Raw genomic sequence first — 226,047 nt, 5'->3', positions numbered from 1 at the left:
AGCACCGAAAGCGGGCGCTCACCCATCATCGCGTCGATCAGATCCCAGCTCCGGTTGGGCGAAAGCTGGAGCAAGGCCTCGTCCACCGCGGCAAAGGCGATCTCGGCCGATCTGGGCGCCGCCCCCTTGCCGTCCCTCACCTGCACGGCGACCTGCGCGACGTCACGCACCGCATATTTCTCGCGATCGGCCTTCACGTCGACGGCAAGCTGGTTCGCCTCCCACCCGACATTGATCTTGGCCACGCCCATGCGGAAGCTGGGCTTGGCGAGATCGACGAGCGCAGTTGGCTTCGCGCCATCCTGACTGAAAAAGGGCAGCCCCCAGTCCCGCGCCAGATTGGCCAGCCACAGCCTGAACCCGCCGACCCGCCCGCGCACCGCCAGCACCGATACATAGATGTCCGGCGCATAATAGCCCTGCAGAGGCACCTCGATCACCGGGTCCTTGCCCGATAGCGTGGTCACGAAGCTGCCGATCACCCCCTCGCGCTCGATCGTCACCAGCGCGGTCGCCTCGCGGAACGGCATGCGCACCTGGAAGCGGGCGGTCTCGTCGGCTTTGTAATCCAGCCGCTCGGGGACGAGGTCCATGCGGTCGCCATTGTCCCCGCCGAACCACCAATCCTCATCACCCGCCAGCCACACCGATCGCACTGCGCGGCTGACATTGCCGTCATCATCGGTGACGGTGGCGACCGCATAGACTTCGCCCGAAACACCCGGATCGATCTTGCACTCGGCCAGGCCCAGGCTGTCGGTATCGGTGGAGCAGGATGCATCGATCCGCGTCGTCCGCGCATTATTGTCATAGGCGTAGAAGCCGCCGATCAACCGCCGCCGCGCCGACAATATCTCCCGACTGTAAAGCTCCATCTTCACGCGCCGGCCGGTGACGGGGCGCCCCTGATGATCGAGCACGACCATCTTGAGGCGCAGATCATCCTCCTTCATCAGCCAGCCGTCGGTCTTGATGCCGACGCGGATCGCGGCGGGGTAGACCGGAATCCAGCGCGTCGCCGTCAGCACCTCGCCATTGGCGTCCTGATAATCCATCTCGACCGCAACCAATGTCGCCTGGTCGATCGCCTGCGGCATCTCGATGCTGGTGCGGGCGGCGCCTTGCGCGTCGAGCGTGACGGGCAGCAACTGGCTGGCGGGCAGGTTGGCCGCGCCAATCTCCTCGCCATCGCCGTCGAGCGGCTTCACGCCCTCCTCGATCGCCGCGCCGCCGAAGCTCCAGCCTTCCCAGCCCTTCGGCGCACTTTCGTCGATGGAGAAAGCGGTGCGGACGGTGACGCCCATATTCGATGCGCCGCCGCCGGAAAGATAGCCGACGAACAGGTCCAGCGGCAGCAGCTTCGGCCGCACCGGCTTGTCCTTGGGGCCTGTGATCGTCGCGCGCATCGTCGGCAGGCGATATTCGTCGACGCGGATCGACTGGCTGGTGAAGATCGTCTCCTCGCCCGCAACGATCGACAGGTCATAGTCACCCTGCGGCGCCCCCGTGGGTGCCGTCCACTCGGTTTCGCCGATACCGTCCGCGCCGACGTTCAGCGGCAAATCGAACTGCGTGTCGGAACCGCGATGGCTCAACCGCAACGTGCCGTCGAGCTTGCCGGCGAAGGTGAAGCCCGCCGCGACCGGGCGGCGCAGGATATGCTTCATATGCACCGTCTCGCCCGCCTTCATCAGGCTGCGGTCGAACACGGTGTGGAAGATGTCGGCCCGCTCCTCCCAGCCATAAGGCAGGTCGAAATCATAGGGGCGGATGCCCTTGGCCCATTCGGTCAGGGTGAAGCTGAAATCGCCACCTTTACGCGCCGACACCATCAATGGATGCGATGCGCCCTCATCGCACTCGCCATAGGTTTCGGGCTGCGGCAGGCCACGGATGGCGAGCCGGCCGCGCGCATCGCTGCGCCCCTCGGCGAGCAGCCGGCCCGTGCAACTGTCGGTCACGCGCACATCGGCCGCGCCCACCGGCTGGCCGCTGTCGAGCGCCGTCACCCAGGCCATCGACGCTTCCCGCCCCCATTTGAAATGGACGGCGAGATTGGTGACCAGCGCACCGGCCGCGACATAACGCGGCGCATCGCGGCCGAGCAGCGCGCGGCCGAGCTTCGGGCTGGCCAGCTCGACGACATAGAAACCGGGCTTGGCGAGCGGAATGCCGACGACTTCGAACTGGCGCCCCTTGCCCGGCAGCGCGACCTTCAGCGGCGTGGCATCGGCAACCTTGGTCAGGATCGGGGTGGCGCCGGTATGGTTGACCGTCACCTTCTCCTTGCCCTGGCCTTCCTCGCGGAAATCATTGTCGTCGGCATCGTCGAGCGTGCGCAGCCATTCGGCCACCGCCTTGTCGTCGTCGGTGATCCGCGCGACCTTGCCGCCGACGCCGAGCGTGCGGCCCTGCAGCGCCGGTTCGACATTGCGCACCGTGACGGGCAGCACGCCGCCTTCCTTTGCCTCGAGAATGCCGAAGGGCGCGGCGAACTTCACCAAAGGCGGTGCGGCATCGAAACGCACGTCGAGCGGGAAGCGCGCGGCATTGACCAGGGGGCGGCCGCTATCGTCGACCAGCCGCTCGGGCATCAATATCTGGCCGGTCGAGGATTCGGGGATCGGCCCCTTGAAGCTCACCAGATTGACCTGTTGCGCGCTCTTGTCGGCAATCTCCGGCTTGAACTCGGTGCCGTCAGCCAGACGCAGGCGAATGCCCTCCGCCGCCGCCCGCGCGATCGGCGCGGTGAAGCGCACAGTGGCCGGTTCGATCGGGCTGCAACCGGCGGCGGGGTTGACGCGCGAACATTCGAAGCGCGCCTCGAACGCCTTGCGCACGGTGAAGTCGAAACGCTGGTCGGCGCCCGCGGTTCGCCCGCCGGGGCCGCGCACGCCGGCCCCCCACACCAAGGCCATGTCGCGGCCGGGTGGCAGCGGACGGCGGCATTTGAGCGCGACCACGCTCTGCAAGGCCGTCGCCCGCTCACGCCCCTTGGGGGGCAATGCCTGCGGCAACCCCGCTTCGGACAGGAAATTCTGCGCCTGATAGCGATCCGTGCCGATGCCTTCGATGATATCGCCCACCGTTGCCGGCGGCAGCAGATCGACCGCGATCTTCTCGCCGATCCCGTCGACCGCGCAATAAGCGGCCTCGGCCACCGAAGCGCGATCGGGCACGACATTGGCGGCGACCAGGAAGATCTGGTCCTCCGCGACATCGCCGCCATAACGCGACGGCAGCACCGCCCGCGCGGTCGGGCCGCCGGTGTCGACGGTGAAGCGCTGCTGCCCGCCAAGACCCGCGCCGCGCTGCGTCTTCAGCCCGTCGCGCAGGTCGAAGCTGCAGGATATGCCGCCAGGAAGCGATTTTTCGAATTCATGGACATAGGTCGCCTGGTCGATCCAGCGCCCCGTGCCGGCGACGGGGCAGGCGACCGTGAACGGGCCAGCCGCGCGGGGATCGCCCAACGGCACCATCGGCTCCGAAAAACGGACAGTGAAGCGCTCGACCGCGCCTCCGCTTATGCCGGGCGTCGCCATCACCACCTGCGGAGCGGTGTCGCTGAACGCGGCGACCGGCGCCAGCGTCAGGAGCAGCGCCATCCAGCGCATTCCGAAATGCCGCATCGACCCGCTCCTTCATCCCGTCGCCACGAAGGTGCCGCCTTGCACCGACGGAATCCAGCCCAATCGATCCCAAGTAATTTCGGGCGATGCAAGACACTTGCACAGAAAAGGACAAAGCGACATTCTGGGCCACAGGGGGTTTCGGGGGGATGCCGGGTCCTGGACTATTATCGTGGCTGCTCGATGGAGCGCTGCGGGAAGCCACGCTGTTCGCGGCGATCGGCTTGCTGATCGGTGGGATCGACGATCTCGCCATGGACCTGCTTTGGCTGTTTCGATCGGCGATCCGGCGATTGACGGTCTATCGCCGCCACCCGCCAGCCAACGCCACGACGCTGCCGCCCGCCGATCATCCGGGCCGCATCGCCATCTTCATCGGCGCCTGGGACGAGGGCGATGTGATCGGCGCCATGCTGCGCCACGCGCTCGACCGGCTGGATCATGACGATTATCGCATTTTCGTCGGCACCTATCCCAATGATCCCGCGACGATCAGCGCGGTAGCCTCTGTGCAGTCCCATTATGCGCGCGGCGATATGGTCCGGCTGGTGCGGGGCGAGCTTTCCGGCCCGACCACCAAGGCCGAATGCCTCAACCGGCTGTGGCAGGCGATGCTGCGCGAGGAAGCCGCCACCGGCGTCCGCTTCAAGGCGATCACCCTCCATGATGCCGAAGATGTCGTCCACCCCGCCGAGCTAAGGGTGTTCGACCGGCTGATCGAGCGCTTCGATCTCGTCCAGTTGCCGGTGATGCCGCTGGTCGTGCCCGGATCGCCCCTGATCAGCGGCCATTATTGTGATGAGTTCGCGGAAGCCCATGGCAAGCAACTGGTTGTGCGCGAAGCCCTGGGCGCCGCCATGCCCTCCGCCGGCGTCGGCTGCGCCATTTCCCGCAGCGCGCTGGAACGCATCGCCGACGCCCGCGGCGGCCTGCCCTTCGATGCCGATAGCGTGACCGAGGATTATGAGTTGGGGTTGCGGCTGGCGGAGTTCGGCGGTCGCGGCGTGTTCGTCCGCCTGCCGGCGATCGCGGGCGGTTCGCTAGTTGCGGTGCGCGCTTATTTCCCCGCGACGATCCATGCCGCTGTCCGCCAGAAGGCGCGCTGGCTGACCGGCATCGCCCTTGCCGGATGGGATCGGCTCGGCTGGCGCGGTGGGGCGGCCGAGCGCTGGATGCGCCTGCGCGATCGCCGCGCGATTCTGGCCGCGCTGGTGCTGGTCGCCGCTTATGCGGCGATGCTGCTGTGGGCGGCGGCGCTGGCGCATTCTCTTGCGACCGGGCGGCCCATCGCGCCGATCGATCCGCTGCTGCGGACCTTGTGCCTCATCAATCTCGGCCTGCTCGGCTGGCGGATCGCGATGCGGTGCTGGATGGTCCACCTAATGTATGGGCCGCGCGCCGCCACCCTCGCTCCGCTCAGGATGATCGTCGGCAACATCATCGCGATCCTGGCCGCCCGCCGCGCTTTGTTCGTCTATTTGCGCGATCCCAAAGCGGTCGCCCGCTGGGACAAAACCCACCATCTCTTCCCCGCCGAGGACGCGCGATGAAGCTCGCGACGCCGCCGATTCGCTTCCTCGCCATGGTGGGCGCCCTGTGGATCGGCGGCCGCATCTGGTGGCTGTTGCCCGATGCCGCCCGGCAAAGCGTGGTACTGCCCTCGCCCGCCGCCGCCGAACGGCCAAATTCGCTGCACGCCCCTCTGCCTTCACTCCGCTCGGCCCCGGTAATTGCCATCGAATCCAACAAGCCGGTGCCCCCCCTGCTGTTGGCCCATGTCACCAATCCAACAACGACTATCCACCTCTCCACCCCGATTCCAGTATCAACCAGACCCACAACCACGGCGTCCCCCCACCCGTCGATCTGCCCGCCCCCGTCCTGCCGCCATCTCCCGCGAGCGGCACATCGCCGTCTCGCTGGTCCGGCAATTTCTATCTCTTCGCCCGGAAGGGTGGCACGGATGCACTAGCGGCGGGCGGCCAGCTCGGCGGCGGCCAAGCCGGCGCGCGCATCGCCTGGCGGCTGAATCGCGCCGGCCCCACCCGCTTCGCGCTGGCGGCGCGCATCTACACCCCGCTCGACGATACGAGCGGCGCGGAAGCCGCGGCCGGCCTGGATTTCTATCCGCTGCCCGGCCAACCGCTGAGGCTGTCGGTCGAGCGCCGCTTCGATATCGGCGGCCGCGGGCGCAATGCTTGGTCGGCTTATGCGGCGGGGGGATTTTGGCGGGAGGTCGGCGAGAATATCGAGCTGGACGGTTATGGCCAGGCCGGCCTGTCGGCGGACATTCGGCCGACTTCTTCACCGACGGCGCGTTGCGCCTTGTCCATCGCCGCGACATTGGCCCATCGACCGCGCTGCGCCTCGGCGTGGGCGCATGGGGTGGAGCCCAGCCCGGCGTTGAGCGGTTCGATATCGGTCCACGCGCAGCCATCAGCCTGCCGGTAGCCGGCACGACAATGAGCGCAGCGATTGAAGGGCGCATCCGCATCGCCGGCGATGCCGATCCAGGATCGAGCGTCGCGCTGACGCTCGCCAGCGATTTCTGAGGCGAATCAGGCCTTCTTGTCGGTTTTCTTGGAACGATTGGCGTAGAGCAGAGCCGCGACGATGGCGGCTGATCCGATGGCAACGCCGACGCCGACACCAGCCGCCGGAGAGATGAGCGGTGCCTTACGGTTCTTGGCCGCAGGTTTCGCCTTCCCCGTCGTGGATTCGGATTCGGACATCATCTTCTCCTCTACTCGGCCACGCAGCGCGCCGCGCCGCCCGGAGCCGCATAATATCGGCAACAGGCTCGATGCCAACACGAAACGGGCGGAAGTTGGGTGCCTGGCCGGTTTCCGACCAATGCAAACTGCTGGGAATGGATGCCCCGCGAGGATTCGAACCTCGATAGACGGAATCAGAATCCGTAGTCTTACCATTAGACGACGGGGCAACGGCAGGCGCGCCAGATAGAAGCGGCCCCGCGCGCTGTCAACGCCTGACCTGCATGGGCGACGGCCTTGCTGTCGAAGCGATGTGCCGATAGTCTCTGCCTCAAGTCCCGGCGGCATCGGCCCGACCGGAAAGATAAGAGTGAATGTTCATGGCGCAGCAGCCCGAAGCGGCAGCGCCGCAACGCGGAGCCTATTCGCGGCCAGCGGCCCCACCGGCGTCCCAAAGGCGGTTTCACCGCCGCACATATGCGGCGCTGGATCTCGGAACCAATAATTGCCGGCTTCTCATCGCGCGGCCTTCGGATGACGGATTTGTTGTCGTCGATGCGTTCTCGCGGATCGTGCGGTTGGGCGAAGGGCTGGCCGCAACCGGCCGGCTGAGCGACACGGCGATGGACCGGGCGGTCGCGGCCCTGTCCATTTGCGCGGACAAGCTTCAACGTCGGCAGGTCACGCTGGTCCGGTCGGTGGCCACCGAAGCCTGCCGCCGCGCCACCAACGGCCGCGAGTTCGTCCAGCGCGTCTATCGCGAGACGGGCATCGCCCTCGACATCATCACGGCCGAACAGGAGGCGCGTCTGGCCGTGCTCGGCTGCCATGCTTTGCTGGAACCAGGCGACGGTCCCGCGCTGATCTTCGACATTGGCGGCGGATCGACCGAGCTGGTGCTGATCGATCCGGCGGGCGGCACGCCGCGGGTGATTGACTGGTTTTCGGCCCCCTGGGGTGTGGTCTCGCTCACCGAAAGCGAACCGCATGACTGGGTCGACCGCGATGCCCGGCTTGCCGCCTATCAGCGGATGCGCGATCGGGTCGCCACAGCTTTCGAGCCCTTTGCCGGGACGCTGACCGGCAGCAACCACATGCCCACCCGCCTGCTCGGTACCAGCGGCACGGTGACGACGCTCGCCAGCGTCCATCTGGGCCTTGCGACCTATGATCGCCGCGCGATCGATGGCCTGATCGTTCCGGCCGGGGCGATGCGCGACATCAGCCAGCGGCTATCCGCCATGTCGATCGCCGAACGGGCCGAACTGCCGTGCATCGGCACCGAGCGGGCGGATCTGGTCGTCGCAGGCTGCGCGATCCTCGAAGCGATCATCGACATCTGGCCCGCCGAACGGCTAGGCGTCGCGGATCGCGGCATTCGCGAAGGCATCTTGCGTTCGCTGATGGCGCGTGAGGGCGGCCGCGCATGAGGATTTTGCAGTGAGCCGAGGTGGATCTGGCGGCCGTCAACGGGTCAAGACCGGGCGTGGACGAACGGCGTCGTCAACGCGCTGGCTCGCGCGTCAGCTCAACGACCCCTATGTCCGCCGCGCCAAGGCGGAGGGCTATCGATCGCGCGCGGCCTACAAGTTGATGGAACTCGACGAGCGGTTCCAGTTGCTGAAGGGCGTCACGCGCGTCATCGATCTCGGCATCGCCCCCGGCGGTTGGAGTCAGGTCGTCCGCAAGATCGCGCCCAAGGCGGCCATCGTCGGCATCGATCTGCTGCCAGTCGATCCCATCGACGGCGTCACCATCCTGCAGATGGATTTCATGGACGACGATGCACCGCAACGGCTGGCCGAGGCGCTGGGCGGGCCAGCGGATCTCGTACTATCCGATATGGCCGCCAACACCGTCGGTCATCCTCAGACCGATCATTTGCGGACGATGGCGCTGGTCGAAGCCGGCTGCGCATTCTGCGCCGACGTGCTGAAACCCGGTGGTGCCTATGTCGCCAAGGTTCTGGCTGGCGGCGCCGACAATGATCTGGTTGCGGAATTGAAACGCATGTTCACGACCGTCAAACATGCCAAGCCGCCGGCCAGCCGCAAGGATTCGTCCGAATGGTATGTCATCGCTCAAGGCTTCAAAGCGCAGCCCAAGGCCGAAAGCGAAGTAGAAATCACCACTTAGCGCTTTTGCGATTTTGATTTCCGATATCGTTTCGATACCGCAATCGGGTGATGTCGTGCGAATGATTTTGCGATATCTTTGCTATCCGTGGATCTGTTCCGTCGCCTCCTTGCGCGCAAGCCAGCAGAGCCGGCGCAATCGTCGGCGCCGTCGCGCACCGCGCCGTTCGTGGTGGACCGGGACCGCATGTTCGATCTCTCGCTCACCTCGCGCCTTGTCGACCTGGTCGACACGCCCCACGAGGCGCGGGATCATGCGTGGGTGGATGCCTACTTCGCCACGGTGTGGAACGCATCTATCCAGTTGCCCGCGCCCGGCCCCTTCATCGGCCCGGACGGTTTCCGCTACATGCGACTCGATATCCCCGCGCCAGGATCGGTGTTCGACAGCAATTCGCTGGCCAACCTCACCGACCCTTGCATCGAGAAGGCCATGGGCGTGGCGCTGTTCCGGCACCCGGATGCCGATCAGCCCAGTTATGTGATGTCGATGGGCGTGCTGCAGAGCCTGATCCAGTTTGGGGATTGGCGCGGCGACCCGCAGGACATTGCCGAACAAGGTGACGGCAGCGGCCGGGTGACGCTGGGCCGGGGTGAGGAGATACTCACGGCTGCACCTTCCGCCGATTTTCTGTCGCCACGCGCCGCGCGCGGCTTGATACGCCACCTTGCGGATCGATGGGACATGGCCGATCCGCGCATCATGCTAATGATGAGCGGGAAGATGCGGCCGACGCGATCGCTCGTCGTCAATCGCACGCTCGCCAGCTTCGCCGATGAAGGCGAAGCGCAATATTTTTGCGAATGCCTGCTCTGGCACCTGCCGCCATCGCGCAGCATCACGCTCCAGCCCGATGATTGGGACGCGGACGGTTTCTTTCGACTAGCGGACTTCGCCTGATTCCTAGGATCTGATCGTCAGCGCTTGGCGGCGCGAGCTTCGGCGATCGCTTTCTTGAGCGCGTCATAGCCGACAGCCCCGGGCAGCAACTGATTGCCCACGACGAAGGCCGGCGTGCCGCTTAGCTGCAGCCCCCGCGCCATCTCGATATTCGCCTCGATCTCGGCTTGGATGTCAGCCGCCTTGTCGTCCGCCGCCACCTTGGCGGGATCGAGCCCGACTTCCTTCTGCACCCGCGCGATCGTGGCCGGTGTCGGCCGGCCGGCGGCATAAAGTTTCAGGTGAAAGGGATAGAATGCGCCCTGTCGCGCGGCCGAAAGGCTCACCTTGGCCGCGGCGTCGCTGGCGTCGCCCAGGATCGGCAGTTCGCGGAACACGACCTTGAGCTTGGGGTCTTCCTTGATCAGCCGATCAACGTCGGCCACGCTTTGGCGGCAATAACCGCAGGAATAATCGAAGAATTCGACGAGCACGACATCGCCATCGCGCGCGCCGGCCCAGCCACCGGCGAATGGCGTTTCGAGCGCCTTGCGATTGGCGTTGATCAACTCGGCCGTGCGCCGGCCTTGCAGCTTGTCGATCGCCTCAGGAATGATTTCGGGATGGGCGAGGATATATTCGCGCACGATCGCCTCGATCGCCGCCTTGTCCCTGGCCCCGATTGGCGCTGTCGTACCCTGCATGGCGACGAGCGCGATTGCTGCCCCGCCGGCCACCGCACCAATGATGCCAGCCACCCAATATCCCTTCTTATTTGCAGTCACGGCACCGAGGCCCCTTCAACGGTCACCGTTTCTTCCTCCGATCTTCCATCGTCTGTCGCGATGTCAATGCGATATCTTCGGCGCGGACATAATCTGGCGTGCCCTGCGGAATACCGCGCATCGCGGTCTCCGCATTGGCGAGCGCAAGCTGCGGCTGACCGATCATCGAATAGCGCTCCGCCGTGGCCAGTGCGGCACGGGCCACATCGCCTTCCTGGCTGTAGACGATGCCGAGCTGATACCAGGCAAAGGGATTGTCATTATCCCGCGCGACCGCGTTGCGCAGCACGGTGCGCGCCTCGGCAAAATTGGCCGGATCTTCGGTCGCGATCAGCGCATGGCCCAGCAGGGACGCGATCAGCGGTGAACTGCGGGTGCGGTCGACCGCTTCGCGCAGCGGCGCTATCGCTGCCTTGGGTTGGCCGGACTCCAGCAGGATCTGGCCCTTGAGCTCCAGGAAATATGGATCGTGGGGGGCAGACGCGACAAGCTTGTCGACTTCGGCCACCGCCTTGTCGGGATAAGCGGCTTTATGCCAGGCATAAGCCCGGGCATAGGTCGCCGGGACGGTCGTGTCGGTTTCGGGATATTTGTTGAGCGTGACCTTGGGCTCATCCATGAAGCCGATGAGCTTGCCCTTGATTCGCTGGAACCGCGCTTCGAGCACCGGGTCGGTTTTCTTAGCCCAGGCCGGATCGGCCTTATAGTCCGCCTCCAGGCGCTCATAGCGGTCGGCGGACATCGGGTGGGTCTGCATATAGGGATCGGTTTCGGCGTAACTCGAGGAATAGCGATATTCCATCTGACGGAACTTACCGAACATCTCGAGCGAGCCGCGGCCCGAAATTCCGGCCTTGCTGAGGAAGCTAGCACCGGCAGCATCGGCCGAGGCTTCCTGGGTGCGCGAAAAGGCTAGGAATTTGCCCATCGCCGCCTGCTGGCCCGCGGAGAGGATGCCCATGCCCGCCTCGCCGGCCCCCATCGCGATCGCCGCGGCGCCCAGCAACAGCGAAAGCATGCTGATACCGCTCGCCGCCTTGGCACCTTCGGAAATGCGAACGATATGGCCGCCAGTGATATGGCCGAGTTCGTGGGCGATCACGCCCTGCACCTGATTGGCATTGTCCGCCTGGGTGATCAGGCCGGAATGGATGTAGACGATCTGCCCGCCGGCGACGAAGGCGTTGATCTCCGGGTCGCCGATCAGCACGACCTGAACATTTTCAGGCCTAAGCCCGGCCGCCTCGATCAAGGGGCGGGACATATCGTTGAGCAGCGCCTCGGTCTCGGCGTCGCGCAAGATCGATTGCGCCAGCGCCGGCCGCGCAAGCAGGGATATGGACAGGATGATCGCGATCAACCAGCGCATGAGCGCGGCGGGTTTGATCGAAGCAAAGCCAACGGACCGGCGCATCAGGGCATTCCTCTGCCCGCGCATCTGAACCCGCGATGAAAGGCGGCCACCTGTCGCGACAGATGCGACGGAAAGCGCATAGCGCCTCCGTCCCACCTGTCGCAATGGGTGGCCGCCCTCAGCTCAGTTCCCGAAGGTCCGCTGCCACCAGCCGCGACGCGGCCCAGACGCTTCGTCCGCAACCGGCTCGGGTGCGGCCGACGTCTCGACCATAGCGGTCTCGGCCGGAGCGGCCGCGGCTTTGGCGCGGGCGCGGCGACGCGGCTTGGGCGCAGCCTCCTCCTCGACGACGGGAGCCGGCGCTTCGGTCTGGACTACCTCCAGCTTCGGCGCTGCCTTGCGGCGCGTGCGCTTGGGCTTCTCTGCCGGTGCTTCCTCCGCAACCGGAGCGGGCGCTGCGGCGGGCTCGACCTTCTTGGTCCGCGGCTTGGCCTTGGTCTTGGTTTCGGCCTCGACGACCTCCGGCTCCTTGCGGGCACGAGGACGGCGGCGCGCACGCGTCTTGGCGGGCGCGTCCTCTTCCTCGGCCGCTACCGGCGCAACTTCGGGCTCAGAGACCGCTGGTGTTTCCGCCGCAGTCTCGGCAGCCTCGGCCTCGCCCGTGGTCGATTCCTCGCCGTTACGGCGGCGACCGCCGCGACGACCGCGACGACCGCGACGACGACGAGCTTCGCCATTTTCCTCGCGATCGGCTTCCGGCTGAGCCGCCGTCTCTTCCGCGGCTTCGACGGCCTCAGCCTCGTCTTCTTCCTCGGCGCCAGGCTCGTCAGCAGCCTGTTCGCGCGGAGCGGCATCGCCCTCTTCACGACGGCCCCCACGACGACGACGGCGACGGCGACGGCGGCCGCGCTCTTCGCGATCGCCTTCGCTTTCGCCGTCCTGGCTTTCGCGAGCCTCGGCCTGCTCTTCCTCTTCTTCCTCGTCCTCGTCTTCGAAGATGTCATCATCCTCGGGTTCGATGGCGATCGGCTGGGGCAGGCGCGGGGCATGCATCGGCGGCGGGCCTGACGATTCCACCGTCATGCGCGCACCTTCCAGCGAGCCATCCGACAGGATTTCGATCAAGACGCCATAGCGTTCCTCAATCTCGCTGATCTCGGCCCGCTTGCGGTTGAGCACATAAAGCGACGCTTCCTGGCTGGCACGCAGCACCAACCGCGAACCACGACCACGCGCGGCCTCATCCTCCAGCATACGCAGCGCCGACAGGCCTGCCGACGATGCGGTGCGCACCAGCCCGGTGCCCTCGCAATGCGGGCACTGGCGCGTGGAAGCTTCGAGCACGCCGGTGCGCAGGCGCTGACGGCTCATTTCGAACAGGCCGAAGCTGGAGATGCGACCCACCTGGATGCGGGCGCGATCGTTCTTCAGCGACTCCTTCATCGCCTTCTCGACCTTACGGTTGTTCGAGTTCGACTCCATGTCGATGAAGTCGATCACGACCAGACCGGCCATGTCGCGCAGGCGAAGCTGGCGCGCAATCTCGTTCGCCGCCTCAAGGTTGGTGTTGAGCGCAGTCTGCTCGATATTATGCTCGCGCGTCGACCGGCCGGAGTTGATGTCGATCGAAACCAGCGCCTCGGTCGGGTTGATGACCAGATAGCCGCCCGACTTGAGCTGCACGATCGGCTGGTACATCGCCGCAAGCTGATCCTCGACGCCAAAGCGCTGGAACAGCGGCACGGCGTCGCTATAGGCTACGATCTTCTTGGTGTGGCTCGGCATCAGCAGCTTCATGAAGCTGCGCGCCTGGCGATACCCCTCCTCGCCCTCGACGATCACTTCATCGATGTCGCGATTATAGATGTCGCGGATCGCCCGCTTGATCAGATCGCTGTCGCCATAGACCAGAGCCGGCGCCTCGGATTGCAGCGTGTTCTCCCGAATCTCGTCCCACAGCCGGGCGAGATAATCGAAATCGCGCTTGATCTCGGTCTTGGTGCGCTGGAGCCCCGCGGTGCGGACGATGCAGCCCATCGTGCGCGGCAGGTTCAGCTCGGTCATGATCGACTTCAGCCGCTTGCGATCAGCCGCGTTCGAAATCTTGCGGCTGATCCCGCCGCCATGCGCGGTGTTGGGCATCAGCACGCAATAGCGACCGGCGAGCGAAAGATAGGTGGTCAGCGCCGCACCCTTGTTGCCGCGCTCTTCCTTGACGACCTGGACCAGCAGCACCTGGCGGCGGCGGATCACGTCCTGGATCTTGTAGCGGCGGCGCAGGTTCATGCGCTTGGCGCGCAACGCCTCCACCGCATTCTCGTCACCGCCGCCGGCGCTGCTCGGCTTGCGGCGCGGAGCATCCTCGCCCTCTTCGCCATCGCCATTGCCGGCATCGTCATGATGATCGTCGTCATGATGATCATCATCGTCGTGATGGTCGTCGTCAGCCTCTTCCCGCTGACGCAGCGCTTCTTCCTCGGCAGCATGCTCGGCTTCCTCGCGGAGCAGCGCCTCGCGATCCTCCTTGGGGATCTGATAATAATCGGGGTGGATTTCGGAGAAGGCCAGGAAGCCGTGGCGGTTGCCGCCATAATCAACGAAGGCCGCCTGCAGCGACGGCTCTACGCGCGTCACCTTGGCCAGATAGATATTGCCCTTGAGTTGCTTCCGCTCCGCGGACTCGAAATCAAATTCCTCGATGCGGTTTCCCTTGACGACCGCGACGCGGGTTTCTTCCCGGTGGCGCGCGTCGATCAGCATGCGCATTGTCATTTATTAGTCTCCGGGCGCGTCCGCTGTCCGAATGTCCACGGCGCGGCGCGCGATATGAAAGGGGCGCAGGCGGCGGCATCATGTCGAAGCCGCGCCAGAGCGCCCGGTTGAAAACGAAAAGCTGTGCGTCCGCTGCACGGGCATGTCCGGCACTGCGCGCCGAAAACCCGCCCCGAACCCGCACGCCGGCACCTTCCACGGTGCAGCGAAGGTTCGGGAAATCATGACTCATGCAGCGTCAACCTAGATGGCGGCCGCAAAAATTGCGGCGTCCTGGCCCGCGCGCCCTATGAACAGGGCAGCCGCGCGGATATTTCGCTGCTAGCACCTGCATGGCCGGGTAGCAACCCGAACGTCCCGCCGAGTCGGCAATATCGATATCTTTGGTAAACGAACTGTTAGTCCTTATGCTTCACTGTGGATATCGACGCGCTACGGGGCGGCTACAGACATGATCTCGCGCTTTGCGCAGGGCCTTGGCCGAATATTGGGTCGATCGGGCCCGCCACAAGATGAGGGCGAAGGCGGTTCGATTTCCGCATGGCTGCGTGTCGCCTGTCTCGCCGCGCTCGCAATGTTCGTCACCGTGCCCATCGATGCCGCGTCTATCCGTGGCGTGGAAATCGTCGGCGACAGCATAACGCTGCGCTTCGACGGCCCGGTCGAGCGCGCATCCGTCTTCACGCTCGATGGCCCGCGGCGCATCGCGATCGACATCGTCGGCGCGCATGCCGGCAGCGGCGGCAAGGCCGGCGGCTATGTCGCTGCCGTCCGCCAGGCGCAGTTCAATCCCGATACCGCGCGCGTGGTGCTGGATCTCAACGGCCCGGCGCTCGTCCGCAACGGCGGCTTTTCCACCGACGGCCGATCGCTGGTGATCGAAGTCGCCGGTGCGACCGAAGCCGCCTTCGCCCGCAGCATCGATGCCAAGCGCAAGGCCTTCCTGCCGCCGGTGGCGGTGCGCGCTGCGGCGCCCAAGCGGGCCGATCGCTCGGCCGTGCGCGTGCCGCTCGAACGGGCGGGCAGCAGCAATGGCCCGCCGCTGCCGCCAGTCACCGGCGCGAAGGGAACGGGCCGGCCGCTGGTGGTGATCGACGCCGGCCATGGCGGCCACGATCCGGGGTCGATGGCCACCGACGGGCGCAAGGAAAAGGATGCTGCGCTCGCCATCGCGCTCGCCATTCGCGATGCGCTGGTGGATTCGGGCCGCGTTAAAGTGGCAATGACCCGCGACCGCGATCGCTTCCTGGTACTCGGCGAGCGGCGCGAGATCGCGCGGCGGCTGGGTGCGGACCTGTTCATTTCGGTTCATGCCGACAGCGCCCCGAATTCGGCCGCGCGCGGCGCCACCATCTACACATTGTCCGAAGTGGCGTCGGACCGCGTGGCCGCTGCGGTGGCGGCGCGCGAGAATCGCGCCGACGTGCTCAACGGGGTTAATCTCGGCGGCGAGAATGAGGATGTCTCCTCGATCCTCTTCGATCTCGCCCAGCGCGAAACGATGAACATCTCGGCGGATTTCGCGACATTGCTGCAGCGGGAAATGGCGGCCAAGGTGCCGTTCAAGAACGAATATCACCGCTTCGCCGGCCTGATCGTGCTGAAAGCCCCGGATGTTCCCTCAGTCCTCCTGGAAACCGGCTACATCTCCAACGAGGAGGATGCGAAGCTGCTCTTCTCCAAAAGCTACCAGCGCGATGTCGCAGAGGGCGTCCGCCGGGCGATCGAACTGCACTTCGCACGGCGTTTGGCGAGCAACTGATCGCCTGACGGCTGGCAATGCCGCGCCAACCTGCTAGATGGCCGTGACAATGGAAGACACGCCGGCCGAGAACCTGCACATGAAGCTGCGGCGCGCCAGCGACGGCATCGGCCCGACCATCCGCGCGCTGTGGCAACAGCGAATCGTCCGCTGGGCGAGCTATTTCGTCAGCGCGTTGCTGATCCTGTGGCTCGCAATCTGGCTGATCTTCGCGCGCGGCTTGCCCGATGCCGATCAGCTTCTTGCCTATGAGCCGCCGCTCCCGACCAATGTTCGCGACGTCAACGGCGCGCCCGTCCACAGCTTCGCGCGCGAGCGCCGCGTTGAGCTTGCCTATGACGAATATCCGCAGCAGCTAATCCATGCCTTCCTGGCGGCCGAGGACAAGACCTTCTTCTCGCACAGCGGCGTCGATCTGACCGGCCTTGCTGGCGCGGTGATCGATTATGCTTCGAAGTTCGGATCAGGCGAGCGCGCCCGGGGCGGATCGACGATCACCCAGCAGGTCGCCAAGAATCTCCTGCTCGGCGACGAATATTCGCCGACCCGCAAGATCAAGGAGATGATCCTCGCCTATCGGATCGAGCAGGCGCTGACCAAGCAGCAAATTCTGGAACTTTATCTCAACCAGATCTTCCTCGGCCGGAACGCCTATGGCGTGCAATCGGCCGCGCGCGCCTATTTCGACAAGGATGTCGATCAGCTCAGCCTGCCCGAAATGGCCTATCTGGCGATCCTGCCGAAGGCGCCGGCCAATTATAATCCCGATCGCTTCGCCACCCGCGCACTCGAACGGCGCGATTATGTGCTCGGGCAGATGAAGGAAAATGGCTGGATCACCGAAGCGCAGCGAGCCGAGGCCTCTGCCGCGCCGCTCGGCACGGTCAAGCGCGCTGCCGTCGTCCGTCGCGACATCGGCGGCTACTTCATGGAAGAAGTCCGCCGCGAGCTGATCGAGCGTTATGGCGAAAGCGCCAAGGACAGCCCGCATAGCGTCTATTCGGGCGGCCTGTGGGTCCGCACCTCAATCGATCCGAAGGTGCAGGAAGCCGCAGAAACCGCGCTTCGCGACGGCCTCGTCCGCTATGATCGCGGCAAGGGCTGGAGCGGCCCGGTCACCAAGATCGGCCTGGGCGACGGCTGGCAGGGCCGCCTGGCGGGTGCCCGCGTCGGCACCGGCTATGCCGACTGGCGCGCTGCGGTCATCCTTTCGAAAACGGCGGGCAGTGCGGAGATCGGCTTCGTCGATGGATCGACCGGCACGATGTACGCCGGCGCCGCATCCATGCCCAAGCGCGGCGTCGGCGGGCAGGCATTCGATTTCATGGTGCCCGGCGACGTCATCGTCGTGAAGCGCGAGGGCACCAGCTATGTGCTACGCAACATCCCGGCCGTCTCGGGCGGGTTCGTTGCGGAAGATCCGCACAATGGCCGCGTCCTCGCGATGCAGGGCGGCTTCGATGTCCGCGGCTCCTCTTTCAACCGGGCCACCCAGGCGCTCCGCCAACCGGGATCGAGCTTCAAGCCGTTCGTTTATGCCGCGGCGCTCGACGCCGGGATGACACCGGCCTCGACCATCGTCGACGGCCCCTTCTGCGTCTACCAGTCCGCCAGGCTCGGCAACAAATGCTTCCGCAACTTCTCCGGCGGCAATGCCGGCCCGCAGACGATGCGCTGGGGCGTCGAACAATCGCGTAACCTGATGACGGTGCGCGCCGCCAGCCAGACCGGCATGGACAAGGTGGTGAAGACCGCGTCGGCGATGGGCATCGGCAATTATCCCGCCGTTCTCGCCATCTCGCTCGGCGCCGGCGACACCACGGTCCTCAAGCTCACCAATGCCTATGCGATGCTCGCCAATAATGGCCGCGAACTTAAGCCAACGCTGATCGACTATATCCAGGATCGCAGCGGCAAGACGATCTGGCGCGCCGACAGCCGCCCCTGCGAAGGCTGCAACGCCAAGGACTATAATGGCGGTGCGATGCCGCGGCCCAAGCCCCGCGGCAAGCAGGTGATGGACGCGATGACCGCCTATCAGACGGTCCATATTCTCGAAGGCGTGGTGCAGCGCGGCACCGCCACCATCCTGCGCGATCTCGGCCGGCCGCTGTTCGGCAAGACGGGCACGTCGACCGGTCCCACCAATGTCTGGTTCGTCGGCGGATCGGCTGATCTCGTGGCAGGCGTCTATCTCGGTTATGATCAGCCCCGCTCGCTTGGCGGCTATGCACAGGGCGGCACCGTCGCCGCACCGATCTTCCGCCAGTTCGCGCAGACCGCGATGAAGGATATGCCGGTCATGCCGTTCCGCGCGCCGCCGGGCATCCGCATGGTTCGCATCGATCGCAAATCGGGCCGCAAGATCTTCGCCGGCTGGCCGACGTCGGAACCCAAGGCGGCGATCATCTGGGAGGCCTTCAAGCCCGAGAGCGAACCGCGCCGCACCATCCGTCGCGAGGAAATCGCCAAGCGCGCCGACGAGACGCGCCGCACCGCGCGCAGCGCCGACAGCGATTTCTTGCAAAGAGAGGGCGGGATTTACTAGGTCCGCCAGAACGAGACCCTATCTATCCCGGCGCAGGCCGGGATCTCCTGCGTCCTGGAGGCCGTTAGCTCCTCGCCGCCGGAATGACGAATTGAACCGGAGACAGTAAAATGCGCGCCGAAGCGCAAGCTCACGCCGACAAGATCAACGACGCGCTAGCTCTGCTGCGCCGCTTTCTCGATTGGGATCGCGCGCTGCGCCGGCTCGACGAGCTCAACAACCGCGTCGAGGATCCCAAGCTCTGGGACGATCCCAAGGCCGCGCAGGAGGTGATGCGCGAACGCCGTCGTCTGGATGAGGCGATCAGCGCCACCCGCGCGATCGCGACCGAGCTCAGCGACACGATCGAACTGATGGAGATGGCCGAGGCCGAGGGCGACAGCGCCCTCGTCGATGACGGCGTCGCCGCATTGGCCGCGCTCGCCGAACGGGCCGAGCATGACAAGGTGCAGGCCTTGCTCGCCGGCGAGGCCGACGCCAACAATGCCTATATCGAGGTCAATGCCGGCGCCGGCGGCACCGAAAGCCAGGATTGGGCCGGCATGCTCCAGCGCATGTATGCGCGCTGGGCGGAACGCCACGGCATGAAGGTCGAGCTTGTTGACTATCACGCCGGCGAGCAGGCGGGCATCAAGTCCGCCACGCTGATGATTCGCGGCGAGAATGCCTATGGCCACGCCAAGACCGAAAGCGGCGTCCACCGCCTCGTCCGCATCAGCCCCTATGATTCGGCAGCGCGTCGCCACACCAGCTTCGCTTCTGTCTGGGTTTACCCGGAGGTCGACGACGATATCGACATCGAGGTGCTCGACAAGGATCTCAAGATCGACACCTACCGGGCCTCCGGCGCGGGCGGTCAGCACGTCAACACCACCGATTCGGCGGTGCGCATCACGCATATCCCGACCGGGATCATCGTCGCCTGCCAGAACCAGCGTTCGCAGCACAAGAATCGCGCCGAAGCGATGAAGCAGCTCAAGGCCCGTCTCTACGAGCAGGAGTTGCAGAAGCGCGAGGCGGAGGCGACCGCCGGCTATGAGGCCAAGACCGAGATCGGCTGGGGTCACCAGATCCGCTCCTATGTCCTCCAGCCCTATCAGCTGGTGAAGGATCTCCGCACCGGCGTAACCTCCACCGCGCCATCCGATGTGCTCGACGGCGAACTCGATCCGTTCATGGCGGCGGCGCTGTCGCAGCGCGTGACCGGCGAGAAGGTCGAGGTCGAGGACGTCGAGTGACGTTGCGGGCGCTCGCCGGGTTGGTGCTGGCGGCCGCGCTCGCGGCCTGCACTCCGGCTGCGCCCAAGAGCGATGCCGAAGTCGAAAGCAGCGATTTTCCGGCCGCACATCGGCCCGTCGCGCCGATCGTTTCCAACCGCTACTCGACCGAGGAGGCGCGCGATCGCCTGCGCGAAGCGGATAATGTGATGACCCGATCGGGCGTCGCCCGTGGCATGACGGTGGCCGATATCGGCGCCGGCGAAGGCTATTACACCATCCGCCTTGCCGCTCGCGTCGGCGAGGACGGGCGCGTGCTTGCCGAAGACATCGTGCCCGAAGTCCGCGATGCGCTGGCCGAACGCGTGAACCGCGAATCGCTCGACAATGTCAGCGTGCGGCTGGGCGAGCCGGCCGATCCCAAGCTGCCGGAATCGAGCTTCGACCGCATCTTCCTGGTCCATATGTATCACGAGATCGGCGCGCCTTATGAGTTCCTGTGGCGGATGCGCCCGGCGCTGCGCCCCGGCGGCCGCGTCGTCGTCGTCGATTCGGATCGACCGACCACCGATCATGGCACACCGCCCGCCTTGCTCGACTGCGAGATGCGGGCTGTCGGCTACTCGCTGGTTCAGCAGATGATGATGCCGCAGGCCGGCGGCTATCTCGCTTTGTACGAAGCCAAAGGCCCGAGGCCCGAGCCCAGCGCGATCAAGGCGTGCGTCTTGACCCCGGCGGCCGCGACCGCGGCCCAGCAAAAGTCCGCCAACCCGCACGATCAGTAGGCGGCACACGCCACTAGAGTTGGCCCATCGCGCGGAAGCTCCGCCAGCCGCCGGCGCTCAGCACCAGATGATCGACCACGCGGATGTCGAGCACCGCCAGCGCCCCGGCCAGCCGCCGCGTCGCGGCGAGATCGGCATGGCTGGGTGTGGGATCGCCGCTGGGATGATTGTGCGCCAGAATCACTCCGCGCGCATCGAGCCGCACCGCGTCGCGCGCAATGACGCGGATCGGCAGGTCGACCTCGCCGCAGGCGCCCGGCAGCCTTTCTGACAGTTCGATCAGCCTTCCCCGATCGTCGACATAAGCGATGCACAGCGCCTCGTGGCACAGCCCCGCCAGCAGCGGCGCGAAGTGCGCGATCGCATCGTCACTGGTGACGATCAGGGCGGGGCAGGACACGGTCACGATTTTTAGGGATTTGCGGGCGTTGCGAGGCAGCGTCCACGCAAGCTTGGTCCGATCCGGATGTCCGTTTCGGATGGGACCACTTGGCGACGGCGCGGGCACCGGCCATAAGCGGCGGCGATGGACAATTATCTCGCGCTTATCCGCCGCATCCTTGACGAAGGTGTCGAACAGGCCGACCGCACCGGTGTCGGCACGCTGTCGGTCTTCGGCCATCAGATGCGTTGGGATCTTTCCAAGGGCTTCCCGCTCGTCACCACCAAGAAGCTGCATCTGCGCTCGATCATCATCGAGCTGCTGTGGTTCCTGCGCGGCGACACCAACATCGGCTGGCTGAAGGACCGCAAGGTCCGCATCTGGGACGAATGGGCCGACGAAAAGGGCGATCTCGGCCCGGTCTATGGCAAACAATGGCGCGACTGGGAGGGGCCAGGCGGCGTCCATGTCGACCAGATCGCCTTGCTGATCGACCTCATCAACCGCGATCCGGCCTCGCGCCGCCAGATCGTGACGGCGTGGAACCCGGCCGATCAGCCGAAAATGGCGCTCGCGCCGTGCCACTGCCTGTTCCAGACGCATGTCGCGAACGGACGGCTGAGCCTCCAGCTTTACCAGCGGAGCTGCGACATCTTCCTCGGCGTGCCGTTCAATATCGCCAGCTATGCGCTCCTCACCCATATGCTCGCCCAGCAGTGCGGGCTGGAGGTGGGCGACTTCGTGTGGACGGGGGGCGACTGCCACCTCTATTCCAACCATCTGGAACAGGCGCGCGAGCAACTGACCCGCGATCCGAAGCCGCTGCCCAAGCTCGTCATCAACCGCCGACCGGATTCGATCGACGCCTATGAATATGAGGATTTCGCCTTCGAAGGTTACGAGGCGCATCCCCATATCGCAGCCCCGGTGGCGGTGTGAGCAAGCCGCGCATCACCTTCTTCGTCGCCCGATCGGATAACGGAATCATCGGCAAGGACGGCAAGCTCCCCTGGCGACTGCCGGAGGATCTGAAGCGGTTCAAGGAAATGACCATGGGCAAGCCGATGGTGATGGGCCGCAAGACGTTCGAGAGCTTTCCCAAGCCGCTCCCCGGCCGTCGCCATATCGTCCTCACCCGCGATCCCGCCTGGGCCGCCGAGGGTGCGGAGGTCGCGCACTCGGTGGACGAGGCCGTCGCTCTTGCCGGCGATGTCGAAGAGATCGCCGTGATCGGCGGCGCGGAAATCTATGCCTTGTTCATGCCGATTGCCGACTGCATCGAATTGACCGAGGTCCATCGCACCGTCGATGGCGACACGAAGATGCCGCCGCTGGGGCTGGGCTGGAGCGTCGCCAAACGCCAATTGGGCGGCCCGGACTTCGATTTCGTGACGATCGAGCGCAACCGCTGATTGTGCGCCCGTCGCCGCTTTCCTATAGCCCACACGCGATGGAGCGGCTGACCAACGATGCACCTTTGCCGGATCGCCTGCGCGGGGGTGTGATCGCGCTTGGCAATTTCGACGGCTTTCACCTGGGCCACCAGGCGGTCGTCGGCCGCGCGCGGGAGATTGCCGTGGCGCAAGGGCGCCCGCTGATCGTCGCCACCTTCGATCCGCATCCGGTGCGCTTCTTCCAGCCGGACACCCCGCCATTCCGGCTGACAACACTCGATCAGCGCGAGCGCCTGTTCGCCGCCGCAGGTGCAGATGCGATGCTGGTCTTCCACTTCGATGCCGAGCTTGCGAACGAGACGGCCGAGCATTTCGTGCGCGAGCGGATCGTCGACCGCACGGGCGCGGCCGCGGTGGTGACGGGGCAGGATTTCACCTTCGGCAAGGGCCGCGGCGGCAATGTCGCGGTGCTGGCGGAGCTGGGCGCGGCGCATGGCATCGCGACCGAAGCGGTGGCGCCGGTAGCCGATGCCAATGGTCAGATTTCGTCGAGCCGCATCCGCGATGCGCTGAAGGCCGGCGATTGCGAGACGGCGGCGATGCTCCTCACCCGCCCCTTCGCGATCGAGGGGCCGGTGATCCACGGCGACAAATTGGGCCGCGAGCTGGGTTTCCCCACCGCCAATGTCGACATGGGCCATTATCTACGCCCGGCTTATGGCATCTATGCCGTGCGTGGCCGCCTGCCCGATGGCCGCGTCGTCGGCGGCGCCGCCAATCTCGGCATCCGGCCGAGCTTCGATCCGCCCAAGGAATTGCTGGAGCCGCATTTCTTCGACTTCTCCGGCGATCTCTATGGCGAGACGATCGCGGTCGAGCTGATCTCCTTCCTTCGTCCTGAAGCGCGCTTCGACAGCCTCGACGCGCTGAAGCGCCAGATCGACGCGGATTGCGCGGAAGCCGCACGGCGGCTTGCGGCGGCCCCGGCGCTGCCCTAGTGCCGGCTGTCACTCAAAACTGAGCCCATATTCCATGTCCGACGCACCCGATTATCGCGAAACCGTGTTCCTGCCGAAGACCGCCTTCCCCATGAAGGCCGGCCTTGCGCAGAAGGAGCCGGCGATTCTGGCGAAATGGGCGGCGGACGATCTCTACGGGAAGCTTCGCCAGGCCCGCGCCGGGCGCGAGCGCTTCATCCTTCACGATGGCCCGCCCTACGCCAATGGCGACATCCATATGGGCCATGCGATGAACAAGGTGCTGAAGGACATCATCGTCCGCTCGCAGTCGCTGCTCGGCAAGGATGCGCCTTATGTGCCCGGCTGGGACTGCCATGGCCTGCCGATCGAATGGAAGGTCGAGGAAGCTTACCGCGCGAAGAAGCTGAACAAGGACGAGGTCGATCCCGTCGTGTTCCGCGCCGAATGCCGTGCCTATGCCGAAAAATGGGTCGACGTGCAGCGCGAACAGTTCAAGCGGCTGGGCGTGCAGGGCGATTGGGACGATCCCTATCTCACCATGAAGTTCGATGCCGAGGCGGCGATCGTCGGCGAACTGTTGAAATTCGCGGAAAGCGGCCAGCTCTATCGCGGCGCCAAGCCGGTAATGTGGTCGCCCGTGGAGAAGACCGCCCTGGCCGAAGCCGAAGTCGAATATGAGGACATCACCTCGACCCAGATCGACGTGGCGTTCGAGATCACGGAAAGCCCGATCGCGGAACTGGTGGGCGCGCATGCGGTGATCTGGACGACGACGCCGTGGACCATCCCGGTCAACCAGGCTTTGGCTTATGGGGAGGCCATAGACTACCAGTTGGTCCGGTTTGACACGATGGTCACGGGCAGCGCCGACAGTTCAGGTTTAGGCGCTGTCGCGGCGGAATATCTCTCGTTCCAAAAGCAGAGATTTCTCGTCGCAAAAGAATTGGTGAAGGCGTTCAGCGAACGCGTTCAGAAAGCCGTCGAGAATCAGGTGAAAGCCAAGCTGCCGGATGCGCTGGTAAGCTTTAACTTCATTGTGGATAGCGAGTTTGGGGGCTCCTCACTCGCCGGCACCATTGCCCGCCATCCGATGCACAAGCTCGGCGGCTTCTTCGCGAAGCCGCGCCCGTTCCTCGCGGGCGATTTCGTCACCACCGATACCGGCACCGGCCTTGTCCAGATGGCGCCGGATCATGGCGAGGACGATTTCCTGTTGTGCAAGGCCAATGGCCTCGATCCGGTGTTCGCGGTCGCCGATGACGGCAAATATCGTGAGGACTGGGCATGGCTGGGCGGTCAGGGATCGGTCATCAATCCCAAGTTCAACGCGCCCGACGGGCCGATCTGTTCGGATCTGCGCGAGGCCGGCGCGCTGCTCGCCGCCAGCTACGATTACAAGCACAGCTATCCGCATAGCTGGCGCTCCAAGGCGAAGGTGATCTTCCGCTGCACGCCGCAATGGTTCATCCCGATGGATCGGCCGATCGAGGACCGCGCCATCCCGCGCTGTGCCGAGGAAGAGGCGATCCTGCGCGTGCAAGGCAATGGCGCGACGCTCCGCCAGACCGCGCTCGACGCGATCGAGAGGACGCGCTGGGTGCCCGAAAAGTCGCGCAACCGCATCCATGCGATGGTCGATGGCCGTCCCGACTGGGTGATCAGCCGTCAGCGCGCCTGGGGTGTACCGATCGCGCTCTATGTGAACCGCCAGACCGGCGAATATCTGCGCGACGAGGCGGTCAACGCGCGCATCGTCGAGGCGTTCAAGGCTGGTGGCGCGGATGCCTGGTTCACCGCCGACCATCAGGCGCTGCTGGGCGATGCCTATGCCGCGGCGGATTATGAGCCGCAGAACGACATTCTCGACGTGTGGTTCGATTCGGGCTCGACCCACGCCTTCACGATCGAGGCACGCTATGGCGAGGGCGTGCGCGCCAACCTCTATCTCGAAGGGTCCGACCAGCATCGCGGCTGGTTCCAGTCGAGCTTGCTCGAAAGCTGCGGCACCCGCGGCCGCGCGCCTTATGATGCGGTGCTGACCCACGGCTTCGCGCTCGACGGGCAGGGCCGCAAGATGTCCAAGAGCCTCGGCAATGTCGTCGATCCCTTGAAGATCATCAACGAGAGCGGCGCGGACATCCTGCGCTTGTGGGTCGCCTCGACCGACTATTTCGAGGACGTCCGCATCGGCAAGGAGATCCTGTCGGGCACGTCGGACGCCTATCGCAAGCTCAGAAACACCTTCCGTTACCTGCTCGGCGCGCTCGACGGCTTCACCGATGCCGAGCGCGTGCCGGTGGCGGAGATGCCGGAGCTGGAGCGCTATGTGCTCCATCTGCTCGGCAAGCTCGATGCCGATCTCCGCCGCGCGACCGACAATTTCGAGTTCAACGCCTATGCCCGCGCGCTGACCGATTTCGCCAATAACGATCTGTCGGCCTTCTTCTTCGATATCCGCAAGGACAGCCTCTATTGCGATGCCGAAGGTTCGGTGAAACGCCGCGCCTATCGCACCGTGCTCGACACCTTGTTCCACGCGCTGGTCCGCTATGCCGCGCCGATCCTCTGCTTCACCGCCGAGGAAGTGTGGGGCACGCGCTATCCCGATGCGGAGAGCGTGCATCTGTTGGAATGGCCAGAGGTGGATGCCGGCTGGGCCAGTGAGACGCTGGCCGCACGCTGGGCGCAGCTTCGCGATCTCCGCGCGTCCGTAACCAGCGCGATCGAGCCGATGCGCCGCGAAAAGACGATCGGTTCGAGCCTTGAGGCCGTCGTCACGACGCCGATCCCGGCCGAAGATGCCAATGTCGATCTGGCCGAGCTGTTCATCGTCTCGCGCGTCGATGCTGGCGATGCGCTGGCGGTGTCCGTCGCCACCGATCACAAATGCGGTCGCTGCTGGCGCTTGCTGCCCGAGGTGACGCATGACGGCACACTTTGCGATCGTTGCGACGAGGTGGTGAATGGCTGAGGGCCGCTCCCGCCGCACGCTCGGCCTCATCACCGCGGCGATCATCTCCGGGCTCGATCAGCTCCTGAAATGGATCATGATCGGCGCGCTCGACCTGCAGACGGTGCGCGAGATCGAGCTGACCTCCTTCTTCAACCTGCGCTGGGTGGAGAATTACGGGGTCTCGATGGGTTTCCTCACCGCCGGCAGCGAGCTTGAACGTTGGCTGCTCGTCGGCATGACGGCGACCATCGCGACGATCGTCCTGGTCTGGATGTGGCGCGAAAAGAGCCGGCCGGACACGATCGCGCTCGGCCTCGTGCTGGGCGGCGCGCTGGGCAATATCGTCGATCGCGTGCGCTTCGGCTATGTCGTCGATTTCCTCGGGCCACATATCGGCGGCTGGTATCCCTTTTTGGTCTTCAATGTCGCCGACGCCGCTATTACCATCGGTGTCCTGCTGCTGGTGTTGCGCGCCTTTCTTGCGCGCGACCGATCCGATCCTGCGGAGAAATTGAATGCGTAAGGTTGTTATCGTCGCGGCCGCCACTGCCGCACTGCTGGGGCTTTCGGCCTGTGGCGGCAAGCAGGGCGGCGTCTTTGCGGGCCGCAGCGGGCCGGACGAATTCGCCGTCGCTCGCCAGGCGCCGCTGGTGATCCCGCCTGATTTCTCGCTGACCCCGCCCAAGCCGGGCGCCCCGCGCCCGCAAGAGGCCGATTCGTCGACCCAGGCGCTGCAGGCGATGTTCGGCGGCCCCGCTGGCCGCAGCGGCAGTGAAGCCGCGCTCACCAGCCAGCCCGGCCAGAGCGCCGCGCCCGCGATCCGCTCGCAGGCGGCCGATCCGGACACCACCGTCGTCGACAAGGGTGCCGTGACGCGCGACATCCTCGCCGCGCCGGAAGGTTCGGGCCAGGAAGCCACGGCGACCACCCCGCAATAAAAGTGGGGGCGCTGCCGCTCGCCCCTACGAACCAAATGGCCGGGGGATGAGGCTGCCGTGCGCCAGCTGATCCTCCGCCGCCTGCTCACCGCGCTGCCGACCCTGCTGGTGGTGGTGATTCTCTCCTTCGTGCTGATGAAGTTGGCACCCGGCGGCCCGTTCGACAGCGAACGCGCGCTCGATCCCGCGACCGAGGCCGCGCTTGCCAAAGCCTATGGCCTCGATCTGCCGCTCCATGAGCAGGTGTGGCGTTACCTCACCCGGCTGGCGCAGGGCGATTTCGGTCCGTCGCTGGTCTATCGCGATTTCAGCGTCACCGATCTGGTCGCCCAGGGGCTGCCCGTCTCATTGACCCTCGGCGCTGTCGCTCTGGCGCTCGCACTGGTGCTGGGCATCGGCGCCGGGCTGCTCGCCGCCGCGCGCGCCGGCCGACCGATCGATCACGCACTAATGCTCGGCATGACCTTGCTGACCGCGCTCCCGAGCTTCGTCACGGGTCCGTTGCTCGCGCTCGTCTTCGCGCTCTGGCTTGGCTGGCTGCCGGTTTCTGGTTGGGGCGATGGTGACGCGCCACATCTGGTGCTGCCCGTGATCGCACTGGCTCTGCCGGTGGCGGGTGCCATCGCCAAGCTCGCCCGTGCCGGCCTTGCGACCGCGCTCGAGCAGGATCATGTCCGCACCGCCCGCGCCCGCGGCCTTTCCCCCGTCCGCATCCTCTGGCGCCATGCACTGCGACCGGCATTGGTGCCGGTTGCCAGCTATCTCGGCCCCGCCGCCGCCGGGCTGCTGACCGGCGCGGTGGTGATCGAGACGGTGTTCGCGCTCCCCGGTCTCGGCAGCTATTTCGTCCAGGGCGCGCTCAACCGCGATTATCCGCTCGTGCTGGGCGTGGTGACGCTCTACGCCGCGCTGATCCTGCTCTTCAATCTCGTCGCCGACCTGGCTTATGGCTGGCTGGACCCGAGGATACGGGGGTGACGCTGGCACGACTTCCGCTCGCGCTGCTGCTGATGGTCGTGCTCGCCGCGATATTTGGTCCTTGGCTATCGCCGTGGAGCCATGACGCCATCGACTGGAATGCCGTCCGCGTGGCACCGGGCAGCCCTGGTCATATCCTCGGCACCGACGCCGTCGGCCGCGACCTGCTGGCGCGCGCGCTGGCCGGGACGCGTGTGACGCTGCTCGTCGCCGCCGCGGCGGCGTGCGTCTCGCTCGTGATCGGCGTCGCCTGGGGCGCGATCGCCGGCTGGTATGGCGGCAAGCTGGACGAAGCGATGATGCGCATCGTCGATGCCCTCTATGCGCTGCCCTTCATGTTCGTCGTCATCCTGCTGATGGTGCTGTTCGGCCGCTCGATCCTGCTCGTCTTCATCGGCATCGGTGCGGTCGAATGGCTGACCATGGCGCGCGTCGTCCGTGGACAGGTGCTGGCACTGCGCGAGCGCCCCTTCGTACTGGCGGCGGAGGCGGCGGGCGCACCGCCAAGGGCCATCGTCATCCGCCATCTGCTGCCCAATCTGGCCGGCGTCGCGATCGCCTATCTGCTACTCACCATTCCGCAGGTGGTGATGATCGAAAGCTTCCTCTCCTTCCTCGGCCTCGGCGTGCAGGAGCCGCTGACCTCGCTCGGCATATTGGTAAAGGAAGGCGCCGACGACATGGACATCGCCCCCCATGCACTGCTGCTGCCGGGATCGATCCTCGTCATCATCCTCGTGTCGCTGACCTTGCTGGGCGAGAAACTGCGGGATCGGTTCGCGTGACCGTCTATGCCGTGGAAGGGCTGACGGTTCGCGCCGGCGACCGGATGATCGTCGACGATGTGAGCTTCGCCATTCCGGCCGGCGGGTGCCTTGCGCTGGTCGGCGCATCGGGATCGGGCAAGAGCCAGACCTGTCTCGCACCCTTCGGCCTTTCGCGCCTCCGACCCAGCGGATCGGCACGATTATGTGGCGAGGAACTGATCGGCGCCGGTGAAGCCTGGCTTCGCGATATCCGCGGAAATCAGGCCGGATTCGTCTTTCAGCAGCCGCTGACCGCCCTCACCCCGCATCTCAAGGTAGGTGCCCAGCTTCAGGAAGCGTGGCGTCAGGCCGGAGCCGCGCGGCCCGATCGACGGGAGCTTGCTGCCCTGCTCGAACGGGTGGGACTGGATCGCGCCGATGAGCGGCTTGACCAATATCCGCACCGTCTGTCCGGTGGACAGCGGCAGCGGGTGATGATCGCCGCCGCCATCGCCCATCGCCCCAAACTGCTGGTGGCGGATGAACCGACCAGCGCACTCGACGCGAGCCTGCGTCGCGACGTCATGGCGCTGCTTGCGCGGTTGCGCACGGAGGATGGGCTCGCTCTGTTGCTGGTCAGCCATGATCTGCCGGCCGTTGCCGCTCATGCGGATCAGGTGGTGGTGCTGAATACCGGGTGCGTTGCCGAAGCCGGGCCGGCCGGTCAGGTCTTCACCTCGTCGCAGGTCGAATATACCCGCGCGCTGATCGCAGCGAGCCCGCGCCTCGCCGATCCTGCCTCCACGCTGCCTCCAACCGGCGAGCTGCTGGTGGAAGCCAGTGGGATCAGCGTGTCCTTTCCCCGCCCCGGCTGGCGGCGCGGGCGGATTGCGGCCGTGGCCGAAGCGTCGCTCAGGCTCCACGCAGGTGAAGGGCTGGCGATCGTCGGTGGATCGGGATCGGGCAAATCTACGCTGGGCCGCGCGATCGCTCGGCTTGGCCCGGCCGACAGCGGCACGGTGACGTGGCGCGGTACGCCGCTGCCGCCACGCGCCCGCATGACGCCGGCACTTCGCCGTCTGATCCAGCCGGTCTTTCAGGATCCGGTCGCCAGTCTCGATCCGCAGTGGCGGGTAGCGGATATCGTCAGCGAGCCGCTTCGCTATCTCCAGCCCCAGTTAAGCGGAGCACAGCGAGAGGATCGCATCGGCCAAGTTCTCGACGAGGTGGAACTGTCGCGCGAACTAACAGGACGACGCCCTCCGGAATTGTCGGGCGGACAGGCGCAGCGGGTCGCCATCGCTCGCGCGCTGATCGGTGGACCTGAAGCATTGCTGCTCGACGAAGCCACCTCCGCGCTCGACGTGCTCGTTGCCGGCCGCGTGCTCGATCTGCTCGAACGGCTGCAGCGGGACCGTGGTCTCGCCATATTGTTCATCACCCATGATCTGGCGATTGCGCGGCGCCTGTGTCGTCGCATCGCCGTGCTCGATGCGGGTCATATCGTCGAGGAGGGCGTGCTGGAGGATGTCGTGCGGCACCCCGCCCATCCCGTCACCCGCGCGCTGGTCGCGGCGAGCGTATGAAAAAGGGGCTGTGGTTACCCGCAGCCCCGAATTCCAATCGATAGAACTCTTAGAAAGCGACGCCGAGCGAGCAGACCACGCCGGCATCGACGTTGGGCAGATCGCCGAGATCGGTGTCGACATATTGGATACCAGCCGTCACCGGGCCGAAGGTCGCCGAAGCGCCGATCGCCCATTCGGTATAGCTCGACGGGCCGAGATCCTGGCTGCCGAGACGGCCGGTCAGCGTCACCGGCGTGTTCGGGATCGCCGCCGAGAGCTGACCGTAATAATAGATATAATCCTCATTGCCGGTCGCGTTGGACGAGGGCGCCCAGTTGATGCCGCCCTTGGCCGTGACCGGGCCAAAGGTGTGGGCGACCGAGACATAGGGCTCGAAATAGTCGCTGTCGCCCTCACCGTCCGGATAATAATAATAGACGATCGCGGCATCGACTGTGGTGCCGGACGCGACCTCGCCGGTCCAGCCGGCATAGAGATCGATTTCCCACTCGCCATAGGTGTCGGTGTCGTCGAGGTTCGACATCCACGTGCCGCCATAGAAGCCGCTAGAGTGGCTGAGGTTCAGGGTCGGCTGGATCGCGGGATCTTCACCCGACAGCGAAATGCCGCGGAAGCGATAGTCGGAAACCGCGGTCACGCCGCCGGAAAGCGTCCAGTCGCTGCTCGCTTCCTCATCGGCGGCGAAGGCCGGGCTGGCGACGGCCGTCACGGCAAATGCCGACAAGCCAAGGATAAGTTTGCGCATGAGAAACGTGTCCCCTTCTTATCTTCGTCGTTCCATTCCCCGCGCTTCCGGTGCCCGGGCCTCCTCTGCCAATGATGGCGGGGGCCGCGATTGCATCGGAAACAATCAGGTTTTGCTACACCCCTTTGCAGCGCACAAATAAAATCGGCGCTGCGACAAGGTGACCAAGTTCGACTGTTGCTGCATCGCAACAGATGATGTTGCTTTGTTACGCGGCGAAATCATCGCCGCTTAGGTCTTTTTTAGCAGGCGCGCGTTAAAAAGAGCTTCTCTTTGCCAGGAATATTTACCTTGCCCGCTTCTCCAGCCAGTTCGCCCGATCCTTCTGTCGAGCGTTTCGACCGGCTTTGTCGTGCCCTGCAGCTTGTCGACCAGCTTGCCGGTCAAACAGGGGCGCCGGCACATGATCCCGTGGCTGCAGCGGCCTATCCCAGCCTGGGAGCGATCAGCCGCCGACGGTTCGATGCGATCGCCTCGGAAACCGCCGCATTTGCCGCCGCCGGCATCGAGGTGCTGATGCGGCAGCGCGCCGCGCGCGGCGAATGCCGGGTCGCGGCGTCACGCCTTGCCGGCGAGATGCGTGCGGCGCTGGGCGAGATGGAAGCGCTGGCGCGGCGCTGAACGGGTCAGCGCCGCTCAACAAATCGGTCAAGCCCGCGCCTCAGATCGGCAATCAGATCGGCGGGGTCTTCCAGCCCGATATGCAGCCGCACCAGCGGCCCTTCCGCGGCCCAGCCCGTCGCGGTGCGGAGCGGCCGGGGATCGACGGGAAGCGCGAGGCTTTCATAGCCGCCCCACGAGAAGCCGATTCCGAAATGATCGAGATTGTCGACCAGATCGGCGCGGGCGGCATCGTCTCCGCCCGCCATCACGAAGCTGAACAGCCCGGTAGAACCCAGGAAGTCGCGCTGCCACACTTCATGGCCGGGGCAGGACGGCAGGGCCGGATGCAACACCCGCGCGACGCCAGGGTGCGTTTCGAGCCAGCGCGCGACTTCGAGCGCGCCGGCCTGATGCTGGCGCAGCCGCACATCGAGTGTGCGCAGGCCACGGCTACCGAGTGACGCATCATCCGGCCCGACATGCTGGCCGAACTGGTGGGTGGTCCGCCTGAGCGCCTCGAAACGCTCGGCGTTGGCCGTCACCGATCCCAGCATCGCATCCGAATGGCCGACGACATATTTGGTGCAGGCTAGGATCGTCAGGTCGACGCCATGGCCGATCGCCGGGAAGAAGAGCGGCGTCGCCCAGGTATTGTCGAGCAGGGTGACGATCCCGCACGCCTTCGCGGCCGCACAGATCGCCGGCACATCCTGCACTTCGAAGGTGAGGCTGCCGGGGCTTTCCATGAAGACGGCGCGCGTCTTTTCGGTGAACAGATCGGCGATCGCGGCGCCTGCCAGCGGATCATAATAATGGGTCGCGATGCCCATCGGGCCGAGCACATTGCGGCAGAAGGCGCGGGTCGGCTCGTAGGTCGAATCCACCATCAACAGTTCGTCGCCCGGCTTGAGCACGCTCAACAGCGCCATCGCCACCGCCGCGACGCCCGACGGATAGAGCATGGTGCCTGCGGCGCCCGGCTCGAGTTCCGTCAACGCGTCGGCCAGCGACCATTGGGTCGGCGTGCCGCGGCGGCCGTAATAGAGCCGGTCATTGGGGCTGGCGACCGCGGCGCGCAGATCGGCCACCGTATCGAACAGGATGGTGGAGGCGCGCCACACCGGCGTGTTGACCACGCCCTGCGTCCATTCCTTGCGCCGCCCCGCCTCGACGATCCGTGTCGCGGGGCGTAAATTCTTGTCGTCGCTCATGCCGGTCCTGTTGCCTTGGGCGTATCGGGATGCACGCCCCACTCGCTCCACGATCCGTCATAGAGCGCCACATCATCCTTGCCGATCAGGTGGGCAGCAAACAACAAAGTCGCCGCCGTCACCCCCGATCCGCAGGTCGTTACCATCGGCCGGGCGAGATCGACGCCGGCGGCAGCGAACGCGGCACGGATGCCGGCCTCGTCCTTGAAGGTGCCGTCGGCATTGAGGAGGCGATCCATCGGCAGGCTGCGCGAATGCGGGATATGCCCTGGTGCGAGCCCGCGCGGATCGCCTTCCTCGCCGGTGAAGCGTTTCGCACCACGGGCATCGACAACCTGCTCGGCCTGGGCGTCGACATTGGCGAGCATCTGACCGAGAGCGCGCACGCCGGCTTCATCCTTCCGCGCGGTGAAGCGGCCGGGCCGGGAGGACTGCACGCCGGCATCGAGCGGTCGCGCTTCGGCCTGCCATTTCTGCAGGCCGCCATCGAGGATCGCGACGTCGCGCTTGCCGAAGGTGCAGAACATCCACCAGGCGCGCGCCGAGGTACGGTGCGGCGTCGTGTCGTAAAGGACGATGCGGTCACCATCGCTCACGCCCAGCGCAGCCATCCGCCCCGCGAACTGCTCCGCCGGCGGCAGCATACCGGGCAGCGAGGAATGGGGATCGGCAAGCCCCGCCAGCCCCATGAAGACCGCGCCGGGAATGTGCGCCGCTTCATATTCGGCCGCCGGATCGCGGGCCGGATCGAGCGGATAATAGCTTGCGTCGATGACCTTGAGGTCGGCCGCGCCAAGCTCGCTTGCCAGCCACTCCGTGGAAACCAGTGGGTCCATCGCCTGCTCCTTCTCCGCCGCCCTAGCGGATCGCGGAACGGTGCGCGAGGTTGCATGGCGCTTCCCCCGTGCCTAGTTGGGGGCCATGAACCCCATCCATCTCGGCCAATCGAGCGCGCTGCCTGCTTCCCCAGAAGAAGCGGTGCTCGATTATGTGCCCAATCCGCGGACCGGCAGTCTTTATCTGGTGCGCTTCGCCGCGCCGGAATTCACGTCGCTCTGCCCGGTCACCGGCCAGCCCGATTTCGCGCATCTCGTGATCGACTATGCGCCGGGCGAGACGATCGTCGAATCCAAGTCGCTCAAGCTGTTCCTCAGCAGTTTCCGCAACCATCGCGCCTTCCACGAGGATTGCACGGTCGGCATCGGCCAGCGGCTGTTCGACGAGATGAAACCGCAATGGCTGCGGATCGGCGGTTACTGGTATCCGCGCGGCGGCATTCCGATCGACGTCTTCTGGCAATCGGGCGCGGCGCCGGCCGGCCTGTGGGTGCCCGATCAGGGCGTTGCGCCCTATCGCGGCCGGGGCTGAATCTCGCGACATTTCTTCCCGCCGGTTGCGGCAAGTTGAGGAAGTTGAGGGTTGCCAGCGCATTTTTCCACGACCCGCGCAGGCAAGTCTGCGCGGCGAGGTGCGCGCATCGAAACTATGCCCCAAAGGCGCGCCAAGGGCGCTTGATGATCCTGAAATATGCGATCTTATCAAGATATTGCCGCCCTGCCCTTATGAACATATAGGGAACATATCAGAGCAGAGCAGTGTAGGACAGCGGCAGTCCAATGGCCCTGACGGAGCCGCTTCAGCGCGACGACGAGGCGACAGCGACGCGCCGGTTACGCAACATGAGGCGACTATAGGGTCACGCAAGCGCGCAGGGACGCGACACAAGAGCGTCACCCCGGTCGCGGCGACGCGACTACCCCGCGCCGGGCAAGTCACAGGCACGCACCGCCAACCTGCATCCATGGCTCGTCGAGACACGCACGCCTGATAGCGACGTCTGCTGTTCGTCGCACGCTGCACTCCAATCAACCGCACACCGATCGGAGTTGTCGTCACGTTCATCTGCGCGAAAGGTTCGCCTGAACAGGCAGAACATCCATGACGTTCAAGTGCGGCTCCGCACCGCTCGTCTTATGGAAGTAAATGGAGGGGGTTTTGGTGGTCTAATACACCATCACGCGAGCGGGGTTCTGAAAAATATAGGCGATCATGTGTGACTAACTGATCGCGTCCAAAGGAGTTTTGCGATGACTGTCATTTCCAAAGGCCCAAAAGCTCTTTTGTTGCTGGCGATGCTTACCAGCGCGGCATCGGCCAGCCTGGCGGCGCAGGAGCAGGACCAAGCCGAGGTTAAGGACCCGATGACCGTAACCGCCACGCGACCGACCGCGGGCCCCGAGATCAAGGGCATCATTTCCGCACGCAGCGGCGACAAGATGCAGGTCACCGCGGCAGATGGCACCAACACGGTTATCGTGATCAACGATGACACGAAGATCACCGCCAGCAAGGGCGTCTTCGGGCTCAACCGCAGCAAGCTCGCCGCGACCTCGCTGCTCAACGGCCTGCCCGTCACCGTGAAGACGTGGCAATCCGCCGATGGGCAATCGGGTGAGGGCCTGCTGGCGAGCCAGATCAACCTTCAGAACAAGGATCTGAAGACGGCATCGATGATCCGCAACGGCACCGACCAGCGTTTTGCCGAACAGACTGCGGCAACCGAGGCGTTGCGCGGCCGCATGGGCGACATCGACCAGTATAATGTGAAAAGCACGACGACCGTGAACTTCGACACGGGCAAGGCGGCGCTGTCACCCGAGGCGAAGAACGAGCTCTGCACTGCGGCGGCCACCGCGGAGGGCATGGAAAATGCCCTGCTGCTGGTTGTGGGTTACACCGATGCCACGGGAAGCGAGGATTTCAATCAGCAGCTCAGCGAGAAGCGCGCCGGCAGCGTCGTCAATTATCTGCAGCAGGCCTGCGGCTGGAAGCCCTATCGCATGCTCACCCCCACGGGCATGTCCGAAGCGGACCCTCTGGCGGACAATGAAACCGTCGAAGGCAAGGCGCAGAACCGCCGCGTTGCGGTGAACATCCTGGTCAGCAAGGGCCTGGATGGCCTGTGAGACGCCGGGGCCGCCTCATCGAGGCGGCCCCTACTTCGTTTAACGCGCCCGGATGAACTGGCGCACGTCGGCGGAGAGTTTCCGCAGATCGTCCTCGCGCACATACATCATGTGGCCGGACTCATAATAATGGAACTGGATGCGGCCGTCCTTGGGCATGCCGGTCCGCGACAGCGAATATTCCGCCGCGAAGAAGGGCGTCGCGAAGTCGTAATAGCCCTGGCCGACGAAGATCCTGAGGCCATTATTCTCGCGCAGGCCCTTACCGATGTAAGGTGCTACGTTCATATAGACTTCCTGGTCACGGCCGGCGCCTTCCAGCTTCCAGTCCCAACCCTTGACGCCGCCGATCGAGATATAGTCGCGGTCGGTCTTGAAGCCGAGCGTTTCGCGCGCATAGCTGTTCATCGCGGCGGCATAGGCGCCGTCGATGCCGTAGAAGCTCGGATCATTGTCCGGCTCCTCGCCCGCCGAGTCATAGTCCTTGCCGGTGTAGCGGCTGTCGAGCCGGCCGACCGTGAGCCCGCGATCGCGCAGCAATTCCTTGTAGAAGCGGCCCGGCAGCACGCGGAGATCGGCGCGGTCGAGGAATTGTTCGGAAAGGCCGGTGAAGCGCGAAAGCTCGGCCCGGACGCTCGCCCGCTCCTCGGCGCCGAGCGCATTGCCCTTCAGAAGCGCAGTCGCATAGGGGCCGGCGGCGAAGGCGCGCGCCTGTGCCACGAACTCCTCGACGGTCGCGGTGCGGTTGGCGACCTTGTTATGATACCAGGCGGTCGCCGCCATCGACGGCACATTGAGGATGTGGGTCATCTCGTTGCCGGGCGTGTCGGCGCCGGCCGCGAAATCGAGGATCGTCGAGATCAGGATGACGCCGTTGACCGAGACATCGTTATAGGTGCCTTCCAGCTCGTTCAGCAGCGCCGCCGAGCGGGTGGTGCCATAGCTTTCGCCGCCGATGAACTTGGGTGCGTTCCAGCGGCCATTCTCCGCCAGCCACAGGCGGATGAACTCGGCGATTGACTTGGCATCCTTGGTGACGCCCCAATAATCCTTCGGATCCTTCTTGCCGAGCGCGCGCGAGAAGCCGGTGCCGACCGGATCGATGAAGACGAGGTCGCCCACGTCGAGCAGGCTCTCCGGATTGTCGACGATCGGGTAAGGCGGCGCGCCGTCATCGCGGGCGTCCGAAGGAATCGCGACGCGCTTGGGGCCGAAGGCGCCCATGTGCAGCCACAGCGAGCCCGAGCCGGGACCGCCATTGTAGAGGAAGATCACCGGCCGGTTGGGATCGGCCTTGCCCTCCTTGATGTAGGAGGTGGAATAGATCGCCGCGAGCGGCTTGCCGTCCTTGTCCTTCAGATAGGTTTCGCCGGCGACCGCCTTGTAGCTGATCGCCTGGCCACCGAAGCGGCCGGTGTGCCGCGTGACCGAAACGGTGGGCGGAGCGATCTCGGGCGACGGTTCGGCCTTTTCGACCTTCTTGTCAGCCTTGTCGGCATCCTGGGCGTAGGCAATCTGGGGGAGCGCGGCGATGGCGCAGGCGAGCAGCAGCGACCTGAATTTCATGATCTCAGAGCAGTCCTCTTATGGACCGCACGTGCCCCGATCCCCCCAGACCTCGGCGCATACGGTGGTTTGGAGGGCTTGGACTAAACCGGAGGGGCACTGTTTTGCAACAGTGTTACAGTAGTTTGATCTCACGCAATCGTTGCATCAGATAGTCATGTGCGGTGATCGGCCGGGGATAAAGATCGGGCCGATCGGCGGATATGCAGCCCGGTAGCGTCTCGATCAGGAAGTCGGGGCGGAAGTGCAGGAAGAAGGGCATCGAATAGCGGGAAAAACCGCGCCGTTCGGGTGCCGGGTTTCGCACGCGGTGCGTGGTCGAGCGCAGCACATTGTTGGTAAGGCGCTGGAGCATGTCGCCGACATTGACGACCAGCTCGCCCTCGCGCGGCTTCACCTCCAGCCAGCGGCCTTCGCGGTCGAGCAGTTCGAGGCCCGCCTCCTCGGCGCCGAGCAGCAGGGTGATGGTGTTGATATCCTCATGCGCGCCGGCGCGGATGCCGGGCGCGTCGGGAGAGACGGGCGGGTAATGGAGCAGGCGCAGCACGGAGTTGCCGTCGCGGACCGTATCGTCGAACCAGGCGGGATCGAGATCGAGATAAAGCGCGATGGCCGAGAGCAGGCGCCGTCCGGTCGCGTCGAGGGCATCGAACAAGGCAAGCTGGGCGTCGTGGAAATCGGCGACTTCGTCCGGCCACAGATTAGGCAACATGAATTGCGCGAACGGGTGGCCGGCGGGCAGCTCGCGGCCGACGTGCCAGAATTCCTTGAGATCGGACTGGATCGCATCCTTCGCGGTCTCGACGCCGAAGGGGGTGTAGCCCCGCGCGCCGCCGGTGCCGGGGACATGGTAATGGCGTTTCACCGCATCGGGCAAAGCGAAGAAGGCGCGGGCGGCGGCATCGGCGCGGGCGATGAGGGCGGGGTCCACGCCGTGATCGGCGACGATCGCGAAGCCATAGGTCTCGAACGAGTGGCCCAGCGCTTCGGCCAGTTCGGCGGGGTCGAGGCTGGCGAGGGAGACGGCGGTTGAGAGACTCATTGAGACTATATAGCGGCCGGCTCAGCGCTTGCGGAAGATGATCTTCTCGCCGAAGCGTTCGAAGGTAAGACCTTGATCGGTAATGGGAAGATGGGTGTCCTGGAAGGCGATGCGGCCTAAATCGTTCGGTGTGAAGCGCACCTCGATGTGGCGGCCGCCCTGCTTGAGATCGAGCGGGAAGGGATCGCTGACCAGTTCATATATCGGGAGAAGGACCCGGATCGCGGCGGGCGGATGGGCGGGATCGAAGGCGATCTGCGCCTCCCCGCGATAATCGACCTTGCCCTCGATCGGATAGATGCCGTCGCCAACGAGCGCGAAGGAGAAGAATTGCGGCTGCAGCCCCTGCGGCAGGACCAGCTTCGCCACCACCAGGCCAGCCTGTTCGGCCCCGAGATCCGAGAAGCTGTAGACGGGCGGGCGCACCGGATCGCTTTCCAGCACCACCGCGCCTTCCGAAACGCTCCATTGCCCCGCCGCCACTTCGTCGAGCGCGCCGTAGGACAGGCCATAGTCGAAACGCCCGTCGGGATGGAGAACGAGTTCGGCGGCGAGCTCCATGCGGGAACCGTTATAATAGCCCGCTATGTCCGCGGGGACGGGCGCGGGAGCGGCCTGGGCCAGCAGCAATGCGGCGAGCAACGACATCGAACTATTCCCTTCCGTCATGCTGAACTTGTTTTCAGCATCCACCGTGCAACAGGCGCCGACACCGATTGCCGCACGCTGGACCCTGAAACAAGTTCAGGGTGACGGCGGTGGAGGGCGTCACCGCCCCTTGAACAGCCCGCCCAAAATGCCGCGCACGAGCTGGCCGGCAATGCCGCCTCCGGAAGAGCCGCGGCCGCTGCCGCCGAAGATCTGGCGGCCGATCTCGTTCGCCACCTGGCGGCCGACCGACGAGGATGCCGATCGCGTCGCCGAGGTGATCGCCTTGTCCCAGGCGCCGGGCTTGGCATCCTCCTTCGCCTGGCGCGCCGCTTCGCGTGCGGCTTCGCGCTGGGCGGCGAGACGATCGCGCTCCGCCTCCTTGGCGAGACGCGCCGCCTCCCGCTCGGCAGTGATGCGGGCTTTCTCATCTTCCTTGGCCTGCACGGCATCGAGCTTGGCCTGTTCGGCCGCGGCCTTGGCTTCGGCAGCGGCGGCCTGCGCCTCGCCCGCCTTGGCGGCCAATATCTCCTCGGCCGATTCGCGATCGACCGCATTTTCATATTTGCCGTCGACCGGCGAGACCGAACGGATGATCGCGCGCTCCTTTTCATTGAGCGGCCCAACGCGGCTGCACGGCGGCTTGATCAGGGTCCGCTGCACCGGCGACGGCGAACCATCGGCCTGAAGCAGCGAGACCAAGGCCTCGCCGACCTTCAATTCGGTGATCGCAGTTTCGACATTGATGTCGGGATTGGCGCGGAAGGTTTCGGCGGCGGACTTCACCGCCTTCTGATCGCGCGGCGTGAAGGCGCGCAGCGCGTGCTGGACGCGGTTGCCGAGCTGGCCCGCCACCTTCTCGGGAATGTCGATCGGGTTCTGGGTGATGAAATAGACGCCGACGCCCTTGGATCGGATCAGCCGCACCACCTGCTCGATCTTGTCGAGCAGCGCATCGGGCGCCTCGTCGAACAGCAGATGGGCCTCGTCGAAGAAGAAGACGAGCTTGGGCTTTTCGGGGTCGCCCACCTCGGGCAGCGTCTCGAACAGTTCGGAGAGCAGCCAGAGCAGGAAGGTGGCGTAGAGCTTGGGGCTCGCCATCAATTTGTCGGCGGCGAGGACATTGACGAAGCCCCGGCCCTGTTCGTCCGCACCAATGAAATCGGCAATGTCGAGCGCAGGTTCGCCGAAGAATTTGTCGCCGCCTTGGCTTTCGAGCTGGAGGAGCTGGCGCTGGATCGAACCGACGCTCTGCTTGGTGACATTGCCGTAGCGGGTGGTGAGATCGGCCGCATTCTCACCGAGATAAGCGAGCATCGCCTGGAGATCGCCGAGATCGAGGAGGAGCAGCCCCTGTTCGTCGGCGACGCGGAAGGCGATCGACAGAACGCCTTCCTGCACATCGTTGAGGCCCATCAGCCGCGCCAGCAGCAGCGGCCCCATTTCCGATACGGTGGTGCGGACGGGGTGGCCCTGTTCCCCGAACAGATCCCAGAAGATCACCGGATTGTCGGCATAGGCCCAGTCAGTGTAGCCGATCTCGGCGGCGCGCGCGGCCCAGACCGAATGCAGCTTATCGGTCGGGGACCCGGCCAGCGCCATGCCGGACAGATCACCCTTCACATCGGCGACGAAGACGGGCACGCCGAGCTTCGAAAAGCCTTCGACGATACCCTGCAAGGTCACCGTCTTGCCGGTGCCGGTCGCGCCCGCGACGAGGCCGTGGCGGTTGGCGCGGCGAAGATTGAGTTCCTGCGGCCCTGCCGTGGGGCTCGCCCCGATGAAGATGCCCGTCGCGTCGGTCATGTCATCTACTCCATCTTCACGCCGAAACAGGTTTCAGCATGACGATGGCGTTTAGGCAATCGGCGTGTTCCGGATGGCCAATTTGCGTTCAAGCAACCGGCGGCAGTCTGAGCCGCGGAATATCGATCGCGGGGCAGCGGTCCATCACGACCTTCAGACCGGCAGCCTCCGCGCGAGCGGCCGCGGCCTCGTTGATCACGCCCAACTGCATCCACACCGCCTTGGCGCCGATCGCGATCGCCTGGTCGACGGCTTCACCCGCTGCCTCGGGCCGGCGGAAGATATCGACCATGTCGATCGGGTCGCCCAATTGCGCAAGCTCGCGCCAGACGAACTCGCCATGGACATGCTCGCCGGTGATCTGCGGGTTGACCGGGATGACGCGATAACCGTGGTTCTGCAGGAAGCGCATCACGCCATAGCTCGGCCGGTCGGGCCGGTCGGAGGCGCCCACCAATGCGATGGTGCGGACCTCCGACAACAAGGCGGCAATATCTTCGTCGGACGTGAGCGGCATGACGATCTCCTCCTGGGACGAGATCAGAACGTAGGAACGGCCTTCGCGTTCAGCCAGCCCATCAGCGCGCCGGCAATGTCGAGGAAGGGCTGGGCGATCGCCTCACCCGATGCCGCCGGCGGCTGGCCGGCGTCGGATGCCTTGCGGATGGCGATCTCCAGCGGAATTCGCCCGAGGAAGGGCACGCCGAGCGACTGCGCCGCCGTCTCCGCCCCGCCCGCGCCGAAGGGGTCGCTCACCTCGCCGCAATGCGGGCAGGCATAGCCCGCCATATTTTCGACAATGCCAATGATCGGCACGGTCGCCTGGTTGAACAGGTCGATCGCGCGGGTCGCATCGATCAGCGCCAGATCCTGCGGGGTCGAAACGATGATCGCGCCCGCCGGCTTGTGCTTGGCGATCAAGGAAAGCTGCACGTCGCCGGTGCCGGGCGGCAGATCGACGATGATGATCTCGGCCTCGCCCCAATCGGCGTCGATCAGTTGGCCGAGCGCATTGCCCGCCATCGGCCCGCGCCACGCGATCGCCTGGCCCGGCTTCACCAGATGCGCCATGGAAAGCATCGGCACGCCGAAATCGGTCGCGATCGGCAACAGTTTCTGGTTCTCGGCCTCGGGGCGCTTGCCCTCGCTCGCCATCAGCCGCGCCTGCGAGGGGCCATAGATGTCGGCATCGACCAACCCCACTTTCACCCCCAGCCGCTTGAGCGCCACGGCGAGGTTGGCGGCGACGGTGGACTTGCCGACGCCGCCCTTGCCGCTGCCGACGGCGATCAGCTTGCGTGCCGTCTTTTCCGCCGTCATGGCGATGCGGACGTCACGTATCCCGTTGAGGCCGATCAGTTTTCCGCGGATCGCGCGCTCCACCTTGGCGCGGTCATCCCCCGACAGTCCGGTCACGTCCAGGATCACGCTGGCTACCTTGTCGACGGCGTTTACGCGCGGCGCGGCACAGCGCCCGCTTTCGATCAGGCCCTTGCCCGAAAGCGGGTCGGCGATGGTGTCGAGGGCGGCGGCGAAGGCGTCGGAATCGGTCATATTCCGCGCCATAGGCTACGCTATCGGCGGATGGCACTATTTTTCCGCGTTTCGCTACCTATAATGACGTCCATGCAACAGAATTCCGGTCCGTCCGCATCTTCCACCGTCCATCTGAACGAGAGCGACGGAGGTGGCCCGTGGGGCGGCGGCGGTTCAGGTGGTTCCGGCGGTGGTGGCGGGGACGGCGGCGGGCTTGGCCCGCGCAACCCCTGGAGCCAACCGCCGCGCAAGCGCCCGCCCGGCGGCGGCAAGGGCGGCCAGGGCCCCAGCGCGCTCGACGAGTTGCTCCGCAAGGGGCGCGAGAAGATGGGCAGCGGCGGCGGCGGCATGGGCGGCATCCCCGAATTCGGTGGCAAGCCGATCTGGTTCTGGGGCATCATCGTCTTCGTGCTGCTGTGGATCGGCGGCACCTGCGTCCACACGATCGGCCCGCAGCAGCGCGGCGTCGTCACCTTCTTCGGTTCCTATGCCCGCACCATGGGCACCGGCCTCAACTTCTCGCTGCCGGCGCCGATCGAGTTCGTGCAAAAGATCGATGTCGACGAGATCCGCACCGTCGATATCGGGTCGACCAGCGAAAGCTCCGAAAATCTGGTGCTGACCGGCGACCAGAATATCGTCGACCTCGCTTATTCGGCACGCTGGAACATCCGCGATCCCGAACTCTTCCTGTTCGAACTGGCGGACCCCGAGGACACGATCAAGGAAGTCGCCGAGAGCGCGATGCGCGAGGAATTGTCGCGCGTGACACTCAACCAGGCGATCGGCCCGCAGCGCAGCCAGATCGAGGCGCGCGTCGCCGCCCGGATGCAGGAGCTGCTCGACAGCTATCGCGCCGGCGTCGCCGTGCAGGGCGTGGCGATCAAGCAGGCCGATCCGCCGGCCGCGGTGAACGATGCCTTCAAGGAAGTGACGTCGGCGCAGCAGCTCGCGCAATCCTATCTCAACCAGGCGCGCGCTTATGCGCTCCAGCTCACCGCCAAGGCCTCGGGCGAGGCGCAGGCGTTCGACAAGGTCTATGCCGAATATAAGCTCGCGCCCGATGTGACCCGCCGGCGCATGTATTATGAGACGATGGAGAAGGTTCTGGCCAAGACCGACAAGACCGTGATCGAGGCAAACGGCGTGCAGCCCTACCTTCCGCTCCAGCAATTGCGGCGTCCGGAGCCCGCGGCGACGCCCGCGCCGGCACAGGGAGCCGCACGATGAACCCCGCCGACCGCTTCGCCCGCGCGCCCGTCGCCTGGGCAGTGCTCGGGCTGATCCTCCTCGTCGCGCTGCTGATGTGCGTGAAGATCGTGCCCGAAACCAAGCAGGCGCTGATCGTCCGCTTCGGCAAGCCTGTGACGATCGCCAATCAATATCATGCCAATCAGGAATTCGGCCGCACCGGCGCCGGTCTCCTGTTCCGCATCCCCTTCGTCGAACAGATCATCTGGGTCGACAAGCGCGTGCTCGATTTCGACATGCAGCGTCAGGCGGTGCTGTCGACCGATCAGCTCCGGCTCGAGGTCGATGCCTTTGCGCGCTACCGCATCGTCGATCCGCGGCGCATGTATATTTCCGCGGGCAGCGAAAAGCGGGTGGGCGAGGCACTGCGCCCGATCCTCGGCTCGGCGCTCCGCAACGAGCTCGGCAAGCGGCCCTTCGCGGCCTTGCTCAGCCCAGAGCGCGGCCAGGTGATGGATAATATTCAGAACGCGCTGGCCCGCGTCGCCCGTCAATATGGCGCCGAGATCGTTGACGTTCGCATCAAGCGCGCCGATCTGCCCAGCGGCACCCCGCTCGACAGCGCCTTCCAGCGGATGCGCACCGCGCGTCAGCAGGAAGCCCGCTCGATCGAGGCGGAAGGCCGCAAGCAGGCCCAGCTCATTACCAGCGAGGCGGATGCCGATGCATCGCGCGTCTATGCCGAAAGCTTCGGCAAGGACCCGGATTTCTATAATTTCTACCGGGCGATGCAGTCCTACCGCGTCACCTTCGGCACCGACGGCAACGAGGCATCAGGCGCGTCTTCGGTGATCCTGTCGCCGGATAATGAATATCTTCGTGAATTTAGGGGTCGGAAGTAGAAGCCGGGCGCGTCCATTCAATTGACGTTCAGCCTCTGCTTCCCACCTAATAAGCGCCCGCGCGCCATCATTTTGCCCCAGGAACGCGGGAGGAATATCTGAGGAGGTCCGCCATCGTGCGATACGCTTATGCCATCACTGCCGCTCTGCTCGCTGGCGGGGCCTCCGCGACGATGGTGCTCCAGCAGCCGGTAGGGGCGCAGGTTGCCCAGAACGCACCAGGCCAGATCGAGGCCGCGGCACCGCGCCCGGGGGCTCCGCTCAGCTTTGCGGATCTCGCCGCCAAGTTGCAGCCGGCCGTGGTCAACATCTCGACCACGCAGCGCGTGCAGGTGCAGAACCAGAACCCGTTCGCCGGCACGCCGTTCGGCGATCTGTTCGGCCGCTTCGGCCAGGGCCAGGGTGGCGATGGCCAGCCGGTCACGCGCGAAGCGACCTCGCTGGGTTCGGGCTTCATCATCTCGGCGGACGGCTATGTCGTCACCAACAACCATGTGATCTCGGGCGGGCCGCAGGGCCGCGGAGTGGTGAGCTCGGTGGTCGATTCGATCACCGTCACGCTCCCCGATCGTTCCGAATATAAGGCGCGCGTCGTCGGCCGCGACCCATTCTCCGATCTCGCTTTGCTCAAGATCGAATCCAAGACGGCGCTGCCTTTCGTCCAGTTCGGCGATTCGACGCGCACGCGCGTCGGCGACTGGGTGGTCGCGATCGGCAATCCCTTCGGCCTCGGTGGCACGGTGACGGCGGGTATCGTCTCGGCGCTCCACCGCACCATCGGTTTGGGCGGCGCTTATGATCGCTACATCCAGACCGACGCCTCGATCAATCAGGGCAATTCGGGCGGCCCGATGTTCGATCTGAACGGCAACGTCATCGGCATCAACACCGCCATCTTCTCGCCCACCGGCGGCAATGTCGGCATCGGCTTCGCTATCCCGGCGGAGCAGGCGCGGCCGGTGATCGAACAGCTCAAGGGCGGCGGCAAGGTCAAGCGCGGCTATCTCGGCGTCGGCATCCAGCCGATGTCGGAAGATATCGCCTCGGGCCTGGGTCTGCCCAAGGATCGTGGCGAGATCGTCAGCCGGGTCGAGCCGGGCGAGGCGGCGGCGCGCGCGGGCATTCGCCAGGGCGACGTCATCGTCAAGGTCAACAACCGCGAAGTCACGCCGGACGAGACGCTGAGCTACATCGTCGCGAACACGCCGATCGGCACGCGGATGCCGATCGAGCTGATCCGCGAAGGCAAGCGCATGACGGTGACGGCCGTGGTCGGCGAACGTCCGCCGGAAGACCAGCTTGCCGCGGCTGACGGCGAGGATGAAGGCACTGGTGGGGAAGCGACGCCGGCGCCCAGCGCCCAATCGACCCGCCAGTCGATCGGCCTGTCGCTGCAGGCGCTGACCCCCGATGTCGCCCGCCAGCTCAACATCCCGTCGACGGTGCGCGGCGTCGTCGTCAGCCAAATCGATCCCAACAGCGATGCCGCGCAGGAAGGCATCCAGCGCGGCGACATCATCCTGTCGATCAACCAGCGTCCGGTCGTCTCGCCGGCCGATGCCGCCGCGGCGGTGGAAGCTGCCCGCAAGGCCGGCCGCGCCACGGCTCTGCTCTTCATCCAGCGCGGCAACGGCACACCGCGTTACATCGGCGTGAAGATCAACAGCGGCCAGTAAGCCGATAGAATCGGAGGCGGTGCGATCGCCTCCGACCCTCTCCCGTTGAGGGAGGGGAAGTCAGGTCGCTTAAATTAGCTTGATATCGCCCGCAGCAATTCGATCCGCACGCCGTCGCGGTCGGCGCCGTGGTGGAGCTCGGCCATGCCGGTGGTCACGCGCATCGACGGAACCCAATGGCCGCCGGCGGCTTCCAACGTGGCGGCGACGCGGTCGATATCATCGACCCAGAAAGCGAGATGGGTCAGCCCAAGCTGGTTGATGGCGCGGCGTTCGCGCGGGCCGAAGGACCTGGGCTCATAGGTTTCTAGGAGCTCGATCGTATTGCCGGCGGCATCGCGCATCATCTGGGCGCGCAGCTTGATGCCGGGGATCTCGTTGACGGTGGCGAGCCAGTCGAAGCCGCCGTCGAGCACATAATTTTCGGCCGGCGCGAAACCGAGCGCCTGATAATAAGGCATGGCTGCATCGACGCTTTCGACGCAGATGCCCGAATGCGAGAAGCCCGCGGGCTGGCCGTCCATCTGCATCAGCTCGATCCGCACACCATCGGGATCGGTGCAATAGAGCATCGTCGTGCCACCGGCATCGAAGCGGGCGCGGGTCTGTTCGAACACATGCCCGCCCGCCGCGCGCAGCCGATCGGCTGCGGCATCCATATCGTCGACGCGGAAGGAGAGATGGACGAGGCCATATTGGATGGTCGAGCGCCGCTCGCGCGGGCCGAAAGGCGGCGGCGACAGGAAGTGGAGCAGCTCGATCACCGGGCCGTCGGGATGCTTGAGCGTGATGGCACGAAGCTTCACGCCTTCCAGCTCCATCGTCGCGTCCATGTCCGGCCCCTCGATCAGGCCGTAATCGAGTTCAGGCTCGAACCCGAGCCCTTCGCAGTAGAAACGCCGCGACGCCTCCAGATCGCTCACGCAAATGCCGCGGTGCTTCAGGGTGATGCTCATTCAGGCCTCTCTTTGCTGCCGCCCTTATCCCGCGATCGGGCCGGCCCGTCCTCCGCCAAACGGACCGGGCGGCGCATTGAGGGCCGCAACGCGGGATCAGGCAGGAATAAGCAAGCCGGCGAGCGCTGCGCTCATCAGGTTGGCGAGCGAGCCGGCGATCAGCGCACGAATGCCGAGCCGGGCGATCACCGGCCGCTGGTTGGGCGCGAGGCTGCCGGTCGCGGCCATCTGGATCGCGATCGAGCTGAAATTGGCGAAGCCGCACAAGGCAAAGGTGACGACGGCAATGGTGTGCGGGGAAAGCTGGTCGAGCTGCTGGCCGAGGCTGATGTAAGCGACGAATTCGTTGAGCACGACCTTCTGGCCGAACAACCCGCCGGCGATCCGGGCTTCGTCCCACGGCACGTTGAGCAGCGCCATCACCGACGCAAAGACATGGCCGAGCAGACCTTCGAAGCTGAGGCCGCTGATGCCGAACCAGTTGCCGATGCCGCCGAGAATGCCGTTGGCGAGCGCGACCAGAGCGACAAAGGCGAGCACCATCGCACCGACCGCGACGGCGATCTTGACGCCGGTCTGCGCGCCCTGCGCCGCGGCCTGGATGATGTTGGCGGGCTTTTCCTCGCCATGGGTCGCGGCGATCGCGATCACCTGCGCCTCGTCGGGCGCTTGCGTGCCGTCGGGCATGATGATCTTCGCCATCAATATGCCGCCGGGGGCCGACATGAAGCTCGCCGCGAGCAGATAATCGATGCGGATGCCCATCGACGCATAGGCCGCAAGGATGGTGCCGGCGACGCCCGCCATGCCGGAGCACATCACCGTGAAAAGCTGCGCGGGCGTGAGCGAGGCGAGATAGGGACGGATCACCAGCGGCGATTCGCTCTGCCCGACGAAGATATTGGCGGCCGCGCAGAGCGATTCGACCTTGGACACGCCGATGATCTTCTCGATCGCGCCGCCCACCCAGCGCACCACCAGCGGCATGATGCCGAGATGATAGAGGATCGAGACCAGGGCCGCGAAAAAGATGATCACCGGCAGCGCCTGGATCGCGAAATTCTGCCCGAGCGGATCGGCGGCGAGCTTGCCGAACAGGAAGGCAGTGCCGGCATTGGCATAGCCGAGCAGGTTGGAAACGCCCGCCGACAACCATTGCAACACCGTCCGCCCAGCCGGCACATAGAGCACCAGCACCGCGATCCCCGCCTGCAGCGCGAAGGCCGCGCCGACCACGCGCAGGCGGATCGCCCGGCGGTTGGTGGACAGGAGCACGGCGACCCCGAGGATCAGCGCGATCCCGGCAAGGCCGATCAGATATTGGCTCATGATAATGGACGGCCCCCAACCCCTCGCGTCACCCGTGACGATGGCACGGCAGCGGCGGCATAGACCAGCCCCTCTGGACTCCGGCCTATGCGGGGTGGCGTGCCATCATTGCGGCGCCGTCTCGCCCTTGAGCGCAAGCGCCGCGGCTTGCCCCGCATCGCTGTCCGGCGCGATCGCCGCAGCGCGCGCCCAGGCCGATCGCGCCCGTTCGGTCGCCCCGGCGAGTGCGGCGATATTGCCTTCCTCATAGGCGATCGGCGCCTCGTTGGGTGCGAGCATCGCCGCCTCGCCGATATCCTTGGTGGCGCGCGGCAAGTCGCTCTGGCGGCGCGCGAGCGTGGCTGACAGCAGCCAGACCATCGGGTCACGCGGCACCAGCTTCAGCGCCGCATCGATGTCGACGCGCGCATCGGCAAGGTTGCCGACCGCGACATCGGCGCGCGCGCGATCGAGATGGGCCTCGCCGCGCATCTCGTCGGTCAGCACCGGCAGCGCCAATGCGCGATCGAAATAGCCGCGCGCCATCGCCGGATCGTCGCCGGCGAGCGCGGCATTGCCGGCCTGCACCCACAGATTGCCGGCCCGGCCGTCGCGCTGGATCTCGGCGTCCTTCGCCGCCTGCTCGAACGTGGCGGCCGCCGGGCCCCAGCGCTCCAGCTCGACATAAGCGAGCCCCAGGCAGATCCGCGCCGGCACGCCGCCCCCGCCCGTGCGCCACATATCGGCTTCGGCGACGGCCTTTTCGGGATCGCTTTTGGTCAGCGCCGTGCAGGCCTCGAACCGCTTCTGCCCCGCGTCGGGCAGCGGCACGTTGGAGGATTGGAGCAGGAGAAGCAGGGGCAGGATCACAGCGTTTCCAATATCTCGTCGACGGTGCGGATCAGCAGGGCAATGTCCTCGCCCCGCGACAGGCGATGGTCCCCGTCCTTGATCAGGATCGTCTGCACCGCGGCTGAACGGAGCGCCGCGGCGAGCTTGACCGAGATCAGCCAGGGCACATCATCATCCTGCTGGCCGTGGAGCAGCCGCACGGGTCCATCAAAATCGATCTGGTCGCCGAGCAGCCGGTTCGCCTGCCCGCTCTGCCAGAAATCGAGCGTCGTCACATAAGGCTCGTCCGAATATTCGCTATGCTCCTCGATCCGGCCGTCGCGCTGGAGCCGCGCCTTATCCTCCTCGTCGAATCCCCATTCGGTGAAATCTGGCGCGGGCGCGATGCCGACCAGCCCGGTCACCGTCTCCGGCCGGGCGAGGGCGACAAGCAGCATCAGCCAGCCGCCCATCGACGATCCGACCAGCAGCACCGGTCCTTCGATCAGATTGTCGATCAAATGGAGGACATCGTCGCGCCAGCTTATCAGCGTGCCGTCAGCGAACTTGCCTTCGCTCGCGCCGCAGCCGGCATAATCGAGCCGCAGCATCGCGCGGCCGGTCTCCTCCGCCCAGGCATCGAGCGCGGTCGCCTTGCCGCCTTCCATGTCGGACATATATCCAGGCAGGAAGACGATCGTCGGGCCCCAGCCCTTGCGGTGGCGATAAGCGAGCTTCAGGCCATCCAGCCGGGCGAGGAATTCGGGATCGGTCATGGGCTGCGGCTATCACACCCACTCGTCACCCTGAACTTGTTTCAGGGTTCATCCCTCCCCAGGTGACGAAAGCGCGCGTGGAGCGGTGGATGCCCAAACAAGTTCAGCGTGACGGCGGATTGAGCGGAACGGTTGGCATCCCGCCGCCGCCAAGGCATAAGCGCGCGTTTTCTAGCCTCAAGGATTGAATCAGCCAATGTCCGCCATGATCAAGATCAGCCTTCCGGATGGGTCCGTGCGCGAAGTCGCAGCCGGCACCACCCCGGCTGACATCGCGGCGGCCATCGGCCCCGGCCTCGCCAAGGCGGCGCTTGCCGCGCGCGTCGATGGCGAGCTGCGCGACATCAACCGGCCGCTGGAAGGCGATGCCAGCTTGGCACTCGTCACCGCGAAGGATGAGGCCGACGCGCTCGAACTCGCCCGCCACGATTATGCGCATCTGCTGGCCGAAGCCGTGCAGAGCCTCTTCCCCGGCACGCAGATCACCTTCGGTCCCGCGACCGAGGATGGTTTCTATTATGACTTCGCGCCCAAGGATCGCCCCTTCACCGAGGAGGATCTGCCCGCGATCGAAGCCGAGATGCGCAAGCTCATCGCCGCAAACAAGCCGCTCCGCCGCGAGGCGTGGAGCCGCGAGGCGCTGATCGCGCGCTGGCAGGCGGAAGGCGAGACCTTCAAGGCCGAATGGGCGGCCGAACTGCCCGAAGGCGAAGAACTGACCGTCTATTGGTCGGGCGACGACTGGCTCGATATGTGCCGCGGGCCGCACCTTGCCTCCACCGGCAAGCTCGATCCGCAGGCCTTCAAGCTGACGCGCGTCTCCGGCGCCTATTGGCGCGGCGACCAGAAGAACGCCATGCTCAGCCGCATCTACGGCACCGGCTGGCTCAACAAGAAGCAGCTCGACGCGCACCTTCACAAGCTCGAGGAAGCCGCCAAGCGCGACCATCGCAAGCTGGGGCAGGAGATGGACCTGTTCCACCTGCAGCAGGAAGCGCACGGCAGCGTCTTCTGGCATCCCAAGGGCTATCGCATCTGGCGCGAGCTGGAAGCCTATATGCGTCGCGCGATCGACGGCGCGGGCTATCGCGAGGTCAAGACCCCGCAGGTGATGGACGCGCGCCAGTGGGAGCAATCGGGTCACTGGGGGAAATATCGCGAGAATATGTTCGTCATCCCCGACGAAGTGCCCAATGTCGACGATGAAGGCCCGATCGTCTCGGCCGATGCCGACTGGATGGCGCTGAAGCCGATGAACTGCCCGGCGCACATCCTGATCTTCCGTCAGGGGATCAAGTCGTATCGCGATCTCCCGCTGCGCCTCTATGAAAATGGCTGCTGCCATCGCAACGAACCGCATGGCGCGCTCCACGGGCTGATGCGTGTCCGCCAGTTCACGCAGGACGACGCGCACATCTTCTGCCGCGAGGACCAGATCGTCGATGAGGTGCGAGCCTTCTGCGCGCTCGCCGACCGCATCTACAAGGATTTCGGTTTCACCTACTCGATCAAGCTCGCGCTCCGCCCCGACAAGCGTTTCGGCACCGAGGAGATGTGGGATCAGGCCGAAACCGAGCTGCGCGAAGCGGTGGCCGCCGCCGGCCTCAACACGCCCGAATATGGCTGGGAAGAACTGCCGGGCGAAGGCGCCTTCTACGCGCCCAAGCTGGAATGGCACCTGACCGACGCGATCGGCCGCACCTGGCAGGTCGGCACGATCCAGTCGGATCGCGTGCTGCCCGATCGGCTCGACGCCAGCTATGTCGGTGAGGATGGCGAGCGCCATCGCCCGGTGATGCTCCACCGCGCGATCTTCGGCTCCTATGAACGCTTTATCGGCATTCTGATCGAACATTTCGCCGGCAAGTTGCCGGTATGGCTGGCGCCGGTGCAGGCAGTGGTGGCGACGATCGTCTCGGATGCCGATGGCTATGCCGAGGATGTGGTGGCGAAGCTCCGTGCCGCCGGTATCCGTGCCGAAACCGACACCCGCAACGAGAAGATCAACTACAAGGTCCGCGAACACAGCCTCGCCAAGGTGCCGGCGATGTTCGTCGTCGGCCGGCGCGAGGCGGAGGAAGGCACTGTCGCCGTCCGTCGCCTGGGCGAACAGGCGCAGTCCGTGCTGCCGCTGGACGAGGCGATCGCGCTGCTGCGGGCCGAGGCAACGCCGCCGGATCTGGCGGCCTGATCGGATGCGCCAGGCCGACATCGATCTCGCGCACGCATTGGCCGATGCGGCGGGGGCGGCGATCCGCCCCTTCTTCCGCGCGCGGTTCGAGATCGAAACCAAGGAGGACGCATCGCCCGTCACCCAGGCCGATCGCGCGGCCGAGGCGGCGATCCGCGCGATCCTGGAGGTGGAACGCTCCACGGACGGCATCATCGGCGAGGAATATGGCAACACGCGCGAAGGTGCCGATCGGCTCTGGGTGCTCGATCCGATCGACGGCACCCGCAGCTTCATCGCCGGCCGGCCGATCTTCGGCACTTTGATCGCCTTGATCGAAGGCGGCGTGCCCGTGCTGGGCGTGATCGATCAGCCGATCAGCGGCGAACGCTGGATCGGTGCCACCGGCCATCCCACCCTGCTCAACGGCACGGCCGTGCACACCCGCGCCTGCGCGACGCTCGGCAACGCCCATCTCGCCACCACCGGCCCGCGCCTGTTCGCCGACGACGAGAAGGCCGCGTTCGACCGCCTGTCGGATGCCTCGCGCGATACGCTCTGGGGCGGTGATTGCTACAATTACGGTCTGCTCGCCGCGGGCCATCTCGATCTCGTCGCCGAAGCCGGCCTCAAGCTCTACGATCTCGCCGCGCTCGTGCCGGTGGTGGAGGGCGCCGGCGGCGTCATGCGCGACTGGACCGGTGCGCCCCTCACTCGCGACAGTGCGGGGCAGGTGATCGCTGTCGGTGATCCGCGGATGCTGGATGCGGCGCTGGAGACGCTGCGCGTCTAACCCTTCTTCGGCCGCCCCGTTCCCACATCGTCGCGCGGCTTGCCCTTGGTCGTCCGCTGCGCGCTTGCCTTGGCACCCGCCAGCACCGGGCCGCAGGCCGCCGACTTGGCGTCGCCGACGTCCACGAACGCCAGAACCGCCGCGAGCGGACTGACCAGCGCGCCCAGCCCCACGCCGACGCCACCGCGCGCCAGCAGTTCGGGGCTGATCACGCTGAAGCCGGGCGCCGCGAAATAGCCGTTGATGCCCACCGGCGACTGGCCGGCGATCAGACTGAACTTCTTGGAATCCGCCCGGAATTTCAGATCAAGTGACTCGTCCTTGAAGCTGAAGACACCGCGGCCCAGCATCACATTCTTGTCGGTGTCGATCAGGATCGGGTCCGCCGTCGCCACGCCGTCGCGCACGGTGAACGCGATCAGCCCGCAATTGATCTCGACCGGCTTTTTCAGTTTTCCTTCCCACATCTTGGTGATGAAGGTGCCGACATCCAGCTCCGAAAGCTGGATGTTGCGCGTCCAGAAGCTGCCGGCCGGCAGGATCACGGCGATCCGCCCGTCGGACGTGGCGAGCGATTCGCGCACCGTGTCGCCCTCGCCCTTCATCTGCACGCGGGCCTTGATCGTGCCGCTCGTGCCCGATTCCTCGACGCCCCAGCCTTTCAGGAGCCGGCCCATCGGCGTGGGCGACAGGCGGATGTCATAATCGGTCTGGACCGGCCGGCCGCGGGCGTTGATCGCGATGTCCGACGCGAGCTTGCCGCCTGCCATGTCGAAGGTAAGCGGCGACAGCTTCAGCAGGCTGCGATCGAGATCGAGCGTCAGCACGACGTTGGAAACCGGCAGGTTGGGCGCGCGGATGTCCCGCACCGCATAATTCACATGCGCATCGAAATTGCGGATCGCCTCAATGCGGAGCGGCGCATCGGGCAGCAGCCGCGGCGTGCCGTTCACGCGCTCGATCGTGCCCTTGGCGCCCTGTGCTTCCAGCCGTTCCGGATCATAGCCGACGAAGGGGCCGACATCGATGATGTCGACGCTGTTCGACTTCAGGTCCGCGTCGATCATCAGCCGATCGTTCGGCATCGTGATCGTCATCGCGCCGGCCAGGTCGCTCGCGCCGAAGCGGCCGTTGAGCCGCGTGAAGCGCCATGCGCCGTCGGCCTTGGTGAGGTTGGAAGTGAAGCGATAATTGCGCGTCTCGGGGATGGCGACGCCCAGCAGATCGAACAGATTGGCAAGGTTGAACCCGCGCACCGCGAGCTTCAGGTCCGCGCCCTCGATCTGCGTGGCGGCCGGCAGCGTGCCGGAAATGTCCGCCACTGTCCGCGCGCCTTCGACATGCAGTACGATCTGGTTGCGCCCGCCCGTGACGGTCTCGTTGGGAGAAAGCAGGCCGCCGGTCAGCGTGAAGGGGCGGTTGCGGAGCGTGCCGCCGCCCTTGAAGCGAACATCCTCTGCAAAGCGCGTGTCCGCCGCCTTGATCGTGTCGACCTTGATATCCGCAGTCAGCAGCATCTTCGGATCGCGATAGCGCACCTCGGTACCCGTCACGATCGCGCGGCGGATGACGGGCAGGTCGAGCGGCTTGCCCGGTACGTTCGGATCGCCGAACGTCCAGGTGTTGCGCTTGGCTTGCTTATCCCACTCCAGATCGACGCGGCCATTCGCCAGGTTGAGCCAGTTGATCCGGCGCGTACCGAAGATGAAGGGCACGGTCGCGCCGTTCATCTCGATCCGTTCGGCATCGAACAGATCGGGCTTGGTCGCCCATTCGGGGTTGGAAACGGTCAGCCGTTCGGCGACGAATTTCAGGTTGATCGGATTGAGATAGAATTGGAAATCACCGCCGACGCGCACCTGCCGTTCGGTGTTCGCGCTGGCGATGCGCTCGAAGGTGGGCTTCAGGAAGCGGCCCTTGGTGATGAACAGGATCAACCAGGCCAAGGCCAGCAGACCGATGATCGACGCGAGCACGGCCACGCCCGCCGCGAGCGTCCTGCCGCCCTGCCGTTGCGTGGGACTCGCGGGCGCAGCATCCTGCCTCGCCACCGCATCCTGCGCGGCGCGATCAAGAATTTCGCTGGGATCGCGATCGGCCATGCGGGCAAAAACCCGCCACAGCCGCTGGATGTTCCCCTTGAGGGCGACTGCGCGTCTCCAGACGCTGATCTGCCGGCTTATATCAAACTCGCGTCACCCCGGGGCTTGACCCGGGGTCCCGCCACCTTTCCACCGCCCGCTAAAGCGGGACCCCGGGTCGAGCCCGGCGTGACGAAAAGGAACTGGGGGATCGAGCCTCTAAAGCCCCGCGCCCGCCAGCATCGCCGAAGCGCCCTGTTCGGCGCCGTCGGCGGTGTGGCGCATGAAGGCGAAAAGCTCGCGCCCAGTGCCGATCGGCGGCGGCGGCGGTGTGGCCGCCGCACGCGCATTCCATTCCGCTTCGTCGATCAGAACCGTAAGCTCGCCCGTGTTGGCGCATACCCGGACGATGTCGCCGTCGCGCACCTTGGCGAGCGGCCCGCCGCCCAGCGCTTCGGGGGTGATGTGGATTGCGGCCGGCACCTTGCCCGATGCGCCGGACATACGTCCGTCCGTCACCAAAGCGACCTTGAAGCCCTTGTCCTGCAGCACGCCCAAGGGCGGCGTCAGCTTGTGCAGTTCGGGCATGCCGTTGGCGCGCGGCCCCTGGAAGCGCACCACCACCACCACGTCGCGGTCGAGTTCGCCCGCCTTGAAGGCGCGGTTGACGTCGTCCTGGTCGTGGAACACGCGCGCCGGCGCCTCGATGGTCCAGCGCGCCGGATCGACCGCGCTGGTCTTGATCGTCGCGCGGCCGAGATTGCCCTTGAGGAGGCGCATCCCGCCGTCGGGCTGGAAGGGATTGGCGACCGGGCGCAGCATGGCGTCGTCGAGCGGCTCGGCCGGTGCCGGCTGCCAGGCGAGATCATCGCCCGCCAGCATCGGATCGGCGGCGTAAGCGCGAAGCCCGCCCTGCCAGATCGTCAGGATGTCCTCATGCAGCATCCCGGCGTCGAGCAGGGTCGAGATGACATAGCCCATGCCGCCAGCCGCCTGGAAATGGTTCACGTCGCCCGATCCGTTGGGATATACGCGCGCGATCAACGGCACCGCCGCGGACAGCCGATCCAGATCCTCCCAGTCGATGATGATGCCGGCCGCACGCGCGATCGCCGGGATGTGTATCGCATGATTGGTCGATCCGCCGGTGGCGAGCAGGCCGACCGCGGCATTGACGATCGCCTTCTCATCAATGACCCGTCCGATCGGGCGATAATCCTCGCCATCCCAGCCGATCTTCGCCAGCCGGTGGACGGCCGCGCGGGTCACTTCCTGGCGCAGCTTGGTGCCAGGGTTGATGAAGGCGGCGCCGGGGACGTGAAGGCCCATTACCTCCATCATCATCTGGTTAGAATTGGCGGTGCCATAGAAGGTGCAGGTGCCCGCGCCATGATAGGAGGCGGCCTCCGCCTCCAGCAGTTCGGCCCGGCCGACCTTGCCCTCGGCATAAAGCTGGCGGACGCGCTGCTTCTCCTTGTTGGCGAGGCCCGAGGGCATCGGCCCCGCGGGCACCAATATGGTCGGCAGATGGCCGAACCTCAGCGCGCCGATCAGCAGGCCCGGCACGATCTTGTCGCAGATGCCGAGCAGGGCCGCGCCCTCGAACATGCCGTGGCTCAGCGCCACCGCAGTCGACAGCGCGATCACGTCGCGGCTGAACAGCGACAATTCCATGCCACGCTGGCCTTGCGTCACCCCGTCGCACATCGCCGGCGTGCCGCCCGCCACCTGCGCGGTCGCCCCGGCTTCGCGCGCCCACAGCTTCATCCGGTCGGGATAGCCGCCATAGGGCTGATGGGCGGAGAGCATGTCGTTAAAAGCGGTGACGATGCCGATATTCATCAGCTTGCCGTCGCGGATGACGGCCTTGTCCTCGCCCGCCGCGGCAAAGCCGTGGGCCAGGTTGCCGCAGGAAAGATTGGGCCGATCGACCCCGCTGTCGCGCTCGCGCTCGATCAGGTCGAGATAGGCCCGCCGGCCGGGCGCGGAGCGCTCGACGATGCGGGCGGTGACGGCGGCGACAACGGGGTGGAGCGTCATTCGGCGGACCAGTGGATATCGATGGGAAGTTCGGTATCGGCGAGCACGCGTCCGATCGGCACGGTCGACAGCGGACCGTCCTTGATCGCCCGTTCCAGCACCTTGCGCTTTTCGTCACCGGTGACGGTGATCAGCAAGGTGCGCGCCGACAGGATCGCCGCGCGGGTCAGCGTGACGCGCGCGACCGGGGCTTCCTTGGGCATCGGATCGGGCTTCACGCCGACGGCGCGGCGCGCCTTCGGCGCGTTCAGCGCCTCGTCCAGATCGGGGCCGGCGAAGATCGAGGCGGTATGCCCATCCGCACCCATGCCCAGCCAGACGAGATCGGGCGGCCAGTGGAGATCCTGCAGCCGCGCGTCGGCGGCCTTGCCGGCGGCCTGATGGTCGGAAGCCGCCTCGCTGACGATCGGGATCACGCGGGCGCCGAGCGGCAGGAAGGTCTTGGCGATCATCGCCACATTGCTGAGCGGATCATTGACCGCGACCAGCCGGTCGTCGGTGGGGATGATCGTGACATTCTTCCACTTGAGCTTCGCCTTGGCGAGCTTGGCGAAGATCGGCGCCGGCGTATTGCCGCCCGGCAGCGCGATCAGCGCCTGGCCGCGCGCATCCAGGGCGCTTTCGATGATGAAACCGACGTCTCCGGCGACGGCCTCGGCCATCTCCCCGGCATCGTCATATTCCCACCATTCCGCTTCAATCATGCCAACTCACTCCGTCACGTTCGGTCAGCGCGATCGCTGCCGACGGGCCCCAGGTGCCCGCCGGATAGCTCTTGGGCGTCATCCCGTTCGCCGTCCAGCCATCGCGGATCGCGTCGACCCATTCCCATTGCGCCTCGACCTCGTCGCGGCGAACGAACAAGGTGGGGTCGCCCTCGATCAGATCCAGCAGCAGCCGTTCATAAGCGATGCGGCGGCGGGCTCCGGCAAAGGCGGTGGTGAGCGAGAGATCGAGCGGCACTTCGCGCAGGCGCACGCCCTCGCGGTCGAGGCCCGGTTCCTTCGCCATCACCATCAGGCTGATCTCTTCTTCCGGTTGCAGGCGGATGACGAGCTTGTTGGCGTGCAGCCGCCCGCCGCGCTCCGCGAACATCGAGTGCGGCACCGGGCGGAACTGGATGATGATCTCAGACTGGCGCGTCGGCAGGCGCTTACCCGTGCGCAGGTAGAAGGGCACGCCCTTCCAGCGCCAATTGTCGACATGCGCCTTCAACGCCACGAACGTCTCGGTGCCGGATGGCTTGCCGAGTTCCTCGATATAGCCGGGCACCGGCACGCCGCCGACGGCGCCCTTGGTATATTGGCCGATGACGGTATGGGTCGGCGCGGTTTCGCGATCGATGCGGCGGAGCGAGCGCAGCACCTTGACCTTCTCGTCACGCACCGCACGCGCGTCGAAATGGGCGGGCGGCTCCATCGCCACCAGCGCGAGCAGCTGGAGCATATGGTTCTGCACCATGTCGCGCAGGCTGCCTGACCCGTCGAAATAAGCGGTCCGCCCTTCGAGGCCGACCGTCTCCGACACGGTGATTTGGACATGCTCGATCCCGCTCGCGTTCCACAGCGGCTCGAACATCAGATTGGCGAAGCGCAACGCCAGCAGGTTCTGGACGGTTTCCTTGCCGAGATAATGGTCGATGCGGAAGGTCCGCTCCTCGGGGAAGACGGCAGCCACGGCATCGTTGATGTGGCGCGAGGAGGTGAGATCGGTGCCCAGCGGCTTTTCCAGGCCGATGCGGACATTGCCGCCGGCGAGGCCCGCCGATGCGAGGCCGGCGATCGTCGGCTCGAACAATTGCGGCGCGGTCGAAAGGAAGATGGCGAGGTCGCCGTTGCGCGCCCCCACCCGTTCGCCCAGCGTCGCGAAGCCCGAAGGGTCGGACGCGTCGAGCGAGACATAATGCAGCCGATCGAGGAAGCCGGGCACGGCGCCCTTGTCCATCTTGTCGGCCGGAACATGCTTTTCCAGCGATTCCGCCGCCAGCTTGCGATAGGCCGCATCGTCGAGATCGCTGCGCGCGGTGCCGATGATCGCAAGGTCCGGGGCGATCAGCCCTTCGGCATGAAGCGCGAACAGCGACGGCAGCAGCATCCGCTGCGCCAGATCCCCGGTCGCGCCAAACAGCAACAAGGCCCCCGCTCCACCCGTCATGGCGATCCTTCTCTCGATTTTCGCAGTGCGGGATATCTGCGCGTTTCAGCCGCACACGTCAAAGGGAAGCCGGGGAATTTCGGGCGCTTCGCGTGACAATTTTCCTGGGCGCGGTAGAAGCGCGGCCATGAGCCAAGCTTCGACCCCCTGGCGCGACGAGATGCGCGCGACGCTGGCGCTCGCCTGGCCGCTGATCCTCACCAACCTTGCGCAATCGGCGATCCACGCGACCGACGTGATCCTGCTCGGCCGGCTGGGCGCGCGCGAACTCGCCGCAGGCGCGCTCGGCACCAATCTGATGATGGCCTGCGTCGTCATCGGCAGCGGCCTCGTCATGGCGGCGTCTCCGATGACGGCGAAGGCGCTCGGCGCGCGATTCAACGCCGTGCGCGATGTGCGCCGGACGGTGCGCCAGACGATGTGGGCGGCGGTGGGGATCACGCTGCCGCTGTGGCTGCTGCTGTGGCATGGCGAGGCGGTGCTGCTTACGATCGGGCAGGAGCCGGCGCTCGCCGCCGACGCCGGCCATTTCCTGCGCGCGATGATGTGGGGGCTGCTGCCCTATCTCTTCTATCTGGTGCTGCGTATCTTCGTCGCCGCGCTGGAACGGCCGGGCTGGTCGCTGGCTATCGCGCTGGGCGGGGTCGTCGCCAATGCCATCATCAATTACGGGCTGGTGCTCGGCGGGTTCGGCATGCCGAAACTGGGGCTGTTCGGCGCCGGGCTGGGATCGGCGATCGCCAACAGCCTGATGTTCGTCGGCATGGCGATCGTCGTGGGCGTCCATCCGCGCTTCCGCCGTTTCCATCTGTTCGGCCATTTCTGGCGGGCGGACTGGCCCCGCTTCACCGCCATCTGGCGGCTGGGCCTGCCGATCGCCGTGACGCTGGGGTTGGAAGTGACGGTGTTCAACGCCGCGACCTTCCTGCAGGGCCTGCTCGGGCAAAACTCGCTCGCCGCGCACGCCATCGCCATCCAGATCGCCAGTGTCAGCTTCATGGTGCCGCTCGGCCTCGCCCAGGCGGCGACGGTGCGGGTGGGGTTGGCGCTCGGCCGGCAGGATAGGGCGGGGATCGGCCGGGCCGGCTGGACCGCGTGGGGGCTGGGCGTGGGCTTCATGGCGACGATGGCGCTGGTGATGATAACCGCGCCGCGGATGCTGGTCGGCGGCTTCATCGATGCCGACAACCCTGCCAATGCCGAGGTGGTTCGCCTCGCCATTTCCTTCCTCGCGCTCGCCGCCTTGTTCCAGATCGTCGATGGCGCGCAGGCGGTGGGCGCCGGCATGTTGCGCGGCCTGCATGACGCGACCGTGCCGATGGTCTTTGCAGGCGTCGGCTATTGGGTGATCGGGCTGGCCTGCGGCGCGTGGCTCGCTTTCCACGCGGGCTGGGATGGCATCGGCATCTGGGCGGGCTTGGCGCTCGGCCTCGCCATCGTCTCCGTGCTGATGACGGGGCGCTGGGCGCTGCGCGAAAGGATCGGGTTGGTCGATCCTTCCTGGGCGCGCGTCTAAATCCCGCCACCCCAGCGATATTGCAGCGCGACCCCCAGCAGATCGTAATTGTTGCCGGTGCGCGCCGATACGCCGCTGCTGGCATTGATCTTGACCGACATGCGCCGCGACAGCGGCATCGCCGCCGTCACCCCGGCGCGCCAGTTGCTCTGCAGATTGCGGTCGGGAATGCCGTCCACCTTGGTCCGGCCGCCGGCGAAATAGGTGGCGTTGGCCGCCAGCCAGATGCCCGACGGCAGATTGTAGATGACGTGCGTCTGCGCCGAATAGATCGCATCCTGGCTGCGTGTGCGGCCACCGAAGAAATTGTCGTTGTCGCCATAGAATGTGCCCGCGGCGGCAAGTTCCACAATCCATCGGCCGAGCGCCTTGGAGACGCCGATCTCCGGCTTCACCGACCAGCGGTTCGCACCGATGTTGAGCAGGCGGCTGCCGTCATATTGGCCGACCGGCACCGACACCTGCACGCTCGCCGCGACGAGCAGATCCTGCCGGTAATTGCGGAACTCGGCCATGTTGAGCGCTGGTGCGCCATAGAGGCTGACCGAGACCCGAACCAACGGATCGCCGAAGCCGTCCACCTTCCGCTCGACCGGCTCCCCCTGGAAGATGGCCGATCCGCTGAGCTTGCCATAAGGCACGATGACGTCGACCTTGCCCGAATTGCCCCAGAAATCGAGCGTGCGGACATAAGCGACGGCCGCGGTGCGGACGGACAATTTGGCGTCGCTGACAGGGAGCGACGGATCGATCGAAAGGCCGCCGTCGGTATCGCTCAATGCCAGCACTAGGAAATTGACGCCCACCGGCCCCGGCGAATAGGCCCGCGGCTCGATGCTCTGGGCGCAGGCAGGCGATGCGAAGGCGGCCGCAAAAGCCGCGCAGCCCGTCCACAGCGATGTGCCCCGGCCCCGAACCATGCGCCAGAATAACGGCTGTGCTCGCCGCGAAACCATCGGGGCTTTCCCCGATCCGCGGCGGGGATCATTCCTCGCTGATCTGGCTGATCCGCTTGGTATCGGGCAATGCGATGAAGGCAGCGAGCGCGACCGCGATGCCCGCGCTCACATACCAGTAGAAGGCCGTCTCCATCCCCGCATTCTTCAGCCACAGGGCGACATATTCGGCGGTGCCGCCAAAGACGGTGTTGGCGATCGCATAAGGCAGCGCGACGCCCAGCGTGCGGATATGCGCGGGGTAGAGCTCCGCCTTCGTGATCGGGCCGACGGCGGTATAGGCCGACATCAGGGTCATCGGGATCACCGCTAGCGCGAAGGCGGTGACGGCATCGCTGGTCGCGGCGAGCGCGTTGAACACCGGCACCGTCGCCAGCATCCCCGTCACCCCGAAGAAGATCATCTGCGGCTTGCGGCCGATCTGGTCCGACAGCCAGCCCCACAAGGGCTGCTGCACCATGAAGACGGCCAGCGCGGCCGCCGTGATCGCGGTCGCCTGCGGCCGGGTGAAACCACTGGTATTGACCAGGAATTTCTGAAGATAGGTCGTGTAGGCATAGAAAGCGAGCGTGCCCCCGATCGTCATCGCGACGATCATCAGCGTCGCCCGACGGTGCCCCGCCCACAGGTGCCGCGCCGACGAGGGCGGGGTCGCGCTGCGATCGATATTCGCGAACTGCGCGGTTTCCGAAAGCCCCCGGCGGAACAGATAGACGCCGGCCGCCAGCGCCGCGCCGATCGCGAAGGGGATACGCCAGCCCCAGGCTTCGAGCGCGGTCTCGCTCAGCAGTATCTGCAGGACGATCAGCACGCCCAGCGCGGCGAGCTGTCCGCCGATCAAAGTCACATAATGAAAGCTCGACCAGAAGCCGCGATGGCCCTTGCTCGCCATCTCGCTCAGATAGGTCGAACTCGCGCCGAACTCGCCGCCGACGCTCAGCCCCTGGAGCATTCGCGCGAAGACCAGCAGTGCCGGCGCTGCCCAGCCCGCGCTGGCATAGGTCGGCGCGATCGCGATCAGCAGCGATCCGGCGCACATCAGCCCCACTGACAGCGCAAGGCCGGCCTTGCGGCCATGGCGATCGCCATAGATGCCCATCACCCACGCGCCGATCGGCCGCATGATGAAGCCGACCGCGAAGATCGCGGCGGTGTTCATCAACTGGATGGTTTCATTGCCTTCGGGGAAGAAAGCCGGCGCGAAATAGATGCTGAGCGAGGCATAAGCGAACCAGTCATACCATTCGACGAAATTGCCCGCCGATCCGCCGATGATCGATCTGAGCCGCTTCGCCGCCCCCGCCATGCCTGCTCCCTCGCCTGTTCGCTGCCGGTATGGCGGCGTTCGGCTTTGCGGGCAATCCGACATCGGGGCTTTTCACGGAAGCCAGGATCGCGCATGTCGCTCATATGGCTGGACCTTCGCACCTGATCCGCGCGGCACTGACCGCTGCCGCACTGGCCGCGCTCGCCGGATGCGTGGCGCCCGCTCCGCCACCACCCCCGCCGCCGCCACCGGCCCCCGCTCCTCCACCGGCCGTGGCACCCCCGGTCGCGTGGGAGGATGCGCCGCTCACGCCCGGCACCTGGACCTATGGGAATGGAATCGCGCGCTTCGGCACATCGGGCCAGGCGCCGCTCGCAAGCCTCGCCTGCGATCGGGCGGCGCGGTCGCTCACCGTCGCGCGCCATGGCGCCACCGTGCCGGCCGCCGCGATCATGGTGACGACGAGCTATGGCAAGCGGCAATTGGCGGCCGCTGCGGCCACCGACGGCATCAACGCACGGCTGGCGGCGTCGGATGGATTGGCCGACTGGATCGCCTATAGCCGCGGCCGTATCCGCCTTGATGTCGCGGGCCTGCCGCCGCTCACCTTGCCGGCCTGGGCGGAGCTCACCCGCGTCGTCGAGGATTGCCGGAAATAGGCCGCTCGATTCGTCGCATTTCCGCGCGTTTCATGGTCATGAGGCAACGCTTTGCCGCATTGCACCAGATATTATTTTCGCGGGGGGCTTGCTACGCGAATCGGGATGATTCACTCTCCGTATTGCTCATTCCACATAGCGAAAGGAGGTGATCCGATGTCTCATGGTTCAGCAGAGGGGTCGGTTCTGTCCGTTCGGGAGATGGGGCGCTGAAATAGCGCTCACGGGGGTCTCCCGGGCCGGCACTCCGGCCGCTGACCATGTCAGGGGATCGCCGGGTACGCCCGGCGGTCCTTTTTCATTTCTGGCGGATTTCAGCCCGCCCGGACGAGCGTGCCGGCGCCGCGCCTGGTGAAGATTTCCAGCAGCATCGCATGCGGCACCCGGCCGTCGAGGATGACGGCCGCGTCGACCCCGCCCTCGACCGCATGGACGCAAGTTTCGAGCTTCGGGATCATCCCGCCCGAAATCGTGCCGTCGTGGCGCAGCGCGCCGATCTGGGCGGGGGTGAGGTCGGACATGAGCTGCTTCTGCTTGTCGAGCACGCCCGGCACGTCGGTCAGCAGGAACAGGCGTGCCGCACCCGTGGCGATGGCGATGGCGCCCGCCATGGTGTCCGCGTTGATATTATAGGTCTCGCCGTCCGCGCCCACGCCGATCGGCGCGACAACCGGGATCATCCCCGCTTTGGAAATCGTGTCGAGCAGGCGCGTGTCGACGTCCGAAGGCTCGCCGACGAAGCCGAGGTCGACGACGCGCTCGATATTGCTGTCGGGGTCGCGCTGGGTGCGGTGGACCTTCTCGGCGGTGACCAGCCGGCCATCCTTGCCCGAAATGCCGACCGCACGGCCGCCGGCGCGGCCGATCCACGACACGATCTCCTTGTTGATCGATCCGGAGAGGACCATTTCCGCCACCCGCGCGGTCTCGGCATCGGTGACGCGCAGGCCGTCGATGAAGCTGGTCTCGACGTTCAGCGTCTTCAGCATCGCGCCGATCTGTGGGCCGCCGCCATGGACGACGATCGGGTTGATGCCGACCGCCTTCATCAGCACGACATCCTCGGCGAAATCGCGTGCGGCTTCGGGATCGCCCATGGCGTGGCCGCCATATTTCACGACGAAGGTCTCGCCAGCATAACGCTGCATATAAGGCAGCGCCTCGACAAGCGTTTCGGCCTTGAGGAGAAGAGCGGGGTCGATGGCGTGGTCGGTCATGATGGCGGGCCCATAGCGAGGCTTGGCCCCTGCGTCACGCATTGACTGTCACCGCATCGTTACGCCTTCGCGTCCAGCCTTCGGCCGAGCCCGACCAGCAGATAGATCAGCGGCGGCACCAGAGTGACGGACAGCAGCACCTTGGCGAGCATGTGGCCGGCCATCAGCGTGCCGATCGGGAAGACGCCATAGAAAGCGATGGTGATGAAGATGACGGTGTCGATCACCTGCGATGTGACGCTGGCGACGCTGGCGCGCAGCCACAACAGCCGGCCTTCGCCGCGGCGAAGCGCGCTGAAGATGGTGACGTTCAGCATCTGCGAGATGCCATAAGCGATGAGCCCGCCCGCCATCAGCCGTGGGCTCTGGCCAAGCACGAGGTGGAAGGCGCCCAGCCGCGCCGGGTCCATTTCGTCAGCGGCGGGCAAGGCCAGCACCAGCAGGATCAGCGCCATCGACATGATCAGCGGCACGAAGCCGAACAGCACCAGCCGGTTCGCAGTCGCCCGGCCATGCAGTTCCGCCACCGCGCTCGACAGGACGACGAGCTGGAGGAAGGCGAAGATCCCGGACTCCACCGCCAGCGGCCCCAAGTCGATCTGCTTGTTGCCCAGCACCCCGGCGATGCAGGTCATGCCCCCGTAAAGCACCGCATAGAGAAACAGCGAACGGGAGATGGCGGGCACGGCGGGATCGGTCATCCCGTCTCTGCTAACCGCTTTTGACGACAGGCGGAAGCAAGGGCGCCATCAGCGATCGATCAGCCGACCAGGCACAGAAATCATGCTTCCGTCAGCCCTTCGCGATCCGCTAAGGCCGGGCAATGCCCTCCCCGCTCGACATATTGCACGCCACCTTCGGCTATTCCGCTTTCCGGGGGCGCCAGGCCGAGGTGATCGACCGGGTGATGGCGGGCGAGCACAGCCTGGCGGTGATGCCGACGGGCGCCGGCAAGTCGCTGACCTACCAGATTCCTGCGCTGTGCCGGCCGGGTACGGGCCTCGTCATCTCGCCTCTGATCGCCTTGATGCACGATCAGGTACGATCGGCCGAAGCGGCCGGCATCCGCGCCGCGGCGCTCACCTCCGCCGACGACAATCGCGACGAGACGATCGCCCGTTTTCGCGATGGGACGCTCGACCTGCTTTATGTCGCGCCCGAGCGGGCATCGACCGAGGGCTTCCGGCGGATGATCGACCGCGCGCCGCCACTGGCGCTGATCGCGATCGACGAGGCGCATTGCGTGTCTGAATGGGGGCATGATTTCCGCCCCGATTACCGCCTGCTGCGGCCGCTGCTCGACGCCTATCCCGATACGCCGCGCCTCGCGCTGACCGCGACGGCCGACCGGCATACGCGGGCCGACATCCTCGCCCAGCTTGGTATCCCGGAGGACGGGCTGATCCTCGCCGGGTTCGACCGGCCCAATATCCGCTACGCAATTTCTCCGCGCGATGGCCTGCCGAGCCAATTGGCGGCGCTTGTCGGCGAGATCGAAGGGCCGGGCATCATCTATGCGACGAGCCGCGAGGGGACCGAGCGGCTGGCGGCTTCGCTTGCCAAGGCCGGGCGGCCGACGCGGGCTTATCATGCCGGGCTCGACGCCTCGGTACGCGCCGCCAACCAGCGCGCGTTCGTCGCGTCCGAAGACATGGTGATGGTGGCGACGATCGCGTTCGGCATGGGGATCGACAAGCCCGACGTGCGCTTCGTCGCCCATGCGGGCCTGCCGAAATCGATCGAGGCTTATTATCAGGAAACCGGTCGCGCCGGCCGCGATGGCGATCCGGCGACGGCGCATCTGTTCTGGGGGGCGGAGGATTTTGCCCGCGCCCGCCGGCGGATCGAGACCGAGGTTGAGGAAAGCCGCCGGCCGGGCGAGCGGCAGCGCATGAACGCGCTGGCCGGGCTGGTCGAGACCGCGGGTTGCCGCCGTGCGGTGCTGTTGCGCCACTTTGGCGAGGAACCGCCTGCCGCGTGCGGCAATTGCGACAATTGCCTCAATCCACCGGCTTCGGTGGATGCGACGACGGTGGCGCAGAAGCTGCTGTCGGCCGCGTTCCGGACCGAGATGCGTTATGGCCTGGGCCACCTGACCGACGTGCTGGCCGGCCGCGACAATGAGAAAGTGCGGATCGCCGGCCATGACCGACTGTCCGTGTTCGGCATCGCCGACGCGGAGGAATTGCAGCTTGTGAAGCCGGTCGCGCGCGCGCTGATGGCGCGCGATGCGCTGCGCGCGGATGAATATGGCGGCCTTTCGTTCGGGCCCGCCGCCAAGCCGATCCTGAAGGGCGAAGACAAGCTCGATGTCATCCTGCCGCCCAAGCGCGAACGGCGCCAGCGGCGCGGATCGGCAGAGGAATGGCCGCATGATCCGCTGTTCGACGCGCTCCGCGCCCGCCGGCGCGAGATCGCCAAGGAACTGGGTGTGCCGCCTTATGTGATCTTCCATGATGCCACGCTGCGCGAAATGGCGGGACTCAAGCCCACCACCCGGCACGGGCTGGGCCAGGTGACGGGCGTCGGCGCCCGCAAGCTCGACGACTATGGCGACGCCTTTCTGGACGTGATCCGGGCGCACGCCTAAAGCCCGGAGCCGACCAATTCGGGAGAGCGCTATGTTCCGCAAGATCGACGACAGCATTTCGGTGGCCGGGCAGATCAGCCCCGCGGACGTGGCGGAGGCCGCGAAGCTGGGTTTCGCGATGATCGTCAACAACCGCCCCGATGACGAGCAGCCGGGCCAGCCTTCGAGCGCGGAGATGCAGGCGGCGGCGGAGGCGGCGGGGCTTGCCTATCGCGCCATCCCGATCACCCATGCCGGCTTCTCGCAGCCACAGGTCGAGGCGATGCGCGCCGCGCTGGCTGACGCGACCGGGCCGGTGCTCGCTTTCTGCCGGTCTGGCACGCGATCGACCTTCGTCTGGGCGCTGGCGCGCGGCGCCGAGGGCGATGCCGGTGATACGCTGGCCGCCAAGGCTGCCGCCGCAGGTTATGACATCAGCCCGATCCGCGGTTTCCTGGCGTGACATAAAAAAGGGCCGGCGGAAAACCACCGGCCCAGTCGTTCGCAGGAGGAACCTTGGCAGGGGCGCGGGGGGAATGATCCCGCGCCCCAATTTCGTCAGTAGTTGTAGGCGCGTTCGCCATGCTCGTTGAGATCGAGGCCCTCGGTCTCGACTTCCTTCGACGGGCGCAGGCCGATCGTCTTGTCGAGGACGAAGAACAGGATCGCCGAGACGCCACCCGAGAGGACCAGCGTGAGCACCACACCCTTGATCTGAGTGAGCACCTGGCCGCCCATGTCATAGGCGCCAGCCACCGCCGGGAAGACGGTGTAGTCGACCCAGCCCTGACCACCGAGCGCCGGATCGGCGACGATGCCGGTGCCGATGGCGCCGATGATGCCCCCGATGCAGTGGATGCCGAACACGTCGAGCGTGTCGTCATAGCCGAGCTTGTTCTTCACCGTCGTGACGAAGAAGAAGCAACCGGCGGCCGCGACGAAGCCGAGCAGGATCGAGGTCATCGGCGCCGCGAAACCGGCGGCAGGCGTGATCGCGACGAGACCGGCGACGGCACCCGAGACGCCGCCCAGGAGCGACGGCTTGCCATGCTTGATCTGCTCGATCACCGCCCAGCCCACGGCCGCGGCAGCGGTGGCGACGAAGGTGTTGATAAAGGCGAGCGCGGCGAGGCCATTGGCTTCGAGGTTCGAACCCGCGTTGAAGCCGAACCAGCCGATCCAGAGCAGCGACGCGCCGATCATCGTCATGGTGAGCGAGTGCGGCGGCATCGGTTCGGCCTTGTAACCCAGGCGCTTGCCGATGATGAGGCAGCCGACGAGGCCGGCGATGCCCGCATTGATGTGGACGACGGTGCCGCCGGCGAAATCGAGCGCGCCGAGACCATAGAGGAAGCCGGCGTCCGAGGTGTTATCGGACAGGAAGTCCGGGCCCGCCCAGTACCAGACCATGTGCGCCATCGGGAAATAGACGATGGTCAGCCACAGAACCACAAAGATGATCAGCGGCGTGAACTTCACGCGTTCGGCAAAAGCACCGACGATCAGCGCCGGCGTGATGCAGGCGAAGGTCATCTGGAACACGACGAAGGCATATTCCGGGATGTAGACGTTGTTCGAGAAGGTGGCGGCGTAGGTAGACGCGCTGACGCCGGCGAGGAACGCCTTGGAAAGGCCGCCGAAATAAGGCGAGCCGCCGGTGAACGCGATCGAATAACCCCAGCAGACCCAGACGAGCGACGCGACCGCGACGATCGTCAGCACCTGCATGAGGACGGACAGCATGTTCTTGGTGCGGACGAGACCGCCGTAGAAGAGCGCCAGCGCCGGGATCGACATCATCAGCACCAGTGCCGCCGAAACGAGCATCCAGGTGGTATCGCCCTTGTTGACCATGGTGGCCATCTGTTCGGCGGTCGGCGCCTTGATCGGGCCTTCCTGGGCCCAGGCGGGCAGTGCGGCGAACGTGGACATCAGTCCTATCGCCGCTCCCGTCATCTTGGTTGAAAGCTTCATGTGTCCCCCTTTTCGATCAGAGAGCGGTATCGTCGGTTTCGCCGGTGCGGATACGCACGGCTTGCCCGACATCGAGGACGAAGATCTTGCCGTCGCCGATCGCGCCGGTGTTGGCGGCCTGCTGGATCGCCTCCACCACGCGGCCCGCGAGATCATCGCCGGCGACGACCTCGATCTTGATCTTCGGCACCATGTTCGTGCTGTATTCGGCCCCCCGATAGATTTCGGTCTGCCCCTTCTGCCGCCCGAAGCCCTTGACCTCGGTAACGGTCATGCCCTGCACGCCCAGACCCGAGAGGGCTTCACGCACCTCGTCGAGCTTGAACGGCTTGATGATGGCTATGACGAGTTTCATTCCGCCTCCCTCGCATTCTGCGGGGGGCAACATCGCAAGGGCCATGCCACTTGCCGGAATCGGCGGGATTCCGTTGCATTGCAGCGAACATGTTGTTGCGCTGCACATATCGGCGGCGTTTCAGCCGCTTATGGATTAAGCAGAGATTGGGGAGTGCTTAAAATTTGGGCACATTCTCTTTCGTCACCCCGGACTTGTTCCGGGGTCCACTATGCGGCGGACGAAGGGTGAAAGGCTTTGAGCGCGACGCTCGTGGTTCAGTGGACCCCGGAACAAGTCCGGGGTGACGGGACAGATATGCTGCGTACCCTCAGCTCACCCCCGGCGGGTTGATCGCGTTTTCGATCAGGGTCTTGGCGCGGTCGCCGGACCAGTCCATCGCGCCGAGGACGCGCCATTGTTCGCGGCCCTTGGCGTCGTAGAAGATGGTGGTGGGCAGCGTATCGGTCTTGAGCGCTTCCATCAGCACATTCTGCTTGTCGATATAGGGTTCGAGCGCCTTGAACTTCGCCTTGGCGAAATAGGGCCCGACTTCGCGCTGGCCCGCCATGTCCATGCTGACGACGATGAGCTGGATGCGGCCCTTCTCGCGCTCCGCCAGCGCATCGAGCGTCGGCATTTCACGGACGCAGGGCGCGCACCAGGTGGCCCAGAGGTTGACGATCAGCGGCTTGCCGCGGAACGACGCCAGGGTCGCCGGGCCGCCCTTCGGCCCTTCGAACGGGATGGCTGGAGCTTCGGTGCCGGCATGCGATATATCGACGCGGCCGATCGGCTCCTTCACGTCGGCTTGCGGCGGCTGGCTCTTCTCCTTATCGCAGGCGCCGAGCGTAAGAGCGAGGATCAGGACCATTAGCAACCGCACGGACAGCTCCAATTCGATGTGGGGTGGGCGCTTCGCCGAAGGGCCCGCAGCGATCATGCGCGAGATCAACGCTTCGATACCCTTCGACAAGCGACTCTGGCGGCAGGACATAGCGGGATCGAAGGCGCACGTCTCCATGCTCGCCGCCAACGGCATCGTCACCGCCGAAGATGGCGCGGCGATCGCCCGCGGGCTCGACCGCGTCGCCGCCGAATATGAGGCGGACGGCGTGCCCGTCGACCTGGCGCTCGAAGACATCCACATGGCGACCGAAAGCCGGCTGGCCGAACTGATCGGGCCGGCCGCCGGGCGGCTCCACACCGCGCGCAGCCGCAACGACCAGGTGGCGACCGATTTCAAATTGTGGGTGCGCGACGCGATCGACGCGGTGGATTCGGGCCTCGAAGCGCTGCAGGTCGCGCTCGTTACGCGTGCCGGCGAGAATGTCGCCACGGTGATGCCGGGCTTCACCCACCTCCAGGTCGCCCAGCCGGTGACGCTCGGCCATCATCTGATGGCTTATCAGGAGATGATCGCGCGCGACCGTTCGCGCTTCGCCGATGCGCGGGCGCGGCTCAACGAATGCCCGTTGGGATCGGCGGCGCTGGCCGGCACGGGCTTTCCGATCGATCGTGAGGCGACCGCCAAGGCGCTCGGCTTCGCAGGCCCGACGCGAAATTCGCTCGATTCGGTGTCCGACCGCGACTTCGCGCTCGATTATTTGATGGCAGCGACCCAGTGCAGCCTGCATTTGTCGCGGCTGGCCGAGGAGTTCATCATCTGGGCGAGCCAGCCTTATGGCTTCGTGTCGCTGCCCGATGCCTATTCGACCGGCAGCTCGATCATGCCGCAGAAGCGCAACCCCGACGCGGCCGAGCTGGTGCGCGGCCATTCGGGGCGGATCGCGGGCTGCATGACATCGCTCGTCATGACGATGAAGGGCCTGCCGCTCGCTTATTCGAAGGACATGCAGGACGATAAGCCGCCGGTGTTCGAGGCGCACGACCTGCTGGCGCTGTCGATCGCGGCGATGACGGGCATGGTCGAGACGGTGAGCTTCGTGCCGGCGAAGATGCGCGCGGCGGCGGAGGCCGGCTTCTCCACCGCGACCGACCTCGCCGACTGGCTGGTCCGCGTCGCCGACATCCCCTTCCGCGAGGCGCACCACATCACCGGCGCCGCGGTGCGGTTGGCCGAGCGGCAGGGCCTGGCGCTGGACAAGGTGCCGCTCGACAAGCTCAAGGAAATCGACCCGCGGATCGATGCGCGCGTATTCGACGCGCTTTCGGTCGATGCGTCGGTGGCGAGCCGCAAGAGCCATGGCGGCACCGCGCCCGACCAAGTGCGCGCGCGCGTCGCCGAGGCGCGGGCGAAGCTGGGGATGGAGCCATGAAGAAAGCGATCCTGGCGCTGACGCTCGCCACCGCTTTGGCAGGGTGCGGCAGCCGCGAATCGCTGCGGCCGGCGGAAGGCAAGGCGCTGCCGCAGAAGCCGGCGATGGCCGCGACCCAGCCGACGCCGACCGACCTCTTGACCCCGCGCCCGCAGGAACGCCCCGATCGCAGCGAGGAATTGCTGCGCCAATCCGAAGAACGGCGCGACGACCGCTTCAATCTGCCGCCGCAATAACGAAAGCCTTATGGACCATTTCCAGCTTCGCGATGGCGTGATGCACGCCGAGGACGTTCCCTTGACGCTGATCGCCGAGGCGGTTGGCACCCCCGTCTACGTCTATTCCACCGCCACCATCGTCCGCCACGCGCGCGTGTTCCGCGAGGCGCTGGCGAAGGTGTCGTCGGGGCCGGACGGCCCGCTGATCTGCTATGCGGTGAAGGCCAACCCCAATGCCGCGGTGCTGGCGACCCTGGCGCGCGAGGGGCTGGGCGCCGACGTGGTTTCGGGCGGCGAGCTGCTGCGCGCAATCCGCGCGGGCATGGATCCCGCCAAGATCGTCTTTTCGGGCGTCGGCAAGACCGCCGACGAAATGGCGCTCGCGCTCAAGCACGAGATCGGCCAGTTCAACCTGGAATCCGAACCCGAAGCCGAGATGCTGTCGGAGGTGGCGCAGGCGCTGGGCGTCACCGCGCCGGTGGCGTTCCGCATCAACCCCGATGTCGACGCCGGCACCCACGCCAAGATTTCAACCGGCAAGTCGGAGAACAAGTTCGGCATCGCCTATCACCGCGCGGGCCATGCCTATGCGCGGGCGCGCGAGCTTCCCGGCCTGTCGGTGCGCGGAGTCGCCGTCCATATCGGCAGCCAGTTGACCGATCTTGCCCCGCTCGAAACCGCCTTCACCAAGATCGGCGAACTGATCGCGCACCTCCGTGCCGCCGGCCATGATATCGTCACCGCCGATCTCGGCGGCGGGCTGGGCGTGCCTTATGACCCTGCCCTGCCCTTGCCGCCGAGCCCCGCCGCTTATGGCGAGATGGTCGCCCGCGTCACCGCCGATTGGGGCGTGCGACTGATGTTCGAGCCCGGCCGCTTGATCGTCGCCAATGCTGGCGCGCTGATCAGCCGGGTGATCCGGGTGAAGGAAGGCGCGTCCGACCCGTTCGTCATCGTCGATGCGGCGATGAACGATCTGATGCGCCCCGCGCTTTACGATGCGTGGCACGACATCCGCGCGATCGTGCCGCGACAAAAAAGCTTTTCCGCCAATGTCGTCGGCCCGGTTTGCGAGAGCGGAGACACGTTCGCGACCGGCCGTTCGATGGATGCGGTGGAGGCCGGCGATCTGGTCGGTTTCATGACCGCGGGGGCCTATGCGGCGACCATGGCAAGCACCTACAACAGTCGTCCGCTCACCGCCGAAGTGATGGTGGACGGTAATAATATGGCTGTAGTGCGGGAGAGGCTGCCGATCGAGGCGCTGATTGCGGCGGACAGCCTTCCGCCGTGGCTCGAGTAGCTTTTCGCAGGAGAACGCATGAAACCCGTTCGCAAGGCAGTATTCCCCGTCGCAGGTTTGGGCACGCGCTTTCTTCCGGCCACCAAGGCAGTTCCAAAGGAAATGCTGCCGGTCGTCGACAAACCCCTGATCCAATATGCGGTCGACGAGGCCAGGGCCGCCGGAATCGAACAGATCATTTTCGTTACCGGCCGCGGCAAGAACGCCATCGAGGATTATTTCGACATCGCCTACGAGCTTGAAGCGACGCTGACCGCGCGCGACAAGCATGATGTGCTTGCCACGCTAGACGGCAGCCGGCTCGCCCCGGGCAATGTGGCCTACATCCGCCAGCAGGAGCCTTTGGGCCTCGGTCACGCCGTGTGGTGCGCCCGCGACCTGATCGGCGACGAACCCTTCGCTGTGCTGCTGGCCGACGAACTGCTGTGGAACCCCAAATCGCCCTGCCTGCAGCAGATGCGCGACGTCTATGAAACCAAGGGCGGCAATGTCATCGCCGTGCTGGAAGTGCCGCAGGACCACACCAACCGTTATGGCATCGTCAAGCCGGGCGCGAGCGACGGGCCGGTGACCGAAGTGGCCGGGCTGGTCGAAAAGCCCAAGGCGGCCGAAGCGCCGTCGCGGCTCGCCGCCGTCGGCCGTTACATATTGCAGCCCGAAGTGATGGATATATTGGCGGCGGGCGATCGCGGTGCAGGCAACGAGATCCAGTTGACCGACGCCATGGCCAAGCTGATCGGACGGCAGGCCTTCCACGCGCTGACCTTCAGCGGCGTCCGCCACGATTGCGGCGACAAGGCCGGATATATTCAGGCCAATATTGCGCTGGCGCTGGAACGCGACGACATAGGCCCGCCGGTCCGCGAATTCATCAACAGCCTCTAAGGGAATAGCCGCCACGCACAGCCTGCCGATCTTCGTTCGACTGACCGGCAGGCCTGTGATCCTGACAGGGGAGGGCGCGGCTGCGAATGCCAAGCGCCGGCTGCTCGAGCGCGCGGGCGCGCGGGTGGTCGGCGAGGAGGCGGACGCGGCCCTCGCCGTGGTTTCGGACGGTGACGAGGCGACCGTCATGCGGCTGCGGTCGCGCGGCGTGCTGGTCAACGCCACCGATCGGCCCGAGCTTTGCGACTTCACGCTGCCGGCGATCGTCGATCGCGATCCGGTGATCATTGCGGTGGGGACCGGCGGCGCATCCGCGGGGCTCGCCAAGGCGCTCCGGCAGCGACTGGAGGTCTGGTTGCCGAGCTCGCTTGGCGGCCTTGCGAACGGGCTGGCGCGCGCCCGTGATGCGATGCGCGCCCGCTGGCCCGATCCGGCCGATCGGCGGCGGGCGATTGATGCCGCGCTGGAGGCGGGCGGCTCGCTCGATCCGCTGGCGGACCATGCCGAAGAAGCGGTCGAACATTGGCTCGCCGCGCGCGATGCCGCGCCCACACCCTCCGGTCTCGTTGTGGTGCTGCTGCGTTCGCCGGACCCCGACGAACTTACATTGCGGCAGGCACGCCTGCTCGGCCAGTGCGACCGGATCTATCACCGCCCCGACGTGCCGGCGGCAATTCTCGATCGCGGCCGCGCCGATGCGGACCGGATCGCCTGTGCCCGGCCGGTTGGCGGCGAGCCGGGTCTTTCGATCGATATAGATTGGGCGGACAGATGAGCCATTGGTGTTGGGAAACCGACGGCGCCGGCGGGTCCGCGCCCCGCACGATCGACCGCGACGGCACGCGTGCGCCATCGCAAGGCTTCGTCTGGTGCCATCTCGACGGCCGCGATGCCGCCGAGCGCGGCTGGCTCGAATCCGAGAGCGGGTTGGCACCCGGCGTGATCTCGGCACTGACCGCGGCCGAAACACGGCCGCGCGCCGAAACGATCGGCAAGGGCGCACTCGTCAACCTGCGCGGCCTCGGCGCGCTGACCGACGAAGATGCCGATCCGCTGGTGTCGATCCGGCTATGGGCCGAACGCGGCAGGGTGGTTTCCGTGGGCTTCCGCCATCTCGCGGCCAGCGACACCGTCCGCGAGCAGATGCAGGCCGGGAAGATCCACGATCCCGGCGACCTGATCGCGGCGCTGGCAATGACGATCACCGAGACGCTCGATCCCGTGGTGGCGGCGATGGGCGACAGCATCGATACGTGCGAAGCCGATCTCGACCCCAATCGCGTCTTCGCGCTGCGGCGCCTGATCGCCCGGACGCGATCCGACGCCATCCAGTATCGCCGATTCGTGATGCCGCAGCGGCAGGCGCTGGAACGGCTGGCCTCGCTGGATGCCGATTGGCTGGAGGAGGATGACCGGCTCCACCTGCGCGACGCCGCCGACCGCTTCGCGCGCATGGCCGAGGAACTGGAAGCGGTGCGCGAGCGATCGGCGCTGCTGCATGAACAGCTCACCGACCTGCGCGCCGAGCAGATCGATACACGGACACTGATCCTGTCGATCGTCGCGCTGGTCTTCCTGCCGCTGACCTTCCTCACCGGCCTGCTCGGCATGAACGTCAAAGGCATACCCTATGCCGAGGAACCCTGGGCTTTCTGGGGGGTGGTGGGGGTCTGCGTGGCGCTGTCTGTTGCCATCACCGCTTATTTCCTGCGCAAGCACTGGTTCCGCGGCTAAAGGCTCAGGCGGCGAGCAGCTCCGCCTGCACGGTTTCCTCGATCCAGCCGCCGCCGAGCACGCGATCGCCCGCATAGAGCACCGCCGCCTGCCCGGGGGCGACGCCATATTCCGGGCTGTCGAAGCTTACCATCTGGCCGTCGAAGCGCGCGGGGGCAGGCTTGGCCATCGAGCGGACCTTGACCGTCATCGGGCCATCAAAGCCTTCGCCCAGCCAGTTGACGTCGCTGATCCGCGCCGCCGCTACCGCGAGCGCGCGGCGAGGGCCGGCGATGACGCGGCGCTGTTCGGCATCGAGCCGGACGACGTAGAGCGGCTCGGCCTGTCCGCCTATCTCCAGCCCGCGGCGCTGGCCGACGGTATAATGAATGAGTCCGCGATGGCGGCCGATGATCCGGCCGTCGAGGTCAACGATATCGCCGCCTTCCTCCGCCTCAGGCCGAAGCTTGCGGACGACGCTGGCATAATCGCCGTCGGGGACGAAGCAGATATCCTGGCTGTCGGGCTTGGCGGCTACGCCCAGCCCCAGCTCGGCCGCGATCTCCCGCACGCGGGGCTTGGGCAGGTTGCCGAGCGGGAAGCGCAGATAATCGAGCTGCGCGCGCGTCGTCGCGAACAGGAAATAGCTCTGGTCGCGCGCAGGATCGGCCGGGCGGTGAAGCTCCGCCCCGTGCGGCCCCACCACCCGGCGGACATAATGGCCGGTGGCAAGGCAGTCCGCGCCGAGATCGCGGGCGATGCCGAACAGATCGGTGAACTTCACCCCCTGATTGCAACGCACGCAGGGGATAGGAGTGCGGCCAGCCATATAATCGTCGGCGAAACGATCGATCACTCCTTGGCGAAACGCGCTTTCATAATCGAAGACATAATGCGCGATGCCGAGCTTGTCCGCGACGGCGCGCGCATCCCGGATATCCTGGCCGGCGCAGCAGCTGCCGGTGCGGCCGGTCGCTGCGCCATGATCATAGAGCTGGAGCGTGACGCCGATCACCTCGGCACCGCTTTTTGCCGCGAGCGCGGCCACGACCGAGCTGTCGACGCCGCCCGACATGGCAACGACGATCCGTGCGCCTTTCAGCGACGTGGCGGAATCGAATCCGGAAAGCTGGAAATCGGCGTCCATTGGCGCGCCACATAGTGCATCGGCGGCCCAAAACAAACCGCCGGCCTTTACCCGACCTTCAGACATGGCCGCTAACACCGCCGCCGGAGATAGTTCGACGGGGGGGGCTTAAGCCCGATGGATCTCAGTTTCTCCCTGCACGGCGCCGCACGGCGGATGGCCGGAATGGGGCGAACCAATGCAAGGATCAGCCACGCCCGGCTGATTGCCGGCCTGGCAGCTGCGCAGGCCGATACGCCGACTGCGCGTATCGCCGCCTGCCTGCCGGCTCCTCGCATGCCGATTTCCGATCCTGTCGACATGTTGGTGACCCTGCTGGCCGCCGATCGCGGCTGGACTGCGGCACCCGGCGCGCTGGGTGGAAGCTTTCACCCGCAGGCCGCCCGGCTGCTCGGACCAGAGGGGACGTAAAGGATTATAAACACCGCCTTTACCCTCAAGGGTTAGGCTTCGTTCAATGGGTTGCGCGTATCACGAAGCCTTCAAGAGCAAATCAGGTCGGAAAGCGGCCGAGACCGAGGTTGATAATGATCGAAAATCAGAAAATCCGCCCCGCACAGGTGATCGGTCCACTTGGGGAACCCTTGACCCTGGATTCGCTACCGCCACCGTCGACGACCCGTTGGGTCGTGCGCCGCAAGGCCGAAGTGGTCGCCGCGGTCAATGGTGGACTGCTCAGCGTCGATGAAGTGTGCGAGCGGTATAATCTGACGGTCGAGGAATTTGCCGGCTGGCAGCGCGCCGTCGATCGCTCCGGCATGCCCGGCCTGCGCGTGACGCGCATCCAGCATTATAAATCGCTGTACGAGCGCCAGCAGAAATACTGATCACCGGCGCCTTGCCGAAGCTATTCGGGCCCGTTGGCAACCGCCAGCGGGCCCGAATTACGTTTGGCCCAAGCGCAAGCGCGGAACATTTTTCGTTACCCACGCGTATCAGCATCAGGATCCGCAAGACGCGGACGGCTGAACCCCGGCGATGACCGAGCCCGTGTGGCAAGCCGGCAAGGAGGGCAAGATGGGACTTATTCTGTGGCTGATTATCGGCGGTGTCATCGGCTGGCTGGCGAGCATCGTCATGCGCACCGATGCACAGCAGGGAATCATTCTGAACGTGGTTGTCGGCATCGTCGGCGCGTTCATCGGCGGCCTGGTGTTCACCGGCGGTTCGATCAATAGTGCGCCGCTGACCGTCACCTCGTTCCTGGTATCGCTGGTCGGCGCAATCGTGCTGCTGGCGATCGTCAATCTCGTCCGTCGCGGCAGCGTCCGCTAAAATCCGGACAAAAGCATGAAGGGCCGCCGGGGCAGGTGTCGCGGCGGCCCTTTTGCGTCATTCGAGTTCGAAGCTGACGGTGAGCGTGACGCCCAGCTTCTGCTCGCCGGCCTCAACCGCGGTATCCGCGGCCTTTTCCGCCCGCGCCATCATCATCGGCATCGGCATGGGAGGCTGAAAACCGCCCGCCTGCTCGCTGATCGCCAGGATGCGCTTCACCCGGAGACCTGACGCCTCCGCATAGAGGTTGGCACGAGCCCGCGCGGTGCGGATCGCCGCTGCGCGCGCCTCGTCCAGCGCGGCTTCCGGCTTGTCGATCGACAGGTTCGGGCCGTTGATCTGGTTGGCGCCCTGTGCGACCAGTGCGTCGAGGATGGCGCCGGAACGCTTCACGTCGCGGAAGCGCACGGTGACCTGATTGGACGCCTGATAGCCGGTAATCACCGGCGGCTTGTTTTCGGCATAGCGATATTGCGGGCTGAGCGAGAGCGTGCTCGTCTGGATGTCGCGATCTGCGACGCCCGCCTGCTTGAGCGCCGCCACGACAGCCGACATGCGGCCGGCATTCTCGCTCATTGCGGCCGCAGCCGTCACGCCCTGCGTGACCACACCGGCGTTGATCGTCGCGATATCGGGCACGCGGGAAACGGCGCCCTCCGCCACGATATCCAGCCGCGTACCCTGAATGACCGGCACCGGGGTCGCCGCCACGGTCTGGGCCTGAGCTGCCGCCACCATGGTCGTCACTGCCGCCGCAGCCATCAGCGCCCTGCTAGTCCTCATCGCTCAGTCTCCATCATGGCACCGTCCGTCGGCGCCGTTCCGATCGCCCATCACATCCATCCGCTGCACGCGGGCTGAACGGATGCGACAGTCGATTGAAAGCAAAGGCCAATCGGAACGGTCATCGGCCGCGAACGCGCATGATGATGCGATAGATAGCCAGCAGTGCGACCGATCCGAGGATCGCCGCGCCATATTGCCTGATCCAGCCTTCGACACCGATGTTGAGAATCGTCGCGACATAGCCGGCGAGCAGAGCGCCGGCGATACCCAACAGAATCGTGACGACAAACCCGCCCGGATCGCGGCCGGGCATGATCAGCTTCCCCAGAACACCGGCGACGAGACCGATCAGTAGCCACCCCATTACCCCATGATTCATCGTCTTGTTCCCGTTTGCGACGTCAAACCCAAGGTGCGCCGGCCCGGCATGGACTGGCAAGGCGCAAAATTGGTCCGATCCGTACCTTTCGACATTGAAAAGACATAATATGGCGACATTGCACCGCGCCCGCTTGAGGTGGGTGATATATTGAGATAATACAGTCGCGGCGGAGGGCGTGGGGCCCGGGTGCCGCAGGGCGGAAAGATGAAAGCGATGAATGTCGAGCAGGGCTTCTGGCGCAAGCGGGATGAAGCAATCGACTCCGTTGATGGGGATCATGACACGCGGGCTCGCGGACGTCGCAGGCTGCTGATCGTCATCGTGGCAGCGGCCGCGCTGATCGCGCTCGTTGCTTATTTCCTGATGTCGGGTGGCGAGAAAGCTGCCCCGCAGGGTCCCTCCCTGCCGCGCGTTACCGTCGTCGTGCCCGGCCGCCAGGCCGTGACCAACCTGATTTCGGCCACCGGCAACCTTGCCGCGCGGCGCGAAATGCCGGTCGGCGTCGCTGGTGAAGGCGGCATCGTCACCGCCGTGCGCGTCGAACCGGGCGATTGGGTCAGCAAGGGCCAGGTCCTCGCGACCGTCGACCGCCAGGTCCAGGTGCAGCAATCGGCACAGATGAACGCCCAAATCGCCGCCGCCGAGGCCGATGCCCGGCTCGCGCAGAATGAGCTCGACCGCGCCAAGAAGCTGGTCGCCCGCGGTTTCATCAGCCAGGCCGACATCGATCGCAAGACCGCGACCCGCGATGCCGCACTCGCCCGCGTCCGCGTGACTCGCGCGCAATATGGCGAGATGAATGCGCGGCTTGCCCGCCTCGACATCCGCGCGCCGGAAGCCGGCCTGGTGCTGGCCCGCGTCATCGAACCCGGCCAGATCGTCGCCGCCGGCGGCCCGCCCCTGTTCCGGCTGGCGAAGGGCGGCGAGATGGAATTGCTCGCGCGGCTTGCGGAAAGCGATCTGGCGCGGCTTGCTGTCGGGCAGACGGCGTCGGTGACGCCGGTCGGCACGACCACCAGCTTCCAGGGCCAAATCTGGCAATTGTCGCCGGTCATCGATCCGGAAACGCGCCAGGGCACGGCGCGCATTGCGCTCGCTTATGACAAGGCACTGCGGCCGGGCGGCTTTGCCGCCGCCGAGATCACCAGCGGCCGCGTGGATGCGCCGCTGCTGCCCGAATCCGCCGTGCAGAGCGACGAAAAGGGCAATTTCGTCTACGTCATCGGCGCCGACGACAAGGTATCGCGGCGCGACGTCAAGACGGGCACCGTGTCCAATGCAGGCATCGCCATCCTTTCGGGACTGTCGGGCAACGAACGGGTCGTCTTCTCGGCCGGTGCGTTCCTCAACCCCGGCGACAAGGTGATCCCCGAACGGGCGAAGGCACGGCCGTAAGGCCGGCGCGCGAAAGGCTGAACAATGGACTTCCGCAATATTTCCGCCTGGGCGATCCGGAATCCGGTGCCGCCGATCGTGTTGTTCATCGCGCTGACGCTGGCCGGGATAATCTCCTTCACCCGGCTCGACGTGAACCAGAACCCCGACATCAGCTTCCCGGCTGCACAGGTCGTGATCGTCCAGCCGGGCGCCGCGCCGACCGAGCTTGAAACCCAGGTGACGACGCGCGTCGAAGCGGCGCTGCGTGGCATCAACGGTGTCGACGAAATGTCGTCCTATGTGACGGAAGGCAATTCGCGCACCTTCGTCCAGTTCAATATCGGCACGCCCGTCGACCGTGCGGTCAACGATGTCCGCGACGCGCTCGCGCGTATCCGCGGCGACTTGCCCGAAGGCATATTGGAACCACAGGTCAACCGCATAGACGCCGATGGCGGCCCGATCGCCTATATCTCGGTCGAGGCGGTCGACATGACGCTCGAGGAACTGAGCTGGTTCGTCGACGACACGATCGCCAAGCGACTGCTCAACATCACCGGCATGTCCGCCGTGCGGCGTGGCGGCGGCGTCAGCCGCGAGATCCGCGTCATTCTCGATCCGGTGAAGCTGCAGGCGCAGGGGATCACCGCCGCGCAAGTGAACGCGCAGCTTCTCCAGACCAACGTCAACGCCGCGGGCGGCCGCACCGAGATCGCCGGCGCAGAGCAGTCCGTGCGCGTGCTGGGCAATGCGCAGAACGCCTATGACCTCGGGCAGACGCAGATCGCAGTGGGCAACGGCCGCTCGGTCAAGCTCGCCGACATTGCCGACGTGCGCGACCTTTATGCCGAGCAGCGCAACGTATCGCTGATGAACAATCGCCAAGTGTTGAGTTTCGCGCTTGAGAAGTCAAAGGGCGCATCCGACGTCGGCGTCTATGATCAGGTGAAGAAGGAACTGGAGAAGATCCAGAAGGAAAATCCCAAGATCAAGTTCACCGAACTCTACACCAGCGTCGATTATACCCGCGAGCAATATACCTCGGCCATCCACGCGATGATCGAAGGCGCGGTGCTGGCGGTGCTCGTGGTGTTCCTGTTCCTGCGCGACTGGCGCGCGACGATCATCTCCGCGCTCGCCATCCCGCTATCGGCCATCCCGACCTTCTGGTTCATGGACCTGATGGGGTTCACGCTCAACACGGTCAGCCTGCTGGCGCTGAGCCTGGTCGCGGGCGTGCTCGTCGACGATGCGATCGTCGAGATCGAGAACATCGTCCGTCACATGCGGATGGGCAAGACCGCCTATCAGGCATCGATCGACGCTGCCGATGAGATCGGCCTGGCGGTGCTGGCTACCACCATGGCGATCGTCGCAGTGTTCCTTCCCGTTGGCGTGATGGGCGGAATATCCGGCCAGTTCTTCAAGCAGTTCGGCCTGACCGTCGTCATCGCGGTGCTGCTTAGCCTCGCGGTTGCGCGTCTCATCACCCCCATGATCGCGGCCTATTTCCTCAAGGCCCACGGCCATGCCTCGCACGGCGAAGGCCGGCTGATGGACCTTTATATGAAGACGCTCCACTGGTCGCTCGATCACCGCTGGAAGACGGTAGGTATCGGCGCGCTGGCGTTCGTCATGACGATCGTGACATTCTATTTTCTGCCCTTCACCGGCCAGCCGACGATCAACACCGATTACAGCCAGGTGCAGATCCAGATGGTTCCGGGATCGACGCTCGAACAGACCAAGACGGTCGCGCAGCGCGTTACGGACGTGCTAAACGATGATCCGGACGTGGCCGCCGCTTTCGCCGACATCAACATGGGCGATGACAGCAACGTCTATGTGACGCTGAACAAGAAGCGGACCCGGACGAGCGTCGAGTTCGAGCGTGCCCTCGCGCCGAAGCTGCGCGAGATCCCCGACGCCCGCGTCACCTTCCGTTCGCAGGCAGGCGGCACCGGCCGCGATATCACGACGATGCTGGCAAGCAGCGATCCTGCCAAGCTGACCGCGACGGCGCATCAGATCGTCAAGGAAATGAGCGGCCTGCCACAGCTGCGCGCGCCGCGCATCGAGGGCGATCTGCAAAGGCCCGAGATCACGATCACGCCGCGGCTGGACCTTGCCGCCAGCATGGGCGTGACGACCGCCGCGCTCAGCCAGACGATCCGTATCGCGACGCAGGGCGACATCGACCAGAATGTCGCCAAATTCTCGCTTTCCGACCGGCAGATCCCGATCCGGGTGGCGTTGAAGGAAGATTCGCGTCGCGATCTTTCAACGATCCAGAACCTGCCGGTGCCCACCGCCAACGGCGGATCGGTGCCGCTGAAGGTCGTCGCCGACATCAGCTTCGGCGCGGGCCCCTCGGTCCTGCGGCGGTTCAACCAGAATCGCCGTATCGTCATCAGCGCCGATCTCGCCCCCGGTGTCGTCACTGCGCAGAAGGAAATCGACGCGCTGCCGACGATGAAGAATCTGCCGCGGGGCGTGGAATTGGTGACGTTCGGCGACACCAAGTTCCAGGCCGAAATGATCACCAATTTCATGATCGCGGTGGTGGCGGGTGTGTTCCTCGTCTTCGCGGTTCTGGTGCTGCTCTACCGGCGGATCATGCCGCCGTTCGTGAACATGGGTTCGCTGCTGCTGGCCCCCTTGGGCGGTGGCATCGCGCTGCTCATCACGGGCCATGCCGTGTCGATGCCGGTGCTGATCGGCCTGCTGATGCTGCTTGGCATCGTCGCCAAGAATTCGATCCTGCTGGTCGATTTCGCGCTGGAGGAGATGGACAAGGGCATTCCCAAGCAGGAAGCCATCCTTGACGCCGGCCACAAGCGCGCGCAGCCGATCGTAATGACAACGGTGGCGATGGTGGCAGGCATGATGCCTGTGGCGCTGGCCTTGACCGGCGATGGCAGCTGGCGGGCGCCGATGGGCATCGTCGTGATCGGCGGCCTGATCCTGTCGACGCTGCTGACCTTGGTGATCGTGCCGGCGACATTCAGCCTCGCGGTCGGTTTCGAGCAGAAGGTGGGCCCTTACCTGAGCAAGTGGCTCACCAACAACGAACCGCGCGAATCCAAGTCGGCGCCTCAGGCGGCGGAATGAACGGGGCGCCTGCCAGGTGTGAGGAGCGATCGGCTTGAACCTTCGGGCGCGATCATCATTGTGATGGCATGGGCCTTATCGCGCGCACCGGGCTAGACCGCTTCAATCCCGCCCAGGGCGGTGCGAGGGGCATGCGGATCGCCGCCACGGGGCTCTTGATCCTGATGGCGGCGGTCTATCTGCTGGCGCGATCGCAGGAGGCCGCCGGTTCACCCGTCTGGGGCTATGTCCGTGCTTTCGCCGAGGCGGCGATGGTGGGCGGCATGGCCGACTGGTTCGCCGTCACAGCTCTGTTCCGCCACCCGCTGGGCCTGCCGATCCCGCACACGGCGATCATCCCGCGCAACAAGGACCGTATCGGCGACACGCTGGCAGCCTTCCTGCGCGACAATTTCCTGATCCCGACGGTCGTTGCGCGTCGGCTGCGCCGGGTGGACGTGGCGGCGGCCGCCGGCCGTTTCCTCGCCCAGCCGCCAACCGGCGAGGGGCGGTTGCGCGAAGGGGCGTCGCGGCTGGCCGCATCCGTCCTCGAATCGCTCGACGACGAGCGGTTGGGCGGCATGGTGAAGGGGGCGATTGCCGCGCGGCTGAAGGCGCTCGACGTCGCGCCTCTGTTGGGCCAGTCGCTGCGCGCTGCGATCGCCGAGGACCGCCATGTCCCGCTCCTCGACGGCATCATCCTCTGGGCGGGGCGGACGCTGGAAGCCAATGAGCATCTGATCCGCGAGATGGTCCACAACCGCGCCGGCACGATCATGCGCTGGACGGGGCTGGACGAGCGGCTTGCCACTGCGATCGTCGACGGGCTCTACAAGCTGGTGGCCGAGATGGCCGACGATCCGGGGCACCCCTTACGCACCAAGGCGGAGGAAGGCCTCGCGACGCTGGCGCTCGACCTGCAATATGATCCCGAGATGCAGGAAAAGGTCGCTCGGCTGAAGGCCGAGATCATCGCCAATCCGGCCGTGGCGGCGTGGATCGACGGCTTGTGGCAGCAAGCCCGCAACGGACTGCTGAATGCTGCGCGCGACCCGCAGGCAGCACTGGCGGGTCGTTTCGGCGAAGCGCTGCGGCAATTGGGCGAAACGCTGCAGCAGGACGAACGCCTGCGCGCGACGATCAACCAGTTCGCCAGGCGCGCCGCCGTCGGCGCGGTCGCGGCTTATGGCGATTCGATCGTCCGCCTGGTTTCCGACACTATCCGCGGCTGGGACGCCCAGACCGTCACCGACCGCCTGGAATCCGCCGTCGGCCGCGACCTGCAATATATCAGGATCAACGGCACCGTGGTGGGCGGTCTGGTCGGCGTGGCGATCCACGCGGCGAACGCGTGGTTATGATGCCGGGGGACAGGAGTAGCGGCAACCTCCTGCTCCTGGAACGTCTCGTAAATCTGGACCTACAACGACCACATCATCGCACAGGTACGCTGGAGCGGAGGCCGTCCATCACATCACGTCAGATGCGCTCAAACGGTTGGGTGCCGACTGAGATCAGCCAACCCTCAAGCGGCGGCCCAGCGAATTCAACGGGCGACGCGTCTCGATCAACGGGGCGCTAATGATCGCAACCCCCAAGCACGATGCAATCGCGATAAGCGCCGCCGCAATCGAGATTGAAACACTTGAGTGAATCTGAACCTGCGCCGCACCATAGATGAAAAGCATTATGGGGAAATGAGTGACGTAGAGTGTATAAGAGAAATTTGCCGCATGGCGTGGCCGCGACGAAACAGACCATGCACCTATCAATAGTAGGTGCAAAGCGCAGGCAGCGGCCAAGCCGAACAACAAATTGAAGATCACAATATAAAGAGCATTGATCTCGGCCGGCACTGTGACCTGCTGGAATGCCCATATATAGCCCCCCGCGCACCAGGCGACTCCCAAAAAAAGCACACCGCCGACCACGCTAGCTGCGCGAGGAAACTGCTGTCGCCAATTGTGCATCAGGGCCACAATTCCGCCAGCGAACCAGATGGGAGCGAACGCGAGAAACATCTTGTTTGTCGAGCCCAAGGCAACGAGCAGTGCCCCTGCGATAAACACTCCGTATTTCGTACGCCAAGCGATCAGGCCAGCTGCGACATAATACCAGACTTCGTATGACAGACTCCATAAAGGACCATTCGCAGCAATGTTGTCGATCGTGAATCCGTTCAGGAAAAACAGCGCGCCGACGAAATTGGCCAACCCAACCTCGAAACCGTCCCGTACGACAAAACCGCCCTGCAATTCGAACATCTCGCTCCCGGTAGGGAAAACGAGAGGTGCGCCAGCATGCAATCCGGCGACAATCAGGAGAGCAAAGAGCAGCGGAGGATAAATGCGATCAAAACGATCCGCGGCATATGCTCGGATATCGAACCCTGCACCCGAGGAAAAATTCCGGGTGATCGATTTGGTGATCAGAAAACCGCTCAACACGAAAAACAGCATTACGGCGGCCTGGGCCATAAGCCCCATTACCGGGTAAAGGGCGCTTTCGACGGGCGCGATGAATATCTGGTTAGCGTGGCCGCATAAAACCGCGATAGCGGACATCCCACGCAGCGTGTCTAGCTGAGGCGATACATCATCGTCGATCTTGCGGTGCCGACTGAGCAACTCCCCGGCAAAAACCACAATCATCTCCCGACAGCATGTCATCCCGTATCGCAGTCGCGGGTGATCAGCAAACTTTCATCGACCAAGCGGCAGAGGTCCGCGTCGTCATTGACCTACGCCCATGGCACTGCACCGGTTTGAGCCGGAGGAAGTGGCAAGCTGATTGGGTTCAGAGCCTAGTTCAGAAATGACCGGCGATCGTGCGCACGGCGCTGGCAGCCGAGAAGTTGGCCCTGAACAGCTTCCGGCACCTTTCACCCAGATCCGTCGCCGCCAACGGTTCGCCTAGCAGCCGCTCGATCCGCTCGGCCAAATCGAACGCGCCGCCCGCTTCGCTCACCTCGCCCACGCCATTGTCGCGCACCATCGCGGCAAGGTCGTTGCCGGCATTGACATGCGCCAGAACCGGCAGTCCGCACTGCATGTAGGTGAGGAATTTACCCGGGATATTGTGCGATTTGTGTCGCGGGTCGAGCGAGACGATACCCGCATGGCACTGGCTGTAGAGATCCGGAATAGCGTCGGGATCAATCTCGTCGTGGAAAACCATATTGTCAATCCCGCGCGCCGTGGCCTCTCGCTTCAACCGTTCGCGCTCACTGCCGCGTCCCACCAGCAGGAAGCCGAGATCGGCGCGGTGTTTCAGCCGCCCGGCAGCGTCAAGGATCACGTCCATGTTCTGGGCGACGCCCATGTTTCCGGCATAGACAAGCACCTTGCGCCCGGCGAGCGCGGTCTCCGCGATCCGGATGGGGGAGGGCCGATTGCTCGGCGAATCAAGCCAGTTCGGCAGCACCTCCAGCGTCCGGCCCGGCTTGCGCTGCCAGTGGTCGAAATAGGCCAGGTTGCCCGCGGTCTGTACGCCGATCACATCGGCAACCGAATATTGATAGCGGGCAACTGCCTTGAAGAAGCCATAGATCGGGCCGCGCCCCATCAATTGCATGTCCGCGGCCCATTCAGGGAAGATGTCGCGGATGATCAGATAGGCCCTGCAGCCTGCTGCCCGCTTGAGCGCGTTGACCATCGGCCCATGAAAGATCGAGGGCGAATACCAGATAATCCCATCCCAGCCCCGAGAGGCGAGGGGACTGGCGTGCAGGCTGCGCAGCATGGCGAAGGGCATCGCCAATTCGGCCAGCGTGCGGCGCGCATAGCCGATATCCTTCGTCGCCGGCGCACGCAGGCGGAGCACCTGCGCCCCTTCGGCTTCGTCGAGTTGCCAGGGCTGATCGCGCGGCAGGCCAGGAGAGGGCAGCATGACCGTCAGTTCATGCCCCTGCCGCGCGAACTCCCGCGCCAGATCGCGCAGCTGGATCGCGCCCGAAGTCCTGAGAGGAGGAAAGGTGTCCGCGATCAGCGCCAGTCGTTTGCCCGCGCCGCTCAATATTTCTTCCACGTCACCCGGTTCACGTAATCAGTATAGGAATGGATCAGGCGGACCACCTTTTCGCTGACATTGGGCATGGCGTAATCAGCCACAAGGCGCAGGCTGCGATCCTCGCCTGAAGCCTGGCTATCGAGAATCGCCAGGCCCTGGCGCACCCGATCGACCGACAAGCCGACCATCATTACGGCGGCCTCTTCCATTCCCTCCGGCCGCTCATGCGCCTCGCGCAGGTTGAGCGCGGGGAAATTGAGGATGGAGGATTCCTCGGTGATCGTGCCGCTGTCCGACAGCACGGCCTTGGCGTGCATCTGCAGTTGCACATAGTCGAGAAAGCCGAGTGGCTTCATCAGGCGGATACCGGGGTGGAAGCTGGCCCCCGTCGCTTCCACCCGGTTGCGGGTGCGCGGATGGGTGGAGACGATTACCGGCAAACCATGGTCCTCGGCCACCGCATTCAGCAGCGCCACAAGCCCGGCAAAGCTTTCCTCGCCGTCGACATTCTCCTCGCGATGCGCGCTGACCAGGAAATATTCTCCGGCGTTCAGGCCGAGTTGCTGAAGCACGTCAGAGGTGCGGATCTGCGGCAGATAATGGTGCAGCACCTCATACATCGGGCTGCCCGTCTTGATCACCTGGTCGGGCGGCACACCCTCGCGCAGCAGATATTCGCGAGCGATCGAGCTGTAGGTGAGGTTGATGTCAGCGACATGGTCGACGATGCGGCGGTTGGTTTCCTCGGGCACGCGCTGGTCGAAGCAACGATTGCCCGCCTCCATGTGGAAGATGGGAATCTTGCGCCGTTTGGCCGCGATCGCGGCGAGGCAGCTGTTCGTATCGCCTAAAAGAAGAACCGCATCGGGCAGATGGTCCTGAATAGCCTTGTCCGTTGCCATGATGACGCGACCGATCGTTTCCGCGGCCGATCCGCCGGACGCCTCAAGGAAAATATCAGGCTGGCGAACGCCGAGCTGTTCGAAGAAAATCTGGTTCAGCTCATAATCGTAATTCTGGCCAGTATGCACTAGAATCTGTTCGCAGCTCTGATCGAGGCGAGCAATAATCCGCGACATTCTTATGATTTCAGGCCGCGTACCGACGATCGTCATGACTTTCAGTTTGTTCACTACCGCTCCTCGCCCATGCATATGAACGTCAAAATCCGCTGAAGTCATGGCCGCAGCGCTCGCAACGACCGGCTATGCCTCTGCTTCGGCCGATCGGACATGCTTCAGATAATCCCGATGCATTTCCCTTATCAGGTCAGGCCAGGCCGGAGGCACATATCCGGTTGCATTCCTAAACCGGATTGAGTCCAGCGACCTATCAATTTGGACCACTTCATCAGGAATGATCGCGATCCGTTTTTCATAAATCTCATTCACAAGGGCCAGCAAATCATTCTTGCTGATCGGGGTCGCGGACAAATGATACACGCCCAACAGGTTCCGGTTCTCGATTACAAAATCGCGGATAACCCGCGCAACTTCGATCGTCGGGAGCCCTGAGAAAATGGCTCTACTATAGCCTTTTACCGATCCCGTCTCGCCCAGAAACCAGTCGATAAGGCTATAGCGGCTGCCAAGCTCATGGCCGATAATGGATGTGCGGAGAGTAACCGCGTTCGGGTAGCTCGCTTCGCCAAGATATTTTGTTCTGCCATAAAGATCGTTTGCATCGGGAAAGTCGTTTTCGGAGTACATTCCGGCACGGCCCGAAAAAACGCAATCGGTGCTCATATGGATAAGCCTTGCCCCCGCCGCCGTGCAATACCGGGCAAGGCGGTGAGGCAGCATGGCATTGACTGCCAAGGCCGTCAGTGGATCTTTTGCGGCATCATGCTGCTTGATGATCCCCACGCAATTGATGACAACCGACGGCGCGACTTTGGCGAACACCGCCGCCAAGGCCGCGTCGCTCACGACGTCCACGTCCTGGATCAGCCTGTCACGCTGTTCGGGTGTGAAATAATGAGTCTTCGAAGCAGAACGAAGCGTGCCGAATGCCGAGTAACTGGGATCATCCACGAATAGACGGAATACGGCGTTACCCAGCATTCCACCGGCGCCAAGTACCAAGACTACTCTATCATCGGCGTGCATTCTACGAGCGGCTCCAGCTGGATTGTGCCTCTACCATCGGCACTTTTATAGCGAAAAACGAACGAAACTATTCCTCCGGTTCCGCATAATCACCGCGCATGAGTGCCTGAATGAAGCGCAGCTTTTTCAGCAGTGCCTGCATGCCCTGCAGATCCAGCCTTGTGGTATTATGCGAATTATAATCGCTTGCCTCGGAAATACGCGTTTCGCCCTGTTCAAAAAATTTCCCGTAGTTCAGATCGCGCAGGTCTGGCGGAATGCGATAATAGTCCTGCAGATCCTCGGCGGCAGCCATCTCCTCACGGCTCAGCAGAACCTCGAATAGCTTCTCGCCATGGCGGGTGCCGATCGTGTTGATCGGATGGCCGGGCGCACCCAGCAACTCGGTGAGCGCGCGCGCCAAGGTCGCAATCGTGGCGGCAGGCGCTTTCTGGACGAAGATATCGCCCGGATTGCCATGCTCGAAGGCATAAAGCACCAGGTCGACCGCATCGTCGAGCGTCATCATGAACCGGGTCATTTCCGGATCGGTGATGGTGATCGGCTGTCCCGCGCGTATCTGGTTGGTGAATAAAGGAATGACCGACCCGCGCGAGGCCATGACGTTGCCATAGCGCGTGGCGCAGATCACCGTGCTTTCGGTGACGCGCGACTTGGCAACGACGACCTTCTCCATCATCGCCTTGCTGATGCCCATGGCGTTGATCGGATAGACCGCCTTGTCGGTGCTGAGGCACACCACCCGCTTGACGCCGCAATTGATCGCTGCCTCAAGCATATTTTCGGTGCCGAGCACGTTGGTCTTGACCGCTTCGAGCGGATAGAATTCGCAGCTGGGCACCTGCTTCAGCGCGGCGGCGTGGAAGATGAAATCCGCCCCGCGCACTGCATTCAACACGGACTGGTAATCGCGTACGTCGCCGATGTGAAATTTCAGCTTCGAGTGATTGTACCTCTTCCGCATGTCGTCCTGTTTCTTCTCATCGCGGCTGAGAATGCGAATTTCGCGCAGGTCGGACTCCAGGAAGCGGCGCAGCACGGCATTGCCGAAGGAGCCGGTTCCGCCGGTTATCAATAGAACTTTATCTCTAAATATCATTCGCTTACTTCCGTTTGATTGCGCCTTGCGATCTCTTGGAACATCCTCAGATTGTCCTGCCGCGTCTTGTCGCAGGAGGCATGGTTCCTGGCGTATCGCAGGGCATCTGTCCGCCGCTCCTGCTGTTCGGCATTCGTCAATTGCGCAACTGTCTCTATCTGCGCACGCCAGGCGTCGATATCGTTCAGCGAAAGTCGTATGACGGCTTTGGTCGCGTTCGGCTCCCACGGCGTCTGATCACTTACCAGCACCGGCGTGCCAGCGCTCAGTGCTTCGAAAATCACATGGCCAAAATTCTCTCCATGGGTCGGGAAGGCGAAGAGATCACCCTCGGCGAATGCATGCCTTACCTCGTCTGGCCTAAGCTCCCCAAGATACTCCACGGCAATATTCGGTGGCATATCGTCGATCATTGCTTGGCACCGTTGCCAGTATGCAACATCCTCGATCGGCCCATAAATCCATAATATTATCCGGCTGGAGAGTCCTTTCAGAATATCAAGCAATCCCTTGAGGTTTTTCTTTGGACTTATCCGCGACACAAAGACCAGTCGTACGATGCCTGCCGTCTTTTCTACATCAGGCACGGCGGTTGCCTCTACCATTTCGACCGGATCCTCGGCCGTGAATATACGTGATTCCGCCCGCGGGAAATGCCGCAGGATATCCTGCTGCTCTTCTTTGGTGGAGGCGTGCCACCACACTCTGCGGTACAGGCCCAGCACGCGAGCAAGCACCATGAATAGGCGCTTCTTATATTTCTTGAGCGCGAATGCACCGGGGGAAAACTCACCCCGAGGGGCAAGCAGGATGGGTTTGCCAAAAGGCTTGGCCCAGTTCCGAACCACAATAGCGATCGACCCCTTGACGCTAAAGAAACTGTTCAGGTAAATGATACTCGCATCGGACGTACATATTGCCTGAGACAAGGCGGGCAGCCCGAACATGGCTTCTGTCGCATAAAATACCCGCCCATGCGGATAGAAAGCCCATTCATTGCTCGTAATATTGTCGTAACGTTCTTTGCAGCCTAAGTCCCTGTCTCTCGTCAAATAAGAGAATGTGACCGCGCCGCCGAGCAGCAGCGGAATGTTCTTGAGCGTCCGGATAGGTCCTCCGGCCTTGAATCCGGGAAGAAAATAGTCGGACACGCAAAGAACTTCAATCGGCGTCATATCTACCTGTTTCACGCGGTGATTGGCTCGCTCAGGTGTCGGGCCCTTGCCGACAACTGCATATAAACCTGCTCCGCCAACTCGCCAGCCTTGCAGGCCGGCAGCATCAGGTTAAGGCTGCCCGGCAACGTTGCCAGATAATAGGCGCTGGCAAAATCCTGATTATACTGATCGTTCCACTCGGGGGGCGTGGCGAGCCTTTCTTGGAGGATGCTGCGCAATCGCGCGGGCTTATCGATCTTCGTCACCCCCTTATGAAAACCAAAAAAGACCGTTCCGAAGAGGAAGACCTGCTTCTTCAGGAGCAGCGCCTCATATCCGACGGTACTGGTGAGTGTGATCACCCCGACCGACTGCTTGATCAACTGCTTCGTCGGTTCGTTTGGGCCAAGGAGTCTGACGTTGGGGAGGCGACGGATACGCCGGTAGAAGTCGCGTGTCGGATACGCCCACGCGCTGACATGGTCCTTGACATACAGGCGCGTACCCTCAGGAAGGCTGAAAGCGATGTTCCGGATCACCTCATATTCGTTGAGATAGGCCCCGGCGAGAATGGAAGTGGACGCCTCTGGATGGAAATGCATCGGGTAGAGGAGGAAATGTTCGCCACTGACCGGCTTGCCATACAACCGCGTCACATCCCGCGCGCGAACGCGCCGCTTCAGATTGCGCAAAAACAGACTGGCGTGGGTGCGTAGCGGATTGCCTGCCTGGAAGGCAGCCGTCCGGCTGTCAAAGGCATGCCGCGCAAGCGACCGAATTTTCTTCAGCCTGTCGCGCCGCAAATAACGGCTCACGATCGCAATGCGCTCAAGTCCGTTGATCTTCATGTAATCAGGGGTAATATTTTCGATCCCATCGATATAGTCGCGCACCCACTGGCGCACTATCGGCTCTACGATCACCCTACCCGCTTGAATTTCGTGGAATAGTCGCTCAGTCTCGTTGTCTGCCAGCGGGTCGGCGGTCAGCGAGAAGCGACCCGGCAAGCGGGAACCGCTCAAGCCCCAGTATCGCACCCCTCTGCTCTGGGCGACGAACAGCGCGTAATGCGCGAAGCTGTTCGACACGCCTTCATACAGCACCGTGTCGATCGCATGCTTCTCAAAAATCCAGTCAAAATAGGTGAGCAGGGCGCTTTTAAGACGATCAAAATAGTCGATATCGGCTTTATCGCCCCAGATGCCATAGGCTTCTGCGCGCTCGAAATCGGAAAGCAGCGCGCCGTTGAGGTCGAACGCAGCATAGCGATGCAGGATCGCGCGATCAGTCCGATGGTCCATGAAAAAGGCGGAGAAATCGTAGATCCCATCAAAACCCACAGCGTCTAATCGATTTTCTTCCCGCGAGAATGCACAGTCCACCGCCACGAAGACGCGCGCGCCGTCCCGCATGAACATGGAACTTAAAGCATTGAAAAAATTAAAGTAATTTGGTCCGTTATTCGATAACAAGAGGATGTTCATTCGTCAGCCCAATCTCTGATGGCATCAGGCTGTATCGCCGTGTTCATCGCCACGTCCCGCGTCAGTTTCGCACCGACCACACTATCCATGTGCTTGGGTGCCAGCCCGAAGCCCGGCCGTACGCTGCGCACCGCATCGGCGGTGATCGTCTCGCCGGCCTTCATGTCCCTCACGAAATAGAGCGAGCGGCGGAACTGTACGTTGCCCTGTTCGCTCGATTTGCGACCGTAATCTACTTTGCCCAGCGCGGCCCACGCGGTTTTCGTGCCGGTGCACAAAGCCGCCAGTTCAGCTGGCTCAAGAGAGAAGCTGTCGTCCGGCCCCCCGCCGTTGCGATCCAGGGTGAAGTGCTTCTCGATGATCGAGGCCCCAAGCGCCACGCTCGCGATTGCGGTGGTATTGTCCAGCGTATGGTCAGACAGGCCAGTAACAAGACCGTGGCGCGCTACCATGTCGGGTAGGGTGCGCAAATTATAGTCTTCGGCCGGCGCAGGATAGCCACTCACGCAATGCAACAGGGCAAGCTGGGTACAGCCGCCCGCGCGCGCCGCTTCCACAGCCTCGGCGATTTCCTCCGCGTCTGCCATGCCGGTGGAGATGATCATCGGCTTGCCGGTTTGCGCGGCATAACGAATCAACGGCAGGTCCACCGCCTCGAACGAGGCTATCTTGTAAGCGGGTGCACCCAAATCCTCGAGCATGTCGATGGCAGTGGTGTCGAACGGGGAACTGAAGATGGTGATGCCCGTTTTCCGGGCATGATCGAACAAGGGCTTATGCCATTCCCAGGGCGTGTGCGCCCATTCATATAGCTCGTAAAGAGTGCGCCCCGCCCATAATCCGCCCTGGATCTGGAAATCGGGCAACGTACTCCGAAGCGTGATCGTATCGGGGCGATAGGTCTGTATCTTCAGCGCGTCGGCGCCCGCCGATTTCGCGGCATCGATGATGCGAAGGGCCTGATTAAAGTCACCATTATGGTTGGCGGACATTTCCGCTATCACATAGGGAGCATGTGCGCCGCCGATCTTTCGGCCCGCAATCGCGATTTCAATTGTCATCCTGCCCCTCCAGCGTCAGCACATAACGGCGACCTCTATGGTGGAAATATGCGGGGAAGCGTTGTGGATCGCAGACCCGGATAAGGTCGAACTGTTCCGCGATTGTCTTGTGTGGGTCGAGCTCGCTATCACGGCGTTCGCGCCGGCGATAATAGGAACTGCCCGAGGACGATTGCGGCGCAGGGACGATTTGATCGAAATTCTCGATCGCAAAGGCCATGAGGTTGATCTCAGCTTCGAACAAAAGATCGTTGATCTCGTGCCAGAGCGCGTGTCGGGGCACAGGAATATAATGATGTTTCCAGATTGGTCCGCTATCGACGGGGTCGGCCGCTTCGATCAACGAAAGCGTGATGCCTTCAGCGCCGCCAATCAACTGCCAAATATGAGGACTCCAACCGCGCCCCTCGGGCAGAGCGCTGGCGTGCAATACCAAACTCGCCCGATATCTCGCGCGGTCTGCGGCGCTCACAAGCTCGCTGCACGAGATCAAAAACAGCAAGTCGCCGCCCAATGCTTCCTGCTTCCTGCGCACCAGTTCGACTGCAACGCCATCCTTCACCGTTGCCATCCAACGGCTTATGTACGCATTCACCGGATGAGCGGCGTCGCTGCACAAAATCGTCACCTTCACTGCAATCGCCTCGACAATTCTGCGGCTATTCGGTCGGCACCAAATCCATCGGTTATCAAGCTCGCGATCCGGCTTTGTTCGGCCAACTGGCCCGAGCTAACACCATCCTCGAAATCCCCAAAGGCCTTTGGCAGCGTTTCATCATCTGCGCAAACCGCGGCGCCAACCTGCGCCAGCTGGGCCGCAATACCAGTCTGATTCTCCGCCAGAATGAATTGAATCGTCGGCAGGCCCAGGCAGCATCGCTCCCACGAAGTTCCTCCCGCCGCGCCGATCGCCATATCACTTCGGGCCATCAGCCTCGCCATGTCATCAACCGCTACCAGCACCTTTGTGGGCACGGGCATCAGCGCCCCCTGAGCCCTCACATCGGCTAGCCAGGGCGCGTGCGCGCCCATTATCACGGTTATCCGAAGCGTGGCGGGGAGTGAACAACTGCTCAAGGCAGCCAGGACGCGCCCTGTCGCATTCCCTTTGTCGACGCCGCCCATAGTGATCAGCAGTTGGGCTAACCTCGGGCTATGCCGGCGAGCGAGGCTTTCCCCCCGTAAGGCGGCAAATTCCGGGCGTAACAGCGCAAACTGCGGCCCCAGAAGAGTTGCAGCGCCCATCGGCAGCAGGTTCCGATAATCCGAGACGGTACGACCGAGGCTTGGATCGAGCAGCAGGTCGCAATCATGCGCGCGATCGGCCAGGTCGTCCATGACCATGAGACGACCGCATATCGGGCGTAGCGCCTCTTCCCAGCGTCGATCGAGCGCGTAATGATCGACGACGAGCCAGTCGAAGCGTTCGCCGGTTGCCAGTGACAGCGTTTCCTCGGCATCCCGTGTCCAACCCAGGCCAAGCCATGCTGCATGGAACGTGTCGTCCGCCCGCGCCACAAACGATGCCGGCAGGGGCGGCAAGGCGCGGACCTCATGCCCGCGCGCGCGAATCTGCTCCAGCAGATGTCCGCGATGCGGACGGCAAACGAAAACGCAATCGCCGCCCTGCGCGCGCAGGGCATCGGCCAGCGTCAGGCAGCGCATGACGTGTCCGGTGCCGATCTCCAGCGAGGCATCGGTGCGGAAAGCGATTTTCATCCGGCCTGCGAGGCTCCACATTCCTTCCGGAAACCGAGCGCCTTCAGGTTCATGCCGCTATTGGTACCAAATTCACCGGCGCGGAAGGCTTCCTGCTCGGCGTTATCGCTCATCCTGGGGCTCTCCCCTGTTTAAGCCAATGTAATCCATCATTATTTCCGCACGGCGCCAATCCTCTAGCGTGTCGATGTCCTGCACCCTATGCTGCGGCAGGATGATCGGCGTTGAGCTGGCGAAGATCGCCCGCTCCTCGCGCCAGGCTTCTGATTTCCCCCAATAGAACTGGCCAGCGTCGTGATAGGCCTCCTCGAGATCCTGGGAGCGGACCAGATACTGGCCGGGATTTATCATTTCCAGCTGCCCCGCGCGGATCCGGTAAGCCCGCTGGATCGGCGCGGGGAAGGCAGTGACGGTCATGGCATAGTCGGTGCCGCCGGCGATCAGCGTCTTCAAGCCGGCGCGTAAATCCTCCGGCTCGATAAAAGGCGCCGTGGCGTAAATGCAACAGCAATGATCGGTTTCGACGCCGTTCGCAGCGCACCAGTCCAGCGCGTGCTTCACCACCGCAGCCGTGGGCGCGAAATCGTCGGCAATCGAGGCGGGACGCAAAAATGGTGTTTCGGCACCATATTCGCGCGCGACCTCCGCGATCGCGGCATCGTCGGTGGACACCAGCACGCGCTCGAAGCAGCCGCTCTTCAGGGCAGCCTCGATCGACCAGGCGATGATCGGCTTGCCGCGGAACGGGCGGATATTCTTGCGCGGGATGCGCTTGCTGCCGCCGCGAGCCGGGATGACGGCCACCCTCATGCCACTATCGCTTCGCGCAACACCTCGACGACAAAATTCTGGTCGGCCTCGCTGAGCGAGGGGTGCATGGGGATGCTGATCGCCTCGCGATAATATTGTTCGGCTTGCGGGAAATCGCCTTCCTTGAAGCCGAACTGTCGATAATAAGGCTGCGTGTGAACCGGGATATAATGCAGGTTTACTAGGATATCCCGGTCGCGCATATATTCGAACACCTCGCGCCTGCCGGTGCCGATTCGGTCAAGCTGCAGACGGATCACGTATAGGTGGTAGGCGGAATGTGAATCCGGGTGCTGCCAAGGCAGCGTGATGGGCAGGTCGGATAGCAGCTGGCCATAACGCGCGGCGATCTCGTGCCGCCGCGCGACGAATTCAGTGAGCCGTTTCAACTGGCTAACGCCCAGTGCGGCCTGCATGTCGGTCATGCGGTAATTATAGCCCAGCGCAACCTGCTCATAAGACCAGGGGCCGTCTGGCGCTGCGGTCATCAGCTCGGGATCGCGGGTGATGCCATGGCTGCGCAACAGGCCGAGGCGGACGGCAAGGGCATCATCATTGGTGAGCGCCATGCCGCCCTCCGCCGTGGTGATGATCTTGACGGGGTGGAAGCTGAAGATGGTGATATCGCTGTAGCGGCAATTGCCGATCGGCTCGCCGTTGTAGGAGCCGCCGATGGCGTGCGAGGCGTCCTCGATGATGCGAAAGCCGAATTTCTGGCCGAGGGCGTGGATCGCTGCCATGTCGCACGGTTGGCCGGTAAGGTGGACGGGGACGACCACCTTCGGCAGCTTACCGGCCTTCCCGGCCTCGACGAGCTTCGCCTCAAGCGCGTCCGCCGACAAATTATAGGTCTTCGGGTCGATATCGACGAAATCCACCTGGGCACCGCAATAGCGTGCGCAATTGGCCGACGCCACGAACGTGTTTGGCGTCGTCCAGAGCCAGTCCCCGGGGCCAAGATCCAGCGCCAGACAGGCAATGTGCAACGCAGAAGTGGCGCTGTTGACGGCGATTGCATGGCGCGCGCCAGTTACCGCCCTGACACCGTCCTCGAAGTGCTGGATCGTAGGCCCCTGGGTGAGGTTCACGGAGCGCAGGACGCTAATGACTGCGTCTATGTCGCCCTGGTTGATGTCCTGTTGGCCGTATCGAATTACCATTGAAATCGAACCGCTTTCAAAGAAGGTTGGGCTGCCGCTGCAACACCGATCGAGACCAGCGTTACGGCACCGAAGTGTTTTGACATGAACCGGGAGCCCATCAACGCGCGCCGAAACCTGTCAGCATCGTTCTGATCGTCCGTCCCACGATGATAAGATCGATCCACAGCGAGAAATGCTTGATGTAGTAAAAATCGAAATGCAACTTGTCGGCGACATCGGCGACATCAGCGACGTGGCCTTGGTGGACCTGCGCCCAACCGCTGATCCCTGGGCGCACAATATGACGATAGGGATAGAATGGTATCTCGCGCTCGTACCATTGCGACAGCACCAGCGCCTCGGGCCGCGGCCCAATCCATGACATTTCCCCCCTCAGCACGTTGATCAGCTGGGGAAGTTCGTCAATCCGGCTCTTGCGCAGGAAACGGCCGACGCGGGTGATCCGCCGGTCCTCGCTCTTGGTGACCGCTGCATCAATGTCCTCGGAGGCCGCACCGTCGCCTTCGATCGACAGGGGAGCGAACGTCATGGTCCGCAGCTTGAATACCTGAAACGGCTTGCCGCGATAGCCCACCCTCGTCTGGCGGAAGATCGCGGGACCCGGGGAATCGAGCCTGATGACAGCAGCCACGATCATAAGGAACGGTGCAAGTATCACCCCGGCAATCAGCGCGAGCACCCAATCGGTAATGCACTTGATCCGCATCCACGCATAAAGCGGATGGAGCGTGCCAAGGCTGTTCTCAGCCAGATGTTTGATCTGAACCTGACCGGTGAGCGACTCCTTGAGGTGCTTGAGGTCGTAGACCGGCACCCCCTTCAGAGCGTAGGCCGCAAGGCGGCGCTCCCATGCGTCTGACAGGTCGCTCCACAAATCGACGCTGATCGCATCAATTTTCCGGACATCGCTGTCGGGATCGTCGAGGATGTACCACTCAACATGGGGCATGGCAGTGACATCTTGATAATGACCCACGGGCACCACGCCGACACGCAGCCGTGTCGTGCGCCGCAGAGCTGCGTAGAGAACCGACAATAATATCAGGCTGGTCGCAAATGTGCTGGCAATCAGAAACCGGCTATAAGGCACCCGCAGCATCAGCAGAATGAGCATCAGCAACCCGTAGGACACCGCCAGGCTGGGAAAGATATAGGACGATTCCTCGACGCCGGGGTAGCGCCCCAGGCTCTTCATAAGAATTATTCCCGATATCGATGCCACAAAACATAAAAAACTTGTTGTTATAGCTATTTTATGATCAAAATATCCAGAAATTGGAAAATATATTAACAAAATAGTTTGAGTTATTATTGACATAAATATTATAAACATTTGATACCTCTTCCTAAGAAAAGAAATATTTCTTGGGAAAAAGGCGTCCATTTGATTTACTGTCCCAAACCAATTATTAATATGCGATTATTCAATATAGATTGTTAATTCAATTGTTTATCCACACCCCTGGTGAACCGCCCTGCCTGCATATAAATTGGACCGATCCCGCTACGGGGGCTTCATTATAAAGAACGTCCCCTGTGATCCATTCACCCATAGCAGGCGGGCTCTTTACAGAACAAGCCCGGCGATTGTCGATGAAAGGGACAATATCGTTGACATTAGCCACCGTGTAGAGGCTCGGCTCTAGATAGCGGGTAACGCGCCCGGCTTTGGCCTGTACACCATGGGGATGAAGTACGAGGCGTAGCGATGTCATCCGCGCCTGCAGGTGGATGGCCAAGGTCATCAGACACCACTCGCCATCGCGCCAGGCTTTGGAAAAGTCATAGGTGACATAATCGCGCGAACTGCCCGACGTTTCGCCGTTCACCCACATGCTCACATAGGGGTTAGCAAGTGGGCCACCATCGGGCTGGCGCTTAAACAACCACGAAGCGACCACCCATTCATCCACCTCGCCTGCAATCGTGCAACGATACTCGACATGGGTCTTGGTCGATGTGCGAAATGTCCACGCGGGCATGGCCATGCCTGTCTGGGGATTGGTTTCGCGTTCCACTCTCCCAGCCTGCCCCGCCACCTGTCCTGCCGCCTGTGCGAGTATAGGCGGGCGCACCGACCAGTTCACGCCGTCCAAACGGTCCATCCGGCAAAAACCATACTTGCCGCTATCAACCGCGTTCTTGAGCATGCTCGCCTCTGTGCCCCCGGTCAGTGGACCGGCAAGCTTGTGCACGACATAGGGCCAGTAGGGATCGATGCACGTGCCCAAGCCACAGAATTTGAGCAGCACCTTGTGATCGACACGGCCGTGATCGAGCACGCCATAATTGTTCGGCCCCACCGCATAGGGGCCGAGGATGCTGAGCAATTGTATACAGGCATCACCAGCATTGGCTTCGAAATAATTGCCCCTCACCGAGACGTCCCGGTACGCGCCGAACACGAAAACGGCATCGCGCGTCGCTTCGAGGATGTTGCTCTCGATCGTCACATCGTGTCCGGAAATCGAAATGCCGCCTTGCCCCGGCAGATAGCCGTTCTGCCCGGCCTTGTTGTTGGTGAAGCGAAAGCCGTTGAACTGCGTCTTGTCCAGGCTCCGTACGATCCAATGGTTGCGGTTGATCACGCAATCGTCAATCAGCACGGCGCCCACAGCCTGTTCCGCTCCATGGCCCTTGTAGCTGTCGAATGCCGAGCCGAAGCCGTGGATACCAATCCGGTGGAAGGTATATCCATAAGGAAAAGCGCTCTGCAGCTCCCAACCAAATGCCGCTTCAGGGTGCCCTTCGTCCTCAAGCGTGGCCAAATTGAAATCTTGCGCGCAGAAAGCCCCGCCGCCGGGCCTCGAGACAACGAACCGGATCGCATTGCGGCCTCTGTGCATGGGTACGAGAGTGGATGGGCAATTCATCCCAGGGCCGAATTTGCCAGGATAGACCCTGCGCGTGCCCGTTCCCACGATGCGAATGGCATCATGCGCGATCACTATCTCGCGCGTCACCTTCGAAGCACCGTGCGGAAGATGCAGCGTGCCTCCGCCGATAAAGCCGAGATAGTTGAGCGCGGCCTCCCAGGCGTCGCTGTCGTCGGACGCATCGGCTATCGCGGAAAATCGCGCCACATCGAATTTCGCCCCGAACCAGGCGAGATGGATGCCTCCATTCACGGCCCGCTTCCAAACACCCCGCGCACCGGCGGGATCTCCTTGTTGCGCGACGTGTATCGCCCGCTTGGGGTCCGCGCGCACGGCCTTGGTAAAATCACCGGCTTGCCAATGAAAAACCCCTTCGCGCCCTTCCTCGAGCAACAAGACGGGGCCCTGCGCCGGATCGCGAACAAACAGGCCATCGATATCGGCGGCGGCGGCCTCTCCTGCTGCCAGCATGGCGGCCCCGCCCCCCGCAGCGCCTGCCAGCGCGCTAAGCGAAGCGCGCCTAGTCAGACCGTCATTCAAGCGAAGCTCCCTATCACTCTAACCGTTACCGCAACGCCAACCGCCATCGCCATTTTGCAGCTGTAATCACGCTTCGGACTTGTGAAAACCCTCTTACTTGCCGCAAGGGGGGATAATGAGACTTGGACATGCTGACAGCCCCGCCGAGCAACCGCAGGGGCGCACCGAAAGGCTGGGAGGCAAGCGCGCCACCATCATGGCCGCGGCCGTCGGGGTCGCAGCCTTCTTTTTTTATAGTTTCATTCTCTATGCCTATTATTATGGCGATCCGGCATATTATCAGAGATACTATGATTCACTCATTGGCCGAGATGTGATCTGGGCGCTGCTTTCGCAGTTCGATTACCTCGGAAGCTCAGAAGTCATTTATCCGGTCGTGGCCTGGATCGGCTCGAATGCAGGCATCGAACGCTATATCCTCATGGCTGCGTTCGACGGTCTTATGTATGCGGCCCTGTTCCTCGTGCTGAGAATGTATCGCTGCAATCCGATCTTCATCGCGCTGTGTCTCACGAACTTTTACGTGATCGTCCTAGCGACTTCTGCCGAGCGACTAAAATTCGCTTATATCTGCTTCTTCCTGGCGCTGCTAGCGATTGGGCGGCTCAAGCTGGTGTGGCTCGCTATGGCCCCACTGGCGCATTTCCAGTCGCTTATCACCTACGGCTCCCTCTTCATCTGGCATTTCTTCACCCGCCTTTCAGCAAGGACCAAGGCAGCTATCGGCGCATTTGCCCTTATCGGCACGGGGGCAGGACTCTACTTCTTCTACGGCGCGCTGGTCGGCAAGTTTATGAGCTATCAGGGACAGGGCGGCCTGCTCGACATTCTGTCCGGCCTCGCGCTTTTCAGCGTCGCTCTAGCTATTTCCCCCAACCGACTAAAAGTGTTGGCAACCCTTGCCCCGCTGATCGTTATCACGTTTATCCTAGGAAGCGACAGGATGAACATGGTGGTATTCACTACCTTTATCTATATCTGCTTGGTAGAAAATAAAACTCGGCACCCTACGGTTCTGCTCATAATGTCATATTTTTCCGTCAAGGCATTAGGCTTCTGCCTCAACGTCCTAGAATATGGGCACGGCTTCGCCTGATCTATGGCGCGTACCGCTGGAGCAGGGCATACTTGGTTTGGAGGCACTGCGGTGAAAATCGCTTCCCTTCAGCCAAGGCATGTGGGTATGGGAAGCAAGGGTTCGCCACACACGCCGTGTGGCTTTCATAGGAACGAAGCCTCGTTCGCGGATGATGCTGAATTATGGCGAATCAGGCTAAGCGTTCGGTCATCAAGTTAAACGAATCCGTGCTCCGCAATCAATCTGATAAGATCCAAGGCGGCCACGCGAGCACGCTTCAAGAACGTCAATTTGTATGACCTTGCCACCTCAACTCTTTCGGAAGCTCGACGCGCCAGCAATAGGCCATGCTTCTGACGCCCCGCAAAAAAATCTTCGGCTATCGACCGTTATAAGCTTTGTCCTGACCGCTCTGCTGCTCGGCGGCAAATTCCTATTCGTGGTCGCGCTGGCCAAATGGACATCCCCTGCCACGGTGGGTGTCTATGCGCTGATAATGACAGTTGCAACTCTACTGGTCTGTTTGATTGGGCTAGAGCTTCACAGTTACACAACGCGCGAAATCGTCTCGTGTGATGATCGCGGCGAACAGGCATATCATCTGCAAAGCCACTTCCGCATCGTCCTCTTAATGTACGGCTTATCATTACCATTCGCGTTTTGCATCTTCATATGGACCGGCATTGGCGGGCATTTTTCCTTTGCACTGTTTGCACTCGTTCTACTCGGAGAGGCTCTGTGCCAGGAACTGGGCCGCTATCTTATCATCCTGTCGAAACTGATCGCGAGCCGGTTTCTGCAACTGCTGCGGAGTGCCATGTGGATGCCCGCCGCAGTTTTGCTGATCGCACAGCCAAACACAGGCGGATCTTCCCCGATCAACAGCGTCTTGATCTGCTGGGCGATAGGCACCATAGTCGCAGCCGCCTTCGGCCTGTGGCACATTCGGAAGCTAATCTCGCCACTGCAACCGTTCAACGCTGGCTGGGGACGTCAGGCGTTCGGCATTACGCGCAACTATTTCGCGGTTGCGCTGCTCGCCCAGGCGCAAGGCTATGCCGACCGCTTCATCATTCAATTCACTCTGGGCGAGGCTCAAGTCGGGCTTTTGTCCTTTTACCAAAGCTTTGCCAACACGCTGTTGGCCTTCGTGCAAACCGGAGTGGTCGCATTTTTGCTGCCACGTCTCCTGCAGGCGGTGCGCCAAGCGGATGATGCCTCGGCAACTGCCATTCGCCGCCGCATGTGGCTTGAGGCGATCGCGCTTGCCCTGGCTCTCTCGCTGGGCCTAATCATCGCCATGCCGTTGGCGCTCGATCAACTGCATCGGCCGGAATATGCGGCGGTCCTGCCGATCTTTTATGCCTTGCTGTTCGGCAATCTGCTTATAATCGCAGGTTTGGTGCCGCATTTCCAACTCTACGCTGAAAGGCGCGATGCGTTGCTGATGCGAATATCGGTGATCACCACGCTGTTCGCCATACTCGGTAATCTGGTCGCGGTGCCGATGTTCGGGCTGCCTGGAGTGGTAACGGTGTTCATGGTGACAGCGGCGGTGCAACTGGCGCTGAAAGTCTTTTTCGCCCGGCGTGCGATCACGGAAGGAAGGGGAGTTTTATGTTGAAGTCGGTCGTAACCGCCGCTCCTTTTTCCTGGATTAGCAGCAGCCTTGACCTGTTCGATCACTATTGGCGAGCATGGCGAACCTATTGCCGGATACGCGCCTGGTTTCCCAAGTCGCACGACTTATCCTTCTCACTAACAACGCAATTCAAGTATCGCGAAAATATCCGCATCGGGGATCATGTAAGGATCGGACCCGGCGTAATCGTCGGGGCACATGCTTCAGTGGTAATGGAAGATTATGTCCGTATATCGCAAAACGCATTGATCGAGACGGCGGGGCTCGACCTCGATCAGCCATTACCCTACCCGCATGTCTCGCGCCCCATCCTCTTGAAGCGCGGTGCGTGGATAGGCGCCGGGGCGATTGTGCTTGGCGGTGTGACCGTTGGGGAAAATGCGGTGATCGGCGCAGGCGTTATCGTCTCGCGTGACGTTCCTTCCGGCACGATCCTAGTGGGCCAGCCGCCGCGCAATCTTGATCGGCGAGTGGGCGCGTGAAATATATGCCAAGCGTGAATGTGAATTTGGGCTGTGCTACTCCGACCCACATTAGCAGGCGGCTGGCAATTTGACACCGCAGCCTAACGAGAGGTTGAAGGAAATAGGTAATGACAGCGCCTTACGCCACCCGTCGCCGTGCACCGCTATCTATCCACGTCTTTCATCAGCTGCAACAACGCATTCGCCCTTCGCGGTTGCGTCGCCGGCTGGCAACATGGCTCGCCGCGACGCGGCCGCACGCAGATCGCCAAGGTGAGGCAGATGATGTAGCCGCGCTTAAGATAGACGGGTTTGCAATGCTGGAAAATCTGGTCGACCGCGCATGGGCCGAACAGATACGGGCGCTTCTGGAACAAAGGCAATGTCGAGACCGCTGGCGCCCCGAACTGGGGTACTTCGCCCATGATGCGGCCCCCCTCCAAACGCATGTAGCCGATATCGACGATGTGATCGACATTCCCGAGATCCTCGAACTGGCTAATCACCCCCGCGTGATCGGCGCGGTCAGCAGCTATTTTGGCTGCATGCCAACGATCGACAGCATTAAGGCGTGGTGGTCACTGCCAGGATGCGACGAAGCGGAAAATGAGCAATATTATCATCGTGATAATGACTCGATCCGCTTTCTCAAGCTCTTCGTTTATCTGACCGATGTTAACGAGGATTGCGGACCACATGTGTTCGTGCGCCACACGCATGAGCGCGATGGTTGCCTCGAACGCCGTCGTTATAGGGATGATGAGGTCGAAGCAGAGTTCGGTGTTGAAAATATACGGTATTTCACCGGATCAGCAGGGACTGCATTCCTGGAGGACACCTATGGCGTACACAAGGGGAAGCTTCCGGTAGGAGAAAGGCGCTTACTTCTTCAAGTTCGCTATACGATTATACCGTCAATTTTCATGTCGCGCCGACGAAGATCCCATCCTGATATATTTTCATCGTACATCAACAGGTTTATTTAACGATATTAGATCGTCTTCATCTGATTGGCCCCATACTGCCAATCAGCACCGAATAGGAAAGATGGCGGATGTTCCGTGTGGTTCAAGCCACACGGATATTCTGACCGTTCCAGCACTTCAATTCGCCTTGCTCCCCGACCGGGGCTCTCACCATATTTCTTGAGCGCGCCGTTGAACGCCTCTGCATCAGCGTCGGCAGGCTGCGGTCCTGGCGGTATGCGAGCATCGCAACCGGTATTTCCGTAGCCATCCGGTGAAGGCCGCAGCGTAGCGTTGGTCAGGCGGCGATGAGGGCTCGTCCGCGTTGCCAGTTCCATATACGACACTCCCCGGTTTGCAATGGGTTTCGTTATGGTGGCAAACTGGTCGGGTGCGGTCATGTATTCGGCCCGTCGATGCAGCCGATGAACGACCGCTGGCCCTGATGAAGTCCGCGAACCTACTCCGAATCAAGGCGCCGCGCATGAGGCGCTTGGAACTGGACGGGTGTGGTAGGTTCCCGGCACAACCGGTCTGCCATCATTTCACGATCACCCTCTGCAAATTCATCTCACGCCGCGAGCGCCGGCGCCCTCCTTTGGAATTCGCGATCCTAGGTTAGCACCGCCCAGTGATGCGGGCAGTCTTGTTCGCCATCGCTACCGCCGCGACCTTTGCCGGGCGGCGCGCCAGAACATTCGCCAGCCAGTTTTCCGGGGTCGATTTGCCGCGCGCATAGCGGATTAGGGCGCGGGACGAGACGACGAGCAGCTTTCGTATACAGCTGTCGCCCCATTTCGTAATCCTGCCGAGGCGAGCCTTGCCTCTGGTCGAAGTCTGTAGTGGCACCAAACCGAGCCATGCCGCGAACTGTCGCCCATTCTGAAACTGCCTGCCGTCGATCACTGATGCAACGATCACCGAGGCGGTGATCGCCCCGACGCCCATGATGGTCTTGAGGCGCAGGCTGGCCTTGCAGGCGCGATGCCACGCGACAATCTGCCGATCCAGCACGGTGAGCCTGCCCATCGCTTCCTTAAGCTGACCGATGAGAAGGAGCGTTGCTGCGCGGGCAAGGCCGGGAAGACGGTTCGCTGCCCCCTCGACATGCGCGACGAGATCGGTGAGACCCGTCCGGCCGCCCGGCGCCTTGATGCCGAACTCGCTAAGTTGCGCGCGAAGCGCGTTGATGAGCATCGTCTTCTGACGGATCAGGAGCTCTCGCGTCCGATGGAGCATCAACACCGACTGCTGCTCTTCCGATTTGATCGCTACGAAGCGCATCGTCGGTCGGCTTACCGCCTCGCAGATCGCCGCCGCGTCGGCGGCATCGTTCTTCTGTCTCTTGACGTAGGGCTTGACGTACTGTGGCGGCATCAACCGAACGTCATGGCCGAGCGCGGCGATCTGGCGCGCCCAATGGTGAGCGCCCGGACATGCTTCGAGGCCGATGAGGCATGGCGCCAGCTTTTGCAGATAGGGCAAAACCTGACCACGTCGGAGCTGGCGCGAAACCAAGAGCTTGCCGTCAGCGCAAACACCGTGGATCTGAAAGACGTTCTTGGCGATGTCGATTCCGATCGTTGCAATGGTCATATTGCCCTCCTTGGTGGAACGCCTACTCTCCGGTTGGATCCGGGGAGTGTCCACACCATCAGGGCAGCAGCTGATCGAGCTGGCGGATTGGATGCCCGGCGATGCGAGCGAGCACATCGGCGAGCTAGGCTTGTGGATCCAAGTTATTGAGGCGGGCCGTTTATGCCGAGCGACAGACTATGCCGCATGGGCTGAGATTTCCATGCATATCGCGATGCTTAGGAGCCGTCGGCTCGGCATAGTTTTCGGTCCGTGGCGGGACCAAGGATTAGCCCGAGGCCTCAAGATTTTGTGATGGGGCGACGCAATTGGTGTCCGGTGACATGACGCACATGATCCATGAGCGATCGCAGCAGCCTCTGCACTTCATCGGGTGTGAAGCCGCCATCGTTCAGGTGGGGGCTATCGATCAGATGGCGGCGGTTCCATTTCCAATAGGGTGACAGGACTTGCATCAAGCGCGCGGTCTCGGCGCACTCGTAGCCGAGGCCGCTGGCATTGGCGTAGGCGAGCGATCTGTCGACATGGAGCCCGATGTTGCGGGCGCACCAGGCATCGGGAAAGCCTACGTCGAGCAGATGGGATGACAAGGCGAGTTGGGCGACGATGCCGGAAGAATAAAGGAAGTCGGACCAGTCCCCCGGGGCTCCGGGTCCAAGGGGGAGCATAAAGTCTTCCGCTCGCCGATAGCGTGCGCGGCTCAGGTCGCGCCCTTCACCTGTCCGCTGAAGCTGGACTGGCTGAGCATCACAGGTTCTGCACAATGCCGCATTGCGGGAGTTGGCCAGTGGCCTGCCAGGCAGGCTACGTTGAGATGAGACGGGGATAAGGTTGTCCATTGTCACTTCCGGTCCGCATCAGGGCGGTTACGCGGAACGAACGAGACGGATGCGGTGCAATCCCGAACTCCCGCACGCTAGGCGCGGGAGCCGCCGGAGCTGGTAACATGCCAAAGACATGCGCCGCCGCCTTTGGCCCGAAGGCTTGGACATGCGCGACGACACCCCGGAAACCGAAGTGTCCGAGCTTGCTTCTCTGGCGGGATTACCAGTCCCGGCGCTGCCCTTTGCACAGCGCATCAAATAGATAACAGAGGCGAGTCCGCACGCCAACCTATAGCGCGTCGAGGAAGCGAGCAGCCGGTCACCAGGCTTATAGCGTCCACCCTTCTTGCCATTGAACGGCTTGATCCTGGCCAGTGCTGCTTCCTTCAATGCGAGGTGTGCGTGCAGGTAGACCTGAGTGGTCTTGATGGACTCATGTCGGAGCCAGAGCGCGATTACCGAAATATCGCCCCCCGCTTGGAGCAGCTCCATCGCCACACTGCGCCGAGCACGTGCGGCGTGACCCGTTTGCGGCCAAACGACGCGCATCGCTGCCTTGCGATCTCGACATGACGCGCGAGGAGACGCTGCACAGCATCGGCGCTCAGATCGCTACCGTGAATGTTGGAGAACAGCTTCGTCGAACCGCGCTGTCCCGCCTCATCGAGCCACGCTCGGACTGCAAGGCACGTCTGCCGGGTTAACGGGGTGGAACGCTCCTTGCGACCCTTGCCCAGGCACCGGACGTGCGCGCCGGTGCCAAGAACGACGGCGTCGCGTTCGAGTTGGACAATCTCAGAGAGCCGCAGGCCGGTCTGCGCTGCGAAATGGAGCAGCATGTAATCACGCCGACCGATCCAGGTGCTCCGGTCAGGCGCCGCGAGGATCGCGTCGATCTCGCTGCGGGTGAGGAAATGCACCTCGCGTTTGTCGTGGAGCTTGCCCGGGATCGCGAGCACCCGCTGGCTCCGTCCGGCATAGGCGGGCTCCTCGAACGCGACGAAGCGGAAGAAAGCACGAATGGCGGTAAGGTACAGGTTGCGTGCCCTGATCCCGATCGAACGACTTGCCTCGAGATCGTCGAGGAAGGCGCCGATGAACGGGGGCGTCGAGATCGGCCAGCTCGAACTGGGAGGGCGGCTTGCCCAACCTCGCCTGCCCGAAGGCAAACAGCAGCCGGAAAGTATCGCGGTAGGAAGCGATGTGTGCGGGCTGGCGTTACGTTGCTGCATGAGGCGCTGGGTGAAGAAACGCTCGATGAGCGGAGCCAGGGTCGCGGCGCCCGTCATGACCCGTCCCCCAGCGTGCTTCTAGCCTGCTCGCGGCCTCGTTCATGAGCTCGGGACAGGGCGACAGGTACCAATAGGTGTCGCGGACCTTGCTGTGGCCGAGATAGGTGGTGAACGTCGGCAGCAGGCACTCGACATCTTCGCCTTCGCGGTACCAGCGCAGGAGGGTGCTGACGGCAAAGCTATGACGAAAGTCGTGCAGGCGCGGGCCGCGACTATGCGGTCCGGAATCCCGTAGCCCGATCCGCCGGGTCACGCCCATGAATACCCGTTCCGCGTACTGGGGACGCAGCCGCTGTTCCCCTCGCAGAACGAAGAACCAGCCGCTCTTGCGGCAGATACGGTAATCGTCGCGCCGCGCTGCATAGTCGGCGAGTGCCTTGGTAGTGGTCGGATGCAGCGGGACGAGCCGATCCTTGCCGCCCTTGGCCTCGCGCAGCGTCAATATCCCGGCTTCGAGATCGACATCGGCGCGCGCGAGACCGATCGCCTCGCCCAGGCGCATGCCCGTAGCCGCGAGCAGGCCGAACAGGCACTGATAGGTCTGGCGGTTGATGCCCTTGGCCAGGCCCCAACTGAGCGTCGCTTCAAGCAGCCGCTCGATCTCCTCTTCCGTGTAGATGTAAGGGGGCGTTCGCCTGGGCGCTGGAAAGATACCCGCGGGGGGGTATCTCGGTGCCGGGCTCGATGCTGGAAAGATGCCGGGCGAACCCGCGCACCATCGATAGTCGGTTGGGCCGGGACGCGCGCGGAGCCTTGGTGATCCAGGCCAAGGCGAGCTTGCGTGTGATGACCGCCGCCTGTGCCGCATCCATGAATGTGACGAAATCGCCGAGACAATGTTCGTCGCCGTCGTAGCGATAGCCGAACCCGCGTCGCATGTGCAGATAGCGGTCAACGCCTGACGCAGTGTGCTCATGGCTTGCCTCCCAACCAGGGCAGGCCCAGAGGGCGCAGAGCGTCGAGATCCACCTTCGCGTAGATCCGGGTCGTATCATGCTGCTCATGGCGCAGAAGCTGGCCGATCTCGGTCAGCGTGGCGCCCGATTGCAACAGGCCTGTCGCCAAGCTGTGTTGGAAGGCGTGCGAGCCGCGGCGGGCCAAACCCGTCACAACCGGCACGCCTGATGGCCGAACCGGCGACTGTGTGGATGCCAGCTCGAGGTGCCAGGATGTTGGCGTCACGCAGGATGGACAACAATCGAGCGAGCGCAAGGGCATCCTCTGTATCGCGGACGGTGCCGCGATCGTTCGGCAAGGTATCGGGTGACGAGCGCTTCCTGAATATCGGGGAGGCCAGAACCGATGGCGTCCAGTCAGAACCCAAAATCCCAAGCCAGGCTTAAATATCGATGGCCGATCTCCAGGCTGTTACCTCGCCGCTGAAGCTCCTCGATATAGAGATCAATGTGCTCGCCGAACGGGTCATCCCTCAGGCCGCGCACGACACGGCTCCTGGTCAAATAAGCGTCGCTAATCATGGCTGTTCCTCCGCGTACATGGCGTGCGCCAAGAGGAAACTATGCCGAGCGGATTACCTCGAAACCGTCAGATATCCGCGGCATCCCGCGCCCAAGCGGCATAATCTGCGGCTCGGCATAAATGTCCTTATGCCGCGCGCGGCATAATGGCGTCTGGATCAGCGTGTAGAAGATCGCTGCGCGCTGGCCGCCTCGGTCAGATCCGCAGAACAGCCAGGCCTTTCGGCCGAGCGGCACGCAGCGCAGGGCACGTTCGGCCGCGTTGTTCGTCAGGCAAATCCTGCCATCGTCGAGGAAGCGGGTGAAGGCATCCCACCGGCGGAGCATGTAGATGATGGCCTTGGCGAGGTCGTGGCTGCGCGAAAGTTTCGCGAGTTGAGCGGTGGGCCAGACGTGCAATTCGGCCATCAGTGGCGCGCTCAGTTCGCGACGGACCGCGAGCCGGTCGGCAGCGTCCTTGCCATTGATGGCGCGCTCGACATCGAGCAGAGCATCGATCCGCTGCACGGCCTCAAGCGCGATCGGATAGATCAGGCTTGCATGCTCACCGCGGCTCTTCTTGCGGGCAACGTCGGCCAACTCGAAGAACTTGCGCCTTGCGTGGGCGAAGCAGCCAGCCTCGACGACGGGCGCTGGCAAGCGACCCAGGGCGTAGAGGTCGGCGTAGCCGCCATAGGCGTCGGCCTGCAGGATCCCCGACCATGACGCGAGACGCGCCCTTGGATGGTCGCCACGCCGATCGCGCGAGTAGTGGAACAGCGCTGCGGGCGGATCGGCACCGCCGAACGGCCGATCATCGCGCACGTACACCCCCAATCGGGCCGTGTCGGTCTTCACCTTGGCCATGACCGGCACGGTCGCCATGCAATCGCTCAGCAGCGAGGACCTGCGCCTCGATGAGCCGGTAGAGCGGCATCAACGCGAAGGCGACGGCACCGACCTGGTCGGCAAGCGTCGAGGTGCTGAGCGGCACGCCTTCGCGCGCGAAGCGCTCGGCCTGACGGTTGAGGGGCTAGTGTTGCCCGTACTTCTCGAACAGCGGCATGGCGAGGAAGCTGGGCCCGCCCAGCCGCGCGCGCCACGACGTGGAAGGGCGCAGGCGGCTGTGTGATCGCCTCGCAGTCTCGGCAGGAGAACTTCTCGCGGACGGTCTGGATGACCTTCCAGGCGCACGGGATAACCTCGAGCGTCTCGGTGACGTCCTCGCCGAGCTTCGACAGCCGGCTGCCGCCACAGGCCGGGCAAGAGCACGGCGCCGGCACGACGACCCCTTCGCGCGGCACGTATTCGGGAAACGGCCTCCGGGCCGGCCGCTTGCGTTCGAAGGCAGTGACGGTCGCGGTCTTCTTGGCTGCACCTTCCGCTGCAAGGTTGTCCTCGGCCGCGTCGGCCTCGAGATCTTCCAGCAGCAGCTCCATCTGGTCGAGCAGGCGGCGGGTGCGCTCAGCGCCGGCGCCATACTGCTCACGCCTAAGCTTGGCGATCTGCAGCTTGAGATGCGCGATCACCGCCTCCGTGGCGCTCTCGCGAGCATGGGCATTGGCGAGCCTGCCCCGGCCTCATCGGCCCGCTGGGTCGCGTTCGCCAGCAGCGCCTTGAGCGCTTCGATATCGTCAGGAAGGGGCGAAACGGCAGCTCCATGACCGCGATGGAATCACAGAAAGTGCCCTAATGAAGCGCGAAATGCGAGGGCAGAGAAGAAAACGAACCCCTATCCAGCGCTCTGCGGACGCCAGGAATATTGCGGGTTACACCAGTCGATCCCGTCGAGCAGGCAGGCCAGTTGTGAGGCTGTCAGCGACACCATACCGTCCTTCGCAGAGGGCCAGACGAACCGGCCCTTCTCGAGGCGCTTGACGTAGAGCGACATGCCGATCCCATCGTGCCAGATGAGCCTTACCAGCAATCCGGCGCGCCCACGAAAGACAAACAGGTCGCCGCCATGGGGATCGCGCTTCAAGCCCTGTTGGACCGGCAAGGCCAGACCCTGCATCCCCTTCCTCATGTCTGTATGCCCATCGCGATCCACACGCGGGCGCCCGCAGGGATCATCGCAATGCCTTCAAGGCTGAGGCCACCAGCGCCGGCGATGCCGAGGCAAAGATGCTGATCCGCTTGCCGCGCGCCAGGTCGATGATGATCGCGGGCTGCGCACCGGGGTGCGCGGGTTCCACGCCCTCGATCATCACGGCCGCGGCGAAATCGGGAGCTGGCAAATCTTCAGGGGCCGGTTCGGCATGGGCCTCGCGCAGTTTACGCCGCCAAGTGTAGATCAGGGCCGAAGAGATATCATGGCGTCGGCATACTTCAGCAACGCGAGCTCCGGGCCGGAAAACACCGTGATCTGACCCATCGACCGCTACTAAGCGCACTCTTATGAGCTCGTTTAAGACCGGTCGCTCACCTCATCGACAAGGCTGGACCCGCCGGATGGATACGCATTTCCCGACATTTTCGCGATATCTGAAGCCGCTAGGTTGCGCCCCATCCTGGGTCAATCGCCCTTCCAACTCGGTCGGTGCGATGGGACAGCCGTCGGCCGGCGCATATTCGATGACTGCTGGAACAGAGTATGCATCCGGTGAGGGCCGCGGCCTGAGCTAATCGCCGTTTTGCCGGTGGATTTCGACGAGGTTGATTAGGTTGTCGACGCCGTCGTCGGAGAAGGCCATGACGGCGTCTTCGTCGCCGGGACCATAGACCCAGATCAGGCCGTCTTCAGGCTCCATCTCGGTGGCGATTTCCGCGAGCCATTCGACATCCTCGCCCAGTTCGCGAGCGACGAGGCTGATCGTACGGACGGCGTGGATCTTGTTGATCTGCGGCATCAGGCGGCAATGGCCGCGGGATGAGGCCGCCAGTTCCACGGCAACAGAGCATCGAGCTGGTTGACGGGATGATCGGCGATGCGCGCGAGGACGTCGGCGAGCCAGGCTTGCGGATCGACGTCGTTGAGCCGTGCGGTCTGGATGAGCGTGTAGAGCACCGCGGCGCGCTGGCCGCCGCGATCAGATCCACAGAACAGCCAGGCCTTCCGCCCTAGCGGCACGCAGCGTAGGGCGCGCTCGGCGGCATTGTTGGTCAGACACACCCTGCCATCGTCGAGGAAGCGGGTGAAGGCATCCCAGCGCCGGAGCATGTAGTTGATGGCCTTGGCGAGATCATGGTTGCGCGACAGCCGGGCGAGCTGAGTGGTGAGCCAGGCGTGGAGTTCTGCCACCAGCGGCGCGCTCAGATCGCGCCGCACAGCGAGCCGCTCGGCGCTGTCCTTGCCGTTGATGCCGCGCTCGATATCGAACAGGGCATCGATCCGCTGCACGGCCTCGAGCGCGGTCGGATAGATCATCCCCGCATGTTCGCCGCGGCTCTTCCGGCGCGCCGCACCGGCGACGTCCGCCAACTCGAAGAACTTGCGCCTTGCGTGGGCGAAGCATCCGGCCTCGAGCACAGATCCGGGCTGGCGACCAAGAGCGTAGAGCTCGCCATAGCCACCATAGGCATCGGCCTGCAGGATCCCTGACCAGGATGCGAGATGCCTCTGGGGATGTTCGCCACGCCGGTCGCGTGAGTAGTGGAACAGCGCCGCTGGCGGATCGGCACCGGCGAAGGGCCGATCATCGCGGACATAAACCCATAATCGGGCGGTATCGGTCTTCCCCCGGGCCATGACCGGCACCGTCGTATCGTCGCCGTGCAGTCGCTCTGCCGCCAGAACATTGGCCTCGATCCGCCGGAAAAGCGGCATCAGCGCGAAGGCGGCTGCGCCGACCTGGTCGGCGAGCGTGGAAGTGCTGAGCGGCACGCCTTCGCGCGCGAAGCGCTCGGCCTGGCGGTTGAGCGGTTGGTGTTGCCCGTACTTCTCGAACAGCAGCATGGCGAGGAAGCTGGGGCCCGCCCAGCCGCGCGGCACGACGTGGAAGGGCGCGGGCGGCTGCGTGATCGCCTCACAGTCCCGGCAGGAGAACTTCTCGCGGACGGTCTGGATGACCTTCCAGGCGCGCGGGATAACCTCGAGCGTCTCGGTGACGTCCTCGCCAAGCTTCGACAGCCGGCTGCCGCCACAGGCCGGGCAAGAGCACGGCGCCGGCACGACGACCCGCTCGCGCGGCAGGTGTTCGGGAAACGGCTTCCGGGCCGGCCGCTTGCGTTCGAAGGCAGTGACGGTCGCGGTCTTCTCGGCTGCGCCTTCCGCTGCAAGGTCGTCCTCGGCCGCGTCGGCCTCGAGATCTTCCAGCTGCAGCTCCATCTGGTCGAGCAGCCGGCGGGTGCGCTCAGCGCCGGCGCCGAACTGCTCACGCCTGAGCTTGGCGATCTGCAGCTTGAGGTGCGCGATCACCGCCTCCGTGGCGCTCTCGCGAGCATGGGCATTGGCGAGCCTGGCCTCGGCCTCATCGGCCCGCTGGGTCGCGCTCGCCAGCAGCGCCTTGAGCGCTTCGATGTCGTCAGGAAGGGGCGAAACGGCAGCTTCCATGACCGCGATGGAATCACAGAAAAGCGCCCGAATGAAGCGCAAAATGCGAGGGAAGAGAAGAAAACGAACGCGCTATCCGGCGCTCTGCGGACGCCAGGAATATTGCGGGTTACGCCAGTCGATCCCGTCGAGCAGGCATGCGAGCTGCGCGCTGGTCAGCGACACCATGCCGTCCTTCGCCGACGGCCACACGAACCGGCCCTTCTCGAGACGCTTGGCGTAGAGCGACATGCCGATCCCATCGTGCCAGATGAGCTTTACCAGCGATCCGGCGCGCCCACGAAAGACAAACAGGTCGCCGCCATGGGGATCGCGCTTCAGGCCCTGCTGGACCAGCAAGGCCAGACCCTGCATCCCCTTCCTCATGTCTGTGTGCCCCATCGCAATCCACACGCGGGCGCCCGCAGGGATCATCGCAACGCCTTCAAGGCTGAGGCCACCAGTGCCGGCGATGCCGAGGCAAAGATGCTGATCCGCTTGCCGCGCGCCAGGTCGATGATGATCGCGGGCTGCGCACCGAGATGCGCGGGTTCCGCGTCCTCGATCATCACGGCCGCGGCGAAATCGGGAGCTGGCAAATCTTCAGGGGCCGGTTCGGCATGGGCCTCGCGCAGTTTACGCCGCCAGGTGTAGATCAGGGCCGAAGAGATATCATGCCGCCGGCATACTTCAGCAACGCGAGCACCGGGCGCGAACGCCTCCCTCAGGTAAGCGGTGTTCTCAGCCCACTGCAGTCCAAGGCATGAGGTCCCCGACGCTATTTGCGGGATGGCCGCTGGCGAGCTTGGTGAGCGTCTGGGTCAACCAGGCATGGGGATTGATGCCGTAAAGCTTGCAGTTCTCGATGAGCGTGGCGACCACCGCCCAGTTGTCGCCACCCTCGTCGGAGCCCGCGAACAGGGCATTTTTCCGATTGAGGGCCAAGGGCCTGATGCTTCGCTCGACTGTATTGTTGTCGAGGTCGATGCGTCCATCATCGAGAAAGCGTGAGAGTCCATTCCAACGGGTGAGTGCGTAGCGGATAGCTTCGCCAAGCTTGCTCTTGGCGCTGACCTGGCGACTGCGAGCTTCGAGGTAATGGCGCAGATCGTCGACAATGACGCGGCTGCGCTCGGCGCGGACGTGCCGCCGCTGCTCAGGAGGCGTGCCGCGAACCTCGTCCTCGATGACGTAGAGTCCGGCGATCCGGCGCAGCACTTCCGTTGCTACCGGAGAGCTGTCAGCCAGCTCATAAAACTTGCGGCGCACGTGCGCCCAACAAAAGGCGAGGCTTACCTGCTGGCGCCGCTTGGCGAGCGCAGTATAGCCGCCGTAGCCATCGACCTGAAGGATGCCGACGAAGTCGCCGAGATGGGCCTCGACCCGTTCACTCTTGCGATCGGCAGCGTAGACATAGGCGACCATCGGCGGATCATCGCCACCGCAGGGGCGATCATCACGGGCATAGGCCCAGATCTGGCCGGTCTTCGTCCTTCCGGTGCCCGGGTTGAGCACCGGTGCCGTCGTCTCATCGGCAAACAGCCGCTCCGATCGTCGCAGCCGTTCCAGGATGTGGTCGCGTAAGGGGCGCAGATACCAGGCTGCCCTGCCAACCCAGTCGGCCAGCGTCGAGCGATCGAGCTGGATACCTTGCCGGGCATAGATCTGTGCCTGCCGGTACAAGGGAAGATGATCGGCATATTTGGCGACGAGTACCTGCGCGATCAGCGCCTCAGTGGGAATCCCCCCGTCGACGATCCGCGCCGGCGCCAGGGCCTGGACGACCGCGCTCTCGCAGGAGCGGCAACCATAGCGGGGGCGACGCGTCACCAGCACGCGAAAGGTGGTTGGCACGACATCGAGCCGCTCGGCTACGTCCTCGCCGATCTGGTGGAGAACGCTGCCACAGCAGGGGCACGCCTTGTCCTCGACATCGACAACCTGCTCGATCCGCTCGAGGTGGGTGGGCAGTGATCCGCGGTTGGTCTTGCGCGGCCGATCGGCCGGAACTCGCCTTGCCTTGTCGTGAGCATGCTCGGCCTCGGCCAATGCCGCCTCGACTTCCTCAAGGGCGAGTTCGAACTGGTCGACATCCAACTGTTCGGAACGGCGGCCGAAGCGATGGCGCTGCAAAGCCTCGATGATCGCCTTCAGACGTTCAACCTCAGCCTGGAAAGCCTTCAGCGCTTCGAGCTCGCGGGCCTGTCCCAGGACGAGCGCTCGTAGCGCTTCGACATCGTTGGGCAGGTCCGCTTCCATGAGCATGGAGGCAGTGAATCAGGCATGAAAAGCGCCGTCAACCGGCAATCTGTGGGGCAATCGGCCGGCGCCCGCCATGTACCCGGCGCCAGTCGAGGCCCTCCAGCAAAGCGCCCAGCTGCGCGGCCGTCAGCCGCATCACGCCGTCCTGGATCCCGGGCCACTTGAAGCTCCCGGACTCCAGCTTCTTGGCCATCAGACACAGGCCCGTGCCATCCCACCAGACCAGCTTGATGCGGTCCGCGCGCTTCGCCCGGAATACGTATATGACGCCAGAATAGGGATCGCCGCCGTACTCTGCCCCGACCAGCGCAGCCAGCGCATCCGGACCCTTGCGGAAATCCACTGGGCGCGTTGCAACCATCACTCGTGTACCAGGCCCGATCCCGATCATCGATCACCATGGATCGTGGGCGACTGCAGAGCTTGAATGACGGCCACCGCCAGATCGACCCGGGCGGCTTGCCCGATCCGGACAACGGCACCACCAATCTCGACCTCTACAATCCCATCATGCGAGACAGGCGATGGTGCCTCGCCGACTACCGGTACAAACATGGGCTCGTGACGGGGCGGGATCTTGCTGGCCTCTATCGCGTAGCGCAGCTCTCGGCGCCATGTGTACAGCAGCGCGGTGCTGATATCGTGCTCCCGCGCAAACGCCGCGATGTTATCGCAACGCTCCATCTCAGCCACCAGCGCCAGCTTCTGCTCCAGCGTCCACACCCGCCGCCGGCCGGCCATGCCACTCAGCAGTTCAACTCGCCGAACCGGCTTCAGAGCCGCTCCAGTGTGGGTGTCCAATGCGCTCGTAAGCCTGGCCTCGTCCATCCACGCACATCTGCCGCAGCCGCAAAATCAAGCAAGGTGGCGTCAGAACACCGATTACTCCCTCAGGATATCCAGCCGCTCCTCGTCGCTCCAACGACGCCGCCGCTCCGGGCCGGAAAACACCGTGATCTGCCCCATCGACCGCTCCTAAGTGCACTCTTAAGAGCGCTCTTAAGACCGGTCGCTCACCTCAGCGACAAGGCGGGATCCGCCGGATGGGTACGGAACAGACGCCGCCTCAGCCCGACGCAGGGCCGCCCGGTGTCAAATGCAGATCCACATCCGCCAAACATCGTATCGGCGCGCGACTTGCAAAACCACCGCGCGTGGCGAAAACGCCTCGCGAAGAAAATCAAACCGTTCTCACGCGCAACGACGCTGGACATGAAGACGCCGACATCCTGATTTCCCTCAGAATGTGAAGTCAGTTCCGAAACGACCGATGCAACAATTTGCCCCCCCATGCAGGTTGCGGCGTCGATGAGATAGGTCATCGATTTCGCACCGCAAATCCGATGATCGCATTGCTAGACTTATCGCCAGCTTATCCCCCACCAATACTAACAGCCCGTTCAATCCTATCGACAATCCAACGCAAATCTCTGGCGCGGATTCGCGGCATGATCATCTGCTTGGAAGCGGAATCAGATTTGTGAGGACGGCACTTCCGCCAACTTAGATGGGCCCGAAATATTGGTTCACAGCCCCGTCTAAGCGGTATCACCGAGGAGCGGCGACGCGGGTCTTGTCGATGGCCGCCTCAACGGATGAAGCAGGATTTGCTTTTGGATCATAATTACGATCCATCCTGCTATGGATACGATTCTGGACGCGATTGGAGATACGACTATCGATCCGCGCCGTCGGGTTGATGTTAGCGATCTGTGCAGCGCTTTGGCGTTCGCCGACCGTACCAACGGCGGACCCGGCAACATCGCCCGCCGTCAGGATCTTCTGCTGGTCCTGCGCAAGCGCCGGAACAGCGCCCAAAATGGCAGCGAGCAGGACAAGGCGTCTCATGACGTTATTCATTCCGATCAACCGCGGGGTGCAGCAGCACGCGATCGATCTGTCCAGTCGATCCTGAAATTTCGTTGGAAGAGCGCACGGTCAGCATCAGCAACTGTACGGGGCAACCGTCAGACACCGTAAAGCTACCGCCAAAGCGGCCGGCATTGACAGCAGAGTTAGGCATGTTGACCCGACCCAATTCCTTACCATTGCGGCAGCTGAGTGTCCAATAAGGGCGCGCGTTCTCGGCTTGAGAGATACCAATGCTATGCCCCTCAATCACATAATCGCCCGGCGGCAGAATCTGCAATTGTTGCAACACGGGACCACCCACAGTCGAAACCGCTGCAAAATCGAACACGCCGCGGTCGCCGGCGCGCTGGAGTGAAGCGGAAATGCCTGTCCTATCGAGCGGAACCCAGTCAAGCGACGAGGGCACCTCCAGATTTGCGCTCAAGTTCGGATCGCGCGATTGAGCTCGATCGACACCCGGGCGGACAACGGCATAATACGCCCAAGCCACATCGTAGTTTCCGCCAGCGATCAACGCGTCAAGAATACTTGCCGTGGCGCCGTCTGACACCGGGACGCCCACTTGAAGCAAATTGCGGAACAAAGCAGCAACCACCTCCGGATTCTGCCTATTTCGCGAAGCAAAGTCGATAAAGCTGTTCGTCCAGAGCGGTTGCCTCGCGAGCGTTTTGGTCAGTGCGATGCGGATCGTGGGCTCGCTGATGGCGGCCACCAACACCGGGAACAACAGGTCGTTTGCACGTCGGTGAACACGAAGCGCTATATCGTAATGGTGGAGTGCACTCGGAATATCTTCGCGAAGCACCGCATCCTCGATCGCCCAAATTTGGGTCCGCAGATCTCGTCGCGACAGGCGCTGCGAATATTCGAACCAACGCCGCGCCTCTTCGGGTTGGTTGCGAAATAGCGCGCTATTGCCGAGCGTCGCGACCGCCTTCACTGCAGTTGCATCATCACGCAGGGCCTCGCGCGCAAGTCGGTCGGCGCGGGCGCGGTCGGCGGGTGTAGCGTCAGCGCCCGACAAGACTTCGGACAAGCGCGCGGCGATCCGGCCGTTGTGGGGCGCCATCGCATAGGCGCGCTTGATTTGGCTGTTGGGCAGGCCACCGGCGATTGAAAATACGACGGCCTGATAGCCCACCCATGCCGTTACCGCTGCCAGCAGCAAGCGCGCGCCCCACTCCGCCGATGAGCGCCGTGACAGGGTTGCGCGCTTTACCATTACGGAGCCGCCTTAGCAGCTTCGCCGCGTCCGTAGCTGTAGCCATATTCGTAGCCGTAGCCGTAGTGCGCCTTTCGAGCGTCGAATTTTGTTAGCACGCCACCGAATATGTGTGCGTTGGCGCTGGCCAGCCTGCCAAGAGCGGTCTTGACCAAGCTGGACCGAATGCCATGCGACTCCACCGCATAGATAACGCCCTGAACGTGTGAGGCAATCAGCGGCGCATCGGCGAGTCCCATGACCGGGGGCGAGTCGATGACGACATGATCATAGGTATCCAGCAACCGTTCAATCAGCACCGACAAACGGTTGCCGGTCAGCAATTCCGCGGCATTCGGTGGGATCGGCCCCGCCGACATGGCGACGAAGCCTAGATCGCGCATTTGGAAGGTCAACGAAGCAATGTCATCTTCGCCTGTGAGGAAGTTGCTGAGGCCGCGCTCATGACCAACTTCACCCAGTTGATGGACCGATGGTGAGCGCATGTCTCCATCGACCAGAATCACCTTGCGTTGCGCGCGCGCCAGCGTCGTCGCAAGCGCCAATGCCGTCGTCGACTTGCCTTCCGCTGGACGCGTGGACGTAACAGAGAATGCGCGCGGCACGCCATGCTCGGTGGTGAAGGCGAGATTGGTCTGAACCGCTAGATAGGCATCGACCAGATCAGATTTGCGGTCCAGCAGAGCTTCCTTGGGCTCCTGCCCCTCGACCCGCGGCACCGAGCCGAGCAGTGGCAAGCCAAGTCGGCGTTCGACTTCTGCCGGATCTACGATCGCCTCGTCGATCTGCTCAAGCGCGAAAGCAGCACCCGCGCCGATCGCCAAACCAGCAAGCAACGCAATTGCGAGATTGAGGAGGATACGCGGGCTCGACGGCTGCTGTGGCACGTCGGCGGGGTCGACCACCGATATGTTGTTGACGCCTACGCCTCCCGCTACGCCGATCTCCTTGAAGCGCTGCAGAAGCCCGTCATAGAGCGCCTGATTGGTATTCACTTCCTGCTGGAAAATATTATATTGGATACTACGGCGACGGAGATCCAGGTAATCGCCTTTGAGCGCCTTCACCCGCGCCTGCAGTGCGCTTTCACGATCGACAGCCTCTCGGTACTCAGCCTGAAGCGATCCCTTGATACGGTGCTCCTCTCGCGTGATCGAGCGATCGATCTGATCGATCTGAGACTGGATCGCCTGCGCCGTCGGGTAGGTCGGCTCGAACTGAACCATTAACCGCCTATATTCAGCGGAGAGCGCCGCCCGGCGTTGACGCATCTCGTTGATAGCAGGGTTGCTGAGCGCCTCGGGAGATGCGCCCTCAGCCCCCGCCTGCCGATAGCTAGCCTGGGCCTGAATTCGCGCCGCCGTCGCCGATGTCAGCGCAGTATTATAGGCGGCAAGGTCATCGGCCACGATCGAGCGCTCCGGCCCCGCTTGCCCAGGCAGGTTGATAATCTGCTCTCGTGAGGCGTAGGCGACCAACTGGCGCTGCGATTGATCGAGGCGCTCCTTGTAATCAGCCAACTGACGCTGCAGGAAGTTGCGACCATATGATGTCGCCTGCAGCTTGCGCTCCAGATTGGTCCGAATGAAGGCCTCAGCCCACGCGTTAGCAATACGGGCCGAGAGATCGGCCTGCGGACTAGTGAACTGGAGACTTACCAGGCGCGAAAGGCGCACAGGCTCAATATCTATGTTTTTCAGCAGGATGGCACCTGCAACACGTTGCCGGATCGCTCGCCCGGAGGCTGGATAGCGACCATCAAACTGCTGGAAGGCGGGCTCGTCGCTAGAAACATCAAAAGTTTCAAAAAACTTCGGATCATCGACCAGCCGCAATTGCACGGCCACGCGTTCCGCAAGCGATTTCGATTCCAGTAGACCGTATTGCGTCTGGTAGAATTCCTGGTCCGCGAGCGATGCCTCACGCTCCACACCCTGGAAGTTCGTAACCCTGTCGGATTCGCGAGCGATCTCGATTGTCGACACGGCAGTATATTGGGGCGTCATTAACAGCGTAATGATCAACCCTAGAACTGCACAGACCGCCGTCGCCGCGATGATGACGTAACGCCAGCGGATCGCAATCCGTAAATATTGCAGCAACGTCGGAATGCGAGAGCCTTTGTCGTCGTCCCCAGCGATCGCGGGGGCTCCGCTTACAGGCAATCCGCCGCGCGGCTTGGATGAAACCACATTCATATCGAAAGCCGGACCTTAATTTACTAGTGCCACCAACGGCGCCACCACCAGCGGAGCAACCGCAATCACGTCACGGAAAAGACGCCGCTCGGGAGAATCGCCCACAATGACAACATCATTCGCATAGATGGGTGGATCGTCGTACACACCGCGGCGAATTGCAGCGATATTGTACAGACCTGCCATTTTACGTCCATCGACCGTGCGGAGGATCACCACGTCGTCCTGCCGAGCGAACTCGGTTAAGCCCCTTGCTGAGGCAACGGCTCGTAGCAACGTCATCTGATTTGTTACGGGGTAAAGACCGGGGTCCGCGACTTGGCCGTCAATCGAGACGACCTGGCTCACGGAACTGCGAATATTGACGGTCACATCTGGGTCGCGGACATAACGCCCGCGCAACGAATCCTCAATCGCAGCTGCGAGTTCGCCAGCCGTTTTACCTCGCGCATCCACAGTGCCGATAAGCGGCATTGAAATGCGACCGCTAGCATCGACCTGCATCTCACGGCTCAACTCGGGAACATTGAAGACGTCCACAAAGATGGTGTCCAGCGGGCCAACCAACGACGGCCGATCCGGCGCGGTTAGATCGGCACGAGCAGGCGCCGGCAGCGTGAATTGCCCCTCGACGACGGTTAGCCGCGCATTCGACCGAGGTGGCTCGCCGCGGCTAACGCACGCAGTCAAAAATATTGCCAGCGACAAAATACCGCAAATTGCACGCATGCGCCTACGTCAATCCAAGTCGTTATAGAAAAGCCTGCCGGCTATATGCGCTCAATCTCGCCCGGTAAAGACACGCCAACCTGCCAATAGGACGGATTCGCAGGAGACGCCACAGTTCCGCCGGGAATGGAGGTGCGCGAAACCCAAAATCCCGCCAGCGTCCCGAATATCCCGCACGGCCTCACTCGTCCGGAGCATTCGCCGTCGCCCCCGAATTCAACCAGAAAGCTGCGACGACGATAACCGTCATCATGATGGGGGTACGTGCCGCGAAATCGACGACGGCGCCGAGGAGCATCAAAAGCAGCATAGCCGAACCCAGCTTGGGCATCAGAAAACTCGATCCCGGCCCCGCTCGCCACACCCGTAACGAGACAATGCCCCACCAAACCAACGCCGCCATGAGCAACAAAATGCCAAAAAGCCCGCCGTCTATCACAACTTCGAGAAAATCGTTGTGCGCATGGTTGAAATAGGTACGGTCGAGCAGGTTGAGCGGCTCGTTCATTCGGAACACCGTATCAAAACTTCCCATACCCGCCCCGAACGGGAAATACGTCCTCGCTAGATCGAGAGTATCTGGCAATGCCCGGAAGCGGAGGTCATCTGCCATATTGAGGAATTGCGCGCGAGCGATTGATGCGCCCCGATCGGCCGCAATCGCAAATGTTACGAGGGCCACAACAAGCAGGAGAAAGACCGCAATCAGGACAGGGCGCCCCCAGCGCGGCATACGACCGAGTGTTTTCCGAAAGTGGCCCCGTACCAGAAGCATTGCAATCGGCAGCGACAGTATCGACAACGCAAATCCGGCGCGCGATCCACTTGCCAATGCAGTCAGGAGAAACAGCAGAACCAAGGCAAGTGCTGCCGGCCCCCGCCATCCCCGGCCCGAGGCAGCCCATGCCGGCGCCACAAGGCAGCCACATGCCAGCAGGAGCGCCAAATGGTTACGGTTGGCAAAGGGGCCGCTCACCTCATAGCTTTGGTTTATAAGAGGATTGTTGATACGGGTTCCGGAAAATTGCAGTAGCCCGACCAAGGTCGCCGCGACAATGAATATGAGCATCAAGCCCGGCAGATAGCGACGCTCGCGCTCCGTCAGCAGCATGAGAAGGAACAATGTCGTCGCGGGCACAAGCAGCGAGAAGAGAGCATTCAAGGTCATGGAAGGGACCATCGACCATGGTCGCCAAATCTGCTCTTGCCCCTGAATCGCCGCAGCTTGCGTGATTAGGTCACGCCCGGGGAGCGTCTGCCACATGGCCGGCGGCATGGGGATCAATTGCACGGCCGCTAGCCCGACACATGCCAACAAGAACCAGAACGGCACTAAGCCCGCCGTAAACGCTGGGCGGCCGCAGAAAACAATCGCCAGCACAATCAACGTCGCGGAAATAAGGCGCACGATTGCCTGCCCATCTGCGCTCGAGATCGACGCACCACCGGCCAGCCACAGGGTTCCGAATAGCACAACCAACATAGCGAATGGCAGGCTCGGGCGCATCTGCGGGGCATGGGCGTGGCGTTTTTGCATTTCAGTCGCTTATTAGGTTTCCTCGCGGGATGCAAAGTGCCCGCTAGCAAAGCTGGCTACTCCCGCTACCGGACATGGTTTCCCGGTGACATCGTGTACAATAGAGCGCCGTCTGCAGGATCTACGCTGATTATCTGTAACAAGGGGGCTCGCCCGGAACCTTAGCAAATGGTGTTTGCCGATCGATTTTGAGCCGCTGGGGCTCTTTCATCAGCATGCATCCGACATATTCGTAGAGCGTGGAGGCGCAGCGGATCATGAGCCCACGACAACTTTGTAAGCGCGACCGGAGGTGCCGCAGCAGAACTCTCCGAAACCGTGAGGGGTGCACGGTCCAGCTATCACGTAGGCCCGCACATTGGTTGCTTTTTAGTTGGGGTTGTATCGGTTAACCTGTCGCACCTCAGTTTTGCCGCTCCCCTGTATAATGAAGGTATCGCCTCGGAATACCACCGAAAGTGGCCACACAATCTGGACGATCCGGCCCGCACAAAAGCGCGTTAAAACGAGCCTCTGCGAATTGATTGGAATTGCCGCGCTGGATTGACTGATGGTGGACAGGGCTTCCACCCAACCACCCTCGCTCAGGCCTGACAAATCCTCATGTTTCGCCCGACGGGTCTGAGCTTACCCACATCTTCTCCCACGCACATCCAGCTATCGCCCGAAATGCCGTGGCAAATGGCAGTTTGCCATGCTTTCGATTCGGCGTCGACAATCTCGACCTAGCCTTGCCGCCAGCGATTTTTGCACTGTCCTAGACGCCCGATCGGAGTGGCCTGGGTTCAGCTGCATTTGACCTTGGCCTGGTCAATCGTGGAGCGATTGGTCGCAGGAGCGTTGCAAGTGGCAAAATCGGCACACGGGAAGGGGGCGATCCCGATGTGCCATCAACCCTGTGCAACGCTCTGATTGATGTTTGGCGCAGGAAGCCCCTCAGCATTATTCAGGCCAGATGGCTGTGACTTACCCTAAATCAAATCGTGAGAAGGCCGACCTTTACATTAACGCGCTCCATGAGATTCGCGTTCGATTGAGGTCGATTGACGCGATCCTCGCTTCGCCTGTCCCCGAACTGGTGCAAGCCGAGTCGTGCCATCTCCAGCTTCGCCTGGTGTGCGAGTGCTTTGCGGTGGCATGCCTCGCGGCTCAGGGTGACTTCGACAGCCACAAAGCCTTCCGTGATGATTACAGTCCCGTCGCCATCTTCAAGGCGCTGGAGGCTTGCTATCCCGACTTCTTCCCAACTCCTTCAATCATGCAAAAGACCAATGAGGGCTGGCACTTCGATGGTGTTGGTCACGGCCATTCAATCGCGCGAGCCGAGATCGAATCGATCTGGCAAAAATCGGGCGACCACCTCCACCGGGCGTCGGCGAAGAAATACCTGAAGCGGACGAACGCCAGCGATCCCCTGGCCATAAATAGGGCGAAGGAGCGCTTCTGGAATTTGATCATGGATCACATGATTATCCTCGGCGGCCAGAAGTCACGGTTTCACGTCCACATGGATCGCGCGACCGATGCGATGGAATGTAAGTTTCTGAACCTCGATCCCGAGGCGGGTACGGCGACCGTCGAACCCTATAATTTGGCACTCTGAGCCATCGTTCGAGCTTCGGGAGCGTCGGAAATCGCATTAAAAGCGCCACTGATGTCACCCATTAGAATAGATACCTTTCATTCAATCTCGTTTTGTGATCTAAGAGCGATCATGAGCTTGAACGAGCAACCTTCGAGTGGAGAAACCACTCCAACAACGGACGCGGACGCGGCTGAGGCCCTGCCCACGACCATCAAGGATAAGTGGCAGGGCGCTGTCACGGAGGGGTCGGGCTTTGTCGCTATCCCGATCGCGCTTCTACGCCTTCAGACGAAGCTCAAGCTCACGCCGACCGACATGGTGGTTCTGATCAACTTGCTTGCCCATTGGTGGGATCCGGCCCGCGCAGTTTTCCCGCGGTCCACCACTATCGCGACCCGGATGGGTGTGGCGAAGCGGACCGTTCAGCGTTCGACGCAGAAGATGGTGAAGGCCGGGCTGATCGATCGCGAATTTATCGAGCAGGATGGGGGAAAGCGCCGCACCTTTCAGTTCACTCCGCTGGCGACGCGCATAGCGAAGGACATCAATCTTTCCCACCAGTTGGCAGGAAAGGAGAGCTTGGGAGCGTAGCTCACGGAAGAGCACTCTGGGTGGCCTTCGGGTCAGCTAATGTAAGGTCGTGATTTGGCGATCCGATCGTACGCCTGGAGAGGTGCGGGTTCAACTCCCGCCGCGCCCAAAACCATTTTTGGCGAAAGGACCGCCAATCATTGCCTTTAGCTGAGCGATGGAAAGCCAGGGCTTCGATTTGTGAATAATTCGATGACAATTCGAGCAGACGAGCGCGAGGTCGTCGAGCGTCGTCTCGTTGCCCTCAACCATCGCGTGAATCGGGTTGGTGTGGTGCGCTTCGATAAAGCCATGTCCCCGCGGTCCGTAGGTAGCAGCAAAGTCGAAACCGCACCCTTCGCATTCCAGCTTGCCATGAGCTTTCAAGGCTGAACGCTTCCTCAGCGCCACCACCTTAGCATCGCGTTCTAGGGTGCGATGAAGGCGATAAGAAACCTTACCTTCCTTCGCGCTGTAGCTTCGCACATCATCCAGCGCGTCCTTCGTCATGGTGTTCGCGACACCGGCGCGAACGGCTTCGGCGGCAATCGCAAGATCAAGCGGCTTGCCTTCAAACTCCGCCCAGACCGCTTCATCCAGCTTGCTGGCCCCATCCAACCCTTTGCCGCCTCTGCTGGTGAACACTGGGTCGAGGCTACGAAAGTTCATCATTTTCATGATGACGCCGCTGGGATTGCGATAAGTGGCGAGCCCTGCTTCGGTCGCCATTTGTCGGAGCAGCGCTGATATTTCGAGAACGTCGGGATGGGTCGCACCAGGATCGCGTCCTCCGTGCTTCTGGTACAGGTCAAGCGCGAGGATTACCTGCTCCCGCGTCCATAGCGGGTTCTTCGCCTTGACCTCATAATTCTCAGGCGGGTCAAAGCTAAAGCCTAGATGGGTCAAGATAGGTACGACATAGATCAGTCCTCCGCTGAACTCGTTAAAGCGAAGGGGGGCGGGGTTGCCGGGAAGATAACCGAATGCTGCGCCAGCTATTGCCTTGCTGTCATATGGCTTATTGTCGTGCCACAGCCGGTAGGTGCGCGCAGGCTTGTAGCCATATTTCTTGAGGAACGCGCGCTGCCCCAGCTGGTCGTATTCTTTCAGCGCGGCAAGGACCGCGGGTCGTGTCAAATTGCTGGTTACCCGTTCAAGCACCAACCACTGCTCCTAATCTCAGCATTCACAATTCCGTGATATGCCATCTGGGCAGAGCATCAATCCCGCTCATTTGATTTTGCTGACAGAAGGCTGGGCGTGAACGCACTCCGCACCCAGCCATCCATACGACCCGGCGACGAACAGACCTACAGGTCTGGTATTGTAGGCGAACCGGTTCCTGCCGCACGCCTGCTGCCCAACGATCGACCAATTCTGGCCTAACGCATCCGACCTCCAAATGCTCCTGGACGATCGGAATCGTCGTGCGGTAGCCCGTGCGTCCCATTTGAAAGGATCGAGTAATGAACAATGCCGAACTCGCCGAGCAGATTGCCACCTCCGGGGGCCTGACGAAGTCGGACGCGCGCAAGATTGTCGACGGGGTTTTCGCCAGCGTTGCCGAGGCGGTGGCCGGCGGCCAGGAAGTCTCGATCAACGGCTTCGGCAAGTTCAAGGTGAAGGACACGCCGGCGCGCGAAGGCCGCAATCCGCGGACAGGTGAGGCGATGAACATCGCGGCATCTAAGAAGCTGACCTTCACACCGGCCAAGGCGGTCAAGGATCGCCTCAACGGATAGCGGGCCTTCGCGTCGGCGCATGCCGTGGGCGACTCATTGCTGGTGCCGGTCGATCAGGGCCCTGAGGCTTTCGACCGGTACCAGCGTCATGCTGCCGATCTTCACGATCGGAATCTCACCCGCTTGGATGAGTTCATAGAGCTTGGACCGCCCGATGCCGGTGAGCCGGCATGCTTCGGGAATGCGGACAGTGACCGGATCCATTTCCACAACCTCCTTCGATCCCAACTTTGTCAATGGCGAAGGATGCATTGGCTTGCCGTCCATCGTTAGGGTCTCTTGGGTGCAGCCAGTGGCCTCTAGACGGTAGTTCCGCTCTCGCGGGTGGGAACCCGATCGAATGTTGGCACCGATGTGAATCGGCGTGGAATATTGACCCCGTTTCTGGGGTGATCGGCGTGCAAAATTGACCCCCTGAACATGGCCGGTTCAGGCTTTCGCGCTTTGGCGCGGGAGCGAGCGGGGGATGCTGATCGTGGAGACGGTAGCGCGGATCCGCCGCGAGTTTTTCGTGAAGGGCAAGTCGATCAAGGAGATCGTGCGCGATCTCGGCGTATCGCGGAACACGGTGCGCAAGGTGTTGCGTTCGGGCGCGACGGCATTTGCCTATGAGCGGACGGTGCAGCCGTTGCCGAAGCTGGGGCCGTGGGCCTCGGAGCTGGAAGGGTTGCTGGAAACGAACGAGCGCAAGGCGCGGCGCGAGCGGCTGACGATGATCCGGATCTTCGAGGAGCTGCAGGGTCTGGGTTATCGTGGCGGCTACGACGCGGTGCGCCGATATGCGGCGGGCTGGCATCGCGGGCGGTCGGCAGCGACGGCCGCGGCCTATGTGCCGCTGAGCTTCGACCCGGGCGAGGCTTACCAGTTCGACTGGAGTCACGAGGTTGCGATCATCGGTGGTGTGCCGACGACGGTGAAGGTCGCGCACATGCGGCTGTGCCACAGCCGGATGTTCTATGTGCGTGCCTATCCGCGCGAGAGCCAGGAGATGGTCTTCGACGCCCATGACAAGGCGTTCGCCTTCTTTGGCGGGGCCTGCCAGCGCGGCATCTACGACAATATGAAGACGGCGGTGGACGCGATCTTCGTCGGCCGCGAGCGCCAATATAATCGCCGCTTCCAGCAGATGTGCGCGCACTATCTGGTCGATCCGGTGGCCTGCACGCCGGCGTCGGGGTGGGAGAAGGGACAGGTCGAGAATCAGGTCGGCTTGGTGCGGGAGCGCTTCTTCACGCCCCGGCTGCGGTTCAAGAGCTATGGCGAGCTCAACGCCTGGTTGGAGGATCGCTGCCTGGCCTATGCCCGCCGCGCAGCGCATCCCGAGCTCAAGGCGCAGACGATACAGGAGGTGTTCGAGCAGGCGGACCGCCCGGCATTGATCGCCTATCGCGGGCCGTTCGACGGCTTCCATGCGCTGCCGGCATCGGTATCGAAGACGCTGCTGGTCCGGTTCGATTACAATAAATACTCGGTCCACGCGAAGGCGGCAGGACGGCCGGTCGAGATCCATGCCTATGCCGACCGCATCGTGATCCGCCAGGACGGCGAGAGCGTCGGCGAGCATGTTCGGCGGTTCGGGCGCGAGCAGACGATCTACGATCCGTGGCACTATGTGCCCGTCCTCGCGCGCAAGCCGGGCGCGTTGCGCAACGGTGCCCCCTTCAAGGAATGGGATCTGCCGCCCGCGATCGAGCGGGTCCGGCGGCGGCTTGCCGCCCATGCCGATGGCGATCGCCAGATGGTCGGCATCCTCGCGGCGGTGGTGAGCGACGGGCTGGACGCCGTGGATGCGGCCTGCGCCGAAGCGCTCCTTGGCGGCCCGATCAGCCGCGATGTCGTACTCAACATCCTGACCCGCCAGCGGCAGCCGCCGGCGCCGCTCAACATCGCGACGCCCGAAGGGCTGCGACTTGCCCATGAACCTATTGCCGACTGTGCCCGATATGACAGCCTGAGGAGGTCTTATGGAACGCCACGAGATCCTGGACATGATGGCGACGCTGAAGCTGGCCGGCATGCGCCATGCCTATGACGAGGTCGTCGCCGATGCGGTGAAGCGGCAGCACTCCGCCCAGCGCGTGATCGGCGACCTGCTCAAGGCCGAGATCGACGAAAAGCAGGCCCGCTCGATCAAATATCAGATGACGATTGCCAAGCTGCCGCTGGCGAAGGAACTGGCCGGCTTCGACTTTACCGCCACCCCGATCAACGAGCCCCTGGTCCGCGACCTTGCCACCGGCGGGTTCCTGACCAGCCAGCGCAACGCCGTCCTGGTCGGCGGAACCGGCACGGGCAAGACCCATCTGGCCATCGCGATCGGCTGCGCCTGTGTGCGCAGCGGTGCCAGGGCCCGGTTCTACAATACCGTCGACCTGGTGAACCGGCTCGAAGCCGAAGCGCGCGCCGGCAAGCCGGGGCGGATCGCCGACCATCTGTCGCGGCTCGATCTCGTGATCCTCGATGAGCTCGGCTATCTGCCGTTCGCCCTCTCCGGTGGCCAGCTCCTGTTCCACCTCGTCAGCCGGCTCTATGAGCAGACCTCGATCATCGTCACCACCAACCTTGCGTTCGGCGAATGGCCCAGCGTGTTCGGCGACGCCAAGATGACCACCGCACTGCTCGACCGACTGACCCACCATTGCGACATCGTCGAGACCGGCAATGAGAGTTGGCGCTTCAAGAGCCGCGAAGCCGCCTAACCCCTTCCCCCGGACCCCCATCCCCCGGGTTGACCCGGTGGGCCCACAGGTACCTCCCACGGACGCCGCCGCCAGCGCTCCTGACGGCGCGCGGCGTCGTCCGCGGGGCCCTCCTATGGACTACCGGGACAACCCGAACTGCCATTATCCGGGGGTCAACTTTGGACGCCGATAGGGGGTCAACTTCCAATGCCGTTTGACACGCCAGCTCTCCAGCGAACGTTGTCTCCTCGCTTACCCAGTCGCGAAATGCCGACCTGAAACCATGAACGGTGAAGGGCTTCTTCATGTCGCGAAGCACCTTCATGAGCGTCATATCGGAGAGGGGCTGACGCTGCCGGGTTCCCCGGAAGACGAGATGCTCACCCTTCGTTCGGAAGCAAGCGCATCGCTCGAGCACTTCAAGCGACGCTCCCGACAATGGGACGACATGCTCTCGGCCCGCCTTCATTCGGTCGGCCGGGATTGTCCAAAGCTTGCGCTCAAGATCGAATTGCTCCCACGCCGCCTCCCTCACCTCACCCGAACGCGCCGCTGTCAGAACGGCGAACTCAACCGCGAGCCGGCCCATTGTAGTTCTTTGGCGCAGCTCGGACAGGAACGATGCAACCTCGGCATAGGGCATCGCCGCATGGTGGCCGTCCTTCTTTGGTTGGCGGGGCAGGCCCTTGGTGACCGATCGTAGTGGTGCCTCGGCTTCACGATATCCATTCGAATAGGCCCAATCGAGCACTGCGCCGATCCGCTGTCGGACACGTCGGGCTGTCTCGGGTTTGGAGAGCCAGATCGGAGCGAGGACGTTCCGGATTATCGGACCTGAGATATCGGAGACGCGGATGTCCCCGATCATGGGATATGCGAATTGCTCCAGCGTCCGCTTCCATTGCCATTCATGTTTCTCATTGCGCCATGTCTTGCGATTGGCCGCGTAGACTTTGGCGGCAGCTTCCTTGAAGGTTGGAATGCCGCCCGCCTTCCGCTTTTCGAAGACAGGGTCCAGGCCTTCCTCCATCCAGCCGCGCACCTCCGAGGCCTTCTGACGAGCCTGCGCCAAACTCACCTTCTTGGCGCTGCCGAGGCCAACGTCGCGTCTCCGCCCGTACTTCTGGACGCGGCAAATCCAGCTCCGCGAACCAGTCACTCCAACCACGAGAAACAGACCGTCGCCGTCGCCATATCGGCCCGGTCGAGTGGCTGCCTTTACACCTGTCGCCGAGAGCCTTCCCATGCCATTATTTTCCCACATTTTTTCCCACACGCGAAATCGGTCACGAGCGATTTGGGGCGGATGGCTGGGGACGCGAATCACCGCGGAAACCCCGGAAATACAGGGGTTTCTCGGTCACGCGCGGATGTGGGAGAATGTGGAAATGGTGGACAGGGCTGGATTCGAACCAGCGTACGGGAGACCCGGGCAGATTTACAGTCTGCTGCCTTTAACCACTCGGCCACCTGTCCACATCACGGCGTGATGCCTGTTTCCCGTTGGTTATGCGCGCGCGGGGCGTGCCGGGAAATCCCGTGCCTTGGCTCGGGAGGGCGCCTGATAGATGACGCTTGGCGGTTCTGCAAGCCCGTCTGGAGCATGTTGCGCCGCTTCTGCACACGGCGCATCAGCAGGGCGTTCAAGTGACGGAGATTCGAGCGAATGGCGGGGACAAGCATCCTCATTCTGGGCGGCGCGCGTTCGGGCAAGAGCCGCTTCGCGCAGACGATCGCCGAAGCCGAATCCGGGCCACTCACTTATGTCGCGACAGCAGAAGCCCGGGATACCGAGATGGCGCAGCGCATCGCCCGCCATCGCGCGGATCGCGGGCCGCGCTGGACAACGGTCGAGGCGCCGCACGATCTGCCGCAACATATCGCGCAGCATGACGTGGGCACGATGGTGGTCGATTGCCTCACCCTGTGGCTCAGCAACCGGTTGTTGGCCGATGCCGACATGGAAAGCGAGATCGACGCGCTGGTGACGGCGATCGGCAAGGCGCGGGGGTCGCTGATTCTCGTGTCCAACGAAGTCGGCTCCGGCATCGTGCCGGAAAGCGCGTTGGGTCGCATCTTTCGCGATCATGCGGGCCGCGCGAATCAGGTGGTTGCTGCCGCAGCAGACCGTGTCGCGCTGGTCGTGGCGGGGCTTCCGCTCTGGCTCAAATCCTGAAGGCTGGTCGCAGTGTCAGAAAAAGCGATTTCGGCCGTTGCGGAGCCTGAATTGCTTTGCTAGAGGCACGCGCCTACCAGCGCCCCGCTCTCGGGGCCCTTCTCGATGTGCGGTCGTGGCGGAACTGGTAGACGCGCAACGTTGAGGTCGTTGTGGCCGAAAGGCCGTGGAAGTTCGAGTCTTCTCGACCGCACCATCATCTGAAGTAGCAAGCATCCTCCGCCTCCCGAAAGGGAGGACGGACGATGTGCGCTGTCACGCCTGCGGCGCCACCCCGGCGACGCGCTCGGCAACGTGACCGCGCCACAAGGCCGCCAGCAGATCGGTCTGCGTGATCATGCCGGCGAGACGGCCTTCGCCATCCACGACGATCGCCTCGTGAAACAGGCCGCCTGAAAGCGCGGGTAGCAGTTCGTCGATCGGCGTGTCCGGGGAGACGAGGCAGGGGTTGGTCGCCATCACCTCACCGACCGTGCGCCCTGCCCCCGCGAGCAACTCGGCATGGCCGACAAGGCCGACCACGACGCCCTCACCTTCCACCACCGGCATCGCACCTATGCTGCGGGTGAGCAGGCGATCGCGGGCCTGTCCGACGCCTTCTTCCGGCGTCGCACGGATCACGTCACGCGACATGATCCGTTCGCAGCGTATCTCGCCATGGAGCCGACGGTGCGCCTGGGCCTCGACCTGGCGGAACAAGGCGTCGAGATCGTCGCGGCTGACGTCGAGCAGCTCGTCATAGCGGGCGAGCACGGTATCGATGTCGGCGGCGGTGTAGCCGACGCGCTCCTGCGGCGGCGGATCGGCGGTGCCATGGGTGTTGCGCGACACCTTCTGCGCGCGATGCGGATAGGAGTGACGCGTGGCATTGTTGAACAGCCAGCCCAGCGCCAGCAGCAGCGCGGTGTTGAGCGCGACCGGCACCAGCGCGAAGGAGAAGCCGGCGGCGTGGATGGCGGGGCCGCCGATCACCGCGGTCAGCGCCACCGCGCCGCCGGGCGGATGGAGGCAGCGGGCCAGGCTCATCGCCCCGATCGCCAGCGCGACCGCGAGGCCGGCCGCATAGATCGGATCGCGCACCAGCATCGCCGCGCCGATGCCCGCCAGCGCGGAAATGGTATTACCGCCGATGATCGACCAGGGCTGGGCGAGCGGGCTTGCCGGCACCGCGAACAGCAGCACCGCGGACGCGCCCATCGGCGCGATCAGGATGGGGAGCGCGCTGTCGTTGCCCAGCCACAGCCGGCAGACGAGCCCGGTGAGGATGATGCCGCACAGCGCGCCCAGGCAGGCACGGAGCCAGCCTAGCCGCCCGACAGGCGAGAGGGGCGCGAAGAGACGCGTGAAAGGCATGGATTGCCCTTGGGCGATCGGCCGGCCCCGTGCAACCGGAGCCGGCCGCCTGATCGCCTTATTCGAGCCCCGCCTTATTCGAACTCGAGGATCACCGCGTCGACCGCCAGGCTGTCTCCTGCCGCAGCCGCGACCTTGGAAACCGTGCCGGCCTTTTCGGCGCGGAGGATATTTTCCATCTTCATCGCCTCGACCACCGCAAGCGGCTGGCCGGCCTCGACCTTGTCGCCCTGCTTGACGTGGATGGCGGTGATCAGGCCCGGCATCGGGCACAGCAGGAACCTGGACAGATCCGGCGGCACCTTCTCGATCATGTGGTGAGACAGATCGGCGATGCGCGGCGGCAGCACGGTGAGATTGTGGCTCGCGCCGCGCGTGGTGAAACGCCAGCCATCGCGACGACGCTGCACACGCACCGCCAGCGTCTCGCCGTCGACGATCGCCTCCACCAGCCGCTGGCCGGGAACATAAGCCGCATCGACCACGACGGCCTTGCCGTCGACTTCCACCGCTTCGCCGGCGATGGCGACGCGATGCTCGGCACCGTCGAGCTTCACAACCCAATCGGTCGGCGCAGGGGCCGGGCCGTTGAGCTGACCGTCGATCAGGCTGGCGCGCGCCGCCTCCACCGTGGCGATCACGCCCGCGACCGCGGACAACCGCGCGGTCAGGCCCTCACCTGTCGGCGCACCCTGGAAGCCCTCGGGATATTCTTCGGCGATGAAGCCCGTGGTGAGGCGGCCGTCGCGGAAGCGCTGGTGCTGCATCAGCGCCGAGAGGAAATCCACATTATGGCCGATGCCGTCGATCTCGAACCGATCGAGCGCGTCGATCTGCCGGTCGATCGCCTGCTCGCGCGTCTCGCCATAGGTAATGAGTTTCGCGATCATCGGATCGTAGAACATCGAGATTTCGGCGCCCTCGGTAACACCGTCGTCGACGCGGACATTCTCCGACGTCGCGGGCGGACGATAGCGGACGAGGCGGCCGGTCGACGGCAGGAAGCCGCGATAGGGATCCTCGGCATAGACGCGGTTCTCGACCGCCCAGCCGGTGAGCTTCACATCATCCTGGGTGAAGGCCAGCTTCTCGCCATAAGCGACACGGATCATCTGTTCGACGAGATCGAGGCCGGTCACATATTCGGTGACGGGATGTTCCACCTGCAGGCGGGTGTTCATCTCGAGGAAGTAGAAGCCCTGGCCGGTCTTGTCGGCACCGGAGACGATCAGTTCGACGGTGCCGGCCGAATGGTAGCCAACCGCCCGCGCAAGGGCGACGGCCTGCTCGCCCATCGCCTTGCGCATCTCCGGCGTGACGAAGGGAGACGGCGCTTCTTCCACCACCTTCTGGTGACGGCGCTGCACCGAGCATTCACGCTCGCCGAGATAGAGGATGTTGCCGTGCTTGTCGCCGAGCACCTGGATCTCGATGTGGCGCGGGCTTTCGATGAACTTCTCGATGAAGACGCGATCGTCGCCGAAGCTCGACAGGCCTTCGCGCTTCACGCTCTCGAAATTCTCGCGGACGTCCTTTTCGGAGAAAGCGAGGCGCATGCCCTTGCCGCCGCCGCCTGCGGACGCCTTCATCATCACCGGATAGCCGATGCCGTTGGCGATCTCGACCGCATGATCAGTCGAATTGATCTCGCCAACGAAGCCGGGGACGACGTTCACCCCGGCCTTCAACGCCAGCTTCTTCGATTCGATCTTGTCGCCCATCGCGGCGATCGCGCCGACCGGCGGGCCGATAAAGGCAATGCCGGCCGCTTCCAGCGCCTCGGCGAAGCTGGTGCGTTCGGACAGGAAGCCATAGCCCGGATGAACCGCCTCTGCGCCGGTCGCCTTGCAGGCCGCGATGATCGCGTCGGCAAGAAGATAGCTCTCCGATGCGGGCGGCGGGCCGAGGCGGACAGCCTCGTCGGCCATCTCGACATGCTTGGCACGGGCGTCGGCGTCCGAATAGACGGCAACCGTCTTGATGCCCATCGCGCGGGCCGTGCGGATCACGCGGCAGGCGATTTCGCCGCGATTGGCGATCAGGATTTTCTTGAACATCGGGACGCTTCTCTCCGTCTCTCTACTTCTGGGCCAGGAGCAGCGCGGCAAGGCGCAGTTCCGTGGTGCCGCCGGGCGCGGCGCGGGTGGTGGCGAACAGGCGGGTCACGCGGCGGTCGGTGCCGGCGACATTCCATTCGGTCTGGGACTGGGCGGCGCTGGTGCGGGTGCGCCCGGCGGGCAACGCCAGCGCCTGCTGGACGCGCGCTGCAAGCGCGAGTTGATCGGCCGTGCCATTCAAGCGGACGCGCAGCGTGCATTGGCGCGAGGGTATGTTGAGAGGCAGGTTGTCACTGGCGACGTAGGTGAGAAGCGCCTCATCCGCCTTGTAGGATTCGCCGGGCTGCGCCGATTTCGGCTGCAAGGCCAAAGGGATAGGCGCCATAGCGATGGCCGCGTGAAAGACTTCGGGATCGCGGAACGCTTCCCAACAGGTGGCCTTGAAGGTTTCGAGTGCGAGCGCGGTATCGATCGTCTTGAGCTTCTCCACGGACGATGGCGGCGGCGTCGCGGGCTTCGCCGGGGGAGGCGAAGCCGCGGCCTGCAGCATCAGGAGAAGCGCGGGCAGGATCATTCGGCGGCGACCGCCACCCGCGGTGCCTCGGCCGGCATCGCCTTGATCCCCATCCGCGCGAACATCGCAGCATCATTATCGTCGCCGGCATTGGGCGCGGTCAGCAGCTTGTCACCGGTGAAGATCGAATTGGCGCCGGAAAGGAAGCAGAGCGCCTGCGTGCTTTCCGACATGCTCTCGCGCCCGGCCGACAGGCGGACCATCGAGCGCGGCATGGTGATGCGGGCAACCGCAACGGTGCGGACGAATTCGATCTCGTCGATCTTGGCGAGCGGGGTATCGGCGAGCATGTCGCCCAACACCGTGCCCTTGACCGGCACGAGCGCGTTGATCGGCACGCTTTCGGGATGCTCCATCGTCGCGAGCGCATGAAGGAAGCCGACGCGATCCTCGCGCTTCTCGCCCATGCCGACGATGCCGCCGCAGCAGACATTGATGCCGGCCGAGCGGACATGATCGAGCGTGTCGATGCGATCCTGGAAGCTGCGCGTCGTGATGACGTTCGCATAATTCTCAGGCGAAGTGTCGATATTGTGGTTGTAATAATCGAGGCCGGCATCGGCGAGCTGCTTGGCCTGCTTCTCGCTCAGCATGCCGAGCGTCATGCAGGTTTCCATGCCCATCGCGCGGACGCCCTTCACCATCTCGACGATGGCAGGCATGTCGCGGTCCTTGGGCTCGCGCCAGGCCGCACCCATGCAGAAACGCGACGAGCCATGATCCTTGGCCTGTGCCGCCGCCTGCAGCACCGCCCGCGAATCCATCAGCTTGGTGGCCTTCAGGCCGGTTTCATGGCTGGCCGACTGGCTGCAATAGCCGCAATCCTCGACGCAGCCGCCCGTCTTGATCGAGAGCAGCGTCGAAAGCTGGACGGCGTTCGCGTCATGGTGCGCGCGATGGGTTTCGGCCGCCCGGAACACGAGTTCCATGAAGGGCAGATCGAACAGATCGGCGATCTCCTCGCGGGTCCAGTCGGTGCGGGGTTCAGTCATACAATATCTCCGTCGTGCTGAGCGGACGTCAGCATCCATCCCTTCATGGGCGATGGCTGCGCATTCCGCGCGATGGACCCCCGGATCAAGTCCGGGGCAGGCTCTGAAACAAGTTCAGGGTGACGGTTATTGTGGGTGAGGTGGTTCACTCCGCCGCCTCGCTGATGCCTTCGGGCGGGACATTGTGGCCGAGCAGGCGGAGCACTTCGCCGGCCGCATCGACCAGATTGGTGCCGGGGCCGAAAATGCCCTGGACGCCGGCATCGCGGAGATACTGATAATCCTGCGCGGGGATGACGCCGCCGGCGACGACCTTGATGTCCGACCGGCCGGCTTCCTTGAGGAGACCGATCAGTTCGGGGATCAAGGTCTTGTGCCCGGCCGCGAGCGACGAGGCGCCGACGACATCGACGTCCGACTTGATGGCGAGGTCCGCGGCTTCCTTCGGTGTCTGGAACAGCGGGCCGGCGACAACCTCGAAACCGAGATCACCGAACGCCGAGGAAACGAGGTTGGCGCCGCGATCATGGCCGTCCTGGCCCATCTTGGCGACGAGCATCCGCGGCTTGCGGCCCTTGCGACGACCGATGGTGGCAACGCCGTCGACGAGCTGCGCCCAGCGGGCATCATCACCATAAGCGCCGCCATAGACGCCCTTCACCGGGGTCGGGCTGGTGCCGTAGCGGCCGAACACATCTTCCATGGCGGCGGAGATTTCGCCGAGCGTCGCCCGCTTGCGCGCGCATTCGACGGCGAGTTCGAGCAGATTGCCACTGCCCCGCGCGCCTTCGCGCAGCGCATCGAGCGCGGCCTGGCACGCGGCTTCGTCGCGCCCGGCCTTCACCTTCCTGATGCGGGCGATCTGCGCTTCGCGGACGGCATGGTTGTCGACGTCAAGAATGTCGATCGGATCTTCCTGCGCCAGCCGATACTTGTTGACGCCGACGATGATCTCTTCCTTGCGGTCGATCCGCGCGGCCTTGGCGGCAGCGGCTTCCTCGATCATCGCCTTGGGCCAGCCGGCCGCGACCGCCTTGGCCATGCCGCCATCGGCCTCGACGCGTTCGATGATCTCCCACGCCTTGTCGACGAGCTGCTGCGTCAGGCTTTCGATATAATAACTGCCGCCGAGCGGATCGACGACATTGCACATGCCGGTTTCTTCCTGGATCACGATCTGCGTGTTGCGCGCGATGCGGGCGGAGAAATCGGTGGGAAGCGCGATCGCTTCATCAAGCGCGTTGGTGTGGAGCGACTGGGTGCCGCCCAGCATCGCCGCCATCGCCTCGATCGTGGTGCGCATGACGTTGTTGTAGGGGTCCTGCTCGGTGAGCGAGACGCCGGAGGTCTGGCAGTGGGTGCGCAGCATCTTCGAGCGCTCATCCTTGGCGCCGAGGTTGGTCATCACCCGATGCCAGAGGACGCGCGCGGCGCGGAGCTTGGCGATCTCCATGAAGAAGTTCATGCCGATCGCGAAAAAGAAGCTCAGACGGCCGGCGAACTTGTCGATGTCGAGGCCCGAGGCCACGCCATATTTCACATATTCCTGGCCATCGGCGATGGTGAAGGCGAGCTCCTGCACCTGCGTCGCCCCGGCTTCCTGCATATGATAGCCGGAGATCGAGATGCTGTTGAACTTCGGCATCTCGCGGCTGGTGTAGCCGAAAATGTCCGAGATGATCCGCATGCTCGGTTCGGGCGGGTAGATGTAGGTGTTGCGGACCATGAACTCCTTGAGGATGTCGTTCTGGATGGTCCCGTCGAGCTGCGCGCGGGGCACACCCTGCTCCTCACCAGCGACGATGAAGAAAGCGAGAATCGGGATGACCGCGCCGTTCATCGTCATCGACACCGACATCTGATCGAGCGGAATGCCGTCGAACAGGATCTTCATGTCGTCGATCGTGTCGATCGCCACGCCGGCCTTGCCGACATCGCCGGTGACGCGCGGATGATCGCTGTCGTAGCCGCGATGGGTGGCGAGATCGAAAGCGACCGACAGGCCCTTCTGTCCGGCCTTCAGATTGCGATGGTAGAAGGCGTTGGAGGCTTCGGCCGTCGAGAAGCCGGCATATTGGCGGATCGTCCAGGGGCGGCCGGCATACATGGATGCGCGGACGCCGCGGGTGAAGGGCGCGAAACCCGGCAGGCCCGGATCGATATCGGCCACATCCTCAGGCGTGTAGAGCGGCTTGACGGCGATACCTTCCGGCGTGGCCCAAGTCAGATCCTTGCCCTTCACTTCCTTGGCGGCGGCGGTCTGCCAATCGGCCAAAGTCTTTTCCGGCGTCTTATCGGTCATCTTACTTGCCTTCGTAACGGGCGGGGCGCTTCTCGAGGAAAGCGAGCACGCCTTCCTTGAAATCGGCAGAGGCGCCGGCGGTCTTCTGGTCATTGCGTTCGCGGGTCAGGACCGGGGTGAGATCATCGGTGAGCGCGTGGCGGACCGAACGGCGGATCAGCGCCATAGCCAGCGTGGGACCGTTGGCGAGACGGGTGGCGAGCGCGCGGGCCTCCTCGATCAACACCACATCCTCGACGACGCGGTTGATGAGGCCCCATTCCGCGGCCTTTTCGGCTGGCACGCGTTCGCCGAGCATCGTCATTTCCAGCGCGCGGGCGCGGCCGACAGCCTTGGCTACCAGCCAGGTCGCGCCGGCATCTGGGACAAGGCCGATATTGACGAAGGCGAGCAGGAAATAGGCCGAGCGGGCGGCGAGGACATAATCGCCCCACAAGGCGACCGAGCAGCCGGCACCGGCCGCGAGGCCGTTGATCGCGCTGACGACGGGGATGGGCAGCGCGGCAAACTTTTCCGCGAGCGGGTTGTAATGGCTGTCGAGCAGTTCGCCCGGATCCTCGGGCAAACCGCCTTCGGCCTGGAGATCGGCGCCCGAGCAAAAAGCGCGGCCCTCGCCGGTCAGCAGCACGCAGCGCGCGCCCTCCGCCACGGCCTGATCGAGCGCGGCCGACACGTCCTCGAACAGCGCCGGGGTGATCGCGTTCAGGCGATCGGGGCGGTTCAGGGTGATCGTCGCGACATTGTCGGCAAGGTCGTAGCGGATGTTGGCGTAGGTCATGCGTTCAGAACCTCTCCGTTTGTGTCGAGCGAAGTCGAGACACATTGGCGCGTCGCTTGGGGCACGTCTCTCGACTGCGCTCGGGACGAACGGGGAGAGGTGGCCGGGTGCATCAATGCGCGTCCTTCGACGTTTCCATGATCTCGGTCAGCACGCCGCCCATATCCTTGGGGTGGACGAAGAAGATCAAAGTGCCGTGGGCGCCGATGCGGGTGTCGCCGAGTATCTTCTTGCCCAGCCCCTCGAACCACTTCCGGGCTTCGTGGATGTCGGGCACTTCGTAGCACATATGATGCTGGCCGCCGGCCGGGTTCTTGGCGAGGAAGCCGTGGATCGGACTGTCGGCGCCGAGCGGCTCGATCAGCTCGATCTGGGTGCCATGGGTGCCGTTTTCGCCCGGCGTATCGACGAAGCAGACCTTCACGCCGTTCGATGGCATGTCGAACGGCTCGTGGATCTTCACCGCGCCCATTACGTCGCGCCAATAAGCGATCGACGCCTCGATCGACGGCGTGGCAACGCCGACATGGTTCAAACGGCCGAGTTTCATGACTTAACTCCCCTCCCGCTTGCGGGAGGGGCCGGGGGTGGGCCCTTCCGTCGCGGGATGCATCGTCTGCGGCGAGCGCGAGCCCACCCCTACCCCCTCCCGCAAGCGGGAGGGGAACCTAATCACAGCGGAATATTGTCGTGCTTCTTCCACGGATTTTCGAGCTGCTTGTTGCGCAGCTTGCGCAGGCCGAGCGCGATCCGGCGGCGGGTGGAATGCGGCATGATCACCTCGTCGATGAAGCCCTTCGACGCGGCCACGAACGGGTTGGCGAACTGCGCTTCATATTCGGCGGTGCGCGCCGCGATCTTCTCCGGCTCGCCGATATCCTTGCGGAAGATGATCTCCACCGCGCCCTTGGCGCCCATCACCGCGATTTCGGCGGTCGGCCAGGCATAGTTGAAATCGCCGCGCAGATGCTTGGAGCTCATGACGTCATAGGCGCCGCCATAGGCCTTGCGGGTGATGACGGTGATCTTGGGCACGGTTGCTTCGGCATAAGCGAACAGCAGCTTCGCGCCATGCTTGATGATGCCGTTATGCTCCTGCGCGGTGCCGGGCAGGAAGCCGGGCACGTCGACGAAGGTAATGATCGGGATATCGAACGCATCGCAGAAGCGGACGAAGCGGCCGGCCTTCTTCGACGAGTTGATGTCGAGGCAGCCCGCCAGCACCATCGGCTGGTTGGCGACGATGCCGACAGTGCGCCCTTCGATCCGGCCGAAGCCGGTGATGATGTTGCCGGCATGGGTGGGCTGGACCTCGAAGAAATCGCCTTCGTCGACGACCTTCGTGATCAGCTCCTTCATGTCATAGGGCTTGTTGGCGCTGTCCGGGATCAGGGTATCGAGACTGTCCTCGATCCGGTCCCAGGGATCGTCGCTCGGCCGCGCCGGCACCGCTTCGCGGTTGGAGAGCGGCAGATAATCGAAGAAATCGCGGGTCGCGAGCAAGGCCTCGATGTCATTTTCAAACGCGACGTCGGCGACTCCCGACTTGGCGGTGTGGGTGACGGCGCCGCCCAGCTCCTCCTGCGTCACGACCTCGTTGGTGACGGTCTTCACCACGTCGGGGCCGGTGACGAACATGTACGAGCTGTCCTTCACCATGAAGATGAAGTCGGTCATCGCCGGCGAATAGACCGCGCCGCCGGCGCACGGACCCATGATAAGGCTGATCTGCGGGACGACGCCCGATGCCAGCACGTTGCGCTGGAACACCTCGGCATAGCCGCCGAGCGAGGCGACGCCTTCCTGGATGCGGGCGCCGCCCGAATCGTTGAGGCCGATGACGGGGGCGCCGACCTTCAGCGCCATATCCATGATCTTGCAGATCTTCTGCGCGTGCCGTTCAGACAACGAGCCGCCGAAGACGGTGAAATCCTGGCTGAACACGAAGACCAGCCGTCCGTTGATCGTGCCCGATCCGGTGACGACGCCGTCGCCGGGGATGTGCTGCGCATCCATGCCGAAATCGACGCAATTATGTTCGACATAGGTGTCGACTTCCTCGAACGAGCCTTCGTCGAGCAACACCTCGATCCGCTCGCGCGCGGTGAGGCGCCGCTGCGCGCTTCTCTTCGAGCTTCTGCAAAATCGCCAGCATCGTTCCTCGCTTCGTTCGAATCGGTTTGATGCTCCCCTTTTCAAGGTTAGAGCGGCAAGGCAAATGTGAATTTGCAAAATTGCGAAGGAGGATTTTGCAAATGGCGCCGGAGATGGGAGGCGAAGCCCCAGCCGCACGCCGCCATCGCCTGTTCGCGGGTGCGGAGCTGCGCGCGCTGAGGCGGCAAGCGGGACTGGGCCAGGGCGCGATGGCGCAGCGGATCGGCATTTCCGTCAGCTATCTGTCGCAGCTCGAAAATGACGACCGGCCGGTGACGCGCAAGGTCGCCGATGCGCTCGCCCGCGCCTTCCCGATCGACTGGACCGGCGGCGCGGAGGATGCGGGATCACGGCTGGCGGCGATGCGCGAAGCGATGGCCGACCCGCTGTTCGCCGATCTGCCGCGGCCCGAGGCGCTGCACCGCGCCGTCGACCAGCAGCCCGATCTCGCGACGCGCTTCCTGCGCCTCCACAGCGCCTGGCGCCAGACCGAGGAACGGCGGCAGATGGAGGATGAAGCGATCAGCGCCGGCGTCGGCGGTGGCGAGCGGTTGCCCTGGGAGGAGGTGCGCGACTGGTTCCACCTCGCCGGCAATTATGTCGACCCGATCGACCGTGCCGCCGAGGCGCTGGCCGACGAGCTCGACGCGCAACCCTTAAGCGAAGGGATGATCGCGCATGTGCTGAAGAAAAGGCACGGCGTCGACCTGCTCTCCTCCGACGACGAAGCCGCGGCGATGCGACGCTTCGACGCGAAGCGCGGGCTGCTGACGCTTGGCCGCGCGCTGCCGCCTGAAACCCGCCGTTTCGCGCTCGCGCACCAGCTCGCTTTGCTCGAATTTCGCTGGCCGATCGCATTGGTCTCGCAACAGGCGGAGCTGCGGTCGGACGAGGCGCAGACCTTGCTGGCGGTCGGCCTCGCCAATTATGCCGCGGGCGCGCTGCTGATGCCCTATGGCCGCTTTCGCGAGACCGCGCGCGCGCTGCGCCACGATATCGACCGGCTCGGCCAGCGTTTCGGGGTGAGCTTCGAGCAGGCCTGCCACCGCCTGTCGACACTGCAGCGGCCGGGCGCACGCGGCATCCCCTTCTTCTTCTGCCGGGTCGATATGGCGGGCAACATCACCAAGCGCCACTCGGCGACGCGCCTGCAATTCGCGCGCTTCGGCGGCGCATGCCCGCTGTGGATCGTCCATGAAGCGGTGGCGATCCCCGATCGCGTGCTCGTCCAGCTGGCCGAGACGCCCGATGGCGTGCGCTATGTGCAGATGGCCAAGGGGCTGGTGAAACCCTCGGGCAGCTATGCGCGCAGCCCCCGCCGCTACGCCGTGGCGCTGGGCTGCGAAGTCGATCACGCGGCCGAGTTCATCTATGCCGACGGCCTCGACGTCGCCAACCGCGCCGCGGCGACCCCGATCGGCATCTCCTGCCGCCTCTGCCCCCGCCCCGACTGCGACCAGCGCGCCTTCCCGCCATCGGACCGGGCGATCCTGGTCGACCCCGACATCCGAGACGTGGTGCCTTACCGGGTGGTGTGAGGGCGACGGCTATTCCCGATCGACGCCGACCAGCTTGCCGTCGCGGGTGAAGGTGCAGATGAAGACGGTGCCGGCGCCGTTGGGCGGGAACTGGCCGAAGACCGAATACATGCCATGATCCGGGATCGGCATCTGCGTGCTGATATTCTGCGGCGACTGGCCGAATTTCTCGGCCGCGGCGCCCTTGCAGAAGCGGGGCATCTGGGCAGGCGTGACGTTGCCCGATGCCGCGCCACTTGCAGGCGCAGCGCTCGCCTGGTCTGTCTGGCCGCAGGCGCCTGCGCTGTCGGGCGCGACCGTCTTGTAGCGGCCATCGGCGGTCACCACCCGGACGCAGCTCTGGCTGCGCGGATTCCACCACCAGGTCGTCAACCCCTTCTGCTGCGCGATCGAAAAGCCGCGCTGTTCAAGCTCCATTTCGCCGGACGACCCGCGCGCCCCGACAAGATCGGACACGTCCTGGGCCAGTGCCGGGCTGGCGGCGGCGACGAAAGACACAAGGATCGGAAGGGAAAGGCGACGACGCATGGCTTGTCCTCCTTCTTTGCCGGCGGAGACTGAATTGCAGCGGTATCGCCGTCAACCACCGGGAACGACGATGTTTCCGCCGAGCCGGCCAAGCGCTGCGCTCGACTTGGCGGCGGGCGGCAGGCATGGAGGAGCGCCTGACCGGAGTTGACGATGCCCCGCCTGATCCTCGCTTTGTTCGCCCTGCTTGCCTTTGCTGCCCCCGCTCATGCCGGCCTGCGCGCGGTCTATGGATCGGCAGAGGAGAATAAGACGCTGGTGATCGAGGTGGCCGATACCGGCGACGTGCGGATCGCGGAATCCGGGGATACGAGCTTCGGGCTGATGCTGGGCGGCCAATTCTATGTCGTGTCGCGCCAGCAGGATCAGTGGATGGCGGCGCGGACCGTGGATGTCGCCGCCGCGATCGACAAGGCGATGCCGCCGATCTTCGGCGATGCGCTGACGCATGACGGCCCGGCGCGGCCGGCGGTGAAGCTGGACATGGCGCGGAAGGGCGAGCGGACAGTCGGCGGGCGCAAGGGAATCGTGTGGACGATGGGCGGCTTCGGCGGCGCGCAGGGCCAGCCGGCGGAATATGTGATGAGCGCGGACGAGGATCTGAAGCCGGTCGGCCGCGCGCTCGAACAGTTCATGCACGCCGCGATCATTCCCGGCGCTCCGCTGATGGGGAGCGCGGCCGCCGAGTTCATCGAGGAAACGCGTGCTATCTTCGCGCTCGGCACGCCGATCGACGTCGGTGGGCGCTTCCAGCTCCGCTATGTCGAGAAGGCCGAGTTCAACCATGAACGGTTCGAACTGCCGGTGCGGCCGAGCACGGTGGACGAATTGCTGGCGGCGATGCCCAAGGCAGTGAAGTAAGAGCCCTTAATCCTCCCGATACGGGAGGATCAGGCGTCGCTCTCCAACCCGCCGATCAGCGCCATGCCATCGGCGATGTCTGCCGCGATGGCGGCGCGGAGCGCGGGTTCGCTGCGACGGGCGATCGCGTCGATGGCGCGGTGATGCTGATCGGTGAGTTTGGTGGTGCCGATGCGACCATAGGCCGCGCGCATCAGCGGGCCGAACTGCATCCACAACGTCTCGATGATGCGGGGCAGCAGGGTTCCCGGTGCGGCGTTGTAGATCAGGAAATGGAAGCGCCAGTTGCTTTCCATATAGCCGTGGATGTCACCGCGTTCGAGCGCGGCATCAAGCGCGGCATCGGCCTCGCGCAACCGTTCGAGCGTCGCCGCGTCGAGGAAGGGCAGCGCCAAGGCGGCCGCCTCCGGCTCGATCAGCAGGCGCGCGCGCATGATCTCGTCGAGCCGGGCGACAGTCGGTGGCGGCACGGTGATGCTGCGCTTGGAGCGGATGGCGACCGCGCCTTCGGCGGCAAGCCGGCTCAGCGCATCGCGAACCGGCATCTGGCTGACGCCCAATTGCTGCGCGAGGCCGCGGGTGGAGATCGGCACTTCGGGCGCGATCCGGCCGGTGATCAGGCGATGGCGAAGCTCGTCATAAACGGCGGCGCGCAGCGTGGCGCCAACCTCGTTGTCGGCGTCAGGCGCGATCGCCATGCTGTTCGGCAAAGGCGACCACGGCGCCGAGCAGGCCCGGTTGCGGGTGGGTGATGAGCTTGATCGGCATCGCCGCCATCATCGCTTCATATCGCCCTTTGGCAAGGAAGCGCCCGGCGAAGCCCGATCGCGGCAGATGATTCTTGAGCCGTGCGCCGATGCCGCCGGCGAGCACGACCGCATTGGCGCCCTGGGCGAGCGCGATGTCCCCGGTGACGGCACCGAGCGAGAGACAGAAGCGATCGAGCGCGGCCGTGGCGAGCGGATCGCTGCCGTCGAAGGCTGCGGTCCATAAAATCTTGTCATCGCCCGCCAGGACGGGCTGGCCTTCGAGCGCGGCAATCGTCGCGTGGATTTCGGCCAGGCCAGGGCCGGCGACGACCCGTTCAGCCGAAACGCGGCGATGTTTGGCACGGAGGCGAGCGAGGATCGCCTCCTCGACCGAATCGAGCGGCGCGAAATCGAGATGACCGCCCTCCGTCTCGACAACGAACTGGCGGCCATCGCGGCGCAGCAGATAGGCAACGCCGAGTCCGGTGCCGGGGCCGACGATCGAAATCACGCCATCGGCGGGCAGCGGCTGATCCGGCCCGGCAATATGGACGAAATGTTCCGGGCCGGCATGGGCGACGGCATGGCCGACCGCGCCGAAATCGTTGATCAGGGTCACCGCATCGACATGAAGATCCGACGCGAGCGTCGCGGGGCGGATCACCCAGCTATTGTTGGTGAGCTTCAGCGTCTCACCGCGGATCGGCGCGGCGATGGCGATGCCCGCCGCGCGCGGCAAGGGCCGGCCGATCCGTTCGGCGAAGGCCGCCCAGGCAAGCGGCAGGCTGGCATGATCGGTAGTGCGCAGCGTGACGGGATCGTCGAGCGCGACGACGCGGCCCTGTTCGATCCGCGCCAAGGCGAAGCGCGCGTGGGTTCCGCCGATATCCCCCGCGACGATCTCCATCGTCTGGCTCAGGCCTCGAAGCGTTCGCGCAGGCGCAACATGGTGAGCGCCGCCTTCGCCGCCTCGCCGCCCTTGTCCTTCTCGTCCTTCCTGGCGCGGGTCAGCGCCTGGGCTTCATTCTCCACCGTCAGGATGCCGTTGCCGATGGCGATACCATCCATGGTGAGCGCCATCAGGCCACGCGCGCTTTCGTTCGAGACCACTTCGAAATGATAGGTCTCGCCGCGGATCACCACGCCCAGCGCGACGAAGGCGTCATAGCGACCGCTTTCCGCCGCCATCGCGATCGCGCCCGGCACTTCAAGCGCGCCGGGGACAGTGATCGTCTCATGCTTGTGGCCGTCCTCCTCGATCGCGGTGCGGGCACCGTCGAGGAGGAGATCGTTGAGATGGTCGTAGAAGCGCGCCTCGACGATCAGCACCTTCGCCATGAGATTCAGAGCCCTTCGCTCGAGATCGGCTGTTCGCCGACGATGTTGAGGCCGTAGCCGGACAGCGCGACCAGCGTATGGTGCGAATTGGTGAGCAGGGTCATGTCGTGGATGCCGAGTTCCGCGAGAATCTGCGCGCCGATACCGTAATCGCGCAGTTCGTTCATATCCTCCGAATCCGGGCCCTTGCCCTCGGCGCGGGCGCGCACGACGGTGGACATGGCGTTGACCAGCGCGCGGTTGATGATGACGACGACGCCCGAACCGGCATCGCCGATCGCGCGCATCGCACCCTGCAGCATGCCCGACCGATCGCTGAGTTCGCCAAGCGAATCGCTGAAGATGTTGAGCGTGTGCATGCGGACCAGCGTCGGCTTGTCAGCATCGATACGGCCTTTCACCAGCGCCAGCGTTTCGGTGCCGACCGCCTTGTTGCGATAGGTGATCGCCCGCCATTCGCCGCCATAGCGGCTGTCGAACTTGGTCTCGGCGACCTTTTCGACATTATGGTCATGGCGACGGCGATAGGCGATGAGATCGCGGATCGTGCCGATCTTGAGATTGTGGAGCTGGGCGAAGGCGACGAGATCGTCGAGACGCGCCATCGTCCCGTCATCCTTCATGATCTCGCAGATCACGCCCGACGGGTTGAGGCCGGCGAGGCGCGACACGTCGACCGCCGCCTCGGTATGGCCGGCGCGGACGAGGACGCCGCCGGGGCGCGCGACCAGCGGGAAGACATGGCCGGGGGTGACGATATGTTCAGCGCTTTTCGAGGCATCGATGGCGACGGCGATGGTGCGGGCGCGATCACCGGCCGAGATGCCGGTCGAAACGCCGTCGCGCGCCTCGATCGAAACGGTGAAGGCGGTTTCGTGGCGCGTGCCGTTGTGGCGGCTCATCAGGTTGAGGCCGAGCTGGTCGACCCGTTCCTTGGACATCGCCAGGCAGATCAGGCCGCGGCCATGCTTGGCCATGAAGTTGATCGCGTCCGGCGTCGCCATCTGCGCGGGGATGACGAGATCGCCTTCATTTTCGCGATCCTCATCATCGACGAGGATGAACATGCGGCCATTCTTCGCCTCGTCGATGATCTCCTCGGGCGTGGAGAGGAAGGCGTGGCGCAGGCGCGAAAGCTCTGGATTACTGGACATGACGTAGTTGCTCCATCCGCCCGAGATAGCGGGCGAGAATGTCGATTTCGATATGCACCGGCCGGCCGACTGCGAGCTTCGCGAAGGTCGTCATCTGGGCGGTGTGGGGGATGATGTTGATACCGACGAGGGCGGCATCGGCCGTATCCTCGACGCTGTTGACGGTGAGCGAGATGCCGTCGAGCGCGATCGAGCCCTTGGCCGCGAGATAGGGCGCAAGAGCACGCGGCGCGGCAATGGTGAGCCGGGTCGAATCGCCTTCGGACTCGAGTGCGGCGATGGTGCCGACGCCATCGACATGGCCGGTGACGATATGGCCGCCGAGCTCGTCGCCAACCTTGAGCGCACGTTCGAGGTTGAGCTGCTCGCCCGCCGTCCAGCGGCCGGGCGCGGTGCGCGCGACGGTTTCGGCGGAAATATCAACGGCGAACCAGCCGGGCCCCTTGTCGACGACCGTCAGGCAGGCGCCCGAACAGGCGATCGACGCGCCCATATCGACGCCGGCCGTATCATAGGTGGTGGCGACGCGGGCGCGCAGATCGCCGCGCTGCTCGGTCGATTCGATGGTGCCGACGTCGGTAATGATTCCAGTGAACATGAAAGGGCCCTATCCTCGGACGCGCTCGTAGACCTCAAGCCGGTCAATGCCAAGCGTGCGCGCGTCATGGAGCCGCCAGCGGCCATGCGCCTCCCCCAGATGGACGAGGCCGATGTCGGCGACGCCGGGCCGGCCGCCGCCGATCAGGATCGGCGCACGATAGATCAGGAGCCGATCGACCAGATCGGCAGCCAGGAAAGCCGCGGCGGCGCCGGCACCGCCTTCTACCAGCACGTCGAGCGCCGTGGTGTCGGCGATCGCCTCGGGCCCGTCCAGCGCAAGCCAGCCATCGGGCGCAGTGCCATGACCAAGCACGGCGCGCATCGGCGAGCGGTCTTCGAGGCCGGGAAGGCGGACATCGAGGCGTGGCCGATCGGCTTCGAGCGTGCCGCGGCCGACCAGGATCAGATCGGCACGCGCGCGTTCGAGATGGGCGTGAGCGCGGGCGGCAGGGCCGGTGATCCACTGGCTTTCACCGGATGCCATGGCGATGCAGCCGTCGAGCGACAGGCCGAGCTTCAAGGTAACATGCGGGCGGCCGAGGCGCTGGCGGGTGAGAAAGCCAGCCAGCGATCGCGCGGCTCCCTCTGCCTGCACCCCGACATCGACCGTGATGCCCGCAGCGCGGAGGCGAGTGATGCCCTGGCCGTTGGTACGCGGATCGGGATCGCCAAGTGCGACTACGACGCGGGCGACGCCGGCCGCGATCAGGCTGTCGGCACAGGCCGGGCCGCGGGCACTCTGATGCGCGCAGGGTTCGAGCGTGACATAGGCGGTGGCACCGCGGGCGGCATCCCGGGCCTGCTCAAGCGCCATCGCTTCGGCATGGGGGCGACCGCCGGGCTGGGTCCAGCCGCGGCCGACAACGCGACCTTCGTTGACGAGAATGCAGCCGACGGCGGGGTTGGGCGCGGTGCGGCCACGGCCGCGGCTTGCCAGCCCCAGCGCGGCCTTCATCCAGCGCGCATCTGTCGCCTTATCGGTCAACCTTGATGCCGAGCTGGTCCGCCAGCCGCTGATATTCCATGCGCTTGGCCTCGCGCCTTTCCTCCAGCTTCTTCTGGTCGATCTTCTGCTGGGCGATGATTTCCGCATCGGTGCGCGTCACCGGCCAGCTGGGAATGAAATACATTTCCGGCTTGGGCGGATCGCGGCGGGAATCGACATAGAAGCCCGCGATCAGAAGAGCGGGCATGAGGATCGAAACCAGCCCGATCAAGAGCTTGTGCCGCTGGCCACCGGCCATGAAGGCGCGAAAGTCGCGCCAGACGACTGAGGGCTTGGAAGGGCGAGGAATGGCCATGCGCGCCTAGATAGGCCCTGGCGGCGGGCTGCGCCAGCCCCCGGCCCGGGCCCGCCCCAGCTTGGGCCCCGGCCGGCTGGGGAAACCGGCCGGGGTGATGACGTCATGCCTTCATTTCGAAGCGCACCGTCATCGTCCGCCAGCTTTCGACCGCTAGGCCGTCGCGGGTCGCGGGCTTGAAGCGCCAGAAGCGGAGCGCCTGCTTCTTCGTCGCCTCGAAGAATTCGGGATCGGTGGCGGACACCATCTCGACCGCCTTGACCCGGCCATCGCTGCCGATGAGCACGCGGACCACCGCATTGCCGTTGATCTCCTGCCGCGCAAGCCGAGGCGGGTAGCTCGGCTGGAAGGGTGCACGGGGATCGACTGTTGCGTCGGCCAGAATTGGAGCAGGAGGCGTAGGATCGGGAATCGGCTCGGTGATCGGACCGGGGAATGGCGGCGTGATCGGTCCCTGCGTCGGAATTGTCGGCTCCGTGGTCGCACCCGTCTCAACGATCGGCGACACGTTGGTAATCGGCAACTGGTCCCGACTTTTGGGATCGGAGGACGGCGGCGGTGGATTGGGCGGGGGCGGCTCATCGGGCGGCACAATATAACCGGTAAGGACCGTAGGCGTTTCCCTGATGAATTTCGGCGGGAACAGGATCAGCGCGCCGATCGCCGCGACATGCATTCCCGCGACGAGCATCATGCTTGTTGGGCTCTTGTTGCCCTGGTCGAGGAATCCACCCTGCTGCTGCATGACATCCTCCGTCTGGTCTTACGGCGGCCGCAGCGCGGACGCCGCCAGTGATGTTACACTGTAACCGAGATGATATACTGTTTCTTTCGCTTGGAAAGAGGGATTTTGAAAGGGGCAGAGGACATCGTTCCGGCCATCCCATCTGGTGCATTTCTTTCTGCGATTGATCCGCAATAGTATTCGCGGTAACGGCCGGAGCAGTGGAATCATGGAATCGCCCGCTCCTGTGGGCGGCGAGGGTGAGGCGAATGCACACGATGTCCCTGCGCGAAAGCGCCAGTGCCGGTGACGTCCGTCGTGACGCGACCTTCCACGCTTCCTTTCCCGTAACGCCCGATCAGGCGTCGCTCCGGCGCGGCCCCGAACCGGTGCCGTCTCGATTTGGCGAGCGCCAGCGTCCCAATTTCGTGGCAATCGGTGCTGTGGCCTTGATCCATATCGGCCTGCTGGCCGCCCTGATCCAGATGAACGTCATCCCGATCAAGCAGCAGAAGCGCGCGCCGCTGGTCGTGGAATTGATCGTCGAGCCGCCGGCGCCCCCGCCCGCCCCGCCCGAACAGAAGGTGGAGCCTGCGAAGCCGGTCCAGCCAGTCGTGGTGGCGCCCGTGCCGATCGTGCAGACCTTGGCACCGCCGCCACCAGTGACCACGACCGCCACCCCGCCCCCGCCGCAATCGGCGATCGTCGCGCCCGCGGCGCCGGTCGCGCCGGCTGCCCCTGTCAGCGCCGGCGACCTTTCGTCGAACATGATCTCCTACAAGCCGCCCCGTTATCCGACCGAATCGCGACGCAAGAAGGAGCAGGGCGTGGTCGTGCTCAACCTGCTGCTCGGCATGGACGGCGCGGTCAGCCAGATCAGCGTGCAGAAATCGAGCGGCTTCGCGAGGCTCGACGAGGCGGCGCTGGAAGCGGTAAAGCGGTGGCGGTGGTCCCCAACGATGCGCAGCGGCCAGGCCATGATGGTCCGCGGCATCGTCGAGATACCCTTCATCATCAAGACCTGAGCCCATCGCCCTTATGTTGATTGCCATCCCGAACCTGCTGGACGCGGCCAGCCTCGCCCGTGCGCGCGCGCTGATCGACGCGGCCAATTGGGTGGACGGCAATGTGACGTCCGGCCACCAATCGGCGCTGGCGAAACGCAATACGCAATTGCCCGAGGACTCAGCCGCGGCGCGTGAAGCGGGTGGCATCATCCTCGATGCGCTCGGCCGTTCGCCGCTGTTCGTGGCGGCCGCGCTGCCGCTCAAGGTCTATCCGCCCTTATTCAACCGCTATGGGCTGGGCGACACGTTCGGCACGCATATCGACAATGCCGTGCGGATCCAGCGCGGCAGCGATTTCCGCATGCGCAGCGACCTATCAGCGACCTTGTTCCTGGCGGAGCCGGACAGCTATGACGGCGGTGAACTCGTGATCGAGGACCGGTTCGGCGTGCAGGCAGTGAAGCTGCCCGCGGGTCACATGATCCTCTATCCGGCGTCGAGCCTGCACCGCGTCGAGCCGATCACGCGCGGCGAGCGGGTGGCGAGCTTCTTCTGGATCCAGAGCATGGTCCGTGACGACAGCGCGCGTCGAACCCTGTTCGATCTCGACAGCGCGATCCAGACGATCGCGGTCGACCGAGGGCAGGACGATCCCGCCATCATCCGCCTGACCGGCGTCTATCACAATCTGCTGCGCCGCTGGGCGGACGCCTGAGCGGTTTCAGGCGGCGCGGCGGGTGGTGAGTTGCAGCCAGGCGCGGGCCTGGCGCTGGGCCTCGGCAATTTCACGCGCGGTCATGTCCTCGGAAATCTCGGCGCGGCATTCTTGCGCATGAACCATGCCCGCCACCGCGGCGAGGTTGAACCATTTATGCGCTTCGATCAGATCGACATCGGCGCCACCGGTGCCGGTGGAATAAGCCATGCCAAGATCGAAATAAGCGCCAACATCGCCACGCCCGGCGTCCGCCAGACGGCTCTCGATCAGAAACTTCGCGGTCGCAAGACTATGTCCCATGTTTCGGCTCCTGCCGTTTCCATGGGGCGCACTCTCACCATCATCTCGAAACAAATGGTTAACGCGCAATTGCCTCTAAGTCGGCATCAAGTCGACAAAGCGAGGATGCGCGCCCTATTTGGCGCAATCTCAAGCAAAACCGACGCGCCAACTTAATGTCAGGCCACGGATACTTCGAGATTGTCGATCAGCCGGGTGCGGCCAATCCGCGCCGCCACCAGCAGGCGTGCCGGCCGATCGAAACGATCGAGCGGGGCGAGCGCCGCCGCGTCGCAGAGCGCAAAATAGTCGATCGGGTCGAATCCGGCCTCGGCGAGTCGGCGGCGGCCGGCCGCCAGCGTTTCGGCCACATCCGCGCCGGCGGTGAGCGCCGCGGCGGCTTCCCCCAGCGCACGCGGCAATGCGCGAGCGGCCAGGCGCTCCTCATCGCTGAGATAGGCGTTGCGCGAGGATAGAGCGAGGCCGTCATCGTCGCGCTGGGTCGGCACGCCGACAATCTCGATCCCGGTATCGAGATCGGCCGCCATCCGCCGGATCACCGCAAGTTGCTGATAATCCTTTTCACCGAACAATGCGAAATCGGGACGGACCTGCGCGAACAATTTGGCGACGACTGTCGCGACACCATCGAAATGCCCCGGACGAGCCGCGCCATCGAGCCCTTCGCTGACACCCGACACGGAAATATTGGTGGCGAAACCCTGCGGATACATTTCCGCGACCGTCGGCGCCCACAGCACGGCGACGCCGGCGGCTTCGAGCAAGCGCGCGTCCGCCGCCTCGCGCCGGGGATAGGCATCGAAATCCTCATGCGGGGCAAACTGGGTGGGATTGACGAAGATCGAGACGACGACATGCGCCGCCCGCGCCTTTGCTTCGGTCACCAGCGCGAGATGGCCGGCGTGGAGCGCGCCCATCGTCGGCACCAGCGCCACCTGGCCGCCATCCGCGCGGAGCCCGGCCAGCCGCTCGCGAAGCTCTGCGACAGTACGAACGATTTGCACGGGCAGGGAACCTCCGATAAGCGCTGGACACATTGACCGGGGCGTCTTTGGGGGCCGTCGCCGGCGGAATCAAGAGAGCAGGGATCGCGATACAATATGGCTGCACACGCCGCCCACCTGATTGTCTTCGCCAATGAGAAAGGCGGATCGGGCAAATCGACGACCGCCGTCCACGTCGCCGTGGCGCTGGCCGCCGCCGGCCGCCGCGTCGCCGCGATCGACCTCGATACGCGTCAGCGGACGCTGGGCCGCTATATGGAGAATCGAGAGGCGACCTCGCGCCGCCAGCTTGTCGAGCTGCCGACGCCCGTCACCGAGACCTTCGATGCGACCAAGGGCGTCCACATCAACGATCGCATCGACGCACTGGCCGCCGATGCCGATGTGGTGGTGATCGACACGCCCGGCCGCGACGATCCGCACGCGCTGGCCGCGATGCAGCGCGCCGACACGCTGGTGACGCCGATCAACGACAGCTTCATCGACCTCGACCTGATCGGCCAGGTCGATGCCGAAACCTACAAGGTGCGCCGCCCGAGCTTCTATGCCGAACTGGTGTGGGACGCCCGCAAGGTGCGCGCCAAGACCGATGGCGGCACTGTCGACTGGGTGGTGCTGCGCAACCGCCTGCAGCATGTCGAGGCGCGCAACATGCGCCGCGTCGCCAGTGCACTCGGCGAGCTTTCCAAGCGGGTGGGTTTCCGCGTCATTCCGGGACTTTCCGAGCGCGTGATCTATCGCGAACTTTTCCCCAAAGGCATCACGCTCCTCGATCTCGCCGCGATCGGCGAGCCCGGCCTCGCCCACATCGCGGCGCGGCAGGAATTGCGTGAGATGGTGTCGGGCCTGTCGCTGCCGGACTGGCCGGTGAAGCGCGCGGCCAACGGCTGATGACGCTGCTGGCCATCGCCGTCGCGGTCCTCCTGCTGTGGAACTGGAAGACCGGGCGGCTGCGCCAGCCGACGCGCGCGGAAATCTTTGCAGGGCTGCTCGGCATCGTGGGCGTCGTGCTCGCGACCAAGGGCAAGCCGCTCTACGGCCTGCCGCTGCTGATCGGCGCCGCGATTGTCCTCAACCGCGCCCGACAACAACCGGCGGTCGGAATGCCCGTCGCCGAGGCGCGGAGCCTGCTCGACCTGCCCGCCGACGCCGATGCCGCGGCAGTTCGCGCCGCACATCGTCGCCTGATTGCACGCGTTCATCCCGATACCGGCGGATCGGAGGAGCTTGCCCGGCGTGTCAATCTTGCGCGTGACACATTGCTGAGCGAATTGAACCGCAAGCGCCCCCGCGCGTCTTGACCCCGAGTTCCATTCTGGGAGGCATTAGATGACCCATCGTTTCGATCCGACGAGCCTGCGCGAATATGATATCCGCGGGATTGTCGGACAGACATTGGGTGCGCCCGATGCCTATGCCATCGGCCGCGGCTTTGCCACCCGCGTGCGCCGCGCTGGCGGGACCCGTGTCGCAGTCGGCTATGACGGACGCCTCTCCTCCCCTGTCCTCGAAGCGGCATTGGTCGACGGGTTGACCCAGGGCGGCGTCGATGTCGTGCGCATCGGCCTCGGCCCCACGCCGATGCTCTATTATGCGGAGGCTACGCTTGAGGTGGATGGCGGCATACAGATCACCGGCAGCCACAACCCCGGAAATTACAACGGCTTCAAGATGGTGCTGCAGCACCGCCCCTTCTTCGGCGCCGATATCCAGGACATCGGCCGGCTGGCCGCCGAGGAGGATTGGGAGACTGGCCAGGGCGGCATCACCAACGCCGACGTCATGGACGATTATGTCGGCCGGCTGCTGGCGGGCTATGCCGGCGGTTCGTTCCGCATCGGCTGGGATTGCGGCAATGGCGCGGCCGGGCCAGTGATCGAGAAACTGGTGAAGCTGCTGCCGGGTGAGCATTACCTGCTCTTCACCGAGATCGACGGCAATTTCCCCAACCATCATCCTGATCCGACCGAAGAGAAGAATCTCGCCGACCTGAAGGCGCTGGTGGCGGAGAAAAGGCTCGACTTCGGCTTGGCCTTCGACGGCGACGGCGACCGCATCGGCGCCATCGACGGCAAGGGCCGGGTGGTGTGGGGCGACCAGTTGCTCGCCATTCTGGCCGAACCGGTGCTGCGCGAGGAACCGGGCGCGACGATCATCGCCGACGTCAAGGCCAGCCAGGCGCTTTATGACCGTATCGCCGAACTCGGCGGGAAGCCCTTGATGTGGAAGACCGGCCACTCGCTCATCAAGACCAAGATGAAGGAAACCCATGCGCCGCTCGCCGGCGAGATGAGCGGCCACATCTTCTTCGCGCATGATTATTACGGCTTCGACGACGCCCAATATGCCGCCGTCCGCCTGATCCGCGCCATCCGCCTGCTGGGCGGATCGCTGACCGCGCTCAAGGATGCGATGCCGGCCATGGTCAACACGCCCGAGCTGCGCTTCCAGTCGTCCGAGGATCGCAAATTCAAGGTGGTGCAGGAAGTGCTCGACCGGCTGGAGGCCGAGGGCGCCGACGTCAACCGCACCGATGGCGCGCGGGTCAACACGCCCGATGGCTGGTGGCTGCTGCGCGCATCGAACACGCAGGACGTGCTGGTCGCCCGCGCAGAAGCCAAGGACCAGGCCGGGCTCGACCGGCTGATGGGGCAGATCAACGCCCAGCTCGCTGCCTCCGGGGTCGAGCCGGTGCTGTCGGCGGGCCATTAACCCGTCGATGACCGCAGCCCCACGCGACGGCTGGTTCGTCACCCAGCGGCTGAAGCTGCATTATGCGGAATGGGGCGATCCGGCCGCCCCGCCGCTGCTGCTCGTCCATGGCGGGCGCGATCATGCGCGGAGCTGGGATGCGATCGCGGGCGCTTTCGCCGATGATTGGCGGGTGATCGCGCCCGACCTGCGCGGCCATGGCGACAGCGCATGGGCGTCCGACGGCAGTTATGAGATGGGCGACCTTGTTGCCGATCTGGCCGGACTGTTCGATGCGCTGGCGATCGAGCGCGCGGCGGTGGTCGGCCATTCGCTGGGCGGCAACGTCGCGTTGCGCCATGCCGGCATCTATCCCGAACGGACGTCCCGGCTGATCGTGATCGAGGGGCTTGGGCCATCGCCGACGCGCGCCGCGGAGATCGCGGCGGAGCCGATCGCGGCACGGATGCGCGACTGGATCGCCAAGCAGCATCGGCTGAGCGCGGCGCCCCAGCGCAGCTATCCGAGCATTGAGGCCGCGACCGAGCGGATGATGGCCGCCAATCCGCGGCTGCCGCTGGAGCTTGCTCACCATCTGACGATTCACGGGTCACGCATCGGCGAGGACGGCCTCGTGCGCTTCAAGTTCGATCCGGCGGTTGGCGCCATGTCGCCCGCCGATCTGCTGCAGGCCGAAAAACATGCGCTATGGGCCGCCGTCGCCTGCCCGGTGATCCTGGCCTATGGCCGGCAGAGCTGGGCTTCCTCGCCCGAGGCCGACGGCCGCGCCGGTCATTTCGCCAACGCGCGCGTCGAGATGTTCGACGATGCCGGTCATTGGCTTCACCACGACCAGCATGACGCCTTTTCCAAGATGATGCGCGATTTCCTCACATAGGCCGCGGTTGCAGCGCCACGACCATCAATGGTAGCGGGGCGCCGACTATCAGGGCGAAGGGATTGAAGCGCGATGCGTATTGCGATGATCGGCACGGGCTATGTCGGGCTCGTGTCCGGGGCCTGCTTCGCCGATTTCGGCCATGACGTGATCTGCGTCGACAAGGATGCGGGCAAGATCGAGGCGCTCGAACGCGGCGTGATGCCGATCTACGAACCGGGGCTGGATACGCTGGTCGCGAACAATGTCCGCGCCGGCCGGCTGGCCTTCACCACCGACCTTGCCGCCGCCGTCAAGGATGCCGCGGCCGTGTTCATCGCGGTCGGCACGCCATCGCGCCGCGGCGATGGGCATGCCGATTTGAGCTACGTCTTTGCCGCCACGCACGAAATTGCGGCGGCGATCACCGGCTCGACCGTGGTCGTCACCAAATCGACCGTCCCGGTGGGCACCGGCGACGAGGTGGAGCGGATCATCCGCGAGGTGGCGCCCGATGCCACCGCCTGGGTCGTCTCCAATCCCGAATTCCTGCGCGAAGGCGCCGCGATCGACGATTTCAAGCGGCCCGACCGCATCGTCCTTGGTATCGAAAATGAGGAAGCCCGGGCAGTGATGCAGGACATCTACCGCCCGCTCTACCTCAATCAGGCACCTTTGCTGTTCGTCGGCCGGCGCACATCGGAACTGATCAAATATGCGGCCAATGCCTTTCTGGCGGTGAAAATCACCTTCATCAACGAAATCGCCGATCTGTGCGAAGCGACCGGCGCCGATGTGCAACAGGTGGCGCGCGGCATCGGCCTCGACAACCGCATCGGTTCCAAATTCCTCCACGCCGGCCCCGGTTATGGCGGCTCGTGCTTCCCCAAGGACACGCTGGCGCTGCTCAAGACCGCGGACGACAATGAGACGCCGCTGCGCATCGTCGAGGCGACAGTGCAGGTGAACGACGCGCGCAAGCGCGCCATGGGCCGCAAGGTCATCAAGGCAATGGGCGGCGACGTGCGCGGCAAGACGGTCGGCGTGCTCGGCCTGACCTTCAAGCCCAATACCGACGACATGCGCGACGCGCCCTCGCTCGCCTTGATCCAGACACTGGAAGATGCCGGCGCGAAGGTCCGCGCCTTCGATCCCGAGGGCCATGAGCAGGCGCGCCCGCTGCTGCCCCATGTCGAACTGGTGGATGATCCCTATACGGTGGCCGACGGTGCCGACGCGCTGGTGCTGGTCACCGAATGGAACGCGTTCCGTGCGCTCGATCTCAAGCGAATCGCCGGCCTGCTCGCCCAGCCCATCCTGGTCGACCTGCGCAATGTCTATCCACCGGAAGAGGCGCGCCGCGCCGGGCTTGAATATACTGGCGTCGGCCGCTCGGACTGAGCCACCTCCCCTTTCGCCGCAGCGGATTAGGCTCTAATCCTCCTTTCCCAAGCAAAGGAGAGGCGGAATGAAGCTGGCATCGCTCAAGGGCGGACGCGACGGGCGGCTGGTGGTTGTCAGCAACGACCTCGCCTGGTGCGCCGATGCGGCGCACATCGCGCCCACGCTGCAGGCCGCGCTCGACGACTGGGACGTAGTCGCGCCCAAACTGGCGTTGCTGGCCACCGACCTTGCCCACGAAGCCATCCCGATGATGCGCTTTCACGAGCGGCAAGCGGCAGCCCCTTTGCCCCGCGCCTATCAGTGGGCCGATGGCTCGGCCTATGTGAATCACGTCCAGCTTGTCCGTCAGGCGCGCGGAGCGGAATTGCCCGAAAGCTTCTGGACCGATCCCTTGATGTATCAAGGCGGATCGGACGGTTTCCTTGCCCCGCGCGACCCCATTCCGCTTCCGGACGAGGCCTGGGGCTGCGATCTCGAGGCTGAGATCGTCGTCGTCACCGGCGAGGTTCCCCAGGGTTCCGATCGCGAATCCGCGCTGGCAGCGATCCGGCTGGTCGGGCTCGCCAATGACGTGTCGCTGCGCAACCTGATCCCGGCCGAGCTCGCCAAGGGCTTCGGCTTCGTCCAGTCGAAGCCGGCATCGGCCTTTTCGCCCGTGTTCGTGACGCCCGAAGCGCTGGGGGACTCGTGGCAGGACGGCAAGCTTCACCGGCGGCTCGACGTCGACCTCAACGGCAAGCCGTTCGGCCGGACGCAGGCCGGCGAGGACATGACCTTCGACTTCGGCACGCTGATCGCGCACCTCGCCAAGACGCGCAGCCTTACAGCGGGGACGATCATCGGCTCCGGCACCGTCTCCAACCGCGACGCCGACGGCGGCCCCGGCAAGCCGATCGATCAAGGCGGGCGCGGCTATAGCTGCATCGCCGAGGTGCGGATGGTTGAAACGATCCTAAACGGCGCACCGGCGACTCCTTTTCTGAAAGGTGGGGACGTCGTGCGCATCGCCGTCGAGGATGATCATGGCCATTCGGTGTTCGGCGCGATCGAGCAGACAGTGAACGCGGCAGCTTGATCGGCGTCTGGAATGGTGGGTTTGCCTTTCACGAGGATGTTCACAGCGGTCGCCGCCATGCTGCTATGGATCAGCGCAGTGCCAGCCCCTGGCCAGAACCCCCGGGAGTCGGACGCGGCGCCATCGTCTGATCCTACGATGGCGGACGGACTGCGGGCATTGCGCGATGCCGATGTGCGAGTCGCGACGATCGCTTTCCGTCTGGCGACCGCCAATCTCGATCTCTGTCAGGACGTTGCGGCAAATGCGGGCGTCGTGCTCCACGACGCCGATCAATATAGCCAAGCCGCTCGCGACGAGGCTCGTGATGTGTTCGGCCTGGGCGAGTGGCCCGGCGTCTCGGGTGTCGTCTCAGAAGGCCCCGCGGACAAGGCCGGCATAAGGGCAGATGACGCCCTCATCGCGATAAATGGCGAACCAACAGTTCCACGCTCTCCCACTGCCAAGGTCCGCGAGTCCCGACGCGGCGATTATGCGCAGATGGGCCGCCTGTTGACGCGGTTGCAAACGGCGCTTGCCCAGGGACCGGTCGAGATCGAACTCTTGCGTGACGGCCGACGGATCACCACCACTCTCGCGCCGGTCATGGCCTGCGCGTCGGCGATCCAGTTGATGCCTTCCAAAAAGCTCCATGGCGGAGCGGATGGCCAGATGATCTCGATCACCACCGCACTTGTCGACTTCGCTCAAAATGACGACGAGCTTGCGATTATCATCGCTCATGAAATGGCCCACAACGCGTTGCGACATCGCGCCAGCCTGGATGAGCAGAAGGTGAGTCGCGGACTATTGTCGATATTCGGAGCCAATGCCCGCAAAATCCGCGACACCGAATGCGCGGCGGATCACATCGGGCTTTTTCTGGCAGCGAGAGCCGGCTACGCAATCGAGGTTGCGCCGAACTTCTGGCGCCGATTCGGCCGAACCTATGATTTTGGACCATTTTCCGACCCGACTCACCCCAGCGGCAAGGAACGGGCACGGGCTGCGGACGCCACCATTGCGCAAATAGAAGAGCTCCGCACTCGGGGAGCCCCGGTCATGCCGACGGCCGACTGCCCTTAATCTGCATAAACATGGCCGCGCATTAATCCTGCGGCTCCCCCATTTCTACTTTACTTGACTCTATAAGAAGCATTGCGGGCGTTGCATCTATGCAACGGCAAACGTCTTCGCCCCGAATAACAAGCACTTTGCCGGTTTGGGGTTGAAGTTTTAACTTTTTGCATGCATGGGGTGCCTGCTGGCTGAGTCAAAAATTGCCGTCAGTGAATAGGGAGTTGTCTCATGGGTTTTCGTAAGGCCGTCACGGCCGCTACTGTGGCCGTAACTATGATGGTCGTGCCGACGCTGGCACAGGCCGCTTCGCCGGCGAGCCGTCTTTCGGTTGCTGGTGCTGCCAAGGCGCGCACGGGCGCGGCGCAGCAGGATGAAAGCAATCTCTCGGGCGGCAGCCTGATCCTCGCCATCGTCGCCGCTGCTGCGGTGATCGCCGGCATCGTCGTGGCCGTCGATGGCGGCAACGACAACGAAGGTCCGGTCAGCCCGTAATTGCTGAGCGATTCTGATGTGGGGCGGCGAAGGCCGCCCCACAATTATGTATGTCATGTTGGATTGTGATGGTCGGTTATCTCGGCCGTATGGCGATTCAAGCCTCCCCAAAGGGTTGAGGCATTCGCCGAGCAGGCTTCATCTGTCGGGATGCATATTCCACCGATCGCTTTTTTATCGTCGTCGGACACGCTCATTCGCAGACTGAGATATCTGTGCAACCCTGGTCGGCTTTTCGCCGACGACCTCAGATTCAGCTACGCAGCCTGGCCTTTCGCCACAAGAGTCCACTGCGCCGCGCCTTCAAGGCAGAGCGCCGTCAGCCGACCGGAAGCGTAAGCCCCGGTATCGATCCCGATCCGGTTAATCTGCCGATCTATCTCGGGCGTTACATTATGTCCGTGGACGACCATGCCACCAAAATCGACCTTGCTCTCCAGAAAATCCTTCCGAATCCACCTCAGGTCGCTGACCCGTTGTTGATCGATCGGCAAGTTTGGCCTTAGTCCAGCATGGACGAAGATATAGTCGCCAACGACGATTGTATCTTCGAATCCTGAGATGAACGCCCCATGATTTTCGGGGACGATTCCGTTCAGCGTGCTCAGAAGCTCGTCAAAATCCCAAGCAAGATATTGGGCATGGTCAACGCCATAGCTCAATATCGTTTCCTTTCCCCCGATCCTTATCATCAACTTCAGCGATTGCAGATCGCCCGAAAGAGCCCGCAGGAAGATTTCCTCGTGATTGCCCATTAGAAATCGGCAACGCCGATCCTTTCCGGCAAGCAAGCGAAGACGCTCGACCACGCCCGCGGATTCCGGCCCTCGGTCTATAAGATCACCGAGGAAGATGATATCCGTGCCGCACGGCCCGCGGCCGACATCGTCTTCATTGATCTTTTCGAGAAGCTGCTCCAGCAAATCCAGCCGCCCATGCACGTCGCCTATGGCATAGACCCGCCGGCCTTCGGGAACCGTTGCCGGAAGACGATCCTGAGACCGGGAGAGTTTGAACAGACGCTTCATGACCATGGCGCGAAGCGCCATACACCTATCGAAAAACCGTGCAAAGATTACGTCGACACGACGTTCCTTACTGTCGACACATGCCAGGATCGCCGATCGTCAGCCTATCAGTCGAATTTCCCAATCACATCATCCGCATAGCGCTTCACGCTCTCGACCATGTGCCCGACATCCTGAGTGCCGGGATGATAGATATGCCAAGGCTGCATCAGAATGTGGGTGACGCCCTGATCCTCGAGCCGCTTGTAGCCGTCGACATCATAAACGTCCGACGGCGAGGCGAGGACGTCGAAGGGGAGGTGATCGCGACCATATTCCCGACGGAGCGCGCGGATGCGTTCGATGCTTTCAAGGATTTCGGCGGCTGGCTGGAGATCGGTGAGCCAGCCTTCGCCGACGCGGGCGGCGCGGCGGAGCGCAGCGTCGGATATGCCGGCGATCCAGATCGGCACCGGGCCGGCGGGCTTGGGGTTCATCTCGATCCGCGGGAAATCATAATATTGGCCGTGATATTCGACATATTCGCCCGACCAGAGCAGCTTCATGATTTCGATCATCTCGTCGGCGCGCTTGCCGCGGGTGTGGAAGTCCTGGGCGAGCAGGCCATATTCGTCCTTCGACCAGCCTACCCCGCAGGTCAGCACGACGCGATTGTTCGAAATCGCCGAGACGGTGGATACCGCCTTGGCGACGAGGAAGGGGTTGCGCATCGGCAGGACGAACGCGTTGGTGGTGAAGCGGATGCGCTTGGTGATCGTGGCGTAGGCACCCATCATAACGAGCTGATCGGGCCAGTCGGTGAATTCGGGCCAGCGGCGCGAGCCATCAGGCGTATAGGGATAAGGCGTCGTCAGCGTCTCCGGATTCACGACATGATCGGACATGGTGATCATCGCCCAGCCGGCCTCGTCGGCGGCGACCGCGATCTCGGGTAAGGCGGGGACGGGCGCGAAAGCGGCGGACAGGACGAACTTCATCTGGGCACTCCCGAGGGCTCTGGTTGTGCGGCAGGTTCACACTGCTTCGCGGGGCGGGAAAGCCTCAACCGGCGATCCTTGGCCCGATCGCGGGGTGCTGGCCGTTTCGCCGCAGGCACGATGGCGCGATCGCCGCTTGATTCAGGCTTTCCCCAGCCCGATCTCGCCTGCTAAGGGCGCCGGGACTCTCGCGTTGCAGCATAAAGGGAACAGCCCATGACCGCCGTCGGACAGGACACGCTCAACACCCGCTCGACCCTGGAGGTCGGCGGCAAGACCGTTCATTATTACTCCATTCCGAAGGCGGCCGAGAAGCTCGGCGACGTATCGCGCCTGCCTTTCTCGATGAAGGTGCTGTTGGAAAATCTGCTGCGCTTCGAGGACGGCACGACCGTCACCACCGAGGACGTGCAGGCGATCGTCGACTGGCAGCAGGACCGCACCTCCGAGCGCGAGATCCAGTATCGTCCCGCGCGCGTGCTGATGCAGGACTTCACCGGCGTGCCCTGCGTGGTCGACCTCGCGGCGATGCGCGACGCGATCACCAAGCTTGGCGGCGACGCCCAGAAGATCAATCCGCTGGTTCCCGTCCACCTCGTCATCGACCATTCGGTGATGGTCGACGAGTTCGGCAGCCCCAAGGCGTTCCAGGACAATGTCGACCTGGAATATCAGCGCAACATGGAACGCTATGAATTCCTGAAATGGGGTTCGAAGGCGCTCGACAATTTCAAGGTGGTGCCGCCGGGCACCGGCATCTGCCACCAGGTGAACCTCGAATATATCTCGCAGACGATCTGGACCTCGGCCGACGAGAGCGGCGCGACCGTCGCCTACCCCGACACGCTGGTCGGCACCGACAGCCACACGACGATGGTCAACGGCCTGGGCGTGCTCGGCTGGGGCGTCGGCGGCATCGAGGCCGAAGCGGCGATGCTCGGCCAGCCCGTCTCCATGCTGATCCCCGAGGTCGTCGGCTTCAAGCTGACCGGCGCGCTCGCCGAAGGCATCACCGCGACCGACCTGGTGCTGACCGTCACGCAGATGCTGCGCGCCAAGGGCGTGGTCGGCCGCTTCGTCGAATTCTATGGCCCCGGCCTCGACGCGCTGACGCTCGCCGACCGCGCGACGATCGCCAACATGGCGCCCGAATATGGCGCGACCTGCGGCTTCTTCCCGATCGACGGCGCGACGCTCAACTATCTGCGCCTCACCGGCCGTGACGAGCATTCGATCGACGTGGTCGAGGCCTATGCCAAGGCGCAGGGCTTCTGGCGCGATGCCGCCGCCCCGGACCCCGTCTTCACCGATACGCTGGTGCTCGACATGAGCTCGGTCCAGCCGTCGCTCGCCGGCCCGAAGCGCCCGCAGGACCGCGTGCTGCTCAACAATGTCGACGAGAATTTCAACACCGAGCTCGTCTCCGGCTACAAGAAATCGGGCGACAGCGACCAGCGCGTCGCGGTCGAAGGTCGTGCCCATGACATCGGCCATGGCGACGTGGTGATCGCCGCGATCACCAGCTGCACCAACACGTCGAACCCGTCCGTGCTGGTCGCTGCCGGCCTCGTCGCCCGCAAGGCCCGTGCGCTCGGCCTCGAGTCCAAGCCGTGGGTCAAGACCTCGCTCGCGCCGGGCAGCCAGGTCGTCACCGACTATCTCGACAAGGCCAAGCTGACCGAGGATCTCGACGCGCTCGGCTTCAACCTGGTCGGCTATGGCTGCACCACCTGTATCGGCAATTCCGGCCCGCTGGCAGCACCCATCAGCAAGGCGATCAACGAGAATGACCTCGTCGCCGCCTCGGTGCTGTCGGGCAACCGCAACTTCGAAGGCCGCGTGTCGCCGGACGTGCGCGCCAACTTCCTGGCGTCGCCGCCCCTCGTCGTCGCTTATGCGATCAAGGGCACGGTGCGCGAGGACATCACCACCACCCCGCTCGGCAAGGGCAGCGATGGCCAGGACGTGTTCCTGAAGGATGTGTGGCCGACCAACACCGAGGTTGCCGACACGATCGCCAGCTTCATCGACCGCGAGATGTATTCGTCGCGCTACGCCAACGTCTTCCAGGGCGACGTCCACTGGCAGAAGATCGCGATCGAAGGCGGCGATACCTATCAGTGGAGCCCGGTTTCGACCTATGTCGCCAACCCGCCTTATTTCGAAGGCATGTCGATGACGCCGGCGCCGGTGACCGACATTCGCGACGCGCGCCCGCTCGCCATCTTCGCGGATTCGATCACCACCGACCACATCAGCCCGGCCGGTTCGATCAAGGCGGATTCGCCCGCGGGCCGCTTCCTGCTCGAACATCAGGTCAGCAAGGCCGACTTCAACAGCTATGGCGCGCGCCGCGGCAACCATGAAGTGATGATGCGCGGCACCTTCGCCAACATCCGCATCAAGAACGAGATGATCCCCGGCATCGAAGGCGGCCTGACCAAATATATCCCGTCGGGCGAAGTGATGGCGATCTATGACGCCGCCATGCGCTACAAGGCCGACGGCACCGCGCTGGTCGTCATCGCCGGCAAGGAATATGGCACCGGATCGTCGCGCGACTGGGCGGCCAAGGGCACCAACCTGCTGGGCGTCCGCGCCGTCATCGCCGAAAGCTTCGAGCGTATCCACCGGTCTAACCTGGTCGGCATGGGCATCGTGCCGCTGCAGTTCGCCGAGGGCGTCGACCGCAAGAGCCTGAAGCTCGATGGCACCGAGAGCTTCACGATCGAGAATGTCGCCGGTCTCCGCCCCCGCCAGAAGGTGACGGTGACGCTGAAGCGCGCCGACGGCTCGACCGAGAGCTTCCAGACGCGCTGCCGCATCGACACCGTCAATGAGCTCGACTATTTCCTCAATGGCGGCATCCTGCATTATGTGTTGCGGAAGCTCGCAGCCTGACGGCCAAGAGTTTCGGAAGACAGCTTGGAGGCCCGGGGTCGAAAGACTCCGGGCCTTTTGCTTTGCATCGTCCCAAAACAGGGCAGCCGAATTCGAGGTCTTGACCGGAAAGCAGGCCAGGTTCCTATTGGTTAACAGGCTGTAACCGAGTCTCTTCCGGAGATAGTGGGCGCGCCCGGAAGAACGTGACTCGGTTGACCTAATCAGGGGAAACCAACCATGTCCAAAGTAGCTTCGGAATTGCGCAGGGCCTTGCTCGGGACGGCACTGGCCACCGCTGCGATCATCGGTGCAGCGTCGCCCGCCCATGCCGTCAATATCGTGTTTGCGGACGACGGGACTGTCGCAGGCAGTGCGGCCGAATTCGGCTTCAACGTCGCCGCGCGGTACTGGGAAAGCGTCCTTACCAACGACGTGACCGTCAACCTGAACATCAGCTTCGCCTCCTTCGGCGACCCGAACATCATCGGCGGCGCCAGCAGCCGGCTGTTCCTGATGAACATCCAAGATTATCAGAGCGCGCTCAGCGCGAGCGGCACGACCGCCCTTGATGCCACCAAGGTGCTGGCCCCGCTGTCGGCCGGCGGCGTTGGCCTAGGCGGCGCCTCGACCGGCGCGGTCGACGTGATCACGCCGGGCTATGTCGATCCGGTGAACAAGCTGGGCATCGACAATTCGAAGCAGGTGTTCGACAACGACAAGAGCTTCAACAACTCGGTCGTCGCGGTGAATTCCTCGGTGATCAAGGCGATCGGCCTGACCGGATTGCCGGCCGGCGCGGACGGCGACATCCAGTTCAGCTCCGACTTCGCCTTCGATTTCGATCCGACCGACGGCATCGATGCCGACAAGATCGACTTCATCTCGGTCGCGATCCACGAGATCGGCCACACGCTCGGCTTCACCAGCGGCGTCGACGATTATGACTTCCTGGGCCGCCCGAACGGCGAGGTGGCCGGTCTGTTCGACGACTATCCGGTGAATGACGATTATTGGGGCTATGCGATGGATCTGTTCCGTTACACGAACGATCCCAATTCGCCCGGACCGGGCGGGCCGCAACTGAACTGGACGCCGGGCAGCGACGGCTATTTCTCGATCGACGGCGGCCAGACGGTCTATAATGGCGGCTTCTTTTCGACCGGCGCTTATAACGGCGACGGCCGCCAGGCATCGCACTGGAAGGATTCGGCCAAGGGCCTGCCGCAGCTGGGCGTCATGGACCCGACCGTAGCCTTCGGTCAGATGGGCATCATTCGCGGGCTGGACCTGGCCCTGTTCGATGCGATCGGCTGGAACCCGAATATCGACGTGCTTTCCAACCCGAACTACGCCTTCTCGACAGCGCGGGCGGTGCCCGAGCCGGCGACCTGGGCGCAGATGATCCTTGGCTTCGGCCTGATCGGCGGCACGCTCCGCCGGTTCAGCGGACGGCGTTACGCCACCGCCTGATTCCCCTGTCGGGCTTGTATCAGCCCGGCCAAGCGGAGGGGCCTCGATCGCGCAAGCGGCCGGGGCCCTTTCCGTTTCAGCAGAGTGCCCTCACTTTTCGAGCGCGAAGGCGACCAGCGAATCGCCGACGGTGGTGCCGAGATATTTGTGGCCGCCCGCCGCGATCGCGACATATTGCTTGCCGTCCTTCTTGAGCCGGTAGGTGACCGGGGTCGCCTGCCCGCCCGCCGGCAGCCGCCCCTTCCACAATTCGCGGCCCGTGCGGATATCGAAGGCGCGCAGGAAATTGTCGGTCGTAGCGCCGATGAACACCACGCCCGATGCGGTGACGACGGCACCGCCCATGTTGGGCACGCCTAGATCCATCCACATCGGCCAAGGCGCGAGATCGCGGGTCGAGCCCAATGGCACTTCCCAGAGCTTCTTCGCGGTCTTGAGGTCGATCGCCAGCAAGGTGCCCCATGGCGGCTTCACACACGGCGCGCCGAAGGGAGACAGCATCGGGTTCATCGTGTTGCCGTAAGGCGCACCGAAGCTGGGCAGCAGCCGTTCACCGCGCGCCAGCATCGCATCGGTTTCCTTGCGCGGCACCATCTTCACGATCGCCGGCACCTGGGTGGTGTTGACGACGAGAATCTGGTTGACCGGATCGATCGCGAGGCCGCCCCAATTGTTCACGCCCATGAAGCTGGGGAAGAAGATCGTCCCCCGTGTCGATGGCGGGGTGAACACACCCTTCCAGTTGGCGCTGTCGAACAGCTCGCGGCACTTGGCCTTGTCCCACGGAGTGAAGCCCCACATGTCGTCGCGGGTGAGCTCACGCCGGACGTTGAGCGCGGCATCCCTGGGGAAGGGCTGGGTGGGCGACAATTTCTCGCCGGGGAGCGCGCCGTCCTGCGGCACTGGCCGCTCCTCTACCCCGAACAGCGGTTCGCCCGTCTCGCGGTTGAGGATGAAGATATGGCCCTGCTTGGTCGCCTGCGCGAGCGCAGGGATCGCCTTGCCGTCGCGCTTCAGATCGAACAGCAGAGGCTGGGCCGGGACGTCATAATCCCAGACATCGTGATGGACCGTCTGGAAGCGCCATTTCGGCTGGCCGGTGCGCGCGTCGAGCGCCACCACCGAGGCGGACCAGTAATCGCGGCCGCCGCGATCCACGCCGATATGATCGGGGCCGGCATTGCCGGTCGGCACAAAGACAAGGTTGCGAGCGGGATCGGCGGAGAGCGGCGCCCAGCTATTGGCCGTCGCGCGGACATAAGGCTCGCCGGCGGGCGCGTTGGCAGCGTCGGTGACGCCCGGCGGCAGCGGATTCCACGCCCAGGCAAGCTTGCCGGTGTGAACGTCGAAGGCGCGGATCACGCCCGCGGGTACATCGACGCGCATATTATCGGGCACGCGACCGCCGAGGATGATCTTGCCGTCGACCACGACCGGCGGTGACGAGATCGCATAGTCGCCGGGCTTCACCGGCCCCAGCCCCTGGGTCAGATCGAGCACGCCCTTGTCGCCGAAGCTGGCACAGGGCTTACCGGTCTCGGCATCGAGCGCGCGCAGGCGCCCGTCGAGGCTACCGACCAGGATGCGCGTCGGGCATTCGGGCGCGGTGCCGCCTGTGGGCACGAGCGGCGCGGGGTCCTTATAATAGGTCACGCCGCGGCAGTTGATCAGATAGGCGTTGGTGGGATCGGCCTTATGCTCGTTGGCCCAGATCTGCTTGCCGGTCTCCGGATCGACCGCGGCGACCTTGCCAAGGCCGGAGCAGACGAACATCTTGCCGTCGGCGACGATCGGCGTCGCCTCGAAGGTGGGCGACACGCCTTCGGGCACGTCGAGCATGCCGATATGGTAGGTCCAGGCCGGTTTCAACGCGCCGGCATTGGCGGGCGTGATCTGGGTGGCGGGCGAATAATGGCTGGCATCCTGATCGCCGCCATAGAAGCGCCAGTCGGCCAGCGGCCCGCTATGATCGATCGGGCCGGCGGATTGCCCGCACCCGGCGAGCAGCAGCACGCCGCCCCACATTGCCATCCGGCGCCTGTCGCGCATCCCGCCCTCTCCGCTGCTGATTTTGGACGACAGTCCATCGACCATCGAGAGTGGTTGGCGCAACAGCGAAGGCCGCGGCGATCGGGCCGCTTTTGCCGGACGGGACAAACCGCCCCGGAATCCTCCGGGGCGGCAGCCGAAATCAGACCTTTTTGAGCGCCTGCTCCATGTCGGCGACGAGATCGTCGGCATCCTCCACCCCGATCGAGATGCGGACGAGATTGTCGGTGATGCCCAGCGCCTGCTTGCGGGCATCGGGGACGGAAAGATGCGTCATCGCCGCGGGCGCGCTCGCCAGCGTCTCGGTGCCGCCGAGGCTGACCGCGAGCTTGGCGATCCTGAGCGCATCGAGGAAGGCGAAGCTCTCCTTCTCGCCGCCCTTCAGATAGAGCGAGAAGGTGGAACCGGCGCCGGTGCAGTGGCGGCGGTAGATGTCGGCTTGGCTGGAGCCTTCCTCAAGGAAACCGAGATAGCCGACTTTTTCCACCTTGGGATGATCGCGCAAGAATGCGCAGACCTTGGCGGCATTCTCGCCGGCGCGGCTCATGCGGAGTTCCAGCGTCTCCAGCGAACGCAGCAGCATCCACGCCGAATGCGGATCGGTGATCGTGCCGATCGTGTTGCGCATCGCCCGGATCGGCGCGATCGCCGCCTTCGACCCGACCGCGCCGCCCGCGACGAGATCGCTATGCCCGCCGGCATATTTGGTGAGCGAATAGAGGACGAGATCGGCGCCGTGGCGGAGTGGCTTCTGCCACAGCGGCCCGAGGAAGGTATTGTCGATCGCGATCGGCGGGGCATCGGGGCCATTGCCGAACAGCGCATCGCGCGACGCCTTCACTGCCTCGATATCGACGAGCTGGTTGGTCGGGTTGGCGGGGCTTTCGAGATAGATGAGCGCGACGCGGCCGGCCCCTTGGGCCTTCGCCATCACCGCATCGATCTCGGCGCGGCTGGCCCCCGCGGGGAAATCGATCCAGTGGACGCCGAAGCGGCCGAGGATCTTGCCGATCAAAGTCTCCGTCGCCGCATAGAGCGGGGCGGAGTGGACGATGGTGTCGCCAGGCTTGACCAGAGCGAGCAGCACCGTCGCGATCGCGGCCATGCCCGAGGAGAAGGTGAGCGCGTCCTCCGCATCCTCCCAGACGCCGAGCCGATCCTCAAGGATTTCCTGATTGGGGCCGTTGAAGCGCGAATAGACGAGTCCCTCGGCGCCGCCCGGCCGTTTGCCGGTGACACCTTCGAAGTGGCGCTTGCCGGCGGCGGCATTTTCGAAAACGAAGGTGGAGGTGAGGAAGATCGGCGGCTTCAGCGCGCCTTCGGAGAGCATCGGATCATAACCGTGCCCCATCATCAGGGTCGCGGGCTTCAAGGGGCGGCCGCCCAGCTCGACAATGTCGGGCTTGGGACGGCGACGCGGCGTGGCGCCGCTGAGATCGGCTTCGGTTTCGTCCGTCATGGAGCATCCTGTATCGCTTGACCCGCAGGCCGCGGGTGTCATGAGGCGAGCCTATCGCAGTCTCAGACCAAGGGGGAGGAAAATGCCGATCGCAATCGTATCGGTGCCCGTCGCCGATCAGGACCGGGCCAAAAGCTTCTATGTCGAGGTGATGAATTTCGCGGTGCTGCGCGACGATCCGATGGGGCCGACGGCGCGCTGGATTCAGTTGCAGCCGCCGGGCGGCGGGGCTTTCTGGTCAACTGGTTCGACGCGATGCCGCCGGGCTGCCAGCAGGGGCTGATGCAAAGCGTGCCGGATGTGGAGGCGGAACAGCGCCGGCTGGCGGCCAAGGGCGTGGATGTGAGCGAGATTCGTGCGGAAAGTTGGGGGCGTTACACGATGGTGGGCGATCCCGATGGGAATCGCTGGGTCGTGGCGCAGTTGTTCGAGGAATAAGAAGACCCTCACCCAACCCTCTCCCGCATGCGGGAGAGGGCGAAGAAGACAGATTAATTGAACGTCTTGCCGCTTTCGGCCTTCTCGAGGAGCAGCGGCGACACGGTGAAATCCTTGCCGAGGCGGTCCGCCTGGCGCTTCAGGCCATCGACGACGGTCTTCAGGCCGATCTGGTCCGCCCACAACATCGGGCCGCCGCGATAGACCGGCCAGCCATAGCCATAGACCCAGACGACATCGATGTCGGAAGCGCGCTGCGCCTTGCCTTCCTCGAGGATCTTCGCGCCTTCGTTGACCATGGTGTAGAGGCACCGCTCGCGGATCTCCTCGTCCGAGATCTGGCGCTGGGGAATGCCCTTTGCCGCGGCGAATTCGGCGATGATCTTTTCGGCGACCGGCGAGGGCGTGCGGTTGCGCTTCTCGTCATAGTCGTAGAAGCCGCCGCCCGATTTCTGGCCGAGCCGGCCTTCGGCGCAGAGCGCCTCGCGCACGGTTTCGCGACGGGTGGGATCGCGGTGCCAGCCGATATCGAGCCCGGCGAGATCGGCGAGCTGGAACGGCCCCATCGGGAAGCCGAAATCGAGGAAGACGCGATCGACATCCGAAGGCTTGGCGCCTTCGAGGATGAGCTGGCCCGCCTGATCCTGGCGCGGCTTCAGCATGCGGTTGCCGATGAAGCCGTAGCAGACGCCGGCGACGACGGCGATCTTCTTGATCTTCTTGGCCAAATCCATGGCCGTGGCGAGCACCGAATCCGATGTCTTCGCACCGCGCACGACTTCCAAGAGCTTCATCACGTTGGCGGGCGAGAAGAAGTGGAGGCCGAGCACATATTCGGGCCGCGACGTGGCGGACGCGATTTCGTCGACATCGAGATAGGAGGTGTTGGAGGCGAGGATCGCGCCCGGCTTCGCGACCTTGTCGAGCTTGCCGAACACCTCCTTCTTCACGTCCATATTCTCGAACACCGCCTCGATGACGAGATCGACGGTCGAGAGATCGTCATAGCTGAGGGTGGGCGTGAGCAGCGACGTGGCCTTGTCGGCCTGTTCCTGCGTCATCCGGCCACTCTTGACGTTGCCGGCGTAATTCTTGCCGATCGTCGCGACACCGCGATCGAGCGCTTCCTGCTGCATTTCGAGGATGGTGACGGGAATGCCGATCGACAGGAAGTTCATGGCGATACCGCCGCCCATCGTGCCGGCGCCGATCACGCCCACCGACTTGATCGGGATCAGCGGCGTGCCGGCGGCAAGCCCATCGATCTTGGCGGCTGCGCGCTCGGCGAAGAAGATGTGGCGCTGCGCCTTCGACTGATCGGAGGCGAGCAGCTTGCCGATCAGCGAGCGTTCGAGCGCAAGACCCTCCGCATAAGGCAGCTCGGCCGCGGCCTGGATCGCCTGGATGCAAGCCTCCGGCGCCTCGAAGCCCTTCATCTTCCGGGCATTCGCGGCGCGAAACGCATCGAACACGCCAGGTTCGGCAACAGCCTGCTTCTCGCTGACCCGCGGCAGCGGCCGCTGGTCGGCGATCTCGCGGGCGAAGGCGATGGCGTCGGCGGCGAGATTGTCCTCACCCGCCAGCCGATCGATGAGGCCGATTTCGAGCGCCTTCTTCGCCGAGATCGGCGCGCCACCGACGATCATTTCAAGCGCGGCGGGGACGCCGACTACGCGCGGCAGGCGCTGGGTGCCGCCGGCGCCGGGCAGGATGCCGAGCTTCACTTCGGGCAGGCCCATCTTCGCCGAGGGCACGGCGATGCGGTAGTGCGAGGCCAGCGCGGTTTCGAGACCGCCGCCGAGCGCGGTGCCGTGCATCGCGGCGACGACCGGCTTTTCAATCGATTCCATCCATTCGAGCAGACCGGGAAGCTGCGGTTCCTGCATCGGCTTGCCGAATTCGGTAATGTCGGCACCGGCGAAGAAGGTGCGGCCGTCGCAGCGGATCACCACCGCCTTCACTGCCGGATCGGCAATCGCCTGTTCGAGCGCCTGCTTGATCCCGTCGCGGACCGCATGACCCAGCGCGTTGATCGGCGGGTTGTTCGAAACGATGACGAGCACATCGTCATGGCGTTCGGTAGTGATGACGGACATCGACAAACTCCTGGAAGGTGGAATCAAAGGGCCGTGCGGCCGAGATCCTGGCGGTTGAAGGGGTGCGAGCTGGACAGGCCGCCATCGACGACGAGGGCATGGCCGTTGACGTAGCTGGCATCGTCGGAGGCGAGAAACAAAGCCGCATGGGCGATCTCATCGGGTTCGCCACCGCGGCGCAGCGGGTTGAGATGGCCGATGAGGTCGGCCTTGCCCGCCTTGCGGGCGCGATCATAGATCATTTCGGTCATGCCGGTTTCGATGAGGCCGGGGCAGATCGCGTTGACGCGGACGTTGCTGGTCGAAAGCTGCTGCGCGGAGGTCTGAACCAGATTGATGACGCCGGCCTTGGACGCCGAATAAGCCGGGCCACCCGCGCCGGAACGCAGGCCCGCCACGCTAGCGGTGCAGATGATCGAGCCCTTGCCCGCCTTCACCATGTGAGCGGAGGCGTGCTTGATCGCGAGGAAGGGGCCGATCAGGTTGACGCGGAGAATTTCGGCCCAGTCACTCGCTTCCTGTTCGAACAGGCCCTTGAGCCCACCCGAAATGCCGGCATTGGCGAACATCACGTCGATGCGGCCATGGGTATCGACGGCATGGCCGACGAGGCGGGCGACATCTTCATCCTTGCCGGCATCAAGCTTGAGCGGATCGGCGCGGCCACCGGCATCGCGGATCAGTTCGACGGTTTCGACGACGCTTTCGCCGAGATCGGCAGCGACGACGATCGCGCCTTCCCTGGCGAACAGCCGGCAGGTGGCGCGGCCGATGCCACCGCCCGCACCGGTGACGACTGCAACGCGGCCTTCAAGGCGCCCACTCAAAGGCTGGGCAGTCATAGCCCGACCCCGGTGGTGGAGCCGCCATCGACGATCATCGCCTGCCCGGTCATGAAGGTGGAAGCGGGCGAAGCGAGATAGACCGCCGCGCCCGCGATCTCGTGCGGTTCGCCGATGCGCTTGAGCGGCGTGCCGCGAGTGACGGCCTTCAGCGTATCGGGATTTTCCCACAAAGCGCGGGCGAAATCGGTGCGGACCAGGCCGGGGGCGATGCAGTTGACGCGAACATTGTCCGCCCCGAATTCGGCGGCGAGGTTGCGGGCGAGCTGGAAGTCGGCCGCCTTCGAGACATTATAGGCCCCGATCGTCGACGATGACGTCAAGCCGCCAATCGATGAGACGATGATGATCGACCCATCCTTCCGCTCGCGCATCTCGGGCGCGACCATGTTGATCAGCCAGTGATTGGCGAGGACATTATTGTCGAAGATCTTGCGGAATTGTTCGTCGGTGATGCCCGCCATCGGCCCATAATAAGGGTTGGACGCGGCGTTGCAGACGAGCACGTCGATCCGGCCGAGCTGCGCCCGCGTTTCATCGACAAGGTTCTGCAACGCTTCCTTTGACGAGATACTGGCGGCCACCGCGATGGCCGCGCCGCGATGCCTGGCATTGATGGCGGCCGCGACCTCGTCGCAGGCATCCTGCTTGCGGCTGGAGATGACGACCTTCGCGCCCTGATCCGCCATCGCCTCGGCAATCGCGCGGCCGATGCCACGCGACGAGCCGGTGATGATCGCCACTTTTCCGGTCAGATCGAACAGGGACATTCCACCTCTCCTCCTTCTGGTTCAGCGGCCCCGCAGGATCACGCCCGATATTTGCCGAACTCCAGCCGGGCGATCGCGCGGTTGTGAACCTCGTCCGGCCCGTCGGCCAGGCGGAGCGTACGGATCGTGGCATAAGCGCGGGCGAGGCCGAAATCGGTGGTGACGCCGCCGCCGCCATGCGCCTGGATGGCATCGTCGATCACCTTCAGCGCCATGCGCGGGCCGGCGACCTTGATCATGGCGATTTCGGCCTGGGCGGACTTGTTGCCCGCCTTGTCCATCATGTCGGCGGCCTTGAGGCAGAGCAGGCGCGTCATTTCGATATCGATGCGCGCTTCGGCAATGCGCTGTTCCCATACCGACTGTTCGGCGATCGTCTTGCCGAAGGCGACGCGCGAGGTGAGGCGACGTGCCATCTTCTCGATCGCTTCCTCGGCAACCCCGATCGTGCGCATGCAATGGTGGATGCGGCCCGGCCCGAGGCGCCCTTGCGCGATCTCGAAGCCGCGGCCTTCGCCGAGCAGCATATTCTCGACCGGAACGCGGACATCCTTCAGCAGCACCTCGGCATGGCCGTGGGGTGCATCGTCATAGCCGAAGACGGGGAGCATGCGGACGACCTCGAGCCCCGGCGTATCCATCGGCACCAGGATCATCGACTGCTGCGAATGGCGGGCGGCGTTGAGATCGGTCTTGCCCATGACGATGTTGATCTTGCAACGCGGATCACCGACGCCGGACGACCACCATTTGCGGCCGTTGATGACATAATGGTCGCCGTCGCGCTCGATCCGCGTCTCGATATTGGTGGCGTCGGACGAGGCGACATCCGGCTCGGTCATCAGGAAGGCGGAGCGGATCTCGCCGTCCATCAGCGGCTGGAGCCATTGTTCCTTCTGCGCGCGGGTGCCGTAGCGGTGGAACACCTCCATGTTGCCGGTGTCGGGCGCCGAGCAGTTCATCGCCTCCGACGCCCAATAGACCCGGCCCATCTCCTCGGCGCAGAGCGCATATTCGAGATTGGTGAGGCCGGGGCCGTCAAATTCGAACGTATCGTCGACATGCTGCTGGCCGGAATGCGGGGGCATGAACAGGTTCCAGAGGCCGGCCGCCTTGGCCTTGGCTTTGGCCTCCTCGATCACCGGCAGCACCTTCCAGCGCTCACCGCTTTCCTGCTGGGCGTGATATTCGTGATCGCGGGGGCGGACATGGGTCTCGATGAAATCGCGCACCCGATCGCGCCAATAGGTCTCGCGCTCGTTGAGGGTGAAATCCATCTTTGCCTCTCCCGCTGACTCACAATTTGGGATCGCGCTATGCCGTCCAGCGGCGTTCGTCCAGCACCTCAAGCGGCGGAAAATTCGCCATCGGGCCATAGAAAACGTAACTTTCGGCCGTGACGCGGCGTAAATGCGAAAGAGATTTTTAGCGGAGCGCAAGCATGGCAGCCGGTGAGGCGGTGGAGGACAAGACAAGGCTGGTGCGACGGCACCGGCTTTCGACTCGGCTGTGGCACTGGGTGAACGCGGCCACCGTGATCATCCTGCTGATGAGCGGGCTGATGATCTTCAACGCGCATCCCCGCCTCTATTGGGGCCAATATGGCGCGAATGCCGATCCTGCCTGGCTGGAGATCAAGGCGACCGAGACACAGGGGCTGGTGACGGTGGCGGGCGTGACGATCCCGACGACGGGCGTGTTGGGCCGCTGGACCGACAGCGATGGCGTGGTGCAGACCCGTGCCTTCCCCGGATGGTCGACGATTCCCAGCCGCTACAGCCTGGCCGCCGCTCGGCGCTGGCACCTGGCCTTCGCATGGGTGCTGGCGGTGGGCGGGCTCATCTACTGGATATGGAGCGTCGCCAACCGCCATGTGCAGCGCGACCTCGCGCCGCGGCGGGGCGAGCTTTCGCCGCGGCACATCTGGCAGGATATCAGGGACCATGCGCGGCTGCGCTTTCCAAAGGGCGAGGCGGCGGCGCGCTATAATATACTCCAGAAACTGAGCTATCTGGGCGTGATCTTCGGCCTGTTGCCGCTGATGGTGCTGAGCGGGCTCGGCATGGCACCCGCGATCGATGCGGCGTGGCCGTGGATTCTCGATCTGCTGGGCGGGCGGCAATCGGCGCGGTCGATCCATTTCATCTGCGCGATGGCGATCCTCGCCTTCATCATCGTCCATCTCGCGATGGTGGTGCTGGCGGGGCCGTATAACGAGATCCGGTCGATGATCACCGGCCGCTATCGGCTGCCGGAGGAACGGGCATGATCCTGTCGCGACGGAGCCTGATCGGAGCGCTGGCGGCGACGCCGCTGCTCACGGGGTGCGACCGGCTGACCGAGAGCCAAGGCTTTCGTGACGGGCTGCGTTCGGCAGAAGGGCTGACGATGCGGGCGCAGCGGCTGATCACCGATCGCACCGCGCTCGCCCGCGAATTTTCGGAGACCGATCTGTCGCCGACATTCCGACCGAACGGATCGCGCGGGCCGACCTCGGCCGATTATGCCGCGCACGCCGCCGCCGGCTTCGCGAACTGGCGGCTGAAAGTGGACGGGCTGGTGGCGCAGCCGCTCGCGCTGTCGATGGCGCACTTGCGTCGGCTGCCGGCGCGGACCCAAATCACCCGCCATGATTGCGTCGAGGGGTGGAGCGCGATCGGCAAATGGACGGGCACGCCGCTGGCGCTGATCCTCCACGGCGCGGGGGTGTCTTCCCGCGCGCGCTTCATCGTCTTCCACTGCGCCGACGAGTTCGGGACGGTCCGATATTATGAGAGCATCGACATGGTCGACGCGCTGCACCCGCAGACGATCCTGGCCTGGGGATTGAACGGGAAGATGCTGCCGATCGAGAATGGCGCGCCGTTGCGGCTTCGTGTCGAACGGCAGCTCGGCTACAAGCATGCCAAATATGTCGAGCGGATCGAGGCGGTGGAAAGCCTTGCCGGAATCGAGGGCGGCAAGGGCGGAAGCTGGGAGGATAGGAGCGATTATGCCTGGTATGCCGGAATCTGACGCGCCCGTCCGCCTCCACGATTATTTCCGGTCGTCGGCTTCCTATCGCGTCCGGATCGCGCTCAATCTGAAGGGCGTGGCTTATGAGAGCGTGAGTGTCGATCTGCGCACCGGCGAACAACGCGATGCCGGCTATCGCGCACTCAACCCGCAAGGCTTCGTGCCGATGCTGGAGATGGACGGGCTGAAGCTCAACCAGAGCCTCGCCATCATCGACTATCTCGACGCAAGGGTGCCCGAGCCGCGCTTCGTTTCCCGCGATCCGGCAACGCGGAGCCGACAGCTCGCTTTGGCGCTCATGATCGCGTGCGACATCCACCCGCTCAACAATCTGCGCGTGCTCCATTATCTGAAGCGCGAGCTGGGGGTGGAGGAGCCGGCGCGCGACGACTGGTATCGCCATTGGGTGCGCGAGGGGCTCGTGGCGCTCGAGGCGATGGCGGCCGAGCAGGACGGCCAGTATCTGGGCGGCGACACCCCTTGCATCGCCGACATCTGCCTTGTTCCGCAGATATATAATGCCCGCCGTTTCGAAGTCGCGCTGCACGACTTTCCCAATCTGGTGGCGGTGGATGCGGCGCTGACCGCGCTGCCGGCCTTCGCGGCGGCGCATCCGGATGCGGTGGCGCCGGCCGGCTGATGCCGTATAGAGGCGCGCCATGCGCCATCTGATCCTGACCGCTTTCCTCTTCCCCACGGCCGCTTATGCGGAGGGGCCGGACATCGTCGTCACCGGCACCGGGCTGGCCGAGCCGGCGGGACTGGCCGCTTATGACGTGGCGGTGATCGAGCGCAGCCGCCTGACCGGTACGGCGAGCGACCGGCTGGAGGATGTGCTGCGCGACGTCGCCGGCTTCCAGCAGTTCCGCCGATCGGATTCGCGATCGGCACACCCGACCAGCCAAGGGGCGACCCTGCGCGGCCTCGGCGGCAACGCGTCCGCCCGCGCGCTGATCCTGCTCGACGGCGTGCCGCAGACCGATCCGTTCGGCGGCTGGGTCCCCTGGTCGGCTTATGCACCCGAGCGGCTGGGCCTCGTCCGCGTGACGCGGGGCGGCGGCAGCGGCGTCAACGGATCGGGGGCGCTCGCCGGCACGATCGAGCTGATGAGCGCGACATCGAGCGAACTTGCGCCCGTTTGGGGCGGGGTGGCTTATGGCAGCCGCGACAGCATCGCCGCCGATGCCGGGGTCAGCGGTGTGTTCGGCAACGGTTATGGCGCGCTTTCGGCAAGCTATGCGCATGGCGACGGCTTCACACCGATCGTCGAGGAGGATCGCGGGCCGGTCGATCGCCCAGCCTTCTACGAGCAAGCGAGTGTTTCGGCGCGCACCGCCTTCGCGATCGGTGACGATACGGAATTGCAGGCGAACCTGCTCGGCATGCTCGACCGGCGCGACCGCGGCGTCGACTTTACCCCCAACCGCAATCTCGGCGCCGATGCCAGCCTGCGGCTGGTGGGCCGCGGAAGCTGGGGGTGGGAGGCGTCGACTTGGCTGCAGCTTCGCGAATTTTCGAGCGGCTTCGCCAGCGTCAATGCCGATCGCACCGTCGTCAACCAGACGCTGGACCAATATTCGGTGCCTGCGACCGGCCTGGGCGCCCGCTTCGAGATCCGGCCGCCGCTAGGCGAGGGGCTGGAGCTGCGCATCGGCGCGGACGCGCGCCAGACAGTGGGTGAGACCAAGGAACGCTTCACCTATATCGCCGGCCAGCCGACGCGGCTGCGCGAGGCGGGCGGGCGGACACGGACCTTGGGCGCCTTTGCCGAGGCGAGCGTGACACCCGACGACCAATGGACGCTGACCGCAGGGGGACGGATCGATCGCTGGCGGATCGAGAATGGCCATCTGTTCGAAAAGACGATCGCGACGGGCGCGACGCTGAACGATATCGACTTCGCCGATCGATCGGGCTGGGAGCCGACCGCCCGCGCCGGCATCGCCTTCAAGCCCGCGCAGGCGGTGACCTTGCGCAGCGCCGCCTATCTCGGCTGGCGCCTGCCGACGCTCAACGAGCTATACCGCCCCTTCCGTGTCGGCGCCGACGCCACCGCCGCCAATGCGCTGCTCAAGCCCGAAGCACTCAAGGGCGTGGATGGCGGCGTCGACTACCGCCCGCTGCCGGGCTTCCGCCTGTCGGCCACCGCCTTCTACAACGAGCTGGACGACGCGATCGCGAATGTGACCTTGGGCATGGGACCGGGCAGCTTCCCCGGTGTCGGCTTTGTCGCCGGCGCCTATCGTCAGCGCCAGAATCTCGACGCGATCCGATCGCAGGGGTTCGAGTTGGAGGGATCGGCGCGCTATCGCGACTGGCAGTTCATCGCCTCCTACACTTTGGTCGATGCAAAGGTGCGGGCGAACGGCACGGCAGCGGCGCTCGACGGGCTGCGCCCCGCCCAGACGCCGCGGCATCAGGCGAGCGGCACGATCGCGTGGGAGCAACCGAGCGGCACCGCGGCCTCACTGACCTTGCGCTATGTCTCCAGCCAGTTCGAGGACGACCAGAATCTCCGTCGGCTCGACGATGCGGTGACGTTGGATGCGGCGGTGCGCCTGCCGGTTGCCCGAAATCTCTCGATCGAGGCGCGGGCGGAGAATTTGACCGACACTTTGGTCGAAGCTGGCATTTCCGGCGCCGATGTTTTGGAGCGCGCGACGCCGAGGACTCTGTGGATTGGCCTGCGTTACGGGGGGTGATTATTTTCCTTCTCCCGCGAAGGCGGGAGAGGGCTTAGGGAAACCAAAAATATTGCCGAAAGACAGCAATGACCCACTTCCCGGAACGCTCCACCTTCGTCACCCATCTCGAATGTTCGATCACCGGCGAGCGTTATGACGCCGATCGCGTGCATGGCCTGTCCAAGGCGGGGCGGCCGTTGCTGGTGCGCTATGACCTGGACGGCGTGCGAGGCGCGCTGACCAAGGAGGCACTGCGCGATCGGCCGCGTGACCTGTGGCGCTGGCGGGAATTGCTGCCGGTGCGGCGCGCGGAGAATATTGTCAGCCTGGGCGAACAAGAGACGCCGATCTTCGACCTGCCGGCCACTGCGAAGCGGCTGGGGGCAGCGACACTGCTGGTGAAGGACGAAGGTCGCCTGCCGACCGGTTCGTTCAAGGCGCGCGGCCTCGTCATGGCGATATCGATGGCGAAGGAGCTGGGAATCCGGACCATCGCCATGCCGACCAACGGCAATGCCGGGGCAGCGGCGGCGGCCTATGCGACGCGCGCAGGCATGGAATCGGTGATCTTCTGCCCGGACGACACGCCCGAGATCAATGTCCGCGAGATCGCGGCGCAGGGGGCACGGGTCTATCGGGTCAACGGGCTGATCGACCAGTGCGGCGCGATCGTCGGCGAAGGCGCGAAGGTGAATGGCTGGTTCGACCTGTCGACGTTGAAGGAGCCCTATCGCATCGAGGGCAAGAAGACGATGGGGCTGGAACTGGCCGAGCAATTGGGCTGGGAACTGCCCGACGCGATCTTCTACCCAACCGGCGGCGGCACCGGGCTGATCGGCATGTGGAAGGCGTTCGACGAGCTCGAAGCGCTGGGCTTCATCGGATCGAAGCGGCCCAAGATGTTCGCGGTGCAGGCCGAAGGCTGCGCACCGATCGTCCGCGCCTTCGAGCAGGGCGAGCGCCATGCCGAGCGCTGGGAGGATGCCCACACGATCGCATCGGGCATCCGCGTGCCCAAGGCAGTGGGCGACTTCCTGATCCTGGATGCAGTGCGCGCGAGCGGCGGCCGCGGCATTGCGGTTTCGGACGATGCGATCGCCGAGGCGGTGGTGCGTGTCGGACGCGAGGATGGCGTGCTGCTCTGCCCCGAGGGCGGGGCGACCCTCGCGGCCTATGAAAAGGCGTTGGCGGACGGCGACGTGGGGCCAGGCGACCGCGCATTGCTGTTCAACTGCGCCACCGGCCTCAAATATCCTTTGGCGGACCATTCGGGCGTGATCGACCTCAACGCAGCCATCGACTATTCCGCGCTGTAGGGATCGGCCACCCGCCGGATCGGTATAATGCCTGATTGTCGGCCCGCCGCCTCGTCCGCAAGCTGGCGGCATGACCGGCGGGCAACAATGGGCGGAATGGACGGCGCGGCTGGACCATGATCGCTGGGCGGAATCGACCGGCGATCAGGCAGCGTTCGAGGGCGGCCCGCCGCGGCGCCTGAGCGCGCTCGCCTTCCTGCCCGCACCGATCTGCCCCAATGGCGGCAGCCGCGTGATATTGGTGTTCATGCTGGGCTGGGTGCCGCTGGCTTTGCTGGTCGCCTTCGCGCCGGATGGACCCCGCGCGCTGGTGACGAACAGCTTCGCGCGCGATTTCGGCGTCCATGCCCGCCTGGGCGTGGCCGTGCCGCTGCTGGTGCTCGCCTTTTCGGTCTGCGCCAAGCGGCTAGGCGTGGTGGCGCTCCACTTCCTCCGTTCGGGGCTTCTGGAAGAGGCCGACAAGGTCCGGTTCCTCACCCAGCTTGCCGCCACCCGCCGGCTTATCAATTCGCTGTGGGTGGAGGCGGCGACGATCTTCTTCACTTATGCCCTCGTCATCTCGACCTTGCTCAACGAAGGCGCCTTGTTCGTGCAATCGGCCTGGCAGCGCAGCGCCGACGGCGCCGGCCTTTCGCCGGCGGGCTGGTGGAACGCGCTGGTGGGCACGCCGCTGCTGATCGTGCTGCTGATCGGCTGGATGTGGCGCATCTTCCTGTGGACGCGGTTCCTGCGGATCGTCGCGCGGATGGACCTGCAGCTCATCGCCGCGCACCCCGATCAGTCGGCCGGCCTCGGTTTCCTCACCCAATCGGTGCGTGCCTTTTCGGTGGTTGGCATGGCGTTCGGCGCGATCTCGGCCGGCCGGTTCGCGATGGTGCATGCGGCGGGGGCGACCAACCAGTTCACCGACGGGCTACTGATCGGTGGAACCGCCTTGTTCGTGACACTGCTGTTCGTGGGGCCGCTGACACCCTTTTCCATCCCGCTGATGAAGAGCTGGCGGAACGGCGCGATGGCCTATGGCGCACTCGCGTCCGAGCTCGGCCAGCAGTTCGAGCGGCGATGGTTCGCGCAATCGCGGACGAGCGATCCCGGTATCCTCGGCGAGCCGGACTTTTCCGCCGCGACCGACCTCTATCAGGTGGTCGGCAATGTCTATGCGATGCGCTTCATACCCGTGGACCTGCGCAGCATCATGATCCTGCTGGGCATGACGCTCGTCCCCTTCATTCCCGCGATGTTCCTGTCGATGCCGACCGAAGTGGTGATCGCGGAATTGAAGGGGCTGTTGTTCTGAAGGCGCTTCAGGCGGCCATCGGTTGCATTTCGGCGAGCATCTTTTCCCAATTTTCGATGGTGATCGAGTCGAGATATTCGCGCTGCATCTCGGCGGTCAGCAGCTCGATGAGTTGGCAGCCTTCGATCCACAATTCGATCACCCGGAACATGCCGTCACGCGAGCAGACCGCGACGGACCAGCCTTCGCGTTGGCCGATCGCGAGCACCTCTTCGGTCGAAAGCGGAGTGGCGAGGGCCAGGTGGGTAGCGTTGTGCCGGCGCTGGCCTTCGACCTCACCAATCGCGCCGTCTTTTCCTTCGTGAATCGCGGTGCCGCGCGGATACACCTCGACGATCGTGGAACGATCATCGCCGGCGAAGGCGACCCAAGACTCCACGCCGACCGGTGGGAAGGGCATCGCCTTGCCGCGCCACAGCTCGGCAAGGACGGACGCGACATGCTGGGGACGATCGGCTTCGATGGACGCGTGAAACAACATGGGGACTTGAACCTCACCAGGAAACAAGCGCCGCCCATGGCCCGGCGCGGCTGTGCTGAGCGAGATCCACGCGGCGGGGGTCGCCATTCCGTCGACGGCCGGGCCGCGCTCGCGACGAAGCCCGCGCCTGCTGCGACGGACATGAAAAGGGCCGCCACCGGAAGGTGACGGCCCCGATTGGCTGACGTGCGTGCCTGCGATCAGAACGGGACGTCGTCGTCGAGATCGCTGTCGAACGGGTTGGACGGGCGCGACCCGCCGCCGGAGCCGCCACCCGAACCGCCGCGACCGCCGCCGCCGCCCATGCCGGTGGAACCGAAGCCGGGATCGTCATCACCCCAACCACCGCCGGACGCACCGCCGCGCGCACCGCCGCCGCCCATGCCACCACCGCCGCCTTCGCCGCGGCCGTCGAGCATCACGAGCTGAGCGTTGAAGCCCTGCAGCACGATCTCGGTCGAATATTTGTCGGCGCCCGACTGGTCCTGCCACTTCCGCGTCTGGAGCTGGCCTTCGATATAGACCTTGCTGCCCTTGCGCAAATATTGCTCGGCCGTGCGGGCGAGGCCTTCGTTGAAGATCGCGACCGAATGCCATTCGGTCTTTTCGCGCCGCTCGCCGCTCGACCGGTCCTTCCAGGTTTCGGACGTTGCGATGCGGAGGTTCACCACCTTGCCGCCATTCTGGAAGCTGCGCGATTCAGGGTCGCGGCCCAGATTTCCGACCAGGATCACCTTGTTCACGCTGCCTGCCATGTTCACCGTCTCCAAATTCAGAGAGGATCATCTAGCACGGGGCCGCAAGGCTGCAACCGGCCCCACAAAATTCCCGTCCGCGGATACGCAACGCGCGGACGGGATTCCCAGGGGGATGGGATCAGAAGCCGATGTTGAGCGAGGCGCGGAAGGCGACCGCGACATGGTCCTGCTGTTCCTCGGCCGAAAATTCGCCGCCCGCAGTGAAGCCGGCATTGCCGCCCAACAGGCGCAGGCGACCGACCCAGCCGTTGGTGCGGTCTTCGGGCTGAAGTGTGAATTCCTGGCCGCCGGCAAACTTCGCCGTGGTGGTGCCGAGATCGCCGCCGACGATCTGACGGCGGCCGCCCTCGATCTCGGTGCGGAACCAGCCAGCTTCGGGATCCTTGCCGCCGAAATTGATGCCCGCGGCGACGGTGGCGTTGACCGCCAACTCGTCGCTGGTGCGGCTGGAGACGATCAGGTTGAAGGCGTCGCCGCCGCCGGCTTCGCTGTAACCCTTCTCGTGCAGGCGATAATAATCGATCGAGGCCGCAGGGCGCAGGCTGATATTGCCGAACGCCATCTCGTAGGAAGCGCCGCCGGCGGCCGAGTAGAGCGTGCCATCCCAATTGCCCTTGGTTTCGCGATGGACATCTTCGCCACCGATCTGGCCATCAAAGGCGCGCTGGCCCTTGAAGTCGACATAGGCGCCGGATGCGCGGGCGAACGTGTGCAGCCCGCCGAAATCGGCCCGCCAATAGCCGGCAAGTTCATACTGGTTGGACGTCACTTCATTATCGGTGCCGCCATCGGCATCCTTGCCGTAGAGATAAGCGAGCGAGATGCCGAAATTGCCGACGCCTTCGGTCTTGACCTCGCCGCCACCGGAGAAGCCCCAGCCGGAAATGTCGTAGCCGCCGGTATTGCCGATGCTCTTCGACGTGCCCCAGGCGACCTGCTGGAGCCAGAAGCCCCAATTACCCTGATCGGCGAAGGGCGCGCGCGGATCGGCGAACATGCGCGCCGTCGCCCGCGAGCCCGAAGTCACCGCCTCGAAGGTGCCGCCGGCATGATCGGGCAGCATCTGCCGCAGTTGCTTGCGGAAGCGATCGCCGTCGCCGATGTCGAGGAAGGCACCGGCCACCTTGGCATCCTTGTCGACGACCTTGAAGACCGCATCATAGATGCTGGCCTGCGAACGGTTGAGGCCGAGTTCCGTCGCGGTCTTGCGCTTGATGTCGATGCGCAGCTCATTGGGGTTGGCACCCGCGACGACATTGCTCTTGAACAGGAAGGGGAGCGTCGCGTCGGCGGTGGTGAGGTTGGTGCCGCCCGTCACGCTGCCTGCCTGCAGGAAGGTGTAGACGCCTTCGGAATCGCCGACATTGGCGAGCTTGACGATCACCTTGGAGCCTTGGGCGAAATTGGCGTCGCCTGCGACCTGATAGAGCGTGTTGGTGCCCGCCGCACCGTCGATATTGACGCGGATCGCGCCGGTGCCGCCGACGCCGAGCGATGCGATCGCCACCGAACCGCTGTTCTGAAGATCGAGCGTGCCGCCGGCGACATTGACCGCCAGCCCCTGCGCATTGACGAGCATGCCCGAGAAGCGCGCGGTGTTGCTGAGCGAAAGGCTGTCTGCGCCGCCGCCGAAATCGGCGGTGCCGCTGAAGATTGCGGTGCCCGCCAGCGTCATGGCGTCATTGCCCGCACCGAACACCGCCTTGCCCGTGTAAAAAGCGTCACCCGCGAGCTGGAGGCGGTTGGCGCCGTCGCCGAAGCGGGTGGTGCCGGCGACGGTGCCATCGGCGACGTCGAGCGTGTCACCGCCCGAACCGAACAGGATGTCGCCCTGGATCAGCGGCGCGGCCTTGCCGTCCGCGACCGCGAGCTGCTTTACGGTGACGCCGGCGCCGTTGGCGGCGACGTCGATCGCGATATTGCGGTCCGACGTGGGAAGGGCCCCAGAAGCGGCGATCGCGCCGCTATTCTCGATCAGCGAGACAGTGCCGGCCTTGTCGGTAATGGCGGTGGCCGAACCATCGGCCGTGGTGGTCGCGCGGATTTCGCCGGTGTTGCGGATGCTCCCGACATTGGCGCCGGCATCGATGCGGATTGCCGTCGCCTTGGCGGCGGCACCGGTGCCCGCGGCGGCGCCGATGCCGCCATTGTTGCGGATCTCGGCAACTGTAGCGCCATTGCCGATATGGAGCGCCGTCGCGCCTGAACCCGCGCCGGTGCCCGTGGCGGTCACCGTGCCCGCAACCGTCATGCCGCCCGCGATCGTCACAGCCCGGCCCTGACCGCCGATGACGAGCGCGTTGCCCGAAACGCCGGCGAATGTGCCGTTGCCGGCGATCGCGCCGTTGATGACGAGGCCGTGGCCATTGGCCTGACCCGCGACCGCGCCGATCACGACATCCTGGTTGGCGGAGCCGATCTCGACCGCAGCGACGGAACCGGCGGAGACGACCGAGGCTGAGCCTTCCTTCGAATCCTCGATGCCGTCCTTGTCCTCATCCTTGTCGTCGGGCTTGGTGTCCTTGGGCGGAACCGCGAAAATGATGCCGCCGCCGACATTGCCGGCGATGCGCAGCGCCGGGCCGCCCTGCAGCAGATCGTCCGCGTCAAGCTTCGACGGGTCGCTGACCGAGGTCGCCCGATATCCGGTGGCGCTGATCCCGCCCTGGATGGTGAGCGCACCGCCGACATTGCCGTCGATCGCGACGCCGACCGAATCCTTGCCCTTCACCGCAACGGCGCTGTTGATCGTGACATTGCCGCTGACGTCGCCGGTGCGGATGCCGTAACCGCGATCGCCGATCACATCGATGGTGCCGCTGTTGGTGAGCGATCCGGTGAGCGGGCCGCCCAGCACGATGCCGCCCGAATCATTGCCTTCGATCGAGATCTTGCCGCCGTTCGAGACATTACCAGTCATTGCGCCAGCCGTACGGATGGCGAAGCGGTTGCTGCCCTGCGCCAGCGGCCCATCGAGATCGCCGTCCTTGTCGGTGTCGGTCGCTTCATAGGTTTCGTCGATCGTGATCGTGCCGGTGTTGGTGATCGTCGTGGCGAGCCCGGCATTGACGAAAATACCCGTCGCGTTGCTGACATTGCTGAACTTGATAGTGCCTTCGTTCGTCACCTTGTTGGCGCTGTCGACGGTGATGGCGGTGCCACTGGCGGCCAGTTCCACCGAACCTGCGCTGCCGATCTTGATGTCGTCAGCCGTGCCGGACTTGATCGTCGAGGTGGCGACACCTGCCGTGCGCTTGTCACCGATCACCGTTTCGGCATGGAGGGGCGTGGCAAGGAAGAAAAGCGGCGTGAGGCAGGTCGTGGCAAGCAGGCTACGCATCTAGAATCATTCCCTTTCGCGGTGCGGCCAGCGCCGCGCGCCAGATGGGGCTGGGGCGCGCGAGGCTGGCCGTCATTCCCCAAGACGGTGCGAAGCGGGCGCAGCCTTGGCCGCGCCGGGAATTTTCAGAAGCGGGTGTCGAGCCCGATGCGCAGCGTGCGCGGGCGCAGCGGGGTGATCTGATCGATCCGGTTCATCAAGAAAGGCGTGCCGAGCGCGAAGCGGTTGCCGACGGCATCGGCGAGATTGGTAACCGACAGGGTGACACCGAAATCGGGGCGACCGACGCGGAGGTTGAGCGCGGTATCGAGATAATCGCCCTGCGCCTCACCCAGCACGGGGCCGACGCCAAGCCGCGATTCGCCGACATAACGCAGGTTGAGGCCGACGCGCAGATCGAGATCGTCCGAAAGCGGGGTCGCATAATCGACGCCGCCGCGCGCGGAAAATTGCGCGACATTGGGAAGCTGCGACAGCCTGGCGATGGTGAAGAGGGGGGCCGGGTCGCTGACCTTGCTGTCATTGAACACCAGCGCAGCGTCGATCGACAGGCCCGGAAGAGGCCGCCATGAGCCGCTTGCCGCGATCGAATATATCCGCCCGTCCCCGATATTGGCGGTCGTCGGCAGGCCGGCAATATCGATATAATCCGCCTGAATATCGTCCCAATCGGTGATCGAGAAGCTCAGCGACGCCTGCGCCCTTGCCCCGCCATAGCGCATGCCGGTTTCCCAAGTGGCGATGGTGTCGCGGCGGAAACGGCGGACGAACTGGTCCTCGATGGCAAGACCGCCTGGGCGAAAACCTTCCTGATAGCGGGTGAAGAGCAGCAGGCCGGGCAATATGTTGGCCGACAGCGCGAGCGACGGCAGCAGATTGGTTTCGCCGCGATCGGCGCGGATGGCGGCGGCCAGCGCGGGAATGAGCGGCGGCGGCGCATCTTCGGCTTCACCCGACAGACGCGAATGGGTCAGCCGGCCGCCAGCCGTCAGCGTGAGATCGCGCAGCAGTTCGACGCTCGCTTCGCCGTAAGCGGTATATTCGCGAATGCGATTGGTCACGCCGGTGAGCGGCATCTCCACGCCGTCGGGGCCGAGCGACCGGCGCAGCCGCGCGCGATTGTTGAGATAGCTGATGCCGGCGACCCAGCCGAAACCATCGCGCATCGGCTGCGACAGCCGCGTCTCCGTCGAGAAGAAACGCGTGTCGTTCTTCTGCGTGAAGGCGATCGGGGTCGAAGCCGAGACGTCGGCCGCCCCGCGGTAAGTGAGCAACGGCCATGGCCGGCTGGACGCCATCGAATCGTCTGGCAGCCCCTCGGGCACAGTCGCATCGTAGCGTTCGTCGAGCGATTGCTTGGCGAACCCCGTCGAGGAGACGAGTTGCAGATCGCCCCAATCCTTGGCGATGACGATGTCGCCGAGCGCATAGCGGGCTTCGAAACCCTGATCGACGAGGCTGGACCGGGTGAGGCGTGGGCCTTCACGATCGGCATATTGGCTGTCGGCGCCGTGTATCGTCTGGAACGTGCCCCCAATGTCGACCGTCCAGTCATCCCCCGGCGCGATGCGGAGCGTGGCGCGGCCGCCATAGGTATCAGTACGGTTGATATCGTCCTCATCCAGCACCGGATTGTCGATATAGCCGCCTTCCCGGACGCCATAGCCGACGATGCGCAACGCGACCGTATCGTCGGTCAGAGGCAGATTGACCGTGGCGCCAAGATCGGCGCCGGGGTCGCCATGCTGCGTGGCGCTCACCCCGAGCGACGCATTGCCTTCCGCCAGGCCCAGCCGCGGCGGATTGCGGACGACGCGGACGATGCCGCCCAACGCGCCGGCGCCATAGAGCGTGCCATTGGGGCCTTCGATCACCTCGACCTGGCCGACATCATAGAGTTTCAGATCGGGATCGGGGGCATTGTAGCTGAGGCGGACGTCGCCGAAATATTGGCCGACGGTCGCCTGTGTCGGCCCGGTGAAGCTCGAATCGGCGATGCCACGGATGAACAGCTTGTTGCGCCCCGCCCCGAGATGCGTGGAGGACAGGCTGGCGTTGCGCGACACGATCGCATCGGTGCCGCCCGTGCTGCCGAAGGCAAGATCGCGGCTGTCGAGCAACGAGACCGAGGCGGGATAATCGCTGAGCCGGACAGCACGCTTGCTGCCCGTAACGACGATATCCTCTCCCGATTCGGGCACCGGCGGAATCAACGCGGCCATCTGGACGGGCCGCGCCCTTCCTGTACGGACGGGCGCGTGCGACACGATCCGCCAGCCACCACCCGGCAAGGATTCGGCGCGGCCACCCGCTGCCCGCGCAAGCTGTTCGATCGCCTTGCGGGTGCTCATCCGGCCATTGAGCGCCGGCACGGGCCGCGTCCACATACGCGCTTCGGGCACGCTGACGCTGACCTTCGCCTGACTGCCAAGCGCGGCCACCGCATCCCCCAGCCGCCCCGCCGGCAGGGCGAGCGCGAGCGTCGCCTGAGCGGCAGCCGGCGATGCGAGCGCCAGCGCGGGAAGCGCTGCGAACAGGAAAGGGGCGCGGATCACTGTGGGGGGTTGGTCAATACCCATCCCTGCTGGCCGCGTTCGACCTTGACGTCAAGCAAGGGGCCGAGGCGGGCGAGGAAACGGTCGCTTTCACGGTCGAGCGCGATCACGCCGCGGAAGGGGCGGGCGGCAACGGCGGGCGAAGCGGTAACGGCGAAGCCAAGATTGCGGCTGATGTCCGCGGCTACTTGAGCGAGCGGCGCGCCGTCATAGACGAGCCGGTTCTGGCGCCATGACGTCATCACCGCTGGATCGGCGTTGCCGAGCAGGATGGCGGACGCCCCGCTGCGAACCCGCAGCGTGCGGCCGGCGTTAAGCGGCACCGCTTCGGCATCGGGATTGTAGATCACCGCGCCCTCCGCCACGGCGACGGCCAGTTCGCCCCGATCGCTGACGACGTTGAAGACGGTCCCGACATCGCGCAGTTCCGCGCCACCGGCGTGGACGACGAACGGGCGCTTGTCATCGTGGACCACCGTGAACAGCGCCTCGCCGCGATCGAGGGTGGCGAGGCGCGCATCGCGGCGATCGAGCGTGAGGCGGGTGGCCCCATTGAGATCGATCTTGCTGCCGTCGGCCAGCGTGACGCTGCGCCGCTCGCCCGCCGCGGTTTCGATGCTGTAGGGCGAGGGCTGGGCCTGGAACACCGCATAGCCCATCATCGCCATCACCGAAGCGGCGACGGCTCCGCTGAGCCAGCCATTGAAGCGACGACGGCTGATCGGGATGACATTGTCGGCCTGCGCGGCCACGACGGGTGCGGCGGGCGGCGGCGCGGCGGCCAGGAGGTCCGCCATGTCGGCGTCGGCGGCCGCCATTTCATGATAGATGGACGCGCGGCGTTCATCGCTGGCGAGCCATTCGGCAAACGCCTCCCATTCGGCGAACGCGGGGTCGCGCTGGCGGATCAGCCAGTCGATTGCCGCTTCGCGGATTGCCGTTTCATCCATCACCACGCCCCTTTGACGGAGTCACGGTCGCCCAACCTTGGTGCGGCATCATTCGGCATCGAGGCGGCTCCTGAGCTCGATCATTGCGCGATAGGCCCGACGCAGATCGGCCTCCACCGTCGACAGGCTGACGCCGAGCTCGACGGCGATGTCGCGCTGCGCAATCCCGTCGATCCGATGCCGGCGAAAGGCGGTTTCGGCCCGCGGCCCGAGCGCCGCCAGAGCGGCTTCGGCCTGGCGGAGATGTTCGCGCGCGATCAGCGTGCGTTCGCCGCCGGGCGTATCGGATATGCCGGGCGCGGTGGAGCCGGTGGCATCACTCCATTCGCGATCGCGGCGTTCGGTGGTGCGGTTGGCGCGGTGGCGATCGACCATCAGATTGTTGGCGGCGCGATAAAGATAAGCGAGCGGCTGGCCGACTGGTCCTTGTGGTGCTGCGGATATGCGCAGCCATAATTCCTGCAGCAGATCCTCCGCCGCATCGCCCGCGCCATGGGCGGCGAGGAAGCGGAGCAGCCGATCGCGGTTCTCGAAAAAGACCGCTTCGAGGCCGGCCGTCGTCATGGCCGCGCCCGCGTCAGGCCGCCCGCGCGCCGAACAACGCCGTGCCCACGCGGACATGCGTTGCACCGAGCATCACGGCCGTCTCATAATCGCCCGACATCCCCATGCTGAGCCCGGCCAGGCCATGATCGCGCGCGAGCTTGGCCAACAGCGCGAAATAGGGTGCGGCCTCGGTATCGGCAGGCGGCACGGCCATCAGCCCGGCAAGCGGCAGGCCGGCGGCGCGGACTTCGGCGAGCAGCGCTGGCAGATCGGCGACAAGCGCACCGCCCTTTTGCGGTTCCTCGCCGATATTGACCTGGACGAAGCAGTCCGGCCGGCGGCCGACCTTGTCCATCGCCTTGGCCAGCGCCGTCACCAGCGACAGGCGGTCGACCCCGTGAATCGCATCGAACAGGCGCACGGCATCTTCCGCCTTGTTCGATTGGAGCTGGCCCACATGGTGCAGACGGAGTGCCGGCGTCGCAGCCTTGAGCGCGGGCCATTTCGCCTCGGCCTCCTGCACGCGATTCTCGCCGAAGCTGAGATGGCCGGCGGCGATCAGCGGCGTGATCGCGTCCACGGCTTGCGTCTTGGAAATGGCGATGAGCTCGATCTCCGCCGACTTGCGACCGGCCACGCGCGCGGCGCGGGCGATGCGGACGCGCACCGATTCGAGCGGGGGGAGGTCGTCATCGGCGACAAGATCTTCATGCGGAACCATGCGCGCTGCTATAGGGAGCCGCATGATCCGCCGCCAGCCTTGCCCGCGCCTCTGGCTGATGACCGATCCGCGAATGGGCGATGCCCTATGGGATGCCTTGGCCCGACTACCGGCCGGGGCTGGCGTGGTGTTCCGCCATTATGGCGCAGCCAAGCGGCGGGAAATCTACGAAAAAGTGAGGCGAATCGCCCGCGCGCGGCGGCTGGTGCTGGTGCTGGCCGGGCCAACGAAGCAGGCGATCGCCTGGAAAGCGGACGGTGCGCACGGCAGATCGCTGCACCGGCGTGCCGCGCGGCCGCTGATCCGCACCGCGCCGGCGCATGATGCGCGCGAACTGGTGGCGGCGAAGAATGCCGACCTGATCTTCCTGTCGCCGGCTTTTCCGACCCGATCCCATCCCCATGCGCCCGCTTTGGGGCCGGTGCGATTCGGGCTGTTGGCGGGACGCACCAGAAAGGCCGTGATCGCGCTCGGCGGGATGGATTCGCGCAAGGGCCGTCGGCTCAAACCTTTAGGTGCCGATGGGTGGTCAGGAATTGACGCCTTTGCCGCCAAGGGCGGCGGCACGAAGATCAGAACTTGAAGGCGGTTCCGATATAGACGGCCTGGCTGTCGCGGCGATCATCCTCGACGGGCATCAGGCGATCGCGCTGGAGTCGATAGCGGACACCGCCCGTAACCTCGAGGTTACGGGTGATCGCATAGGAGCCGCTGAGATCGGCCGAGACCGATTCTTCAGTACCGATCAGGCGCGAACGAACGTCGGTCGGGCGATCGGCGCCGAGCTGGAACTTGGTGCTCCACTTGGGCGCATTATAGCTGAGGCCAAGATCGACCGCCTCACGGCCCGGCAGCAGCGCGCCATCCACGCGGGCAACCTCGCCAGTGAGCGCGAATCGCTTCCAGCCGACGGCGACGCCAAGATTATAGGCGGTCGGCGCGATGCTGGTGGACGGCGAAGACGCGATCCGCTGCGCTTCTTCCTTGGTCGATGCGCGCGCGCGTACCGCCACCGTCACGCTGCGCCGATTCGTGGTCGACGAAGCGGGCGTGAAGCGGAAGCCGCCACCGCTGCCCGCAATGCCGGCGCTGCTGAAGGCAGCGGCAAGCTTGGGGTTGGCGGCGGCCGGCGTGAAGGAGCCGAGGCTCCCCGGCGCGCTCAGTGAAATCGCCGATGCCCGCTGTTTCGCGGACTTGATCGACGCGGCGGTGGAGGGCGCAAGCGCAAGGGCGCAGGCCGCAACAGCGACCCCCGCCCATCCAGCAGCTTTGCGACTCACCACCATGGTTTGCATTCTCTCCCTGCGACTCTGGGCCTTACATGAACAAACCTGCAGGTTCCACCGTTCGTCGGCGAATCCGCACGGCCTGTTGCACTAATTCCACAACTCCACCCACGCCAGCTTTCTCTGCTGGCGATTAGAGCGGCGCAACGCAATGATCGCCGCGATGCAAACAACCCTTGTTGCGACGAGCCGTTGCGCGCTTGCGGGGCGGACGGGAGCATCTATAACGGCCGCGATACCGTATCCTCCTCAAGGACTGCTTCATGCTCCGTTCGCCCGTTTCGACGCTTGCCCTGGCCACTGCCCTGACGGCGATGGTGGCCCTTTCCGCCTGCGGAGGCGGAAAGGAGCGGCCCAAGGCGGACCTGGCGGCATCCAAGGTCACGACGATCGGCGTCAACGCCTATCTATGGCGTGCCGCGCTCGACACGCTTTCGCGCATGCCGATCGCGCAGGCGGATTCGAACGGCGGCATCCTCGTTACCGATTGGTACGTCAACCCGGCTGTTTCGACCGAGCGGATGAAGGTGACGGTGACGATCCTCGACCAGGATCTGCGCGCCGACGCACTGCGGGTCGCGGCATCGCGCCAGGTGATGCAGAACGGCCAGTGGACCGACGCGCCGGTGCAGGCCGCGACCGTGCAGAAGCTGGAGGAGATCATCCTCACCAAGGCGCGCGACCTGCGCCGCAGCGCCGTCTCCGGCTGAGGAATCCGCGACCATGACCACGCGGTTCAACCCGCAGGCCGCGGACAAGCGCTGGCAGGCGGTATGGGACGAGCGCGAGACCTTCCGCGCCGACGACAATAGCCCCAAGCCCAAAAGCTATGTGCTGGAGATGTTCCCCTATCCTTCGGGGCGCATCCATATGGGCCATGTCCGCAATTACACGATGGGCGACGTGCTCGCCCGTTTCCGGCGGATGCGGGGCATGGAAGTGCTCCACCCGATGGGCTGGGACGCCTTCGGCATGCCCGCCGAGAATGCAGCGATGGAAAAGAAGGTCCATCCCGGTTCGTGGACGCGCGAGAATATCGCGGCGATGAAGGCGCAGTTGAAGCGGCTGGGCTTCGCACTCGACTGGAGCCGCGAACTCGCCACCTGCGAACCCGAATATTATGGCCAGGAACAGGCCCTGTTCCTCGATCTCTATGCGGCAGGCCTGGTCTATCGCAAGGAAAGCGCGGTCAACTGGGACCCGGTCGACATGACCGTGCTCGCCAACGAGCAGGTGATCGACGGCCGCGGCTGGCGTTCGGGCGCGTTGGTCGAACGGCGCAAGCTCAGCCAATGGTTCCTGAAGATCACCGATTTCGCCGACGAGCTGCTGGAGGGCCTGTCCGCGCTCGACCAGTGGCCCGAAAAGGTGCGGCTGATGCAGGAAAACTGGATCGGCAAGAGCCAGGGCTTGCGCTTCACCTTCAAGCTGGAGACACCGGCGGCAGGGCATGACAGCTTCGACGTGTTCACGACGCGGCCCGACACCATGTTCGGCGCGAGCTTCGCGGCAATCTCGGTCGATCATCCGATCGCGCTGGCGCTGGCCGAACGGGACGCGCAACTCCACGCCTTTGCCGACGACTGCCGCCGCACCGGCACCGCCGCGGCCGAGATCGAGACGGCCGAGAAGAAGGGCTATGACACCGGCCTTTCGGTGATCCACCCGCTCGATCCCACGTGGAAGCTGCCGCTGTTCGTCGCGAACTTCGTGCTGATGGATTATGGTACCGGCGCCGTCTTCGGCTGCCCGGCGCATGACCAGCGCGACCTGGATTTCGCCCGCAAATATGCGCTGCCGGTCGAACGCGTCGTGGCGCCGACACCCGAGGAAGCCTCCGTCCCCGTTCAGGACGAAGCCTATACAGGCCCCGGCAAGCTGGTGAATTCACGCTTCCTGGACGGCATGGGTGTCGAGGAAGCAAAAGCCGCAGTAATCGCCCGCGCCGAGGGTGAAGGCTGGGGCACAGGCACCACCGTCTGGCGGCTGCGCGACTGGGGCGTTTCGCGCCAGCGTTATTGGGGCACGCCGATCCCGATCATCCATTGCGATGCCTGCGGACCGGTGGGTGTGCCGAAGAACCAGTTGCCGGTGGTGCTGCCGGAGGATGTCAGCTTCGACATTCCCGGCAATCCGCTCGATCGCCATTCGACCTGGAAACATGTCGATTGCCCGAGCTGCGGCAAGCCGGCCCGACGCGAAACCGACACGCTCGACACCTTCGTCGATTCAAGCTGGTATTTCATCCGCTTCGCCAGCGCGCCGAGCGACAAGCCGTTCGATCGCACGGTGGCCGAGCAATGGCTGCCGGTGGGCCAATATATCGGCGGGGTCGAACATGCGATCCTGCATCTGCTCTATTCGCGTTTCTGGACGCGTGCCCTCCAGCGGATCGGCCAGATCGACGTCGCCGAGCCGTTCACGGGCCTGTTCACGCAGGGCATGGTGACGCACGAGACTTACAAGGCGCCGGACGGCCGCTGGCTTTCGCCGGAGGAAGTCGAAAACAAGAGCGGTGCGCTGATGATTGTCGACACGGGCGAGGCGGTGACGCTCGGCCGCGTCGAGAAGATGTCCAAGTCCAAGAAGAATGTCGTCGATCCGGGGCCGATCGTCGACCAATATGGCGCGGACGCGGTGCGCTGGTTCATGCTGTCCGACAGCCCGCCCGAGCGCGATCTCGCCTGGAGCGAGGCGGGCATCGAGGGCGCGTGGCGCTTCGTCCAGCGGTTGTGGCGGATCGCCGGCAGCACCGCCGGAGCAGAGGGCGAGGACAAGGACCTCGACCGCAAACTGCATCGCGCCATCGCCGGCGTCGCCGAGGATGTGGAGACTTTGTCCTTCAACAAGGCGGTCGCCAAACTCTACGAACTCGCCAACGCGATCGAGAAGGCGCAGCCGTCGGCTTCACGGGACGCTGCGGCTCGCACGATCGTCCGGCTGATCGCGCCGATGGTGCCGCACCTTGCCGAGGAAGCCTGGAGCTTGCTGGGTGAGCAGGGCCTCGTCGCCGATGCCGCCTGGCCCGTGGCCGATCCGGCGCTGCTGGTCGATGACGAGGTGACGATCGCGATCCAGATCAACGGCAAGCTCCGCGACACGCTGACCGCGCCCAAGGGCACCGACAAGCCCACTCTGGAGGCGCTGGCGCTCGGTTCGGACAAGGTGATCCGCCTGCTTGAGGGCAGGGAACCCAGGAAGGTGATCGTCGTGCCCGACCGGCTGGTGAATCTCGTCGCATGAAGCTGCGGCTTGCCTTGCTGCTGGCGGCCACGCTGACGCTGCCGGGCTGTGGCCTCAAGCCGCTTTATTCCGGCGGCAGCCAGGGCGCTGTCGCGCAGTCGCTCAACGGTGTCGAAGTGGCGCCGATCGCGGGCAAGGCGGGCTGGCTGGTCCGCAATGCCATCAACGACCGGCTGGCGGCAAGCGGCAGCGGGCAGAACCGCTATCGGTTGGAAATCGAGCTGGACGACCAGCTCATCGGCTTCGGCGTGCGCAACGATAACGCGGTGACACGTGAACGGCGGACCTTGCGCGCGCGCTACAAGCTGATCGACGGCTCGACGGTGGTGCTCGACGCGACGGCCGGATCGGACGCCGGCATCGACGTCGTCAGCTCCGAATATGCGACGATCGCCGCGGAGCAGACCGCGCTCGAAAATCTCGCGAACGAGATTGCCGACCAGATCGTCACCCGGCTCGCGCTCTACGCCCAGCGCACCCAAGCGGGGCAATGAAGGCCACTCAGCGGCAGGTAGAACAGGCGCTCGACCGCGCCGATCCTGCGACCCGCTTTTACCTGCTGCACGGCCCCGACGAATCCGCGTCGCGCGCGCTGGCGAAGCGCATCGCCAAGCCGCTGGGCGCCGATGCCGAGAAGATCGATCTGGCCGCTGGTAGCCTGAAGGCGGACCCTGCCCTGCTGGCCGACGAGGCCGCCGCGATCTCGATGTTCGGTGGTCCCCGCTACATCTGGATCGATCCGGCGGGTGACGAGATCCTGGATGCCGTCGACGCGCTGTTGGCGCTGCCCCAGGCCGGCAATCCGGTGGTCGCGGTCGCGGGAGCGCTGCGCAAGGATTCGAAGCTGCTGAAGCTTGCGACGGCGAGCGACGCAGCCATGGCTTATGCCAGCTATGTGCCTGAGGGGCGCGACGCCGATCGCATCGCCATCGCGCTCGGCCGCGACCATGGCCTGCAACTCCGCCCCGATGTGGCGCGTCGGCTCGCAGCCGCAGCGGGCAATGACCGCGCGGTGCTCGAACAGGAAATCGCCAAGTTCGCGGCCTTTCTGGATGCCGCGCCCGAGCGCCCGCGCGAGCTCGACGAGGACGCGATCGATGCGCTCGGTGCCGATAGCGAGGAAGGCGATCTCACCCGGCTGGTCGATGCGGCGTTGGGCGGTGACATGGCGGCGACGGATGCCGAACTAGCCCGGCTGATAGGGATCGGGATGGATGCGATCCCGATCGTTCGCGCCTTTCAGCGCCAGCTTCTGCTGCTCACCCAGCTGCGCGCCGAAGTGGCCGAGGGCCAGTCGATCGAGGCGGTAATGGCCGGCCCGTCAGGCCGCGCGGTGTTCTGGAAGGAAAAGGACAAGGTCGCCCGCCTGCTCGTCCGCTGGAGCCCGCAAGCGCTCGCCACCGCACTCGGCCGGATGGCGGAGGCCGGGCGGATGGTGATGCGATCGGGGGGGCCGGGCGGTATCGCCGTGGAGTCCGAGATCATGGCGCTCGCGCGCGCCGCGCACCGGATGCGCTGATCAGATCGGTTCGCCGCTCAGCCGCTGGCAGATCATGTCGAGCTGATCGAGCGAGGAATAAGTGATCGTCACCGCGCCCCCCTGCCCCTGATGCTGGATCGTGACCTTCAGACCCAGCATATCGCCCAACTGGCGTTCGAGCGCGGCGATATCCGAATCGCCGCTCTTATATTCGATCGGGGCCGCCTTGCCGGTCGCGCCCTTGGCCTTGCGGGCGAGGCCTTCGGTCTCACGCACCGAAAGGCCGCGCTGGACGACTTCGCGCGCGAGCGTCTCCGGATCGGCGGAGGTGATCAACGCGCGGGCATGGCCCATCGACAGCGCGCCATCGGCAACCATGGCGCGCACCGGCGCTGGGAGTTCGAGCAGGCGGAGCAGATTGGCGACATGGCTGCGCGATTTGGCGACAAGCCGGCCCAGCGCTTCCTGGGTATGGCCATAATCGCGGATGAGGCGATTATAGGCCTCGGCTTCCTCGATCGCGTTCAGATCCTCGCGCTGAATATTCTCGATCAGCGCGACTTCGAGCGTTTCCGCCTCGCTGAAATCGCGGATGATGACCGGGACTTCGTGAAGTTGCGCCTTCTGCGCCGCGCGCCAACGGCGTTCGCCCGCGACGATCTGGTAGCCGGTGCCGTGTGGGCGCACGACGATCGGCTGGATCACGCCGCGCATGCGGATCGACGCCGCCAGTTCCTCCAGCGCCTCTTCGTTGAAATGGCGCCGTGGCTGGCCCGGATGCGGCCGGATCGAGGCAACGGCGACGATCTGAACGCCGGGCGCCCGGCCCTCGCCTTCGCTCAGCGGCTGCTCGCGCGCGGCTTCGCCCAGCAATGCGGACAGCCCGCGGCCAAGGCCAGACGGGCGACGACGGATGGCGGCATCCTCGCTCATGCGGCCACCGCAGGTTTCGGCGTCGGCAGACGCGCGATAAGTTCACGTGCAAGCGCCATATAGGCCTCCGATCCGGCGCAGCGATAATCGTAGATGAGGGCCGGAACCCCATAGCTCGGCGCTTCGGATAGGCGGACATTACGCGGGATCACCGTCTGGAAGACGACGGGACCGAGCGTTGCACGAACATCCTGCGAGACCTGCTCAGAGAGGCGGTTGCGCCGATCATACATGGTGAGTGCGATGCCCAGGATGCGCAGTTCCGGATTGAAGCGCGCGCGCACGCGCTCGATCGTGGTGAGCAATTGGCTCAACCCTTCGAGCGCAAAGAATTCGCATTGCAGCGGCACCAGCAGCGACTGGGCGGCGACAAGGGCATTGACCGTCAGCAGGCCCAGTGAAGGCGGGCAATCGATCAGGCAGATATCCCAGCGGTCGACCGGCGCCTCGCTGAGCGCAAGATCGAGCCGGTGAGTGCGGTTGTCGAAATCGATAAGCTCGATCTCCGCGCCCGAAAGATCGACCGTCGCCGCGATCAGATCGAGCCGCGGCACTCGCGTCGCGATCGATGCTTCGACGACATTGGCATCGCCAGTCAGCAATTCATAAGAGGAGCGGGCGCGAGCCGCCTGATCGACACCGAGGCCCGTCGAGGCATTGCCCTGCGGATCGAGATCGATCAGCAGCACGCGCAAACCGGTGGCGGCAAGCGCCGTCGCCATGTTGATCGCAGTGGTCGTCTTGCCCACCCCACCCTTTTGATTGGCGACCGCAATTCGGATCATCGCGCTTTCCCTGGCTTGATCTTTCGAGGCTTCACATCAGTAGCGACGATCACCCCCGCTTCGGGATCGGTAACGCTCGGTTCGATCCGGAACGCACCCTGCCACGTCTGCCGCACCTGATCCAGTTCCGCTTTTGCACTTTTCCCTTTGGGCAGCACCCAGATTGTCTCCGGTCGGGAAAAGCGGAAGGCAAGATCGAGCAACTTATCGAGCGGCGCGAAGGCCCGCGCGCTAATGATGGAAAAGGGCTGGGATTCGACGAGCTCGACGCGCTGGCCGATGACGGAGACGCGATCACCGACGCCCATTCGCTCGGCCGTTTGGTTGAGGAAGTCGATGCGCTTGCGGCGCGATTCGACCACGGTCACGGTTTCATCGGTCAGCGCCGCGACGACGAGACCGGGGAAACCGGCGCCCGATCCGAGATCGAGCCAAGGCCCGCGAGCGTAGAGGAGAAGCTGAGCGGAATCGACGATATGGCGCGCCCAGATGGCTGGGACAGTGGAGGCAGCGATCAGATTCTGATGCGTCGATTCCTCGACCACACATCGGACCAAGGTGTCGAGCTTTTCCAATGTTTCACGTGAAACATCGAAGTGCGCCGCGATCCACGCGCGGGCTTCATCCTCGGTCATGCCGCGCGGCGCCGCACATGGACGAGGATAGCGGCCAGCGCAGCGGGCGTAATCCCGCGGACGCGGGAGGCCGCACCGATCGACATTGGTCGGGCCGCCCCCAACCGCTCGACCATCTCGTTGGATAGGCCAGCGATCGCACCATAATCGAGATCATCGGGCAACCCCACCGCTTCATCGGCGCGCAGGCGGCGGATCTCTTCCTCCTGCCGCACGAGATAGGGCGCGTAGTGCGCATCCGTGCGGAATTCCTCGACGACATCGGCCGGAACATCCGCAAGCTCTAGAGCCACGTCGAGCAGAGCCGCGCGATCAACGCCCGGAAAGCGGAGCCATTCCGCGAGCGGGCGAACGCTTCCATCTCGCGACACGCCGGCGCCGCCATCGGCAAGCCGATCGGCCGTGACGCGCACCGTGGTTGCATCCCGCAAGCGATCGAGTTGGACCTGGCGATCGGCGAACCATTGACGCCGCTCACGGCCGACGGCGCCGGCGGCGATCGCGGCCCCTGTGAGACGCGCACCGGCATTGTCGGCCCGCAGCCGTAAGCGATATTCGGCGCGCGCGGTCAGCATGCGATAGGGCTCGGTCACGCCGTGCAAAACGAGATCGTCGACCATCACGCCGATATAGCTGTCGGCGCGGTCGAAACGCATCGGCTCCCGCCCGGCAACCTCAGCCGCCGCAGATAGCCCTGCCACCAATCCCTGCGCCGCGGCCTCTTCATAGCCCGTCGTGCCGTTGATCTGTCCGGCGAGAAACAGGCCGGTCACGCCCCGCACCGCGAGCCGATTTTCGAGCGCGCGCGGATCGACATGGTCATATTCCACCGCATAGCCCGGCTGAACGATCAGCGCGCGTTCCAGGCCGGCGATGGTGCGGACCATCGCATTCTGGACGTCCTCCGGCAGCGAGGTCGAGATACCGTTGGGGTAGACGAGATGCGTGTCGAGCCCTTCCGGCTCGAGAAAGATCTGATGGCCATCGCGATCGCCGAAGCGAACGACCTTATCCTCGATCGACGGGCAGTAGCGCGGCCCCTGCCCTTCGATAACGCCTGCGTAGAGCGGCGAGCGATCAAGCCCCGCGCGGATGACGGCGTGAGTTTCCGGCGTAGTCCGGCTGATCGCGCAGAACAGTTGCGGCGCAACACGGCCTGGACCAAGCGACGACATAGTCCAAGGATCGACGTCGGATTCCTGGCGCTCAAGTGCAGCCCAATCAATAGTGCGACCGTCGATCCGCGGCGGCGTACCCGTCTTCAAACGCGCAATCGGCAGCGCGAGAGCACGGAGTTGCTCGGCAAGCGGAACGGACGCCCCTTCCCCGACGCGACCACCAACAACGCTGCGCATGCCGAAATGCAGGCGTGCATTGAGGAAGGTGCCGGTCGCGAGAACGACCGCCTGAGCGACAAGCCGGCGTCCGTCGGCGAGAATCAGCCCACCGACACCTTTCCCATCAACACCTTCCAAAAGCAGCGATGCGGCTTCACCTTCGACAATTTCGAGCGTTGGTTCGGCGGCCAGAAGCTGATGGATCGCGTCGCGATAGCGGCGCCGGTCCGCCTGGACGCGCGGGCCTTGCACCGCGGCGCCTTTGCTGGCGTTGAGCATACGATAATGGATTGCCGCGTGATCGGCGGCCCGCGCGATGAGGCCGTCGCAGGCATCGACCTCGCGTACCAGATGGCCCTTGCCGAGCCCGCCAATCGCCGGATTGCAGGACATGGCGCCGATCATGTCGCGACGCATTGATACGAGTGCGACGCGCGCACCCATTCGTGCGGCGGCCGCCGCGGCTTCGGTGCCGGCATGGCCGCCGCCGACCACGATGATATCGAAGCTCTGCATGGGCCGCGCGCTATGCGACGCGAGTGATCAAGTCAAAGATGTTCCACGTGGAACATCATTTGCCGATGCAAAAGCGGCCGAACAGCCCATCGAGAACGTCTTCGATCCCCGCCCGGCCCGTGATCCTGTCGAGCGCGACGCGCCCGATCCGTAACCCCTCGGCGAAGAGCAGGACGTCCGGCGACGACAGACCAAGCTTCAATCCGTCCAAAGCATCGTCCAGTGCTGCCCGCTGACGCGCGTTGGTCGCAACCTCGGACTCGCGCGGTAGAAGTGACGAAGCACGCTCGCGAAGCAGCGAGCGGAGTTGCTCCATCCCCTCTCCCGTACGCGCCGAGAGCGTCACGTCGAAATGACCCGACGGCACTTCGGCCAGATCGCTCTTGGCGCCAACCCGGATCAGGCCAAGAGCCTCGGGTGCATCCACCGGATCGCCGAGCCACAGCAGGATGTCAGCGTTGCCAATGGCCTCTCCCGCCCGCGCGACACCGATCTGCTCGACGGGATCGTCTCCGTCGCGCAGACCCGCCGTATCGATCAACAACAAGGCCAAACCGTCGAGCGACACCGGCGCTTCGATCAGATCGCGCGTCGTGCCGGGAATGTCGGTGACGATCGCGGCATCCCGCCCAGCAAGCGCATTGAGCAAAGTCGACTTGCCGGCATTGGGCGGGCCGGCCAACACGACGCGAACGCCGTCCTTCAATCGCTCCGCCGGGGGCGCCGCCCGCAACGTCTCGATATCCGCGACGACGCTGCTTGCAAGGGTGCGCGCCCTCTCCTCGCCCGTCGCATCGACGTCATCCTCATCGCCAAAATCGAGCAAGGCCTCTACGCCCGCCGAAGCCTCAAGGATCAGGCCCTGCCACGCCTCCACCTTGCGGCTGAGAACGCCGCCCATCAACGCCATCGCATTGCGACGCTGCGCCTCGGTCTCGGCGGTCAGGAGGTCGCCGAGCCCCTCCGCCGCTGCAAGATCGATCACCCCATTGGCAAAGGCTCGCCGTGTGAACTCACCGGCGATCGCGGGTCGCAGGCCGAGCAAAACGTCGAGCGTTGCAAGGATTGCATCGACCACTGCGCGTCCGCCGTGAACGTGGAGTTCGGCGAGATCCTCGCCCGTGGCGGTGCGCGGGCCAGGGAACCAGAGCACCAGCGCCCGGTCCAGCCGCTCATTATTACGAGGATCAACGAGCCAGCGGACCGCAGCGATGCGTGGCGCAGGCAAAGGGCCGGACAACGCTTCCAACGCGGCAGCCGCGCGCGGGCCACTGATGCGGATCACCCCGATGGCTGCCGGTGGCGATCCCGATGACAGCGCAAAAATCGTGGAGTCGTCGCCGATCACGTTCGACCTGTCACTTCTTGCTCGGCCCACCCATCTGGTCGAAGAGCTGGCGCCACATATTCATGCTCGCCTCACCCATCGGCGCCCAGTTCTGCATCAGTGTGGAAATCGAGTCGGGTGTGATGCCTTCCTCGATCGTACGCCGCATCTTTTCCACATAGATTTCATGGACGCTGCTGAGATCCGGGAGACCCATGAAACGACGGGCCTCTTCGGGCGTGCAATCGACATCGACGCTGATCTTCATATCCACCGTCCCCTGCTTGAGCGAGCGCTGTTCATGCTGGTAAAGCGTTCGGGGAGAAGGGTCCATGTCGCACGCAACACTCCAGAGCCCGATCGGACCGATTCTCGTCTCCGCGAATGATTCCGCGCTGACCGGCGTCCGTATCGGCCAGTCCGACATGGCCGAGGATGCCAACCCACTGCTGCGCGAGGCGCTGCGCCAGCTTGGCGCTTGGTTCGACGGGAAACTCGACATCTTCGACCTGCCGCTTGAACCGCTGACGTCACCGCGAGGTGAGGTGCACCGCGCCGCGATCGCGGCGATTCCCGCCGGTGGTACAGCGAGTTATGGTGAGATCGCACGCCGCATCTCCTCCTCGCCCCGCGCGGTGGGGCAAGCGTGCCGCCGCAATCCGCTGCCGATCATCGTGCCATGCCATCGCGTGCTCGGTGCCGGTGGGGCGATCGGCCATTATACTGGCGGCGAGGGCGTGAAGACCAAGATCTGGCTGCTCGAACATGAACGAAGGAAAGGCTGAACATGGGAAGCACGATTACGATCGACGCGCTGGACGGCAGCGGAAGCTTCAAGGCCTATGTCGCCGAGCCATCCGGCACGCCAAAAGCGGCGGTGATAGTCATCCAGGAGGTGTTCGGCATCAATGCCGGCATTCGCGACAAGGCCGATTCGCTGGCGAATGAGGGCTATCTGGCGGTCGCGCCCGATCTGTTCTGGCGGATCGAGCCGGGAATCGAACTCGATCCCGACACGCAGCTCCAGCAGGCACTCGATCTCTTCCCCAAATTCGATCAGCAGAAAGGCATCGAGGATATCGAGGCGACGATCCGCGCGGCTCGCGCCAAGGCCGGCGGCGGCAAGGTGGGCGCGGTCGGCTACTGCCTAGGCGGACGGCTCGCTTACATGACGGCGACCCGCACCGATATCGATGCGAGCGTCGGCTATTATGGCGTCGGGATCGACGGGCTGCTCAATGAAAGCCACGCAATCGCACGGCCGCTGATGCTGCACATTCCCACCGCCGATGGTTTCGTCCCGCCCGAGGTGCAGAACAAGATGCATGAAGGGTTGGACAGCCACCCGCGCGTCACGCTCCACGATTATGAGGGGCTAGATCACGGCTTCGCGACGCAGTTCGGCAAGCGGCGCGACGAAGCGTCAGCGACGCTGGCGGATGGGCGGACCTCCGCATTCTTTGCGGAGCATCTGGCATGAGCGACGCCTGGCGGATGATCATCCGCCAAGCCGGTGGACCCGAAGTTATCGAGCGCGAGGATATCGCGCTCCCCTCCCCCAGTGCAGGCCAGGCGCGCGTTCGGCATGAAGCGATCGGCGTCAACTTCATCGACACTTATCATCGCGGCGGACTATATCCGCTCTCTCTTCCCTCGGGACTAGGCTCGGAAGCGGCCGGCATAGTGGAAGCCGTGGGCGAAGGCGTCGATGCTGCCCTGATCGGCCAGCGGGTCGCTTATGTCGCGCAAGGCCCCCGCACCTATGCCACGCATGGGTTGGAGGCAGCCGGACGACTCTATCCCCTGCCCGACGCGATCAGCGCGGAAGACGCCGCGGCAATGCTGTTGAAAGGGCTGACGGCCTGGATGCTGGTCGAGCGCGTCGCGCGCGTCCAGCCGGGGCAGAGCGTACTCGTCCACGCCGCAGCCGGCGGTGTCGGATCTATCCTGGTGCCGTGGCTGAAGGCGATCGATGCCAAGGTGATTGCCCATACCGGTAGCGCCGCCAAGGCAGACCGCGCGAAAGCGGCCGGCGCCGATCATGCGCTGTCCGCTCCGTTCGACACCCTGGCCAGCGAGGTGCGTGAACTGACCGGGGGCCGCGGTGTCGATGCCGTGTTGGATGGCGTGGGCGCGGACAGCTGGGCGGCGTCGCTTGCGAGCGTCGCCAAGCGCGGCATCCTGGTAACTTATGGCAACGCTTCCGGGCCGGTGCCGGCGGTGTCGCCGCTGGACCTGTTGCACGCAGGCTCGATCTTCCTGACGCGGCCGACGATGTTCGACTATCTGGAAGAGGAAGCCGACCGTCGAACGGCGGCCGAACGGCTGTTCGGATTGATCGCAAAAGGCGCGATCAAGGCCAATATCGGCCAGCGCTTTGCCCTGTCGGAAGCGGCCGACGCCCACCGCGCACTGGAATCACGCGCCATCACTGGATCGACGGTTCTGCTTCCTTGAGCCGCAGCCGGTCGGCGCGTCGTCAGCGGACCCGCGGTAGGCCGCCGGCCGCTGCCATCTCGATCCGGTCGCCATAGAGACGCCCATCGGGCGCCAATTGGGCGCTGATCGAACGGGCGACGTCAGAAACATCGTCACGGCCAAGGCGCGCCTGGCGGCGATCGAGCGAGATGGAGGTCTGATTGCCCGCCGACAGATCGGTCAGCAAATCACTCCACGTCGACGCATCATCGAGCTGCCCGTGGACAAGAACGATCGTCGACCGCACCGGCGTATGATTGGACTGGGCGGCGGCAGGGGCCGCGGACAGCAGCAGCGTTGCGGCCGCATAGAGAGCGAACATCGTGCGCATCATTTCCTCCATCCAGGCTTCCGAGCCCATGGAGGGAAGATGCGCTTCGCTGCCGCGCCGCGCGATTGCACCATCGCACAGCCGACTAATCTATTGGTGCTAGGCCGCTCGTGCGGAAGGGTATGTCGGGAGCGAAGCCCTTATCCGAACAGGTGCATCACGCCGACGCTGGGGTCGATCCAGCCATCATAGATCATCTTCACCGCGACGTAGAGGATCACGACAAGGCCGACATAGGCGATCCACCGGTAACGCTCGATATATTTGGCGATGAAGTTGGCGGCGATGCCCATCAGCGCCACCGACAGGATCAGGCCGACGATGAGGATGCCGGGATGCTCACGCGCCGCGCCGGCGACCGCCAGCACATTGTCGAGGCTCATGCTGACATCCGCCACCGCAACCGCCCAGGCGGCTGCGGCAAAGCTCTTGGCCGGTTTGACGCCCGAGCTCTCGTCGCCATGGATCTCGGGCGAGCCGGGACTGCCGCCAGCCGGGTGAAGCTCGCGATACATCTTCCACGATACCCAGAGCAGCAGCAGACCGCCGGCGAAGATCAGGCCGACGATCTGCATGAGCTGGGTGACGACGAGCGCGAAGGCGATCCGCAGCACCAAAGCCGCGACGATCCCGATCATGATCACCTTGCGGCGCTGATCGGCCGGAAGGCCGGCAGCCAGCGCACCGACGACGATCGCATTGTCGCCCGCCAGCATGATGTCGATCATCAGCACCTGGCCAAAGGCGGCCAGCGCCGACGGCGAACCGATATTGGCGAAATCGTTGACGATATGATGCCAGAGCTCGAGCATGTGCGGCCTTTAGCGGATTCCAAAGCAGGCGCGCCACAGCGATCCTTCGCCATGGCGCGCCAGACATATTAGGTTGCAAACCCGTCGCCGAGGACGGGCACCCGTGACGGAAAACTGCCGACGGGGCTTATTGGTTCATCGAGTCGAAGAAGTCCTCGTTGGTCTTCGAGTCCTTCATCTTGTCGAGCAGGAATTCCATCGCATCGATGGTGCCCATCTGCATGAGGATGCGGCGTAGCACCCACATCTTCGACAGCTTGGCCTTGTCGACCAGCAGCTCTTCCTTGCGGGTGCCGGACTTGCCGACGTCCATCGCCGGGAAGATGCGCTTGTCGGCGACCTTGCGATCGAGGACGATTTCCGAGTTGCCGGTGCCCTTGAATTCTTCGAAGATCACTTCGTCCATGCGGCTGCCGGTATCGATCAGCGCGGTCGCGATGATCGAGAGCGAACCGCCTTCCTCGATATTGCGGGCCGCACCGAAGAAGCGCTTGGGGCGCTGCAGCGCATTGGCGTCGACACCGCCGGTCAGCACCTTGCCCGAGGACGGGACGACCGTGTTGTAAGCGCGGCCGAGGCGGGTGATCGAGTCGAGCAGGATCACGACGTCCTTCTTGTGCTCGACGAGGCGCTTGGCCTTCTCGATCACCATTTCGGCGACCTGGACGTGGCGCTGGGCAGGTTCGTCGAAGGTCGAGGAGATGACCTCGCCCTTCACGGACCGCTGCATGTCAGTGACTTCCTCGGGGCGCTCATCGATGAGCAGCACGATCAGGAAGACTTCCGGGTGGTTGTCGGTAATGGCCTTGGCGATGTTCTGGAGCAGAACCGTCTTACCGACGCGCGGCGGCGCGACGATCAGCGCGCGCTGGCCCTTGCCCTGCGGGGCGACGATATCGATGACGCGAGCCGACTTGTCCTTGACCGTGGGGTCATGCGGATCGAGCGTCAGCTTGCTTTCGGGATAGAGCGGCGTGAGGTTGTCGAAATTGACGCGGTGGCGGACGACCTCGGGATCGTCGAAATTGACCGACACGAGCCGCGTCAGCGCGAAATAGCGCTCGCCATCCTTGGGTCCGCGGACCTCGCCTTCCACCGTGTCACCAGTGCGCAGGCCGAACTTACGGACCTGATTGGGCGAGATGTAGATGTCATCGGGACCGGCGAGATAGTTCGCTTCGGGGCTGCGCAGGAAGCCGAAGCCGTCGGGCAGCACCTCGATCGTGCCGAGGCCCATGATCTGCTCGCCATTTTCGGCCTGGACCTTGAGAATCGCGAACATCAGATCCTGCTTGCGCAGGGTGGACGCGCCCTCGACGCCAAGCTCCTCGGCCATCGCCACGAGTTCGGCGGGGGAATTCTTCTTAAGGTCTTTGAGATGCATAACTTGTTCCTGGGCAGGAAGCGTAAGGATCGCGCGAAACGGCGGTAAGATCGGGGAAATGGCCTCACACGGACGGTGGACCCTTGTTCGCGCGGTAAAGCAAGGCCGGGATTCAAGTCAAGCCGCCGTGCGCGGAAGCGGGGCGACTGTGGCAAATCTGCTTATGCCCGGGACGGGCTGGATATGGTTCGCCGCACGCCAAATGCAAGCAGCGGGCGTCGCTACAATGCCTGTTGGCACTGTCCGCGACAGCTCAGAAGGGCCGGACGATCACCAGGATCACGATCACCGCGGTCGCAATGCCGGGGATCTCGTTCATCATCCTGAGCGACTTGTCGCTCGCCGGGCGGAAGCCCTTCGCCATCTTCTTGGCATAGCCCACCGCCCAGCCATGATAGCCGGACAGCAGGAACACCGCGGCGAGCTTCGCGTGAAACCAGCCCTCGCTGAAAGCCCCGACATTCACCGCCAGCACCAAGCCGATCACCCAGACGATGATCATCGCCGGATTGATGATGATCTTGCGCAGGCGATTTTCGCGGTCGATCCACAGCCGGTCTTCGGCAGAGCCCGGCGTCACCGGCTGATGATAGACCAGGAAGCGGGGCAGCATGAACAGCCCGGCCATCCAGAAGATCACGAAGATCAGATGCGCGGCCTTCACCCACGGATAAGCCGCTCCGAGAAAGCCGATTCCGGGAAGCGCGCTCGCGAGATCCATGATTATGCTCTAGCGGGTTCTGAGCAGGGTCAGCAAGCGTTCGACATGTGCGATCGGCGCATCGGGCAGGATGCCATGGCCGAGATTGAAGATATGCGGCCGATCGCGAAAGGCCGCGCGGATTTCGGCGACCGCATTGTCCAGTGCTTCGCCGCCGGTGATCAACGCTAGCGGATCGAGATTACCTTGCACCGGCAGCCCCGTCGGCAGGCTGGCATCGGCCCAGCGCGGATCGACCGTTTCATCGAGGCCCAGCGCGTCGACCCGCGTTTCCCGCGCATAAGCCGGCAGCTTGCCACCCGCGCCCTTGGGAAAGCCGATGATCGGCGTCGCCGGGAAACGTGCGCGCAACGTCTCGACGATGGTAACGGTCGGCGCGATCACCCAGCGTTCGAACTGCGCCGGTGACAGGCTTCCCGCCCAGCTATCGAAAAGCTGGATCGCATCGACGCCTGCCTCGATCTGGCCGGCGAGATAATCGATCGTGGCGGCGACGATGGCGTCGATGATCCCCTGGAACGCAGCCGGATCGCGATACGCCATACGCCGCGCTTCGGCCTGTTCCCGGCTCCCCTGCCCCGCCACCATATAGGTCGCGACCGTCCAGGGCGAACCGGCAAAGCCGAGCAAGGTGGTCGCGGCCGGCAACTGGGCGCGGACCTGACGCACGGTTTCATAGATGGGCGTGAGCCGTTCAGGTGCTGCGGTTAGATCGGACAGCATATGATCGACCAGCCTGGGTGCGAGCCGCGGCCCCTCCCCGGTCTCGAACCACAGATCCTGCCCGAGCGCGTGCGGAATGACGAGGATGTCCGAGAACAGGATCGCGCCGTCGAAACCGAAACGGCGGATCGGTTGGAGCGTCACCTCGGCCGCGGCCGCGCTGTCATGCACCAACTCAAGGAAACCGCCCTTTTCGGCCCTGAGCGCGCGATATTCGGGAAGATAGCGGCCGGCCTGACGCATGAGCCACACCGGCGGCGGATCGCGACGCTCCCCGCGCAACACGGCGAGCAAGGGACGATCATGGGCCTTCGAAAGCGGGCTCGCGGTCAGGGAGTCGGGCTCCATTACTATCCAATCTTATGAATCTTAAGGAATCTGTAGATGAAGGTAGGGGGTGGGCAAGCCGGGGTTTATTCGCTGGCCCCGTTCTTGCCAACAGCTTGACTCAAAACCGACTCGCGAGCCTCACGTGAGTCGGAATTTCCACCCCCGTTATCAACAGGCTGTGGATGATCGGGGTGGCCTGTGGAAAAGCTGCGGGATCGAGTCGGAAGGCCGGGGATGAATCCGCGGCTTGAAACAATGCCCGGCTTCACGCTAGCGCCATCCCCATGCTTTTCCACAGGGCCATGCCCATGTTCGCCCAGGAGGCGCAATGATCCGGCTGCACCTCCATCTTCTGTCCGACTCCACCGGCGAGACGCTGGAGAATATCGCCAAGGCGGGCCTCGCCCAGTTCGACGGGGTTGAGACGATCAAGCATTTCTGGCCGATGGTACGGTCCGAGGGGCATCTCGATCGGGTGCTCACCGAAATCGCGCAGCGGCCGGGGTTGGTGATCTTCACTTTGGTCAATCACGAGGTGCGCCAGCGACTGGAAATGCGCTGCCACGCGCTCGGCCTGCCGACGGTTTCTGCGCTGGACCCGATCATCGAGGCGCTATCGCGGCTGCTTGGGCAGCAGGCGATGGAGCGGCCCGGCCGCCAGCATATGCTCGACGCCGCTTATTTTGCGCGGGTCGAAGCGATCCAGTTCACCATTGCCCATGATGACGGCATCGCGGCCGAGGATTGGGAGGAAGCGGACGTAGTGCTGGCCGGCGTGTCGCGATCGTCCAAGACGCCGACATCCATCTATCTCGCCAATCGCGGCTACAAGGTTGCCAATATCCCGCTGGTGCCCGAAGCGCCGCCGCCGCCGTCGCTATTTCATCTCAAGCGTCCGCTGGTGGTGGGACTGACGACGAGTCCCGACCGCCTGGTCCAGATCCGTCGCAATCGCTTGCTCTCGCTCAACCAGGCGCCCGAGACCGCTTATGTCGACCAGGAGGCGGTGGCCGCAGAGCTCGCTTTTGCCCGCCGGCTCTTTTCCGACAATGGCTGGCCGGTGATCGATGTCACGCGCCGATCGATCGAGGAAACGGCCGCCGCGATCATCAATCTTGTCAACGAACGGCGCAAGCCCGAGGAAGATGAGGCATGATTTTGATCCTGGCTTCGCAATCCTCGGCGCGGCGGGCCATGCTCGCGCAAGCCGGCGTGCCGCACGAAGCGATGGCACCGGGCGTCGACGAGGATATGGCCAAAGCCGCGCTCAAGGCGGATGGCAATGATGCACGGCGGATGGCGGATGCGTTGGCGGAGTTAAAGGCGCTGAAACTGTCGCGCCGTTTTCCGCAGGATCTGGTGCTCGGCTGCGATCAGACGCTGGCGATGGCGGACGGGACGATGCTGGACAAGCCGGCGAGCCGTGAGGATGCCGCCCGGCAGTTGCGCGGGCTGCGCGGCACCACCCACAAGCTCATCAGCGCCGCGGTGATCTGTCTGGGTGGCGAGCCGATCTGGCGGCATGTGGACGTCGCGCGGCTGACGATGCGCAATTTTTCCGACGACTGGCTCGAAACCTATATCGATGCCGAGTGGCCGGAGATTGGGGGCTGCGTGGGTGGCTACCGGCTCGAAGCGCTTGGTGCGCAATTGTTCGCTCGGATCGAAGGCAGCCATTTCACCATTCTCGGGCTGCCGTTATTGCCACTGCTGGATTATCTGCGGGTGCGCGGAGTGATTGAATCATGAGCCTGCCCAGCGCCGTCATCCCCAAGGCCGAAGTGATCGGCGATCCGATCGCCCATTCCAAATCGCCGCTGATCCATCGCTTCTGGCTGGGCAAGCTCGGCCTTGAAGGCTTTTACGAAAAGACGCGGGTTGGTGGCGAGGAGCTGGGCGATTTCTTCTCCGATCGGCGCAACCTGCCCGGCTGGCGCGGCTGCAACGTCACCGTGCCGCACAAGCAGGCGGTGATTCCCTTTCTCGACAGGATCGATCCGGTTGCCGCCAAGATCGGCGCGGTCAACACGATCGTTGCACGTGATGGCGCACTGATCGGCCATAATAGCGATGCGGCCGGCTTTCTTGAACCGTTGCAGCCGTCGCTCAATGATCGGCATCTTTACCGGATGGCGCGGATCCTGGGCGCCGGCGGGGCGGCCAAGGCGGTGGCCCATGCACTGTCCAGCCATGGCTTCACCCTCGTCATCGCCGCGCGCAATCTGGCCCAGGCAGAGGCGCTGGCTGCGGAGATCGAAGATGTCGACACGCATGTCGCAACGCTCGATCATTTTGCCGATCCGACCGATTTCGCCTTCGACGACCGATCGGGCGTGCTCGATTTGGTGGTCAATACGACGCCGCTGGGTATGACGGGCCAGCCGCCGCTGCGGCTCGATTTCAGCCATGTCCCGCCGGGCGCGGTGATCTACGATATCGTCTATGCGCCGCTGGAAACCGCAATGCTGGCCGAAGCGCGGGCACGAGGCCATCAGACCGTGGACGGCCTCGCAATGTTGATCGGCCAGGCGGCCGAAGCCTTCCGCCTCTTCTTCGGCCAGGCCGCGCCGCGCGAACATGATGCCGAATTGCGGGCGCTGCTCACCGCATGAAGACGCTGGGGCTGACCGGATCGATCGGCATGGGCAAATCGACCGTCGCGGCGATGTTCCGTGCAGAAGGCGTGCCGGTGTTCGATGCCGATGCCGAGGTGCATCGCCTGCAGGGGCCGGGCAGCAAATTGCTGGAAGCGATCGAAGCGCTGCATCCGGGCACGACCAGCCCGGAGCTCGGCGTCGATCGCGCCCTGTTGCGGCAGGCCGTATGGGGAGACGATGTTGCTCTCGCCCGACTCGAAAGGCTGCTTTATCCCGCACTTCATCGTGTAAGGCTCACCTTTCTCAGCCGTCATCGGGCGCGACGTCTGGTCGTGCTCGATGTGCCGTTGCTGTTCGAAAAGGGTGGCTGGCGTAAAATGGACGCGATCGCGGTGGTGTCCGCGCCGGCCTGGATTCAGCGGCGGCGCGTGCTGGCGCGGCCCGGAATGACGGCGGCGCGGCTCGCCCACATCCTATCGCTGCAGACGCCCGATCCGGAAAAGCGCCGCCGTGCCGATTTCGTGATCGACACAGGACGCAGCATGAATGCGACGCGTGAACAAGTCAGGTGTGTCATCGCTTGCCTAAGTGGCCCGGGAGGCCGATAATCGAATCAAATGCGTGAGATTGTTTTCGACACCGAAACCACCGGCCTCAGCCCTGCTGACGGGCACCGCCTTGTCGAGATCGGCTGTGTCGAACTGATCAATCGGTGCGAAACCGGGCGCACCTACCACGCTTATTTCAATCCCAACCGGACGATGCCGAGCGAGGCGGAGGCCGTCCACGGCCTGTCCATCATATTCCTGTCGGACAAACCTCTCTTCGCCGATTCCGTGAGCGATCTGCTGGAATTCATCGGCGATGCTCCGCTGGTGGCACATAATGCGCAGTTCGACTTCGGATTCCTGAATGCCGAGCTCGGCCTTTGCGGCCGGGATGCCGTCTGCATGACGCGGATGGTGGATACGCTGGCGATCGCGCGCCAGCGCCATCCCGGCGCGAAGCATTCGCTCGACGCGTTGTGCACCCGCTATGGCATCGACCGAAGCCATCGCGTCAAGCATGGCGCCTTGCTGGACGCGCAACTGCTCGCCCAGCTCTATGTCGAACTTACCGGCGGCAGGCAGATCGGCCTGTCGCTCAGAAGCGAACCGGCGGCCACCGAGTCGCTGGACGCGCACGCCCTTTCCCCTGGGGGGAAGCGTGCAGCCCGCCCGGTGCGGCCTCCCCGGCCGCACGCACCCAGCATGGAGGAACTGCTTCGTCATCAAGCGTTTATATCCAAGCTGGCCGACCCGCTCTGGGAGAGCGCCGCAACGCCCGGTTGACCGGGCGTTTGACCGGGCTTAAGGCCGCGGCCGCTCCGACCTTGGGTGCGGTCGCACATTAAAATCGGAGGTGAAGCCATGGAAATCCGCGTTTCGGGTCATCAGGTCGATACCGGCGCTGCGCTGCGCGCGCATGTCGAAGAACGGCTGCAAGGCATCGCCGACAAATATTTCTCGCGCAGCCTTTCCGCCCAGGTGACATTCGGCAAAGGCCCGCACGACAACGGATTTTCCTGCGATATTGTTGCCCATGTGATGCAGGGCGTGATCCTGAAGGGATCGGGCTATGCCATGGATGCCCATCCGGGCTTCGACCAGGCGGCCGATCGTATCGAAACGCAGCTTCGCCGCTATATGCGTCGGCTGAAGGATCGTCACAGCGCCGGTTCGGGTGCGGTCAATGGTGTCGAATATGATGCCGGCTACACCGTTTTCGATGGCGGCCCGGCGGAGGTGGAGGCAGCGCCCGCCGACAATCCCGTGATCATCGCCGAAACCCGCGTGGACGTGCCGGAAACGAGCGTTTCAGACGCGGTGATGATGCTCGATCTGCGCAACACAGCTGCGCTCCTGTTCCGCAATAGTGGCACCGGCGCATATAATATGGTCTACCGCCGCAACGACGGAACTATCGGCTGGGTGGAACCCCAGCGCGCGGCCTGAACAGGACTCTGATTTCACAGTGAATGAAGACGTGAATGCAGGTGCCGGGGCGGTCCGGGCGGCCGACGATCTCAGCGATCTGTTGGCGCCCGAGACCGTTTTCTCGGCGCTGATTGTCCCGAACAAGAAAGCGTTGTTTCAGCATCTTGCGGCGATCGCCGGCAAGTCGACCGGGCTCGACTCCAAGATGGTGGTCGAGCGGCTGGCGGAGCGCGAACGACTGGGTTCCACCGGTTTCGGCGGCGGTGTCGCGATTCCCCACGGCAAGGTGGAAGGACTTGATCGGGTCGTCGGCGTGTTCGCGCGGCTTTCGGCACCGATCGATTTCGCGGCGATCGACGATATGCCGGTCGATCTGGTCTTTCTGCTCCTGTCGCCGCCCGATGCCGGCGTCGAGCATCTGAAGGCGCTTGCGCGCGTCAGCCGGCGTCTGCGTGATCGCGCTTTCGTCGCCAAGCTCCGGGGGGCGGGTTCGGAGGATGCGCTTTATGCGCTGTTCGCCAGCGGTGAAGCGCGCAATGCCGCCTGAGGGCGATAGGCAACCCGACGCCAAGCATTTCCGGGCGCTGGAGTCGCTTTATGCGGCAGCGCCGATCAACCAATTATTCCCGTCGCGGCTTGAAATCGTCGAACCTGGCTTTGCGCGGATTCGCTTCAGCATCGATGAGCGCTTCCACCATGCTGCCGGCGCCGCGCATGGCACGAGCTATTTCAAGATGCTCGACGATGCCGCTTTCTATGCAGCCAATAGCCTAGTCGAAGAGCATTTCCTGCTGACGACGGCGTTCAACCTGTTCTTCACGCGCCCGATCCTGGGTGGCGAGGTGGTGGCCGAGGGGCGCTGGATCAGTGGCAAGCGGCGCGTGCTGGTCGCCGAAGCGCGGCTGGTCGATACCGATGGCGAAGAGGCGGCGCGGGGCACCGGCACCTTCATGCGGTCGCGCATCCCGCTCGCCGAGCTGCCGGGCTATCGCGCGCCGTGAGCGAACGGCTCGCCGCTGGCCTGTTCGTGTCGGCATTGGTCCGGCGGATGGAAGCGACGGGCGGCGGGGCCATGGTACTCGCAAAGGGGGATGCGACCGCTGGCGCGATCCTGCTGGTGATCGTTGAGCGCGGGCAGACGCAGGCGGTTCTCGAACGCACGCTCGATGAACGCGGCCGCTATCGCTGGACAGCGACCGGCCCCGCCGATGTTGATACCCCCGGTGCGCTTGCGGAATATATCGATCGCCGCCGGCGCTTCGACCCCGATCTCTGGGTAATCGAGCTGGAAGGTGCGGAGGCGCGGCGCATCGCCGATGAAGTGGCGGGCGCCTGACGCGCTTTCTTTCGTTCCTGTCTTGTTCTAAAAGCGGACATGGCAAGCGTGCCCGAACCCTGTTTTGACGATCTGCCGCTGGTGGCGCGGGACGTGGCGCGCGGCGTTTCCCGGCTGCTGTTCCGGCACGATTGCTATGCGCTGTGCGAGGTGCCGCTGGCCAATGGACGACGGGCGGATCTGTTCGCGATCGATGCCAAGGGTTGTATCACCATCGTCGAGATCAAGGTTTCCAAGGCCGATCTGCGCGGCGACTGCAAATGGCCGGAATATCTGGATTATTGCGATCGCTTCTTCTGGGCGGTGCCGCAGGGCTTCGATCTCAACCCGTTCGAGGAGACGGGATTTCGCCCGGAGATTGCCGGCCTGATCGTCGCGGATCGTTATGATGCGGCGGTGGTGCGCGAAGCGGCGCATCGGCCGATGCCACCGGCACGCCGCAAGGCCGAAACCCTGCGCTTTGCCAGGCGGGGCGCGCTCAGGATGCTGGGAACGCTCGATCCCGGCCTGGCTGGAATGGATTGAATTATAGCGTCGGGCCGGCGACGGCACCCTTCGGCTTCACGGGCTTCGCTTCGTCGATCATCTTCAGGATCGCTTCCGAACGATTGTCCTGCGCCGCATAATCACGCGCGGACTGGCCGGTGACGCGATCCGGCTGCTTGGGGTTCGCGCCGGCGGCCAGCAGGATACGCACCGAAGCCGAATCGCGATTCTGGACAGCGATGATCAGCGGCGTTTCGCCCCGGCCATTGGCGCCGTTCACATCGGCCTTGCCGTCGGCGAGCACCTGGATGCCATCCGCGAAGCGGAGCTGGGCCGCAGTCAGCATCGGGGTATTGCCCTCGCCGTCGCGCATATTGGGGTTGGCGCCCTTGGCGAGCAGAAAGCTCAGCCACTGCGCGTCGCGGCGCTTGACGACAATATGCAGTGCAGTTTCGCCCGTCGAATAATCCTTGGTATTGATGATCGTCGAGCCCGGCTTTTCGACGGCCTCGGTGACCTTGGCGCCGTCCTTGTCGCGCACGGCCTTCAGGAAATTATAGGAATCGGAAAACTGAGCCGTCGCCGGCGTCGCCATCAGCGCCAGCCCTATGGCCGCCGCGATCCATCGTCCCGCAAAACCCGAACCCCGCATATTCGATTGTCCCGTCCAACCGGCGCCAGGCGCCTCTCTTGCTTTGGCGGCAATAGCAAAGCATGGCTGGCCTTGCCATGAACAAAGCCTTCCTCGCCGCCCTCCTGTTCCCCCTGCTGTTCGCCGCGTGCGAAGCGCCGCCGGGTGAGGCGCCATTGGCCGGCGCCAAGATGGGCGGCCCCTTCACGCTGACCAGCCAGACCGGTGCGAAGGTGAGCGACACGCAGTTCGCCGGCCAATATCGGCTGATCTATTTCGGCTACAGCTATTGCCCCGATGTCTGCCCGGTCGATCTGCAGAAGCTGATGCAGGGCCTGTCGCTGCTGGAAAAGCAGGATGCGGCCAAGGCGAAGAAGATCCAGCCGATCTTCATCACCGTCGATCCCAAGCGCGATACGCCGGAAGTGTTGAAGCAATATGTCGCAGCCTTCCATCCGCGGCTGATCGGCCTCACCGGCAGCGAGGCCGAGATCGCAGCGGTCGCCAAGGAATATGCTATCTATTATCGCAAGGCGGATGGCGGCAGCGCCGACGCCTATCTGGTCGATCATGCGCGGCAGGCAACATTGTTCGGGCCCAAGGGGGAGCCGATCGCGTTGATCCCGCAGGAAGGAACGCCGCAGGAAATTGCGGCGGAGCTGGCGAAATGGGTGAGCTGAAGCCTTTCTGGGAGACGACACCGCTCGACAAGATGGACCGCGCGCAGTGGGAGTCGCTGTGCGACGGCTGCGGCAAATGCTGCGTCCACAAGCTCGAGGATGACGAGACCGGCCAGCTTTATCCCACCAACATCGCGTGCCGCCTGCTCGACCGGCGTAGCGGCCAATGCCGCGACTACAAGCATCGTCGCGCTTATGTGCCGGAATGCGTACGGCTGACGCCGACCCTGCTCCGCAAGATCGACTGGCTGCCTACGACCTGCGCCTATCGCCTGATCGACGAGGGCAAGCCTCTGCCCGAATGGCATTACCTGGTCTGTGGCGATCGGGAAGCGGTTCATCGCGCCGGCGAATCGGTGCGCGGCTGGACGGTTTCCGAAGGCGAGGCGGGCGATTTCGAGAATCATATTGTCGACCGCATCCTCTGATCCGGTCTTCACCGGCGGAGGACGAACGCGTCGGCTGACGGTCAAGCGGATGGCGCAGGCGCGCGCGCTACGGCTTGCGGTAGACCCTCGCGACGGCACCGTGCGGCTGACCATGCCGCAGCGTGCGCCGATAAGACATGCGCTGGAATGGGTGGAATCGAAACGCGGCTGGATCGAGGCGGCACTGGCCAAACTGCCGGCCGCGAGCCTGCTCGAACCGGGCAGCGAGGCGCCATTCGAGGGCCATTTGCGCAGGATCGACTGGCGCGAAGGCACGCCGCGCGCGGTGAAGCTGGAGGATGATTGCTTCGTGCTGGGCGGCCCCCGGGAAACCGTGCAGGCGCGGTTGATGCGCTGGATGCGCACCGAGGCGCTGGTCCGGCTCGATGCGGACACGCGGGCCATGGCCGAGCGTGCTAGCGTTTCGATCTCGCGCGTTGCGATCGGCGATCCACGCTCGCGCTGGGGAAGCTGCTCGGCGAACGGCGACATTCGCTATAGCTGGCGGCTGGTGCTCGCCCCCATCGCCGTGCGCGAAGCGACTGTCGCGCATGAAGTCGCCCATCGTCTCCACATGGACCATAGCCCGGCCTTCCATGCCGCCGTCACGCGGCTGCTCGGCCGCGACCCGGCGCCCGAGCGGGCGTGGCTCCGCGCCAATGGCGCCGCGCTTTACTGGTTGGGCCGCGACGGTTGAGGCTGCTGGCGTTCGGACTTCGGGGTCCGGCCAAGCGCATCGTCTAGCCAGCGATCGTCGAGCCGCTCCTGCGGCGCGGCCGGAGGTGCTTCGGCTTGCGGCGTTTCCTCGGGCTCGACGCCCGGTTCTGTCTCAACCGGCATGCCATTCTCGTCGACAAAGCCTTCGGTCGGCTCGCCATAATAGGCTTCGGCGTCGGGCTCGAGCTGCCATTCGGGCAGAGTCACCTCGGTCTCGAACGGCGCGATCGGGCGCTTGGCGACTGCGACCTTCATGAAATCGCGGAAAGCCGTCGCCGGGGCGCGGCCGCCCTGCAATCCGCCGACTGCCTTGGCATCGTCGCGGCCCATCCACACGCCAGTCGTCAGCCCGCTTGAAAAGCCGAGGAACCAGCCGTCCTTGTTCGATGATGTCGTGCCCGTCTTGCCGGCCACCGGCCGATCGATCTGGGCTGCACGCGCCGTGCCGGTGTTGACCGCGGTCTGGAGAAGATCGGTCATTTGCGCCGCGACATAGGGCGCAACCAGTACGCGCTGATCGTCGGGCTTATGTTCGTAGAGGATCTCGCCGCGACCCGTCGTCACCTTGACGATGCCATAGGGAACGACGGCGACGCCCTTGCGGCTGACCGCTGCAAAGGCGCGCGTCATGTCGATCAGGCGCACGTCGGACGTGCCCAGCACCATCGACGGGTGGGTGTTGACCGGGGTGGTGATGCCGAAACGCCGGGCCATATCCGCGATCGAGGCGAAGCCGACTTCCTGGCCCAGCTTCGCGGCGACCGTGTTGATCGAGAAGGCGAAGGCGGTGCGGATGTCGATCTCGCCCGAAAAACGCCTGCTCGAATTGCGCGGGCTCCAGCCGTTGATGTTGATCGGCTCGTCGACGACGATGTCGGCCGGCGTGTGGCCATTTTCGAGCGCGGCCAGGTAGACGAAAAGCTTGAACGCCGATCCGGGCTGACGGACGGCCTGCGTCGCGCGGTTGTAGATCGACGAGACATAGTCCGTCCCACCGACCATCGCTCGCACGGCGCCGTCCTGATCGAGCGAAACCATCGCGCCTTGCAGGCCGGGCGGCGTATTGGCGCGGATCGAGGCATCGGCGGCGCGCTGCATGTTGAGATCGAGCGTCGTCCAGACGTCGATCGGCTGCACCGTCTCCTCGATCATGGTGTCGAGCTGAGCCAAAGCCCAATCGGTGAAGTAACGGACGCTGTTCTGCTTGGGCTCGGGCGCCAGCTTCACGTTCAGCGGATCGGCGGCATCCATCTCCGAAGGAGAAATCATTCCCTGTTCGCGCATCAGCCCGAGCACAACCGAGGCCCGGCCGACGGCGGCTTCCGCGTCGGCGGTCGGCGAATAATTGGAGGGGGCCTTCACCAGGCCGGCAATGATCGCCGATTCACCCAGCGACAATTCGCTCCCCGGGTGCCCGAAGAATTTCCGGCTCGCAGCGTCGATGCCATAGGCGCCGCCGCCGAAATAGACGCGGTTGAGATAAAGCTCGAGGATCTCGTTCTTCGAGAATTTCCGCTCCATCGCCAGCGCGAGAATCCATTCGCGGAACTTGCGGCCGAAGGTGCGGGTGTTGGTGAGGAAGATGTTGCGGGCGAGCTGCTGGGTGATCGTCGATCCGCCCTGCACCCAGCGCCCGCGTTCGACCCGGACCATCACTGAACGCACCAATGCGATCGGATCGACGCCGGGGTGCATGCGGAAGCGGCGGTCCTCGGTCGCGACCATCGCATCCTTCATCGGCTGCGGGATGCGATCGAAGGGAATCCACTGGCCATAGCTCGGGCCAAGCGACACGATCACCGTGCCGTCGGCGGCGTGGACGCGCACCATCTGGCCGTTGGGGGAGGATTGGAGCTGTTCGTAGCTGGGCAGCGTCGATCGCGCGATCAGCACGGCGATGACGAGCGCGACAAAACCGGCCACGCCCGCGAAAAGGCCATATTTGGCCGTCTTCACGATCGCGCCCCACGCTGGGCCTCGTTGCGGTTTGGGGCGCTTCTTGGATGCCATCTTCGCTGCGGGGATTAGAGCCTAAGCCGCCGCGCTACAAGCGGCCACGGGCCGGGCCGTTGTTCAGTCGCTACGGCCTTTGAAATCCAGCGAGACGCTGTTCATACAATAGCGCAAACCCTCCGGCCCCGGCCCGTCTGGGAAGACGTGGCCGAGATGCCCGTCGCACTTGGCGCAGCGCACTTCGACGCGGCGCATGCCGTGGCTGATGTCTGCATGTTCGGTGACGGCCTCGGCGCTGAACGGATGGGTGAAGCTCGGCCAGCCGCTGCCCGAATCGAACTTGGCGGCGCTGTCGAACAGCACTGCGCCACAGCCGGCGCAGCGATAGACGCCGGGCGCCTTGTTGTCGGTGAGCAAGCCGCTGAAAGCGCGCTCCGTCCCGGCTTCGCGGAGGACGTGATATTGCTGGGGGGTGAGGCGTTTCCGCCATTCCTGCTCGGAAAGATCGAGTCGCTCCATGAGCGGAAATGTGGGTCGCGGCGCGGTGCCGGTCAATGGCGATCGATGCGGGTCAGGCGCGCGGCGAGGGCGATGAGGCCAGGAACTCCAGCGGCGCGGACGAGAAGGTCGCGATGGCGATGTTCGGCGAGGTGGCGGATCGCGCCGGCGACGGCGAGAGGGCGCTGGGCACGACGGCCGAAGGCGCGGGCGTGATGGGAAGGATCGTGGCCGGCGAGGAA

General features: G+C 64.4%; 215 protein-coding genes, 4 tRNA genes and 7 pseudogenes (2 of these 226 cut by a window edge). 98 read left to right on the top strand and 128 right to left on the bottom strand.

All coding sequences use genetic code 11. The annotated features are described in order from the left end of the window. Positions 1–3,629, bottom strand: the 5' portion of a protein-coding gene (locus tag ACFB49_RS20850; RefSeq protein WP_380873440.1) for an alpha-2-macroglobulin. It extends 2,107 nt beyond the left edge of the window; 3,629 of the gene's 5,736 nt are visible here — the first part of the coding sequence; the start codon lies at positions 3,627–3,629; its stop codon lies beyond the left edge, outside the window. A 149-nt stretch (positions 3,630–3,778) separates the two neighbouring features. Here ACFB49_RS20850 and ACFB49_RS20845 point away from each other — a divergent pair, with 149 nt between their 5' ends. Further along, a complete protein-coding gene (locus tag ACFB49_RS20845; RefSeq protein ID WP_380873437.1) occupies positions 3,779–5,179 on the top strand; it encodes a glycosyl transferase family protein in 1,401 nt (466 codons plus the stop codon). A gap of 67 nt (positions 5,180–5,246) precedes the next feature. Then, on the top strand, positions 5,247–6,080 hold the full coding sequence (locus tag ACFB49_RS20840; RefSeq protein ID WP_380873436.1) for a hypothetical protein: 834 nt from the start codon (positions 5,247–5,249) through the stop codon (positions 6,078–6,080). A 107-nt stretch (positions 6,081–6,187) separates the two neighbouring features. Here the strand turns inward: ACFB49_RS20840 and ACFB49_RS20835 are convergent, their stop codons facing one another. Both ACFB49_RS20835 and ACFB49_RS20830 read right to left on the bottom strand, forming a co-directional pair. Next, positions 6,188–6,361: a hypothetical protein gene (locus tag ACFB49_RS20835; RefSeq protein ID WP_380873434.1), complete on the bottom strand. Its 174-nt coding sequence runs from the start codon at positions 6,359–6,361 to the stop codon at positions 6,188–6,190. 138 nt (positions 6,362–6,499) lie between these two features. Next, positions 6,500–6,573, bottom strand: a tRNA-Gln gene (locus ACFB49_RS20830). Between the two features lie 150 nt (positions 6,574–6,723). Here ACFB49_RS20830 and ACFB49_RS20825 point away from each other — a divergent pair. The 3 genes from ACFB49_RS20825 (at position 6,724) to ACFB49_RS20815 (ending at position 9,379) form a co-directional block, all read left to right on the top strand. Continuing rightward, on the top strand, positions 6,724–7,773 hold the full coding sequence (locus ACFB49_RS20825) for a Ppx/GppA phosphatase family protein (RefSeq protein ID WP_380873433.1): 1,050 nt from the start codon (positions 6,724–6,726) through the stop codon (positions 7,771–7,773). A 10-nt stretch (positions 7,774–7,783) separates the two neighbouring features. Further along, complete coding sequence (locus ACFB49_RS20820) at positions 7,784–8,479, top strand: RlmE family RNA methyltransferase (protein WP_380873432.1); 696 nt, start codon at positions 7,784–7,786, stop codon at positions 8,477–8,479. 87 nt (positions 8,480–8,566) lie between these two features. Next, positions 8,567–9,379 (top strand): hypothetical protein, encoded by an 813-nt coding sequence (locus ACFB49_RS20815; RefSeq protein ID WP_380873431.1) that lies wholly within the window; start codon positions 8,567–8,569, stop codon positions 9,377–9,379. A gap of 17 nt (positions 9,380–9,396) precedes the next feature. On the opposite strand, the gene ACFB49_RS20810 is transcribed toward ACFB49_RS20815, so the two are convergent. The 3 genes from ACFB49_RS20810 to ACFB49_RS20800 all read right to left on the bottom strand — a co-directional run bounded on the left by ACFB49_RS20810 (position 9,397) and on the right by ACFB49_RS20800 (position 14,269). Then, on the bottom strand, positions 9,397–10,116 hold the full coding sequence (locus ACFB49_RS20810) for a DsbA family protein (RefSeq protein ID WP_380873430.1): 720 nt from the start codon (positions 10,114–10,116) through the stop codon (positions 9,397–9,399). Positions 10,117–10,165: 49 nt separating this feature from the next. After that, positions 10,166–11,557, bottom strand: coding sequence for a M48 family metalloprotease (locus ACFB49_RS20805; RefSeq protein WP_380873429.1), 1,392 nt, complete (start codon positions 11,555–11,557; stop codon positions 10,166–10,168). Positions 11,558–11,680: 123 nt separating this feature from the next. Further along, on the bottom strand, positions 11,681–14,269 hold the full coding sequence (locus tag ACFB49_RS20800) for a ribonuclease E/G (RefSeq protein ID WP_380873428.1): 2,589 nt from the start codon (positions 14,267–14,269) through the stop codon (positions 11,681–11,683). Positions 14,270–14,720: 451 nt separating this feature from the next. Here ACFB49_RS20800 and ACFB49_RS20795 point away from each other — a divergent pair, with 451 nt between their 5' ends. From ACFB49_RS20795 to ACFB49_RS20780, 4 genes are all read left to right on the top strand, one after another. Further along, positions 14,721–16,031 (top strand): N-acetylmuramoyl-L-alanine amidase, encoded by a 1,311-nt coding sequence (locus tag ACFB49_RS20795; RefSeq protein ID WP_380873426.1) that lies wholly within the window; start codon positions 14,721–14,723, stop codon positions 16,029–16,031. Positions 16,032–16,080: 49 nt separating this feature from the next. Further along, positions 16,081–18,579: a penicillin-binding protein 1A gene (locus ACFB49_RS20790; RefSeq protein WP_380873425.1), complete on the top strand. Its 2,499-nt coding sequence runs from the start codon at positions 16,081–16,083 to the stop codon at positions 18,577–18,579. Positions 18,580–18,689: 110 nt separating this feature from the next. Then, positions 18,690–19,817 carry a peptide chain release factor 2 gene (prfB, locus tag ACFB49_RS20785; RefSeq protein ID WP_380873422.1) on the top strand — a complete coding sequence of 376 codons (1,128 nt, stop codon included), beginning with the start codon at positions 18,690–18,692 and terminating at the stop codon, positions 19,815–19,817. Then, positions 19,814–20,581, top strand: a complete 768-nt coding sequence (locus ACFB49_RS20780; RefSeq protein WP_380873420.1) for a class I SAM-dependent methyltransferase — start codon at positions 19,814–19,816, stop codon at positions 20,579–20,581. Before prfB ends, ACFB49_RS20780 begins: the two co-directional genes overlap by 4 nt. A 13-nt stretch (positions 20,582–20,594) precedes the next feature. Here the strand turns inward: ACFB49_RS20780 and ACFB49_RS20775 are convergent, their stop codons facing one another. After that, positions 20,595–20,987 carry a JAB domain-containing protein gene (locus tag ACFB49_RS20775; protein WP_380873418.1) on the bottom strand — a complete coding sequence of 131 codons (393 nt, stop codon included), beginning with the start codon at positions 20,985–20,987 and terminating at the stop codon, positions 20,595–20,597. A gap of 120 nt (positions 20,988–21,107) precedes the next feature. Between ACFB49_RS20775 and ACFB49_RS20770 the strand changes: the two genes are divergently transcribed. From ACFB49_RS20770 to nikE, 9 genes are read left to right on the top strand one after another with little or no spacing between them, the layout of a single operon-like run. Next, positions 21,108–21,902 (top strand): thymidylate synthase, encoded by a 795-nt coding sequence (locus tag ACFB49_RS20770; protein ID WP_380873416.1) that lies wholly within the window; start codon positions 21,108–21,110, stop codon positions 21,900–21,902. After that, on the top strand, positions 21,899–22,375 hold the full coding sequence (locus ACFB49_RS20765; protein ID WP_380873415.1) for a dihydrofolate reductase: 477 nt from the start codon (positions 21,899–21,901) through the stop codon (positions 22,373–22,375). Before ACFB49_RS20770 ends, ACFB49_RS20765 begins: the two co-directional genes overlap by 4 nt. 38 nt (positions 22,376–22,413) lie before the next feature. After that, positions 22,414–23,355, top strand: coding sequence for a bifunctional riboflavin kinase/FAD synthetase (locus ACFB49_RS20760; protein WP_380873413.1), 942 nt, complete (start codon positions 22,414–22,416; stop codon positions 23,353–23,355). A gap of 34 nt (positions 23,356–23,389) precedes the next feature. Next, a complete protein-coding gene (ileS, locus tag ACFB49_RS20755) occupies positions 23,390–26,308 on the top strand; it encodes an isoleucine--tRNA ligase (protein ID WP_380873410.1) in 2,919 nt (972 codons plus the stop codon). Beyond that, positions 26,301–26,813, top strand: coding sequence for a signal peptidase II (gene lspA, locus ACFB49_RS20750; protein ID WP_380873409.1), 513 nt, complete (start codon positions 26,301–26,303; stop codon positions 26,811–26,813). The genes ileS and lspA overlap by 8 nt, the downstream gene beginning before the upstream one ends. Next, a complete protein-coding gene (locus tag ACFB49_RS20745; RefSeq protein WP_380873407.1) occupies positions 26,806–27,228 on the top strand; it encodes a DUF3035 domain-containing protein in 423 nt (140 codons plus the stop codon). Before lspA ends, ACFB49_RS20745 begins: the two co-directional genes overlap by 8 nt. A gap of 57 nt (positions 27,229–27,285) precedes the next feature. Beyond that, complete coding sequence (locus tag ACFB49_RS20740) at positions 27,286–28,206, top strand: ABC transporter permease (protein ID WP_380873406.1); 921 nt, start codon at positions 27,286–27,288, stop codon at positions 28,204–28,206. After that, a complete protein-coding gene (locus ACFB49_RS20735) occupies positions 28,203–28,991 on the top strand; it encodes an ABC transporter permease (protein WP_380873404.1) in 789 nt (262 codons plus the stop codon). Before ACFB49_RS20740 ends, ACFB49_RS20735 begins: the two co-directional genes overlap by 4 nt. After that, positions 28,988–30,538, top strand: a complete 1,551-nt coding sequence (gene nikE / locus ACFB49_RS20730) for a nickel ABC transporter ATP-binding protein NikE (protein ID WP_380873402.1) — start codon at positions 28,988–28,990, stop codon at positions 30,536–30,538. Before ACFB49_RS20735 ends, nikE begins: the two co-directional genes overlap by 4 nt. Before the next feature lie 49 nt (positions 30,539–30,587). Here nikE and ACFB49_RS20725 read toward each other — a convergent pair whose 3' ends face one another. Beyond that, a complete protein-coding gene (locus tag ACFB49_RS20725) occupies positions 30,588–31,286 on the bottom strand; it encodes a TorF family putative porin (RefSeq protein ID WP_380873401.1) in 699 nt (232 codons plus the stop codon). A gap of 291 nt (positions 31,287–31,577) precedes the next feature. Between ACFB49_RS20725 and ACFB49_RS20720 the strand changes: the two genes are divergently transcribed. Continuing rightward, the gene (locus tag ACFB49_RS20720) at positions 31,578–31,907 is read left to right on the top strand and encodes a hypothetical protein (RefSeq protein WP_380873400.1); all 330 of its coding nucleotides are present in this window, start codon (positions 31,578–31,580) and stop codon (positions 31,905–31,907) included. A gap of 5 nt (positions 31,908–31,912) precedes the next feature. Here ACFB49_RS20720 and metC read toward each other — a convergent pair whose 3' ends face one another. Together metC and ACFB49_RS20710 are read right to left on the bottom strand one after the other, a co-directional pair. Further along, positions 31,913–33,100, bottom strand: a complete 1,188-nt coding sequence (gene metC / locus ACFB49_RS20715; RefSeq protein ID WP_380873397.1) for a cystathionine beta-lyase — start codon at positions 33,098–33,100, stop codon at positions 31,913–31,915. Then, positions 33,097–33,936, bottom strand: a complete 840-nt coding sequence (locus tag ACFB49_RS20710) for a sulfurtransferase (protein ID WP_380873394.1) — start codon at positions 33,934–33,936, stop codon at positions 33,097–33,099. The genes metC and ACFB49_RS20710 overlap by 4 nt, the downstream gene beginning before the upstream one ends. Positions 33,937–34,021: 85 nt before the next feature. On the opposite strand from ACFB49_RS20710, the gene queF reads away from it, so the two are divergent. After that, entirely contained in the window at positions 34,022–34,468 is a 447-nt protein-coding gene (gene queF, locus ACFB49_RS20705) for a preQ(1) synthase (RefSeq protein ID WP_380873392.1), read from the top strand. 719 nt (positions 34,469–35,187) lie between these two features. Then, positions 35,188–36,066 carry an OmpA family protein gene (locus tag ACFB49_RS20700; protein WP_380873390.1) on the top strand — a complete coding sequence of 293 codons (879 nt, stop codon included), beginning with the start codon at positions 35,188–35,190 and terminating at the stop codon, positions 36,064–36,066. Positions 36,067–36,105: 39 nt separating this feature from the next. On the opposite strand, the gene ACFB49_RS20695 is transcribed toward ACFB49_RS20700, so the two are convergent. The 6 genes from ACFB49_RS20695 to ACFB49_RS20670 all read right to left on the bottom strand — a co-directional run bounded on the left by ACFB49_RS20695 (position 36,106) and on the right by ACFB49_RS20670 (position 42,682). After that, on the bottom strand, positions 36,106–37,632 hold the full coding sequence (locus tag ACFB49_RS20695) for a S10 family peptidase (protein ID WP_380873388.1): 1,527 nt from the start codon (positions 37,630–37,632) through the stop codon (positions 36,106–36,108). Positions 37,633–37,747: 115 nt separating this feature from the next. Then, positions 37,748–38,674 (bottom strand): isopenicillin N synthase family dioxygenase, encoded by a 927-nt coding sequence (locus tag ACFB49_RS20690; protein ID WP_380873387.1) that lies wholly within the window; start codon positions 38,672–38,674, stop codon positions 37,748–37,750. A gap of 21 nt (positions 38,675–38,695) precedes the next feature. Next, positions 38,696–39,322, bottom strand: a complete 627-nt coding sequence (locus ACFB49_RS20685) for a hypothetical protein (protein ID WP_380873385.1) — start codon at positions 39,320–39,322, stop codon at positions 38,696–38,698. Between the two features lie 120 nt (positions 39,323–39,442). Further along, positions 39,443–41,128: a helicase HerA-like domain-containing protein gene (locus tag ACFB49_RS20680; protein WP_380873383.1), complete on the bottom strand. Its 1,686-nt coding sequence runs from the start codon at positions 41,126–41,128 to the stop codon at positions 39,443–39,445. An 88-nt stretch (positions 41,129–41,216) separates the two neighbouring features. Continuing rightward, positions 41,217–41,645 carry a CoA-binding protein gene (locus ACFB49_RS20675; protein ID WP_380873381.1) on the bottom strand — a complete coding sequence of 143 codons (429 nt, stop codon included), beginning with the start codon at positions 41,643–41,645 and terminating at the stop codon, positions 41,217–41,219. Between the two features lie 23 nt (positions 41,646–41,668). Continuing rightward, entirely contained in the window at positions 41,669–42,682 is a 1,014-nt protein-coding gene (locus ACFB49_RS20670) for an Mrp/NBP35 family ATP-binding protein (protein WP_380873379.1), read from the bottom strand. Between the two features lie 72 nt (positions 42,683–42,754). Between ACFB49_RS20670 and hflK the strand changes: the two genes are divergently transcribed. The 3 genes from hflK to ACFB49_RS20655 all read left to right on the top strand — a co-directional run bounded on the left by hflK (position 42,755) and on the right by ACFB49_RS20655 (position 46,433). Then, positions 42,755–43,894 carry an FtsH protease activity modulator HflK gene (gene hflK, locus ACFB49_RS20665; protein ID WP_380873377.1) on the top strand — a complete coding sequence of 380 codons (1,140 nt, stop codon included), beginning with the start codon at positions 42,755–42,757 and terminating at the stop codon, positions 43,892–43,894. Beyond that, a complete protein-coding gene (gene hflC, locus ACFB49_RS20660) occupies positions 43,891–44,757 on the top strand; it encodes a protease modulator HflC (RefSeq protein WP_380873375.1) in 867 nt (288 codons plus the stop codon). The genes hflK and hflC overlap by 4 nt, the downstream gene beginning before the upstream one ends. Positions 44,758–44,873: 116 nt before the next feature. After that, positions 44,874–46,433, top strand: a complete 1,560-nt coding sequence (locus ACFB49_RS20655; protein ID WP_380873374.1) for a Do family serine endopeptidase — start codon at positions 44,874–44,876, stop codon at positions 46,431–46,433. A 74-nt stretch (positions 46,434–46,507) separates the two neighbouring features. Here the strand turns inward: ACFB49_RS20655 and ACFB49_RS20650 are convergent, their stop codons facing one another. The 4 genes from ACFB49_RS20650 to ACFB49_RS20635 form a co-directional block, all read right to left on the bottom strand. After that, positions 46,508–47,389, bottom strand: a complete 882-nt coding sequence (locus tag ACFB49_RS20650) for a VOC family protein (protein WP_380873373.1) — start codon at positions 47,387–47,389, stop codon at positions 46,508–46,510. Positions 47,390–47,485: 96 nt separating this feature from the next. Further along, positions 47,486–48,718: a NupC/NupG family nucleoside CNT transporter gene (locus tag ACFB49_RS20645; protein ID WP_380873371.1), complete on the bottom strand. Its 1,233-nt coding sequence runs from the start codon at positions 48,716–48,718 to the stop codon at positions 47,486–47,488. 105 nt (positions 48,719–48,823) lie between these two features. Then, the gene (locus tag ACFB49_RS20640) at positions 48,824–49,567 is read right to left on the bottom strand and encodes a tetratricopeptide repeat protein (RefSeq protein WP_380873370.1); all 744 of its coding nucleotides are present in this window, start codon (positions 49,565–49,567) and stop codon (positions 48,824–48,826) included. Continuing rightward, complete coding sequence (locus tag ACFB49_RS20635; protein WP_380873368.1) at positions 49,564–50,304, bottom strand: alpha/beta fold hydrolase; 741 nt, start codon at positions 50,302–50,304, stop codon at positions 49,564–49,566. Before ACFB49_RS20635 ends, ACFB49_RS20640 begins: the two co-directional genes overlap by 4 nt. A gap of 196 nt (positions 50,305–50,500) precedes the next feature. Between ACFB49_RS20635 and thrS the strand changes: the two genes are divergently transcribed. Next, on the top strand, positions 50,501–52,495 hold the full coding sequence (gene thrS / locus ACFB49_RS20630; protein ID WP_380873365.1) for a threonine--tRNA ligase: 1,995 nt from the start codon (positions 50,501–50,503) through the stop codon (positions 52,493–52,495). Between the two features lie 4 nt (positions 52,496–52,499). Beyond that, positions 52,500–53,267, top strand: coding sequence for a histidinol-phosphatase (hisN, locus tag ACFB49_RS20625; RefSeq protein ID WP_380873364.1), 768 nt, complete (start codon positions 52,500–52,502; stop codon positions 53,265–53,267). Here hisN and ACFB49_RS20620 read toward each other — a convergent pair. The 4 genes from ACFB49_RS20620 to zwf form a co-directional block, all read right to left on the bottom strand. Next, positions 53,264–55,369, bottom strand: a complete 2,106-nt coding sequence (locus ACFB49_RS20620; protein ID WP_380873361.1) for an AsmA family protein — start codon at positions 55,367–55,369, stop codon at positions 53,264–53,266. The genes hisN and ACFB49_RS20620 overlap by 4 nt on opposite strands. Before the next feature lie 198 nt (positions 55,370–55,567). Further along, entirely contained in the window at positions 55,568–57,388 is a 1,821-nt protein-coding gene (gene edd / locus ACFB49_RS20615; RefSeq protein WP_380873359.1) for a phosphogluconate dehydratase, read from the bottom strand. Next, positions 57,385–58,092, bottom strand: coding sequence for a 6-phosphogluconolactonase (pgl, locus tag ACFB49_RS20610; RefSeq protein WP_380873357.1), 708 nt, complete (start codon positions 58,090–58,092; stop codon positions 57,385–57,387). The genes edd and pgl overlap by 4 nt, the downstream gene beginning before the upstream one ends. Then, positions 58,085–59,542 carry a glucose-6-phosphate dehydrogenase gene (gene zwf, locus ACFB49_RS20605; protein WP_380873355.1) on the bottom strand — a complete coding sequence of 486 codons (1,458 nt, stop codon included), beginning with the start codon at positions 59,540–59,542 and terminating at the stop codon, positions 58,085–58,087. Before zwf ends, pgl begins: the two co-directional genes overlap by 8 nt. 127 nt (positions 59,543–59,669) lie before the next feature. Here zwf and ACFB49_RS20600 point away from each other — a divergent pair, with 127 nt between their 5' ends. Continuing rightward, positions 59,670–61,058: an MATE family efflux transporter gene (locus tag ACFB49_RS20600; protein ID WP_380873354.1), complete on the top strand. Its 1,389-nt coding sequence runs from the start codon at positions 59,670–59,672 to the stop codon at positions 61,056–61,058. On the opposite strand, the gene ACFB49_RS20595 is transcribed toward ACFB49_RS20600, so the two are convergent. Next, positions 61,055–61,978 (bottom strand): transporter, encoded by a 924-nt coding sequence (locus ACFB49_RS20595; RefSeq protein WP_380873352.1) that lies wholly within the window; start codon positions 61,976–61,978, stop codon positions 61,055–61,057. The genes ACFB49_RS20600 and ACFB49_RS20595 overlap by 4 nt on opposite strands. Before the next feature lie 64 nt (positions 61,979–62,042). Beyond that, entirely contained in the window at positions 62,043–63,320 is a 1,278-nt protein-coding gene (locus ACFB49_RS20590; protein WP_380873351.1) for an MFS transporter, read from the bottom strand. Between the two features lie 104 nt (positions 63,321–63,424). On the opposite strand from ACFB49_RS20590, the gene ACFB49_RS20585 reads away from it, so the two are divergent. Further along, positions 63,425–63,940, top strand: coding sequence for a hypothetical protein (locus tag ACFB49_RS20585; protein WP_380873350.1), 516 nt, complete (start codon positions 63,425–63,427; stop codon positions 63,938–63,940). Positions 63,941–64,254: 314 nt separating this feature from the next. On the opposite strand, the gene argB is transcribed toward ACFB49_RS20585, so the two are convergent. Beyond that, positions 64,255–65,160, bottom strand: a complete 906-nt coding sequence (argB, locus tag ACFB49_RS20580) for an acetylglutamate kinase (protein ID WP_380880060.1) — start codon at positions 65,158–65,160, stop codon at positions 64,255–64,257. A gap of 56 nt (positions 65,161–65,216) precedes the next feature. Beyond that, positions 65,217–65,858: a queuosine precursor transporter gene (locus ACFB49_RS20575; RefSeq protein ID WP_380873348.1), complete on the bottom strand. Its 642-nt coding sequence runs from the start codon at positions 65,856–65,858 to the stop codon at positions 65,217–65,219. Between the two features lie 122 nt (positions 65,859–65,980). Here ACFB49_RS20575 and recQ point away from each other — a divergent pair, with 122 nt between their 5' ends. Beyond that, the gene (recQ, locus tag ACFB49_RS20570) at positions 65,981–67,747 is read left to right on the top strand and encodes a DNA helicase RecQ (protein WP_380873346.1); all 1,767 of its coding nucleotides are present in this window, start codon (positions 65,981–65,983) and stop codon (positions 67,745–67,747) included. A gap of 31 nt (positions 67,748–67,778) precedes the next feature. After that, on the top strand, positions 67,779–68,189 hold the full coding sequence (locus ACFB49_RS20565; protein ID WP_380873343.1) for a TIGR01244 family sulfur transferase: 411 nt from the start codon (positions 67,779–67,781) through the stop codon (positions 68,187–68,189). Positions 68,190–68,284: 95 nt separating this feature from the next. On the opposite strand, the gene ACFB49_RS20560 is transcribed toward ACFB49_RS20565, so the two are convergent. From ACFB49_RS20560 to ACFB49_RS20550, 3 genes are all read right to left on the bottom strand, one after another. Continuing rightward, positions 68,285–69,700 carry an ammonium transporter gene (locus ACFB49_RS20560; RefSeq protein WP_380873341.1) on the bottom strand — a complete coding sequence of 472 codons (1,416 nt, stop codon included), beginning with the start codon at positions 69,698–69,700 and terminating at the stop codon, positions 68,285–68,287. 16 nt (positions 69,701–69,716) lie between these two features. After that, the gene (locus tag ACFB49_RS20555; protein ID WP_380873339.1) at positions 69,717–70,055 is read right to left on the bottom strand and encodes a P-II family nitrogen regulator; all 339 of its coding nucleotides are present in this window, start codon (positions 70,053–70,055) and stop codon (positions 69,717–69,719) included. 310 nt (positions 70,056–70,365) lie between these two features. Beyond that, complete coding sequence (locus tag ACFB49_RS20550) at positions 70,366–70,920, bottom strand: TlpA family protein disulfide reductase (protein WP_380873337.1); 555 nt, start codon at positions 70,918–70,920, stop codon at positions 70,366–70,368. A 16-nt stretch (positions 70,921–70,936) separates the two neighbouring features. Here ACFB49_RS20550 and argH point away from each other — a divergent pair, with 16 nt between their 5' ends. Genes argH through ACFB49_RS20520 form a run of 6 tightly spaced genes read left to right on the top strand, consistent with a single transcriptional unit; the run spans position 70,937 to position 76,453 of the window. After that, positions 70,937–72,313 carry an argininosuccinate lyase gene (argH, locus tag ACFB49_RS20545; RefSeq protein ID WP_380873335.1) on the top strand — a complete coding sequence of 459 codons (1,377 nt, stop codon included), beginning with the start codon at positions 70,937–70,939 and terminating at the stop codon, positions 72,311–72,313. Further along, positions 72,310–72,549: a hypothetical protein gene (locus tag ACFB49_RS20540; RefSeq protein ID WP_380873333.1), complete on the top strand. Its 240-nt coding sequence runs from the start codon at positions 72,310–72,312 to the stop codon at positions 72,547–72,549. Before argH ends, ACFB49_RS20540 begins: the two co-directional genes overlap by 4 nt. Before the next feature lie 10 nt (positions 72,550–72,559). Next, a complete protein-coding gene (gene lysA, locus ACFB49_RS20535; protein WP_380873331.1) occupies positions 72,560–73,834 on the top strand; it encodes a diaminopimelate decarboxylase in 1,275 nt (424 codons plus the stop codon). A gap of 18 nt (positions 73,835–73,852) precedes the next feature. Continuing rightward, positions 73,853–74,719, top strand: a complete 867-nt coding sequence (gene galU, locus ACFB49_RS20530) for a UTP--glucose-1-phosphate uridylyltransferase GalU (RefSeq protein ID WP_380873329.1) — start codon at positions 73,853–73,855, stop codon at positions 74,717–74,719. A gap of 55 nt (positions 74,720–74,774) precedes the next feature. Further along, entirely contained in the window at positions 74,775–75,494 is a 720-nt protein-coding gene (locus tag ACFB49_RS20525) for a siroheme synthase (RefSeq protein ID WP_380873327.1), read from the top strand. Then, positions 75,491–76,453 (top strand): zinc transporter ZntB, encoded by a 963-nt coding sequence (locus ACFB49_RS20520; RefSeq protein WP_380873326.1) that lies wholly within the window; start codon positions 75,491–75,493, stop codon positions 76,451–76,453. Before ACFB49_RS20525 ends, ACFB49_RS20520 begins: the two co-directional genes overlap by 4 nt. Positions 76,454–76,457: 4 nt before the next feature. Here the strand turns inward: ACFB49_RS20520 and mnmA are convergent, their stop codons facing one another. Next, positions 76,458–77,579, bottom strand: coding sequence for a tRNA 2-thiouridine(34) synthase MnmA (gene mnmA, locus ACFB49_RS20515; RefSeq protein WP_380873323.1), 1,122 nt, complete (start codon positions 77,577–77,579; stop codon positions 76,458–76,460). Positions 77,580–77,744: 165 nt separating this feature from the next. Here mnmA and ACFB49_RS20510 point away from each other — a divergent pair, with 165 nt between their 5' ends. From ACFB49_RS20510 to ACFB49_RS20500, 3 genes are all read left to right on the top strand, one after another. Next, on the top strand, positions 77,745–77,990 hold the full coding sequence (locus ACFB49_RS20510) for a hypothetical protein (RefSeq protein WP_380873321.1): 246 nt from the start codon (positions 77,745–77,747) through the stop codon (positions 77,988–77,990). A 116-nt stretch (positions 77,991–78,106) separates the two neighbouring features. Continuing rightward, on the top strand, positions 78,107–78,406 hold the full coding sequence (locus ACFB49_RS20505) for a DUF1153 domain-containing protein (RefSeq protein ID WP_380873319.1): 300 nt from the start codon (positions 78,107–78,109) through the stop codon (positions 78,404–78,406). Between the two features lie 190 nt (positions 78,407–78,596). Next, on the top strand, positions 78,597–78,854 hold the full coding sequence (locus ACFB49_RS20500) for a GlsB/YeaQ/YmgE family stress response membrane protein (RefSeq protein ID WP_380873316.1): 258 nt from the start codon (positions 78,597–78,599) through the stop codon (positions 78,852–78,854). 57 nt (positions 78,855–78,911) lie between these two features. Here ACFB49_RS20500 and ACFB49_RS20495 read toward each other — a convergent pair whose 3' ends face one another. Then, positions 78,912–79,637, bottom strand: coding sequence for an SIMPL domain-containing protein (locus ACFB49_RS20495; RefSeq protein WP_380873315.1), 726 nt, complete (start codon positions 79,635–79,637; stop codon positions 78,912–78,914). A gap of 121 nt (positions 79,638–79,758) precedes the next feature. Continuing rightward, a complete protein-coding gene (locus ACFB49_RS20490) occupies positions 79,759–80,019 on the bottom strand; it encodes a GlsB/YeaQ/YmgE family stress response membrane protein (protein WP_380873312.1) in 261 nt (86 codons plus the stop codon). A gap of 216 nt (positions 80,020–80,235) precedes the next feature. Here ACFB49_RS20490 and ACFB49_RS20485 point away from each other — a divergent pair, with 216 nt between their 5' ends. The 3 genes from ACFB49_RS20485 to ACFB49_RS20475 all read left to right on the top strand — a co-directional run bounded on the left by ACFB49_RS20485 (position 80,236) and on the right by ACFB49_RS20475 (position 85,850). After that, positions 80,236–81,417 (top strand): efflux RND transporter periplasmic adaptor subunit, encoded by a 1,182-nt coding sequence (locus ACFB49_RS20485; RefSeq protein WP_380880058.1) that lies wholly within the window; start codon positions 80,236–80,238, stop codon positions 81,415–81,417. 24 nt (positions 81,418–81,441) lie between these two features. Next, complete coding sequence (locus ACFB49_RS20480; RefSeq protein WP_380873310.1) at positions 81,442–84,510, top strand: efflux RND transporter permease subunit; 3,069 nt, start codon at positions 81,442–81,444, stop codon at positions 84,508–84,510. 68 nt (positions 84,511–84,578) lie between these two features. Next, positions 84,579–85,850 (top strand): DUF445 domain-containing protein, encoded by a 1,272-nt coding sequence (locus ACFB49_RS20475; RefSeq protein WP_380873309.1) that lies wholly within the window; start codon positions 84,579–84,581, stop codon positions 85,848–85,850. A gap of 153 nt (positions 85,851–86,003) precedes the next feature. Here the strand turns inward: ACFB49_RS20475 and ACFB49_RS20470 are convergent, their stop codons facing one another. The 14 genes from ACFB49_RS20470 to ACFB49_RS20405 form a co-directional block, all read right to left on the bottom strand. Then, entirely contained in the window at positions 86,004–87,134 is a 1,131-nt protein-coding gene (locus ACFB49_RS20470; RefSeq protein ID WP_380873307.1) for an acyltransferase family protein, read from the bottom strand. A gap of 163 nt (positions 87,135–87,297) precedes the next feature. Next, positions 87,298–88,503 carry a glycosyltransferase family 4 protein gene (locus ACFB49_RS20465; RefSeq protein WP_380873305.1) on the bottom strand — a complete coding sequence of 402 codons (1,206 nt, stop codon included), beginning with the start codon at positions 88,501–88,503 and terminating at the stop codon, positions 87,298–87,300. Then, positions 88,500–89,630 (bottom strand): non-hydrolyzing UDP-N-acetylglucosamine 2-epimerase, encoded by a 1,131-nt coding sequence (gene wecB / locus ACFB49_RS20460; protein WP_380873303.1) that lies wholly within the window; start codon positions 89,628–89,630, stop codon positions 88,500–88,502. The genes ACFB49_RS20465 and wecB overlap by 4 nt, the downstream gene beginning before the upstream one ends. A 72-nt stretch (positions 89,631–89,702) precedes the next feature. Further along, positions 89,703–90,605, bottom strand: coding sequence for a dTDP-4-dehydrorhamnose reductase family protein (locus ACFB49_RS20455; RefSeq protein WP_380873302.1), 903 nt, complete (start codon positions 90,603–90,605; stop codon positions 89,703–89,705). A gap of 67 nt (positions 90,606–90,672) precedes the next feature. Then, positions 90,673–91,680 (bottom strand): polysaccharide biosynthesis protein, encoded by a 1,008-nt coding sequence (locus ACFB49_RS20450; protein ID WP_380873300.1) that lies wholly within the window; start codon positions 91,678–91,680, stop codon positions 90,673–90,675. Between the two features lie 20 nt (positions 91,681–91,700). Continuing rightward, positions 91,701–92,879, bottom strand: coding sequence for a glycosyltransferase family 4 protein (locus ACFB49_RS20445; RefSeq protein ID WP_380873298.1), 1,179 nt, complete (start codon positions 92,877–92,879; stop codon positions 91,701–91,703). Positions 92,880–92,890: 11 nt separating this feature from the next. Next, on the bottom strand, positions 92,891–94,345 hold the full coding sequence (locus ACFB49_RS20440; protein WP_380873297.1) for a hypothetical protein: 1,455 nt from the start codon (positions 94,343–94,345) through the stop codon (positions 92,891–92,893). Then, positions 94,342–95,406 carry a pseudaminic acid synthase gene (pseI, locus tag ACFB49_RS20435; protein WP_380873294.1) on the bottom strand — a complete coding sequence of 355 codons (1,065 nt, stop codon included), beginning with the start codon at positions 95,404–95,406 and terminating at the stop codon, positions 94,342–94,344. Before pseI ends, ACFB49_RS20440 begins: the two co-directional genes overlap by 4 nt. Then, complete coding sequence (locus tag ACFB49_RS20430; RefSeq protein ID WP_380873293.1) at positions 95,396–96,040, bottom strand: hypothetical protein; 645 nt, start codon at positions 96,038–96,040, stop codon at positions 95,396–95,398. Before ACFB49_RS20430 ends, pseI begins: the two co-directional genes overlap by 11 nt. Continuing rightward, the gene (gene pseG / locus ACFB49_RS20425) at positions 96,037–97,125 is read right to left on the bottom strand and encodes a UDP-2,4-diacetamido-2,4,6-trideoxy-beta-L-altropyranose hydrolase (protein ID WP_380873291.1); all 1,089 of its coding nucleotides are present in this window, start codon (positions 97,123–97,125) and stop codon (positions 96,037–96,039) included. Before pseG ends, ACFB49_RS20430 begins: the two co-directional genes overlap by 4 nt. Positions 97,126–97,227: 102 nt before the next feature. Continuing rightward, positions 97,228–97,935, bottom strand: a complete 708-nt coding sequence (pseF, locus tag ACFB49_RS20420; RefSeq protein WP_380873289.1) for a pseudaminic acid cytidylyltransferase — start codon at positions 97,933–97,935, stop codon at positions 97,228–97,230. Further along, complete coding sequence (pseC, locus tag ACFB49_RS20415) at positions 97,932–99,095, bottom strand: UDP-4-amino-4,6-dideoxy-N-acetyl-beta-L-altrosamine transaminase (protein WP_380873288.1); 1,164 nt, start codon at positions 99,093–99,095, stop codon at positions 97,932–97,934. The genes pseF and pseC overlap by 4 nt, the downstream gene beginning before the upstream one ends. Before the next feature lie 100 nt (positions 99,096–99,195). Then, positions 99,196–100,293, bottom strand: a complete 1,098-nt coding sequence (locus ACFB49_RS20410) for a sugar transferase (protein WP_380873286.1) — start codon at positions 100,291–100,293, stop codon at positions 99,196–99,198. 247 nt (positions 100,294–100,540) lie between these two features. Beyond that, positions 100,541–102,445 (bottom strand): hypothetical protein, encoded by a 1,905-nt coding sequence (locus ACFB49_RS20405; protein ID WP_380873284.1) that lies wholly within the window; start codon positions 102,443–102,445, stop codon positions 100,541–100,543. Between the two features lie 184 nt (positions 102,446–102,629). Here ACFB49_RS20405 and ACFB49_RS20400 point away from each other — a divergent pair, with 184 nt between their 5' ends. The 4 genes from ACFB49_RS20400 to ACFB49_RS20385 all read left to right on the top strand — a co-directional run bounded on the left by ACFB49_RS20400 (position 102,630) and on the right by ACFB49_RS20385 (position 106,684). Continuing rightward, positions 102,630–103,610 (top strand): hypothetical protein, encoded by a 981-nt coding sequence (locus ACFB49_RS20400; RefSeq protein ID WP_380873283.1) that lies wholly within the window; start codon positions 102,630–102,632, stop codon positions 103,608–103,610. Positions 103,611–103,887: 277 nt separating this feature from the next. Beyond that, positions 103,888–105,216: a lipopolysaccharide biosynthesis protein gene (locus ACFB49_RS20395; protein ID WP_380873280.1), complete on the top strand. Its 1,329-nt coding sequence runs from the start codon at positions 103,888–103,890 to the stop codon at positions 105,214–105,216. Then, on the top strand, positions 105,210–105,716 hold the full coding sequence (locus ACFB49_RS20390; RefSeq protein WP_380873278.1) for an acyltransferase: 507 nt from the start codon (positions 105,210–105,212) through the stop codon (positions 105,714–105,716). The genes ACFB49_RS20395 and ACFB49_RS20390 overlap by 7 nt, the downstream gene beginning before the upstream one ends. Positions 105,717–105,826: 110 nt before the next feature. Then, the gene (locus ACFB49_RS20385) at positions 105,827–106,684 is read left to right on the top strand and encodes a phytanoyl-CoA dioxygenase family protein (protein WP_380873276.1); all 858 of its coding nucleotides are present in this window, start codon (positions 105,827–105,829) and stop codon (positions 106,682–106,684) included. 5 nt (positions 106,685–106,689) lie between these two features. Here the strand turns inward: ACFB49_RS20385 and ACFB49_RS20380 are convergent, their stop codons facing one another. The 26 genes and pseudogenes from ACFB49_RS20380 to ACFB49_RS20255 form a co-directional block, all read right to left on the bottom strand. Then, positions 106,690–107,064 (bottom strand): hypothetical protein, encoded by a 375-nt coding sequence (locus tag ACFB49_RS20380; protein WP_380873275.1) that lies wholly within the window; start codon positions 107,062–107,064, stop codon positions 106,690–106,692. Between the two features lie 212 nt (positions 107,065–107,276). Next, positions 107,277–108,259: pseudogene (locus ACFB49_RS20375) on the bottom strand (IS110 family transposase). Positions 108,260–108,317: 58 nt separating this feature from the next. After that, a pseudogene (locus tag ACFB49_RS20370) lies at positions 108,318–108,419 on the bottom strand (transposase domain-containing protein); the annotation flags it as partial. A 121-nt stretch (positions 108,420–108,540) separates the two neighbouring features. Then, positions 108,541–109,098 (bottom strand): hypothetical protein, encoded by a 558-nt coding sequence (locus ACFB49_RS20365; protein WP_380873274.1) that lies wholly within the window; start codon positions 109,096–109,098, stop codon positions 108,541–108,543. A 440-nt stretch (positions 109,099–109,538) separates the two neighbouring features. Continuing rightward, entirely contained in the window at positions 109,539–110,372 is an 834-nt protein-coding gene (locus ACFB49_RS20360; protein WP_380873272.1) for a tyrosine-type recombinase/integrase, read from the bottom strand. After that, entirely contained in the window at positions 110,302–111,183 is an 882-nt protein-coding gene (locus tag ACFB49_RS20355) for a tyrosine-type recombinase/integrase (RefSeq protein WP_380880056.1), read from the bottom strand. The genes ACFB49_RS20360 and ACFB49_RS20355 overlap by 71 nt, the downstream gene beginning before the upstream one ends. A gap of 104 nt (positions 111,184–111,287) precedes the next feature. Next, positions 111,288–111,494 carry a tyrosine-type recombinase/integrase gene (locus tag ACFB49_RS20350; protein WP_380873270.1) on the bottom strand — a complete coding sequence of 69 codons (207 nt, stop codon included), beginning with the start codon at positions 111,492–111,494 and terminating at the stop codon, positions 111,288–111,290. Positions 111,495–111,688: 194 nt separating this feature from the next. Next, positions 111,689–111,853, bottom strand: coding sequence for a hypothetical protein (locus tag ACFB49_RS20345; RefSeq protein ID WP_380873268.1), 165 nt, complete (start codon positions 111,851–111,853; stop codon positions 111,689–111,691). A 39-nt stretch (positions 111,854–111,892) separates the two neighbouring features. Next, a pseudogene (gene tnpC / locus ACFB49_RS20340) lies at positions 111,893–113,444 on the bottom strand (IS66 family transposase). A 120-nt stretch (positions 113,445–113,564) separates the two neighbouring features. Continuing rightward, positions 113,565–113,858, bottom strand: coding sequence for an IS66 family insertion sequence element accessory protein TnpB (gene tnpB, locus ACFB49_RS20335; RefSeq protein WP_380873266.1), 294 nt, complete (start codon positions 113,856–113,858; stop codon positions 113,565–113,567). Positions 113,859–113,901: 43 nt separating this feature from the next. Continuing rightward, on the bottom strand, positions 113,902–114,039 hold the full coding sequence (locus ACFB49_RS20330; protein WP_380880143.1) for a hypothetical protein: 138 nt from the start codon (positions 114,037–114,039) through the stop codon (positions 113,902–113,904). A gap of 60 nt (positions 114,040–114,099) precedes the next feature. Next, a pseudogene (locus tag ACFB49_RS20325) lies at positions 114,100–114,225 on the bottom strand (transposase); the annotation flags it as partial. 228 nt (positions 114,226–114,453) lie between these two features. Beyond that, the gene (locus tag ACFB49_RS20320) at positions 114,454–114,720 is read right to left on the bottom strand and encodes a hypothetical protein (RefSeq protein WP_380873264.1); all 267 of its coding nucleotides are present in this window, start codon (positions 114,718–114,720) and stop codon (positions 114,454–114,456) included. Next, on the bottom strand, positions 114,681–116,324 hold the full coding sequence (gene tnpC, locus ACFB49_RS20315) for an IS66 family transposase (protein WP_380873262.1): 1,644 nt from the start codon (positions 116,322–116,324) through the stop codon (positions 114,681–114,683). Before tnpC (ACFB49_RS20315) ends, ACFB49_RS20320 begins: the two co-directional genes overlap by 40 nt. A 72-nt stretch (positions 116,325–116,396) precedes the next feature. After that, entirely contained in the window at positions 116,397–116,738 is a 342-nt protein-coding gene (tnpB, locus tag ACFB49_RS20310; RefSeq protein WP_380873260.1) for an IS66 family insertion sequence element accessory protein TnpB, read from the bottom strand. Further along, positions 116,735–116,872, bottom strand: coding sequence for a hypothetical protein (locus ACFB49_RS20305; RefSeq protein ID WP_380873258.1), 138 nt, complete (start codon positions 116,870–116,872; stop codon positions 116,735–116,737). The genes tnpB (ACFB49_RS20310) and ACFB49_RS20305 overlap by 4 nt, the downstream gene beginning before the upstream one ends. Positions 116,873–116,929: 57 nt before the next feature. After that, positions 116,930–117,031, bottom strand: a pseudogene (locus ACFB49_RS20300) (transposase); the annotation flags it as partial. A gap of 13 nt (positions 117,032–117,044) precedes the next feature. Further along, on the bottom strand, positions 117,045–118,568 hold the full coding sequence (gene tnpC / locus ACFB49_RS20295; protein WP_380873256.1) for an IS66 family transposase: 1,524 nt from the start codon (positions 118,566–118,568) through the stop codon (positions 117,045–117,047). Positions 118,569–118,599: 31 nt separating this feature from the next. After that, a complete protein-coding gene (gene tnpB / locus ACFB49_RS20290; RefSeq protein ID WP_380873255.1) occupies positions 118,600–118,926 on the bottom strand; it encodes an IS66 family insertion sequence element accessory protein TnpB in 327 nt (108 codons plus the stop codon). A 26-nt stretch (positions 118,927–118,952) separates the two neighbouring features. Then, on the bottom strand, positions 118,953–119,393 hold the full coding sequence (locus ACFB49_RS20285) for a transposase (protein WP_380873252.1): 441 nt from the start codon (positions 119,391–119,393) through the stop codon (positions 118,953–118,955). A 185-nt stretch (positions 119,394–119,578) separates the two neighbouring features. Next, positions 119,579–119,887: a hypothetical protein gene (locus ACFB49_RS20280; RefSeq protein WP_380873251.1), complete on the bottom strand. Its 309-nt coding sequence runs from the start codon at positions 119,885–119,887 to the stop codon at positions 119,579–119,581. A 226-nt stretch (positions 119,888–120,113) separates the two neighbouring features. Further along, a complete protein-coding gene (locus ACFB49_RS20275) occupies positions 120,114–120,413 on the bottom strand; it encodes a hypothetical protein (protein ID WP_380873248.1) in 300 nt (99 codons plus the stop codon). A 4-nt stretch (positions 120,414–120,417) separates the two neighbouring features. Continuing rightward, entirely contained in the window at positions 120,418–121,605 is a 1,188-nt protein-coding gene (locus tag ACFB49_RS20270; protein ID WP_380873246.1) for a hypothetical protein, read from the bottom strand. Between the two features lie 53 nt (positions 121,606–121,658). Then, positions 121,659–123,857, bottom strand: a complete 2,199-nt coding sequence (locus ACFB49_RS20265; protein ID WP_380873243.1) for a GumC family protein — start codon at positions 123,855–123,857, stop codon at positions 121,659–121,661. A 15-nt stretch (positions 123,858–123,872) separates the two neighbouring features. Beyond that, entirely contained in the window at positions 123,873–124,586 is a 714-nt protein-coding gene (locus ACFB49_RS20260) for a polysaccharide biosynthesis/export family protein (protein WP_380873242.1), read from the bottom strand. 181 nt (positions 124,587–124,767) lie between these two features. Beyond that, positions 124,768–126,123: an O-antigen ligase family protein gene (locus ACFB49_RS20255; protein WP_380873240.1), complete on the bottom strand. Its 1,356-nt coding sequence runs from the start codon at positions 126,121–126,123 to the stop codon at positions 124,768–124,770. A 919-nt stretch (positions 126,124–127,042) separates the two neighbouring features. Between ACFB49_RS20255 and ACFB49_RS20250 the strand changes: the two genes are divergently transcribed. From ACFB49_RS20250 to ACFB49_RS20240, 3 genes are all read left to right on the top strand, one after another. Beyond that, positions 127,043–127,726: a hypothetical protein gene (locus tag ACFB49_RS20250; RefSeq protein ID WP_380873239.1), complete on the top strand. Its 684-nt coding sequence runs from the start codon at positions 127,043–127,045 to the stop codon at positions 127,724–127,726. 111 nt (positions 127,727–127,837) lie between these two features. Continuing rightward, on the top strand, positions 127,838–128,299 hold the full coding sequence (locus ACFB49_RS20245) for a helix-turn-helix domain-containing protein (RefSeq protein ID WP_380873238.1): 462 nt from the start codon (positions 127,838–127,840) through the stop codon (positions 128,297–128,299). Then, positions 128,290–128,408: transfer RNA gene (locus tag ACFB49_RS20240), tRNA-OTHER, on the top strand. The genes ACFB49_RS20245 and ACFB49_RS20240 overlap by 10 nt, the downstream gene beginning before the upstream one ends. Here ACFB49_RS20240 and ACFB49_RS20235 read toward each other — a convergent pair. Further along, positions 128,390–129,439 (bottom strand): HNH endonuclease, encoded by a 1,050-nt coding sequence (locus ACFB49_RS20235; protein ID WP_380880054.1) that lies wholly within the window; start codon positions 129,437–129,439, stop codon positions 128,390–128,392. The two genes, ACFB49_RS20240 and ACFB49_RS20235, sit on opposite strands and share 19 nt — an antisense overlap. A gap of 305 nt (positions 129,440–129,744) precedes the next feature. Here ACFB49_RS20235 and ACFB49_RS20230 point away from each other — a divergent pair, with 305 nt between their 5' ends. Further along, positions 129,745–130,020, top strand: coding sequence for an HU family DNA-binding protein (locus tag ACFB49_RS20230; protein WP_380873237.1), 276 nt, complete (start codon positions 129,745–129,747; stop codon positions 130,018–130,020). Between the two features lie 33 nt (positions 130,021–130,053). On the opposite strand, the gene ACFB49_RS20225 is transcribed toward ACFB49_RS20230, so the two are convergent. Next, positions 130,054–130,287: a helix-turn-helix domain-containing protein gene (locus ACFB49_RS20225; protein ID WP_380873236.1), complete on the bottom strand. Its 234-nt coding sequence runs from the start codon at positions 130,285–130,287 to the stop codon at positions 130,054–130,056. Between the two features lie 199 nt (positions 130,288–130,486). On the opposite strand from ACFB49_RS20225, the gene istA reads away from it, so the two are divergent. Then, positions 130,487–132,052, top strand: coding sequence for an IS21 family transposase (gene istA / locus ACFB49_RS20220; RefSeq protein ID WP_380871757.1), 1,566 nt, complete (start codon positions 130,487–130,489; stop codon positions 132,050–132,052). Further along, a complete protein-coding gene (gene istB, locus ACFB49_RS20215; RefSeq protein ID WP_380871756.1) occupies positions 131,985–132,719 on the top strand; it encodes an IS21-like element helper ATPase IstB in 735 nt (244 codons plus the stop codon). The genes istA and istB overlap by 68 nt, the downstream gene beginning before the upstream one ends. Here istB and ACFB49_RS20210 read toward each other — a convergent pair. Next, positions 132,697–133,947, bottom strand: coding sequence for a tyrosine-type recombinase/integrase (locus ACFB49_RS20210; RefSeq protein WP_380873235.1), 1,251 nt, complete (start codon positions 133,945–133,947; stop codon positions 132,697–132,699). The genes istB and ACFB49_RS20210 overlap by 23 nt on opposite strands. Before the next feature lie 143 nt (positions 133,948–134,090). After that, positions 134,091–134,177 (bottom strand) — tRNA-Tyr (locus ACFB49_RS20205). A gap of 190 nt (positions 134,178–134,367) precedes the next feature. On the opposite strand from ACFB49_RS20205, the gene cobU reads away from it, so the two are divergent. Both cobU and ACFB49_RS20195 read left to right on the top strand, forming a co-directional pair. After that, positions 134,368–134,877, top strand: a complete 510-nt coding sequence (cobU, locus tag ACFB49_RS20200; RefSeq protein ID WP_380873234.1) for a bifunctional adenosylcobinamide kinase/adenosylcobinamide-phosphate guanylyltransferase — start codon at positions 134,368–134,370, stop codon at positions 134,875–134,877. A 109-nt stretch (positions 134,878–134,986) separates the two neighbouring features. Beyond that, positions 134,987–135,073, top strand: a tRNA-Leu gene (locus ACFB49_RS20195). 59 nt (positions 135,074–135,132) lie between these two features. On the opposite strand, the gene ACFB49_RS20190 is transcribed toward ACFB49_RS20195, so the two are convergent. From ACFB49_RS20190 to ACFB49_RS20155, 8 genes are all read right to left on the bottom strand, one after another. Beyond that, positions 135,133–136,230, bottom strand: coding sequence for an HPP family protein (locus ACFB49_RS20190; RefSeq protein ID WP_380873233.1), 1,098 nt, complete (start codon positions 136,228–136,230; stop codon positions 135,133–135,135). 74 nt (positions 136,231–136,304) lie between these two features. After that, positions 136,305–138,287: an acetyl-CoA carboxylase biotin carboxylase subunit gene (locus ACFB49_RS20185; RefSeq protein ID WP_380873232.1), complete on the bottom strand. Its 1,983-nt coding sequence runs from the start codon at positions 138,285–138,287 to the stop codon at positions 136,305–136,307. Positions 138,288–138,309: 22 nt separating this feature from the next. Further along, complete coding sequence (locus tag ACFB49_RS20180) at positions 138,310–138,861, bottom strand: hypothetical protein (RefSeq protein ID WP_380873230.1); 552 nt, start codon at positions 138,859–138,861, stop codon at positions 138,310–138,312. Then, entirely contained in the window at positions 138,858–139,853 is a 996-nt protein-coding gene (bioB, locus tag ACFB49_RS20175) for a biotin synthase BioB (RefSeq protein WP_380873228.1), read from the bottom strand. Before bioB ends, ACFB49_RS20180 begins: the two co-directional genes overlap by 4 nt. Before the next feature lie 145 nt (positions 139,854–139,998). Next, on the bottom strand, positions 139,999–142,155 hold the full coding sequence (gene scpA, locus ACFB49_RS20170; RefSeq protein WP_380873226.1) for a methylmalonyl-CoA mutase: 2,157 nt from the start codon (positions 142,153–142,155) through the stop codon (positions 139,999–140,001). 1 nt (position 142,156) lies between these two features. Continuing rightward, on the bottom strand, positions 142,157–142,933 hold the full coding sequence (locus tag ACFB49_RS20165; protein WP_380873224.1) for an enoyl-CoA hydratase-related protein: 777 nt from the start codon (positions 142,931–142,933) through the stop codon (positions 142,157–142,159). A 112-nt stretch (positions 142,934–143,045) separates the two neighbouring features. Beyond that, positions 143,046–143,483 carry a methylmalonyl-CoA epimerase gene (gene mce / locus ACFB49_RS20160; RefSeq protein ID WP_380873222.1) on the bottom strand — a complete coding sequence of 146 codons (438 nt, stop codon included), beginning with the start codon at positions 143,481–143,483 and terminating at the stop codon, positions 143,046–143,048. 122 nt (positions 143,484–143,605) lie between these two features. Then, positions 143,606–145,153 carry an acyl-CoA carboxylase subunit beta gene (locus tag ACFB49_RS20155; protein ID WP_380880052.1) on the bottom strand — a complete coding sequence of 516 codons (1,548 nt, stop codon included), beginning with the start codon at positions 145,151–145,153 and terminating at the stop codon, positions 143,606–143,608. A 47-nt stretch (positions 145,154–145,200) separates the two neighbouring features. Here ACFB49_RS20155 and ACFB49_RS20150 point away from each other — a divergent pair, with 47 nt between their 5' ends. Beyond that, on the top strand, positions 145,201–146,625 hold the full coding sequence (locus ACFB49_RS20150) for a short-chain fatty acyl-CoA regulator family protein (protein ID WP_380873220.1): 1,425 nt from the start codon (positions 145,201–145,203) through the stop codon (positions 146,623–146,625). Between the two features lie 9 nt (positions 146,626–146,634). On the opposite strand, the gene ACFB49_RS20145 is transcribed toward ACFB49_RS20150, so the two are convergent. Then, positions 146,635–147,153 (bottom strand): hypothetical protein, encoded by a 519-nt coding sequence (locus ACFB49_RS20145; protein WP_380873219.1) that lies wholly within the window; start codon positions 147,151–147,153, stop codon positions 146,635–146,637. Positions 147,154–147,306: 153 nt separating this feature from the next. Here ACFB49_RS20145 and ACFB49_RS20140 point away from each other — a divergent pair, with 153 nt between their 5' ends. Then, complete coding sequence (locus ACFB49_RS20140; RefSeq protein WP_380873217.1) at positions 147,307–148,014, top strand: hypothetical protein; 708 nt, start codon at positions 147,307–147,309, stop codon at positions 148,012–148,014. 29 nt (positions 148,015–148,043) lie between these two features. Here the strand turns inward: ACFB49_RS20140 and ACFB49_RS20135 are convergent, their stop codons facing one another. The 8 genes from ACFB49_RS20135 to ACFB49_RS20100 all read right to left on the bottom strand — a co-directional run bounded on the left by ACFB49_RS20135 (position 148,044) and on the right by ACFB49_RS20100 (position 153,901). Further along, the gene (locus ACFB49_RS20135; protein WP_380873214.1) at positions 148,044–148,712 is read right to left on the bottom strand and encodes a GntR family transcriptional regulator; all 669 of its coding nucleotides are present in this window, start codon (positions 148,710–148,712) and stop codon (positions 148,044–148,046) included. Continuing rightward, on the bottom strand, positions 148,696–149,670 hold the full coding sequence (locus ACFB49_RS20130; protein WP_380873211.1) for a glucokinase: 975 nt from the start codon (positions 149,668–149,670) through the stop codon (positions 148,696–148,698). Before ACFB49_RS20130 ends, ACFB49_RS20135 begins: the two co-directional genes overlap by 17 nt. Before the next feature lie 8 nt (positions 149,671–149,678). Further along, positions 149,679–150,101, bottom strand: coding sequence for a 6,7-dimethyl-8-ribityllumazine synthase (gene ribH, locus ACFB49_RS20125; RefSeq protein WP_380873209.1), 423 nt, complete (start codon positions 150,099–150,101; stop codon positions 149,679–149,681). Positions 150,102–150,106: 5 nt separating this feature from the next. Next, on the bottom strand, positions 150,107–151,255 hold the full coding sequence (gene ribB, locus ACFB49_RS20120) for a 3,4-dihydroxy-2-butanone-4-phosphate synthase (protein WP_380873207.1): 1,149 nt from the start codon (positions 151,253–151,255) through the stop codon (positions 150,107–150,109). Next, complete coding sequence (locus ACFB49_RS20115; RefSeq protein ID WP_380873205.1) at positions 151,245–151,853, bottom strand: riboflavin synthase; 609 nt, start codon at positions 151,851–151,853, stop codon at positions 151,245–151,247. Before ACFB49_RS20115 ends, ribB begins: the two co-directional genes overlap by 11 nt. A 9-nt stretch (positions 151,854–151,862) precedes the next feature. Then, the gene (ribD, locus tag ACFB49_RS20110) at positions 151,863–152,810 is read right to left on the bottom strand and encodes a bifunctional diaminohydroxyphosphoribosylaminopyrimidine deaminase/5-amino-6-(5-phosphoribosylamino)uracil reductase RibD (RefSeq protein WP_380880050.1); all 948 of its coding nucleotides are present in this window, start codon (positions 152,808–152,810) and stop codon (positions 151,863–151,865) included. Between the two features lie 19 nt (positions 152,811–152,829). Further along, positions 152,830–153,156 carry a hypothetical protein gene (locus ACFB49_RS20105; protein ID WP_380873203.1) on the bottom strand — a complete coding sequence of 109 codons (327 nt, stop codon included), beginning with the start codon at positions 153,154–153,156 and terminating at the stop codon, positions 152,830–152,832. Between the two features lie 103 nt (positions 153,157–153,259). Further along, positions 153,260–153,901: an energy transducer TonB gene (locus ACFB49_RS20100; protein ID WP_380873201.1), complete on the bottom strand. Its 642-nt coding sequence runs from the start codon at positions 153,899–153,901 to the stop codon at positions 153,260–153,262. 248 nt (positions 153,902–154,149) lie between these two features. Here ACFB49_RS20100 and ACFB49_RS20095 point away from each other — a divergent pair, with 248 nt between their 5' ends. Both ACFB49_RS20095 and ACFB49_RS20090 read left to right on the top strand, forming a co-directional pair. After that, positions 154,150–154,905, top strand: coding sequence for an energy transducer TonB (locus ACFB49_RS20095; RefSeq protein ID WP_380873199.1), 756 nt, complete (start codon positions 154,150–154,152; stop codon positions 154,903–154,905). Positions 154,906–154,918: 13 nt separating this feature from the next. Continuing rightward, positions 154,919–155,602, top strand: coding sequence for a Fe2+-dependent dioxygenase (locus ACFB49_RS20090; RefSeq protein ID WP_380873196.1), 684 nt, complete (start codon positions 154,919–154,921; stop codon positions 155,600–155,602). A gap of 6 nt (positions 155,603–155,608) precedes the next feature. Here the strand turns inward: ACFB49_RS20090 and ACFB49_RS20085 are convergent, their stop codons facing one another. Next, positions 155,609–155,905 (bottom strand): hypothetical protein, encoded by a 297-nt coding sequence (locus ACFB49_RS20085; RefSeq protein ID WP_380873195.1) that lies wholly within the window; start codon positions 155,903–155,905, stop codon positions 155,609–155,611. Positions 155,906–156,063: 158 nt separating this feature from the next. Next, positions 156,064–156,909: a pantoate--beta-alanine ligase gene (gene panC / locus ACFB49_RS20080; protein WP_380873194.1), complete on the bottom strand. Its 846-nt coding sequence runs from the start codon at positions 156,907–156,909 to the stop codon at positions 156,064–156,066. Positions 156,910–157,005: 96 nt separating this feature from the next. Here panC and ACFB49_RS20075 point away from each other — a divergent pair, with 96 nt between their 5' ends. The 8 genes from ACFB49_RS20075 (at position 157,006) to ACFB49_RS20040 (ending at position 164,507) form a co-directional block, all read left to right on the top strand. Then, a complete protein-coding gene (locus ACFB49_RS20075; protein WP_380873191.1) occupies positions 157,006–157,800 on the top strand; it encodes a division plane positioning ATPase MipZ in 795 nt (264 codons plus the stop codon). Beyond that, on the top strand, positions 157,800–158,210 hold the full coding sequence (locus ACFB49_RS20070) for a molecular chaperone DnaJ (protein WP_380873189.1): 411 nt from the start codon (positions 157,800–157,802) through the stop codon (positions 158,208–158,210). The genes ACFB49_RS20075 and ACFB49_RS20070 overlap by 1 nt, the downstream gene beginning before the upstream one ends. A gap of 28 nt (positions 158,211–158,238) precedes the next feature. Then, positions 158,239–159,621: a phosphoglucomutase/phosphomannomutase PgmG gene (gene pgmG, locus ACFB49_RS20065; RefSeq protein ID WP_380873187.1), complete on the top strand. Its 1,383-nt coding sequence runs from the start codon at positions 158,239–158,241 to the stop codon at positions 159,619–159,621. 7 nt (positions 159,622–159,628) lie between these two features. Then, complete coding sequence (locus ACFB49_RS20060; RefSeq protein WP_380873185.1) at positions 159,629–160,498, top strand: alpha/beta fold hydrolase; 870 nt, start codon at positions 159,629–159,631, stop codon at positions 160,496–160,498. A gap of 72 nt (positions 160,499–160,570) precedes the next feature. Next, positions 160,571–161,878 (top strand): UDP-glucose dehydrogenase family protein, encoded by a 1,308-nt coding sequence (locus ACFB49_RS20055; protein WP_380873184.1) that lies wholly within the window; start codon positions 160,571–160,573, stop codon positions 161,876–161,878. A 67-nt stretch (positions 161,879–161,945) separates the two neighbouring features. Next, positions 161,946–162,956 (top strand): fumarylacetoacetate hydrolase family protein, encoded by a 1,011-nt coding sequence (locus ACFB49_RS20050; RefSeq protein ID WP_380873183.1) that lies wholly within the window; start codon positions 161,946–161,948, stop codon positions 162,954–162,956. Between the two features lie 138 nt (positions 162,957–163,094). After that, on the top strand, positions 163,095–164,021 hold the full coding sequence (locus ACFB49_RS20045) for a M48 family metalloprotease (RefSeq protein WP_380873181.1): 927 nt from the start codon (positions 163,095–163,097) through the stop codon (positions 164,019–164,021). A 222-nt stretch (positions 164,022–164,243) separates the two neighbouring features. Next, positions 164,244–164,507 (top strand): hypothetical protein, encoded by a 264-nt coding sequence (locus ACFB49_RS20040; RefSeq protein WP_380873180.1) that lies wholly within the window; start codon positions 164,244–164,246, stop codon positions 164,505–164,507. Between the two features lie 257 nt (positions 164,508–164,764). On the opposite strand, the gene ACFB49_RS20035 is transcribed toward ACFB49_RS20040, so the two are convergent. After that, complete coding sequence (locus tag ACFB49_RS20035) at positions 164,765–165,556, bottom strand: metallophosphoesterase family protein (protein WP_380873178.1); 792 nt, start codon at positions 165,554–165,556, stop codon at positions 164,765–164,767. 86 nt (positions 165,557–165,642) lie between these two features. Then, on the bottom strand, positions 165,643–166,512 hold the full coding sequence (locus ACFB49_RS20030; RefSeq protein WP_380873176.1) for an LLM class F420-dependent oxidoreductase: 870 nt from the start codon (positions 166,510–166,512) through the stop codon (positions 165,643–165,645). A 216-nt stretch (positions 166,513–166,728) separates the two neighbouring features. Between ACFB49_RS20030 and acnA the strand changes: the two genes are divergently transcribed. From acnA to ACFB49_RS20015, 3 genes and pseudogenes are all read left to right on the top strand, one after another. After that, positions 166,729–169,413 (top strand): aconitate hydratase AcnA, encoded by a 2,685-nt coding sequence (acnA, locus tag ACFB49_RS20025; protein ID WP_380873174.1) that lies wholly within the window; start codon positions 166,729–166,731, stop codon positions 169,411–169,413. Positions 169,414–169,632: 219 nt separating this feature from the next. Then, positions 169,633–170,700 (top strand): annotated as a pseudogene (locus tag ACFB49_RS20020) (NF038122 family metalloprotease); the annotation flags it as partial. Between the two features lie 63 nt (positions 170,701–170,763). Then, positions 170,764–170,865, top strand: a pseudogene (locus ACFB49_RS20015) (PEPxxWA-CTERM sorting domain-containing protein); the annotation flags it as partial. A gap of 90 nt (positions 170,866–170,955) precedes the next feature. Here the strand turns inward: ACFB49_RS20015 and ACFB49_RS20010 are convergent. Further along, the gene (locus ACFB49_RS20010) at positions 170,956–172,914 is read right to left on the bottom strand and encodes a pyrroloquinoline quinone-dependent dehydrogenase (RefSeq protein ID WP_380873172.1); all 1,959 of its coding nucleotides are present in this window, start codon (positions 172,912–172,914) and stop codon (positions 170,956–170,958) included. Positions 172,915–173,056: 142 nt separating this feature from the next. Beyond that, positions 173,057–174,373: a cystathionine gamma-synthase family protein gene (locus tag ACFB49_RS20005; RefSeq protein WP_380873170.1), complete on the bottom strand. Its 1,317-nt coding sequence runs from the start codon at positions 174,371–174,373 to the stop codon at positions 173,057–173,059. A gap of 82 nt (positions 174,374–174,455) precedes the next feature. Between ACFB49_RS20005 and ACFB49_RS20000 the strand changes: the two genes are divergently transcribed. Both ACFB49_RS20000 and ACFB49_RS19995 read left to right on the top strand, forming a co-directional pair. Further along, the gene (locus ACFB49_RS20000) at positions 174,456–174,656 is read left to right on the top strand and encodes a VOC family protein (protein WP_380873168.1); all 201 of its coding nucleotides are present in this window, start codon (positions 174,456–174,458) and stop codon (positions 174,654–174,656) included. Continuing rightward, positions 174,656–174,811, top strand: a complete 156-nt coding sequence (locus ACFB49_RS19995) for a VOC family protein (RefSeq protein WP_380873167.1) — start codon at positions 174,656–174,658, stop codon at positions 174,809–174,811. The genes ACFB49_RS20000 and ACFB49_RS19995 overlap by 1 nt, the downstream gene beginning before the upstream one ends. Positions 174,812–174,864: 53 nt before the next feature. Here ACFB49_RS19995 and ACFB49_RS19990 read toward each other — a convergent pair whose 3' ends face one another. The 4 genes from ACFB49_RS19990 to ACFB49_RS19975 are packed head-to-tail and all read right to left on the bottom strand — an operon-like array spanning position 174,865 to position 179,796. Then, positions 174,865–176,907, bottom strand: a complete 2,043-nt coding sequence (locus tag ACFB49_RS19990; protein ID WP_380873164.1) for a 3-hydroxyacyl-CoA dehydrogenase NAD-binding domain-containing protein — start codon at positions 176,905–176,907, stop codon at positions 174,865–174,867. Between the two features lie 23 nt (positions 176,908–176,930). Further along, complete coding sequence (locus tag ACFB49_RS19985) at positions 176,931–177,734, bottom strand: SDR family NAD(P)-dependent oxidoreductase (protein WP_380880048.1); 804 nt, start codon at positions 177,732–177,734, stop codon at positions 176,931–176,933. Between the two features lie 11 nt (positions 177,735–177,745). After that, a complete protein-coding gene (locus tag ACFB49_RS19980) occupies positions 177,746–178,519 on the bottom strand; it encodes an SDR family NAD(P)-dependent oxidoreductase (RefSeq protein WP_380873162.1) in 774 nt (257 codons plus the stop codon). Positions 178,520–178,557: 38 nt separating this feature from the next. Continuing rightward, positions 178,558–179,796, bottom strand: coding sequence for an acyl-CoA dehydrogenase family protein (locus tag ACFB49_RS19975; protein ID WP_380873160.1), 1,239 nt, complete (start codon positions 179,794–179,796; stop codon positions 178,558–178,560). Between the two features lie 164 nt (positions 179,797–179,960). On the opposite strand from ACFB49_RS19975, the gene ACFB49_RS19970 reads away from it, so the two are divergent. The 6 genes from ACFB49_RS19970 to ACFB49_RS19945 all read left to right on the top strand — a co-directional run bounded on the left by ACFB49_RS19970 (position 179,961) and on the right by ACFB49_RS19945 (position 186,831). After that, on the top strand, positions 179,961–180,788 hold the full coding sequence (locus ACFB49_RS19970) for a cytochrome b/b6 domain-containing protein (protein ID WP_380873158.1): 828 nt from the start codon (positions 179,961–179,963) through the stop codon (positions 180,786–180,788). After that, the gene (locus ACFB49_RS19965) at positions 180,785–181,534 is read left to right on the top strand and encodes a molybdopterin-dependent oxidoreductase (protein ID WP_380873155.1); all 750 of its coding nucleotides are present in this window, start codon (positions 180,785–180,787) and stop codon (positions 181,532–181,534) included. Before ACFB49_RS19970 ends, ACFB49_RS19965 begins: the two co-directional genes overlap by 4 nt. Further along, the gene (gene maiA, locus ACFB49_RS19960; protein ID WP_380880046.1) at positions 181,521–182,174 is read left to right on the top strand and encodes a maleylacetoacetate isomerase; all 654 of its coding nucleotides are present in this window, start codon (positions 181,521–181,523) and stop codon (positions 182,172–182,174) included. The genes ACFB49_RS19965 and maiA overlap by 14 nt, the downstream gene beginning before the upstream one ends. A 19-nt stretch (positions 182,175–182,193) precedes the next feature. Continuing rightward, positions 182,194–184,236: a TonB-dependent receptor gene (locus ACFB49_RS19955; protein ID WP_380873153.1), complete on the top strand. Its 2,043-nt coding sequence runs from the start codon at positions 182,194–182,196 to the stop codon at positions 184,234–184,236. A gap of 68 nt (positions 184,237–184,304) precedes the next feature. Then, positions 184,305–185,534, top strand: a complete 1,230-nt coding sequence (locus tag ACFB49_RS19950) for a threonine synthase (RefSeq protein ID WP_380873150.1) — start codon at positions 184,305–184,307, stop codon at positions 185,532–185,534. 70 nt (positions 185,535–185,604) lie between these two features. Continuing rightward, a complete protein-coding gene (locus ACFB49_RS19945) occupies positions 185,605–186,831 on the top strand; it encodes a hypothetical protein (protein ID WP_380873148.1) in 1,227 nt (408 codons plus the stop codon). A 7-nt stretch (positions 186,832–186,838) separates the two neighbouring features. Here ACFB49_RS19945 and ACFB49_RS19940 read toward each other — a convergent pair whose 3' ends face one another. From ACFB49_RS19940 to ACFB49_RS19910, 7 genes are all read right to left on the bottom strand, one after another. Beyond that, on the bottom strand, positions 186,839–187,312 hold the full coding sequence (locus ACFB49_RS19940) for a hypothetical protein (protein ID WP_380873145.1): 474 nt from the start codon (positions 187,310–187,312) through the stop codon (positions 186,839–186,841). A gap of 200 nt (positions 187,313–187,512) precedes the next feature. Beyond that, positions 187,513–188,067, bottom strand: coding sequence for a single-stranded DNA-binding protein (gene ssb / locus ACFB49_RS19935; RefSeq protein WP_380873144.1), 555 nt, complete (start codon positions 188,065–188,067; stop codon positions 187,513–187,515). Positions 188,068–188,188: 121 nt separating this feature from the next. Further along, positions 188,189–191,410, bottom strand: coding sequence for an autotransporter domain-containing protein (locus tag ACFB49_RS19930; protein WP_380873142.1), 3,222 nt, complete (start codon positions 191,408–191,410; stop codon positions 188,189–188,191). A gap of 125 nt (positions 191,411–191,535) precedes the next feature. Beyond that, a complete protein-coding gene (locus tag ACFB49_RS19925; protein WP_380873140.1) occupies positions 191,536–193,989 on the bottom strand; it encodes a TonB-dependent receptor in 2,454 nt (817 codons plus the stop codon). Next, positions 193,962–194,915, bottom strand: a complete 954-nt coding sequence (locus ACFB49_RS19920; protein WP_380873139.1) for a FecR family protein — start codon at positions 194,913–194,915, stop codon at positions 193,962–193,964. The genes ACFB49_RS19925 and ACFB49_RS19920 overlap by 28 nt, the downstream gene beginning before the upstream one ends. A 48-nt stretch (positions 194,916–194,963) precedes the next feature. Continuing rightward, on the bottom strand, positions 194,964–195,479 hold the full coding sequence (locus ACFB49_RS19915) for a sigma-70 family RNA polymerase sigma factor (protein WP_380873137.1): 516 nt from the start codon (positions 195,477–195,479) through the stop codon (positions 194,964–194,966). Positions 195,480–195,492: 13 nt separating this feature from the next. Then, positions 195,493–196,182: a YggS family pyridoxal phosphate-dependent enzyme gene (locus ACFB49_RS19910; RefSeq protein WP_380873136.1), complete on the bottom strand. Its 690-nt coding sequence runs from the start codon at positions 196,180–196,182 to the stop codon at positions 195,493–195,495. A 22-nt stretch (positions 196,183–196,204) separates the two neighbouring features. On the opposite strand from ACFB49_RS19910, the gene ACFB49_RS19905 reads away from it, so the two are divergent. Further along, positions 196,205–196,765 carry a thiamine phosphate synthase gene (locus ACFB49_RS19905; RefSeq protein WP_380873134.1) on the top strand — a complete coding sequence of 187 codons (561 nt, stop codon included), beginning with the start codon at positions 196,205–196,207 and terminating at the stop codon, positions 196,763–196,765. Here ACFB49_RS19905 and ACFB49_RS19900 read toward each other — a convergent pair. Further along, the gene (locus ACFB49_RS19900) at positions 196,755–197,468 is read right to left on the bottom strand and encodes a hypothetical protein (RefSeq protein WP_380873132.1); all 714 of its coding nucleotides are present in this window, start codon (positions 197,466–197,468) and stop codon (positions 196,755–196,757) included. The genes ACFB49_RS19905 and ACFB49_RS19900 overlap by 11 nt on opposite strands. A 263-nt stretch (positions 197,469–197,731) precedes the next feature. On the opposite strand from ACFB49_RS19900, the gene ACFB49_RS19895 reads away from it, so the two are divergent. From ACFB49_RS19895 to holA, 4 genes are read left to right on the top strand one after another with little or no spacing between them, the layout of a single operon-like run. Beyond that, on the top strand, positions 197,732–198,178 hold the full coding sequence (locus ACFB49_RS19895; protein WP_380873130.1) for a DUF3576 domain-containing protein: 447 nt from the start codon (positions 197,732–197,734) through the stop codon (positions 198,176–198,178). Between the two features lie 13 nt (positions 198,179–198,191). Then, positions 198,192–200,711, top strand: a complete 2,520-nt coding sequence (gene leuS, locus ACFB49_RS19890; RefSeq protein ID WP_380873129.1) for a leucine--tRNA ligase — start codon at positions 198,192–198,194, stop codon at positions 200,709–200,711. Next, complete coding sequence (lptE, locus tag ACFB49_RS19885) at positions 200,708–201,205, top strand: LPS assembly lipoprotein LptE (protein WP_380873127.1); 498 nt, start codon at positions 200,708–200,710, stop codon at positions 201,203–201,205. The genes leuS and lptE overlap by 4 nt, the downstream gene beginning before the upstream one ends. Beyond that, on the top strand, positions 201,202–202,230 hold the full coding sequence (gene holA, locus ACFB49_RS19880; protein WP_380873125.1) for a DNA polymerase III subunit delta: 1,029 nt from the start codon (positions 201,202–201,204) through the stop codon (positions 202,228–202,230). The genes lptE and holA overlap by 4 nt, the downstream gene beginning before the upstream one ends. Here holA and ACFB49_RS19875 read toward each other — a convergent pair whose 3' ends face one another. From ACFB49_RS19875 to ACFB49_RS19850, 6 genes are read right to left on the bottom strand one after another with little or no spacing between them, the layout of a single operon-like run. After that, positions 202,231–203,124 carry a ParB/RepB/Spo0J family partition protein gene (locus ACFB49_RS19875; protein ID WP_380873124.1) on the bottom strand — a complete coding sequence of 298 codons (894 nt, stop codon included), beginning with the start codon at positions 203,122–203,124 and terminating at the stop codon, positions 202,231–202,233. Then, positions 203,121–203,909, bottom strand: a complete 789-nt coding sequence (locus ACFB49_RS19870; RefSeq protein WP_380873122.1) for a ParA family protein — start codon at positions 203,907–203,909, stop codon at positions 203,121–203,123. The genes ACFB49_RS19875 and ACFB49_RS19870 overlap by 4 nt, the downstream gene beginning before the upstream one ends. Beyond that, positions 203,906–204,544, bottom strand: coding sequence for a 16S rRNA (guanine(527)-N(7))-methyltransferase RsmG (gene rsmG, locus ACFB49_RS19865; protein WP_380873120.1), 639 nt, complete (start codon positions 204,542–204,544; stop codon positions 203,906–203,908). The genes ACFB49_RS19870 and rsmG overlap by 4 nt, the downstream gene beginning before the upstream one ends. Further along, positions 204,541–206,397: a tRNA uridine-5-carboxymethylaminomethyl(34) synthesis enzyme MnmG gene (gene mnmG, locus ACFB49_RS19860; protein WP_380873118.1), complete on the bottom strand. Its 1,857-nt coding sequence runs from the start codon at positions 206,395–206,397 to the stop codon at positions 204,541–204,543. Before mnmG ends, rsmG begins: the two co-directional genes overlap by 4 nt. 55 nt (positions 206,398–206,452) lie before the next feature. Beyond that, positions 206,453–207,745: a tRNA uridine-5-carboxymethylaminomethyl(34) synthesis GTPase MnmE gene (gene mnmE, locus ACFB49_RS19855; protein WP_380873117.1), complete on the bottom strand. Its 1,293-nt coding sequence runs from the start codon at positions 207,743–207,745 to the stop codon at positions 206,453–206,455. A 10-nt stretch (positions 207,746–207,755) separates the two neighbouring features. Next, entirely contained in the window at positions 207,756–207,992 is a 237-nt protein-coding gene (locus ACFB49_RS19850; protein ID WP_380880044.1) for a DUF6489 family protein, read from the bottom strand. A gap of 64 nt (positions 207,993–208,056) precedes the next feature. Here ACFB49_RS19850 and ACFB49_RS19845 point away from each other — a divergent pair, with 64 nt between their 5' ends. Genes ACFB49_RS19845 through ACFB49_RS19835 form a run of 3 tightly spaced genes read left to right on the top strand, consistent with a single transcriptional unit; the run spans position 208,057 to position 210,181 of the window. Next, positions 208,057–208,509, top strand: coding sequence for a methylated-DNA--[protein]-cysteine S-methyltransferase (locus tag ACFB49_RS19845; RefSeq protein WP_380873116.1), 453 nt, complete (start codon positions 208,057–208,059; stop codon positions 208,507–208,509). A gap of 2 nt (positions 208,510–208,511) precedes the next feature. After that, positions 208,512–209,204 (top strand): dienelactone hydrolase family protein, encoded by a 693-nt coding sequence (locus tag ACFB49_RS19840; RefSeq protein ID WP_380873115.1) that lies wholly within the window; start codon positions 208,512–208,514, stop codon positions 209,202–209,204. Further along, on the top strand, positions 209,201–210,181 hold the full coding sequence (locus ACFB49_RS19835) for a quinone oxidoreductase family protein (RefSeq protein ID WP_380873114.1): 981 nt from the start codon (positions 209,201–209,203) through the stop codon (positions 210,179–210,181). The genes ACFB49_RS19840 and ACFB49_RS19835 overlap by 4 nt, the downstream gene beginning before the upstream one ends. A 22-nt stretch (positions 210,182–210,203) precedes the next feature. Here ACFB49_RS19835 and ACFB49_RS19830 read toward each other — a convergent pair whose 3' ends face one another. The 5 genes from ACFB49_RS19830 to hemE all read right to left on the bottom strand — a co-directional run bounded on the left by ACFB49_RS19830 (position 210,204) and on the right by hemE (position 214,521). Further along, on the bottom strand, positions 210,204–210,533 hold the full coding sequence (locus ACFB49_RS19830; protein ID WP_380873112.1) for a hypothetical protein: 330 nt from the start codon (positions 210,531–210,533) through the stop codon (positions 210,204–210,206). 140 nt (positions 210,534–210,673) lie between these two features. Further along, on the bottom strand, positions 210,674–211,345 hold the full coding sequence (locus ACFB49_RS19825; protein ID WP_380873111.1) for a TerC family protein: 672 nt from the start codon (positions 211,343–211,345) through the stop codon (positions 210,674–210,676). Positions 211,346–211,472: 127 nt separating this feature from the next. Continuing rightward, entirely contained in the window at positions 211,473–212,729 is a 1,257-nt protein-coding gene (gene rho, locus ACFB49_RS19820) for a transcription termination factor Rho (protein WP_380873109.1), read from the bottom strand. Between the two features lie 253 nt (positions 212,730–212,982). Beyond that, on the bottom strand, positions 212,983–213,450 hold the full coding sequence (locus ACFB49_RS19815; protein ID WP_380873107.1) for a CopD family protein: 468 nt from the start codon (positions 213,448–213,450) through the stop codon (positions 212,983–212,985). Between the two features lie 9 nt (positions 213,451–213,459). Beyond that, positions 213,460–214,521, bottom strand: coding sequence for a uroporphyrinogen decarboxylase (gene hemE / locus ACFB49_RS19810; RefSeq protein WP_380873105.1), 1,062 nt, complete (start codon positions 214,519–214,521; stop codon positions 213,460–213,462). Positions 214,522–214,831: 310 nt separating this feature from the next. Here hemE and ACFB49_RS19805 point away from each other — a divergent pair, with 310 nt between their 5' ends. The 10 genes from ACFB49_RS19805 to ACFB49_RS19760 all read left to right on the top strand — a co-directional run bounded on the left by ACFB49_RS19805 (position 214,832) and on the right by ACFB49_RS19760 (position 220,937). After that, positions 214,832–215,659, top strand: a complete 828-nt coding sequence (locus ACFB49_RS19805; protein WP_380873103.1) for a pyruvate, water dikinase regulatory protein — start codon at positions 214,832–214,834, stop codon at positions 215,657–215,659. Further along, positions 215,659–216,252: a Maf family protein gene (locus ACFB49_RS19800; protein WP_380880042.1), complete on the top strand. Its 594-nt coding sequence runs from the start codon at positions 215,659–215,661 to the stop codon at positions 216,250–216,252. The genes ACFB49_RS19805 and ACFB49_RS19800 overlap by 1 nt, the downstream gene beginning before the upstream one ends. Next, positions 216,249–217,115, top strand: coding sequence for a shikimate dehydrogenase (aroE, locus tag ACFB49_RS19795; RefSeq protein WP_380873101.1), 867 nt, complete (start codon positions 216,249–216,251; stop codon positions 217,113–217,115). The genes ACFB49_RS19800 and aroE overlap by 4 nt, the downstream gene beginning before the upstream one ends. Continuing rightward, a complete protein-coding gene (gene coaE, locus ACFB49_RS19790) occupies positions 217,112–217,708 on the top strand; it encodes a dephospho-CoA kinase (RefSeq protein WP_380873099.1) in 597 nt (198 codons plus the stop codon). Before aroE ends, coaE begins: the two co-directional genes overlap by 4 nt. 9 nt (positions 217,709–217,717) lie before the next feature. Continuing rightward, positions 217,718–218,431, top strand: a complete 714-nt coding sequence (dnaQ, locus tag ACFB49_RS19785; protein WP_380873098.1) for a DNA polymerase III subunit epsilon — start codon at positions 217,718–217,720, stop codon at positions 218,429–218,431. A 78-nt stretch (positions 218,432–218,509) separates the two neighbouring features. Next, a complete protein-coding gene (hpf, locus tag ACFB49_RS19780) occupies positions 218,510–219,094 on the top strand; it encodes a ribosome hibernation-promoting factor, HPF/YfiA family (protein WP_380873096.1) in 585 nt (194 codons plus the stop codon). A 19-nt stretch (positions 219,095–219,113) separates the two neighbouring features. Then, positions 219,114–219,623 carry a PTS sugar transporter subunit IIA gene (locus ACFB49_RS19775; protein ID WP_380873093.1) on the top strand — a complete coding sequence of 170 codons (510 nt, stop codon included), beginning with the start codon at positions 219,114–219,116 and terminating at the stop codon, positions 219,621–219,623. Then, the gene (locus ACFB49_RS19770; RefSeq protein ID WP_380873091.1) at positions 219,613–220,077 is read left to right on the top strand and encodes a PaaI family thioesterase; all 465 of its coding nucleotides are present in this window, start codon (positions 219,613–219,615) and stop codon (positions 220,075–220,077) included. Before ACFB49_RS19775 ends, ACFB49_RS19770 begins: the two co-directional genes overlap by 11 nt. Beyond that, on the top strand, positions 220,074–220,412 hold the full coding sequence (locus ACFB49_RS19765) for a DUF1491 family protein (protein ID WP_380873089.1): 339 nt from the start codon (positions 220,074–220,076) through the stop codon (positions 220,410–220,412). Before ACFB49_RS19770 ends, ACFB49_RS19765 begins: the two co-directional genes overlap by 4 nt. Before the next feature lie 39 nt (positions 220,413–220,451). Further along, the gene (locus ACFB49_RS19760; protein ID WP_380873087.1) at positions 220,452–220,937 is read left to right on the top strand and encodes an MmcB family DNA repair protein; all 486 of its coding nucleotides are present in this window, start codon (positions 220,452–220,454) and stop codon (positions 220,935–220,937) included. Between the two features lies 1 nt (position 220,938). Here ACFB49_RS19760 and ACFB49_RS19755 read toward each other — a convergent pair whose 3' ends face one another. Beyond that, the gene (locus ACFB49_RS19755) at positions 220,939–221,550 is read right to left on the bottom strand and encodes an ankyrin repeat domain-containing protein (RefSeq protein WP_380873086.1); all 612 of its coding nucleotides are present in this window, start codon (positions 221,548–221,550) and stop codon (positions 220,939–220,941) included. A gap of 77 nt (positions 221,551–221,627) precedes the next feature. On the opposite strand from ACFB49_RS19755, the gene ACFB49_RS19750 reads away from it, so the two are divergent. From ACFB49_RS19750 to ACFB49_RS19740, 3 genes are read left to right on the top strand one after another with little or no spacing between them, the layout of a single operon-like run. Beyond that, complete coding sequence (locus ACFB49_RS19750; protein WP_380873084.1) at positions 221,628–222,209, top strand: SCO family protein; 582 nt, start codon at positions 221,628–221,630, stop codon at positions 222,207–222,209. Next, positions 222,197–222,637 carry a YcgN family cysteine cluster protein gene (locus tag ACFB49_RS19745; RefSeq protein WP_380873082.1) on the top strand — a complete coding sequence of 147 codons (441 nt, stop codon included), beginning with the start codon at positions 222,197–222,199 and terminating at the stop codon, positions 222,635–222,637. The genes ACFB49_RS19750 and ACFB49_RS19745 overlap by 13 nt, the downstream gene beginning before the upstream one ends. Next, a complete protein-coding gene (locus tag ACFB49_RS19740) occupies positions 222,618–223,334 on the top strand; it encodes a M48 family metallopeptidase (protein ID WP_380873080.1) in 717 nt (238 codons plus the stop codon). Before ACFB49_RS19745 ends, ACFB49_RS19740 begins: the two co-directional genes overlap by 20 nt. Here ACFB49_RS19740 and ACFB49_RS19735 read toward each other — a convergent pair. The 3 genes from ACFB49_RS19735 to ACFB49_RS19725 form a co-directional block, all read right to left on the bottom strand. Next, positions 223,310–225,364: a transglycosylase domain-containing protein gene (locus ACFB49_RS19735; RefSeq protein ID WP_380873078.1), complete on the bottom strand. Its 2,055-nt coding sequence runs from the start codon at positions 225,362–225,364 to the stop codon at positions 223,310–223,312. The genes ACFB49_RS19740 and ACFB49_RS19735 overlap by 25 nt on opposite strands. Before the next feature lie 63 nt (positions 225,365–225,427). After that, a complete protein-coding gene (gene msrB, locus ACFB49_RS19730; protein ID WP_380873076.1) occupies positions 225,428–225,826 on the bottom strand; it encodes a peptide-methionine (R)-S-oxide reductase MsrB in 399 nt (132 codons plus the stop codon). A 32-nt stretch (positions 225,827–225,858) separates the two neighbouring features. Continuing rightward, positions 225,859–226,047, bottom strand: partial view of an NAD(P)/FAD-dependent oxidoreductase gene (locus tag ACFB49_RS19725; protein ID WP_380873074.1) — the 3' portion only. Its footprint extends 897 nt past the window's final position; only the last 189 of its 1,086 coding nucleotides appear in the window; the start codon falls outside the window, past its right edge — the gene reads right to left on this strand; it ends in the stop codon at positions 225,859–225,861.

The organism is Sphingomonas sp. DBB INV C78, from assembly GCF_042693015.1.
Lineage (GTDB): Bacteria > Pseudomonadota > Alphaproteobacteria > Sphingomonadales > Sphingomonadaceae > Sphingomonas_E.
This window is presented reverse-complemented; position numbering and strand designations above follow the sequence as displayed.

What these genes read in the sequence shown, in the direction of transcription:
- rho (WP_380873109.1), bottom strand. Translation starts at nt 212,729, where the DNA reads ATGCATCTCAAAGACCTTAAGAAGAATTCCCCCGCCGAACTCGTGGCG.
- ACFB49_RS20500 (WP_380873316.1), top strand. Translation starts at nt 78,597, where the DNA reads ATGGGACTTATTCTGTGGCTGATTATCGGCGGTGTCATCGGCTGGCTG.
- ACFB49_RS20825 (WP_380873433.1), top strand. Translation starts at nt 6,724, where the DNA reads ATGGCGCAGCAGCCCGAAGCGGCAGCGCCGCAACGCGGAGCCTATTCG.
- ACFB49_RS20390 (WP_380873278.1), top strand. Translation starts at nt 105,210, where the DNA reads ATGTTGAAGTCGGTCGTAACCGCCGCTCCTTTTTCCTGGATTAGCAGC.
- ACFB49_RS20565 (WP_380873343.1), top strand. Translation starts at nt 67,779, where the DNA reads ATGTTCCGCAAGATCGACGACAGCATTTCGGTGGCCGGGCAGATCAGC.
- ACFB49_RS19925 (WP_380873140.1), bottom strand. Translation starts at nt 193,989, where the DNA reads ATGGGTATTGACCAACCCCCCACAGTGATCCGCGCCCCTTTCCTGTTC.
- ACFB49_RS20505 (WP_380873319.1), top strand. Translation starts at nt 78,107, where the DNA reads ATGATCGAAAATCAGAAAATCCGCCCCGCACAGGTGATCGGTCCACTT.
- ACFB49_RS20585 (WP_380873350.1), top strand. Translation starts at nt 63,425, where the DNA reads ATGGCTGGACCTTCGCACCTGATCCGCGCGGCACTGACCGCTGCCGCA.
- zwf (WP_380873355.1), bottom strand. Translation starts at nt 59,542, where the DNA reads ATGACGGGTGGAGCGGGGGCCTTGTTGCTGTTTGGCGCGACCGGGGAT.
- mce (WP_380873222.1), bottom strand. Translation starts at nt 143,483, where the DNA reads ATGAAACTCGGCCGTTTGAACCATGTCGGCGTTGCCACGCCGTCGATC.
- ACFB49_RS20140 (WP_380873217.1), top strand. Translation starts at nt 147,307, where the DNA reads ATGCCCCGCCTGATCCTCGCTTTGTTCGCCCTGCTTGCCTTTGCTGCC.
- ACFB49_RS19980 (WP_380873162.1), bottom strand. Translation starts at nt 178,519, where the DNA reads ATGTCCCTGTTCGATCTGACCGGAAAAGTGGCGATCATCACCGGCTCG.
- ACFB49_RS19990 (WP_380873164.1), bottom strand. Translation starts at nt 176,907, where the DNA reads ATGTCCGTCATCACTACCGAACGCCATGACGATGTGCTCGTCATCGTT.
- ACFB49_RS20520 (WP_380873326.1), top strand. Translation starts at nt 75,491, where the DNA reads ATGAGCCATTGGTGTTGGGAAACCGACGGCGCCGGCGGGTCCGCGCCC.
- lysA (WP_380873331.1), top strand. Translation starts at nt 72,560, where the DNA reads ATGGACCATTTCCAGCTTCGCGATGGCGTGATGCACGCCGAGGACGTT.
- ACFB49_RS20495 (WP_380873315.1), bottom strand. Translation starts at nt 79,637, where the DNA reads ATGAGGACTAGCAGGGCGCTGATGGCTGCGGCGGCAGTGACGACCATG.
- ACFB49_RS20675 (WP_380873381.1), bottom strand. Translation starts at nt 41,645, where the DNA reads ATGCCGCTCACGTCCGACGAAGATATTGCCGCCTTGTTGTCGGAGGTC.
- ACFB49_RS20280 (WP_380873251.1), bottom strand. Translation starts at nt 119,887, where the DNA reads ATGACCTATCTCATCGACGCCGCAACCTGCATGGGGGGGCAAATTGTT.
- ACFB49_RS20130 (WP_380873211.1), bottom strand. Translation starts at nt 149,670, where the DNA reads ATGGAGATCGTCGCGGGGGATATCGGCGGAACCCACGCGCGCTTCGCC.
- ACFB49_RS20770 (WP_380873416.1), top strand. Translation starts at nt 21,108, where the DNA reads ATGGACAATTATCTCGCGCTTATCCGCCGCATCCTTGACGAAGGTGTC.
- ACFB49_RS19750 (WP_380873084.1), top strand. Translation starts at nt 221,628, where the DNA reads ATGAACAAAGCCTTCCTCGCCGCCCTCCTGTTCCCCCTGCTGTTCGCC.
- ACFB49_RS20800 (WP_380873428.1), bottom strand. Translation starts at nt 14,269, where the DNA reads ATGACAATGCGCATGCTGATCGACGCGCGCCACCGGGAAGAAACCCGC.
- ACFB49_RS19840 (WP_380873115.1), top strand. Translation starts at nt 208,512, where the DNA reads ATGGGAAGCACGATTACGATCGACGCGCTGGACGGCAGCGGAAGCTTC.
- ACFB49_RS19930 (WP_380873142.1), bottom strand. Translation starts at nt 191,410, where the DNA reads ATGCGTAGCCTGCTTGCCACGACCTGCCTCACGCCGCTTTTCTTCCTT.
- ACFB49_RS20835 (WP_380873434.1), bottom strand. Translation starts at nt 6,361, where the DNA reads ATGTCCGAATCCGAATCCACGACGGGGAAGGCGAAACCTGCGGCCAAG.
- pseF (WP_380873289.1), bottom strand. Translation starts at nt 97,935, where the DNA reads ATGAGGGTGGCCGTCATCCCGGCTCGCGGCGGCAGCAAGCGCATCCCG.
- ACFB49_RS20480 (WP_380873310.1), top strand. Translation starts at nt 81,442, where the DNA reads ATGGACTTCCGCAATATTTCCGCCTGGGCGATCCGGAATCCGGTGCCG.
- ACFB49_RS19815 (WP_380873107.1), bottom strand. Translation starts at nt 213,450, where the DNA reads ATGGATCTCGCGAGCGCGCTTCCCGGAATCGGCTTTCTCGGAGCGGCT.
- lptE (WP_380873127.1), top strand. Translation starts at nt 200,708, where the DNA reads ATGAAGCTGCGGCTTGCCTTGCTGCTGGCGGCCACGCTGACGCTGCCG.
- ACFB49_RS20010 (WP_380873172.1), bottom strand. Translation starts at nt 172,914, where the DNA reads ATGCGCGACAGGCGCCGGATGGCAATGTGGGGCGGCGTGCTGCTGCTC.
- ACFB49_RS19805 (WP_380873103.1), top strand. Translation starts at nt 214,832, where the DNA reads ATGATCCGGCTGCACCTCCATCTTCTGTCCGACTCCACCGGCGAGACG.
- ACFB49_RS20000 (WP_380873168.1), top strand. Translation starts at nt 174,456, where the DNA reads ATGCCGATCGCAATCGTATCGGTGCCCGTCGCCGATCAGGACCGGGCC.
- ACFB49_RS19770 (WP_380873091.1), top strand. Translation starts at nt 219,613, where the DNA reads ATGCCGCCTGAGGGCGATAGGCAACCCGACGCCAAGCATTTCCGGGCG.
- tnpB (WP_380873266.1), bottom strand. Translation starts at nt 113,858, where the DNA reads ATGAGGAAGGGGATGCAGGGTCTGGCCTTGCCGGTCCAACAGGGCTTG.
- ACFB49_RS19965 (WP_380873155.1), top strand. Translation starts at nt 180,785, where the DNA reads ATGATCCTGTCGCGACGGAGCCTGATCGGAGCGCTGGCGGCGACGCCG.
- istB (WP_380871756.1), top strand. Translation starts at nt 131,985, where the DNA reads ATGGAACGCCACGAGATCCTGGACATGATGGCGACGCTGAAGCTGGCC.
- pseI (WP_380873294.1), bottom strand. Translation starts at nt 95,406, where the DNA reads ATGACAATTGAAATCGCGATTGCGGGCCGAAAGATCGGCGGCGCACAT.
- ACFB49_RS20510 (WP_380873321.1), top strand. Translation starts at nt 77,745, where the DNA reads ATGGGGCGAACCAATGCAAGGATCAGCCACGCCCGGCTGATTGCCGGC.
- prfB (WP_380873422.1), top strand. Translation starts at nt 18,690, where the DNA reads ATGCGCGCCGAAGCGCAAGCTCACGCCGACAAGATCAACGACGCGCTA.
- ACFB49_RS19895 (WP_380873130.1), top strand. Translation starts at nt 197,732, where the DNA reads ATGCTCCGTTCGCCCGTTTCGACGCTTGCCCTGGCCACTGCCCTGACG.
- ACFB49_RS20040 (WP_380873180.1), top strand. Translation starts at nt 164,244, where the DNA reads ATGGGTTTTCGTAAGGCCGTCACGGCCGCTACTGTGGCCGTAACTATG.
- rsmG (WP_380873120.1), bottom strand. Translation starts at nt 204,544, where the DNA reads ATGACCGAGGATGAAGCCCGCGCGTGGATCGCGGCGCACTTCGATGTT.
- ACFB49_RS20490 (WP_380873312.1), bottom strand. Translation starts at nt 80,019, where the DNA reads ATGAATCATGGGGTAATGGGGTGGCTACTGATCGGTCTCGTCGCCGGT.
- ACFB49_RS20700 (WP_380873390.1), top strand. Translation starts at nt 35,188, where the DNA reads ATGACTGTCATTTCCAAAGGCCCAAAAGCTCTTTTGTTGCTGGCGATG.
- ACFB49_RS20590 (WP_380873351.1), bottom strand. Translation starts at nt 63,320, where the DNA reads ATGGCGGGGGCGGCGAAGCGGCTCAGATCGATCATCGGCGGATCGGCG.
- ACFB49_RS20395 (WP_380873280.1), top strand. Translation starts at nt 103,888, where the DNA reads ATGACCTTGCCACCTCAACTCTTTCGGAAGCTCGACGCGCCAGCAATA.
- ACFB49_RS19755 (WP_380873086.1), bottom strand. Translation starts at nt 221,550, where the DNA reads ATGCGGGGTTCGGGTTTTGCGGGACGATGGATCGCGGCGGCCATAGGG.
- ACFB49_RS20210 (WP_380873235.1), bottom strand. Translation starts at nt 133,947, where the DNA reads ATGGGAAGGCTCTCGGCGACAGGTGTAAAGGCAGCCACTCGACCGGGC.
- ACFB49_RS20115 (WP_380873205.1), bottom strand. Translation starts at nt 151,853, where the DNA reads ATGTTCACTGGAATCATTACCGACGTCGGCACCATCGAATCGACCGAG.
- tnpC (WP_380873256.1), bottom strand. Translation starts at nt 118,568, where the DNA reads ATGCTCATGGAAGCGGACCTGCCCAACGATGTCGAAGCGCTACGAGCG.
- ACFB49_RS19905 (WP_380873134.1), top strand. Translation starts at nt 196,205, where the DNA reads ATGATCCGCCGCCAGCCTTGCCCGCGCCTCTGGCTGATGACCGATCCG.
- ACFB49_RS19950 (WP_380873150.1), top strand. Translation starts at nt 184,305, where the DNA reads ATGACCCACTTCCCGGAACGCTCCACCTTCGTCACCCATCTCGAATGT.
- ACFB49_RS19735 (WP_380873078.1), bottom strand. Translation starts at nt 225,364, where the DNA reads ATGGCATCCAAGAAGCGCCCCAAACCGCAACGAGGCCCAGCGTGGGGC.
- ACFB49_RS20560 (WP_380873341.1), bottom strand. Translation starts at nt 69,700, where the DNA reads ATGAAGCTTTCAACCAAGATGACGGGAGCGGCGATAGGACTGATGTCC.
- recQ (WP_380873346.1), top strand. Translation starts at nt 65,981, where the DNA reads ATGCCCTCCCCGCTCGACATATTGCACGCCACCTTCGGCTATTCCGCT.
- lspA (WP_380873409.1), top strand. Translation starts at nt 26,301, where the DNA reads ATGGCTGAGGGCCGCTCCCGCCGCACGCTCGGCCTCATCACCGCGGCG.
- ACFB49_RS20540 (WP_380873333.1), top strand. Translation starts at nt 72,310, where the DNA reads ATGAAGAAAGCGATCCTGGCGCTGACGCTCGCCACCGCTTTGGCAGGG.
- ACFB49_RS19955 (WP_380873153.1), top strand. Translation starts at nt 182,194, where the DNA reads ATGCGCCATCTGATCCTGACCGCTTTCCTCTTCCCCACGGCCGCTTAT.
- ACFB49_RS20275 (WP_380873248.1), bottom strand. Translation starts at nt 120,413, where the DNA reads ATGAGACGCCTTGTCCTGCTCGCTGCCATTTTGGGCGCTGTTCCGGCG.
- aroE (WP_380873101.1), top strand. Translation starts at nt 216,249, where the DNA reads ATGAGCCTGCCCAGCGCCGTCATCCCCAAGGCCGAAGTGATCGGCGAT.
- leuS (WP_380873129.1), top strand. Translation starts at nt 198,192, where the DNA reads ATGACCACGCGGTTCAACCCGCAGGCCGCGGACAAGCGCTGGCAGGCG.
- holA (WP_380873125.1), top strand. Translation starts at nt 201,202, where the DNA reads ATGAAGGCCACTCAGCGGCAGGTAGAACAGGCGCTCGACCGCGCCGAT.
- ACFB49_RS20230 (WP_380873237.1), top strand. Translation starts at nt 129,745, where the DNA reads ATGAACAATGCCGAACTCGCCGAGCAGATTGCCACCTCCGGGGGCCTG.
- ACFB49_RS19745 (WP_380873082.1), top strand. Translation starts at nt 222,197, where the DNA reads ATGGGTGAGCTGAAGCCTTTCTGGGAGACGACACCGCTCGACAAGATG.
- ACFB49_RS20100 (WP_380873201.1), bottom strand. Translation starts at nt 153,901, where the DNA reads ATGCAGCAGCAGGGTGGATTCCTCGACCAGGGCAACAAGAGCCCAACA.
- ACFB49_RS20845 (WP_380873437.1), top strand. Translation starts at nt 3,779, where the DNA reads ATGCCGGGTCCTGGACTATTATCGTGGCTGCTCGATGGAGCGCTGCGG.
- ribD (WP_380880050.1), bottom strand. Translation starts at nt 152,810, where the DNA reads ATGAAGGCCGCGCTGGGGCTGGCAAGCCGCGGCCGTGGCCGCACCGCG.
- ACFB49_RS20070 (WP_380873189.1), top strand. Translation starts at nt 157,800, where the DNA reads ATGACGCTGCTGGCCATCGCCGTCGCGGTCCTCCTGCTGTGGAACTGG.
- ACFB49_RS20145 (WP_380873219.1), bottom strand. Translation starts at nt 147,153, where the DNA reads ATGCGTCGTCGCCTTTCCCTTCCGATCCTTGTGTCTTTCGTCGCCGCC.
- ACFB49_RS19825 (WP_380873111.1), bottom strand. Translation starts at nt 211,345, where the DNA reads ATGCTCGAGCTCTGGCATCATATCGTCAACGATTTCGCCAATATCGGT.
- ACFB49_RS20645 (WP_380873371.1), bottom strand. Translation starts at nt 48,718, where the DNA reads ATGAGCCAATATCTGATCGGCCTTGCCGGGATCGCGCTGATCCTCGGG.
- ACFB49_RS20710 (WP_380873394.1), bottom strand. Translation starts at nt 33,936, where the DNA reads ATGGACCCACTGGTTTCCACGGAGTGGCTGGCAAGCGAGCTTGGCGCG.
- ACFB49_RS20055 (WP_380873184.1), top strand. Translation starts at nt 160,571, where the DNA reads ATGCGTATTGCGATGATCGGCACGGGCTATGTCGGGCTCGTGTCCGGG.
- hpf (WP_380873096.1), top strand. Translation starts at nt 218,510, where the DNA reads ATGGAAATCCGCGTTTCGGGTCATCAGGTCGATACCGGCGCTGCGCTG.
- ACFB49_RS19945 (WP_380873148.1), top strand. Translation starts at nt 185,605, where the DNA reads ATGACCGGCGGGCAACAATGGGCGGAATGGACGGCGCGGCTGGACCAT.
- hflC (WP_380873375.1), top strand. Translation starts at nt 43,891, where the DNA reads ATGAACCCCGCCGACCGCTTCGCCCGCGCGCCCGTCGCCTGGGCAGTG.
- ACFB49_RS20225 (WP_380873236.1), bottom strand. Translation starts at nt 130,287, where the DNA reads ATGGACGGCAAGCCAATGCATCCTTCGCCATTGACAAAGTTGGGATCG.
- ACFB49_RS20190 (WP_380873233.1), bottom strand. Translation starts at nt 136,230, where the DNA reads ATGCCTTTCACGCGTCTCTTCGCGCCCCTCTCGCCTGTCGGGCGGCTA.
- ACFB49_RS20030 (WP_380873176.1), bottom strand. Translation starts at nt 166,512, where the DNA reads ATGAAGTTCGTCCTGTCCGCCGCTTTCGCGCCCGTCCCCGCCTTACCC.
- ACFB49_RS20050 (WP_380873183.1), top strand. Translation starts at nt 161,946, where the DNA reads ATGAAGCTGGCATCGCTCAAGGGCGGACGCGACGGGCGGCTGGTGGTT.
- ACFB49_RS20555 (WP_380873339.1), bottom strand. Translation starts at nt 70,055, where the DNA reads ATGAAACTCGTCATAGCCATCATCAAGCCGTTCAAGCTCGACGAGGTG.
- ACFB49_RS20805 (WP_380873429.1), bottom strand. Translation starts at nt 11,557, where the DNA reads ATGCGCCGGTCCGTTGGCTTTGCTTCGATCAAACCCGCCGCGCTCATG.
- ACFB49_RS20305 (WP_380873258.1), bottom strand. Translation starts at nt 116,872, where the DNA reads ATGATCGAGGACGCGGAACCCGCGCATCTCGGTGCGCAGCCCGCGATC.
- pgmG (WP_380873187.1), top strand. Translation starts at nt 158,239, where the DNA reads ATGACCCATCGTTTCGATCCGACGAGCCTGCGCGAATATGATATCCGC.
- mnmA (WP_380873323.1), bottom strand. Translation starts at nt 77,579, where the DNA reads ATGGACGCCGATTTCCAGCTTTCCGGATTCGATTCCGCCACGTCGCTG.
- ACFB49_RS19995 (WP_380873167.1), top strand. Translation starts at nt 174,656, where the DNA reads ATGCAAAGCGTGCCGGATGTGGAGGCGGAACAGCGCCGGCTGGCGGCC.
- argH (WP_380873335.1), top strand. Translation starts at nt 70,937, where the DNA reads ATGTGGGGTGGGCGCTTCGCCGAAGGGCCCGCAGCGATCATGCGCGAG.
- ACFB49_RS20265 (WP_380873243.1), bottom strand. Translation starts at nt 123,857, where the DNA reads ATGAATGTGGTTTCATCCAAGCCGCGCGGCGGATTGCCTGTAAGCGGA.
- ACFB49_RS20485 (WP_380880058.1), top strand. Translation starts at nt 80,236, where the DNA reads ATGAATGTCGAGCAGGGCTTCTGGCGCAAGCGGGATGAAGCAATCGAC.
- queF (WP_380873392.1), top strand. Translation starts at nt 34,022, where the DNA reads ATGAACCCCATCCATCTCGGCCAATCGAGCGCGCTGCCTGCTTCCCCA.
- ACFB49_RS20760 (WP_380873413.1), top strand. Translation starts at nt 22,414, where the DNA reads ATGGAGCGGCTGACCAACGATGCACCTTTGCCGGATCGCCTGCGCGGG.
- ACFB49_RS20105 (WP_380873203.1), bottom strand. Translation starts at nt 153,156, where the DNA reads ATGGCCATTCCTCGCCCTTCCAAGCCCTCAGTCGTCTGGCGCGACTTT.
- ACFB49_RS20035 (WP_380873178.1), bottom strand. Translation starts at nt 165,556, where the DNA reads ATGGCGCTTCGCGCCATGGTCATGAAGCGTCTGTTCAAACTCTCCCGG.
- ACFB49_RS19910 (WP_380873136.1), bottom strand. Translation starts at nt 196,182, where the DNA reads ATGGTTCCGCATGAAGATCTTGTCGCCGATGACGACCTCCCCCCGCTC.
- ACFB49_RS20245 (WP_380873238.1), top strand. Translation starts at nt 127,838, where the DNA reads ATGAGCTTGAACGAGCAACCTTCGAGTGGAGAAACCACTCCAACAACG.
- cobU (WP_380873234.1), top strand. Translation starts at nt 134,368, where the DNA reads ATGGCGGGGACAAGCATCCTCATTCTGGGCGGCGCGCGTTCGGGCAAG.
- ACFB49_RS20575 (WP_380873348.1), bottom strand. Translation starts at nt 65,858, where the DNA reads ATGACCGATCCCGCCGTGCCCGCCATCTCCCGTTCGCTGTTTCTCTAT.
- ACFB49_RS20745 (WP_380873407.1), top strand. Translation starts at nt 26,806, where the DNA reads ATGCGTAAGGTTGTTATCGTCGCGGCCGCCACTGCCGCACTGCTGGGG.
- ACFB49_RS20060 (WP_380873185.1), top strand. Translation starts at nt 159,629, where the DNA reads ATGACCGCAGCCCCACGCGACGGCTGGTTCGTCACCCAGCGGCTGAAG.
- istA (WP_380871757.1), top strand. Translation starts at nt 130,487, where the DNA reads ATGCTGATCGTGGAGACGGTAGCGCGGATCCGCCGCGAGTTTTTCGTG.
- maiA (WP_380880046.1), top strand. Translation starts at nt 181,521, where the DNA reads ATGCCGGAATCTGACGCGCCCGTCCGCCTCCACGATTATTTCCGGTCG.
- ACFB49_RS19920 (WP_380873139.1), bottom strand. Translation starts at nt 194,915, where the DNA reads ATGGATGAAACGGCAATCCGCGAAGCGGCAATCGACTGGCTGATCCGC.
- ACFB49_RS20445 (WP_380873298.1), bottom strand. Translation starts at nt 92,879, where the DNA reads ATGACGCCGATTGAAGTTCTTTGCGTGTCCGACTATTTTCTTCCCGGA.
- metC (WP_380873397.1), bottom strand. Translation starts at nt 33,100, where the DNA reads ATGAGCGACGACAAGAATTTACGCCCCGCGACACGGATCGTCGAGGCG.
- scpA (WP_380873226.1), bottom strand. Translation starts at nt 142,155, where the DNA reads ATGACCGATAAGACGCCGGAAAAGACTTTGGCCGATTGGCAGACCGCC.
- ACFB49_RS19845 (WP_380873116.1), top strand. Translation starts at nt 208,057, where the DNA reads ATGTCGCACGCAACACTCCAGAGCCCGATCGGACCGATTCTCGTCTCC.
- ACFB49_RS19900 (WP_380873132.1), bottom strand. Translation starts at nt 197,468, where the DNA reads ATGGTGGTGAGTCGCAAAGCTGCTGGATGGGCGGGGGTCGCTGTTGCG.
- ACFB49_RS20150 (WP_380873220.1), top strand. Translation starts at nt 145,201, where the DNA reads ATGGGAGGCGAAGCCCCAGCCGCACGCCGCCATCGCCTGTTCGCGGGT.
- ACFB49_RS20085 (WP_380873195.1), bottom strand. Translation starts at nt 155,905, where the DNA reads ATGGGACATAGTCTTGCGACCGCGAAGTTTCTGATCGAGAGCCGTCTG.
- ACFB49_RS20360 (WP_380873272.1), bottom strand. Translation starts at nt 110,372, where the DNA reads ATGACGGGCGCCGCGACCCTGGCTCCGCTCATCGAGCGTTTCTTCACC.
- mnmG (WP_380873118.1), bottom strand. Translation starts at nt 206,397, where the DNA reads ATGCAGAGCTTCGATATCATCGTGGTCGGCGGCGGCCATGCCGGCACC.
- ACFB49_RS20405 (WP_380873284.1), bottom strand. Translation starts at nt 102,445, where the DNA reads ATGCTGGCAGCAGGAGAGGCCGCCGCCGCCGATATCGATGGCCTGTTT.
- ACFB49_RS20440 (WP_380873297.1), bottom strand. Translation starts at nt 94,345, where the DNA reads ATGAACATCCTCTTGTTATCGAATAACGGACCAAATTACTTTAATTTT.
- ACFB49_RS20635 (WP_380873368.1), bottom strand. Translation starts at nt 50,304, where the DNA reads ATGACCGATCCCGAATTCCTCGCCCGGCTGGATGGCCTGAAGCTCGCT.
- msrB (WP_380873076.1), bottom strand. Translation starts at nt 225,826, where the DNA reads ATGGAGCGACTCGATCTTTCCGAGCAGGAATGGCGGAAACGCCTCACC.
- ACFB49_RS19915 (WP_380873137.1), bottom strand. Translation starts at nt 195,479, where the DNA reads ATGACGACGGCCGGCCTCGAAGCGGTCTTTTTCGAGAACCGCGATCGG.
- ACFB49_RS20180 (WP_380873230.1), bottom strand. Translation starts at nt 138,861, where the DNA reads ATGATCCTGCCCGCGCTTCTCCTGATGCTGCAGGCCGCGGCTTCGCCT.
- ACFB49_RS20260 (WP_380873242.1), bottom strand. Translation starts at nt 124,586, where the DNA reads ATGCGTGCAATTTGCGGTATTTTGTCGCTGGCAATATTTTTGACTGCG.
- coaE (WP_380873099.1), top strand. Translation starts at nt 217,112, where the DNA reads ATGAAGACGCTGGGGCTGACCGGATCGATCGGCATGGGCAAATCGACC.
- ACFB49_RS20455 (WP_380873302.1), bottom strand. Translation starts at nt 90,605, where the DNA reads ATGCACGCCGATGATAGAGTAGTCTTGGTACTTGGCGCCGGTGGAATG.
- ACFB49_RS19970 (WP_380873158.1), top strand. Translation starts at nt 179,961, where the DNA reads ATGGCAGCCGGTGAGGCGGTGGAGGACAAGACAAGGCTGGTGCGACGG.
- ACFB49_RS20095 (WP_380873199.1), top strand. Translation starts at nt 154,150, where the DNA reads ATGCACACGATGTCCCTGCGCGAAAGCGCCAGTGCCGGTGACGTCCGT.
- edd (WP_380873359.1), bottom strand. Translation starts at nt 57,388, where the DNA reads ATGACGCTCCACCCCGTTGTCGCCGCCGTCACCGCCCGCATCGTCGAG.
- pseG (WP_380873291.1), bottom strand. Translation starts at nt 97,125, where the DNA reads ATGAAAATCGCTTTCCGCACCGATGCCTCGCTGGAGATCGGCACCGGA.
- hflK (WP_380873377.1), top strand. Translation starts at nt 42,755, where the DNA reads ATGCAACAGAATTCCGGTCCGTCCGCATCTTCCACCGTCCATCTGAAC.
- ACFB49_RS20400 (WP_380873283.1), top strand. Translation starts at nt 102,630, where the DNA reads ATGAGACTTGGACATGCTGACAGCCCCGCCGAGCAACCGCAGGGGCGC.
- ACFB49_RS20600 (WP_380873354.1), top strand. Translation starts at nt 59,670, where the DNA reads ATGAGCCAAGCTTCGACCCCCTGGCGCGACGAGATGCGCGCGACGCTG.
- ACFB49_RS20165 (WP_380873224.1), bottom strand. Translation starts at nt 142,933, where the DNA reads ATGACCTACGCCAACATCCGCTACGACCTTGCCGACAATGTCGCGACG.
- ssb (WP_380873144.1), bottom strand. Translation starts at nt 188,067, where the DNA reads ATGGCAGGCAGCGTGAACAAGGTGATCCTGGTCGGAAATCTGGGCCGC.
- thrS (WP_380873365.1), top strand. Translation starts at nt 50,501, where the DNA reads ATGTCCGCCATGATCAAGATCAGCCTTCCGGATGGGTCCGTGCGCGAA.
- ACFB49_RS20075 (WP_380873191.1), top strand. Translation starts at nt 157,006, where the DNA reads ATGGCTGCACACGCCGCCCACCTGATTGTCTTCGCCAATGAGAAAGGC.
- ACFB49_RS20380 (WP_380873275.1), bottom strand. Translation starts at nt 107,064, where the DNA reads ATGACCGCACCCGACCAGTTTGCCACCATAACGAAACCCATTGCAAAC.
- ACFB49_RS20330 (WP_380880143.1), bottom strand. Translation starts at nt 114,039, where the DNA reads ATGATCGAGGGCGTGGAACCCGCGCACCCCGGTGCGCAGCCCGCGATC.
- ACFB49_RS20795 (WP_380873426.1), top strand. Translation starts at nt 14,721, where the DNA reads ATGATCTCGCGCTTTGCGCAGGGCCTTGGCCGAATATTGGGTCGATCG.
- ACFB49_RS20475 (WP_380873309.1), top strand. Translation starts at nt 84,579, where the DNA reads ATGGGCCTTATCGCGCGCACCGGGCTAGACCGCTTCAATCCCGCCCAG.
- ACFB49_RS19835 (WP_380873114.1), top strand. Translation starts at nt 209,201, where the DNA reads ATGAGCGACGCCTGGCGGATGATCATCCGCCAAGCCGGTGGACCCGAA.
- tnpB (WP_380873255.1), bottom strand. Translation starts at nt 118,926, where the DNA reads ATGGTTGCAACGCGCCCAGTGGATTTCCGCAAGGGTCCGGATGCGCTG.
- ACFB49_RS19940 (WP_380873145.1), bottom strand. Translation starts at nt 187,312, where the DNA reads ATGTTGTTTCACGCGTCCATCGAAGCCGATCGTCCCCAGCATGTCGCG.
- ACFB49_RS20680 (WP_380873383.1), bottom strand. Translation starts at nt 41,128, where the DNA reads ATGACCGACGCGACGGGCATCTTCATCGGGGCGAGCCCCACGGCAGGG.
- tnpC (WP_380873262.1), bottom strand. Translation starts at nt 116,324, where the DNA reads ATGGAAGCTGCCGTTTCGCCCCTTCCTGACGACATCGAAGCGCTCAAG.
- ACFB49_RS20690 (WP_380873387.1), bottom strand. Translation starts at nt 38,674, where the DNA reads ATGAGTCTCTCAACCGCCGTCTCCCTCGCCAGCCTCGACCCCGCCGAA.
- pgl (WP_380873357.1), bottom strand. Translation starts at nt 58,092, where the DNA reads ATGATTGAAGCGGAATGGTGGGAATATGACGATGCCGGGGAGATGGCC.
- ACFB49_RS20595 (WP_380873352.1), bottom strand. Translation starts at nt 61,978, where the DNA reads ATGGTTCGGGGCCGGGGCACATCGCTGTGGACGGGCTGCGCGGCTTTT.
- ACFB49_RS20090 (WP_380873196.1), top strand. Translation starts at nt 154,919, where the DNA reads ATGTTGATTGCCATCCCGAACCTGCTGGACGCGGCCAGCCTCGCCCGT.
- ACFB49_RS20345 (WP_380873268.1), bottom strand. Translation starts at nt 111,853, where the DNA reads ATGATTAGCGACGCTTATTTGACCAGGAGCCGTGTCGTGCGCGGCCTG.
- galU (WP_380873329.1), top strand. Translation starts at nt 73,853, where the DNA reads ATGAAACCCGTTCGCAAGGCAGTATTCCCCGTCGCAGGTTTGGGCACG.
- ACFB49_RS20725 (WP_380873401.1), bottom strand. Translation starts at nt 31,286, where the DNA reads ATGCGCAAACTTATCCTTGGCTTGTCGGCATTTGCCGTGACGGCCGTC.
- ACFB49_RS20045 (WP_380873181.1), top strand. Translation starts at nt 163,095, where the DNA reads ATGGCGGACGGACTGCGGGCATTGCGCGATGCCGATGTGCGAGTCGCG.
- ACFB49_RS19850 (WP_380880044.1), bottom strand. Translation starts at nt 207,992, where the DNA reads ATGAAGATCAGCGTCGATGTCGATTGCACGCCCGAAGAGGCCCGTCGT.
- ACFB49_RS20355 (WP_380880056.1), bottom strand. Translation starts at nt 111,183, where the DNA reads ATGCGGCACAGGCGGCGGTCATCACACGCAAGCTCGCCTTGGCCTGGA.
- ACFB49_RS20670 (WP_380873379.1), bottom strand. Translation starts at nt 42,682, where the DNA reads ATGACCGATTCCGACGCCTTCGCCGCCGCCCTCGACACCATCGCCGAC.
- ACFB49_RS19760 (WP_380873087.1), top strand. Translation starts at nt 220,452, where the DNA reads ATGGCAAGCGTGCCCGAACCCTGTTTTGACGATCTGCCGCTGGTGGCG.
- pseC (WP_380873288.1), bottom strand. Translation starts at nt 99,095, where the DNA reads ATGGTAATTCGATACGGCCAACAGGACATCAACCAGGGCGACATAGAC.
- ribB (WP_380873207.1), bottom strand. Translation starts at nt 151,255, where the DNA reads ATGTCCAGTAATCCAGAGCTTTCGCGCCTGCGCCACGCCTTCCTCTCC.
- tnpB (WP_380873260.1), bottom strand. Translation starts at nt 116,738, where the DNA reads ATGATCCCTGCGGGCGCCCGCGTGTGGATTGCGATGGGGCACACAGAC.
- ACFB49_RS20385 (WP_380873276.1), top strand. Translation starts at nt 105,827, where the DNA reads ATGACAGCGCCTTACGCCACCCGTCGCCGTGCACCGCTATCTATCCAC.
- ACFB49_RS20790 (WP_380873425.1), top strand. Translation starts at nt 16,081, where the DNA reads ATGGAAGACACGCCGGCCGAGAACCTGCACATGAAGCTGCGGCGCGCC.
- ribH (WP_380873209.1), bottom strand. Translation starts at nt 150,101, where the DNA reads ATGGCGAAGGTGCTGATCGTCGAGGCGCGCTTCTACGACCATCTCAAC.
- ACFB49_RS20285 (WP_380873252.1), bottom strand. Translation starts at nt 119,393, where the DNA reads ATGGACGAGGCCAGGCTTACGAGCGCATTGGACACCCACACTGGAGCG.
- ACFB49_RS20685 (WP_380873385.1), bottom strand. Translation starts at nt 39,322, where the DNA reads ATGTCGTTGCTCGCCGCATTGCTGCTGGCCCAGGCCGCTCCCGCGCCC.
- ACFB49_RS19975 (WP_380873160.1), bottom strand. Translation starts at nt 179,796, where the DNA reads ATGGATTTCACCCTCAACGAGCGCGAGACCTATTGGCGCGATCGGGTG.
- acnA (WP_380873174.1), top strand. Translation starts at nt 166,729, where the DNA reads ATGACCGCCGTCGGACAGGACACGCTCAACACCCGCTCGACCCTGGAG.
- ACFB49_RS19830 (WP_380873112.1), bottom strand. Translation starts at nt 210,533, where the DNA reads ATGCGCACGATGTTCGCTCTCTATGCGGCCGCAACGCTGCTGCTGTCC.
- ACFB49_RS19870 (WP_380873122.1), bottom strand. Translation starts at nt 203,909, where the DNA reads ATGATCCGAATTGCGGTCGCCAATCAAAAGGGTGGGGTGGGCAAGACG.
- dnaQ (WP_380873098.1), top strand. Translation starts at nt 217,718, where the DNA reads ATGCGTGAGATTGTTTTCGACACCGAAACCACCGGCCTCAGCCCTGCT.
- ACFB49_RS20695 (WP_380873388.1), bottom strand. Translation starts at nt 37,632, where the DNA reads ATGAAATTCAGGTCGCTGCTGCTCGCCTGCGCCATCGCCGCGCTCCCC.
- ACFB49_RS20185 (WP_380873232.1), bottom strand. Translation starts at nt 138,287, where the DNA reads ATGTTCAAGAAAATCCTGATCGCCAATCGCGGCGAAATCGCCTGCCGC.
- ACFB49_RS20410 (WP_380873286.1), bottom strand. Translation starts at nt 100,293, where the DNA reads ATGAAGAGCCTGGGGCGCTACCCCGGCGTCGAGGAATCGTCCTATATC.
- bioB (WP_380873228.1), bottom strand. Translation starts at nt 139,853, where the DNA reads ATGACTGAACCCCGCACCGACTGGACCCGCGAGGAGATCGCCGATCTG.
- ileS (WP_380873410.1), top strand. Translation starts at nt 23,390, where the DNA reads ATGTCCGACGCACCCGATTATCGCGAAACCGTGTTCCTGCCGAAGACC.
- ACFB49_RS20255 (WP_380873240.1), bottom strand. Translation starts at nt 126,123, where the DNA reads ATGCAAAAACGCCACGCCCATGCCCCGCAGATGCGCCCGAGCCTGCCA.
- ACFB49_RS19875 (WP_380873124.1), bottom strand. Translation starts at nt 203,124, where the DNA reads ATGAGCGAGGATGCCGCCATCCGTCGTCGCCCGTCTGGCCTTGGCCGC.
- ACFB49_RS20620 (WP_380873361.1), bottom strand. Translation starts at nt 55,369, where the DNA reads ATGGCCGATCGCGATCCCAGCGAAATTCTTGATCGCGCCGCGCAGGAT.
- ACFB49_RS20005 (WP_380873170.1), bottom strand. Translation starts at nt 174,373, where the DNA reads ATGACGGACGAAACCGAAGCCGATCTCAGCGGCGCCACGCCGCGTCGC.
- ACFB49_RS20135 (WP_380873214.1), bottom strand. Translation starts at nt 148,712, where the DNA reads ATGGCGATCGCGCCTGACGCCGACAACGAGGTTGGCGCCACGCTGCGC.
- hemE (WP_380873105.1), bottom strand. Translation starts at nt 214,521, where the DNA reads ATGGAGCCCGACTCCCTGACCGCGAGCCCGCTTTCGAAGGCCCATGAT.
- ACFB49_RS20365 (WP_380873274.1), bottom strand. Translation starts at nt 109,098, where the DNA reads ATGGACAACCTTATCCCCGTCTCATCTCAACGTAGCCTGCCTGGCAGG.
- hisN (WP_380873364.1), top strand. Translation starts at nt 52,500, where the DNA reads ATGCGCCAGGCCGACATCGATCTCGCGCACGCATTGGCCGATGCGGCG.
- ACFB49_RS20650 (WP_380873373.1), bottom strand. Translation starts at nt 47,389, where the DNA reads ATGAGCATCACCCTGAAGCACCGCGGCATTTGCGTGAGCGATCTGGAG.